Origin of the sequence: Streptomyces siamensis, from assembly GCF_039543605.1 — a bacterium.
GTDB classification, from domain to species: Bacteria; Actinomycetota; Actinomycetes; order Streptomycetales; family Streptomycetaceae; genus Streptomyces; species Streptomyces siamensis.
This window is the reverse complement of sequence record NZ_BAABKB010000045.1, coordinates 1-230031: the sequence shown is the minus strand read 5'-3', so window position 1 is coordinate 230031 and position 230031 is coordinate 1. Positions and strand designations below refer to the sequence as shown.

General features: G+C 70.8%; 200 protein-coding genes, 8 pseudogenes and 1 riboswitch (1 of these 209 only partly in view). Of the genes and pseudogenes, 94 read left to right on the top strand and 114 right to left on the bottom strand.

What is annotated here, in order from left to right; translation table 11 throughout:
• The 3 genes from ABEB03_RS41165 to pdxR all read right to left on the bottom strand — a co-directional run.
• A protein-coding gene (locus ABEB03_RS41165; RefSeq protein ID WP_345658163.1) for an SWIM zinc finger family protein crosses the window boundary here: on the bottom strand, positions 1-542 show its start. The gene continues 859 nt to the left of window position 1, outside the view; only the first 542 of its 1401 coding nucleotides appear in the window; it begins with the start codon at positions 540-542; the stop codon falls past the left edge of the window.
• 329 nt (positions 543-871) lie between these two features.
• The gene (locus ABEB03_RS41160; protein WP_345658162.1) at positions 872-2467 is read right to left on the bottom strand and encodes an alkaline phosphatase D family protein; all 1596 of its coding nucleotides are present in this window, start codon (positions 2465-2467) and stop codon (positions 872-874) included.
• 280 nt (positions 2468-2747) lie between these two features.
• Positions 2748-4199: a MocR-like pyridoxine biosynthesis transcription factor PdxR gene (gene pdxR / locus ABEB03_RS41155; protein ID WP_345658160.1), complete on the bottom strand. Its 1452-nt coding sequence runs from the start codon at positions 4197-4199 to the stop codon at positions 2748-2750.
• On the opposite strand from pdxR, the pseudogene ABEB03_RS45570 reads away from it, so the two are divergent.
• Together ABEB03_RS45570 and ABEB03_RS45565 are read left to right on the top strand one after the other, a co-directional pair.
• A pseudogene (locus ABEB03_RS45570) lies at positions 4190-4651 on the top strand (EamA family transporter); the annotation flags it as partial. The gene pdxR and the pseudogene ABEB03_RS45570 overlap by 10 nt on opposite strands.
• Positions 4652-4864: 213 nt before the next feature.
• Positions 4865-5035, top strand: a pseudogene (locus ABEB03_RS45565) (EamA family transporter); the annotation flags it as partial.
• Between the two features lie 93 nt (positions 5036-5128).
• On the opposite strand, the gene ABEB03_RS41145 reads toward ABEB03_RS45565, so the two are convergent.
• Complete coding sequence (locus tag ABEB03_RS41145) at positions 5129-5959, bottom strand: alpha/beta fold hydrolase (RefSeq protein WP_345658159.1); 831 nt, start codon at positions 5957-5959, stop codon at positions 5129-5131.
• A 403-nt stretch (positions 5960-6362) separates the two neighbouring features.
• Complete coding sequence (locus ABEB03_RS41140; RefSeq protein WP_345658157.1) at positions 6363-7016, bottom strand: NADPH-dependent F420 reductase; 654 nt, start codon at positions 7014-7016, stop codon at positions 6363-6365.
• A 113-nt stretch (positions 7017-7129) separates the two neighbouring features.
• Here ABEB03_RS41140 and ABEB03_RS41135 point away from each other — a divergent pair, with 113 nt between their 5' ends.
• Both ABEB03_RS41135 and ABEB03_RS41130 read left to right on the top strand, forming a co-directional pair.
• Entirely contained in the window at positions 7130-8014 is an 885-nt protein-coding gene (locus ABEB03_RS41135; RefSeq protein ID WP_345658155.1) for an RNA polymerase sigma-70 factor, read from the top strand.
• Positions 8015-8328: 314 nt separating this feature from the next.
• The gene (locus ABEB03_RS41130) at positions 8329-9090 is read left to right on the top strand and encodes a GntR family transcriptional regulator (protein WP_028800425.1); all 762 of its coding nucleotides are present in this window, start codon (positions 8329-8331) and stop codon (positions 9088-9090) included.
• A 49-nt stretch (positions 9091-9139) separates the two neighbouring features.
• Here the strand turns inward: ABEB03_RS41130 and ABEB03_RS41125 are convergent, their stop codons facing one another.
• From ABEB03_RS41125 to ABEB03_RS41115, 3 genes are all read right to left on the bottom strand, one after another.
• On the bottom strand, positions 9140-10297 hold the full coding sequence (locus tag ABEB03_RS41125; protein WP_345658153.1) for an ROK family transcriptional regulator: 1158 nt from the start codon (positions 10295-10297) through the stop codon (positions 9140-9142).
• A gap of 98 nt (positions 10298-10395) precedes the next feature.
• The gene (locus tag ABEB03_RS41120) at positions 10396-11058 is read right to left on the bottom strand and encodes a response regulator transcription factor (protein ID WP_345658151.1); all 663 of its coding nucleotides are present in this window, start codon (positions 11056-11058) and stop codon (positions 10396-10398) included.
• 14 nt (positions 11059-11072) lie between these two features.
• The gene (locus ABEB03_RS41115) at positions 11073-12239 is read right to left on the bottom strand and encodes a sensor histidine kinase (protein ID WP_345658150.1); all 1167 of its coding nucleotides are present in this window, start codon (positions 12237-12239) and stop codon (positions 11073-11075) included.
• A gap of 108 nt (positions 12240-12347) precedes the next feature.
• Here ABEB03_RS41115 and ABEB03_RS41110 point away from each other — a divergent pair, with 108 nt between their 5' ends.
• From ABEB03_RS41110 to ABEB03_RS41100, 3 genes are read left to right on the top strand one after another with little or no spacing between them, the layout of a single operon-like run.
• The gene (locus ABEB03_RS41110; RefSeq protein WP_345658148.1) at positions 12348-13283 is read left to right on the top strand and encodes an ABC transporter ATP-binding protein; all 936 of its coding nucleotides are present in this window, start codon (positions 12348-12350) and stop codon (positions 13281-13283) included.
• Positions 13284-13285: 2 nt separating this feature from the next.
• Positions 13286-14008 carry an ABC transporter permease gene (locus ABEB03_RS41105; RefSeq protein WP_345658147.1) on the top strand — a complete coding sequence of 241 codons (723 nt, stop codon included), beginning with the start codon at positions 13286-13288 and terminating at the stop codon, positions 14006-14008.
• 41 nt (positions 14009-14049) lie between these two features.
• Complete coding sequence (locus tag ABEB03_RS41100; protein WP_345658146.1) at positions 14050-14493, top strand: hypothetical protein; 444 nt, start codon at positions 14050-14052, stop codon at positions 14491-14493.
• 45 nt (positions 14494-14538) lie between these two features.
• On the opposite strand, the gene mug is transcribed toward ABEB03_RS41100, so the two are convergent.
• The 10 genes from mug to ABEB03_RS41050 all read right to left on the bottom strand — a co-directional run bounded on the left by mug (position 14539) and on the right by ABEB03_RS41050 (position 25565).
• A complete protein-coding gene (gene mug, locus ABEB03_RS41095) occupies positions 14539-15087 on the bottom strand; it encodes a G/U mismatch-specific DNA glycosylase (RefSeq protein ID WP_345658250.1) in 549 nt (182 codons plus the stop codon).
• Positions 15084-16526: an adenylosuccinate lyase gene (gene purB, locus ABEB03_RS41090; protein WP_345658145.1), complete on the bottom strand. Its 1443-nt coding sequence runs from the start codon at positions 16524-16526 to the stop codon at positions 15084-15086. Before purB ends, mug begins: the two co-directional genes overlap by 4 nt.
• A gap of 59 nt (positions 16527-16585) precedes the next feature.
• Positions 16586-16936: a DUF4326 domain-containing protein gene (locus ABEB03_RS41085; RefSeq protein ID WP_345658144.1), complete on the bottom strand. Its 351-nt coding sequence runs from the start codon at positions 16934-16936 to the stop codon at positions 16586-16588.
• Between the two features lie 60 nt (positions 16937-16996).
• Positions 16997-17779, bottom strand: coding sequence for an SGNH/GDSL hydrolase family protein (locus tag ABEB03_RS41080; RefSeq protein WP_345658143.1), 783 nt, complete (start codon positions 17777-17779; stop codon positions 16997-16999).
• Positions 17780-18078: 299 nt separating this feature from the next.
• Positions 18079-19092, bottom strand: a complete 1014-nt coding sequence (locus ABEB03_RS41075) for a hemolysin family protein (protein WP_345658142.1) — start codon at positions 19090-19092, stop codon at positions 18079-18081.
• Positions 19089-20414 carry a hemolysin family protein gene (locus tag ABEB03_RS41070; protein WP_345658141.1) on the bottom strand — a complete coding sequence of 442 codons (1326 nt, stop codon included), beginning with the start codon at positions 20412-20414 and terminating at the stop codon, positions 19089-19091. The genes ABEB03_RS41075 and ABEB03_RS41070 overlap by 4 nt, the downstream gene beginning before the upstream one ends.
• A 220-nt stretch (positions 20415-20634) precedes the next feature.
• Entirely contained in the window at positions 20635-21060 is a 426-nt protein-coding gene (locus tag ABEB03_RS41065; RefSeq protein ID WP_345658140.1) for a GNAT family N-acetyltransferase, read from the bottom strand.
• Between the two features lie 85 nt (positions 21061-21145).
• A complete protein-coding gene (locus tag ABEB03_RS41060; RefSeq protein ID WP_345658249.1) occupies positions 21146-22027 on the bottom strand; it encodes an LLM class F420-dependent oxidoreductase in 882 nt (293 codons plus the stop codon).
• A 66-nt stretch (positions 22028-22093) separates the two neighbouring features.
• On the bottom strand, positions 22094-24661 hold the full coding sequence (locus tag ABEB03_RS41055; protein WP_345658139.1) for an ABC transporter permease: 2568 nt from the start codon (positions 24659-24661) through the stop codon (positions 22094-22096).
• Between the two features lie 7 nt (positions 24662-24668).
• Positions 24669-25565, bottom strand: coding sequence for an ABC transporter ATP-binding protein (locus tag ABEB03_RS41050; RefSeq protein ID WP_345658138.1), 897 nt, complete (start codon positions 25563-25565; stop codon positions 24669-24671).
• Between the two features lie 218 nt (positions 25566-25783).
• On the opposite strand from ABEB03_RS41050, the gene ABEB03_RS41045 reads away from it, so the two are divergent.
• Together ABEB03_RS41045 and ABEB03_RS41040 are read left to right on the top strand one after the other, a co-directional pair.
• Positions 25784-26023, top strand: a complete 240-nt coding sequence (locus ABEB03_RS41045; RefSeq protein WP_345658137.1) for a toxin-antitoxin system HicB family antitoxin — start codon at positions 25784-25786, stop codon at positions 26021-26023.
• A 4-nt stretch (positions 26024-26027) separates the two neighbouring features.
• Positions 26028-26402: a fic family toxin-antitoxin system, toxin component gene (locus tag ABEB03_RS41040; RefSeq protein WP_345658136.1), complete on the top strand. Its 375-nt coding sequence runs from the start codon at positions 26028-26030 to the stop codon at positions 26400-26402.
• Positions 26403-26522: 120 nt separating this feature from the next.
• Here ABEB03_RS41040 and ABEB03_RS41035 read toward each other — a convergent pair whose 3' ends face one another.
• The 4 genes from ABEB03_RS41035 to bioB form a co-directional block, all read right to left on the bottom strand.
• Positions 26523-27242 (bottom strand): class I SAM-dependent methyltransferase, encoded by a 720-nt coding sequence (locus ABEB03_RS41035; RefSeq protein ID WP_345658135.1) that lies wholly within the window; start codon positions 27240-27242, stop codon positions 26523-26525.
• Positions 27243-27619: 377 nt separating this feature from the next.
• On the bottom strand, positions 27620-28336 hold the full coding sequence (bioD, locus tag ABEB03_RS41030) for a dethiobiotin synthase (protein ID WP_345658134.1): 717 nt from the start codon (positions 28334-28336) through the stop codon (positions 27620-27622).
• A 1-nt stretch (position 28337) separates the two neighbouring features.
• Positions 28338-29618, bottom strand: coding sequence for an adenosylmethionine--8-amino-7-oxononanoate transaminase (locus ABEB03_RS41025; protein ID WP_345658133.1), 1281 nt, complete (start codon positions 29616-29618; stop codon positions 28338-28340).
• Entirely contained in the window at positions 29611-30846 is a 1236-nt protein-coding gene (bioB, locus tag ABEB03_RS41020; RefSeq protein ID WP_345658132.1) for a biotin synthase BioB, read from the bottom strand. Before bioB ends, ABEB03_RS41025 begins: the two co-directional genes overlap by 8 nt.
• A gap of 160 nt (positions 30847-31006) precedes the next feature.
• Here bioB and ABEB03_RS41015 point away from each other — a divergent pair, with 160 nt between their 5' ends.
• Positions 31007-32131, top strand: a complete 1125-nt coding sequence (locus tag ABEB03_RS41015) for an 8-amino-7-oxononanoate synthase (RefSeq protein WP_345658131.1) — start codon at positions 31007-31009, stop codon at positions 32129-32131.
• 21 nt (positions 32132-32152) lie between these two features.
• Here the strand turns inward: ABEB03_RS41015 and ABEB03_RS41010 are convergent, their stop codons facing one another.
• On the bottom strand, positions 32153-32377 hold the full coding sequence (locus ABEB03_RS41010; protein WP_345658130.1) for a DUF397 domain-containing protein: 225 nt from the start codon (positions 32375-32377) through the stop codon (positions 32153-32155).
• Positions 32378-32386: 9 nt separating this feature from the next.
• Positions 32387-33244, bottom strand: coding sequence for a helix-turn-helix domain-containing protein (locus ABEB03_RS41005; RefSeq protein ID WP_345658129.1), 858 nt, complete (start codon positions 33242-33244; stop codon positions 32387-32389).
• Between the two features lie 212 nt (positions 33245-33456).
• Between ABEB03_RS41005 and ABEB03_RS41000 the strand changes: the two genes are divergently transcribed.
• Positions 33457-33915 carry an ATP-binding protein gene (locus ABEB03_RS41000; protein ID WP_345658128.1) on the top strand — a complete coding sequence of 153 codons (459 nt, stop codon included), beginning with the start codon at positions 33457-33459 and terminating at the stop codon, positions 33913-33915.
• Positions 33916-33923: 8 nt separating this feature from the next.
• On the opposite strand, the gene ABEB03_RS40995 is transcribed toward ABEB03_RS41000, so the two are convergent.
• A complete protein-coding gene (locus ABEB03_RS40995) occupies positions 33924-34850 on the bottom strand; it encodes a LysR family transcriptional regulator (RefSeq protein WP_345658127.1) in 927 nt (308 codons plus the stop codon).
• 110 nt (positions 34851-34960) lie between these two features.
• Between ABEB03_RS40995 and ABEB03_RS40990 the strand changes: the two genes are divergently transcribed.
• On the top strand, positions 34961-35578 hold the full coding sequence (locus ABEB03_RS40990) for a LysE family translocator (protein WP_345658126.1): 618 nt from the start codon (positions 34961-34963) through the stop codon (positions 35576-35578).
• A 127-nt stretch (positions 35579-35705) separates the two neighbouring features.
• Here ABEB03_RS40990 and ABEB03_RS40985 read toward each other — a convergent pair whose 3' ends face one another.
• The 3 genes from ABEB03_RS40985 to ABEB03_RS40975 all read right to left on the bottom strand — a co-directional run bounded on the left by ABEB03_RS40985 (position 35706) and on the right by ABEB03_RS40975 (position 37676).
• Positions 35706-36179: a C40 family peptidase gene (locus ABEB03_RS40985; RefSeq protein WP_345658124.1), complete on the bottom strand. Its 474-nt coding sequence runs from the start codon at positions 36177-36179 to the stop codon at positions 35706-35708.
• Between the two features lie 3 nt (positions 36180-36182).
• Positions 36183-36347: riboswitch (cyclic di-AMP (ydaO/yuaA leader) on the bottom strand.
• Positions 36348-36724: 377 nt separating this feature from the next.
• Positions 36725-37033 carry a hypothetical protein gene (locus ABEB03_RS40980; RefSeq protein ID WP_345658123.1) on the bottom strand — a complete coding sequence of 103 codons (309 nt, stop codon included), beginning with the start codon at positions 37031-37033 and terminating at the stop codon, positions 36725-36727.
• 7 nt (positions 37034-37040) lie between these two features.
• A complete protein-coding gene (locus ABEB03_RS40975) occupies positions 37041-37676 on the bottom strand; it encodes an ATP-dependent Clp protease proteolytic subunit (RefSeq protein ID WP_345658122.1) in 636 nt (211 codons plus the stop codon).
• A 223-nt stretch (positions 37677-37899) separates the two neighbouring features.
• Here ABEB03_RS40975 and ABEB03_RS40970 point away from each other — a divergent pair, with 223 nt between their 5' ends.
• The 8 genes from ABEB03_RS40970 to ABEB03_RS40935 all read left to right on the top strand — a co-directional run bounded on the left by ABEB03_RS40970 (position 37900) and on the right by ABEB03_RS40935 (position 45084).
• Positions 37900-38178, top strand: a complete 279-nt coding sequence (locus ABEB03_RS40970; protein WP_028800395.1) for a type II toxin-antitoxin system Phd/YefM family antitoxin — start codon at positions 37900-37902, stop codon at positions 38176-38178.
• A gap of 401 nt (positions 38179-38579) precedes the next feature.
• Complete coding sequence (locus ABEB03_RS40965; protein ID WP_345658121.1) at positions 38580-38882, top strand: urease subunit gamma; 303 nt, start codon at positions 38580-38582, stop codon at positions 38880-38882.
• Positions 38883-38896: 14 nt separating this feature from the next.
• The gene (locus tag ABEB03_RS40960) at positions 38897-39208 is read left to right on the top strand and encodes an urease subunit beta (protein ID WP_345658119.1); all 312 of its coding nucleotides are present in this window, start codon (positions 38897-38899) and stop codon (positions 39206-39208) included.
• The gene (locus tag ABEB03_RS40955; protein WP_345658118.1) at positions 39201-40922 is read left to right on the top strand and encodes an urease subunit alpha; all 1722 of its coding nucleotides are present in this window, start codon (positions 39201-39203) and stop codon (positions 40920-40922) included. The genes ABEB03_RS40960 and ABEB03_RS40955 overlap by 8 nt, the downstream gene beginning before the upstream one ends.
• Complete coding sequence (locus tag ABEB03_RS40950) at positions 40922-41596, top strand: urease accessory protein UreF (protein WP_345658117.1); 675 nt, start codon at positions 40922-40924, stop codon at positions 41594-41596. Before ABEB03_RS40955 ends, ABEB03_RS40950 begins: the two co-directional genes overlap by 1 nt.
• Positions 41597-41649: 53 nt before the next feature.
• The gene (ureG, locus tag ABEB03_RS40945; protein WP_345658116.1) at positions 41650-42327 is read left to right on the top strand and encodes an urease accessory protein UreG; all 678 of its coding nucleotides are present in this window, start codon (positions 41650-41652) and stop codon (positions 42325-42327) included.
• Between the two features lie 230 nt (positions 42328-42557).
• Positions 42558-43316 carry an urease accessory protein UreD gene (locus ABEB03_RS40940; RefSeq protein WP_345658248.1) on the top strand — a complete coding sequence of 253 codons (759 nt, stop codon included), beginning with the start codon at positions 42558-42560 and terminating at the stop codon, positions 43314-43316.
• A 199-nt stretch (positions 43317-43515) separates the two neighbouring features.
• On the top strand, positions 43516-45084 hold the full coding sequence (locus ABEB03_RS40935; protein WP_425589370.1) for an alpha/beta hydrolase: 1569 nt from the start codon (positions 43516-43518) through the stop codon (positions 45082-45084).
• Positions 45085-45202: 118 nt separating this feature from the next.
• On the opposite strand, the pseudogene ABEB03_RS40930 reads toward ABEB03_RS40935, so the two are convergent.
• The 5 genes and pseudogenes from ABEB03_RS40930 to ABEB03_RS40910 all read right to left on the bottom strand — a co-directional run.
• Positions 45203-45343 (bottom strand): annotated as a pseudogene (locus ABEB03_RS40930) (NAD(P)-dependent oxidoreductase); the annotation flags it as partial.
• A 150-nt stretch (positions 45344-45493) separates the two neighbouring features.
• Positions 45494-46219, bottom strand: a complete 726-nt coding sequence (locus ABEB03_RS40925) for a lysophospholipid acyltransferase family protein (protein WP_345658113.1) — start codon at positions 46217-46219, stop codon at positions 45494-45496.
• Between the two features lie 100 nt (positions 46220-46319).
• Positions 46320-47558: an ornithine--oxo-acid transaminase gene (gene rocD, locus ABEB03_RS40920; protein ID WP_345658112.1), complete on the bottom strand. Its 1239-nt coding sequence runs from the start codon at positions 47556-47558 to the stop codon at positions 46320-46322.
• Positions 47555-48367 carry a dimethylargininase gene (ddaH, locus tag ABEB03_RS40915; RefSeq protein WP_345658110.1) on the bottom strand — a complete coding sequence of 271 codons (813 nt, stop codon included), beginning with the start codon at positions 48365-48367 and terminating at the stop codon, positions 47555-47557. The genes rocD and ddaH overlap by 4 nt, the downstream gene beginning before the upstream one ends.
• 123 nt (positions 48368-48490) lie before the next feature.
• The gene (locus ABEB03_RS40910) at positions 48491-48994 is read right to left on the bottom strand and encodes an Lrp/AsnC family transcriptional regulator (protein ID WP_095932795.1); all 504 of its coding nucleotides are present in this window, start codon (positions 48992-48994) and stop codon (positions 48491-48493) included.
• 98 nt (positions 48995-49092) lie between these two features.
• On the opposite strand from ABEB03_RS40910, the gene ABEB03_RS40905 reads away from it, so the two are divergent.
• From ABEB03_RS40905 to ABEB03_RS40890, 4 genes are read left to right on the top strand one after another with little or no spacing between them, the layout of a single operon-like run.
• Entirely contained in the window at positions 49093-49848 is a 756-nt protein-coding gene (locus ABEB03_RS40905; RefSeq protein WP_345658108.1) for a LytR/AlgR family response regulator transcription factor, read from the top strand.
• Between the two features lie 10 nt (positions 49849-49858).
• On the top strand, positions 49859-50218 hold the full coding sequence (locus ABEB03_RS40900; protein ID WP_095932793.1) for a hypothetical protein: 360 nt from the start codon (positions 49859-49861) through the stop codon (positions 50216-50218).
• Between the two features lie 3 nt (positions 50219-50221).
• Positions 50222-51979 (top strand): sodium/solute symporter, encoded by a 1758-nt coding sequence (locus ABEB03_RS40895; RefSeq protein WP_345658106.1) that lies wholly within the window; start codon positions 50222-50224, stop codon positions 51977-51979.
• Positions 51980-52004: 25 nt separating this feature from the next.
• Entirely contained in the window at positions 52005-53210 is a 1206-nt protein-coding gene (locus tag ABEB03_RS40890) for a sensor histidine kinase (RefSeq protein ID WP_345658105.1), read from the top strand.
• Positions 53211-53316: 106 nt separating this feature from the next.
• On the opposite strand, the gene ABEB03_RS40885 is transcribed toward ABEB03_RS40890, so the two are convergent.
• The 7 genes from ABEB03_RS40885 to ABEB03_RS40855 form a co-directional block, all read right to left on the bottom strand.
• Positions 53317-53475, bottom strand: a complete 159-nt coding sequence (locus ABEB03_RS40885) for a hypothetical protein (protein ID WP_345658104.1) — start codon at positions 53473-53475, stop codon at positions 53317-53319.
• A 106-nt stretch (positions 53476-53581) separates the two neighbouring features.
• Entirely contained in the window at positions 53582-55789 is a 2208-nt protein-coding gene (locus ABEB03_RS40880; protein WP_345658102.1) for a serine/threonine-protein kinase, read from the bottom strand.
• Between the two features lie 37 nt (positions 55790-55826).
• Positions 55827-57515, bottom strand: a complete 1689-nt coding sequence (locus ABEB03_RS40875) for a DUF6777 domain-containing protein (RefSeq protein WP_345658101.1) — start codon at positions 57513-57515, stop codon at positions 55827-55829.
• A gap of 125 nt (positions 57516-57640) precedes the next feature.
• Positions 57641-58594 (bottom strand): cytochrome c oxidase assembly protein, encoded by a 954-nt coding sequence (locus tag ABEB03_RS40870; protein ID WP_345658100.1) that lies wholly within the window; start codon positions 58592-58594, stop codon positions 57641-57643.
• A 181-nt stretch (positions 58595-58775) separates the two neighbouring features.
• Entirely contained in the window at positions 58776-59801 is a 1026-nt protein-coding gene (locus tag ABEB03_RS40865; protein ID WP_345658099.1) for a 6-phosphofructokinase, read from the bottom strand.
• 284 nt (positions 59802-60085) lie between these two features.
• Positions 60086-60814, bottom strand: coding sequence for a type 1 glutamine amidotransferase (locus ABEB03_RS40860; protein ID WP_345658098.1), 729 nt, complete (start codon positions 60812-60814; stop codon positions 60086-60088).
• Between the two features lie 19 nt (positions 60815-60833).
• Positions 60834-62072 carry a MurT ligase domain-containing protein gene (locus ABEB03_RS40855; protein WP_095932785.1) on the bottom strand — a complete coding sequence of 413 codons (1239 nt, stop codon included), beginning with the start codon at positions 62070-62072 and terminating at the stop codon, positions 60834-60836.
• A gap of 154 nt (positions 62073-62226) precedes the next feature.
• Here ABEB03_RS40855 and def point away from each other — a divergent pair, with 154 nt between their 5' ends.
• Entirely contained in the window at positions 62227-62766 is a 540-nt protein-coding gene (gene def, locus ABEB03_RS40850) for a peptide deformylase (RefSeq protein ID WP_345658097.1), read from the top strand.
• Positions 62767-63030: 264 nt separating this feature from the next.
• Here the strand turns inward: def and ABEB03_RS40845 are convergent, their stop codons facing one another.
• Complete coding sequence (locus ABEB03_RS40845; protein WP_345658096.1) at positions 63031-63678, bottom strand: TetR family transcriptional regulator; 648 nt, start codon at positions 63676-63678, stop codon at positions 63031-63033.
• Positions 63679-63847: 169 nt separating this feature from the next.
• Here ABEB03_RS40845 and ABEB03_RS40840 point away from each other — a divergent pair, with 169 nt between their 5' ends.
• Positions 63848-65074, top strand: a complete 1227-nt coding sequence (locus ABEB03_RS40840) for an acyl-CoA dehydrogenase family protein (protein ID WP_345658095.1) — start codon at positions 63848-63850, stop codon at positions 65072-65074.
• On the opposite strand, the gene ABEB03_RS40835 is transcribed toward ABEB03_RS40840, so the two are convergent.
• The 3 genes from ABEB03_RS40835 to ABEB03_RS40825 are packed head-to-tail and all read right to left on the bottom strand — an operon-like array spanning position 65071 to position 67935.
• Positions 65071-65592 carry a cupin domain-containing protein gene (locus ABEB03_RS40835; protein ID WP_345658094.1) on the bottom strand — a complete coding sequence of 174 codons (522 nt, stop codon included), beginning with the start codon at positions 65590-65592 and terminating at the stop codon, positions 65071-65073. The two genes, ABEB03_RS40840 and ABEB03_RS40835, sit on opposite strands and share 4 nt — an antisense overlap.
• A 7-nt stretch (positions 65593-65599) precedes the next feature.
• Positions 65600-66814: a cytochrome P450 gene (locus ABEB03_RS40830; protein ID WP_345658093.1), complete on the bottom strand. Its 1215-nt coding sequence runs from the start codon at positions 66812-66814 to the stop codon at positions 65600-65602.
• A 5-nt stretch (positions 66815-66819) separates the two neighbouring features.
• Complete coding sequence (locus ABEB03_RS40825; protein ID WP_345658092.1) at positions 66820-67935, bottom strand: type III polyketide synthase; 1116 nt, start codon at positions 67933-67935, stop codon at positions 66820-66822.
• Positions 67936-68055: 120 nt separating this feature from the next.
• Between ABEB03_RS40825 and ABEB03_RS40820 the strand changes: the two genes are divergently transcribed.
• Positions 68056-68823, top strand: a complete 768-nt coding sequence (locus ABEB03_RS40820) for a transcriptional regulator (protein ID WP_345658091.1) — start codon at positions 68056-68058, stop codon at positions 68821-68823.
• Positions 68824-68859: 36 nt separating this feature from the next.
• Here ABEB03_RS40820 and ABEB03_RS40815 read toward each other — a convergent pair whose 3' ends face one another.
• The 5 genes from ABEB03_RS40815 to ABEB03_RS40795 form a co-directional block, all read right to left on the bottom strand.
• Positions 68860-69099 carry a DUF6213 family protein gene (locus ABEB03_RS40815; protein ID WP_028800367.1) on the bottom strand — a complete coding sequence of 80 codons (240 nt, stop codon included), beginning with the start codon at positions 69097-69099 and terminating at the stop codon, positions 68860-68862.
• Between the two features lie 25 nt (positions 69100-69124).
• Positions 69125-70519, bottom strand: a complete 1395-nt coding sequence (locus ABEB03_RS40810; protein WP_345658090.1) for an NADP-dependent succinic semialdehyde dehydrogenase — start codon at positions 70517-70519, stop codon at positions 69125-69127.
• A gap of 75 nt (positions 70520-70594) precedes the next feature.
• Positions 70595-71059 carry an NUDIX domain-containing protein gene (locus ABEB03_RS40805; protein ID WP_345658089.1) on the bottom strand — a complete coding sequence of 155 codons (465 nt, stop codon included), beginning with the start codon at positions 71057-71059 and terminating at the stop codon, positions 70595-70597.
• A complete protein-coding gene (locus ABEB03_RS40800; protein WP_345658088.1) occupies positions 71056-72594 on the bottom strand; it encodes an ATP-dependent DNA ligase in 1539 nt (512 codons plus the stop codon). The genes ABEB03_RS40805 and ABEB03_RS40800 overlap by 4 nt, the downstream gene beginning before the upstream one ends.
• Positions 72595-72724: 130 nt before the next feature.
• Positions 72725-73663, bottom strand: coding sequence for an NAD(P)/FAD-dependent oxidoreductase (locus tag ABEB03_RS40795; RefSeq protein ID WP_345658087.1), 939 nt, complete (start codon positions 73661-73663; stop codon positions 72725-72727).
• 77 nt (positions 73664-73740) lie between these two features.
• Between ABEB03_RS40795 and ABEB03_RS40790 the strand changes: the two genes are divergently transcribed.
• From ABEB03_RS40790 to ABEB03_RS40765, 6 genes are all read left to right on the top strand, one after another.
• Positions 73741-74337, top strand: a complete 597-nt coding sequence (locus tag ABEB03_RS40790) for a helix-turn-helix domain-containing protein (protein ID WP_345658085.1) — start codon at positions 73741-73743, stop codon at positions 74335-74337.
• A gap of 118 nt (positions 74338-74455) precedes the next feature.
• Positions 74456-75433 (top strand): NADPH:quinone oxidoreductase family protein, encoded by a 978-nt coding sequence (locus tag ABEB03_RS40785; protein ID WP_345658084.1) that lies wholly within the window; start codon positions 74456-74458, stop codon positions 75431-75433.
• On the top strand, positions 75430-76611 hold the full coding sequence (locus ABEB03_RS40780) for an acyl-CoA dehydrogenase family protein (protein ID WP_345658083.1): 1182 nt from the start codon (positions 75430-75432) through the stop codon (positions 76609-76611). Before ABEB03_RS40785 ends, ABEB03_RS40780 begins: the two co-directional genes overlap by 4 nt.
• A complete protein-coding gene (locus ABEB03_RS40775; protein WP_345658082.1) occupies positions 76608-77708 on the top strand; it encodes an acyl-CoA dehydrogenase family protein in 1101 nt (366 codons plus the stop codon). Before ABEB03_RS40780 ends, ABEB03_RS40775 begins: the two co-directional genes overlap by 4 nt.
• Positions 77709-77889: 181 nt before the next feature.
• Positions 77890-78750: a phosphatidylinositol-specific phospholipase C/glycerophosphodiester phosphodiesterase family protein gene (locus ABEB03_RS40770; RefSeq protein WP_345658080.1), complete on the top strand. Its 861-nt coding sequence runs from the start codon at positions 77890-77892 to the stop codon at positions 78748-78750.
• Between the two features lie 150 nt (positions 78751-78900).
• A complete protein-coding gene (locus ABEB03_RS40765) occupies positions 78901-79095 on the top strand; it encodes a hypothetical protein (RefSeq protein ID WP_345658079.1) in 195 nt (64 codons plus the stop codon).
• Between the two features lie 29 nt (positions 79096-79124).
• On the opposite strand, the gene ABEB03_RS40760 is transcribed toward ABEB03_RS40765, so the two are convergent.
• From ABEB03_RS40760 to ABEB03_RS40725, 8 genes are all read right to left on the bottom strand, one after another.
• Positions 79125-80354: a phosphodiester glycosidase family protein gene (locus ABEB03_RS40760; RefSeq protein WP_345658078.1), complete on the bottom strand. Its 1230-nt coding sequence runs from the start codon at positions 80352-80354 to the stop codon at positions 79125-79127.
• A gap of 75 nt (positions 80355-80429) precedes the next feature.
• Complete coding sequence (locus ABEB03_RS40755) at positions 80430-80786, bottom strand: DUF779 domain-containing protein (RefSeq protein WP_345658076.1); 357 nt, start codon at positions 80784-80786, stop codon at positions 80430-80432.
• Between the two features lie 196 nt (positions 80787-80982).
• Complete coding sequence (gene hypE / locus ABEB03_RS40750; protein WP_425589375.1) at positions 80983-81972, bottom strand: hydrogenase expression/formation protein HypE; 990 nt, start codon at positions 81970-81972, stop codon at positions 80983-80985.
• 73 nt (positions 81973-82045) lie between these two features.
• On the bottom strand, positions 82046-83164 hold the full coding sequence (hypD, locus tag ABEB03_RS40745) for a hydrogenase formation protein HypD (protein ID WP_345658074.1): 1119 nt from the start codon (positions 83162-83164) through the stop codon (positions 82046-82048).
• Positions 83161-83553: a HypC/HybG/HupF family hydrogenase formation chaperone gene (locus ABEB03_RS40740; protein ID WP_345658073.1), complete on the bottom strand. Its 393-nt coding sequence runs from the start codon at positions 83551-83553 to the stop codon at positions 83161-83163. Before ABEB03_RS40740 ends, hypD begins: the two co-directional genes overlap by 4 nt.
• 36 nt (positions 83554-83589) lie before the next feature.
• A complete protein-coding gene (gene hypF / locus ABEB03_RS40735; protein WP_345658072.1) occupies positions 83590-85968 on the bottom strand; it encodes a carbamoyltransferase HypF in 2379 nt (792 codons plus the stop codon).
• Positions 85965-86855 (bottom strand): hydrogenase nickel incorporation protein HypB, encoded by an 891-nt coding sequence (hypB, locus tag ABEB03_RS40730; RefSeq protein WP_345658071.1) that lies wholly within the window; start codon positions 86853-86855, stop codon positions 85965-85967. The genes hypF and hypB overlap by 4 nt, the downstream gene beginning before the upstream one ends.
• On the bottom strand, positions 86839-87285 hold the full coding sequence (locus ABEB03_RS40725) for a hydrogenase maturation nickel metallochaperone HypA (RefSeq protein WP_345658070.1): 447 nt from the start codon (positions 87283-87285) through the stop codon (positions 86839-86841). Before ABEB03_RS40725 ends, hypB begins: the two co-directional genes overlap by 17 nt.
• Before the next feature lie 79 nt (positions 87286-87364).
• Between ABEB03_RS40725 and ABEB03_RS40720 the strand changes: the two genes are divergently transcribed.
• Positions 87365-88003 carry a helix-turn-helix transcriptional regulator gene (locus tag ABEB03_RS40720; RefSeq protein WP_345658069.1) on the top strand — a complete coding sequence of 213 codons (639 nt, stop codon included), beginning with the start codon at positions 87365-87367 and terminating at the stop codon, positions 88001-88003.
• On the opposite strand, the gene ABEB03_RS45515 is transcribed toward ABEB03_RS40720, so the two are convergent.
• From ABEB03_RS45515 to ABEB03_RS40680, 9 genes are all read right to left on the bottom strand, one after another.
• Positions 87979-88083, bottom strand: coding sequence for a DUF6893 family small protein (locus tag ABEB03_RS45515; protein ID WP_425589369.1), 105 nt, complete (start codon positions 88081-88083; stop codon positions 87979-87981). The genes ABEB03_RS40720 and ABEB03_RS45515 overlap by 25 nt on opposite strands.
• A gap of 18 nt (positions 88084-88101) precedes the next feature.
• A complete protein-coding gene (locus ABEB03_RS40715; protein ID WP_345658068.1) occupies positions 88102-88623 on the bottom strand; it encodes a hydrogenase maturation protease in 522 nt (173 codons plus the stop codon).
• Positions 88620-90143 (bottom strand): hypothetical protein, encoded by a 1524-nt coding sequence (locus ABEB03_RS40710; RefSeq protein ID WP_345658067.1) that lies wholly within the window; start codon positions 90141-90143, stop codon positions 88620-88622. Before ABEB03_RS40710 ends, ABEB03_RS40715 begins: the two co-directional genes overlap by 4 nt.
• A 1-nt stretch (position 90144) precedes the next feature.
• On the bottom strand, positions 90145-90786 hold the full coding sequence (locus ABEB03_RS40705) for a DUF6084 family protein (RefSeq protein ID WP_345658066.1): 642 nt from the start codon (positions 90784-90786) through the stop codon (positions 90145-90147).
• A complete protein-coding gene (locus ABEB03_RS40700) occupies positions 90783-91487 on the bottom strand; it encodes a DUF5947 family protein (RefSeq protein ID WP_345658065.1) in 705 nt (234 codons plus the stop codon). The genes ABEB03_RS40705 and ABEB03_RS40700 overlap by 4 nt, the downstream gene beginning before the upstream one ends.
• Positions 91484-92392, bottom strand: coding sequence for a NifU family protein (locus ABEB03_RS40695; protein ID WP_345658064.1), 909 nt, complete (start codon positions 92390-92392; stop codon positions 91484-91486). Before ABEB03_RS40695 ends, ABEB03_RS40700 begins: the two co-directional genes overlap by 4 nt.
• Positions 92393-92414: 22 nt before the next feature.
• Complete coding sequence (locus ABEB03_RS40690; protein ID WP_345658063.1) at positions 92415-94196, bottom strand: nickel-dependent hydrogenase large subunit; 1782 nt, start codon at positions 94194-94196, stop codon at positions 92415-92417.
• Positions 94197-94246: 50 nt separating this feature from the next.
• A complete protein-coding gene (locus ABEB03_RS40685) occupies positions 94247-95329 on the bottom strand; it encodes an NADH-quinone oxidoreductase subunit B family protein (RefSeq protein WP_345658062.1) in 1083 nt (360 codons plus the stop codon).
• A gap of 157 nt (positions 95330-95486) precedes the next feature.
• A complete protein-coding gene (locus tag ABEB03_RS40680; protein ID WP_345658060.1) occupies positions 95487-96152 on the bottom strand; it encodes an SDR family NAD(P)-dependent oxidoreductase in 666 nt (221 codons plus the stop codon).
• A 225-nt stretch (positions 96153-96377) separates the two neighbouring features.
• Between ABEB03_RS40680 and ABEB03_RS40675 the strand changes: the two genes are divergently transcribed.
• From ABEB03_RS40675 to ABEB03_RS40640, 8 genes are all read left to right on the top strand, one after another.
• Positions 96378-99047, top strand: a complete 2670-nt coding sequence (locus ABEB03_RS40675; protein WP_345658059.1) for a LuxR C-terminal-related transcriptional regulator — start codon at positions 96378-96380, stop codon at positions 99045-99047.
• Positions 99048-99310: 263 nt separating this feature from the next.
• Positions 99311-100957 carry an MFS transporter gene (locus ABEB03_RS40670; RefSeq protein ID WP_345658058.1) on the top strand — a complete coding sequence of 549 codons (1647 nt, stop codon included), beginning with the start codon at positions 99311-99313 and terminating at the stop codon, positions 100955-100957.
• Positions 100958-100976: 19 nt separating this feature from the next.
• Entirely contained in the window at positions 100977-101501 is a 525-nt protein-coding gene (locus tag ABEB03_RS40665) for a hypothetical protein (protein ID WP_345658057.1), read from the top strand.
• 129 nt (positions 101502-101630) lie between these two features.
• Complete coding sequence (locus tag ABEB03_RS40660) at positions 101631-101834, top strand: hypothetical protein (protein WP_095932753.1); 204 nt, start codon at positions 101631-101633, stop codon at positions 101832-101834.
• Positions 101835-102034: 200 nt separating this feature from the next.
• Positions 102035-102706 (top strand): HdeD family acid-resistance protein, encoded by a 672-nt coding sequence (locus ABEB03_RS40655; protein ID WP_345658056.1) that lies wholly within the window; start codon positions 102035-102037, stop codon positions 102704-102706.
• Positions 102707-102848: 142 nt separating this feature from the next.
• Complete coding sequence (locus tag ABEB03_RS40650; RefSeq protein WP_345658055.1) at positions 102849-103328, top strand: SHOCT domain-containing protein; 480 nt, start codon at positions 102849-102851, stop codon at positions 103326-103328.
• Positions 103329-103360: 32 nt separating this feature from the next.
• Complete coding sequence (locus ABEB03_RS40645; protein ID WP_345658054.1) at positions 103361-103783, top strand: DUF7144 family membrane protein; 423 nt, start codon at positions 103361-103363, stop codon at positions 103781-103783.
• Positions 103784-103916: 133 nt separating this feature from the next.
• On the top strand, positions 103917-105188 hold the full coding sequence (locus tag ABEB03_RS40640; RefSeq protein ID WP_345658247.1) for a diacylglycerol/lipid kinase family protein: 1272 nt from the start codon (positions 103917-103919) through the stop codon (positions 105186-105188).
• A gap of 129 nt (positions 105189-105317) precedes the next feature.
• Here ABEB03_RS40640 and ABEB03_RS40635 read toward each other — a convergent pair whose 3' ends face one another.
• From ABEB03_RS40635 to ABEB03_RS40610, 6 genes are all read right to left on the bottom strand, one after another.
• Positions 105318-106124 carry a thioesterase family protein gene (locus tag ABEB03_RS40635; protein ID WP_345658053.1) on the bottom strand — a complete coding sequence of 269 codons (807 nt, stop codon included), beginning with the start codon at positions 106122-106124 and terminating at the stop codon, positions 105318-105320.
• Positions 106125-106209: 85 nt separating this feature from the next.
• On the bottom strand, positions 106210-107589 hold the full coding sequence (locus ABEB03_RS40630; RefSeq protein ID WP_345658051.1) for a carboxypeptidase regulatory-like domain-containing protein: 1380 nt from the start codon (positions 107587-107589) through the stop codon (positions 106210-106212).
• Positions 107590-107714: 125 nt separating this feature from the next.
• Complete coding sequence (locus tag ABEB03_RS40625; protein ID WP_345658050.1) at positions 107715-108335, bottom strand: SRPBCC family protein; 621 nt, start codon at positions 108333-108335, stop codon at positions 107715-107717.
• A 158-nt stretch (positions 108336-108493) separates the two neighbouring features.
• Positions 108494-110908: a xanthine dehydrogenase family protein molybdopterin-binding subunit gene (locus ABEB03_RS40620; RefSeq protein ID WP_345658246.1), complete on the bottom strand. Its 2415-nt coding sequence runs from the start codon at positions 110906-110908 to the stop codon at positions 108494-108496.
• 5 nt (positions 110909-110913) lie between these two features.
• Complete coding sequence (locus tag ABEB03_RS40615) at positions 110914-111486, bottom strand: (2Fe-2S)-binding protein (RefSeq protein ID WP_345658049.1); 573 nt, start codon at positions 111484-111486, stop codon at positions 110914-110916.
• Entirely contained in the window at positions 111483-112352 is an 870-nt protein-coding gene (locus tag ABEB03_RS40610) for an FAD binding domain-containing protein (protein ID WP_345658047.1), read from the bottom strand. The genes ABEB03_RS40615 and ABEB03_RS40610 overlap by 4 nt, the downstream gene beginning before the upstream one ends.
• A 324-nt stretch (positions 112353-112676) precedes the next feature.
• On the opposite strand from ABEB03_RS40610, the gene ABEB03_RS40605 reads away from it, so the two are divergent.
• Positions 112677-113795 carry an XdhC family protein gene (locus ABEB03_RS40605; protein ID WP_345658046.1) on the top strand — a complete coding sequence of 373 codons (1119 nt, stop codon included), beginning with the start codon at positions 112677-112679 and terminating at the stop codon, positions 113793-113795.
• Between the two features lie 48 nt (positions 113796-113843).
• A complete protein-coding gene (locus ABEB03_RS40600) occupies positions 113844-115043 on the top strand; it encodes a TetR/AcrR family transcriptional regulator (RefSeq protein WP_345658044.1) in 1200 nt (399 codons plus the stop codon).
• Between the two features lie 309 nt (positions 115044-115352).
• Here the strand turns inward: ABEB03_RS40600 and ABEB03_RS40595 are convergent, their stop codons facing one another.
• Positions 115353-116732 (bottom strand): MFS transporter, encoded by a 1380-nt coding sequence (locus ABEB03_RS40595; protein ID WP_345658043.1) that lies wholly within the window; start codon positions 116730-116732, stop codon positions 115353-115355.
• Between the two features lie 180 nt (positions 116733-116912).
• Between ABEB03_RS40595 and ABEB03_RS40590 the strand changes: the two genes are divergently transcribed.
• The 11 genes from ABEB03_RS40590 to ABEB03_RS40540 all read left to right on the top strand — a co-directional run bounded on the left by ABEB03_RS40590 (position 116913) and on the right by ABEB03_RS40540 (position 127040).
• The gene (locus ABEB03_RS40590; RefSeq protein WP_345658041.1) at positions 116913-118397 is read left to right on the top strand and encodes an aldehyde dehydrogenase; all 1485 of its coding nucleotides are present in this window, start codon (positions 116913-116915) and stop codon (positions 118395-118397) included.
• A 93-nt stretch (positions 118398-118490) separates the two neighbouring features.
• Positions 118491-119429 carry a VOC family protein gene (locus ABEB03_RS40585; RefSeq protein ID WP_345658039.1) on the top strand — a complete coding sequence of 313 codons (939 nt, stop codon included), beginning with the start codon at positions 118491-118493 and terminating at the stop codon, positions 119427-119429.
• Complete coding sequence (locus tag ABEB03_RS40580; RefSeq protein ID WP_345658038.1) at positions 119426-120235, top strand: aspartate dehydrogenase domain-containing protein; 810 nt, start codon at positions 119426-119428, stop codon at positions 120233-120235. Before ABEB03_RS40585 ends, ABEB03_RS40580 begins: the two co-directional genes overlap by 4 nt.
• Positions 120232-121032, top strand: coding sequence for an alpha/beta fold hydrolase (locus tag ABEB03_RS40575; RefSeq protein ID WP_345658037.1), 801 nt, complete (start codon positions 120232-120234; stop codon positions 121030-121032). Before ABEB03_RS40580 ends, ABEB03_RS40575 begins: the two co-directional genes overlap by 4 nt.
• A 9-nt stretch (positions 121033-121041) precedes the next feature.
• A complete protein-coding gene (locus tag ABEB03_RS40570; protein WP_345658036.1) occupies positions 121042-121563 on the top strand; it encodes a cupin domain-containing protein in 522 nt (173 codons plus the stop codon).
• The gene (locus tag ABEB03_RS40565) at positions 121556-122320 is read left to right on the top strand and encodes an SDR family oxidoreductase (protein ID WP_345658035.1); all 765 of its coding nucleotides are present in this window, start codon (positions 121556-121558) and stop codon (positions 122318-122320) included. The genes ABEB03_RS40570 and ABEB03_RS40565 overlap by 8 nt, the downstream gene beginning before the upstream one ends.
• A gap of 19 nt (positions 122321-122339) precedes the next feature.
• The gene (locus tag ABEB03_RS40560; protein WP_345658034.1) at positions 122340-123122 is read left to right on the top strand and encodes an SDR family oxidoreductase; all 783 of its coding nucleotides are present in this window, start codon (positions 122340-122342) and stop codon (positions 123120-123122) included.
• 11 nt (positions 123123-123133) lie between these two features.
• A complete protein-coding gene (locus tag ABEB03_RS40555; protein WP_345658033.1) occupies positions 123134-124759 on the top strand; it encodes a thiamine pyrophosphate-binding protein in 1626 nt (541 codons plus the stop codon).
• A 36-nt stretch (positions 124760-124795) separates the two neighbouring features.
• Positions 124796-125731, top strand: coding sequence for a PDR/VanB family oxidoreductase (locus ABEB03_RS40550; RefSeq protein ID WP_345658032.1), 936 nt, complete (start codon positions 124796-124798; stop codon positions 125729-125731).
• A 53-nt stretch (positions 125732-125784) separates the two neighbouring features.
• Positions 125785-126012 carry a recombinase-like helix-turn-helix domain-containing protein gene (locus ABEB03_RS40545; protein WP_345658030.1) on the top strand — a complete coding sequence of 76 codons (228 nt, stop codon included), beginning with the start codon at positions 125785-125787 and terminating at the stop codon, positions 126010-126012.
• Between the two features lie 2 nt (positions 126013-126014).
• Entirely contained in the window at positions 126015-127040 is a 1026-nt protein-coding gene (locus tag ABEB03_RS40540) for an aromatic ring-hydroxylating dioxygenase subunit alpha (protein WP_345658029.1), read from the top strand.
• A 15-nt stretch (positions 127041-127055) separates the two neighbouring features.
• Here the strand turns inward: ABEB03_RS40540 and ABEB03_RS40535 are convergent, their stop codons facing one another.
• Positions 127056-127589, bottom strand: coding sequence for a MarR family winged helix-turn-helix transcriptional regulator (locus ABEB03_RS40535; protein WP_345658027.1), 534 nt, complete (start codon positions 127587-127589; stop codon positions 127056-127058).
• A gap of 242 nt (positions 127590-127831) precedes the next feature.
• Here ABEB03_RS40535 and ABEB03_RS40530 point away from each other — a divergent pair, with 242 nt between their 5' ends.
• Positions 127832-128590, top strand: coding sequence for an IclR family transcriptional regulator (locus tag ABEB03_RS40530; RefSeq protein ID WP_345658026.1), 759 nt, complete (start codon positions 127832-127834; stop codon positions 128588-128590).
• A gap of 233 nt (positions 128591-128823) precedes the next feature.
• Complete coding sequence (locus tag ABEB03_RS40525; RefSeq protein ID WP_345658245.1) at positions 128824-129933, top strand: PP2C family protein-serine/threonine phosphatase; 1110 nt, start codon at positions 128824-128826, stop codon at positions 129931-129933.
• A gap of 52 nt (positions 129934-129985) precedes the next feature.
• Here the strand turns inward: ABEB03_RS40525 and ABEB03_RS40520 are convergent, their stop codons facing one another.
• Entirely contained in the window at positions 129986-130411 is a 426-nt protein-coding gene (locus tag ABEB03_RS40520) for an ATP-binding protein (protein ID WP_345658025.1), read from the bottom strand.
• Between the two features lie 197 nt (positions 130412-130608).
• On the opposite strand from ABEB03_RS40520, the gene ABEB03_RS40515 reads away from it, so the two are divergent.
• The 11 genes from ABEB03_RS40515 to ABEB03_RS40465 all read left to right on the top strand — a co-directional run bounded on the left by ABEB03_RS40515 (position 130609) and on the right by ABEB03_RS40465 (position 147007).
• The gene (locus tag ABEB03_RS40515; protein ID WP_345658024.1) at positions 130609-131376 is read left to right on the top strand and encodes an IclR family transcriptional regulator; all 768 of its coding nucleotides are present in this window, start codon (positions 130609-130611) and stop codon (positions 131374-131376) included.
• A gap of 59 nt (positions 131377-131435) precedes the next feature.
• Complete coding sequence (gene glpK, locus ABEB03_RS40510) at positions 131436-132950, top strand: glycerol kinase GlpK (protein WP_345658023.1); 1515 nt, start codon at positions 131436-131438, stop codon at positions 132948-132950.
• Positions 132951-133031: 81 nt separating this feature from the next.
• A complete protein-coding gene (locus tag ABEB03_RS40505; protein ID WP_425589368.1) occupies positions 133032-134204 on the top strand; it encodes an AI-2E family transporter in 1173 nt (390 codons plus the stop codon).
• 98 nt (positions 134205-134302) lie between these two features.
• Positions 134303-134869 (top strand): PadR family transcriptional regulator, encoded by a 567-nt coding sequence (locus tag ABEB03_RS40500; protein ID WP_345658021.1) that lies wholly within the window; start codon positions 134303-134305, stop codon positions 134867-134869.
• Positions 134870-134921: 52 nt separating this feature from the next.
• On the top strand, positions 134922-136640 hold the full coding sequence (locus ABEB03_RS40495; protein WP_345658020.1) for an acyl-CoA dehydrogenase family protein: 1719 nt from the start codon (positions 134922-134924) through the stop codon (positions 136638-136640).
• A 183-nt stretch (positions 136641-136823) separates the two neighbouring features.
• Entirely contained in the window at positions 136824-138428 is a 1605-nt protein-coding gene (locus ABEB03_RS40490; RefSeq protein WP_345658018.1) for a neuraminidase (sialidase), read from the top strand.
• 304 nt (positions 138429-138732) lie between these two features.
• Positions 138733-139386 (top strand): hypothetical protein, encoded by a 654-nt coding sequence (locus ABEB03_RS40485; protein WP_345658017.1) that lies wholly within the window; start codon positions 138733-138735, stop codon positions 139384-139386.
• A 5-nt stretch (positions 139387-139391) separates the two neighbouring features.
• The gene (locus tag ABEB03_RS40480; RefSeq protein ID WP_345658016.1) at positions 139392-140045 is read left to right on the top strand and encodes a DUF5987 family protein; all 654 of its coding nucleotides are present in this window, start codon (positions 139392-139394) and stop codon (positions 140043-140045) included.
• A complete protein-coding gene (locus tag ABEB03_RS40475) occupies positions 140042-141631 on the top strand; it encodes a GMC family oxidoreductase (RefSeq protein ID WP_345658015.1) in 1590 nt (529 codons plus the stop codon). The genes ABEB03_RS40480 and ABEB03_RS40475 overlap by 4 nt, the downstream gene beginning before the upstream one ends.
• Positions 141632-141756: 125 nt before the next feature.
• Positions 141757-144570 (top strand): TIGR03767 family metallophosphoesterase, encoded by a 2814-nt coding sequence (locus ABEB03_RS40470; RefSeq protein ID WP_345658014.1) that lies wholly within the window; start codon positions 141757-141759, stop codon positions 144568-144570.
• A 214-nt stretch (positions 144571-144784) separates the two neighbouring features.
• Entirely contained in the window at positions 144785-147007 is a 2223-nt protein-coding gene (locus tag ABEB03_RS40465; protein ID WP_345658013.1) for a TIGR03767 family metallophosphoesterase, read from the top strand.
• A 244-nt stretch (positions 147008-147251) separates the two neighbouring features.
• On the opposite strand, the gene ABEB03_RS40460 is transcribed toward ABEB03_RS40465, so the two are convergent.
• Positions 147252-149216: a hypothetical protein gene (locus tag ABEB03_RS40460; protein ID WP_345658012.1), complete on the bottom strand. Its 1965-nt coding sequence runs from the start codon at positions 149214-149216 to the stop codon at positions 147252-147254.
• 304 nt (positions 149217-149520) lie between these two features.
• Here ABEB03_RS40460 and ABEB03_RS40455 point away from each other — a divergent pair, with 304 nt between their 5' ends.
• On the top strand, positions 149521-150903 hold the full coding sequence (locus ABEB03_RS40455; RefSeq protein ID WP_345658011.1) for a VCBS repeat-containing protein: 1383 nt from the start codon (positions 149521-149523) through the stop codon (positions 150901-150903).
• A 328-nt stretch (positions 150904-151231) separates the two neighbouring features.
• On the opposite strand, the gene exaC is transcribed toward ABEB03_RS40455, so the two are convergent.
• The 7 genes from exaC to xylB form a co-directional block, all read right to left on the bottom strand.
• Positions 151232-152755, bottom strand: coding sequence for an acetaldehyde dehydrogenase ExaC (gene exaC / locus ABEB03_RS40450; RefSeq protein WP_095932712.1), 1524 nt, complete (start codon positions 152753-152755; stop codon positions 151232-151234).
• Positions 152756-152811: 56 nt separating this feature from the next.
• Entirely contained in the window at positions 152812-154116 is a 1305-nt protein-coding gene (locus ABEB03_RS40445) for a GAF domain-containing protein (protein WP_345658010.1), read from the bottom strand.
• Between the two features lie 267 nt (positions 154117-154383).
• Entirely contained in the window at positions 154384-154980 is a 597-nt protein-coding gene (locus ABEB03_RS40440) for an N-acetylmuramoyl-L-alanine amidase (protein ID WP_345658008.1), read from the bottom strand.
• Positions 154981-155062: 82 nt separating this feature from the next.
• Entirely contained in the window at positions 155063-156076 is a 1014-nt protein-coding gene (locus tag ABEB03_RS40435; RefSeq protein WP_345658007.1) for an acetamidase/formamidase family protein, read from the bottom strand.
• Positions 156073-157557: an APC family permease gene (locus ABEB03_RS40430; protein WP_345658006.1), complete on the bottom strand. Its 1485-nt coding sequence runs from the start codon at positions 157555-157557 to the stop codon at positions 156073-156075. The genes ABEB03_RS40435 and ABEB03_RS40430 overlap by 4 nt, the downstream gene beginning before the upstream one ends.
• A 438-nt stretch (positions 157558-157995) precedes the next feature.
• A complete protein-coding gene (locus tag ABEB03_RS40425) occupies positions 157996-159204 on the bottom strand; it encodes an ROK family transcriptional regulator (protein WP_345658005.1) in 1209 nt (402 codons plus the stop codon).
• Between the two features lie 76 nt (positions 159205-159280).
• A complete protein-coding gene (xylB, locus tag ABEB03_RS40420) occupies positions 159281-160714 on the bottom strand; it encodes a xylulokinase (protein WP_345658003.1) in 1434 nt (477 codons plus the stop codon).
• A 178-nt stretch (positions 160715-160892) separates the two neighbouring features.
• Here xylB and xylA point away from each other — a divergent pair, with 178 nt between their 5' ends.
• Positions 160893-162059: a xylose isomerase gene (gene xylA, locus ABEB03_RS40415; protein WP_345658001.1), complete on the top strand. Its 1167-nt coding sequence runs from the start codon at positions 160893-160895 to the stop codon at positions 162057-162059.
• Positions 162060-162628: 569 nt separating this feature from the next.
• Positions 162629-163225, top strand: coding sequence for a hypothetical protein (locus ABEB03_RS40410; RefSeq protein ID WP_345658000.1), 597 nt, complete (start codon positions 162629-162631; stop codon positions 163223-163225).
• Positions 163226-163251: 26 nt separating this feature from the next.
• Here ABEB03_RS40410 and ABEB03_RS40405 read toward each other — a convergent pair whose 3' ends face one another.
• The 3 genes from ABEB03_RS40405 to ABEB03_RS40395 form a co-directional block, all read right to left on the bottom strand.
• Positions 163252-164595, bottom strand: coding sequence for an esterase-like activity of phytase family protein (locus ABEB03_RS40405; protein WP_345657998.1), 1344 nt, complete (start codon positions 164593-164595; stop codon positions 163252-163254).
• 88 nt (positions 164596-164683) lie between these two features.
• The gene (locus ABEB03_RS40400) at positions 164684-165967 is read right to left on the bottom strand and encodes an SWF or SNF family helicase (RefSeq protein ID WP_345657996.1); all 1284 of its coding nucleotides are present in this window, start codon (positions 165965-165967) and stop codon (positions 164684-164686) included.
• Positions 165964-168855: a DEAD/DEAH box helicase gene (locus tag ABEB03_RS40395; protein WP_345658244.1), complete on the bottom strand. Its 2892-nt coding sequence runs from the start codon at positions 168853-168855 to the stop codon at positions 165964-165966. Before ABEB03_RS40395 ends, ABEB03_RS40400 begins: the two co-directional genes overlap by 4 nt.
• 288 nt (positions 168856-169143) lie before the next feature.
• Between ABEB03_RS40395 and ABEB03_RS40390 the strand changes: the two are divergent.
• The 3 genes and pseudogenes from ABEB03_RS40390 to ABEB03_RS40380 form a co-directional block, all read left to right on the top strand.
• Positions 169144-169515 (top strand): annotated as a pseudogene (locus ABEB03_RS40390) (acyl-CoA desaturase); the annotation flags it as partial.
• A 32-nt stretch (positions 169516-169547) separates the two neighbouring features.
• A complete protein-coding gene (locus tag ABEB03_RS40385; RefSeq protein ID WP_345657995.1) occupies positions 169548-171176 on the top strand; it encodes a recombinase family protein in 1629 nt (542 codons plus the stop codon).
• A 423-nt stretch (positions 171177-171599) separates the two neighbouring features.
• Positions 171600-173714, top strand: a complete 2115-nt coding sequence (locus tag ABEB03_RS40380) for a tetratricopeptide repeat protein (RefSeq protein WP_345657994.1) — start codon at positions 171600-171602, stop codon at positions 173712-173714.
• Positions 173715-173978: 264 nt separating this feature from the next.
• Here ABEB03_RS40380 and ABEB03_RS40375 read toward each other — a convergent pair whose 3' ends face one another.
• The 4 genes from ABEB03_RS40375 to ABEB03_RS40360 all read right to left on the bottom strand — a co-directional run bounded on the left by ABEB03_RS40375 (position 173979) and on the right by ABEB03_RS40360 (position 177496).
• The gene (locus tag ABEB03_RS40375) at positions 173979-175352 is read right to left on the bottom strand and encodes a replication initiator (RefSeq protein WP_425589374.1); all 1374 of its coding nucleotides are present in this window, start codon (positions 175350-175352) and stop codon (positions 173979-173981) included.
• Positions 175353-175653: 301 nt separating this feature from the next.
• Positions 175654-175851 (bottom strand): hypothetical protein, encoded by a 198-nt coding sequence (locus tag ABEB03_RS40370; RefSeq protein ID WP_345657993.1) that lies wholly within the window; start codon positions 175849-175851, stop codon positions 175654-175656.
• The gene (locus ABEB03_RS40365) at positions 175848-177149 is read right to left on the bottom strand and encodes an FtsK/SpoIIIE domain-containing protein (protein ID WP_345657992.1); all 1302 of its coding nucleotides are present in this window, start codon (positions 177147-177149) and stop codon (positions 175848-175850) included. Before ABEB03_RS40365 ends, ABEB03_RS40370 begins: the two co-directional genes overlap by 4 nt.
• Positions 177149-177496, bottom strand: coding sequence for an SCO3933 family regulatory protein (locus tag ABEB03_RS40360; RefSeq protein WP_345657991.1), 348 nt, complete (start codon positions 177494-177496; stop codon positions 177149-177151). Before ABEB03_RS40360 ends, ABEB03_RS40365 begins: the two co-directional genes overlap by 1 nt.
• Positions 177497-177671: 175 nt before the next feature.
• Between ABEB03_RS40360 and ABEB03_RS40355 the strand changes: the two genes are divergently transcribed.
• Positions 177672-178451, top strand: coding sequence for a GntR family transcriptional regulator (locus ABEB03_RS40355; RefSeq protein WP_345657990.1), 780 nt, complete (start codon positions 177672-177674; stop codon positions 178449-178451).
• A 407-nt stretch (positions 178452-178858) separates the two neighbouring features.
• Here ABEB03_RS40355 and ABEB03_RS40350 read toward each other — a convergent pair whose 3' ends face one another.
• Together ABEB03_RS40350 and ABEB03_RS40345 are read right to left on the bottom strand one after the other, a co-directional pair.
• Positions 178859-179155: a hypothetical protein gene (locus ABEB03_RS40350; RefSeq protein WP_345658242.1), complete on the bottom strand. Its 297-nt coding sequence runs from the start codon at positions 179153-179155 to the stop codon at positions 178859-178861.
• Positions 179156-179462: 307 nt separating this feature from the next.
• Entirely contained in the window at positions 179463-180029 is a 567-nt protein-coding gene (locus ABEB03_RS40345) for an ATP-binding protein (protein WP_345657989.1), read from the bottom strand.
• A 208-nt stretch (positions 180030-180237) separates the two neighbouring features.
• Between ABEB03_RS40345 and ABEB03_RS40340 the strand changes: the two genes are divergently transcribed.
• Complete coding sequence (locus ABEB03_RS40340; protein WP_345657988.1) at positions 180238-181590, top strand: tetratricopeptide repeat protein; 1353 nt, start codon at positions 180238-180240, stop codon at positions 181588-181590.
• 404 nt (positions 181591-181994) lie between these two features.
• Here ABEB03_RS40340 and ABEB03_RS40335 read toward each other — a convergent pair whose 3' ends face one another.
• The 3 genes from ABEB03_RS40335 to ABEB03_RS40325 form a co-directional block, all read right to left on the bottom strand.
• Entirely contained in the window at positions 181995-182336 is a 342-nt protein-coding gene (locus ABEB03_RS40335; RefSeq protein WP_345657987.1) for a hypothetical protein, read from the bottom strand.
• Positions 182337-183409: 1073 nt separating this feature from the next.
• Positions 183410-184405, bottom strand: coding sequence for a hypothetical protein (locus ABEB03_RS40330; protein WP_345657986.1), 996 nt, complete (start codon positions 184403-184405; stop codon positions 183410-183412).
• Positions 184406-184648: 243 nt separating this feature from the next.
• The gene (locus ABEB03_RS40325) at positions 184649-185878 is read right to left on the bottom strand and encodes a hypothetical protein (RefSeq protein WP_345657985.1); all 1230 of its coding nucleotides are present in this window, start codon (positions 185876-185878) and stop codon (positions 184649-184651) included.
• Positions 185879-186717: 839 nt separating this feature from the next.
• On the opposite strand from ABEB03_RS40325, the gene ABEB03_RS40320 reads away from it, so the two are divergent.
• Entirely contained in the window at positions 186718-187701 is a 984-nt protein-coding gene (locus tag ABEB03_RS40320; RefSeq protein WP_345657984.1) for a hypothetical protein, read from the top strand.
• 52 nt (positions 187702-187753) lie between these two features.
• On the opposite strand, the gene ABEB03_RS40315 is transcribed toward ABEB03_RS40320, so the two are convergent.
• The 3 genes from ABEB03_RS40315 to ABEB03_RS40305 form a co-directional block, all read right to left on the bottom strand.
• Entirely contained in the window at positions 187754-188722 is a 969-nt protein-coding gene (locus tag ABEB03_RS40315) for an FRG domain-containing protein (protein WP_345657983.1), read from the bottom strand.
• 302 nt (positions 188723-189024) lie between these two features.
• Positions 189025-189354, bottom strand: coding sequence for a hypothetical protein (locus ABEB03_RS40310; protein WP_345657982.1), 330 nt, complete (start codon positions 189352-189354; stop codon positions 189025-189027).
• A 762-nt stretch (positions 189355-190116) separates the two neighbouring features.
• Complete coding sequence (locus ABEB03_RS40305) at positions 190117-190821, bottom strand: YncE family protein (RefSeq protein WP_345657981.1); 705 nt, start codon at positions 190819-190821, stop codon at positions 190117-190119.
• 209 nt (positions 190822-191030) lie between these two features.
• Here ABEB03_RS40305 and ABEB03_RS40300 point away from each other — a divergent pair.
• Positions 191031-191267: pseudogene (locus tag ABEB03_RS40300) on the top strand (IS5/IS1182 family transposase); the annotation flags it as partial.
• Positions 191268-192488: 1221 nt separating this feature from the next.
• Here ABEB03_RS40300 and ABEB03_RS40295 read toward each other — a convergent pair.
• The 3 genes and pseudogenes from ABEB03_RS40295 to eno all read right to left on the bottom strand — a co-directional run.
• A complete protein-coding gene (locus ABEB03_RS40295) occupies positions 192489-194606 on the bottom strand; it encodes a phosphorylase family protein (protein ID WP_345657979.1) in 2118 nt (705 codons plus the stop codon).
• A 371-nt stretch (positions 194607-194977) separates the two neighbouring features.
• Positions 194978-195172, bottom strand: a pseudogene (locus ABEB03_RS40290) (transposase); the annotation flags it as partial.
• An 88-nt stretch (positions 195173-195260) separates the two neighbouring features.
• Positions 195261-195509 (bottom strand): annotated as a pseudogene (gene eno, locus ABEB03_RS40285) (phosphopyruvate hydratase); the annotation flags it as partial.
• On the opposite strand from eno, the gene ABEB03_RS40280 reads away from it, so the two are divergent.
• The 3 genes and pseudogenes from ABEB03_RS40280 to ABEB03_RS40265 all read left to right on the top strand — a co-directional run bounded on the left by ABEB03_RS40280 (position 195450) and on the right by ABEB03_RS40265 (position 200228).
• Positions 195450-196331, top strand: coding sequence for a DUF4231 domain-containing protein (locus ABEB03_RS40280; RefSeq protein ID WP_345657977.1), 882 nt, complete (start codon positions 195450-195452; stop codon positions 196329-196331). The pseudogene eno and the gene ABEB03_RS40280 overlap by 60 nt on opposite strands.
• 2931 nt (positions 196332-199262) lie before the next feature.
• Positions 199263-199940 (top strand): annotated as a pseudogene (locus tag ABEB03_RS40270) (fatty acid desaturase family protein); the annotation flags it as partial.
• Positions 199941-200045: 105 nt separating this feature from the next.
• Positions 200046-200228, top strand: coding sequence for a hypothetical protein (locus tag ABEB03_RS40265; RefSeq protein WP_028800308.1), 183 nt, complete (start codon positions 200046-200048; stop codon positions 200226-200228).
• Between the two features lie 4 nt (positions 200229-200232).
• On the opposite strand, the gene ABEB03_RS40260 is transcribed toward ABEB03_RS40265, so the two are convergent.
• Positions 200233-201612, bottom strand: coding sequence for a tannase/feruloyl esterase family alpha/beta hydrolase (locus ABEB03_RS40260; RefSeq protein WP_345657976.1), 1380 nt, complete (start codon positions 201610-201612; stop codon positions 200233-200235).
• Between the two features lie 148 nt (positions 201613-201760).
• A complete protein-coding gene (locus tag ABEB03_RS40255) occupies positions 201761-202081 on the bottom strand; it encodes a GYD domain-containing protein (RefSeq protein WP_345657974.1) in 321 nt (106 codons plus the stop codon).
• Positions 202082-202618: 537 nt separating this feature from the next.
• Here ABEB03_RS40255 and ABEB03_RS40250 point away from each other — a divergent pair.
• Both ABEB03_RS40250 and ABEB03_RS40245 read left to right on the top strand, forming a co-directional pair.
• Entirely contained in the window at positions 202619-203125 is a 507-nt protein-coding gene (locus ABEB03_RS40250; protein ID WP_345657972.1) for a CAP domain-containing protein, read from the top strand.
• A gap of 340 nt (positions 203126-203465) precedes the next feature.
• Complete coding sequence (locus tag ABEB03_RS40245; protein ID WP_345657971.1) at positions 203466-206870, top strand: hypothetical protein; 3405 nt, start codon at positions 203466-203468, stop codon at positions 206868-206870.
• A 148-nt stretch (positions 206871-207018) separates the two neighbouring features.
• On the opposite strand, the gene ABEB03_RS40240 is transcribed toward ABEB03_RS40245, so the two are convergent.
• The 3 genes from ABEB03_RS40240 to ABEB03_RS40230 all read right to left on the bottom strand — a co-directional run bounded on the left by ABEB03_RS40240 (position 207019) and on the right by ABEB03_RS40230 (position 209042).
• Positions 207019-207945 carry a hypothetical protein gene (locus tag ABEB03_RS40240; protein WP_345657970.1) on the bottom strand — a complete coding sequence of 309 codons (927 nt, stop codon included), beginning with the start codon at positions 207943-207945 and terminating at the stop codon, positions 207019-207021.
• Positions 207946-208080: 135 nt separating this feature from the next.
• Positions 208081-208386 carry a hypothetical protein gene (locus tag ABEB03_RS40235; protein ID WP_425589373.1) on the bottom strand — a complete coding sequence of 102 codons (306 nt, stop codon included), beginning with the start codon at positions 208384-208386 and terminating at the stop codon, positions 208081-208083.
• Positions 208387-208514: 128 nt separating this feature from the next.
• Positions 208515-209042, bottom strand: coding sequence for a PadR family transcriptional regulator (locus ABEB03_RS40230; protein ID WP_345657968.1), 528 nt, complete (start codon positions 209040-209042; stop codon positions 208515-208517).
• Positions 209043-209163: 121 nt separating this feature from the next.
• Here ABEB03_RS40230 and ABEB03_RS40225 point away from each other — a divergent pair, with 121 nt between their 5' ends.
• Entirely contained in the window at positions 209164-209958 is a 795-nt protein-coding gene (locus ABEB03_RS40225) for an alpha/beta fold hydrolase (protein ID WP_345658241.1), read from the top strand.
• 66 nt (positions 209959-210024) lie between these two features.
• Here ABEB03_RS40225 and ABEB03_RS40220 read toward each other — a convergent pair whose 3' ends face one another.
• Entirely contained in the window at positions 210025-210624 is a 600-nt protein-coding gene (locus ABEB03_RS40220) for a class I SAM-dependent methyltransferase (protein WP_345657967.1), read from the bottom strand.
• Between the two features lie 152 nt (positions 210625-210776).
• Here ABEB03_RS40220 and ABEB03_RS40215 point away from each other — a divergent pair, with 152 nt between their 5' ends.
• From ABEB03_RS40215 to ABEB03_RS40195, 5 genes are all read left to right on the top strand, one after another.
• Positions 210777-211550: an MHYT domain-containing protein gene (locus ABEB03_RS40215; RefSeq protein ID WP_345657965.1), complete on the top strand. Its 774-nt coding sequence runs from the start codon at positions 210777-210779 to the stop codon at positions 211548-211550.
• A gap of 63 nt (positions 211551-211613) precedes the next feature.
• Positions 211614-214151, top strand: coding sequence for a sensor histidine kinase (locus ABEB03_RS40210; protein ID WP_345657964.1), 2538 nt, complete (start codon positions 211614-211616; stop codon positions 214149-214151).
• A complete protein-coding gene (locus tag ABEB03_RS40205; protein ID WP_345657962.1) occupies positions 214148-214582 on the top strand; it encodes a roadblock/LC7 domain-containing protein in 435 nt (144 codons plus the stop codon). The genes ABEB03_RS40210 and ABEB03_RS40205 overlap by 4 nt, the downstream gene beginning before the upstream one ends.
• Positions 214583-214601: 19 nt before the next feature.
• Positions 214602-214997: a DUF742 domain-containing protein gene (locus ABEB03_RS40200; RefSeq protein WP_345657961.1), complete on the top strand. Its 396-nt coding sequence runs from the start codon at positions 214602-214604 to the stop codon at positions 214995-214997.
• Positions 214998-215225: 228 nt separating this feature from the next.
• Positions 215226-215834, top strand: coding sequence for a GTP-binding protein (locus tag ABEB03_RS40195; RefSeq protein ID WP_028800295.1), 609 nt, complete (start codon positions 215226-215228; stop codon positions 215832-215834).
• Between the two features lie 54 nt (positions 215835-215888).
• Here ABEB03_RS40195 and ABEB03_RS40190 read toward each other — a convergent pair whose 3' ends face one another.
• Positions 215889-216317, bottom strand: a complete 429-nt coding sequence (locus tag ABEB03_RS40190) for a PPOX class F420-dependent oxidoreductase (protein ID WP_345657960.1) — start codon at positions 216315-216317, stop codon at positions 215889-215891.
• 96 nt (positions 216318-216413) lie between these two features.
• Between ABEB03_RS40190 and ABEB03_RS40185 the strand changes: the two genes are divergently transcribed.
• Together ABEB03_RS40185 and ABEB03_RS40180 are read left to right on the top strand one after the other, a co-directional pair.
• The gene (locus ABEB03_RS40185) at positions 216414-216827 is read left to right on the top strand and encodes a roadblock/LC7 domain-containing protein (protein WP_345657959.1); all 414 of its coding nucleotides are present in this window, start codon (positions 216414-216416) and stop codon (positions 216825-216827) included.
• Positions 216828-216954: 127 nt separating this feature from the next.
• Entirely contained in the window at positions 216955-217890 is a 936-nt protein-coding gene (locus ABEB03_RS40180) for a DUF6397 family protein (protein ID WP_345657958.1), read from the top strand.
• Positions 217891-217954: 64 nt separating this feature from the next.
• Here ABEB03_RS40180 and ABEB03_RS40175 read toward each other — a convergent pair whose 3' ends face one another.
• Both ABEB03_RS40175 and ABEB03_RS40170 read right to left on the bottom strand, forming a co-directional pair.
• The gene (locus tag ABEB03_RS40175) at positions 217955-218821 is read right to left on the bottom strand and encodes an acyl-CoA thioesterase (protein WP_345657957.1); all 867 of its coding nucleotides are present in this window, start codon (positions 218819-218821) and stop codon (positions 217955-217957) included.
• Between the two features lie 19 nt (positions 218822-218840).
• Entirely contained in the window at positions 218841-221354 is a 2514-nt protein-coding gene (locus ABEB03_RS40170; RefSeq protein ID WP_345657956.1) for a DEAD/DEAH box helicase, read from the bottom strand.
• Positions 221355-221499: 145 nt separating this feature from the next.
• Between ABEB03_RS40170 and ABEB03_RS40165 the strand changes: the two genes are divergently transcribed.
• Complete coding sequence (locus ABEB03_RS40165; RefSeq protein ID WP_345657955.1) at positions 221500-222294, top strand: metal-dependent hydrolase; 795 nt, start codon at positions 221500-221502, stop codon at positions 222292-222294.
• A gap of 53 nt (positions 222295-222347) precedes the next feature.
• Here ABEB03_RS40165 and ABEB03_RS40160 read toward each other — a convergent pair whose 3' ends face one another.
• From ABEB03_RS40160 to ABEB03_RS40145, 4 genes are all read right to left on the bottom strand, one after another.
• Positions 222348-222617, bottom strand: a complete 270-nt coding sequence (locus tag ABEB03_RS40160; RefSeq protein WP_345657954.1) for a type B 50S ribosomal protein L31 — start codon at positions 222615-222617, stop codon at positions 222348-222350.
• Between the two features lie 21 nt (positions 222618-222638).
• On the bottom strand, positions 222639-223109 hold the full coding sequence (locus ABEB03_RS40155; protein WP_345657952.1) for a DUF5709 domain-containing protein: 471 nt from the start codon (positions 223107-223109) through the stop codon (positions 222639-222641).
• Positions 223110-223382: 273 nt separating this feature from the next.
• Positions 223383-225164: an ABC transporter ATP-binding protein gene (locus ABEB03_RS40150; RefSeq protein ID WP_345657951.1), complete on the bottom strand. Its 1782-nt coding sequence runs from the start codon at positions 225162-225164 to the stop codon at positions 223383-223385.
• Positions 225161-227044, bottom strand: coding sequence for an ABC transporter ATP-binding protein (locus tag ABEB03_RS40145; protein ID WP_345657950.1), 1884 nt, complete (start codon positions 227042-227044; stop codon positions 225161-225163). Before ABEB03_RS40145 ends, ABEB03_RS40150 begins: the two co-directional genes overlap by 4 nt.
• A gap of 299 nt (positions 227045-227343) precedes the next feature.
• On the opposite strand from ABEB03_RS40145, the gene ABEB03_RS40140 reads away from it, so the two are divergent.
• Positions 227344-228081, top strand: coding sequence for a L,D-transpeptidase family protein (locus ABEB03_RS40140; protein ID WP_345657949.1), 738 nt, complete (start codon positions 227344-227346; stop codon positions 228079-228081).
• Between the two features lie 108 nt (positions 228082-228189).
• On the top strand, positions 228190-229788 hold the full coding sequence (locus ABEB03_RS40135; protein ID WP_345657948.1) for a peptide-N4-asparagine amidase: 1599 nt from the start codon (positions 228190-228192) through the stop codon (positions 229786-229788).
• Positions 229789-230031 lie beyond the last annotated feature (243 nt).

The window sequence follows — 230031 nt, the reverse complement described above, 5'->3', positions numbered from 1 at the left end:
ACCTGGGCCTCGGCGAACCCCCGCAACCAGCGGTCCGGCAGCGGCACCTTCTTCTCGACGACGGGGCCGTCCAGCGTGGTCACCGTCATGTCGTCGGGGCCGACCCGCAGGTGCAGCGGATCGTCCGTGCCGATGCGGGAAAGTGCTTCGCGCAGCGGGTTGTTGACGTCGACATTGGTCGTGCCGTGGCCGACCTCGCCGCCGTCGAGACCCGGCGTCAGGACGTCCAGGCGCGCGTACACACCGCCGCAGCCGGAGAAGGACTCGAAGCGGAGCCGATCGCCGTTGCCCGTGACCACCGGGTCCAGGGACGCGCCCAACTGCCGCTGGTAGTACCGGGCCGCGGCGACGTCGGCCACCGCCAGAAGCCCGGCCGCAGCGACCTGAGGGGAGGTCAGGAAGCCCGCGAAGAAGCGCGGGTGAGCCTGGAGCCCCATGGGCGTCGCGCCCTGCGAGGTCTCAAGTCCCAGCCGCCGTCCGCCCGGTGCGGACTCCAGCGCGGAGGGTCGGGTGTAGGCCACGGCCTGGAAAGATCGCGTCATGGAAAAACCGTAGAGGTGACCACTGACAATCGGCTCTGACCTGCGTGTACTTGCGGACGGTCCGAGCTGGGCCGCGCCGACCGACCACCGGCGCGCCGCGCCGCGCCGGGCCGCGTCGGTCGAGGCAGGCCGAGCCACGCCGCGCCGGGCCGGGCCGAGGTGAGTCGCGCCCAGCCACGCCGCGCCGGGCCGAAGTGAGCCGCGCCGCGCCGAGCCCGGTCGACCTGTGCCACGCCGGGGCGGTCCGCACGGAAGGCGGGCGGGCCGCGCACCGGGGGATGACTCCGGTGCGCGGCCCGCCCGTTCGAGGGTACGGGAGTCGCGAGACCCTACTGGCCCACGCGCCCCGGCTGGAGCACCTGCGTGAACAGCACGGTCCCGTCCTGCTCCCGCAGCCGTACCGTGAGCTCGCCGTTGTCTCCGTCGATGTCGACCTCGCCGAAGAACTGGTAGCCGCCCGCGGGCGACACGTTCGACGCGGTCGGTGCCTTCACGAACACCCGCTCCGGACCGAACGTGCCGTCCAGCGCGCTCGCCGGGAAGGCTCCGGCGTTGAGAGGCCCGGACACGAACTCCCAGAACGGCTCGAAGTCGGTGAAGGCCGCCCGCGACGGCTGGTAGTGCTGCGCCGACGTGTGGTGCACATCGGCGGTCAGCCAGACGGTACCGGTGATCCTCCGGTGCTTGACGAACCGCAGCAGCTCCGCGATCTGCAACTCGCGTCCGAGAGGCGCGCCGGGGTCGCCCTGTGCCACGGCCTCGATGTTCGGCTTCCCCTCGGTCGTGTCCGGCACGACCAGGCCGAGCGGCATGTCGGAGGCGATCACCTTCCACACCGCGCGCGACCGCGACAGCTCGCGCTTGAGCCACTCCAGCTGCTCGGCGCCGAGGATGCCCTGCGGGTCGGTGGTCTGGGTGTCGGGCGAGTTGGCGTTGCGGTAGGTCCTCATGTCGAGCACGAAGACGTCCAGGAGCGGACCGTGGCGCATGACCCGGTACACGCGGCCGTCCTTGTCGCCCGGCCGCAGCGTGGAGAGCGGGAAGTACTCGCTGAACGCGCGACGGGCACGAGCGGCCAGCACGTCGACGCTCTTCTCCGTGTAGCGCGTGTCCGAGGCCGCGATCACCTCGCCGGGGTACCAGTTGTTGCGCACCTCGTGGTCGTCCCACTGGATGATCGACGGCACCTGCGCGTTGAAGCGCTTCAGGTTCTCGTCCAGCAGGTTGTAGCGGAAGTTGCCGCGGAACTCGGCCAGGGACTCGGCGACCTTGGACTTCTCCTCGGTCGTGATGTTCCGCCAGGTGCTGCCGTCGGGGAGCGTCGCGGTCGCCGCGATCGGTCCGTCGGCGTAGATGTTGTCGCCGCTGCACAGGAAGAAGTCCGGATCGAGCCGGGCCATGGCGTCGTAGATGCGGTAGCCGCCGATGTCGGGGTTGATGCCCCAGCCCTGTCCCGCCAGGTCGCCCGACCACAGGAAGCGCACGCCACGCCGCCGTCCGGCGGGCGTCGTGCGGAAGGTGCCGGTCACCGGTTCGCCGGTGCGCCGCGGGTCGTCGGGGTCCGCGAGCAGGACGCGGTAGTGGATCTGCTCGCCGGCGGGCAGCCCGCGCAGCCGGGTGGTCCCCGTGAAGTCCGTGTCCGCGCCGAGCAGCGGTCCTCGCCATCTGCGGGAATGGCGGAACGACTCGGTCGCCGACGTCTCGACGATCATCCGCGCGGGGCGGTCGGAGCGGACCCACACGAGGCCGGAGTCGGCGGTCACGTCGCCCGCCTGGACGCCCCACCCTGCCTTGGGCCGTCCGGACAGGGCGAACGCCGGTGCCGAGCCGAGCGCGGTGGGCAGGGCGAGCGCCGCGGACGCGGCGAGGGAGCCGCGCAGCACGCTGCGACGACCGGGGAAGTGGCTGGGCGGACGGTGCGACATGAATGCGCCTCCTGGGACGGATCCGGCCGGTGTGCAGTGCCACAACTACTGGTGCGCCGCAGCGCACACGGAAACCACAAGTGAACAACTGGCCCCAGGGGCAGGGGAACCGCCGTTCCGGGCATGTGGACACCCGTGGGCATCGCGGAACGCGACGGGACCTCCAGGGCCGGTCGCGGGCGGCGGGTCCGTGGGCTCCAGCGCGCCGGGGCAGGTGCACTCGTGGGCGGAAGGTCCGCGTGCGCTCGTGCGCGGCGGGACGGGGAACGCGCCGAGTCGATCAGTCGCGTACCGCGTCCGCCATCAGGGCCACCCCGTCGCGGATCCGCGCGGGCGACAGGTGGGCGTACCCCAGCACCAGCCGCAAGCCGTCCTCGACCGCCGTCCCGTACTGCGCCAGCGGACGCACCGCCACCCCCGCCGCGCGGGTGCGTTCCAGGAAACGGTCGAGTGGCCCGTACCGCTCGGGCAGCGCCGCGATGGCGTGGAGACCGGCCGCGACGCCCGACACCTTCGCACCGGGAAAGTACGCCGCCAGCGCGGTCACGAGGGCGTCGCGCCGTTCCCGGTAGGCGCGCTGGCAGCGCCGGAGCTGCCGGTCGTAGTCCCCGCGCTCCAGGAAGCGGGCGAGGAGCGCCTGGTCGAGGACCGGGTTCCCCAGATCCATCGTGCGCTTGCGTTCGACGACCTCCTCACGGAGCGAGGCCGGTACGAGCAGCCAGCCGAGCCGCAGGCCCGGGGCGAGGGACTTGCTGACCGACCCGGTGTAGGCGACGTGCCCCGGGTCGAGCCCCTGGAGGGCGCCCACGGGAGCACGGTCGTAGCGGAAGTCCCCGTCGTAGTCGTCCTCGATCACGAGCCCGTCCACCGAGCGTGCCCAGTCGAGGAGTTCGGTGCGGCGCCGGGCCGAGCAGGCGATGCCCGTGGGGAACTGATGAGCCGGCGTCGTCACCACCGCCCGCACCCCCGAGGCCTTCAGCGGGCCGACGGCCAGTCCTTCGTCGTCGAGCGGCAGCGGTACGGTGCCGATGCCGGCCGAGGCGTACAGCGCACCGTGCTCGGGACTGCCCGGGTCCTCCACGCCGACGGTGCGCAGACCGCGCGCGTGCAGCACGAGTCCGAGCAGGGCCATGGCCTGCGCCACTCCTGATACCACGACGATCCGTTCCGGGTCGGCGACCACGCCGCGACGCCGGGCGAGCAGCTCGGCGAGCGCGGTGCGCAGCCGGGGCAGCCCGCGCGGATCGGGGTAACCCAGGGCGTGGTGCGGCAGTTCGGCCAGCACGCCGCGGTGCGCCGCCGCCCACGCGGCGCGCGGGAACAGCGACAGGTCGGGCGTACCGGGCACGAAGTCGGCCCGCGTCCCGGAGCTCCGCGGGGCCAGGTCACGCGCGCGGGGACCGGCCGCCCGGACGGCGTCGCCGACCCAGGTCCCGGCACCCCGGTCGCTGCGCAGGTAGCCCTCGGCGGTCAACTGCTCGTACGCCTCGGTGACCAGGCCCCGTGACACGCCGAGGTCCGCGGCGAGCTCGCGGCTCGACGGCAGCCGGGTCCCCGGAGCGAGTCGGCCGGTGCGGACCGCCTCACGGAGCGCCGCCTGAAGGGTGCGGCCACGCGCGCGTGCGGGGGCCGAAGCGGCCGGAAGGAGCAGTTCCCAGGCGGCCGCCCAGGGAGCGCCGTCCGACGGCCCGGGCCCCGCCGGTCCGCTGCGATTGGTCCCCGATGACGTCATGGAAGTGGACCTTAAACCGGACCACGCGCCTTCATAGCGTCGCCCTCATGAACCCCACCACCGCCCGAGGCGCCCTGCTCGCCGCCTTCGCCTGTGTCCTCGTCGGAGGCTCCTTCACCGCCAACAGCGTCCTGGGCCACTACCCGTACGCGGGTGGTCAGTTCCTGCGTTACGCACTGGCCTGCCTGCTATTGTCGCCCCTGGTCGGCCGGGGCTCCATCGCGCGACTGCGCTCCCTCGGCGCGCGTCGGTGGAGCCGTCTCGCACTGCTCGCTGCCGTCGGCATGGTCGGATTCAACCTCGCGGTGATCGCCGCCGAACGGACGGCGGAACCCGCGGTCCCGGGCGTCTTCGTGGGCTGTGCCCCGGTCGTCGTGGCGGTCGTCGTGCCCCTCCGGGAGGGACGCCGCCCCCGACGCCGCGTCCTGTGCGGGGCGTTGCTCGTGGCACTGGGCGCCTTCACCGTCCAGGGATGGGGCCGTACGGACGCCGCGGGCATTGCCTACTCCGTGGGCGCGCTGTGTGGCGAGGTGGGCTTCGCGGTCCTGGCCGTACCCGTGCTGCGGCCGCTGGGGCCACGGCTGTTGTCGGCCACCGTCTGCGGGGTCGCCGCCGTCGAGTCGGCCGTGGCGGGGCTGCTCACGGGCGGCAGCGCGTGGCTGCGGGTGCCGGACGCCACCGAGACCGCCGCGCTGCTGTGGCAGGCGGCGGTCGTCACGGTCGTCGGGTTCGTGTGCTGGTACATGGGCATGCAGCGCATCGGCGCGGAGCGCGCGACCCTGTTCTCCGGCCTCATCCCCGTCGCGGCTGCGTGCAGCGCGCCGCTCATCGGCGCGGGCAGCTACGGAGCCGCGCAGGCCGTCGGAAGCGGCCTGGTGGGCGCCGGAGTCGCCCTCGGCTCCGGCGTCCTGGCCTTCGTCGGCCGCCGGTCAGCGGCTGCCGTCGAGGATGACGCGGGCGACGAGCGCGGGATCGTCGTTCATCGGGACGTGTCCGCAACCGGGCAGCCGCACCAGACGGGCACGCGGAATGATGTGCTTGGCGCGGATCCCCTGGCGGCGCACCAGCAGCCGGTCACGGCTGCCCCAGGCCACGGTGACGGGAAGGCCCGGGACGTCGTCCGTGAACTGGACCGTGGTTCCCGCCCTGAGGGTCTCGGCGAATCCCTCGGCGTGGGCCAGCGCCAGGGTCTCGGCGACGACGGCCTCGGGTGAACGGCGCCCCGGCCGGGCGTAGATGGTGCTCGTCAGCGCCGCCCGTCCGGCGGCCGTCCGCGACAGCCGCTCGACCACCGGGAGCGGCAGCCGCCGGGCCCCCTGCCGCATGGCGCTGAGCACCCCGAACGCGTAGCGCCGCTCGACCGGCGACCAGAAGCCGGCGGGCGAGAGCGCCGTGACAGACCGTACGAGCTTCTCGCGGCCCAGCTCCAGGGCAAGCAGCCCGCCGAGCGAGTTGCCCGCCACGTGCGGCCGTTCGATGCCGAGCGCCTCACAGAGCGCGCCCAGCGCGGGCACCACCGTCGACAGGTCGTAGGTGAGCCCGTCGGGCAGCGCCGGGGAGTCTCCGAAGCCGGGCAGGTCGACGGCTATGACGTCACGTTCGGCGGCCAGGATGTGGAGCACCGGGTCCCACGCCTGCCGGTGGTGACCGATCCCGTGCAGCAGCAGGAGCGGTTCACCGGTGCCCACGCGCGCGTAGGAGACCGTGACGGTCCTGGGGCCGCGCGAGGTGGGGAGGCTGAACGAGACCGTGGCGGACATGGGGCTGCTCCTCGTCTGGGACGCATGGGACACGCTGACGGACAGTCTTGTAGACAGCTTGTCAGCAACTGCTACCGACGGGTAGCCCCCGCGCCGAGAACCCTGGCACCCGGACGCGCGGACTCCCGGACGCTCGGACGTTCGGACTTGCGGACACGGGGACCCGCGGACACACGGATCCTGGCGGTGGTGCGAGGTCTTGACGGCGGCGCGGGGCCGCGTGGACGCCTCCACACGGCCCCGCGGTGGGCGAACCGACCTCCGCGCACCCCCGCGGGGACGTACCGAGTGAGCGCGGTACGCGCGCGTGGCCGGTGCCGTGGCCCACGCGCGCGTACCGTCCAGGCGCGCGCCCTCGCGTCCCGGACCCGTCACGCCCGCGCGGCCCGCGCGTTCATCACCCTCAACGTGCCCTGCGCACCTCTACGTTGAACTCGGGGTGCCCGATGTGCTGGAACAGGGTCAGCCACAGCGGCAGCATCATCTCCGCGGCCCGGGCCGTGCGGATGCCGCCGAGGTCGATGACGCGGTGCGGAGGCCAGCCGAACTCCCCGAGCAGCGCCGTCACCTGCTCCTTCGCGCTCTGGTCCTCACCGGACACGAAGATCTGGTGCTCCCCGGGCACCATCGCCGGGTCCACCATCAGATAGCAGTTGATCGTGTTCAGGCTCTTCACCACGCGCGTGTTCGGGAAGGCCCGCTGGATCTGCTCACCCACGCTGTCCGACTCGACCGGGGCCAGACGCACCTGCCCCTCCTCGAAGGCGATGGGGTTGGACACGTCGAGGACGATCTTCCCGTCCAGATGCTCCTCGTCGACGGAACGCAGCACGGTCAGGGCCACCCGCCCGCCCACCGCGTTCACGACGACCTCGCCGAAGGCCGCCGCCTCCGCGAACGTACCGTGGCCCGCGCCGGGGCCCATGCTGTCGGCCCACTCCACGGCCGCCGGATTGTCCTTCACCCGCGAACCCAACGACACCTCGTGACCCAGTTCGATCAGCTTGCCGCCGAGGGTGCGCCCCACTTCGCCCGTGCCCAGAACCGCGTACCGCATCGTCACTCCTCCAGGGTCGGGGCCGCCGGCCACCGGTGGCCCGCGGGTCATTCTGCTCCGGCGGTGACCGATTCCGCCTGGACATGAGGGGATGCGTCGGGTGGGATGGAGCCGTGGCACCCGACACGGCGACCGACGTCTTCGAAGAGCACCGCCCCCTGCTGACGGGGGTGGCCTACCGCATGCTCGGCAGGGTCGCCGACGCGGAGGACGTGGTGCAGGAGGCCTGGCTGCGCTGGTCCGGTGCCGACCGCTCGGACGTGCGCGAGCCCCGCGGCTATCTGGTGCGCGTCACCACCCGGCTCGCCATCGACCGGCTGCGCCAAGTGCAGTCGCGCAAAGAGGCGTACGTGGGGCCGTGGCTTCCCGAGCCGTACGTCACGCACTTCGCGGACACCGTCCCCGACAGCGCGGAGCGGGCCGTCCTCGCCGACTCGGTCTCGCTCGCCGTCCTCGTCGTCCTGGAGTCCCTCTCGCCCCTGGAACGGGCCGTTTTCGTGCTCAGGGAGGCGTTCGGCTACCCGTACGCGGACATCGCCGCCGTCCTCGACCGCGAGGAGCCCGCGGTGCGCCAACTCGCGGGCCGGGCGCGCAGGCACGTCGACGAACGCCGGCCGCGGTACGAGGTCGACCCCGCCGAACGCCGTGACCTCACCGAGCGGTTCCTCGCCGCCGCCGCGGACGGCGACCTGGAAGGGCTCATGGCCATGCTCGCCCCCGACGTCCGCCTCGTCGGCGACAGCGGCGGGCTGTCGCAGGCTCCGCTGCGCATCATCGAGTCCGCCGACAAGGTGGGGCGGTTCCTGCACGGCGCCGCGAAGAAGGGCGTACCGCACGTCTCGTTCCGCTTCCTGGAGGTCAACGGCGGCCCCGCGCTCGTGATCATGTCCGGTACGAAGCCCGACAGTGTCTTCCAACTGGACGTCGTGGACGGCCGGATCCAGTGCATCTACATCATGCGCAACCCGGAGAAGCTGCTGACGCTCGACGTCGCATGAGCCGCACCCGCGGCTGAGCCGCCGTGGGCCGGGCTCGGCGGCCCGTGTCGGCGCGCACCGTCCGGATCGCCCCTGTACGTGCTCGAGAGCCCCCGTCCTCTGGACGGGGGCTTTCGGCGTCGTGTCCGGAAGATCACCCCGTGAGAACGCCCCGTGAACGCTCTGCGGCAACGCGCCTGTGCACTGCGTAAGGGATCGAGGATTGGTCTTGACCAAGGGTGGGGGCGGGCCTATCGTCGCAGAGATAGTGCAAGAACCTTTAATAAACAAGGGCGCTAAAACGCCGCCGGGCCACGGCGATTGCGGAGGACAGGGTGGGGACCACGCAGTTGGAATCGGTGCCGGAGCCTAAGTACTGGCATCTCAAGACCGTGCTCAGTGAGGCGCTGGACTCCGAGTTCTCGGTCGGCGAGATCCTGCCCAACGAACGTGACCTGGCAGCCCGCTTCGGCGTCGCCCGGGCCACCCTGCGGCAGGCCCTCGAACAGCTCGAACTGGAAGGCAGGCTCCAGCGCCGCCGTGGTGTCGGCACCACCGTCGCGCCGCCGCGCGTGGGCGTGGCCGTGGGATCCGAACAGCACACCTGGCCGGGTGCGGCCGGCGACGCGTGGCAGGCCACGGACTGCACGGTGGCGGCGCCGCCCGCTTCGGTGGCCGGCATCCTGGAGACGGCACACGGCGAACAGGTCCACACGGTGCGCCGCTCCCGGGTGACCCACGGCCAGCAGGTCGCCGCCGAGCTGCTCTACGTGCCGGCGTCCTCGGTCCCGGACCTGTCGGCCATAGACGCGCCCTCGGGTGCGGCACGCGCGCGTGCCGTGCTGCGCGAGCTCCAGCGGCTGGACCTGGAGAACCAGGACCGGGCGGTGGAGCTCGGCTCGGCGCGCGCGGACGACGCCAAGGAGCTGGACCGGCTCCCCGGAGCTCCCGTGCTCGTCGTCACGACCCGGTTCTTCGCCGAGGGGCGTACCGCCGCGGTCTCGGTCGCCACGTACCGGGCCGACACCTGCCGGCTGACCTTCGGCGACTCCGGTGGGGTCGAGATACACCACGACCCGGAGCGCCGCGCCTCCTGAGCCGCGCGTCGCGCCCCGGTCACGCCCGGGGCGTGGCGCGCTTCGCGGGTCAGCGGCGCGCCGTCACGGTGCCCTCGACCGCGAACAGCTGCTCCTCCACGTGATCGAGGGCCAGCCGCAGGGCACCCGTCGCCACGGCGGCCTCGCCCAGCATCGACAGCGTCACCTTCGGCGGGCGCAGACAGTACCGTGCCAACTCGCGCCGCAGCGGCTCCAGTACACCGTCCAGCCCGGCCGCCCAGCCGCCGATGACGACCAGTTCGGGGTCGAGGGCGAGGACGAGCGCCGCCACGTCGTGCACCAGGCGCTGGATGAAACGGTCGACGGCCGCGCGGGCCCGCTGGTCGCCGTTTCGCGCGAGGGCGAAGACCTCGGCCACGGCCTGCTCGTCCAGCGGGTGCAAGGGCTCGTCCGTCGTGGACAGCAGGGTCTCCGGCGTGACGTCGCGCCCCAGCAGATGCAGCGCGCCGATCTCGCCGGCCGCGCCCCCGTACCCGCGGTGCAGCCGACCGCCGATCAGCGACCCGGCGCCCGGACTCAGTCCCGCGAGGACGAACACCACGTCGTCGGACTCGGTGGCCGCGCCCTTCCAGTGCTCGGCGACCGCTGCCGTGTTGGCGTCGTTCTCGACCAGCACCGGGCACTTGAAGGAACGGCTCAGCCGCTCGCCCAGCCGCAGGCCCGTCCACTCGGGCAACGCCGTGCCCAGCCGCACGGTGCCGTCCGCCTCGACGATCCCGGGGCTGCCCACGCCGACCGCACGCAGGGAGTTGCGGGAGACGCCCGCCCGGCGCAGCAGCTCCGCGACGGCCACCCGCAGCCGTTCGAGCCGCTCGTCCGCGGAAGCGGTCTCTTCGACGTCCTTCGCCATGGCCCCCATGACCCGGCCGTCCAGGTCGGCGAGGAGCGCGGCGACCCGGTGCGGGCCGATCTCCAGGCCCAGCAGATGGCCGGCCTCGGCCCGGAAGCGGAACCTGCGCGCCGGACGCCCCTGGCGCCGTGCGGCGCCTTCCTCGGCCGCCTTCTCGACGACGAGCCCGTTCTCGATGAGGCCCTCGACGACGCCTTCGACCGTCGGCCGGGACAGTCCGGTCACCCGGGTGATCTCGGTGAGGGTCGCGCAGTCCGTGGCGCGCAGTGCGTGCAGCACCACCGCGGAATTGATCCTTCGCAGCAGCGAGGGGTCCCCGCCGGTCAACCGCCCCAACGTCCGTCCTCCCAGCTCGCGCGCGTGTTGGGCGGATCGTACTCGGCGGGGCGCACCTCGGCGAGTGCCGGGACCCCTTCACCGCACGCGCGTCGTGATCAGCCCGGTGCCACGAACCCCGATTCGTACGCCGCGATGACCGCCTGGGTGCGGTCCCGGGCCCCCAGCTTCGCCAGTACGGCACTGACGTGGGACTTCACCGTCTCGGTGCCGACGGTCAGCCGTGCGGCGATCTCCGCGTTCGACAGACCCCTGGCCATCAGGCGCAGGACCTCCGCCTCCCGCTCGGTCAGCGCGGCCCGCTCCATGGCGGCCCGGGCGGCGGGATTGCCCGAGGTGTCGCCGTACTCGGCGGCCAACTGCCTTACGGAGGCAGGGAACAGCAGCGACTCGCCCTCGGCGACCAGTCGCACCGCGTGCACGATCTCGGCAGGCCGCGCCCGCTTGAGGAGGAACCCGTCGGCTCCCGCGCGCAGCGCCTCGTAGACGTACTCGTCGTTCTCGAACGTCGTCACCACGAGGATCTTCGGCGGATCGCTCACCGTGCGCAGCACCGCGCGCGTCGCCTCGATGCCGTCCAGGAGGGGCATACGGACGTCCATGGCGACCACGTCGGGACGCAGCTGCCGCACCAGGGGGATCACCGCGGCACCGTCCGCCGCCTCCCCGACGACCTCGATGTCGGGCTGCGCCTCCAGGACGGCGCGCAGACCCGCGCGTACGAGGGGTTCGTCGTCGACGAGGAGAACGGTGACCGGCATCCGGCCAGCCTAGATCAACTCAGCGGCAGCTCTACATGCACCTGCCATTCGCCCTGGTCCGGACCCGTCCGCGCGCGGCCGCCGAGCAGCGCGGCCCGCTCCCGTATGCCCCGCAGCCCGCTGCCCCGGCCGGGCCCCGGTATGTCCGAGGTCAGCAGATTGCGGACCTCCAGCTCCAGCGACTCGTCCCGGACTTCGACACGCACCTGGACGGGGACGCTGCCCGCGTGCCGCAACACGTTGGTGAGCGACTCCTGGAGGATGCGGTAACCCTCCCGGGACACCGGACCGGGCACCGTGTCCAACGGGCCCGTCACCTCGGCGTCGACCTTGGCCCCGGACGCGCGCGCCGACTCCAGGAGCCGGTCGGCGTCGGCCAGCGTGGGGCGGCTGCTCACCGGCCGCTCCGCCTCCCGCAACACCCCCAGCACGCGCTCCAGGTCCTCCAGGGCGGCACGGCCCGTGTCCTCGATGGCCGCCAGCGCTCGCTCGGTGAAGGCGGGGTCACCTGCCGCGCGGGCCGCTCCGGCCTGGACCACCGCGACGGTCAGCGCGTGCCCGATCGAGTCGTGGAGTTCGCGGGCGATGCGATTGCGCTCCAGCAGCTGCTCGGTGCGCTCCTCCAGCGCCGCGAGCCGTTCGGCGGGGGAGGGGCCGAGGAGACGGCGCGCGATCAGTGCGATCAGCTCGCCGAGACCGACGATCGTGCCGTACAGCGCGAGCAGCGGCAACGGGGCGAGCAGCGCGTACGCCCAGTGCGGATCGGCATGGAGCGTCACGATCGGGGTGTCGATCGTGACCGGTCGGAACGAAGCCTCGGTGAGGACGAGCACCGACACCGGCAGCCAGACGGTGGCGAACGCCGTGATCCACCCGAGGACCATGCGGGCCTCCAGCCAGAGCACGGTCCGCAGCCGGTCGCGCCAGGTGACCGCGGGCGAGACGGAGAAGGCCGACTCCGGGGTGTCCCGCTCGCCGGGCGCCAGCATGTAGCGCGCCTGTACTCCCTCACCCCGGCGCACGGCAGGGATCAGTCCCAGCGGGACGAGCAGGGCGGCCGGCACCCACGGCTTCGACATGTCGATGAACATCCACACGGAGACGAACAGCATCGGCACCCACAGGTGCAGCAGTCGTGTGTACGTCGTCCCCCGGACCAGCGGGCGCAGAAAGCGGGCCATCGCGTCATCGTGCCAGGAGCCACTGACAACGGACCTCCCCCGAGCGGGGGAGACGTTCTCCACCGGCGGGGGAGGCCCTACCCGGTCGGCACCGGCCACGCTGTCGCCATGACCAGCATCGACGTCCAGGACCTGACCAAGGAGTACGGCACCAAGCGCGCCGTGGACCACCTCACCTTCAGCGTTCTCCCGGGCCGTGTCACGGGATTCCTCGGTCCCAACGGCGCCGGAAAGTCCACCACCATGCGGCTCGTGCTCGGCCTCGACCGGCCCACGTCCGGCACCGCCACCGTCGGAGGCCGTGCCTACGCCACGCTCGACGAGCCGCTGCGCCACGTGGGCGCCCTGCTCGACGCGCAGGCCGCACACGGTTCGCGGACCGCCCGCGACCATCTGAGGGCGCTCGCCGCGAGCAACCGCATCCCCGAACGCCGGGTGGACGAGGTGCTGGAGCAGTCGGGACTCGGCTCCGTGGCCCGGCGCCGGGTCAAGACCTACTCCCTGGGGATGCGTCAGCGCCTCGGCATCGCGGCCGCCCTCCTGGGGGACCCGCCCGTGGTGCTGCTCGACGAGCCGTCGAACGGGCTCGACCCCGAAGGGATCATCTGGATCCGGGAGTTGCTGCGCGAGCTGGCCCGCGAGGGCCGCACCGTCCTCGTCTCCAGCCATCTCATGAACGAGACCGCGTCCTTCGCCGACCACCTCGTGGTCCTCGGCCGCGGCCGGCTCCTCGCGGACATGCCCATGCGGGAGTTCATCCACGCGCGCGTGCAGCCCCGGGTGCGGGTGCGCACCACGGACACAGCCGCGCTGGGCGACCTGTTCGCCCGGCACGGCATCGAGGCCGTCGAGGGCGAGGACGGCCGCTGGACGGCCTTCGACGCACGCGTGGAGGACATCGGCCGCCTCACCTCGGCAGCGCACCTCCCGATCCTCGAACTCGCCTCGGAGGAGGCCACGTTGGAACAGGCCTATCTGGATCTGACGGGCGCCGAGACCGAATTCGCCGCCACCCCGACCGCGCCGCAGACCCAGGAGGCCTGACCATGACGTTCGCACCCGCACTCCGCTCGGAATTGATCAAGATCCGTACGCTGCGGTCGCTCCTGTGGGGGCTGGCCTCCGTCCTCCTCGCGACCGCCGCCTTCTCCGCACTCGCCGGACTGGACGACTCCGGGGAGGAGTTCGACCCGCTGTTCTCCACGTTCTTCGGCGTCAGCTTCGGACAGATCGCGGCGATCACCTTCGGCGCGCAGGCGGTCTCGGCGGAATTCCAAGGAGGTGCCCTGCGCCTCTCGCTCGCCGCGGTTCCCGACCGTGTGCGGTGGTTCGCGGCCAAGGCCGTGGCCGTGGGCGGCCCCGCCCTCGTGATCGGTCTGGTCTCCGGGGGCGTGAGCATGGTCGTGGGCACGGCGGTGCTCGGCTCCAGGGCGAACACGCTCACGTGGGGCGAGGAACTGCGCGGCGCTGTCGGCTGCGGCGTCTATCTGGCGCTGATGGCCCTCTTCGCGGCGGGAATCGCGGCCGTCCTGCGCAGTGGAGTCGCAACATTGAGCATCCTGATCCCGTTCCTCCTGATCGTGTCCTTCGTCGTCGGCGGAGCGTCGGGCACCGTGGCGGACTTCCTGCCGGACAAGGCGGGCCAAGTGGTGCTGCATGAGACGTGGGACGGCGCCCTCGGCCCCTGGACGGGCCTCGGCGTCACGGCGCTCTGGGCGGCGGGGGCCCTGGCGGCCGGAGCGTGGAGCATGCGCCGCCGGGACGCCTGACGGGACGCCAATTGTCAGTGGCAGCCGCTTTACTGGATGTCATGACCAGCGCGCAGCACCTCGCCACGATCGAGCGGCTGTGCTCCGCGGACTTCCCGGCGGAGCACGGCCGGTCGGACGTCGGCACCGCAGGACCCGGTTACCACATAGCCGAACTGGCGACGAGCGAGGACTTCTGGGAGGACGACGGCACGGCGTGGGAGGAGACGGAGGAGCAGTACGAGGCGGACCGTGACGGTCTGTCGGAGCTGCTCAGCCGCCGCTGGGGAGCACCTCAGCGGGTCAGCCTGAGGAGTGTGTTCGGGCGGACGGCGAGCGGCGAGGACATACCCGAGCCGTGGGGCGACCTGAGTTCGCACGTGCCGGACGTGCACCTGTGGAAGGCCGATCACCACGACCGCTGGGTGGCCCTCGGGGTCTCCCAGTGGGACAAGGAGCTGCCGTTCCAGCTCCTCGCCGTCATCACGGAGATCGACCCGCCCTGACCCGTCCGACCCGTCATCCCTCGGACCCGTCACTCCTCCGACCCGTCACCCCTCGGCGGCGGCCTCCCGCAGCCGGGCGTACTCCTCGGCCATCGTCGCCGCCGTCCAATGAGCGTTGAGCCCACTGGGGTTGGGCAGCACCCACACGCGACTGTCTCCGAACGTCCGTTCCTGCGGCCCCACCCGGGCCCCGCGCTCACCGAACGCGGCCCGGTAGGCGGTCACGCCCACCACGGCCAGCCACCGCGGCCGCAGCCGCTCCACCTTGGCGGCCAGCAGCAGCCCGCCCTCGCGGTACTCGTCGGCACTGAGCTCGTCGGCACGGGCGGTGGCCCGCGCCACCACATTGGTGATGCCGAGCCCGTAGGACAGCAGCTCCTGCTGCTCCGCCGGCTTCATCAGCCGGGGAGTGAAGCCGGAAAGGTGCAGCACGGGCCAGAAGCGGTTGCCGGGGCGGGCGAAGTGGTGACCCGTCGCGGCCGTCATCAGACCCGGATTGATACCGCAGAACAGCACGTCGAGGCCGTCCGCGACGACATCCGGCACCAGCCGGTCGCGGGCGGCCTCGAGGTCCGCGGGTGTGAGCCGTGTCAGAGGATCGCTCCCGGCGTGTAGCCGGCGGCCTCCGGGTGCTGCTTCACGATCTCCTCGACCCGGCCCACGACGACGGCGACCTGGTCGGCCGCGGCACCGGTGAAGGACAGCTTGTCCGCCATCAGCTCGTCGAGCTGGGCGCGGCCGAGCGGGATGCGCTCGTCCGCGGCGAGCTTGTCGAGCAGTTCGTTGCGCTCGGCACCCTGCTCCCGCATGGCGAGGGCGGAGGCGACGGCGTTCTCCTTGATGGCCTCGTGCGCGACCTCGCGGCCGACGCCCGCGCGCACCGCGCCCATCAGGACCTTCGTCGTCGCGAGGAACGGCAGGTAGCGGTCCAGCTCGCGGGCGACGACGGCCGGGAACGCACCGAACTCGTCGAGCACGGTGAGGAAGGTCTCCAGCAGGCCGTCCAGCGCGAAGAAGGCGTCGGGCAGCGCGACCCGGCGCACCACGGAACAGGACACGTCGCCCTCGTTCCACTGGTCGCCCGCCAGCTCGCCGGTCATCGACGCGTAGCCGCGCAGGATGACCATCAGGCCGTTGACGCGCTCGCAGGAGCGGGTGTTCATCTTGTGCGGCATCGCCGAGGAACCCACCTGGCCCGGCTTGAAGCCCTCCGTGACCAGCTCGTGTCCGGCCATCAGACGGATCGTCTTGGCCAGCGAGGACGGGGACGCCGCCAGCTGCACGAGAGCCGTCACGACCTCGTAGTCGAGGGAGCGCGGGTAGACCTGGCCGACGGAGGTGAAGGCCTGCGAGAAGCCGAGGTGCCCGGCGATGCGCTGCTCGAGGTCCGCGAGCTTCGCCGCGTCCCCGCCCAGCAGGTCGAGCATGTCCTGCGCCGTACCGACCGGGCCCTTGATGCCACGCAGCGGGTAGCGGCCGATCAGCTCCTCGACCCGGGCGTACGCGACCAGGAGCTCGTCCGTGGCGGTCGCGAAACGCTTGCCGAGGGTGGTCGCCTGAGCGGCCACATTGTGCGAGCGGCCGGCCATGACCAGCTCGGCGTACTCGCCGGCGAGCTTGCCGAGACGCGCCAGCACGGCCACCGTGCGGTCGCGCATCAGCTCCAGCGACAGCCGGATCTGCAGCTGCTCGACGTTCTCGGTCAGGTCGCGGGAGGTCATGCCCTTGTGCACGTGCTCGTGCCCGGCGAGGTCGTTGAACTCCTCGATCCGCGCCTTCACGTCGTGGCGGGTGATCTTCTCGCGCTCGGCGATCGACGCGAGGTCGACCTGGTCGAGGACACGCTCGTAGTCGGCGATGGCGGCGTCCGGAACCTCGATCCCGAGGTCCTTCTGGGCCCGCAGCACGGCCAGCCAGAGCTGACGCTCCAGCTTGACCTTCTGCTCGGGGGACCAGAGCGTGGCGAGCTCGGCGGAGGCATAGCGTCCGGCGAGGACGTTGGGGATACGGGGCTTTGCAGGCGCAGCAGTCACGTGTACGGATTCTACTGGCGATTCCTGCAGGCCAGAGCCGCGGGGTTGTTCGTGGGAAGCTACGAGTCCGGCGCCGACCCGTCCGCGATCTCGGCCAGGATGTCGCCGTGGCAGAGCTCGGGAGCGCACCAGCAGGCCAGCGTCTTCCCGCGCAGTGCCGGAACCAGCTCCAGCAGCTCGGGTCGTTCCAGCAGATAGGCCCGGTACTTCACCATCACCTCGGCGCGGGTGCCGTCGCGCCGCTTGGTGGCGGTGTCGGGCGCGAACGGGTTGTACAGCGGGTGCTGCGGAAGGTCCCAATGGCCCATGGTCCAGCGGCGGCCCACGTAGACGAGATCGTCGGGGGCGGTTTCCAGCCGGGGACCGAACTCGCGGATGTGGCCCTTCAGGTTGATCACGGTCGTGGGCACGGGGCTCCCTTCAGCGGTACGTCTCCTGTGTACCCCACGGCGCCGTCCTGGCGTCGGCGGCTATGCCGCCGGACCCTCGTACGGCAGCAGTTCCGGCCGCTTCGCAGGGCGACCGTCGCCGGAGGACCGGCCGGTCAGCCGGCGTCCGATCCACGGCAGCAGGTGCTGCTTGGCGAACCGCGCGTCGGCGGTGCGCCGGGCGAGCCAGCGCGGCGGGGCCGTGGCCGCCATCGGCGTCCGCCAGGCGGTGTCCTCCGGCTCGTGGCCGAGGGTCTGCCACACGGCTTCCGCGACCCTGCGGTGCCCCTCGGGCGTCAGGTGGAGCCGGTCCACGTCCCACAGACGGGGGTCGGCGAGCGACGGCGCTCCGTAGAGGTCCACCACGAGCGCGCCGTGCCGTGCCGCGAGGTCGTCGACACAGGCGAAGAGTTCCTCCATGCGGGGCCGGAAGCGTTCCAGCACCGGACCGTTGCGGCCCGGGCTGCGCATCAGCACCAGCTGTTCGCAGGCGGGGGCCAGCCGCTCCACGGCCTCCTCCAGGAGACCGCGGACACGCCCCATGTCGACCTTGGGCCGCAGCGTGTCGTTGAGCCCGCCGACCAGGGTGATGACGTCGGGCCGCATCGCGGCTGCCACGTCCACCTGCTCGTCGACGATCTGCTTGATGAGCTTGCCGCGCACCGCGAGGTTGGCGTACCGGAAGCCGGGCGTTCGGGCCGCCATGCGGCTCGCGAGGAGATCGGCCCATCCGCGGTACGAACCGTCGGGCAGAAGGTCCGACATTCCCTCGGTGAAGGAGTCCCCGACCGCGACGAGGCTGGTGTAGGTGGCATTTGTTTGCATGGCGTCAAAGATGGTAACCCGGTCACATACTTGTCGGTCGGTCGGGCCGTCGCCCCCCGCCCCACCTCGACCGGAGACGCGTGGCGCACGTCTCTCCGGGAGCCGCCTTTCGGGGCGAACGCCCAGGAGGACGCGCCCCACGTTCGGACCGCGGAGCCGCCCCCGGGGTGCGTCCGGGCGCCGGGGGCCCCGACGCCGCGGGAAGCCCCGGCGCGTCGGAGCGCACGGCGCGCCCGCCCGCGCACGGCCCGGGCCGGTGCCACCACCGGGGTCCGGGACGGCCCGCCCGGGGGTGTCCGCTAGGCCGGCTGACCGAACAGTTCTCGCAGTACGTCCTCCATCGTGACCAGCCCCGCGAGCCGCCCGTCACTGCCCATGACGGCCGCGAGATGCGTACGGCTGCGCCGCATGGCCGTGAGGACGTCGTCGAGCGGAGTGGTCTCGCGGACCCGCGCGATGGACCGCATGTCCTGCACGCGGAACGGCAGGTCGCGCGGTGTCGCGTCGAGCGCGTCCTTGACGTGCAGGTAGCCCACGATGCGACGGCCGTCGTCGACGACGGGGAAGCGGGAGAAGCCCGACTCGGCGGACAGCCGCTCCAGCTGCTCCGGGGTGACGCCCACGCGCGCGTAGACGACGCGTTCCAAGGGCAGCACCACGTCGCACACCGGTCGGCGGCCGAGCTCCAGGGCATCGTGCAGCCGCTCCTTGGCGCGGTCGTCGATGAGCCCCGCGGCGCCGGAGTCCTGCACCAGCCGGGCCAGCTCGTCGTCGGAGAAGGTCGCGGAGACCTCGTCCTTCGCCTCCACCCGCAACAGCTTGAGCAGCCCGTTCGCGAAGGCGTTGACCGTGAAGATCACCGGGCGCAGCGCCCGGGAGAGAGCGACCAGCGGCGGGCCGAGCAGCAATGCCGTGCGCACCGGCTCCGCGAGCGCGATGTTCTTCGGCACCATCTCGCCGAGCAGCATGTGCAGATACGTCGCGAGGGTCAGCGCGATGACGAACGAGACCGCGTGACCTGCGCTCGACGACACGCCCATGGCGTGGAACGCGGGCTCCAGCAGGTGTGCGATGGCGGGCTCGGCGACGATGCCGAGGACCAGCGTGCACAGGGTGATGCCCAGCTGCGCGGCGGCGAGCAGTGCCGACACGTGCTCCAGTCCCCACAGCACGCTGCGGGCCCGCCGGTCGCCCTGCTCGGCGTGCGGCTCGATCTGGCTGCGGCGCACCGAGATCAGCGCGAACTCGGCGCCCACGAAGAAGGCGTTCACGACGAGTGTCGCGAGGCCGATCAGCAGTTGTACGGCGGTCATCGCGCCCCCTCCTCCTGGTCGCTCGGCGCGTGCATCAGTACCCGGGCGGCGCGCCGCCCGGAGGCGTCCACCACGTCGAGCCGCCAGTCGGCGACCTCGACGGTGTCGCCGACGGCGGGAATGCGGCCGAGCTCGGCGGCGACGAAGCCGGCGAGCGTCTCGTACGGGCCCTCGGGCACCCGCAGCCCGACCCGAGCGAGCTGGTCGATGCGGGCGGAGCCGTCGGCGGAGTACAGCTCGTGGCCGTCCTCGTCCTGGCCGACCGGGGCGAGGTCGGGTGTCTCGTGCGGGTCGTGCTCGTCGCGCACCTCGCCGACGACCTCCTCGACGATGTCCTCCAGGGTGGCGACCCCGGCCGTCCCGCCGTACTCGTCGATGACCACGGCCATGGTGCGCTTGCCGGCCAGCCGGTCGAGCAGCCGCTCGACGGTCAGCGATTCGGGGACGAGGAGGGGCTCGCGCACGATCTGGGAGACGGACGTCTGCGCGCGACGCTCGGCCGGCACGGTCAGCACGTCCTTGATGTGCGCGACGCCGACGACCGAGTCGAGGCTGCCGCGGTACACGGGGAAGCGGGACAGGCCCGTGGCCCGGGTCACGTTCGCCACGTCCTCGGCGGTCGCCTGGACGTCCAGCGCGATGACCTGGACGCGCGGGGTCATCACGTTCTCCGCGGTCAGGTCGGCCAGGTTCAGCGTGCGTACGAAGAGCTCGGCGGTGTCCGCCTCGAGGGCGCCCTGCTTGGCGGAGTGCCGGGCGAGTGCCACCAGCTCCTGCGGACCGCGCGCGGAGGCCAGCTCCTCGGCGGGTTCGAGGCCGAAGCGGCGTACGACACGGTTGGCCGTGTTGTTCAGGTGCGTGATGAACGGGCGGAACGCGGCGCTGAACCAGCGCTGCGGCGTCGCCACCCGCTTGGCCACGGCGAGGGGGGAGGAGATCGCCCAGTTCTTGGGCACGAGCTCGCCGACGACCATCAGGAAGATCGTCGACAGGGCCGTACCGATGACCAGGGCCACCGACTGCGACGCGGAGGGGGAGATGCCGACGGCCTCCAGGGGACCCGCGATCAGTTTCGCGATCGAGGATTCCGAGAGCATGCCGACCACCAGGTTGGTGACGGTGATGCCGAGCTGGGCGCCGGAGAGCTGGAAGGTGAGGTTCCGTACGGCCTTGAGGGCGCCGGACGCACCGCGTTCACCGCGCTCCACGGCGCGCTCCAGCTCGCTGCGCTCCACGGTGGTCAGCGAGAACTCCGCCGCGACGAAGGCGCCACAGGCGAGGGACAGCAGCACCGCCACCAGGAGGAGGAGCACTTCGGTCATCGGGTCACCTCCGTCCCATGGTCGGCCAGGGACGGGAGGACCGCGCGACGTCGGCGGTCGCCGTGCGGATCACGGCATCTGCTACTGGGAGGCTCGCCCATGGGCGGACGCTCACACCTTTCATGTGTCATCGGATGATCGAGTGATCTTCCAATGGTAAAGGACGGGCAAAGTGTTCCGGTCGGGGGGTTCCCGGGCGGCGGCGCCCCGGCCGCACCTCTCAGCCGGAGAGCGGCTTCACCCAGCGCCGCCAGTGTTCCTCGGACCGGTACCCGGCCGCGCGCCAGACATGGTGCGCGGTCTCGTTCCGCTGAAGCACCATGGCATCCCCGCGCCGCCCTCCGAGCCGTACGAAGCGTTCCTCCGCGGCCGCGAGGAGCGCGGAGCCGATGCCCAGCCGGCGCCGCTGCGGGTGCACCGCCAGCCGGTACAGATGGCACCGCCACCCGTCGAAGCCCGCGATCACCGTGCCGACGAGTTCTCCGTCGTGCTCGGCGAGGATCAGCGCCTCCGGGTCGCGGGCCACCAGTCGTTCGACGCCGTCCCGGTCGTCGCTGATGCTCGTCCCCTCCGCGGCCACCTTCCAGAAGCCCAGCACGGCGTCGACGTCGGCGGGCGCGGCGGCCCGTATCCGCAGCTCAGTCATGCGGCGATCCCATCACCCGGTCCGGACGATGGCACGGAATTCCATCATCCGGACGCCGCCGTGGCCGAGGACGCGCGTGGCGGGCTCATTCGCCGCGCAACGCCTCGACGACTGGCGCGAACGCCTCCATGTGGGGTTCCAGGACCGTCAGGTACGAGATGCCGTACCGCTCACGCTGCGCCCGCAACCGCTCGGTGATCTCCTCCAGCGTGCCCACCAGGACGATGGGCAGCTCCAGGACCTGCTGTTCCGTCAGGTGGGGGATACGGGGCAGCCACGGCCGGATCGCCTCGGAGCGGTCCTCGGCGACGGTGACGATCTGGATCAGCAGGTTGAGCTCGGCGGGCTCCTTCCGCCCGGCCGCCGCCTCCCGGTACACGGCGACGCGCTGGTCGAGCTCCGCGGCCGTGACCGGTTCCAGCCTGCCGCCCGGCAGGGTGCGCGCCCCGGTGAACGCCGCGATGTCGGCGTGCTCGGCGGTGAGCCGCAGCATCCGGTCGCCGTTGGCCCCGATCAGCAGCGGGACCCGGGGGGACTGGACGGGGCGCGGCTGGTGGTCCTCCGAGCCCAGGAGCCGGTCCAACTCCTCGATGGTGTGCTGGAGATGGTCGACGCGCTCACGTGGTGTGCCCCAGGGCAGCCCGGCCGTCTCGTGCTCCGCCTGCACATAGCCGGTGCCCAGGCCCAGTTCGAGACGCCCGCCCGTCAGTGCGTCCGTGGTGGCCACCTCGCGGGCCAGCAGTGCGGGGTTCCAGAAGCCCGTGTTGAGCACGAACGTGCCGAGGCGCGGTCGCTCGGTCACCTGAGCGGCGGCCACCAGGGCCGGGAACGGCGCGGGCAGGCCCAGGTGGTCGGCCACCGTGATCACGTCGTACCCCAGGTCCTCCGCCCGGCGGCACTTCGCGTGCCACTCGTCGACCGGGGCGGGTGCGAGCAGGCTGACGCCGAAACGGAAGGGACGCGGCAAGCGGGACATGAACTCTCCTCGGTCACGGTCGACTTGCGTCCGGGCGGCGGACAGGAGACGGGTACGTCACTCGTGCGCGATCGCGGCCAGCACGTTCATCCGGGAGGCGCGCAGGGCGGGCAGCAGGGCGGCGACGATGCCCACCACCGCCGAGCCGACCACGACGGCGATGATCGTCCCCCACGGGACGGCGAGCGCCTTCATGCCCTGCAGGGCGAGGACCTGCTGGATGCAGACGCCCCAGACGATCCCGAGCGCCAGACCGAGAACCGCTCCGAACACGGCGATCACCACCGACTCGAGCCGGATCATCCGGCGCAGCTGACGGCGGGCGAGCCCGATGGCGCGCAGCAGACCGATCTCACGGGTGCGCTCCACCACCGACAGCGCCAGGGTGTTGACCACCCCGAGCACCGCGATGACGATCGCGAGCCCGAGCAGCGCGTACACGAGGTAGAGCAGTACCGCGATCTGATCGTGGATCAGCTTCTTGTAGTCGGCCTGGTCGCGGACCTGCACCTGCGGATACGGGTCGAGGGCCTTCTCCAGATTCGTGCGCAGCCGGTCGGGCGTGGTGCCCGACGCCGCGTTCACGTACAGCGCGGAGTCCTGCCCGCCGGGCACGTACTTCTCGATGGTGCCGAAGCCGAAGAACAGGCCGCCCTGCATGCCGAAGCCGTCGCCGGAGTCCTGGTCGGTGAGGGCCCCCACCGTCAGGCGGGTGTTGCGGCCGGCGGGGAACTCGACAGGGACGGTGCTGCCCACCCGGACGTCGTGCTCCTTCGCGAACTTCCTGTCCATGGCGATACGGCCGTCGCCGAGCGCCGCCGCCGTGTCGCCCTGCGCGTACGTGACGTGGGCGACCTCGTCGAGTCGCGGATCGTAGGCCGCCGCGGTCGTCTCGACGCGCTTCCCGTCCGGCAGCCGCACCGCGACCGGTGTGAACCGCTGACGGACCACCAGCCCGGCGCCGTCCGTGCCGCGGACCTTGTCCGTGAGCTCCTGCGAGAAGGGCTGGAAGTTGCTGTTCTGTATCACGAAGTCCGCGCCGAGCGTCTTGTCGATCTGCTGGTCGAACGACTTCGTCATCGACGCGCTCGCCACGGACATCCCGCCGACCAGGGCGAGGCCCACCATCAGGGCCGCCGCGGTGGCGCCCGTGCGACGCGGATTGCGCAGCGCGTTGCGCTGGCTCATCCGGCCGACCGAGCCGAACAGGGCCGGGAAGGCCCCGCCCAGGACCCGGATCACCGGCCGCACCAGGAGCGGACCCGCGATCACCGTCGCGATGAGCGTCAGAACGACGCCCAGGCCCAGCAGAGAGGCGGCCGTCGAGGTCTTCGACGAGGCGGCACATCCCGCGAGCGCGGCCACACCGGCCACGCCGACCACCGAACCCACCACGGCGCGCATCCGCAGGGGCCGCCCCACGCCGGCGATCTCGGCGTCCGCGAGGGCCGCCATGGGGGAGACGCCCGCCGCGCGCCGCGCGGGCAGATAGGCGGCCACGAAGGTGACGCCGACGCCGACCACGTACGCCGAGACGGGGGTGGCCCAGCCGACCACCATCTCGGTCGACTTGAGGTTCATGCCGAACGCGGACATCAGCTTGATCAGTCCGAGCGCGAGGCCGATTCCGGCGGCCAGCCCGAGCGTCGAGCCGACCAGACCCAGCAGCAGCGCCTCGGTGAGCACGGACCGGCGCACCTGACGCCGGTCCGCGCCCAGCGCGCGCAACAGCCCCAGCTCGCGGGTGCGCTGGGCGATCAGCATCGAGAAGGTGTTGACGATCAGGAAGATGCCCACCAGGACCGCGATGCCCGCGAAGCCGAGCATCACGTACTTGATGACGTCCAGGAAGCCGCCGAGCTGTTCGGAGGAGGACTTGGCCTGCTCCTCGGCCGTCTTCAGCTCGTAGGTCCGGGTGCCCAGTTCGGCGGCGACGCGCTGCTTGAGGACGGTGTCGCTCACCCCCGGTGCCGCGTCCAGGGAGACGCTCGTCGCGGCGTCGGGACTGCCCAGCAGCTTGGTCTGCGCGGTCGGTGTGTCGAGGAACAGCAGCGCGGCGCCGGGGTTGGTGGTGGTGAAGGTGGCGATGCCCACGATCCGGACCTTGAACGAGCCGGGCTGCGCCTGCACCGTCAGGGTGTCACCGATGCCGACGTGCTTCTTCTCGGCGGTGTCCGCGTCCAGGAGCGCCTCTCCGTCACCCCTCGGCTCGTGGCCGGAGGTCAGCTTCACCGGACTGCGTTCGGTGACCTCCCAGTTGGTCACGATGGTGGGGGCGCCGGTGGTGGGGCCGACGGACTTGTTGTCGGCGTCGACGACCGTGGCGTTCTCGACGGCCGCGTCCACATGGGTCGCGGCGACGCCGTCGACCTTCGCCAGCCGGTCCGCGAGCGAGGCGGGCACCGTCTGGGTGGCGCCGGTCGGGATCTGCGAATCCAGATCGTTCTTCGGTTCCACCGTCACATCGGCCGCGGTGGAGGCGAAGAGCCGGTCGAAGGTACGGGTGACCGTGTCGGAGAAGATGAGGCTGCCCGCGACGAACGCGACGGACAGCACGACGGCCAGCGCGGAGAGGAGCAGCCGCCCCTTGTGCGCGAGAAAGCTTCGCAGTGTCGCCTTGAGCACGACCGCCTCAGTCCTTGTCCAGGGTCACGTCGCTGGATTCGATGGAGTCGCCGGGCTCGCCCGGACGGCCGACACTGCCGGTGGCGGGGGCCGCGGTGACGGGTCCGTCGCCCGTGCCGTCGAAGGTCACCCGGATCGTGTCGAAGCGTTTCATCCGCTCCAGGACGGCGTCCGCCGTGGGGCGCTCCATCTCGTCCACGATCCGTCCGTCGGCGAGGAACAGCACCAGGTCGGAGTGGGCGGCGGCACCGGGATCGTGCGTGACCATCACGACGGTCTGGCCGAGGTCGTCGACGGCCTCGCGCAGGAATCCGAGGACCTCCAGGCCCGCACGGGAGTCCAGGTTGCCGGTCGGCTCGTCCGCGAAGATCAGCTCGGGGCGCGAGGCGAGCGCGCGGGCGCAGGCGACGCGTTGCTGCTGGCCGCCGGACAGCTGGGCGGGCCGGTGCTTCAGCCGTGCGCGCAGCCCCAGTGTGTCGATGACCTGGTCGAGCCACTTCTGGTCGGGCTTCTGGCCCGCGATGTCCATCGGCAGCGTGATGTTCTCGGCCGCGTTCAGCGTCGGGATCAGGTTGAACGACTGGAACATGAAGCCGATGCGGTCACGCCGCAGCCGGGTCAGTTCGCGCTCCTTCAGGCCGGTGATCTCGGTGCCGCCCAGCCACACCTGACCGGCCGAGACCGTGTCGAGCCCCGCCAGGCAGTGCATGAGGGTGGATTTCCCGGACCCCGACGGGCCCATCACCGCGGTGAAGCGGCCGCGCGCGATGTCGACGTCGACCGAGTCGAGGGCGAGCACCGCGGTCTCGCCCGAGCCGTAGGCCTTGGTCAGGCCCCGGGCGCGGGCGGCGATCCCGTCCCCCTCCGCGCGCCCGAGAGCATGCTCCGCAGCAGGTGTGGACAAGGCCGCCTCCTCAGCGATCGACGTCCCGACTCCTCATGTCCCGGCAGAGCCTAATGTGACCGGGGGCACACTTGGTATCCCCCCGAGGTGCCGGTCGGCCTCCACCGCAGGTCGTGCCCACGATGCCGGTGTAAGGGCCATGCTCCACCCGGGGCACTCCACCCCCGGATGCGCCGACCCCCTTGCCGGTGCTAGCGATCCGGCGCTAGCTTCGAAGCATGGCCAAGACTCAGCTGAACGTACGGGTGGACGAGGGCACGGCCCGCGCCGCCCGCGAGCGAGCGCTGGAGCGCGGGATGAGTGTGAACCGCTACATCGAAGAGCTGGTCCGGCAGGACACCGGGGAGGCCGGCCACACGTTCGTGGAGGCCGCCGCCGATTTCATGAAGCAGTACGAATCCGTCTTCGCCGAGGAGTTCGGCGCGGACCGAGAAGGCACGCGCGAAGGTCGTCGTTGATCCGTTGAGCAATCTCAGAGTCGACCTTGCCTGGCTCCTCATGATCGCCGAACAGAAGACACCCGGGGACCCCCAGGTCACGGACTGGGGAGCGCTCGTCGCCGCCGTCAGCCGGCACGAGGCGGAGATATTCGGCATCCCCGTCTACGACACTCCGCACGCCCGTGCCGCCGCGCTGCTCCAGCTGCTGCTGCACGTCCCCGCACTGGAACGCTCCAACGCCATGTTCGCCTCGGCCGTCGCGTACGCCTATCTCGTCGCGAGCGGGCTGAAGGTCGTCACCTCGCCGGAGCAGGTGCGCGAACTGGCGCGACTGGTGAAGAGCGGTGAGGCCACGGTGCACGACATCGCGCACGAGCTGCGCCGCTGGAGCCTGTGAGTACGGGGACGGCGGCGCGGACCGCTCCGGCCGCGTCGGCCGGTCCTGCTGCTCCGGCCGGTCCCGCAGTACAGATCGCTCTCGGCCCGCCGATCGCTCCTGCCGCGCCGGGCGTTGCGGTCACACCGTCTGCCCCGGCTTCTCCGGCTCGGTGAGGCGAGGGCGCCACGCCGTGCCCAGCACGCAGTACGAGGTGGGCAGCCGCGGCCCCTTCTCGGGCATCATCAGCCGCCGGTACGGGCCGAGTTCGAAACCGGCGTCCCGCAGCGCGGCGACCGGGTCGCGGGCCAGATGGCAGCCGCCGGTGAGGCGGGGCCAGACCGTGCGGTCCAGACCGCGCTGGGTGAAGGTCATCGCGGATCCGCCGCCCCTGCCGTGCTCGAAGAACCGCAGGGTGCCGCCCGGGCGCAGCACGCGCTGCAGCTCGGCGAGGGCACGTCGCACGTCGCGGACGCTGCAGAGCACCAGCGACACCACGGCGGCGTCGAAGGCCTCGCTCTTGACCGGCAGGGCCTCAGCCGTACCGGGCGCGACGTCCACGGGCACCTCGGAACGCAGCGCCGCCTCGACCGCCAACTGCCGCAGCAGCCGCTCGGGTTCGATGGCGACGACCTCCGAGACGGTGTGCGGGTAGTGCGCGAAGTTCAGACCGTTGCCCGCGCCGATCTCGATGACCCGCCCGGACAGTCCGGCGAGCAGCCGGTCGCGGATCCCGCCCATGCCCATCCGCGTCTCGGCCGCCACGCTGATGCGGGCGTAGTAGCGGGCGAAGAGAGGATGGTGCACCGCGTCTCGTGCCACCTTGCGGGAGCCGGCCGGGCTGAGCGGCGTGAACGGCATGAAAGACCTCCCGGGACGACGCGCCCTACCGTGATTGTCCCCCCGGGAGGTCCGCCGCACGCGCGACCCGGCCCACGAGGAGCCGCGGTGCACCGGAAGAGCCGTACGGGAACACCCGATCGGCACGGCCAGGACGTCGGCCCGGTGCACCCGGACGCACCGGTGCCGCAGGTCCAGGACGTCGGCCCGGCACATCCGGATGCACCGGCACGGCACGCCCAGGACGCCGGTGCCGCGCGGGCGCCACCCCGGCTCGGCCCGTCCGGACATAAGGTGCCGCACGCCCAAGACTCCGGCTCCGCACGGCCGGGCGCACCGGCGCGCGCCGCACGTCCCGGACCTGTCGCCGTCCGGGACGTGCCGCGCCCGAAGTCGCCTCAGGCGGGATGCGTCGCGGTGAAGGCGTGCGCGTCCCAGGTCCCGCCGAGCGGCGCGGCGAGCCAGGTCGCCGCCCGGGCACGGAAGTCGAGGGGGTCCCGCGCGCCGGCGCCGGCCGGGATCGCGCCGAGGAGCGGCCCGCCCGACACCTCCGGCAGGTCGGCCAGATTGCACCGCATGGCCAGGTCGGGGGAGTCGGGCCAGCTGCCGATGACCACTCCCGCGAAGTCCAGCCCCTGCCGCCGGAGTTCACGGGCCGTCAGCTCCGTGTTGTTGAGGGTGCCGAGGCCTGCCGCGGCGACCACGAGCACGGGCGCGTCGAGCAGCCGTGCCACGTCGGCCAGCGTCGCGCCCTCGTCGTCGAACCGTACGAGCAGTCCGCCCGCGCCCTCGACGAGCACGAGGTCGTGGTCGGCGGCCAGCTTGCCCGCCGCGTCCGCGACCTCCTGCGGCCGCACCGGGGCGAGCCCGGCGCGCCGCGCGGCCGTGGCGGGCGCCAACGGCTCAGGAAAACGGCCGAGTTCGCGCGTGGTCAGGGTTCCCGCGAGCCGGGCCACCTCGTCCGCGTCACCGCACTCGTGCGGCCCCACACCCGTCTGCGCGGGCTTCAGTACGGCGACGGAACGACCGGCGGCGAGGGCCACGGCCGCCACGGCGGCGGTCGTGACCGTCTTGCCGACCTCCGTGCCCGTCCCGCTGATCACCAGTACCGGCATGTCATCCCTCCCGTGCCGCGGCGCAGACCGCGCGAGCGATCCGTGCCACGTCCTCGTCGCCCGTCACGAACGGCGGCATCGTGTAGACGAGGTCGCGGAACGGCCGCAGCCACACGCCCTCGCGGACCGCGGCAGCCGTCGCCGCCGCCATGTCCACCTCGTGGTCGAGTTGCACGACACCGATCGCGCCGAGGACCCGTACGTCCCGTACCCCCGGTGCCGAGGCGGCTTCCGCGAGGCCGTCCCGCAGACCCGTCTCGATCCGCTTGACCTCGGTCCGCCAGTCCTGGCCGAGCAGCAGGTCGATCGAGGCGCAGGCGACCGAGGCGGCCAGCGGGTTGGCCATGAAGGTGGGCCCGTGCGCGAGCACCGGAACCTCGCCGCGCGAGATGCCGTCGGCGACCCGCGGGGTGCACAGGGTCGCCGCCATCGTCATGTAGCCGCCGGTCAGAGCCTTGCCGACGCACATCACGTCCGGGGTGACACCGGCGTGGTCCGCGGCGAACAGCGCGCCCGTCCGGCCGAAGCCGGTGGCGATCTCGTCGAGGACGAGCAGCACGTCGTGCGTGTCGCACGCCTCGCGCAGCACCCGCAGGTACTCGGGGGAGTGGAAGCGCATCCCGCCCGCGCCCTGCACCACCGGCTCCACGATCACCGCGGCGAGCTCGTCGGCGTGCCGCCCGATCAGCTCACGCAGCCGCTCGGCGTACGCCTCGTCGAACTCGGCGGGCGGTGCCTCGGCGAACACCTGGCGCTGGAGGACGCCCTGCCACAGCTCGTGCATCCCGCCTTCCGGGTCGCACACGGACATCGGCTGCCAGGTGTCCCCGTGATAGCCGCCGCGCCAGGTCAGCAGCCGCTGCTTGCCGGGGCGGCCGAGCGAGCGCCAGTGCTGGAGGCACATCTTGACGGCGACCTCGACCGCGACCGAGCCGGAGTCGCAGAGGAAGACGTGCTCCAGCCCCTCGGGCGACATGTCGACAAGGCGCTTCGCCAGCTGTACGGCGGGTTCATGGGTGAGTCCGCCGAACATCACGTGGCTCATGCGGTCCAGCTGACCGCGCGCGGCCTCGTTGAGGACCGGGTGGTTGTAGCCGTGGATGGCCGACCACCAGGAGGACATCCCGTCGATCAGCTCGCCCGAACCGTCCGCCATGCGCAGCCGGACACCGCTCGCCGACTCCACGACGAGCGGTTCCTGACGTCCCGGCATCGGCCCGTAGGGGTGCCACACATGGCGCCGGTCGAGGTCGAGCAGTTCCCTGACGGACAGCTCAGGCATTGGGTGCGAGATCCGTTCCGGCCCCGCGACGGCGTACGGCGACGAGGTCGGTGCGCGCGTCGGAGGGCTGCTCCGTGACGGTGGTGGCGGCCGCCGGGGCGGAGCCGCACACGCCGCCACCCTGATGCGAGCCGCAGCCGGCATCCGCGTGCGAACCGCATCCGGCGCCTTCCTGCGCACCGCAGCCGGCGTCCGCGTGCGAGCCGCAGCCGCCGCCCGCGGCTGCCCGGTGCTCGGGCAGCGTGACCTCGCCCGCGCCCTCCACCTCGAAGCCGGCGTCGGCGATCATCTCCAGGTCCGCCTTGCCGGCCTGGCCCTCACTGGTGAGGTAGTCGCCGAGGAAGATCGAGTTGGCCAGGTGCAGGGCGAGCGGCTGCATGCTGCGCAGATGGACCTCACGGCCGCCCGCGATGCGGACCTCGACGTCCGGGCAGACGAACCGGACCATCGCGAGGATCCGCAGACAGCGCTGCGGCGTGAGGTTCCACTCCTTGGCGAGCGGCGTGCCCTCGAAGGGGATCAGGAAGTTCACCGGAACGGAGTCGGGGTCGAGCTCGCGCAGCGCGTACACCACGTCGACGAGGTCCTCGTCGGACTCGCCCATGCCGGCGATCAGGCCCGAGCAGGCGGACAGTCCCGCCGCGTGCGCCTTCTGCACCGTGTCCACCCGGTCGGCGTACGTGTGGGTGGTCGTGATGTCCCCGTACGTCCCCTCGGACGTGTTCAGGTTGTGGTTGTAGGCGTCCGCGCCCGCGTCGCGCAGCCGCTCGGCCTGGCCGTCGGAGAGCAGGCCGAGGCAGGCGCACACCTCGACGTCCTCGTTCTGGTCCTTGATCGCCTTGATGGTGTCGGAGACCCGGTCCACGTCACGGTCCGTCGGACCGCGCCCACTGGCCACCAGGCAGACCCGCTTGGCGCCGCCGGCGAGACCCGCCGCGGCGGCCTGAGAGGCCTCGTCGGGCTTGAGCCAGGTGTACTTGAGGATGTCGGCCTTGGAGCCGAGCCGCTGCGAGCAGTACGAGCAGTCCTCCGGACACAGGCCAGATTTGAGGTTGACGAGGTAGTTGAGTTTCACCCGTCGGCCGAACCACTGCCGGCGCACCTTGCCGGCCGCGGCCACCACGTCCAGCACGTCGTCGTCGGAGGTGGCCAGTACGGCCAGCGCCTCGTCGCGGGTCGGCAGCTCGCGCCGAAGCCCCTTGTCCACCAGCGTGTTCAGCAGGTCCATGAGGCCCGATCCTTGCTTATGCGACCACTCCCGGCCAAGGAGAGTTTGCACAAGAGAGACGGTTCGACGTGTGGGTATTGCCACACCCTGGCCCGCTGGCCCGGCCGCTAGGGTCTGTGCACTGCCTACAAAACACCCGCCCCTACGGTCCGGAGGACACATGGCGTTCGGCTGGATCGACGAGCAGGCCCGGGCGCGTCGCGCCGCCGGACTCGTCCGCACGCTGCGTCCGCGCCCCGCCGACTCGCCGCTCCTCGATCTCGCGAGCAACGACTACCTCGGACTGGCCCGGCACCCGGAGGTCACCGGGGCGGCGGCGGACGCCGCGCACCGGTGGGGCGGCGGCGCGACCGGCTCCCGCCTCGTGACGGGCACGACCGAACTGCACGGCGAGCTGGAACGCGAACTGGCCGACTTCTGCGGCTTCGAGTCCGCCCTCGTCTTCTCCTCCGGCTACGCGGCCAATCTCGCCGCCGTCACCGCCCTCGCACAGCACGGTTCACTCGTCGTGTCCGACGCGGGCAACCACGCCTCGCTCATCGACGGCTGTCGGCTCGCCCGGGGCACCACACAGGTGGTCGGGCACGCCGACCCCGACGCCGTGCGCAAGGCGCTCGGCACCCACCAGGGGCCCGCCGTCGTCGTCTCGGACACGGTCTTCTCGGTCGACGGGGACGCCGCTCCGCTGGCCGAACTCGCGGACGCCTGCCGGGAGTACGGGGCCGGACTGGTCGTCGACGACGCGCACGGACTCGGTGTCCTGGGCGACGGCGGCCGGGGCGCGCCGCACGCGGCGGGGCTCGCGGGAGCGCCGGACGTCGTCGTGACGGTCACGCTCTCGAAGTCGTTCGGGAGCCAGGGCGGCGCGGTCCTCGGACCGGCAGCCGTCATCGACCACATGGTCAACGCGGCACGTACGTTCATCTTCGACACGGGCCTCGCACCCGCCGCGGCCGGAGCCGCTCTGGGGGCTCTGCGGCTGCTGCGCCGGGAGCCGGAACGCGCGCTCCGGGCACGCGCGGTGGCGACGGTCCTGCACACCCGCCTGACGGCCGAGGGCCTCGAAGCCGTACGGCCGGACGCCGCCGTCGTCTCCGTGCGCGCGCCGTCCCCCGAGCGAGCGGTGCGCTGGGCGGCCGACTGTCGTGAGGCGGGTCTCGCCGTCGGGTGCTTCCGTCCCCCGTCCGTGCCCGACGGCATCTCACGGCTGAGGCTGACCGCTCGCGCGGACCTCACCGAGGAGCAGATCGAGCACGCCGTGAGCGTGATCAGCCGGACGCGGTGATCGCGGTGTGCGGGTTCGGGGTCAGCCCAGTCCGCTGATGAACCCCTCCCAGGCGGCGGGGGCGAACAGCAGGGCGGGTCCTGCCGTGTTCTTGGAGTCGCGCACGGCCACCAGTCCGGACCAGGGGCCCGGGCCGGGTCGTGCGGTCTCGACGCAGTTGTTCATTCCCGTGCTGCGGCTGCTGCGCAGCCACCGTGCGTCGTGGAGTGAGGTACTGGAAGGTACGTTCCGAGGCAGTGCAGACATGGTGCCTCCTTACGCGCCGTCAGCTATCCCGGCGATGTAGTCCAACGATTCCTCGGGCGAAAGGGCGTGGAACTGAAGAGCGTCGAAGGCCTCGCTGTAGGCCTGAAGGTCTTCTTTCCGCTCGAGATAGAGGCTACTCGTCAAGTGGTCGAGAACAACCACATCCAGATCAGTTGTGTTCGGAAATGAGAAGATAACGAAAGGCCCGGTGACGCCGATGTGCGCTCCGGCGGTGAACGGCAGGACCTGAAGCCGCACTTGGGGCAGTGTCGCGGCGTCGCACAACCGCCGTAACTGGTGCGCCATCACCTCGGGCCCGCCGACTTCGCGCCGTAACACCGCCTCGTCCAGGACGGCGTTCAGCTCCAGCGGCGGACAGGAACGCAGCACGTCCTGCCGGGCGAGGCGCACCTCGACGAGCGCGTCGAGCTTGCAGTCCTCCAGCCCGTCGACGGCGGCCCGCGTCACGGCGCGCGCGTACTCGGGCGTCTGGAGCAGTCCGGGTACGACGGACGTCTCCAGCGTCCGCATCCCGCGCGCCTGCGACTCCAGACTGATGAAGTCCCGGTACGCCGGAGGCAGCACCCCGCGATAGGCGTGCCACCAGTGATGCCTTCCGTCGTCCTCGGCGCCGGCCAACACGGTGAGCAGGTCGCGCAGTTCGGGGTCCCCGACCGCGTAGACGTCCAGCAGCCGTGTCACGTCCGTGGGCTTCACCCCGCTGGTCCCGGTCTCGATCCGGCTCACCTTCGACTGATGCCAGCCCAGGAGCCGGGCGGCCTCACCGCTCGTGAGACCCGCGCCGGCGCGCAGCGCGCGCAGTTCGGCACCGAGCTTGCGGCGGCGCACCGCGGGACCGTGCTGCATGGCCGTACTCCTTACTCCTTCCGAGCCGCCCAAATACGCTCTGCCGTCGCAGAGTTCACCGCTTCGAGCGACAGATATATGCATATCTTGGTGGATCGCACCCGTGACCGGCCCGGTAATGGCAGTCTGGCGCGAAGCACCAGTCCGGGACCGTACTCGAACCATCCGCTCCGTGTCGGACTCCGGTCCCGTGGGAAAGGGACGACGTCGCCATGGCAGATCACCAGGAAGCATCCGTCACCCTGCCGAGCGATCCCGCCTCGGTCTCCGCGGCCCGCAGGTTCGTCGCCGACGTACTCGTCGAATGGGGTATGCCGTGCGACTCCGAAGTCGCCGACACCGTACGGCTCATCGTCTCCGAACTCGCCACCAACGCAGTCCAGCACACGTTCGGGCAGTCGCCCACCTTCACCGTCGACGTCCGGCTGGAACGGGACGAACAGCTTCGCCTCGGAGTCACCGACAGCCACCCGCGTTTCCCCAAGAGGCTTCCTGCGGCCGTCCAACAGGACAACGGACGCGGCATGGTGATCATCCGTTGGCTGACCGCCGAGTGCGGCGGCAGACTCGCCGTCCGACCCACCCGAGAGGGCGGCAAGACCGTCTCGATCGAACTGCCCTGGACGGCGCCGGTCCAGCCGGTGGTGGCCGGGGGTCCGCAAGAGCCCTGAGCGACGGCTCAGTTGTCCGGGCGGTGGCGGCCGGCCCGTTCGAAGGTGCCACGCAGCAGCGCACGGAACGCGTCGGCGGCGGGTGACATCTCGTCGGTCCGGTGGACGACCGAAATCGTACGGCGCAGATCTCCCGGCTCCAGCAGGCGCGTCCCCACCGGAGTCGCCGCCGTCCTGGCGACCATCTCCGGCACGACCGCGACCCCGAGCCCGGCGCTCACCAGGGCGCACACGAGCGCGTAGACCGGAGTCTCGACCAGCACCGCGGGGGTGGCCCCCGCGCGGGCGACTGCCGCCTCCACACCCTGCCGGGGCGGATGATCCGGAGCCATGCTGATCAGCGGCTGACCCGCGAGCTCGGCCAGGGGGAGCCGGGCCGAGCCGCCCGCCAGGACGTGCCCGGGGGCGGTCACCAGCACCAGCTCCTCGACCAGCACCGGTTCCAGGCTCACGGACGACGGGACGGCGACGGGGGCCGCGGGCTCGTAGGTGTGTGTCAGGGCCAGGTCGACCTCGCCCGCCGCGACGGCCGCGACACCGGCGGGCGGCTCGTAGTCGGCGACCGCCAGCTCCACGTCCGGATAGGTCCGGCGGAAGGCACTCAGCACGGGTGGCAGCAGATGGATGCCCGCCGTCTGGAAGGTGCCGAGCCGCAGTGTGCCGCCGGACAGACCGGCCAGGTGCGCCAGCTCGTGCCGGGCCCGCTCCATCTCGTCGAGCACCCGGCGCGCTCGCGCCACCAGCAACTCGCCGGCGCCCGTCAGCCGCGTCCCGCGATGGGACCGGACGAGGAGCGTCGCGCCCGCCTCGCGCTCCAGCTTCGCCAGCTGCTGGGAGAGCGCGGGCGGGGTGTAACCGAGCCGTTCGGCGGCCCGGGTGATCGACCCCGCCTCGGCGACCGCGACCAGCGCCGCGAGCCTCGTCGGGTCGTACATCGGACCACCCCGGATCTCGCCACGACCGCGCCGGTCTGAACGAATGCTTAAGACCGACCCAGGATATTCGACATACCTGCTGAAGACCCGACAGAGGCAATCTGGGGTCCATGGACGCTCAGCTCATCGCCTTCACAGCAGTCGCCGCGGGCATGGTCGCCGTGCCGGGTGCGGACTTCACCGTCGTGGTGCGCAACGGCATGGTCTCGCGCCGGGCCGGCCTCGCCAGCGCGCTCGGCATCGTCGGCGGACTGCTCCTGCACACGGCGCTCGCCGTGGCCGGGGTCGCCGCGGTGCTCACCGCCGTGCCGGCGCTCTTCCGGGCGCTGCAACTGCTCGGCGGTGTCTACGTGCTCCACCTCGGTGTGCGGACGCTGCGATCGTCGGGGCGGCCGCGCGAGGAGGCCGCGGAGGCGACCGCGGGCGGCGCGCGTCCGTTGCGGCAGGGGTTCGTCACCAACGCGCTCAACCCGAAGGCCCCGATCACGTTCCTCAGCCTGCTGCCGCAGTTCGTGCCGGCAGGCAGTCCCGCGATGCCGCGGACCCTGCTGCTCGCACTGATCGTGGTGGTCCTGGGCCTGGTGTGGTTCCCGGCGGTGGCGCTCCTCGTGGACCGGCTCGGGCGGTGGCTGCGCGCACCGCGCGCCGCGCGGGCCGTGGAGGCGGTCACCGGCACCGCCCTGACGGTGCTCGGTCTGGTGCTCGTCCTGGAGCCCCTGAGGAGCTGAGGGCAGGCCTCACCGGCCAAGGCGGCGGCGCCGATCGCGCCGGTGGGACGCCGAGCGAGCCCTCGTGGTCTCCTGTCGCACGCCCTTGGGCGGCGGCGGCGCCGTGCCGCCGCCACCCAAGGGCGGATCAGCTCACCCGTCCGTACCAGACGCTCCTCGTCCAGATCTTCTGCAGCTTCACGACGTCCCCGGTCTTCGGGGAGTGCCAGATCTTTCCCTTCCCGGCGTAGATGCCGACGTGGTACACGCTCCGGCCCGAGTGGAAGAACACCAGGTCTCCGGCCTTGCGGTGCGAGGCCGAGATGTGGTGGGTCTTGTTGTACTGCGCCGCGGCCGTTCGAGGGAGCTTCTTGCCCGCCTTCTTGAACGAGTACAGGGTCAGCCCGGAGCAGTCGAAGCGACGCGGTCCGGTGGCCCCCCACTTGTAGGGGGCGCCCTTCTTCGAGGCCGCGACCTGGAGTGCCTTCGTCGCCACGGTGGCCGCCTCGGCGTCGGGAGCGACGCCCGGGACCACCAGGCTGCCGCCGACGGCGGCGATGGTCAGAGCCGAGGCCGTACCGGCCCGGGTCCACAGCGACGGGACACGATTGAGCGCAGTCATGCGCAACCCTTCGTCAGCCGCCTGTGAAGGATGACCTGTCGGATTCGGGCTGGCGAAGTAGCCCGGCCGCGTACTGCGGCTTCACCCCAAGGACCGCCCGGATCTCTCCGGCGGCCCGTCGTGCTGGGTCCTCCACTCCTGCCGATCCACTTCTGTCGACCGGACATCCGGGCGGCGGCAGGACTCGGCGTCCGCCCGGATCGCCCCGCCGCTGTGGCGGGGGCTTGTCGTCGGAAGGGATCTTCACGCATGAGAGTCGGAAATGCCGAGCGGAACCGGTGATTTGTGGCGTTACTCACCACTCACCCGTTCGGGTGGACACCCCTTTGTTCGGGCGGGTGTTGAGGTGTGCGACGACGCCCGTACCTGCAACGGAACATCAAATTCCGGCCCATGACCACGCGCGTTGCGCAACTCGGGGACGTCGTACAAAGGACCCGGAGATACTCCAACGGGGGGTAATCCTTCTGGTCCGTTTGAAACCCGGGCCGGACGTCCCGCCCGTCGGCGTTCGTCGCGGCCCGGGTGCGCGCACCGGTGGCGCGTCAACTTCCCGAGCAGGGCGGCACGGTGACCCGGGACGCGCGCCGCTCGCCGTCGAGCACGCGCAGGGCCCGCGCGAGCGTCGGGGCGTGCACCTCGCTCTCGCCGCGCTGGTGCATCAGGGTCAGCGCGTCACGCAGTGCGGTCGCCTTGACCACCAGTGCCTGAGCGGCCCTCAAGCCGCGGTAGGTGTCGCCGGGGCGGGCCGGGTTGATGCGGCCGAGCAGGTCGACGACGTCGAGGTAACGGTCGATCAACTCGGCCTCCGCACGCGTGAGCGCGGGCAGCGGGGGCAGTTCCGGTGGGAGCATCGGCCGGTCACCTCCCGCCGGGCGTGCTGCGCGAGCTCTTGCGGCTCGGGATGATCCGGTCGATCAGTCCGTACTCCACCGCCGCCGGTGCGTCGAGGATCTTGTCGCGTTCGATGTCGGCGGCGACCCGCTCCGGGCTCTGGCCCGTGTGCCGGACGAGCATCTCCTCCAGCAGTCCGCGGGTGCGGATCAACTCCTCGGCCTGGATGGCCAGATCGCTCGCCTGACCCTGGACCGGCTCGGGCAACGAGGGCTGGTGGATGAGGACACGGGCACCCGGAAGGGCGAACCGCTTGCCCGGTGTGCCGCCGGCGAGCAGGACGGCCGCGGCCGACGCGGCCTGTCCGAGGCAGGTCGTCTCCACGTCGCAGGTGACGAACTGCATCGTGTCGTAGATCGCGGTCATCGCGCTGAACGAGCCGCCCGGGGAGTTGATGTACAGCGAGATGTCCCGGTCCGGGGCCAGATATTCGAGGTGCATGAACTGCGCCATCACGTCGTTCGCCGACGTGTCGTCGATCGGCGTACCGAGGAACACGATCCGTTCGTCGAGCAGCTTCGAGTACGGATCCAGGGTCCGCTGCCCTGCGCTGGTGCGTTCGGTGAACTCGGGCAGGACGTAGCGGGCGGACGGTTCGGACATGGTGCGCGCCTCCTCTGGGGGACTCTGTAAAAAATGTACAGGACGTACAGAGTCTGTCGATGGGTACTCGCTGACAGCGAAAACGCGGACGGGAGGGGCCCGAGGGAGTGCACGGGATGGGCCCGGCGGAGTACACGGGTGGGGCCCTGGAGACACACGGCAGCGGCCGGGGAGAGATCGTTCGCTCCGGGTCGGTTCGGGACACCGGTCTAAGCTGGACGGCATGGCCTACGAGATTCCGGTGACGCAAGCCAGGGCTGAGCTCGCCGACCTGATCAACCGCGTGGTGTACGGCGGTGAGCGCGTCGTGGTGACGCGGCACGGGAAGCCTCTCGTCGCGCTGGTCTCCGCCGCCGACCTGGAACGCCTCGAGGAACTCCAGGACCCCGCCGACGAGCAGGTGATCAGCTCCCTCTCCAGCGTTCGCGAGGTCGCGTCGGCGCCCCGCGAGCGCCAGCGCTTCGGTATCGCCGCCGAGCACCGGGGGCCGAGCGCCTCCTAGACGGAACCGGCGCGGTCCGCATGCCGTGCGCCCGCCGCCGCACGGCGGGGTGGACGCGCGCCCGCACGGGGCAGGACCACGACCGGCCGTACGGGGCGGCCGCGACATGCCGTATACGGTCCGGCTCGCGGCGGCGTCCCGGACGGTGCCTTCGTCGCCCCGCGGTGCGACACGCCCGCCACGGCACCGCGCCACCGGAGGTCCCCCGCGGCGATCCGCACGCCGTGAAGCGCCTCGTGGGTCCGACGCGGCCGACCGGCGGGCCGGCACTCGGCCACAGGCCGGTTAACGTCCCCGAAACCCCGGCCAACTAGCGTGCGCATCCACGCCACCAGGGGTTTCGGTGGCTGCGGCCACCGGACCCCGCACGGTCCGGAGCGAGGACTGTGAGGTGGTACGCCGTGCAACTGACCCCGCACGAGCAAGAGAGGCTGCTCATTCACGTGGCCGCCGACGTGGCCGAGAAGCGCCGGGCCCGCGGAGTGAAACTGAACCACCCCGAGGCCGTAGCCCTCATCACGTCGCACATCCTCGAAGGCGCGCGGGACGGACGCACCGTCGCCGAACTCATGGCCTCCGGCCGGAAGATCCTCACCCGCGACGACGTGATGTCGGGCATCCCCGAGATGATCCACGACGTCCAGGTCGAGGCGACCTTCCCGGACGGCACCAAGCTCGTCACCGTCCACGACCCCATCGTCTGACGGGGAGCAGCGCCATGATTCCCGGAGAGATCCTCCACGCCGACGGGCCCGTCGTCTTCAACGAGGGCCGCGAAATCACCCGGCTGACCGTCCTCAACGCCGCCGACCGGCCCGTCCAGGTCGGCTCCCACTACCACTTCGCCGAGGCCAACCCCGGCCTGGACTTCGATCGTGCCGCGGCGCGCGGCAAGCGGCTCAACGTCGCCGCCGGCACCGCCGTGCGCTTCGAGCCGGGGATCCCCGTCGACGTCGAACTCGTCCCGCTCGCCGGCGCCCGCGTGGTGCCCGGACTGCGCGGTGAGACAGGAGGTGCCCTCGATGCCTGAGATCTCGCGCGCCGCGTACGCCGACCTGTTCGGCCCCACCACCGGTGACCGCATCCGCCTCGCCGACACCGACCTGCTGATCGAGATCGAGGAGGACCGGTCCGGCGGTCCCGGACTCGCCGGTGACGAGGCGGTGTTCGGCGGCGGCAAGGTCATCCGCGAGTCCATGGGACAGTCGCGTGCCACGCGCGCGGACGGCACGCCCGACACCGTCGTCACGGGTGTCGTGGTCGTCGACCACTGGGGGATCGTCAAGGCCGACCTCGGCATCCGCGACGGCCGGATCACCGGCATCGGAAAGGCCGGCAACCCGGACACCATGGACGGCGTCCACCCCGATCTGGTGATCGGCCCCGAGACCGAGATCATCGCGGGCAACGGGCGCATCCTGACCGCGGGCGCCATCGACGCCCATGTGCACCTGATCTGCCCGCAGATCGCCGACGAGGCACTCGCCTCCGGGATCACCACGCTCGTGGGCGGCGGCACGGGGCCCGCCGAGGGCTCGAAGGCGACCACCGTCACGCCCGGCCCCTGGCACCTGGCCCGGATGCTGGAGGCGATGGAGCAGTACCCGCTCAACTTCGGCCTGCTGGGCAAGGGCAACACCGTCTCGCACGAGGCGATGCTGTCGCAGATCCGCGGCGGCGCGCTCGGCCTGAAGATCCACGAGGACTGGGGCTCGACGCCCGCGGCGATCGACGCAGCGCTCACCGTCGCGGACCGCACGGGCATCCAGGTCGCCATCCACACGGACACTCTCAACGAGGCCGGTTTCGTGGGCGACACACTGGCCGCCATCGGCGGACGCGGCATCCACGCGTACCACACCGAGGGTGCGGGCGGCGGGCACGCGCCGGACATCATGACCGTGGTCGCCGAGCCGTACGTCCTGCCCAGCTCCACCAACCCCACCCGGCCCTACACCGTCAACACCGCCGAGGAACACCTCGACATGCTGATGGTGTGCCACCACCTGAACCCGGCGGTGCCCGAGGACCTGGCCTTCGCCGAGTCCCGGATCAGGCCGTCGACGATCGGGGCCGAGGACATACTGCACGACCTCGGTGCCATCTCGATCATCTCCTCGGACTCGCAGGCGATGGGACGCGTCGGTGAGGTCATCATGCGGACCTGGCAGACGGCCCACGTGATGAAGCAGCGGCGCGGCGCCCTGCCGGGCGACGGGCGCGCGGACAACCACCGGGTCCGTCGCTATGTCGCCAAATACACGATCAACCCGGCACTCGCGCAGGGCCTCGCCCGCGAGGTCGGCTCCGTCGAGCCGGGCAAACTCGCCGACCTGGTGCTGTGGGAGCCCGCCTTCTTCGGGGTCAAGCCGCACCTCGTCATCAAGGGCGGCCAGATCGCGTACGCGCAGATGGGCGACGCCAACGCGTCGATCCCGACTCCCCAGCCGATCCTGCCCCGGCCGATGTACGGCGCCGTCGGGAGGGCCCCGGCCGCCAACTCGTTCAACTTCGTCGCACCGCTCGCCATCGAGGACGGGCTGCCCGAACGGCTCTCCCTCGGGAAGCGGTTCGTCGCCATCGAGTCGACCCGGGCGGTGACCAAGGCGGACATGCGCGAGAACGACGCGCGACCGCAGGTGCGGATCGACCCGGACAGCTTCGCCGTGCACATCGACGGCGAACTGGTCGAGGCGACCCCGGCCGCGGAACTGCCCATGGCCCAGCGTTACTTCCTCTTCTGATGTCCCGCGCGGCACTACTGGTCCTGGCCGACGGACGCTTCCCCGCCGGAGGGCACGCCCACTCCGGCGGGGCGGAGGAGGCCGTCAAGTCCGGACGGGTCACCGGGGCGGCGAGCCTGGAGGACTTCTGCCGGGGCCGGCTGCACACGACCGGTCTCGTCTCGGCCTCGCTGGCCGCGGCGGCGGCGCTCGGGGCCGATCCGGCGACCCTGGACGCCGCCGCCGACGCCCGGACACCGTCACCCGCCCTGCGGGCCGCCGCGCGACGGCTCGGGCGACAGCTGATGAGAGCGGCCCGGGCGGCCTGGCCCTCGGCCGAACTCGACGCACTGGCGGGGGAGTTCCCCAAGGGTGCACATCAGCCCGTCGTTCTCGGCGTGACGGCCCGGGCCGCCGGCCTCGCGGCGGACGACGCCGCGTACTGCTCCGCGTACGAGAGTGTCAGCGGGCCGGCGACGGCCACCGTGCGGCTGCTGAGCCTCGATCCGTTCGACGCCAGCGCGGTGCTGGCCCGACTGGCGCCGGAACTGGACCGGGTGGCCGGCGCCGCCGCGGCTGCCGCGCGGGACGTGCTCGACCACGGCGTCGACGCGCTGCCCGCGGCCTCGGCCCCGCTGCTGGAGATCGGCGCTCAGGCGCACGCGGCCTGGCCCGTACGCCTCTTCGCGTCGTAGGAGCACCCCGCACCCTCTCCGCCGCCGCCCTCACACCACCTTGGAGACTCATCGTGCATCTCGATCACACCCATGACGGTGCGTCCGCTGTCAGCGCCGACGCCCATCGTCCGGACGGCGCTCGCCGTGCCCTGCGGATCGGGCTCGGCGGGCCGGTCGGCTCGGGGAAGACCGCCACCGTCGCCGCGCTCTGCCGGTCGTTGCGCGACGAGTTGTCCCTCGCCGTCGTCACCAACGACATCTACACGAGGGAGGACGCGGAGTTCCTGCTGCGGGAGGCGGTGCTGCCGCCCGAGCGGATCGCCGCCGTCGAGACCGGGGCCTGCCCGCACACCGCCATCCGGGACGACATCTCCGCGAACCTCGAAGCGGTCGAGGACCTGGAGGACGGGGTCGGTCCGCTGGACCTGATCCTCGTGGAGTCCGGGGGCGACAACCTGACGGCCACCTTCTCCAAGGGGCTCGTCGACGCGCAGATCTTCGTGATCGACGTCGCGGGCGGCGACGACATTCCGCGCAAGGGCGGGCCCGGTGTCACCACCGCCGATCTGCTCGTCGTGAACAAGACCGACCTCGCACCCCATGTGGGCTCCGATCTGGGACGGATGGCGGCGGACGCGAAGGCGCAGCGCGCCGAACTCCCGGTCGTCTTCCAGTCCCTGCGTACCGAGGACGGGGTCGCGGCCGTCGCCGGCTGGGTGCGGGAGCGGCTCGCCGCGTGGACGGCGTGAACCGGACGGACGGCGTGCGCCGGACGGGCGAAGTCGGTCCGGTGGGCGACTTCGGCCGGTCGAACGGGGTCGGTCCGGTGGACGACCTCGGCCGGGCGAACGGTGGCGGTCCGGCGCGCGACGTCGGGCCGGTTGACGGTGTCGGCCCGACGCTCGGCGCGACCCCGTCGGCGGACGGCAGCGGGCCGGGGCGCCCGAGTCGGCAGGGTGGCGCGAGCCGGGCAGGTCGCCTGACGACGGCGGGGGTGCGGGCGACCGCGCGGATCGCCGCAAGGGATGACGGCCGGGGCGGCACCTCGCTGCCCGTACTGGAGGGCGAGGGCCCGCTCGCGGTGCGCCGCATCCGGTCCCACGGTCCCGAGGCCCGCGTCATGCTCGTCGGCGCGATGAGCGGTCCGCTCGGCGGCGACCACCTCACCGTCGAGGCGCGCGCCGACGAGGGCGCGCGCCTCAGGGTGGGGTCGGCCGCCGCGACGATCGCGCTGCCCGGCCAGAACAAGGGCGAGGCGCGCTACGACGTCCGGCTCTCCGTCGCCGACGGAGGCGAACTGCACTGGCTCCCCGAGCAGTTGATCTCGGCCGGCGGCAGCGACCTGTGCGTCTCCTCGCGGATCGACCTCCAGGGACGCGCCCGGCTGGTGTTCCGGGAGGAGCAGGTGCTCGGGCGCGTGGGCGAGGAACCCGGGCGGCTCACCAGCCGTCTTGTCGTGCGACTGGACGGGCGGGCGCTGCTGGACCAGGAGTTGGCCTGCGGTCCGGGCGCGCCCGGTGGCTGGGACGGGCCCGCCGTCCTGGCCGGGCTGCGCGCGGTCGGGCAACTCGTCGTAGTGCGCCCCGAGTTCGCCGACCACCTCCCCGAGCCCCGCATGTTGGGGGAGTACACGGCGATGGCTCCGCTCGCCGGGCCCGCCGTGCTCGTCACCGCACTCGCGCCCGACGGGCTCGGACTGCGGCGCGTGCTGGACGAGGCGCTGCGTCTGCTCGACTGACCGCGAGCCGCGGCGGCCCGCTCTCCGGCGGTGGACGGAGAGGTCTCCGCTCAACGGCACAACACGCACCGGTTATCGGATTAGTAAAGAAGCCCTGCCGCATCTGTTCTCAGGGACCTCACAGCCGAAAGGATCCCCCTACCAATCGCAACGATGTACGGGGAGGCCACACTTGAGGGCTAAGAGACCGTCGAGACGGATGACGGCGCTCGGTTCGGCCGGAGCGCTCGTCACGGCGACCCTGATCGCCGGAGCCGTCACGGCTCCGTCGGCCACCGCCGCGTCACGTCACGGGCAGGACCGGGAGCAGCGCGGAGCGGCGATCGCCGCGGAGCGGGCGGCCAAGGCCGGCATCGACTGGCAGGACTGTCCCGCGGACTGGGGCCTGGAGAAGCCGATCCAGTGCGGCTGGGTCAGCGTCCCGCTCGACTACGCCCACCCGAACGGCAAGCAGATCAAGCTGGCCGTGGACCGTATCGGGAACACGGGCACCAAGGACGAGCGCCAGGGCGCCCTCGTCTACAACCCCGGCGGCCCCGGCGGCTCCGGCATGCGCTTCCCGCGCCGCGTGACCACGAAGAGCCCCGTCTGGGCGAACACCGCCAAGGCGTACGACTTCGTCGGCTTCGACCCGCGCGGTGTCGGCCACTCGGCCCCCATCTCCTGCATCGACCCGCAGGAGTTCGTGAAGGCGCCGAAGGCCGACCCGGTCCCGGACAGCGAGGCGGACAAGCGCGCCCAGCGCAAGCTGGCCGCCGAGTACGCCGACGGCTGTGCCGAGCGCAGCGGCGCGATGCTGCCGCACATGACCACACCGAACACGGCACGCGACCTCGACGTCATCCGGGCCGCCCTCGGTGAGAAGAAGCTCAACTACCTGGGCGTCTCGTACGGCACGTACCTGGGAGCCGTTTACGGCACGCTCTTCCCGGGGCACGTCCGCCGCATGGTGGTCGACAGCGTCGTCAACCCGTCGCGGGAGAACATCTGGTACCAGGCCAACCTGGAGCAGGACATCGCCTTCGAGGGCCGCTGGAAGGACTGGGAGGACTGGGTCGCCAAGAACGACGCCACCTTCCACCTCGGCGACACCCGGGCCGAGGTCCAGGACCAGTGGCTGAAGCTGCGGGCCACCGCGAAGAAGAGCCCCCTCGGCGGCGTCGTCGGCCCCGCCGAGCTGATCTCCTTCTTCCAGAGCGCGCCGTACTACGACTCCTCCTGGGTGCCGGTCGCGACGGTGTTCAGCAAGTACGTCGCCGGTGACACGCAGGCGCTCGTCGACGCGGCTGCCCCCGACCTGTCGGACACCGCGGGCAACATCGCCTCGGAGAACGGCAACGCCGTCTACACGGCCGTCGAGTGCACCGACGCCCAGTGGCCCACGAGCTGGCAGAAGTGGGACCGGGACAACACCCGGCTCCACAAGGACTACCCGTTCATGACCTGGGCCAACGCGTGGATGAACCTGCCGTGCGCCACCTGGCCCGCCAAGCAGCAGACCCCGGTGAACGTCAAGACCGGCAAGGGTCTGCCCGCCGTCCTGATCGTGCAGTCCACGCGTGACGCCGCCACCCCGTACGCCGGCGCCGTCGAACTGCACAAGCGCTTCAAAGGCTCCCGCCTGATCACCGAGCAGGGCGCGGGCTCGCACGGTGTGACCGGGCTGGTCAACCCCTGCATCAACGAGCGGGTGGACAGCTACCTGCTCTCCGGCAGGACGGACGCGTCCGACGTGACCTGCGCGCCGCACGCCACGCCGAAGCCGTAACCCGTCTGCGGGAAGGGGGCGGCCGGACTCCGGCCGCCCCCTCACTCGTTCCGGTCGCCCCACGCGCGGTCCGGTCCGGCTGCTGCCGGGCCGGACTTCTCGCTCAGGACACGAGCCGGGTGGGCGCCTCGGGGTCGCAGGCGTTCAGGACGCGCGACATCGGCCGCCCGGCCGCCGGCCGGATCAGCTCGGCGACGGTGCGGACACTCACCGGGTGGAAGCGGCTCAGGCCGCCGAACACGAGGACCCGCCGCGGACGACGCGGCCGGCGAGCCCCGTCAACCGGCGTGCGTGCTCGGCTCCGTAGGCGACGACGTAGACCAGCACGTCTCATACGTAAAAAATGTACAGAACGTACATCCCGTGCAGATGGACTCCGTCCCGCTCAGCTCGGCGGCATCCGTCCCGCTCAGCTCAGCGGCATCCGCCGGAACTTACGGGCGTTCGCCGCCTTCTCCTCGGCCTCCTCGGCCTTCACGACGGCCGCGTACTGGTCGACGTACTCCTGCTCCGAGAGGCTGAGAATGGCGTACATGATCTCGTCGGTGACCGCGCGCAGGATCGCCTTCTCGTTCTCCATCCCGGCGTAGCGGGAGAAGTCGAGGGGCTTGCCGAAGCGGATGACGACGGGATGGATGTTCGGGATGACCTTGCCGGGCGGCTGCGCCTCGAAGGTGCCGATCATCGCGCAGGGGATCACCGGGACCCGGGCCTTGAGGGCCATCACCGCGACGCCGACCTTGCCCTTGTAGAGACGGCCGTCGTGCGAACGGGTCCCTTCCGGGTAGATGCCCAGCAATTCGTCCTTGCGCAGTACGCCGAGGCCCTCGCGGATCGCCGCCTGTCCCGCCTCCTTGCCGGAGCGGTCCACGGGGATCTGCCCGGCGCTGCGGAAGAACGCGGCGGTGAGCCGGCCCTTGATGCCGGGACCCGTGAAGTACTCGGCCTTCGCGAGGAAGGTGATGCGCCGCTTCAGGATCGCGGGCATCAGGAAATGGTCCGAGAAGGACAGGTGGTTGCCGGCGACGATGGCCGCGCCCGACGACGGAATGTGCTCAAGGCCCTCGATCCGAGGCCGGAAGACCAACCTCAACAGCGGACCCAGAAGCACGTATTTGAGCACGTAATAAAACACTGGGGCACTCCTCGTTTCCCCCGGGGAGCGATCAGTGTAGGCGCGGCCGTCGCCGGGCGTAACCATTCCGGTGTCACTCTCTGTGGCCTCGTGGCCGGTATCAGACCCCTTGCGTCAGAACTTTCTCCAGGGCCCCGAGAGCCGACTGCAGTTCCTCGCCGGTGATGGTCAGCGGAGGGGCGAGACGGATCGTCGAACCGTGGGTGTCCTTGACGAGGATCCCCTCGCGCATCAGGCCCTCACTGATCTCGCGGCCCGTGCCGATGGCCGGGTCGATGTCGACCCCCGCCCACAGCCCGCGCGCCCGGAAGCCCTCGACGCCCTTGCCGACCAGTGCCGCGAGCCCGCCGCGCAGGATCACGCCCAGCTCCGCCGCCCGGCGCTGGTACTCCCCGTTCTCCAGAAGGCCGACGACGGCCGAGCCCACGGCCGCGGCGAGCGGATTGCCGCCGAACGTCGAGCCGTGTTCACCCGGGCGCAGCACCTCCAGCACGTCCCGGCGCCCCACCACCGCGGAGACCGGCACGATGCCGCCGCCGAGCGCCTTCCCGAGGAGCACCAGGTCCGGCACGACCTCCTCGTGCTCCACGGCGAGGGTGGTGCCCGTGCGGCCGAGACCCGACTGGATCTCGTCGGCGATGAACAGGCAGCCGGTCCTGCGGGTCAGCTCGCGTACCCCGGTCAGATAGCCGTGGTCCGGGATGACCACGCCGGCCTCGCCCTGGATGGGCTCGATCAGCACGGCCGCGGTGGTCTCGTCGACGGCCGCTTCGAGCGCGGCGAGGTCGTTGTACGGGACCACGCGGAAACCGGGGGTGAAGGGCCCGAAGCCGGTGCGGGCGGTCTCGTCCGTGGAGAAGCTGACGATCGTGGTCGTACGGCCGTGGAAGTTGTCGGCGGCCACGACGATCGTCGCCCGGTCCGGGGCCACGCCCTTGACCTCGTACGCCCATTTGCGGGCCACCTTGATGGCGCTCTCCACCGCTTCGGCGCCCGTGTTCATCGGCAGGACCATGTCCTGGCCCGTCAGCGTGGCCAGTGACTCGGCGAACCCGGCCAGCCGGTCGTTGTGGAAGGCGCGCGAGGTCAGGGTGAGCTGGTCCAGCTGACGGTGCGCCGCCTCGATGAGCACCGGGTTGCGGTGCCCGAAGTTGAGGGCCGAGTAGCCCGCCAGCATGTCCAGGTAGCGACGGCCCTCGACGTCCTCGACCCAGGTGCCCTCGGCGCGGGCGACGACGACGGGCAGCGGGTGGTAGTTGTGCGCGAGGACCGGAGCCTCCGCGCGGATCAGCTCGTCGGAGGTGCGCGTAGGGGCGGGGATGCGGGTGGGTGCCGTCATGAACGGATCTCCTGAGTGCAGCACTTGATGCCGCCGCCGGCCTTGTGGAACTCCGAGAGGTCGACGGGGACGGGGACGTAGCCGTGGCGGTCGAGCTGTTCGGCGAGGGACTCGGCGCGCGGCGCGATGAAGACGTGGCGGCCGTCGGAGACCGAGTTGAGGCCGAAGGCCATGGCGTCCTCCCGGGTGGCGAGCACCGCGTCCGGGTAGAGCCGGGCGAGCACCTCGCGGCTGCCGGGCGAGAACGCCTCCGGGTAGTACGCGATGTTGTCGTCGTCCAGGACGAACAGCGCCGTGTCCAGGTGGTAGAAGCGCGGGTCGACCAGGCGGAGGCCGATCACCGGGACGCCGAAGAACTCCTGCACCTCGCGGTGCGCCTCGGGGGTCGTACGGAATCCGGTGCCGGCCAGGACGTACCGGCCCGTCGGGACCAGGTCGCCCTCGCCCTCGCACACCGACTCGGGCCGGTAGACGTCGAAGCCGGCCGCCTTGAACCAGGTGTCGTAGGCGATGGACTCGGGACGGCGCTGCGGTGCGTGGAAGAGCGAGCCGAACACCCGGCCCGCCAGGACGAGCGCGCAGTTCGCCGCGAAGACCATGTCGGGAAGGCCGGCGACCGGTTCCACCGAGTCGACGGTGTGGCCGTGCGCGCGGTAGGCACGGATCAGCGCCTCCCACTGGCCGCGGGCGAGGTCGACGTCCACGGGCGTGTCGGGATGCATCCACGGGTTGATCGCGTACTGCACGGCGAAGTGTCTGGGTTCGCAGACCAGAAAGCGCCGGGGGCGCGGCACACGGCTGTCGGGCACAGAGAGGTACCTCCGCTTCCTGCGGTGTCGGCTGGGGGTTCCTCCACGGTAAGAAACGGGGGATACGGGCGACAAGCGAGGAGAGCTGCGTGATTGCGCAGCAATGATGCGTGATCGGAGGGCTCAGCGCACGTTTCCTGCGTCGTCCGGGACGGCGTGGGTCGCCCCGGCCTCAGGAGCCTCCGGCAGCAGGTGGGACAGCACCATGTAGCTGATCGTCTTCCGGATGAACGGCTCCGTACGGATCCGCTCCAGCACCTCCTCGAAGTGCTCCACATCGGTCGCCCGCACGTGCAGCAGCGCGTCCGCGCCCCCGGTCACGGTCATCGCGGCGGTGATCTCCGGATGGTTGCGCACCACCTCCGCGAGCCGCCGCGGCGGGGCCGCGCCCTCGCAGTACACCTCCACGTACGCCTCCGTGCGCCAGCCGAGCGCGGCAGGCTTCACCGTGGCCGTGAAACCGGTGATCACGCCCGTCTCACGCAACCGGTCGACGCGCCGCTTGACCGCGGTGGCGGACAGGCCGATCGCCGCGCCGATCTCCGCGAAGCTCGTCCTGGCATTGGCCATCAGGGCCGTGATGATCTTGCGGTCGAGTTCGTCGAACATCGCGGGCTTGCTGCTCATGACCGCACTGTATCCAGCGTCAACGCCCACGCAGCCGGCGAGAACGCGGACGCTCCGCGCATGTCCAGGCGGACCGATCGCTCTTACACTCCACTCTCATGCTGCGCGCGCTCGCCGTCGACGACGAACAACCGTCCCTCGAGGAACTCCTCTATCTGCTGAACGCCGATCCCCGCGTCAGCAGCGTCGAGGGCGCGAGCGACGCCACCGAGGCTCTGCGCCGGATCAACCGGGCCCTGGAGTCCGGACCCGCCGGCCCCGAGGCCATCGACGTCGTCTTCCTCGACATCCACATGCCCGGCCTGGACGGACTCGACCTGGCCCGGCTGCTCACCGGCTTCGCCAACCCTCCGCTCGTCGTCTTCGTGACCGCGCACGAGGGCTTCGCCGTGCAGGCCTTCGACCTGAAGGCCGTCGACTACCTGCTCAAGCCCGTACGCCGCGAGCGGCTCGCCGAGGCCGTCCGACGGGCCGCCCAGTTCAGGGACGCCGCACCCCTGATACCCGTGCACGAACCCGACCCCGACCACATATCCGTCGAACTCGGCGGAGTGACCCGCTTCGTGGCCGTCGAGGACATCACCCACGTCGAGGCCCACGGAGACTACGCCCGTCTGCACACGCCCCAGGGCAGTCATCTCGTCCGCATCCCCGTGTCCACCCTGGAGGAGCGCTGGCGCTCCCGCGGCTTCGTCCGCATCCACCGCCGTCACCTCGTCGCCCTGCGGCACATCGGCGAACTCCGGCTGGACGCGGGCACGGTGAGCGTCCTCGTCGGCCCCGTGGAACTCCAGGTCAGCCGCCGCCACGCGCGCGAACTGCGCGACCTGTTGCTGCGCCGGACCACGAGCTGAGGAGGGGCGCGTGCCACAGGACCCGACCGAACGCCGCGTGGTCGTCACCGGGGTGCCCCGGCACACCCGCAGAACGTCCGGCTACTACCGGCCCAGGACCGAGATCGACGAACAGACCACGCTCGGCCACACCTATGTCCGCTCCCTGATGCGCAGTCAGCTCCGCGTCGCCCTGCTGGTCTTCGCCGTACTCGTGCTGCTCGTCGGACCACTGCCACTGGTCTTCGCCGCGATGCCGGACGGCGCCGGTCTCGAATGGGGCGTGCTCGGCTTCGGCGTGTACCCGCCGCTGGTCCTGCTCGCCCGCTGGTACGTACGCCGTGCGGAGCGCAACGAGAAGGACTTCGTGCGACTCGTCGAGGACCGCTGACCCGTGAACCAGAACTACGCCGTCCCCGCGGTCGCCCTCGTGGTCGTGGCGACCGTCCTGGTCGGTGCGTTCGGCCTGCGCATCTCCCGGACCACCTCCGACTTCTACGTCGCCTCGCGCACCGTCGGCCCGCGGCTCAACGCCGCCGCGATCAGCGGCGAGTACCTCTCCGCCGCCTCCTTCCTCGGCATCGCCGGACTCGTCCTGGTGCAGGGCCCGGACATGCTCTGGTACCCGGTCGGCTACACGGCCGGCTACCTCGTCCTCCTGCTGTTCGTCGCGGCCCCGCTGCGTCGCTCCGGCGCCTACACGCTGCCCGACTTCGCAGAGGCGCGGCTCGGCTCCCAGGCGGTACGACGCCTCGCCGGAGCCTTCGTCGTCGGTGTCGGCTGGCTGTACCTGCTGCCCCAGCTCCAGGGCGCCGGCCTGACCCTGGCCGTGCTCACCGATGCCCCCGACCGGTTCGGCGGTGTACTCGTCGCCGTGGTCGTGGTCGCCACCGTCGCCGCGGGCGGCATGCGCAGCATCACCTTCGTGCAGGCCTTCCAGTACTGGCTCAAACTCACCGCCCTGCTGGTCCCCGCACTCTTCCTGGTCCTCGCCTGGCAGTCGCACGGCTCGCCCCGCGACGCCTTCGACGAACCGGCGACCTTCCGCGAACAGCGGGTCGTCCGCGTCGACGACACCCTCGACCTGAAACTCGCCCGGCCCCTGGACGTCACGGCGACCGGCACGGTCGACGCCCGGCCCCACACGGACGAGCGGATCCGACTCCCCGCGGGGGTCCACCGCATCGAGCGCGGCACCCGGCTCACCTTCACCGAGGGGGATCCGGTCCCGGTGGCCGAGCGCGGCAGCAACGGCGGCATGTCGACATCGCTGGCGGCGGGCCGGGAGGAACGCCCGCTGTACGCCACGTACGGACTGATCCTCGCCACCTTCCTCGGCACCATGGGCCTGCCGCACGTCGTCGTCCGCTTCTACACCAGCCCGCACGGCGTCGCCGCCCGCCGCACCACCGTCGCCGTCCTCGGCCTGATCGGCGCCTTCTACCTCCTCCCGCCCGTCTACGGCGCGCTGGGCAGGCTGTACGCCCCAGAACTCAGCATCACCGGGGACGCGGACGCCGCCGTGCTCCTGCTGCCCGACCGGATGATCGGCGGGCTCGGCGCCGACCTGCTGGGCGCGCTCGTCGCGGGCGGCGCCTTCGCGGCCTTCCTGTCCACCGCGTCCGGCCTGACCATGGCGGTCGCGGGCGTACTGACCCAGGACGTCCTCCCGACCCGCGGAGTACGGCACTTCAGGCTCGGCACGGTCCTCGCGATGGCGGTGCCGCTCGCCGCGAGCGTGCTGGCCGGCGGACTGCCCGTCGCCGACGCCGTGGGGCTCGCGTTCGCCGTCTCCGCGTCCTCGTTCTGCCCCTTGCTGGTGCTGGGCATCTGGTGGCGGCGCCTCACTCCGCCGGGTGCGGCGGCCGGCATGCTCGTCGGCGGCGGCGCGGCCTTCGTCGCGGTCGCCGCGACCATGGCCGGCTATCCGGGAACCGGCACCCTGCACGCGCTCCTCGCCTGGCCCGCGCTGTGGTCGGTACCGCTCGGATTCCTCACCATGGTCCTGGTCTCGCTGTCCACGCCGGGCCGGGTGCCCGCGGGGACCGCCGCGATCCTGGCCCGGTTCCATCTGCCCGAGGAGCTGACCAGCGGTCCACTGCCCGCCGGCCCGCCGCGGACGGGCGCCGAAGCGAAGGAGATCCAGGCATGAGGCGGTCCCGGCGAGAGGCGGCGGTGTGAGCGGATTCCTCGCCGGGCTGTGCGTCGCCGTCCTGCCGCTGCTGGCCGCGGGGTTCTGGATCGGCCGACGCACCGCGCGGCCCGAGAGCCTCGGCGGACTCGGCACCCCCGTCGAACACGCCACCTTCCAGACCCTGCACACCGCGTCGCTCGCCACACCCCCGCTGCGCGCCGGCCTCACCGAGGAGACGGCGGGCCGCTCCGCACGACGGCTGCGCAGCCTCCTCGGCACCGACGCGCTGTGCCTCACCGACCGGGAGACGGTCCTCGCCTGGGACGGCATCGGCGCACACCATCGCACCGAGATCATGGAACGGCTCGGCGGTCCGCTGGAAAGCGGCCGCGGCGAGGCCTTCCGGCTCGGCTGCGACGAGCCCGCCTGCCCGCTGCGCTGGGCCGTCGTCGCGCCGCTCACCGTCGACGAGCGGGTGCACGGAGCACTCGTCGCCTGCGCGCCCCGCGAGTCAGCCGTCCTCGTCCGTGCCGCGGGCGAGGTCGCCCGCTGGGTCTCCGTCCAGCTGGAACTGGCCGACCTCGACCGGTCGCGCACCCGCCTGATCGAGGCCGAGATCAAGGCACTGCGGGCGCAGATATCACCGCACTTCATCTTCAACTCGCTCGCGGTCATCGCCTCGTTCGTGCGGACGGACCCCGAGCGGGCCCGCGAACTGCTGCTGGAGTTCGCCGACTTCACCCGCTACTCGTTCCGCCGGCACGGCGACTTCACCACCCTCGCCGACGAACTCCACGCCATCGACCACTACTTGGCGCTCGTCAGGGCGCGCTTCGGGGAACGACTCTCCGTCACCCTGCAGATCGCGCCCGAGGTGCTGCCGGTCGCGCTGCCCTTCCTGTGTCTCCAGCCCCTGGTGGAGAACGCCGTCAAACACGGTCTGGAGGGCAAGACCGACAAGAGCCACATCAGCATCACGGCCCAGGACGCGGGCGCCGAGGCACTCGTCGTCATCGAGGACAACGGCGCCGGCATGGATCCGGAGCGGCTGCGCCGCATCCTGGCCGGGGAGGGAAGCCCCTCCGGGGGAATCGGACTCTCCAACGTCGACGAACGACTGCGTCAGGTCTACGGCGACGCCCACGGGCTCGTCATCGAGACCGCCGTGGGCGCGGGCATGAAGATCACCGCCAGGCTGCCCAAGTACCAGCCCGGCGTGCACTCGGCGGGGCGGCTGCCCAGGCAGTGAGGGGCACGCCCGGACACCGCGACGGCCCGCGGCCGACGCCGCTTCGAGGTTCACCTCGAAGGTGGTCGGCGCCGCTCACGGGCCGCACGGCTCGCTGATCGTGCCGTCACGTGCCCCGGGAGGCCACCATCGCCACGGTGATCAGCCCCAGGACGACCCAGCCGAACCACAGCCAGCCGTTGCTGCCGAGCGCCACCGTGTAGGCGGTCACCATGACGAGTCCGCCCACGGTGAGCACACCCATCGTCTTCGTCGTACCGGGCATCGCAGCACCCTCCTCCAGGCGGGGTCCGCGACGCGGCCCGTGGCCTTGGGGACATTTTCACCCGAAGGGAGGAGGTTCGCCAGGGCCGGTAGGGCAGCCGTCGCCCTCACCGTGTGCCGTCGAAGCGGCCCGCGACGGTGCAGACGACCAGGAACCGTCCATTGGGCCAAGGGCGTTCGTTGTGGAGGCCATGGTTCACCTCCCGTCCCGTTCCGTCGCCGAACAGCCCGGCCGCGGCGTCCTCCTCGCACCGCGCGTCCGCCGCCGCGTCGAGCCGCTTCGCGGCCACGGGACCGTCGAGGTGAGTCATCCCCACGACCTTCTCCTGGTGCTTCTTGTCGCAGGCGACCAGCTCGAAGTGGGTCGAGGTGCGCGCGTCCCCGGTGATGCGGCCGAGGCAGTCGCCCGTTTGGAACTGCCCCGCGTCGTTGATGGCCGACCCGTACGGCCGGTACGCGCCGAGCGGGCCCCCGACCGGGCCGTACTTCCCGACCAGCAGGCACGCGACGCGGCCGCCCGTCCGCGCGAAGCCCTCGCTCGTGGGGATGACGGGGACCGATGCGACGTTCCGTGCCAGCCCGGCCGCCGTGGCGTCGGTGGCCTCGGCACAGTGCCGAGGCCCGTCGGACCTCGCCGCCGCCAGGGAGGGAGCCCTGTACAGGGCCAGCACCTGTCCGTCGGTCCCCTGGCCGCAACCGGGGTCGACCTCCAGCCGCGAGGCGCCGGTGACCTGCCCGCCGGACCGCGCGGCCACCACGCAGTCGCGCAGTTCGAGCGGCTCGGCGAGCCCGACCCGCGTGCCGTACGGCCGGACCACCTTGTGCGCCATCGCGTACCAGACCCCGCCGGCCGTCAGCCCCAGCGCGAGCAGTGCCGCCGTCAGTGCCTGGAGGACGCGGGGACGCCTGCGCCGGTGCGGAGGGGGAGAGGCCGTCGGCTGCGCCGGCCCTCCGGAGCCGGGCGGGCCGAAGTCCTGCCCCGGTCCGGTCGGGCCCGGCGACCGCGACGGGAACTCCCGCGGTGACCGCGGGTCGTACGTGCCCGGCGGCGAGGCCGTCGGGGGGTAGGGGCCGGACGCCCGTGCGGAGGAGACGTACGGGCCGGGGGCCTGAGCCGTCGGTGAGTACGGGCCCGGCGCCGGGGCTGTGGGGGCGTACGGGCCCTGGGCCTGTGCCGTGGGTGGGTGGAGGACCGGTTCGTGGGGCGCGGGCGGTTCGTGGGCCGTGGGGGAGTAGGCCTGTGGTGCCGGGGACGTCGGGGCGTACCCGGAGGGTGCCGCCGGACCCCGGTCGGGGCCGGGGCCCGCGGCCGTCTGCGGGTACGCGGACGGCAGGGCGAAGCCCCGGTCGCCCGTCGGCGCCCCGGACTCAGGCCCGCGGACGGCACCGCCGGGCCCCGCCCACGGCGGCTGGGAGCCCGTGTCCAGCCGGGCCGGCGGATGCGGCTGGGGTGTGATGATCCGGGCCAGGGCGGCCGCCGTGTCCTCGGCGGAGATCCGTCGGGCGGGATCCTTCACCAGCAGGGCCTCGATGACCGGCCACAGCGCGCCGGCCCGTCGCGGCACGGGCGGTTCCTCCAGGACCACGGCGGTGATCGCGGCGAGATCGGTGTCGCGGTCGAAGGGGCCGTGCCCCTCCACGCCGAAGTACAGGGTGCAGCCCAGCGAGAACAGGTCGGCCGCGGCGGTCGGCGGCCCGCCCGTGGCGCGTTCCGGCGCAAGATATCCGGCCGTGCCCACCAGGACGGATGTCCTGGTCCAGCGGGTCTCCAGGGAGTCCGGCTGGACGGAGATGCCGTAGTCGGTCAGCAGGATCCGGGTGCCCGGTGCGCCCGTTCGGTCCGGAGCGAGCAGGATGTTGGCCGGCTTCACGTCCCGGTGCATGATCCCGCGCTCGTGCCCCGCGGTGAGTGCGTCGAGGACGGCGAGGCCCACGCGGGCGCAGGCGTCGGGGGCGAGCGGGCCGCGCCGGGCCGACAGCCCGCGCAGGTCCTCCGCGCCCGCCACGTACTCCATCACGATCCACGGCAGCCCCTCGTGCTCCAGGACGTCGTGCACCGTCACCACGTGCGGATGCCCGCGCAGCACCGCGGCGTGCCGTGCCTCGGCGCGGGCCCGCGCGATACGCGCCTCGTGCTCCTCGCTGCCCTCCGGCACATTGCGGAAGCGGATCTCCTTCAGTGCCACGTCGCAGTCGAGCCGCTGGTCGTGGGCCAGCCACACATGGCCCATGCCGCCCGAGCCGACCTGGTCCACGAGCAGATACCGGCCGGCGATGAGCCGGCCCACCCCTGACTGCGGTGATCCTGATGCCATCCGGTTGCCCCCGGGTTCTGCGCTGGTTCGTGGCCGGTCAGGACGTGTCCCCGGTGGTCCCACCGGAGTCGGTCGCGGATTCGCCGACACCTGGGTCGGCGGGCACGGAGTCCTCACCACCGGATCCCGACGGGACCGAGTCGCTCGGCCCCGGGTCCGCGGAGAGGGACCCCTCGGGGGTGCTGGGAGGCGGCGAGGACGACGTCGCCCCGCTCGGACCGGCGCTGGTGTAGCCCGTACCGCCGGCGGTGCCGGTGGGTGTTCCGCCGGTTCCGGTGGTGGCGCCCGCGGTGTCCGTGGGCGTGCCGCCGGTTCCGGAGGTGGTGCCCGCGGTGTCGGTCGGGGTTCCGCCGCTTCCTGTGGTCGTGCCCGCGGTGTCCGTGGGCGTGCCGCCGGTTCCGGTGGTGTCGGTCGGGGTTCCGCCGCTTCCGGTGGTCGTGCCGGCGGTGTCCGTGGGCGTGCCGCCGGTTCCGGTACCGGTACTGGTCCCGGTCGGGCCGGCGCCGGTTCCCGAATCGCTCGGATCCGGGCCGAGGCCGCCGGTGTCCGTGGGTGTGCTCCCGTCCTCGCCGTCGTCCCCGGCGACGGACAGGGTCACGGGCGCACCCCATTCCAGCGTGCTGCCCTCGACCGGCTGCGAGGCGGTGACCTGGGCGTCGTCGGGCGGGAGCGCGTCACCGTCGTACGCCATCGCCAGCCCCGCCCCGGCCAGTGCCTGCGTCGCCTCGGCGAACGACATGCCGGTGACGGTCGGAACGGTGTGTTCCGCGTGCGGGTCGAAGGCTTCGTCGTCACTGCCGTCGGTGCCGAGCCGGCGGGCGATGCCCCGGTCCGGGTCCTGCACGTCGATGAGCTGGAGCCGGTCGATCCGGTGGTCGCCGGGCGGCGGTTCGACGACGACGATGTGGTCCTGCCGGTACCCGGACCACTTCTTGTTGCCGTTCTCGAACCGCACGGACGCCTTTTTGACGTTCACCTTCGAAGGGCGCAGCGGATTGCCGCAGGAGCACTTCACGGCGGGCAGTCCCTGCCTGTCGACCAGAACGGCGATTCCGGCCTGGAGCAAGGCGTCGAAGGGGACGGCCTTGCCGTGCTTGTACTGGTGGTTCGTCACGAGCGTGTCGTGGCGCAGTACCACGGGTGTGAGGTGATCGATATAACCCGAGATCATATCCGGGCGGATATGCAGGGCGCGTGCCCATTCCTTCGCCTTGGCGGAGTTCTCGGGTGCGGTGAGGAATTGCTTCAGCTTCGCCACGGCACAGGTGCCGGGTTTCGTCGAACCGCCGAACTCACCGGTGGCCCCACCGGTCGAATCCTGCCCCGGTGAGCCGCCGTTCCGCCCTGCGGTGCTCCCGCCCGAGCCGTCCCCACCGGAACCGCTCCCGGAGCCGTCGCCGGTGCCGTCCCCGGAGGGACCGTCACCACCGGAGTCGTCCCCGCCCTGGTCACTGCCGTCGTCCGGGGTGCCGCCGTACAGCCCCGGACTGTTGCTGGCCTGCACCCCGCCGCTCGGCGGCGCCTCGGGAACCTTGGTGTCCTGCCCGAGCAGGCCGTCCTCCTCGAAGAAGGGATCGGCCTGTGAAATGCCCATGGCCACGGCGCGGACCGCGAACGCCTGATCGGATGTGCCGCAGCCGCCGATTGTCAGCACGAAAACCAGCAGTAGAGCGGCCCTGCGGACCGTGGATATCACGGCCCTGTGCATGGAAACGCGAATTGTCATGACCGCTCCCCCTGCGGTTTCCCCCGTGGACTCCGCGGCGCGGGCGTGCGACCGGACGCGGAACTTCGCTCCTCCATGCTACTGAATGGAAATGCCTTTCCCGCAAGGAGAAAAGGAAAGTTAATTCAGCGACCGCGCGCGTTCAGTGAGGCCAGATAGGCGTTGTACGCCTCGAGTTCCTTGTCGCCGTCCCGGTCCGCGGCCCGGTCCGTGCGCCTCGCCTGCCGTTGCTCCGACCGGTACCACTGGAAGAGCAGAGCGAGCAGCACGAGGACCGACGGAATCTCGCTGAACGCCCAGGCGATGCCGCCCGCCGCGCTCTGGTCGGCGAGCGCGTCGATGCCGAGCGACGCGGGCGGGTGCTTGTACGTCGAGACCATCGGCTCGGAGGCCATCATCAGGGCGATGCCGAAGAACGCGTGGAACGGCATGCCCGCGAACAGCTCCAGCATGCGCATCAGATGGCCGGGGCGATGCGGCCCCGGGTCCACGCCCATGATCGGCCAGAAGAAGACCAGACCGACGGCGAGGAAGTGGCACATCATCGCGATGTGCCCGGCCTTGGAACCCATGAGGAAGTCGAAGAGGGGCGAGAAGTACAGCGCGTACAGGCTCGCGATGAACAGCGGGATGGTGAACGCGGGATGGGTGACGATCCGCATGTACCGGCTGTGCAGGAACATCAGCAGCAGTTCACGGGGGCCCTTGCTGCCTCGCGTCGAGGCGACCGGCAGTGCGCGCAGCGCCAGGGTGATCGGCGCCCCGAGCAGGATCAGGATCGGTGACAGCATGCTGATCACCATGTGCTGCACCATGTGCACGCTGAACATGACCATGCCGTAGTCGTTCAGCCCGGTGCACATGACGAGCATCACGGTCAGCACACCGACGACGAACGCCACGGTCCGGCCGACCGGCCACTTGTCACCGCGCCGCGCGAGCCGTACGACCCCCCAGCCGTACAGGCCGAGCCCGACGAGGCACGCGACGAGGAAGAACGGGTCCGCGGACCATTCGAGCCCCCGCCCCAGCGTGAACGGCGGCAGATCCATGGTCATGCCGTGCCCGCTGTGATCCATCCGCCGGCTCCTGTTTCGTGGGGGGCCTCCCAGGCTTTTGGGCCACTGGGGGAGGTTGTGCGCTGTCTGTCCGCACCAGAGTAGAACCGCCCCCGGTCGCGGCTGCGACCGGGGGCGGTTCCTTCCACGTACGACGGCTGCGGGCGACGACCGGGTGGGGCGGCCCGCTCCGGAGGTGCTGTCAGAGCACGCACTCCGCCTCGGCGTACCGCTCGTCGGGCACCGTCTTGAGCGTCTCGACCGCCTCGGCGAGCGAGACCATCACGATGTCGGTGCCGCGCAGCGCGGTCATCCTGCCGAACTCGCCGCGGTGCACGGCCTCCACGGCGTGCCAGCCGAAGCGGGTCGCGAGGACACGGTCGTACGCGGTCGGGGTGCCGCCACGCTGCACGTGTCCGAGGATCACCGGGCGGGCCTCCTTGCCGAGGCGCTCCTCCAGTTCGAGGGAGAGCTGCCGGGCGATGCCCGCGAAGCGCTCGTGCCCGTAGATGTCCTTGCCGCCCTCGTCGAACTCCATCGTGCCGGCCCGCGGCTTGGCGCCCTCGGCGGCCACGACGATGGCGAACCGCTTGCCCGCCTCGAAGCGCTCGCCGACCCTGGCGGCCAATTCCTCGATGTCGAAGGGCCGTTCCGGTACGACGATGGCGTGGGCGCCCGCCGCCATGCCGGAGTGCAGCGCGATCCAGCCGGTGTGGCGGCCCATGACCTCCACCACCAGGACGCGCTGGTGGGACTCGGCGGTGGTCTTCAGCCGGTCGAGCGCCTCGGTGGCGACACCGACGGCCGTGTCGAAACCGAAGGTGACGTCCGTGACCGCGATGTCGTTGTCGATGGTCTTCGGCACGCCGACGATCGGCAGGCCGCCGTCCGAGAGCAGGCGGGCCGCCTTGAGCGTGCCCTCGCCCCCGATCGGGATGATCGCGTCGAGGCCGAGCTCCTCGACGTGCCCCTTCGCCCGCTCCACGCCGTCCCGCAGGTGGGAGGGCTGGACCCGGGAGGAGCCGAGCATCGTGCCGCCGCGAGCCAGGATGCCGCTCACCGCGTCGAGGTCGAGCTTGAGGTAGTCGCACTCCAGGAGGCCCTTCCAGCCGTCCCGGAAGCCGATGACCTCGTCGCCGTGGTCGACGACGGCACGGTGCACGACGGACCGGATGACGGCGTTCAGACCGGGGCAGTCGCCGCCGGACGTGAGGACACCAATGCGCATAGCCCGAAATACCTTCTCAACGTGGGCCGGGGACCGGACCACGTTGTCCGGCGGGATCACCGCCACCCTACCGGCGGGAGGGGGCCCTTCCGTAACCTGCGTCCGCCTGCTGGACGCGCCCGCACAGGTGAGCGGAGGCCTTGTCAGACGGGCCCCGGCGGAGCGGAACTCCAGCGGCGGGGGAGCGGACGCGAAGACCCCGGCGGGACCGTCGTGCGGGGTCCTCGCCGGGGTCTGCCGAACCGTTTCCGAGCCGGCTCAGGCAGGCTGCCGGGCGACGGCGTTCACGCGGGCTGCTGCGCGGCCGCGATGCGCTCGTTGCGCAGCGCCTCGTACCACCGGTCGTCGATCGGCGGCAGCGCGTTCACGTCCAGCGCCAGCTTCAGCAGCAGGTCCGCGATCTGCGGGTTGCGGGCGAGGACGGGCCCGTGCATGTACGTGCCGAACACCGTGTCGTTGTACGCGCCCTCGGTGCCGTCGCCCGTGCCGTTGCCCTTGCCGAGCCGCACGTTCGCGAACGGGCGCGCGGAGGGGCCGAGGTGGGTGACACCCTGGTGGTTCTCGAAGCCCGTCAGCTGGGGCAGCCCGAGGCGCGGGTCGATGTCCGCGAGGACGTCACCGACGCACCGTTCGCCCTCGCCGCGCACCGAGACCACGTCGAGCAGCCCGAGACCCGGCTCGCGCTGGCCGAGGTCGTTGATGAACTCGTGGCCGAGGATCTGGTAGCCGGCGCAGACCGAGAAGACGATCGCGCCGTTGGCGACCGCGCGGTGCAGGCCGCCGTCGCGGCGCAGACGCTCCGCGGCGAGCCGCTGCGGCCGGTCCTCGCCCCCACCGATCAGGTAGATGTCGCCCGAGGTCGGGATCGGCTGGTCGCTGCGCACGTCGAGGCGGGCCACGTCGAGACCGCGCTGGCGGGCCCGGCGCTCCACGACGAGGGCGTTGCCCTGGTCGCCGTAGGTGCTCAGCAGGTCAGGGTAGATCCACACCAGACGCAGGCTGTTGTCGCTCATTCTCTTCGTCCTCCGTGGCTCAGTTGCCGACACGACGCCTCAGGTCCTGGAATGCGGTGTAGTTGGCGATGACCTCGATGCGCCCGGGCGGCGCCATCTGTACGGCCTGTTCGAGGTTCTCGCAGACCTGGAAGTGCTGGTTCGCGACCTCGAGGCGCACGGCGAGGTCCAGCTTGCGGTCGCCGAGAACGAAGATGGGGTGCCCGGTCAGACGCGTGTAGTCGACGTCCCACAGCCAGGAGGTGTCGGTGCCGTCGGCGCCACGCGCGTTCACGGAGAGGATGACCGGCGTCGGCGGCGGGTCGATCAGCGAGAAGGTCTCCAGCCAGCCCGCGGGGTTCTTGGCGAGCAGCAGCCGCAGGTCGCGCTGCATGAACTGCACCACGTCGTACCGTCCGGCCACCGCCTGCACCTGGTACATGCGCTCCAGGGCGACCTGCGGCGGCACGCCGAAGACCGCGGCGACGGCGGCCGAGGACGCGGCGTTCGCCTTGTTGGCGCGGCCCGGCAGCTGGAGGTGGATCGGCCAGGCGGAGCCGTGCGGGTCGAGCACGTGGTCGCCGGACAGCGCCCAGGTGGGCGTGGGGCGGCGGAAGCCGCACTCGCCGCAGAACCAGTCGTCGCCGGGGCGCTGCATGACACCGCCGCAGGACGGGCAGGACCAGGCGTCGTCCTTCCACATCTGGCCGGCGGCGACCCACATCACGTTCGGTGAGGAGGAGGCGGCCCACACGACGAGCGGGTCGTCGGCGTTGGCGACCACGACGGCCTTGGAGCCGGCCAGCCCCTCGCGCCAGTGCTCGGCCATCATGCGGGTCTCGGCGGCCCGGTCGAGCTGGTCGCGGGAGAGGTTGAGCAGGGCGATGCACTTCGGGTCCGTGTCACGCGCGACACCGGAGAGGTACTTCTCGTCGACCTCGATCACCGCGAACTTGGCGTCCGAGCCGCCGGCGAGCGCCGAGGTGATGCCGGCCGGCATGTTCGCGCCCAGCGCGTTGGACACGACCGGGCCCGCGGCGCGCAGCGCCTCCGCGATCAGCCGGGTCGTCGTGGTCTTGCCGTTGGTGGCCGAGACCAGGATCACGTCCAGGTGGGTGGCCAGCCGTGCCAGCAGGTCTGGGTCGAGCTTGAGTGCCACCCGGCCGCCGATCACCGATCCGCTGCCGCGTCCGGCGGCACGCGAGACGGCCGCTGCCGCCTTGCCCGCCGTCACGGCCAGCTTGGCCCGCGGCGTCAGCGGGTCCGAGTTGCCTGACATCGTTTCTCGATCCTCCTTGCGTACGCGCCGCGCCTCTGCCCCCGGCACCGTGTGGGCCTCAGCCTATCGAGATCCACTCAGGTGCCCGAATCGCGGCACCACCACGGTGCCCGTGCAACGTTCGCGTTCCTTCCAGGACCGTACCCTTGCCGCCATGCGACAAGGCTCCATCCCGGGCACCCACGGGCGCGTCCGGCCCCTCACCCTGCTCGGCGCCCCCGTCCTGCACACGCCGTGCGAGGACGTCACCGACTTCGGTCCCGAACTCGCCCGGCTGGTCGAGGACATGTTCGCGACGATGTACGCGGCGGAGGGCGTCGGCCTGGCCGCGAACCAGGTCGGCGTACCGCTGCGGGTCTTCGTGTACGACTGCCCGGACGACGAGGACGTCCGCCATCGGGGACACGTGGTGAACCCGCGGCTCGTCGAGGCGGACGGTGTCGTGCTGCGCGGACCGGAGGGATGTCTGTCGCTGCCGGGGCTGGAGGCCGGCACCGAGCGCTACGACCACGCGGTCGTGGAGGGGTTCACGGCGGACGGCGAGCCGGTGCGGCTGCACGGCACCGGGTGGTTCGCCCGGTGCCTCCAGCACGAGTGCGACCACCTGGCCGGTGAGGTGTACGTGGACCGGCTGCGGGGGTGGCGTCGTCGCCGCGTGCTGCGGCAGGCTGCGCGGGCTTCCTGGGGTGGCTGAGGCCGGCCCTCGGCCACGGGTGCGGTGCCCCGTGGGCGGGTGGGCCGCAGCTCCGGCGCTCGGCCGCACCCTTTGCGGGGCCGCACCCCTTGCGGGGTGAGCCCCGTCGTTCGGCTGCGGGTTGGTTGTGGCTGGGTGCGCAGTTCCTCGCGCCCATTGTGGGGGTGGGCCCGGTTGTTCGGGCGCGGGTTCGTCGTGGCCGGGCGTGCCGTTCGTCGTGGCCCGTGTGGGGCGCGGAGGTCTCCGCGCCCCTTGCGAGGCGGGTCAGAAGCCGGGGCCGCCGACGCGGTCGCCGGCGGCGGCCAGGCGGCCCCACAGGAGATCGGCCAGGCTGCGGACCAACTCGGCTCGCGAGCAGGGGCGTTCGCCGAGCCACCAGTCTCCGGCGGCATGCATCATGCCGACGATCCCGTGTCCCCACACCCGTGCCAGCTGCTGGCTGCCCGGGCCCAGGTCGACGCGCTCCTCGATGACCTCGGCCAGCTCCTCGCCCATGCGGCGCAGCAGCGGGGCGGAGTGCTTGCCGACGTCGAAGCCCGCGTCGCCGGGCGGCTGGGCACCCTCCGCCGGATGCATCAGGAAGCGGTACACCTGCGGACGGGCCTCGATGGCCGCCAGATAGGTGTCGAGCGTCGACTCGACCCGCTCACGGCGTCCGGCCGGTGCGTCCAGAGCGGCCCGCAGCGCTCCGAGGAGGGCGTCCGTGTGCCGCTTGGCGAGCGCCGCGTACAGCCCGCCCTTGTCGCCGAAGTGGCGGTACAGGATCGGCTTCGTGATGCCCGCCTCGGCGGCGATGGCGTTCATCGAGGCCCCGGGGCCGTCGCGGAGCACCACCTTGTCGGCGGCCTCCAGCAGCTCACGCCGGCGGCGGTCGGCGGACCTCTGCTGATCGGTCCGCTGTGTGGTGTCCATGTGCTCTCCCCACCCGTGGTGTTTCGGTGACGCCTGCGCAAACTAACACTCATCGGCGGATGCGTATCGAACGGGCTGCCGAGCTCGATCCGGGAGTTGACTTTTCCTACTGGTCGGTAACACACTCCCGTTACCGCAAGTAACAGATTAGTGCAGTGCTGGAGGGGTCATGGCCGAGTTCACCATGGAGCTCAACGACGAACAGAAGGAGGTCCGGGACTGGCTGCACGGCTTCGCCGCCGATGTCATCCGCCCCGCGGCCGCCGAATGGGACGAGCGCGAAGAGACTCCCTGGCCGGTCATCCAGGAAGCCGCGAAGGTGGGAATCTACTCGCTCGACTTCTACGCCCAGCAGTACTTCGACTCCACCGGCCTCGGCATACCGATGGCGATGGAGGAGCTGTTCTGGGGTGACGCGGGCATCGCCCTCTCCATCGTCGGCACCGGCCTCGCCGCCGTGGGCGTCCTCGCCAACGGCACCGAGGAGCAGATCGGCACCTGGATCCCCCAGATGTACGGCGATGTCAACGATGTCAAGGTCGCGGCCTTCTGCTCATCGGAGCCCGACGCCGGGTCCGACGTCGCCTCCATGCGCACCCGTGCCGTGTACGACCAGGCCAAGGACGAGTGGGTCCTCAACGGCACCAAGACCTGGGCGACCAACGGCGGCATCGCCAACGTCCACGTGGTCGTCGCGGTCGTCGACCCCGAGCTCGGCTCCAAGGGCCACGCGTCCTTCATCGTCCCGCCGAACACCCCCGGTCTCTCCCAGGGCCAGAAGTTCAAGAAGCACGGCATCCGTGCCTCGCACACCGCCGAGGTCGTCCTGGAGGACGTCCGCGTCCCCGGGTCCTGCCTCCTCGGCGGCAAGGAGAAGCTCGACGAGCGCCTCGCCCGCGCCCGTGAGCGCGCGAGGACGGGCGGCGAGCGCGTGAAGAACGCCGCGATGGCGACCTTCGAGGCCTCCCGCCCGGCCGTCGGCGCCATGGCGGTCGGCACCGCGCGGGCCGCGTACGAGGTCGCCCTCCAGTACGCCACGACCCGTGAGCAGTTCGGCCGGCCGATCATCGACAACCAGGGTGTCGCCTTCCAGCTCGCCGACATGCGGACGTCGATCGACGCGGCCCGGCTGCTGGTCTGGCGCGCCTCATGGATGGCGGTCAACGGCAAGCCGTTCACGGCGGCCGAGGGCTCCATGTCGAAGCTGTTCGCCAGCGAGACCGCCAAGAAGGTCACCGCCCAGGCGATCCAGATCCTGGGCGGCAACGGTTACACCCGCGAGTACCCGGTCGAGCGCATGCACCGGGACGCCGCGATCTACACGATCTTCGAGGGGACGAGCGAGATCCAGCGACTGGTCATCGCCCGCACCCTCGCGGGAATGCCCATCCGCTAGCGGATCCGGAGCGGCGTGAGCTGCTCGATGTCGTAGCGGCCGCGCAGTTCCTCGATCGCCTCGTGGTCCGGCGGACCGCCCGAGTCGAGAATCTCCAGCAACTCCTCGAAGTACCGCTCGTGGTCGGGCGGCGGGGAGGCCTGGAAGAACATCTTGGCCTGGCGGTCCGTCGGGTTGGCGAATGCGTGCGGACACCCGGGCGGTACGACGATCACCGTGCCCGGTGTCGCGCGGACCACCCGGTTGCCCGAAGTGGACTCCCACTTCTGCCAGTTGTCGGGTGTCCGCACGCGGGGCTCGAAGGCGAGCACGTCCAGCTCGCCTTCGAGCACGTAGAACAACTCCTCGCTGCGTGTGTGCACATGGGCGCCGACGTCGAAGCCCGGGGGGACCTCCACCTCGAAGGTGGAGGCCGCCCGCGAGTGCGAGCCGGTCACCTTGAAGGTCACGTGCTGGGCCGGTGTACGCACCACCCGGCCGTGACCCGGTGGCACAAGCAGTCCTTCGGTCCTCGTCATGGGTCGCTCACCACATCACGGGCAGGGCTTCGGGACCACGGATCAGTGCGCCCTTCCGGAAGGAGACCCGATCGGGCGGCACGGCGAGCCGCAGGCCCGGGATCCGGTCCAGCAGCGCGTCGACGAGGAGCTCGGACTCCAGCCTGGCCAGCATCCCGCCGGGGCAGTAGTGCGGGCCGTGGCCGAACGCCACATGCGGATTGGGGCTGCGTGAGAAGTCGATCGTCTCCGGGTCGGGGAAGACGTCCGGGTCCCGGTTCGCGGCCAGGTACGACACATAGATCGCGTCGCCCGCCCGGATCCGTACACCCTTGATCTCCACGTCCTGGGTCGCGATCCGCGACAGCCCGACCGCGTTGCGGTGCGGGATGTAGCGCAGCAGCTCGTCGATCGCCTGGGGGCGGATCTCCGGCTCGGCCCGCAGTCGTGCCACCAGATCCGGGCGTGTCATCAGGATGTAGAAGAGCTGTCCGCTGTTGTTGGTGACCGCCTCGCCGCCGATCTGCAGAAGAACGGCGAGCCCGACGGCCTCCTCCAGCGTCACCTCTTCGCGTCCCACGGCGGCGCCGAGCAGCGAGGTGACGTCCTCGCCGGTGCTCCCGGCCCGGTCCGCGATCAGCTTCCCGAAGTACGCGCTCATCTCCTCCTTGGCCCGCTCGCTGACGTCGGCGCCGTGCGAGGAGGACAGGATCAGCTGGGTCCAGGCGTGCATTCGGTGCCGGTCGACGGTCGGGACCCCCATCAACTCGCAGATGACCGCGATGGGGAACGGGCTCAGGACCGTCGCCGTGAGGTCGGCGGGCGGACCGCCCTGGAGCAGATCGTCGACCAGCCCGTCCAGCACCTGCCGGGACTTCGCCCGCACCCGCTCGACGCCGCGCGCCGTGAAAGCGGCGGCCACCGAGCGGCGCAGCCGGGTGTGGTCGGGCGGGTCCAGGAAACCCACCGCGCCACGCGTCGGGATGAAGTGCGGGGCGAGCCTGGTGACCCGCTGGTCCATGACCGCCTCACGGCTGAACCGGGGATCGTTGGCGACCACGCGCACATCGTCGTGCCGGGTCACCAGCCAGGCCCAGCCCTCGCCGTTGGGCAGCTGGATCCTGGTGACCGGGCCCTCACGCATGAGATCCGTGAGGACCGGGTCGAAATCCACGCCCTTCAGGTCGAGGGCAGGCCAGTGCCGGACGGGAGGCAACGCCTCCGTGAGGATGTCCTCGGCCATGACCCTCACGCCGTCCTGTCGCCGGTGTTCCAGCGACCCAGGGACATCTCCGCGGTGATGCCGGGGCCGAAGCCCGCGAGCAGTCCGCGCGAGGCGTGCTCGGCGCCGCCCTCCTCGAAGAGCCGGCGCAGCGCGTCCAGCACCACGGCGCTGGCGATGTTGCCGTACTCGGTGAGGGTCGCCCGGCTGAACCGGAAGGCGTCCGGCGGGACTTCGAGGAACTTGCTGAGGTCGTCGAGGATCCTCGGACCGCCCGCGTGGATGATGTAGAAGTCCAGGTCGGAGGCGTCCCAGCCGTGCTGCCGCGCGAGCGAGTGCAGGGCGGGGGCGAGTGGTTCCATCGTGCCGGGCACCCGCTTGTCGAGCAGGAAGTGGAAGCCCGTCGCGCGGACGTCGTACATGATCCACTCTTCGGTCTTGGGGATCAGGTACGAGCCGTTGCGCTCCAGTTCGATGCCGGTTCCGCCGTTGCCGCGGACGGCCGCGGCGGCGATGCCGTCGCCGAACAGGCCGTTGGACAGCAGGGAACCGACGCCGAGGTCGGTCGGCTGGTAGCACAGCGAGCAGAACTCGCAGGCCACGATGAGTGCGTTGGCGTCGGGGTACGCCGTGCAGAAGTCGTGCGCCCGATTGATCGCGGCGCCTCCCGCGGCGCAGCCCAGCTGGGCTATGGGTATCTGCCGGGTGTCGCTGCTGAAGCCCATCGAGTTGATCAGCCACGCCGTGAGCGAGGGCATCATGAACCCGGTGCACGAGACGTAGATGATCACGTCGATGTCGGTGGTGAGCAGCTCGGCGTCGTCAAGTGCCCGCTGTACGACGGCGGGTACCCGCGCCTTGGCCTCACTCTCGTAGACCTTGTTGCGGTCTTCGAAACCCGGGTGCTTCAGCGTCTCCTCGATGGGCTGGACGATGTGCCGGGTCTTGACGCCTGTGTTCTCGATGAGCCTGAGTGCCAGCGGCAGTTGGGGGTGATCCTCGTGACGGGAGCGCGCCAGCTCCAGCGTCTCCTCCATCGTGATCACGTACTCCGGGACCGATACCGAGGGTCTGCACAAAGTCGCCATGGTGCGCGCCTTCTTTCGCCTTCCGGTGGGCGCTGCGCCCTCCGGGTGGTTCACCCACGATCACCCGTCCGAGCGGCGATATCTCGTCGGGTTACTCCATTGAGGGGATCTTTGTGTGGGCGTGGGACCCTGTTGGAAAGGGCCTCGGAGCAGTCGAAACCGAAGGGGTGCCCGATGATGCGGACGGCCAGGGAGCTGCTGGAGAGCACGACCGGGAAGCTCGCCCCGGACCCTCGTGCCAACCGTCTTCTGCCGCTGATCGCGCGAGGCGCCGCGCGGCGGACCACGCTGGCCGCGCTGGCCCTCGAACAGTCCCATGTGATCGCCGCGGACCGGCGCGCCTTCCTGCATCTGGCCGAACGGTCGGCGGGGGCGGCGACGTCCGCGGTGCCGGCGGGCGCGGCCCAGGAGGCGGCGGTGCGGGGGAAGTCGGGCGCTCCGGGCCCGGCCGCGGCGGGCGAGGGGGCGTCTCCGGCGGGCGCCGCGTACTTCACCCTGCTCGCCGAGGGTGAGGCCTTGGCCCAGGATCGGCTGGGTGCCTACGCCGCCGCGGTCGGGGCCGACGAGGAGCGGGCGGCGCACGAGTGGCTGCCGGACTGCCAGGCCTATCCGGCCTACGTCGCCTGGCTCGCCCTGAACGGCTCCCCGGCCGACGTGGTCCTGGCGCTCAACGCCAACTTCGCCGCATGGGGCGGCTATTGCGGCACGATCGCCGATGCGCTGCGCCGCCACTACGGACTGGACGACGTGGCCTGCGGCTTCTTCGACCTGTTCGCCGAGCCCGCTCCCGAGCTGGAGCGGCACGCGCTGGCCGCGGTGCAGGAGGGACTCGACGCCGGGCAGATCTCGGAGGAGGAGGTGCACCGCTTCGGCCGGCTGCTCCAGGCCTACGAGTCGAGGTTCTGGCACGCCCTGTGGGAGCTGGACCAGCGGGTCGCCTGAGCCGGGCCCGGCCCGCGCGGCCGGCCCGAGGGTGCGTCAGTCGCCCCTCGTGCCGCTGCTGTGCGCGATGCAGGCCACGTCGATGCGGTCGGCCAGCTTGGCCAGTTCGATCGTGAGCGCGGCCACGGTGTCCTCGTCGAGCCCGTCCTGGCCGGCCTCCACCAGATGCAGCCACCGGCCGCCCACCGTCCGCAGCAGCTTGCTGACGTCGGCGGCCGCCACCTGCAACGTTCCGCGGTCGTCGACGATCAGAGGCAGGGTCACTTCGCGGTTCACAGAGGGGATCGTAACTGCGGAACGCTCACGCTCCGTGCCATACCGTGGTGATGTTGCAGAACTCGCGGATTCCGTGCTCGGACAGCTCACGTCCGTAACCGGACCGTTTCACCCCGCCGAACGGGAACGCCGGGTGCGACGCCGTCATCCCGTTGACGTACACGCCGCCGGCCTCCAGGTCGCGGACGAACCGGTCCACCTCGCCCTCGTCACGCGTCCACACGTTCGAACTCAGCCCGAACGGCGTGTCGTTGGCGAGGGCCACCGCCTCGTCGAGGTCCGCCACGCGGTACAGCGTGGCGACCGGCCCGAAGGCCTCCTCCTGGTGGATGCGCATCTGCGGGGTGATGTCGGCGAGAATCGTCGGCGCGTAGTACCAGCCCCGGTCCCGGTATCCCTCGGGACGCTCGCCGCCGCACAGCACGTTCGCGCCGTTCTCCACGGCGTCGTCGACCAGTTCCTCCAGGTCGCTGCGGCCCTGCTCGGTGGAGAGCGGACCGACGTCCGTGTCCTCGTCCAGCGGGTCGCCGACCTTCAGCGCCGCCATGCCCGCCGTGAACCGCTCGGCGAAGGCGTCGAACACGTCCGCGTGCACGATGAACCGCTTGGCCGCGATGCACGACTGCCCGTTGTTCTGCACCCGGGCCGTCACCGCGATCCGCGCCGCCCGGTCGATGTCCGCCGACGGCATGACGACGTACGGGTCGCTGCCGCCCAGCTCCAGGACGGTCTTCTTCACCTCGTCCCCGGCCACCGACGCGACCGCCCGGCCCGCGGGCTCGCTCCCGGTCAGCGTGGCCGCCTTCACGCGCGGGTCGCGCAGGACGCCCTCGACGGCGCCCGAGCCGATCAGCAGCGTCTGGAAACAGCCCTCGGCGAAGCCCGCCCGGCGGAACAGTTCCTCCAGGTACAGGGCGGTCTGCGGCACGTTCGAGGCGTGCTTGAGCAGGCCCACGTTGCCCGCCATCAGCGCCGGCGCGGCGAACCGGACCACCTGCCACAGCGGGAAGTTCCACGGCATGACGGCCAGGACGGGGCCCAGCGGCCGGTACCGCACCAGGACCCGGGAGGCGCCGGAGTCCTTGGCGTCGGACGGGTCGGGCTCCTCGTCGGCCAGCAGACGCTCGGCGTGGTCCGCGTACCAGCGCATCGCCTTCGCGCACTTCGCGGCCTCCGCGCGGGCCTGCTTGACCGGCTTCCCCATCTCCGTGGTCATCACCCGGCCGATGGTCTGCAGATCCTCGTCGAGGAGGTCGGCGGCGCGGTGCAGCAGCCGGGCCCGCTCGGCGAAGGACGTGGTGCGGTGGGTGCGGAACGCGGACTCGGCGAGGGCGAGCCTGCGCTCGATCTCCTCCGCGCTCAGGGCGTCGAACGTCTTGAGCGTCTCGCCGTTCGCCGGGTTCACCGTCGCGATGGGCATGGCCGACCTCCTGGAGCGGGTTGTGTCTTCGACCCTCCCGCGCCGTACCCCACACCGCAACGCAGAGTGCGCCGCTCAGGACGAGTGTTCGGCGAGCCGGTCGAGAAACTCCCCCTGCGCCTTCACGATCAGCGTCCGCGCCCGGTCCAGACCGAGCCACTCCACCCGGTCCAGCTCGGGGAACTCCTGCCGGCGGCCGGACTTGGGCGGCCACTCCATCTCGAAGGTGCCGGGGACGACGGAGGCCGGGTCCAGGTCCGCCTCGATCGCCCAGGCCGTGACGACCTTGCCGTTGGTCTGGGTGACCTCGCCGAGCGGGAGCGCCTGCCCGTCGGGCGGCAACAGCCCCAGCTCCTCCTGGAACTCACGGCGCGCCGCGGCCCAGGGGGTCTCGTCGGCCTCGTACTCGCCCTTCGGGACGGTCCAGGCCCCGGCGTCGCGTCGCGCGAAGAACGGGCCGCCCATGTGGCCGAGCAGGACCTCCAGGCCGTCGTCGGTGCGCCGGAACAGCAGCAGCCCCGCGCTGTGCTTCCCCCTCATCGCGTGACCTCCCGATGCGCGGCCAGCAGCGTCGCGACCGTGTCGGCCTCGGCCGCGGCCTTGTCCTCGCGGTAGCGCACGACGCGCGCGAAACGCAGGGTGACACCGGCCGGGTAGCGGGTGGACCGCTGGAGACCGTCGTACGCGATCTCGACGACGAGTTCGGGCCGTACGGTCACCACGTGACCGTCGTCCTCGACGGCCAGCTCCCGGAGCCGCTCGGTCTGCCAGGCGAGCATCGCGTCGGTCATGCCCTTGAAGGTCTTGCCGAGCATCGCGAAGGACCCGTCCGCGTCCCGCGCGCCCAGGTGCAGGTTCGAGAGCTTGCCGGTGCGCCGTCCGTGGCCCCACTCGGCCGCCAGGACGACCAGGTCGAGGGTGTGCACGGGCTTGACCTTCAGCCAGGACGCACCGCGCCGGCCCGCGCTGTAGGGGGCGTCGAGCGCCTTGATCACGACCCCTTCGTGGCCGCGTTCCAGCGTGTCGGCGAGGAACCGTTCCGCCGCGGAGAGGTCCGCCGGGCCGTCGACGAGCGTGCGCCGCACCCGCATCGGCTCGGGCACCAGCCGCGCCAGCTCCGCGTGCCGTTCGGCGAACGGCAGGTCCAGCAGGTCCTGTCCGTCGACGGACAGCGCGTCGAAGAAGACGGGGGAGACGGGCACGGTCCGCGCGGCCGTGACCACGTCCACGCGGGAGCCCACGCGTCCGGCCGTCTCCTGGAAGGACCGCGGCCGCCCCGCCCCGTCCAGCGCGATCACCTCGCCGTCCAGGATGAACCGTTCGCCCTTCAGGTCCAGCGCGGCCCCGGTGAGCTCGGGCAGGCGGTCGGTGATGTCGTCCAGGGTCCGGGTGTACACGCGTACGTCGTCGCCGTCGCGGTGCAGCTGGACGCGGATGCCGTCGAGCTTCTCCTCGACGGCACACACGCCCAGCTTGTCCACGGCCTCGGAAACGGAGGCGGCGGTGTGCGCCAGCATCGGAAGCACCGGGCGGCCCACGGTCAGCCGGAACCCCTCCAGGGCCTCCGGCCCCCGTGCCAGCAGGGCCTGCGCCACCGTCTGCAGCGAACCGGCCAGCATCACCGCCCGCCTGACGTCGGCAGCGGGTGCCCCGGTCGCCCGGGCCAGCCCCTCCACGGCGACCGCGTCCAACGCGCCCTGCCGCACCTCACCGGTGATCAGCCCGAGCAGGAAGCGCTGCTCCTCGGCGGTGGCCGCCGCCATCAGTTCCCCCACCAGGCGGGCCCTGCGCTCCTGCGCGCCGGTGCCGGAGACCTCACCCAGCTCGGTGAGCAGCGCGTGCACCTCCCGCACGGTGAGTGCGGGCTCGGCGGCCGGGGCGACGGGCCGGCTCAGCACCTTCCAGCCGACGCCGAGCCGCCCCTGGGGCAGCCGGCCCGCGAGGTACGGGATCACGATCGGGACGTCGTCCGCGTCGGCGTCCCGGAACAGCTCGGCGAGCAGCCCGATCTTCCGGGACCGCGCCGAGGTGGCGGCGACCTCCTGCGAGACTTGGGCGAGCCGGCTCAGCAGCATGCAGCCATGGTGCATCGCACACGCCGCGCGCACACCCCTGCGGGGCACGCCGTGCGGGCACCTCCTGTCGGCGTCCGGCCGGACTCAGGCCCGTGCCACGGTGGGCGGGGCGGCCGGGCCGCTCCCCGGTTCAGCCCCGCGCCACGGCCGCGTCGAGGTCCGCGAAGAGCAGCTCGCCGTTGAGCGTCGCCGCCGCCCGGTAGCCGCCGCTCGCCGCGTTCACGACCTGTTCCGCGAAGCCGATCGCGTTGCCCGCGGCCCAGACGCCGGGCACGCTCGTCAGCCCCGTCTCGTCGACCACCGGATACGTTCCGAACGGGGTCTCGCGCAGTTCGGCGCCCAGACGTTCCAGCAGGCCGGTCCGCGGGACGGCGCGCGGCGCGACGAACAGCACCGAACGGGCGTGCGTCGTGCCGTCCGCGCGCCGTACCCCGGTGAGCCGGTCGTCCGCGACCACCAGCTCCGCGACCCCGCCCGGCACCACGGCGACGCCCGCGGCGGCCAGCCGGCGCAGATCGTCGTCCGTCAGCTCGTCCTCGCGGACGGTGTGCAGGAAGAGGGTCACGTCCTTCGACCACTGGCTCACCATCAGCGCCTGGTGCACGCTCATGGGCGTGGTGGCGAGCACGCCGAAGGCCTCGTCGCGCACCTCCCAGCCGTGGCAGTACGGGCAGTGCAGCACGTCCCGCCCGAACCGCTCGGCGACCCCCGGCACCGACGGCAGCTCGTCGGCCAGTCCGGTCGTGACGATCAGCCGGCGCGCGTGCACCGGCCGCCCGTCCGCGAGCGTGACGTCGAACTCGCCGGCGCCGTCCCGGGCCACGTCCACCACGCGGCCCCGGACCACTGCGACCCCGTACCCCTCGACCTCGCGCCGTCCCTCGGCGAGGAACTCGGCGGGCGGCATGCCGTCCCGCGACAGATAGCCCTGCATGTGCGCGGCGGGCGCGTTGCGGGGCTCGCCCGCGTCGACGACCAGCGTGCGGCGCCGGGCCCGGCCGAGGACCAGCGCCGCGGACAGTCCCGCCGTGCCGCCTCCCACGACGACGACTTCGTACCTCTCGGTCATGGTGACCACCTCCACCGAGAAGGTCCCGCGATCCCCGCAGAATTGACAAATGGCTTTGCCGATCCTGCAATACGAGCATGAGTGAGGACACGGAGACGGACGAGGTGCTGGCCGAGGTCGGGCCGCGGCTGCGGCGGATCCGCAAGGAGCGGGGCGCGACCCTCGCGGGACTGTCCGAGGCGACGGGCATCTCGGTGAGCACGCTCTCCCGCCTGGAGTCAGGACTGCGCAAACCCAGTCTGGAACTGCTGCTGCCGATCGCGCGGGCGCACCAGGTGCCGCTGGACGAGCTCGTCGGAGCGCCACCGGTGGGCGACCCGCGGGTACGGGCCGAGCCGATCGTGCGGTACGGGCGCACCCACTGGCCGCTGACCCGTCAGCCCGGCGGGCTCCAGGCCTACAAGGTGCTCGAACCGAAGCGGCGCATGGAGCCGGACCCGCGGGTCCACGAGGGCTACGAGTGGCTGTACGTGCTGTCGGGGCGGCTGCGGCTGGTGCTCGGCGAGCACGACGTGGTGCTCGGGCCGGGGGAGGCCGCGGAGTTCGACACCCGCGTACCGCACTGGTTCGGGTCCACGGGGGAGGGGCCGGTGGAGTTCCTGAGCCTGTTCGGCGCGCAGGGGGAGCGGATGCACGTCAGGGCGCGGCCCGCCCGGCGCGGGCGGGGCGACTGACGGGGCGTGTCGAAGACGACCGGCGCCGACTGTTCCCAGGCAGGCAAGCGACCGCTTAGTATGCGATCGACCGCGGTCCAGACGCCGGACACCGAGACGCAGCCCCTGGAGGCCCCGCATGCAGGCATGGCAAGTGCACCAGAACGGCGAGCCGAGCGAGGCGATGCGCCTCCAGGAGGTGCAGCGGCCCACGCCCGGTGACGGCCAGGTCCTGCTGAAGGTGCGCGCCGCGAACATCAACTTCCCGGACGCACTGCTCTGCCGCGGCCAGTACCAGGTCAGGCCGCCGCTGCCGTTCACCCCCGGCGTGGAGATCTGCGGCGAGACCGAGGACGGCCGCCGCGTGATCGCCAACCCGGCCCTGCCGCACGGCGGATTCGCCGAGTACGCGCTCGCGGACGCCGCCGCCCTGCTGCCCGCACCGGAGGCCCTCGACGACGCCGAGGCCGCCGCCCTGCACATCGGCTACCAGACGGGATGGTTCGGCCTGCACCGCCGCGCCCGCCTGGAGGCCGGCGAGACCCTGCTCGTCCACGCTGCCGCAGGAGGGGTCGGCAGCGCGGCCGTGCAGCTCGGCAAGGCGGCGGGCGCCACCGTCATCGGCGTCGTCGGCGGCGCCGACAAGGCCGCCGTGGCCCGCGAGCTGGGTTGCGACGTGGTGATCGACCGCCGCGCCGAGGACGTCGTCGCCGCGGTCAAGCAGGCCACCGGCGGCCGGGGTGCCGACGTCGTCTACGACCCTGTCGGCGGCGAGGCCTACACCCAGTCCACGAAGGTCGTCGCCTTCGAGGGCAGGATCGTCGTCGTGGGCTTCGCGAGCGGCACGATCCCCAGTCCCGCGCTGAACCACGCCCTCGTGAAGAACTACTCGATCCTCGGCCTGCACTGGGGCCTGTACAACACCAAGAACCCGAAGCTGGTCCAGCACTGCCACGAGCAGCTCACCGAGCTCGCCGCCCGGGGTGCCGTCAAGCCGCTGGTGAGCGAGCGCGTGCCGCTGAGCGGGGCGGCAGCCGCCGTGCAGCGCGTCGCCGACGGTGTCACCACCGGACGGATCGCCGTGCTCCCCGCACTGGAGAATGGAGCCGCAGCATGACCGACGCAGCCGAACTGCGCCGCCGCGCCCAGGAGTTGCTGGCCGCGCACCCGCCCGCCACGACCGACCGCACGGACTTCCTCCGGGCGCGCTTCGACGCCGGCCTGGCCTGGGTGCACTACCCGGAGGGCCTCGGCGGACTCGGTGCCCCGCGCACCCTTCAGGCCGTCGTGGACGCCGAACTGGAGGCCGCCCAAGCCCCCGACAACGACCCGCGGCGCATCGGCATCGGCCTCGGCATGGCGGCGCCCACGATCCTCGGCTTCGGCACCGAGGATCAGAAGCGACGCTTCCTCAGGCCGCTGTGGACCGGGGAGGAGGTCTGGTGCCAGCTCTTCAGCGAGCCCGGCGCCGGGTCCGACCTCGCCGCGCTCGGCACCCGGGCCGTCCGCGAGGGCGACACCTGGGTGGTCAACGGGCAGAAGGTGTGGACGTCCAGCGCCCATGTGGCCCGCTGGGCGATCCTCATCGCCCGCACCGACCCGGACGTGCCGAAGCACCGGGGCATCACCTACTTCGTCTGCGACATGACCGACCCGGGCGTCGAGGTCCGGCCGCTGCGCCAGATCACCGGCGAGGCCGAGTTCAACGAGGTCTTCCTCACCGACGTCCGTATCCCCGACTCCCGGCGCCTCGGCGACGTCGGCGACGGCTGGAAGGTCGCGCAGACCACGCTCATGAACGAGCGCGTGTCCATCGGCGGGATGCGCATCCCGCGCGAGGGCGGCATGATCGGGCCGGTCTCCAGGACCTGGCGCGAGCGCCCCGAACTGCGCACCCACGACCTGCATCAGCGGCTGCTGAAGCTGTGGGTGGAGGCAGAGGTCGCCCGTGTCACCGGCGAACGGCTGCGCCAGCAGCTCGTCGCGGGCCAGCCCGGCCCCGAGGGATCCGGCATGAAGCTGGGCTTCGCCCGGCTCAACCAGGAGATCTCCGGCCTGGAGGTCGAACTCCTCGGCGAGGAGGGCCTGCTGTACGACGACTGGACGATGCGACGGCCCGAGCTCGTCGACTTCACCGGCCGCGACGCCGGCTACCGCTATCTCCGCTCCAAGGGCAACAGCATCGAGGGCGGGACCAGCGAGGTCCTGCTCAACATCGTCGCCGAACGCGTCCTGGGACTGCCGTCCGAGCCGCGCACGGACAAGGACGTCGCGTGGAAGGACCTCGCCCGATGACAACGCAGAGCACCCAGCCCGATCTGCTCTACTCGGAGGAGGAAGAGGCGCTGCGCGCCGCCGTCCGCGACCTCCTCGCCGACCGTTGCGACGCGGCGGGCGTCATCGCCCGCACCGAGTCGCACACACCGCACGACCCCGAGCTCTGGAAGGCGCTGTCGGCCGGGATGGGGCTGGCGGGCCTCCTGGTGCCCGAGGCCGAGGCCGGGGGCGGCCAGGGCGCCACGCACCGTGAAGCCGCCGTCGTCCTGGAGGAGCTCGGGCGCGCCGTCGCCCCCGTGCCCTATCTGAGCAGCGCCGTGGTGGCCACCGAGGCCGTGCTGGCCTGCCAGGACGACGAACTGACGGGTCGGCTGGCCTCCGGACGGACCGTCGGAGTGCTCGCCGTGAGCCTCGGCACCGCGCCGGGCGCCGCCTTCAGCACCGTACGGCTGGAAGACGGGCTGCTGCACGGCGAGTTGACCGGCATCGCGGACGCCGTCGCCGCGGACGTGCTGCTGGTACCCGCACAGGACGGCGGCCTGTACGCCGTGGACGCGGAGTCCGTGACCGTCACCCCGCGGGTGTCCCTCGACCTGACGCGTCCCGTCGCCACCGTCGGCCTCGACGGGGTCCCGGGCCGCCGGCTGGGCGACGCGGAGCCGGCCGTGCGACGGGCCCTGCGCGCCGGTGCCGGACTGCTGGTCTCCGAGCAACTCGGTCTGGCCGAATGGTCGTTGACGGAGACGGTGCGCTACCTGAAGGAGCGCAAGCAGTTCAACCGTCCCGTCGGCGGCTTCCAGGCGCTCAAGCACCGGCTGGCGCAGGTGTGGCTGGAGGTCGTCAACCTGCGTGCCGCCGCCCGCAACGCAGCCGACGCGCTCGCCACCGGCAGCGCGGACGCCGACGTCGCGGTCGCGGTGGCCCAGGCCTACGCGGCTCCGGTCGCGGTGCACGCCGCCGAGGAGGCGCTCCAGCTGCACGCCGGCATCGGCATGACCTGGGAGCACCCGGTGCACCTGTACCTGAAGCGGGCCAAGGCCGACTCCCTGGCGTACGGCACGGCGGGCGCCCACCGCGAGGCGCTGGCCGAACTGGTCGACCTGCGCGCGCCCTGACCTGCCTCCGGCCCGTCCGGGAAAGCCCGCCCCACCTGGGGCGGGCTTTGTCGTGCGGGCCGCCCCGAGAAGTGAACAGAGGGCGGCAGTCCAGCCAACTCCCCGCACGGAGAGGCTCCTTGGGCCCGTACCGAACGCATACTCGCTTCGGTCCCACCCGGCCCTCAAAGGGAGGCAGAGCATGGCCCTCACCACCCGTCGCAGAGCCCTCACCACTTTCGGCGCCGCCCTCGCCGGCGCGGTCGCACTGCCGGCCACGCAGGCGTGGGCGGGCGGCGGCCACCACGGCCCCCGCCCGCTGCGGCGCGCACACGCCCACAACGACTACGAGCACCCACGCCCCCTGTACGACGCCCTCGACCACCGGTTCGGCAGCGTCGAGGCCGACATCTATCTCGTCGGCGACCAGCTCCTCGTCGCCCACGACCCCGTCGACCTCGACCCGACCCGCACCCTCGAATCCCTCTACCTCGAACCCCTCGCCGCCCGCGTCAGGGCCAACCGCGGCTCGGTGTACCGCGGTTACCGTGAGCCCTTGCAACTGCTGGTCGACATCAAGACCGAGGGCGCGTCGACGTATCTCGAACTCGACCGTCACCTGCGCCGCCACCGCCATCTGTTCACCACCTACGCGCACGGCCGGGTGCACCCCGGACCGGTCACGGCGGTGATCTCCGGCGACCGGGCAGCCCGGGCGCCGATGGAGGCCCAGACCGTGCGGCGCGCCTTCTACGACGGGCGGCTCAGCGACCTCGGCACCGCGGCCCCCGCCTCGTTCGTCCCGCTGATCAGCGACAACTGGACCCTGAACTTCAGCTGGCTGGGCGACGGCCCCTTCCCGGCGGCCGAACGCGAGAAGCTGCGCGGCATCATCGCGGCGGCGCACGGACGCCGGCAGAAGGTCCGCTTCTGGGCGACACCCGACCTGGCGGGTCCGGCCCGTGACGCGCTGTGGGGCGAACTGCTCGCCGCCGACGTCGACTACCTGAACACGGACGACCTGGCCGGCCTGGAGTCGTTCCTGGACGCCCACCGGGCGTAGTCACCGCCCGCGCACCCGGTCGCCCGCCGGCGGGCGACCGGGTGCGAGAACCACACGTTCGGAGGACAGGTCAGCCGCCCGGACGAACCCTTCGCTACGCCACACTTACGGCCGAACGCCGCGAAGCGGACGTGGTGGAGGAGGTTGACGATGGCGATTTCCATCTCTGTGGTGCTGCTGCTCCTGATCCTGGCGGTGGTCTTCCTGCGCAACGGCGCACTGAAGATCTCCCACGCCCTGGTCTGCGTGCTGCTCGGTTTCTATCTGGCCAGCACGAGCATGGCCCCGACCATCCTCAGCGGGCTCACGGCGACCGCGGACATCGTGGGCAGCCTGAAGCCCTGAGAGACTCCGGCGCCGGCCGGACCCGGGGGTCAGGGACGCGAGAACACGCCGATGCCGTTCGGCACGGGGCGTTCGGCGCCACCGCTCGGATGGTTGAGGACGCCGACCGCGTCCGCACCCGGCTGCCGGGCGACCATCGTGCTGGATCCCCCGCCGTCCAGGCTGAACGCGTCCTGCGAGCCCAACTGCCGCATCGTCTCCGTCACTTCCGCGATCGTGAGCCCGTTGCGGTACTCGGGCGCGCCGTCCAGGGCGAGGAGCAGCATGCGTCGGCCGTGGTCCGCGATGCCCACCGCGGTCCGTACCGCCGCGGTCGTGTCGTCCAGCCCCGGCAGCGGACGGCCGTCGACGAGCATCGGGTAGCCGCCCAGCGCCATGCCGTACGGGATGCGGGAGGCCTCCGCGACCAGACGGTGCCGCACCGTGACCCGCTCGCCCACGGACAGCTTCCGCAGCAGCTGGGCGCCCGCCTCCCGGCCCACCAGCACCGTGCTGCCCGACACGACGGGACCGGCACCAGGGGTGTCGGCCGCCGACACGACCCGTCCGCCCTCGACCGTCACCTCGTATGTGTCCGTGCTGCACGGCGCCGCCCGCTCGGTGTCCGTGCCGCAGGTGGCCCGCACCCGGGAGACGCTGCCCCAGTCCGACGTGAACGCGCCGATCGAACCCTCCGGCAGCGCGTACTGGTTGAGCCCGCCCAGCGGCCACCGTCCCTCATGGCTGCGCACGGAGCCGTCGAGCGTCAGACCGTCCAGCCGGGCCCTGCGGTCGACGCCCACACCGAACACGTCCTCGGTCGTCGTGCCGGGCGGCAGGGCGGGCCCGAAGCGCTGCCCGTTCGGCACGGCCGCCTTGAGCGCGTGCCCGCCCGCGATCGCCGGGCCCACGGTCGCGCCGGTCGCCTCCACGCCCGGATGCTGGGTCTCCGTGATGTTGAAGAAGTCGCCGTTGACTCCCGCGACGGCGCCCTGGTCGTCGGCGAGCCGGGAGACCGGCGCCCGGGACGCCACGGCACCCGGGTTCAGCAGTCCGACGCGCACACGGGGGTCGCGCAGATCGACGTCGAGCACATGCGCGTGCGCCACCCCCTTGGCCCCCTGGATGTCCAGCTGGGTGTACTCCACGCCCGGCGCGATCGCGGTGCCTTCCTCCGCGCCGCTGGCCGGTGCCGCCCCCACCAGGGCGGCACCGGCCAGCGCTCCGCATGCCGTGAAAACCGTCAGTACCGTTCTGAGCCGTCCGTCACGACGCGTCACAGTGCCCCCTGAGGTCTCGTCAACTTTCGCAGGACTCAGGGGAATTGCACCAGACGGCGGCGCCCGCTCCGATGGCTAGGCGCCGACGACCCGGGAACGGATCAGGAAACGCACTCCTTCGGGTGCCTCCAGCGAGAAGCCGCTGCCCCGGCCTGACACGACGTCCACGATGAGCCGCGTATGGCTCCACAGCTCGTACTGGCTCCTGGACATCCAGAAGGCCACCGGGTCGTCGAGGCCCTCGACCTCCAGATCGGCGAGCAGGACGTCGGAGCCGCCGGTACGGAACTCGCCGTTCGGATAGCACATGGGCGCACTGCCGTCGCAGCAGCCGCCCGACTGGTGGAACATCAACGGTCCGTGGAGGGCGCTCAGCCGCCGTACCAGCTCGGCTGCTGCGGGCGTCAGCTCCACGCGCGGGACGACATCCATCGGCTCTCCCCGTCGGGTCACGGATGCGGTGACCCCACCGACGGCGCACCACGGCCGGGCCATCGCTCAGCCGACCATCCCGGAGGTTGCGAGAGGGTTGCACAGGCGGCCGGTCCCACAAGAGGCCGGCCCCGGTGACGCCCGCCGTGCGCAGGAGACGTCACCGAGGCCGGCCTCGGGATCCGATGTGCGGTCGTCAGCAGATGCGGGGCAACTGCTCGCCGAGCGGCATGTCCACGACGCGGGTGCCGCCGAGCCCGGTGGCCGCGACGACCATGCCGGGATGATCGGGGACGCAGTGGCCGATCGCCACGGCCTCCTTGCCGAGCGGATGGGCCCGCATGGCCGCGAGCACGGCATCGGCGTGCTCGGGCGGCACGAACGCCACCAGCTTGCCCTCGTTGGCCACGTACAGCGGGTCCAGGCCCAGGAACGCACAGGCGTTGGCGACCGTGTCCGGCACGGGCAGCGAGCGCTCGTCGAGCCGGACGCCGACGTTCGCCGCGCCCGCGATCTCGTTCAGGGAGGTGGCCAGACCGCCGCGGGTCGGGTCGCGCAGCACATGGAGGTCCGGACAGACGGCCAGCATCTCCGCGACCAGACCGGCCAGCGACGCCGTGTCGCTCTCGATCTCGACGCCGAACTCCAGACCCTCCCGCACGCTCATGATGGCCACGCCGTGCACCCCGATGGGGCCGCTGACGAGCACCACGTCTCCGGGGGTCGCGCGCTGCGGACGGATGTCCACGCCCGCCGGGATCACACCGATCCCGGCGGTGTTGATGAAGATGCCGTCCCCGTGCCCCGCGTCGACCACCTTGGTGTCACCGGTCGCCACCGTCACCCCGGCGGTACGGGCCGCCTCGCCGAGAGCCTCGGCCACGCGTCCCACGACGGCCAGTTCGACGCCCTCCTCCAGGATGAACCCGCAGGAGAGGTAGGCGGGCACGGCCCCGGCCATCGCCAGGTCGTTGACCGTGCCGTTCACCGCGAGGTCCCCGATGCTGCCGCCCGGGAAGAAGAGCGGACGCACGACGAAGGAGTCGGTGGAGAACGCCAGGCGGGCGCCGTCCAGGTACAGCCGCGCGGAGTCGCCCAGTTCGGCGAGCACGTCGCTGCCGAAGGCCGGCGCGAACAGGTGCTCCACCAGCTCGGCGGAGAGCGTGCCGCCACCGCCGTGCCCCATCACGATCTTGTCGTGGTCGCGCAGCGGCGCCGGGCAGGTCCAGGACGAGAAGTCGACGGGTGCCGACGCGGAGTCAGACAACGCTGCTCGCCTCCTTGTTCGGGGCGTCCAGCCGCCGGTACAGGTAGTAGGCCGCGCACGCGCCCTCGCTGGAGACCATGGTCGCGCCCAGCGGATTGCGCGGTGTGCACTCCTTGCCGAACGCCGCGCACTCGTGCGGCTTGATGAGGCCCTGGAGGACCTCGCCGCTGCGGCACACCGTCGACTCCTCCGTCTCGATGCCGGTGACCGAGAAGCGGTGCTCGGCGTCGTAGTCGCGGTACTTGGGCGACAGCCGCCAGCCGCTCTGCGGGATCGTGCCGATGCCGCGCCACGCCCGGTCGGTCACCTCGAAGACGTCGGCCAGCATGGCGCGCGCCGCGGGGCTGCCGTCGGCCTGGACGGCCCGGGGGTAGGCGTTCTCCACAGTGTGCCGACCGGACTCCAGCTGCCGCACCGCCCGGCGGATGCCCTCCAGGATGTCGAGCGGCTCGAAGCCGGTCACCACGATGGGCACCCGGTGCCGTTCGGCCAGTTCCGGATACTCGGCGGTGCCCATGACCGTGCAGACGTGGCCCGCGGCGAGGAACGCCTGGACCCGGCAGTCCGGAGAATTCATGATCGCGTCGATGGCGGGCGGCACCCGGACGTGGGAGACCAGCAGGCTGAAGTTGGTGATGCCCAGCTTCTTGGCCTGGTGGACGGTCATCGCGTTGGGCGGGGCCGTGGTCTCGAAGCCGATGCCGAAGAAGACGACCTGACGGTCCGGGTTCTCCTGGGCGATCTTCAGCGCGTCCAGCGGGGAGTACACGACCCGGACGTCCGCGCCCTCGCTCTTGACCTTGAACAGGTCGCGTCCGCTGCCGGGCACCCGGAGCATGTCCCCGAAGGAGCAGAAGATCACGTCCGGACGGGAGGCGATCTCCAGCGCCTTGTCGATGATCTCCAGGGGCGTCACGCACACCGGACAGCCCGGCCCGTGGATCAGCTGGATCTCCTCGGGCAGCAACTGGTCGATGCCGTGACGGATGATCGAGTGCGTCTGCCCGCCGCAGACCTCCATGAGGGACCAGGGCCGTGTGGTGACCGCCCTGATGTCGTCGAAGAGCCGCTTGGCGAGGACCGGGTCGCTGAACTCGTCCAGGTACTTCATGACCGCGCCTCCTTGTCGGCACTGTCCTCGGCGGCGGGCCCGTCGTGACCGGGCCGGGCGCCGTTCGTGGGGGCGGGTCCGGTGTCCGGGAGTTCGGTACCGGCGGGGCGTTCGGCGCCCGCGTCCCTGGCGGCCTTGCCCCAGGCGTCGCCGAACTCCTCCTCCAGGACCCCGAGGTTCTCGAAGAGCTCCAGGGTCTGCTTCGCCGACTGCTCGTCCAGCCGTTGCAGGGCGAACCCGACATGGACGATGGCGTAGTCACCGACCTGCATGTCCGGCACGTACTCCAGACACACGTCCTTGACGACACCGCCGAAGTCCACCTTGGCCATCCGCGTCGCGTCACGTTCCTCGATCTTCAGCACTCGGCCGGGTACGGCCAGACACATGAGTCGCTCCTGCCTCGCTCGTGCAGTACTCCCGCGCTACCGCGTGGCGCGGGCGGCGACGATCAGCTGCCCGAGCGCAAGACCGCCGTCATTGGGGGGAACCCTGTGGTGCCGCAGGACGGCGAAGCCGTCCCGTTCCAGAACGGCGCAGCAGCCCTCGGTCAGCAGGGCGTTGCAGAACACGCCGCCGCTCAGGGCGACCGTGCCGATGCCGGTGCGTTCCCGTGCCACCGCGCACACCTCCTGGACGAGGGAGACCACCGCCGCGTGGAACCGACGCGCCACCGGACCGGCCGCGACCCCGGCGCGGACATCCGCGACGGCAGCGGCCAGCACCGGCGCCGGATCGGCGACCAACGGTGCCTCCGGGTCCTGACGGACCGGTCTCAGCATGAACCGGTACGCACCTTTTCGCCCGTCGTCGAGGAGGCCGGCGGGCGACCCGGAGGCGCCGTACAGGTCCTCCAGCGCCGCGTTCTCCAGCTCCATCGCCGCCTGCGCCTCGTACTCCACCCGGTGACAGACGCCCGCCAGAGAGGACACCGCGTCGAACAGTCGGCCCATGCTGGAGGTGGGCACGCAGTTGAGGTTCCGCTCCAGCTGCCGTCGCAGCAGCCGCCGTTCCTCCGCAGTGGCGGCCCCGACGCACGGCAGCTCCTCCGACCAGGGCAGACCCGCCGTGCGCAGGTGGGACAGCGCCATCCGGTAGGGGTTGCGCACGGCGGCGTCGCCACCCGGCAGGGCGGCATAGCCCAGATGGGCGAACCTGCGGTATCCGTCGTAGTCGGCGAGCAGCACCTCGCCGCCCCACACGGCACCGTCGTCGCCGTACCCCGTCCCGTCGAAGGCGATCCCGATGACCTGCTCGGAGCCGTCCAGGCCGTGCTCGGCCATGGCGGAGGCGACATGGGCGTGGTGGTGCTGCACCTGACGCAGCGGCAGGTCACGCGCCCGTGCCTCGCGGTGCGCCCACTGGGTGGAGCGATAACCGGGGTGCCGGTCGGCGACCAGCAGTCGCGGTGCGACGGAGGTGAGATCCGTCAGCTGCGCGGTGGCCCGCTCGAAGGCGTTCAGCGTCGCCAGGTCGTCCATGTCGCCGACGTGTGCGGACAACCAGGCGTAGCGGCCGTCACCCGCGCAGAAGGCGTTCTTGAGGTCGCCGCCGGTGGCCAGCGCCGGGACCACCGGCACCGGCAGGGCGATGGGGAACGGGGCGTACCCGCGTGAGCGGCGCACCGGCAGTTCGGCCCCGGCGCACACCCGCACCACGGAGTCGTCGCACGGCACGTGGATGGGGCGGTCGTGGGCGAGCCAGACGTCGGCCAGACCCTCCAGCCGGGCCAGCGCCTCCGCGTCGTCCGTGACGATCGGCTCGCCCGACCGGTTGCCGCTCGTCATGACCAGGACGGCCGGGCCGGGAGGATCTCCGGGCAGTCCGAGCAGCAGCCGGTGCAGCGGCGTGTACGGCAGCATGACCCCGAGGTCGGGGCTGCCGGGGGCGACCGCCGCGGCCACGTCGGGGCACGCGGACGTCCGGCGCCGCAGGAGGACGACCGGCTTGCGCGGCCCGAGCAGCAACTCGCGCTCGGCGTCGCCCACCAGAGCCAGCCGCTCCACGGTCTCCAGGGAGTCCGCCAGCACGGCGAACGGCTTGTCGCCCCGGTTCTTGCGCTTGCGCAGGGTGCGCACGGCCGAGGGGTCGCCCGCGTCGCACGCCAGGTGGTAGCCGCCGAGCCCCTTCACCGCGACCACGGCGCCCTCGGCCAGCATCCGGCGGGCCTCGGCCAGTGCCGCCGCGTCGCGCGGCCCGTCGGCGTCGTGGGGCCCGGTCCGCAGGGTGAGCCGCGGGCCGCAGGCCGGGCAGGCGATCGGCTGGGCGTGGAAGCGCCGGTCGGCCGGATCGGTGTACTCGCCCGCGCAGTCGGCGCACATCGGGAACCCGGCCATGGTGGTCCGGTCCCGGTCGTAGGGCAGCGAGGTGACGATGGTGAACCTCGGACCGCAGTGCGTGCAGGTGATGAACGGATGCCGGTGGCGCCGGTCGGCCGGGTCGGCGAGTTCGCTCAGACAGGCGTCGCAGGTGGCCGTGTCCGGGGAGACCAGTGTGCGGCCAGGGCCGCCGGCCGAGGGCCGGATGGTGAACACCGAGCCGTCGTTCTCCGGCGGCACGACACGTTGCTCGACCGACTCGACGACGGCGAGCGGCGGCGGCCGGGTCCCGACGCGCTCGCAGAACTCCGCGACGGCGGCGGCCGGCCCCTCCACCTCGGCCTCGACGCCCTGCGCGTTGTTGGTGACCCAGCCGGTCAGGCCGAGTTGCTCGGCGAGCGTGTACACGAACGGCCGGAAGCCGACTCCCTGGACGACGCCCCTGACGGTGACGTGCCGGCGCTCGCGCCCCGGGGACGGACTCACCTGGCGGGCTCCTGCTCGTGCGGGTGTCCCGGGCCGACGGGGTGGTCCGCGGTGTGCGGGTCTCCCGGGCCGGACGCGTGGTGATCCGCCGGGTGCGAGTGCCCGGGGCCGGACGGCCGCTGCCCCGCAGTCTGCGGGTGGTGTCCGTTCGCCTGTGCGGGTCCGGTCTCGTGCTCGTGGCTGTGCAGGTGCCGGGCGTGCTCCTGCGCGAGCACGGGCGTGTGCGGCGCGTCGCCGGCCGCGCAGCGCAGCACGTGGGCCAGCAGCGCGTCGACGCCCCGGCCCGTGCGCGCGGACGTCTCCAGGACGGGCACCCCGGGATTGACCTGCTCGACGCCGCGCAGGAACGCCTCGCGGTCGAAGCCCACGGCGTCCGCGATGTCGGTCTTGGTCACCACCACGAGATGCGCGAGCCCGAAGGCCGTCGGGTACTTGACGGGCTTGTCCTCGCCCTCGGTCACCGAGGCGAGCGCGATGCGCAGGGTCTCGCCGAGGTCGTAGGAGGCGGGGCAGACGAGATTGCCGACGTTCTCGACGAACAGGATCCGGGTGCCCTCGGGCAGCCAGCCGTCCAGCTGTCGCTGAAGCATGCCCGCCTCCAGATGACAGAGCCCGTCGGTGAGGATCTGCCGCACCGGGGCACCCGAACGGGCGAGCCGGGTCGCGTCGTTCTCGGTGGCCAGGTCCGCGGTGACCGCCGCGGCGGGAGTGCCCTCGGCCACGGCACGGGCCAACAGCCGCTCCAGCAGGGCCGTCTTGCCGCTGCCGGGACTGGACAGAAGGTTCACCGCGGTGGTGCCCCGGTCACCCAGATAGCCCCGCAGGGTCAGCGCGTTCTCGTCGTTCTTGGCGAGGACGGCCTGATGAAGGTCAACGGTGCGGCACATGGCTCGTCTCCTGGTCGTCCGTACGGCCCGTCGCCGGGGCGGCCCGCGGCCCGCGGTGCGTGGTTCCACCGTCCGGGCTCCCGTCGGCGACCACCACCCGGACGATCTCCAACTCCCGGCCGCCGAGCAGGGTCAGCGTGCTCCCGCAGTCGGCGCACCACAGCACGGGAGGCATCCCGGTGGGGGCCTCGCGGCCGCACCCGTCGCAGCGCGCCCGCGCCTCAACAGTCTCGATCAGCAGCCGTGCCCCCGCCAGCGCGGTTCCCTCCGTGGCGAGCCCGAACGAGAAGTCCAGGGCCTCGGGCACCACACCGGCGAGCTCGCCGATCCGCAGGGTCAGCGACTCGACCGCGGAGCCCTGTCCCCGTAGGGCCTCCTCGACCTGTTCGACGACCGCGACGGCTATGGAGAGCTCATGCACCGGCGTCACCCGCCCGGGTCCGTGCGCGGGGCGGCCGCGCGCTCTGCGAAATTGTGGGTCGCGCCCGGCTGGCTAGGCTGAGAGGACCATGACTGGGCATGACGTCGAACGGCGCGCTCTGCTCACCCCGGTGCTTCTCCTGCTCCTGGCCGAGCGTCAAGGCCACGGCTACGAGCTGGTGCAACGCCTGGGTGGATTCGGCTGCGCCGACACCGATCCGGCACACGTGTACCGGCTGCTGCGCGGCATGGAGAGCAGCGGCGAGGTCACCTCGCGCTGGCACGCCTCCGCGAGCGGTCCCGCCCGCCGTGTCTACGCGATCACCCAGCAGGGTGCGATGGACCTCGCGCTGTGGTTCGTGCGCCTGGGGGAGTTGCACAGCACCCTCCACCTCTTCCTCGAACGGTATGTGCAGCTTGAGGACGTCGGCGGCCGGGACGGGCGCGGTGGCACCCCCGGCCCCGCCGCGCGCCGGCCGTCCGCCGACGCGTCCGGGTCCGGTACCGGCCGGCGGGCGCCGGGTGCGGGCGGTCCCGGGGCGGCGGCCGACGGACGCGCGCGAGGCGCACGGGGCGCCGAGGGGCCCCGGCCCGCCGATGGTGCCCGGCCCGTCGACGGTGCGCGGCCCGCCGGGCCCCGGCCCGTCGACGGATCGCGACCCACCGACGGACAGTTGCGGGAGACCGAGGCGCTGATCCGGGATCACATGCGCCGTATGCGCAGGTAACGGCGCATGTCCGGCAGGTTCCTGGCGACTCCGTAGGCCAGCACGAGGCCCGCGGCGACGCCCACCCATGTCCATTCCATGGTTGCCTCCATCGTTCGTCAGCTTCTCTGGGGTACGGAGGTGTCGCGGCGCACCAGGTCGAGCACCAGGTCCGCGGCGGTCTCCACCGCCTCGGCCACCGGCGCGGTCAGACCCATGCCCTCGTCCGTGGCACGCGGTTCGCAGCCGATGACGTACACCGCCTCGGGGAGGGTGCCGCCCGCACCGGCGTGCAGGTCGTGCAGCAGCGCCAGGACACTCGCGGGGTCCATGGCGTGACTGTCCATCGGCGTGGACGGGGCGGCGGGCGGCTCGGGCCCGACGTCGACGGTGTACAGCGTGCCGGGCCGGCCGCCACGGCTGACGGCGTCCACGAGTACGAGGGTGTGATAGCCCTCCAGCAGGCGGTACGCGAGGTGCACGCCCCGGATACCGGCGTCCATGAGCTCGGTGCCGGGCGGCAGTTCACCGGCGCGGTCCGCGAGACGCCGGATCGTCTCCACGCCGAATCCGTCGTCCTGAAGGAACACGTTGCCGACTCCCGCCACCAGGATCCGGCGTGTCCTGTCCGGCTCGGTCATGGTGCCTCCTCCTCCAGCGGGGCCACCTCGTCGGGCCGGAAGTACAGGAAGCGGCCCTGCGCGCGGCGCAGATCGGTGCCCGGGTCGTCGTCCACGACCACCGCGAGATGCGTCTCGCCGTCGAGGTCTCCGACGACCGCCTCGACCGTGGCACGCCGGCCGAAGAGGAACTCGTCCTGGGCGTCCGAGCGCCGGGCGCCCGGTGTGAGCAGCACCCTGCTTCCGGGGCGCACGGTCCGGCCGTCGACGACGACGGCGGCCGGTGCCTCCTCCTCGGCGGCGGGGTCCTGCGCGGGGTCCCACCAAGGGTGTCCCGGGCCGTCCGGCAGGGTCGGGCCGGTCGCGGCGGGAGAGAACCCCGGTTCCGCCGGCGCCGGGTACGGATCGGCGGCCCCGGAGCTCGCACCGGCCGCCGCGAGGCCCGGCCCGGCCCGCGCGGGGACCGGTCCGGCCGGGGCGAATCCTTCGGGACCGGGTTCCCCCGTGACCTCGCGCAGACCGCGGATCGCCCCGTGCAGCCGCTCCTGTACCGCCTGCGGCATGCTGTCGACCAGGTCGACGACCTCGGCGGCACGCGCGTCCGTGCCCCGTGCCTCGCGCTTCTCCCGCTCGGTGAGCGCGGCCGTGCGCAGCGAGAGGATCTCGTCGATCTCGGTGGCGTCGTACAGCGGGCCCGGACTCTCGTCGGCGAGGGCCGGATGGTCCTCCAGGATGATCGGCGAGGAGAGCATGATCTCCTCCGCGCCGGGCGGCCCCGCCAGCACCGGCCAGGTGTGGTCGTTGTGGCACTCCGCGACGGCAGGGCGGGCCCACTCCGGCGGGTCCGTCATCGACAGGAACCGCCCGCCGGGCACGCCGAGCAGCAGATGGGTGCCGATCATGCTGTGGGCGAGTGCCTCCGTACGGTCGGCGACGTCGGCGTCCGTGGTGTTGTGCACGGCGACCGTGAGCCGCAACACCCGGTAGGGCCCCGGGAGTTCCTCGACGAGGGGGCGCAGCTCGCCGGACAGCCGCTCGCGGTGCCGGACGAGCCGGCCCACGGTCCGGCCCTCGGAGTCCGTGACGGGCTCGCGCTCGGTGGCGGGCGGCAGGTCGAACTTCACCACGCGCGCCGCCGCTTGAGGCTCCGTCAGCTCGTCGAACGGCGCGTGGATCAGGACGCGTTCCTCGTGGCCCTCGTCCCAGGGGACCAGCACCCGGTCGGGCAGCTCCAGTTCGGCCACCTCCGTGTAGCGGCCGTCGGACCCGAGCCGTTCGACCGTGCGCCGCCGCACGTGCAGGAAGCGCAGCTCGGCGTGGAGCCGGTCGCCGGCCCGGGGCTCCAGCAGGACCTCGGTGCGCTGGACGGCGTGCTCCCCGCCGGTGGCGGCCCAGGCGGGCGGCACCAGGACGCCGAACTGCCAGCGCAGTTGGTTCTTGGCGGACGAGGCGCGGTACGGGTACAGGACGTACCCCTCGAACAGGACGGCGTCGGCGACCGCGCGGGCCTGTCCGAAGCCGTCCTCCAGAGGATTGCGCATCTCAGTCGCCCCCCTTCGCGTCGGCGGTGGCGAGAAGTTCCTCGAAGACCTGCTCCCAGGACGGCAGAGCACGTGCCGAGCGGTAGCGCCGCAGGGCTTCCAGCACGTCCTGGCGGATCCGCAGCCAGCCCGTGTGCGGGAAGTACTGCTCGATCATGCTCCGCCACACGTCCACCGGCATCAGGAAGGACGTCTCCTTGTGCCAGGGGATGGGCTCGGCGCGGAAGCCGTCGCGGCCGGTGAAGACCGTGCCGGAGAAGAGCAGGAGCAGCGGGACCTCGCCCCGCGAGAGCGCCCGGAAGTACGACGCCGACGCGACCTCCGTGTCGTAGGTGCAGGGCACCGGGAGGTCGACGTGCGTCGTGCCCGTGAAGCCCGGCACCGTGATCGAGGCGTGGGCGAACTGGAGCGGTTTGAGGGTGCTGCTCCAGCGGTCGGGCTCACCGAACAGGTCGCCCAGCATGCCGACTTCCTCCGGTTCGTACTGGCGCCGGGCCGGCTCGATACGGATCTGGCAGCGCAGGGCGATGGCGTGCACCGGCTGGTGGTCGGCCTCCTCGATCCGCAGCCCGAACAGCAGGGTGGGCCCGGCGCCGAACGGCTCCGGCCGTACGCCGGTGCACTGGAACTGGAGGTCCGTCATGGTGCGCCCCCGGTCTCCGGGGGCGGGTCGCCGGGCTCCGAGGATGACGGGGCTTCGGGCTCCGGGGGTGACGGGGCGCCGGGGGAGCCGGTGTCCAGGGGCCTGGCCGCGGCCGCGATCCGGCCGAAGAACGCGTCGATGTCCGCGCGTGCCTCCGCGCCGCCGTCGAACCCCTTCCAGTGCAGCCGCATCCGGCCGACGAGCTCGTAACAGACGTCGACCGGCACGAGGGTGCAGGTCACCGGGCCGCCGCGCTCGTAGCGCAGCAGCAGCGCCTCCACGTCGGGTTCGAGCAGGGCGGTCAGAGGGGTGCGGCCGAGCACCGCGTCCCAGGTCTGCGGATCGAGTTCACTCTCGGTCGCGCCCGCGGGACTCGGATAGAAGGCCGCGAGCCGGTCGACGGCGGAGTTGCGGAAGAAGAAGGCGAGCCCCACGGGGATCTGGAGCCGGGTCCAGTCGCCCTCGTCGAGGGCGAAGTCCGGGTCGGTGAGGTACCGGTCGGGGACGGCGCGGAAGCGGCCGAGTCCCGCGCCGGGCCGGGTGAAGAGAAGATGGCACGGCGGGCAGGCGCACTTGAGGGACCGCCGGGTCGTGTCGACGATATGGCGGTGCTCGGCGGGCAGCGGCTCCCCGCACAGGTCGCACCGTTCCCCGGGGGGCGGCGGCCGGCGGGTGAACTGCCGCAGCACGTCGGCGGTCACGGCCCCGCCCCCAGCAGTTCACCGGGCAGCGCCACCCGCACCGATCCGCTCTCCTCCAGCAGCGGTACCGGCTCCAGGTGTCCCAGTGCGCCGCGGCCCGCCGTCCGGACGTCGAACTCCGCGGCGCACTGCGAGCAGCGCAGCCGTTCGCCGTCGAGGGCCGCGTCGGCGAGGCCCGTGCCGCAGGCCGGACAACGGTCGCGGTAGGCGTAGAGCTGTCCCGGCAGCCGCACCAGCAGCAGGGCCTGCCCGGCCACCCGCGTCGCACGGGTGGCCCGGTCGTGCGCGGGCAGGGCCTGCGGGCCCACGGTGTACCAGTGCGCCGGGCCGTCCGCGGCGGGGGAGAGGGGGCCGCCGGGAGCGTCGTCCGGGCGGTGCGGAAGGATCTGCAGCAGGGGCGCCTCGTGGGTGTCCTCGGTCATCCCTTCGACCTCGATGTGCGCGATCTCGGGGGCGGTCCGGGCGATCGCCTCCTCGATGGTCCAGCGCACGGTCTGGGTGGAGGACGGGCAGCCCTCGCAGCTGCCGCGCAGCCGGAGCCGCAGTGTCGGCCCGTCCGCCCCCTCCGGGTCGAGCCCCGCGACCTCTACGTCGCCGGCGTGCGAACCGAGGTAGGGCCGCACCTTGTCGAGCGCACGGCCCACCCGGGTGAGGGTGTCCTCCGGGTGCAGGTCGTGCAGGATCAGCAGGTCGCTGACGAGCTCGTCGGCGGTGAGGACGGCGAGGGGATCCGCGCCGTCCGGTGCGGAGCGCAGCAGCCGTACCGTCCGCGCGAGGCCCTCGCCGTAGAACTCCACGACGCAGCGCACGAGTTCGTCCGCGGTGTCACGCGCCTCGGGTCCCGCCTGCCGCGCCAGTTCGTCGAGGAGCGCGGCGATCCGCTCACCCGTTTCCTGTCCGGCCATCGGATCCCCTCTCCTCGGAAGGTCAGACGGCCAGGCCGCTCAGCCCCGTCGGCATGTGCGTCTGCTGGACGGTCCGGCCGCCGCCGACGTACATGTGCACGCCGCACGGCAGACACGGGTCGAAGCTGCGGACGGCCCGCATGATGTCGATGCCCTTGAAGTTCTCGGGCGGGTTCTCCTCGAAGATGGGCGTGTTCTGCACCGCGTCCTCGTACGGGCCCGGTGTGCCGTAGCTGTCGCGCACACTGGCGTTCCACGGAGTCGGCGGGTACGGGTGGTAGTTCGCGATCTTGCCGTCCCTGATCACCATGTGGTGGGAGAGCACTCCGCGGACCGCCTCGGTGAAGCCGCAGCCGATCGACTCGTCCGGCACGTCGAACTTCTCCCAGGTCTGGGTCCGTCCCGCGCGCACCTCCTCCAGCGCCTGCTCGGCGAAGTGGAGGGCCGCGGCGGCGGAGTACGCCTGGAAGTAGGTCCGGGCGCGGTTGCGTTCGATGGCGTTGCTCCACTGCGGGATCCGCCACTCCAGCGACATCTCCGGCTTGGTCATCGTCCGCGGCAGGTTGATCTGCACGCTGTGGCCGGTGGCCTTGATGTAGCCGATGTCGACGAGTCCGGACAGGGCCGTGGACCACAGCCGGGCGAGCGGGCCGCCGCCGGTGTCGAGGGCGAGGTAGTCGGTGCCGTCGAACCAGCGCGGCGACATGACCCAGCTGTACTTGTCATCGAAGTCGCGCTTCTGCGGCGCGGGCACGGTGTGCTGGTTCCACGGGTGCCGCTCGTCGATCGGGTTGCCCAGGGGGTCCTGCTCGACGAACTTCTCCATGCCCGCCCAGTCCTCGTAGTAGGAGCTGCCGAGCAGGATGCGGATGCCGAGGTTGATGTCGACGAGGCTGTTGGTGACCAGGTTGCCGTCCACGATGACGCCGGGGGTGACGAACATCCGCCGGCCCCAGTCCTCCATGCTCGCGTACCGGAAGTCGCAGTGCTCGGGGTCGTTCAGCGAGCCCCAGCAGCCCAGCAGCACACGGCGCTTGCCGACCTCCTCGTAACCGGGCAGTGCTTCGTAGAAGAAGTCGAAGAGGTCGTCGTGGAGCGGGACGACGCGCTTCATGAACTCCACGTAGCGGGTGAGCCGGGTGAGGTAGTCGGTGAACAACTGCACGGTGGCGACGGTGCCGACGCCTCCGGGATACAGGGTGGAGGGGTGCACGTGGCGGCCCTCCATCAGACAGAACATCTCGCGCGTGTAGCGGCTCACCTGGAGCGCCTCACGGTAGAACTCGCCCTCCAGCGGGTTGAGCGAGCGCATGATGTCGGCGATGGTGCGGTAGCCGTGATCGGCCGCGTGCGGGGCTTCGGTGCGCTCGGCGAGTTCGAGCACGCCGGGATTGGTCTCGCGGACCATCCGCTCGCAGTAGTCCACGCCGACCAGGTTCTCCTGGAAGATGTTGTGGTCGAACATGTACTCCGCGGCCTCGCCGAGATTGATGATCCACTCGCCGAGGTGCGGGGGCGCGACGCCGTAGGCCATGTTCTGGGTGTAGACGGAGCAGGTGGCGTGGTTGTCGCCGCAGATGCCGCAGATCCGGCTGGTGATGAAGTGCGCGTCCCGCGGGTCCTTGCCGCGCATGAACACGCTGTAGCCGCGGAAGACGGACGAGGTGCTGTAACACTCCGCGACGCGCTTCGCGGCGAAATCGATCTTCGTGTGGATGCCGAGACTGCCCACGATGCGGGTGATCGGGTCCCACGACATCTCCATCAGGCCGTCACCGGCCGGCTTGTTCGTCGCCGTCGCCATGGTGCCGTGCCGCCTTCCTGTCGGGTGTCTTCCTCAGCGGGGAACCGGTGTCACCACGGGGCCTTGTAGCCGGTCGTGAGCTTCTCGCCCTTGCCGCGCCACTTCGGTTCCTTCTCGACGGTCTTCTCCGTGATGTGCCTGAGCCGTCGGACGACCGAGCCGTAGATGCCGCTCGCCGTCGCCGACACATGGCCGCCCGGCGGCTCGTCCATGAAGGGCATGAACTTGTCGGGGAAGCCGGGCATGGTGCACGCGATGCAGATGCCGCCCACGTTCGGGCAGCCGCCCACGCCGTTGATCCAGCCGCGCTTGGGCACGTTGCACTTCACCACCGGGCCCCAGCAGCCGAGTTTGACCAGACACTCGGGAGAGCCGTACTCGGTGGCGAACTGGCCCTGCTCGTAGTAGCCGGCCCGGTCGCAGCCCTCGTGGACCGTGGCGCCGAACAGCCAGGACGGCCGCAGCTCCTCGTCCAGGGGGATCATGGGGGCCGCGCCCGCCGCCTGGTAGAGCAGGTAGAGCAGGGTCTCGGAGGCGTTGTCGGGGTGCACGGGGCAGCCCGGGACGCACACGATCGGGATGCCCGCCTTGGACTTCCACTCCCAGCCCAGGTAGTCCGGGACGCCCATCGCCCCGGTGGGGTTGCCCGCCATCGCGTGGATGCCGCCGTACGTCGCACAGGTGCCGATCGCCACGACGGCCAGCGCCTTGGGCGTCAGCCGGTCCAGCCACTCACTGGTGGTGATCGGCTGGCCCGTCTCCGGGTCGTCGCCGAAGCCGCACCAGTACCCCTCGGGCTTGACCCGCTCGTTGGGGATCGAGCCCTCGACGACGAGGACGAAGGGCTCCAGCTCACCGCGGTCGGCCTTGAAGAACCAGTCGACGAAGTTGTCGGCACCCTGCACCGGGCCGCACTCGAAGTCGATCAGGGGCCAGTGCACCGCGATCTTGGGCAGCCCGGGCAGGGCGCCCAGTGCCAGCTCCTCGATGCTCGGCTGGCTCGCGGCGGTCAGCGAGACGGAGTCCCCGTCGCAGCTCAGCCCCGCGTTGATCCAGAGGATGTGTACGGTCGGCTCTTCCTGTACGTCGTCCCGCGGGGCGGCGTCTGCCGTTGTGGCGGTCGGGGCGTCCATGAGCCCTCCTAAAGATCAACGCATTTCAGGCATCACTGGCCAAACTGCCTCTTCCATGGTGACGGCGTGGTCGCCTCGCCGGTAAGTGCGCGGCGGCCCTATCGGCCCGCCGCACATGCCCGGCTCGGGCCCCCGCAGCGGGGGCCCGAGCCGGGCATCAGGAATCCAGGTCGTCGGCGAAGTGCCGGAAACCGTGCCGCTCATGATGCAGACGCCACAGGGTGTCCGCGAGCACGGTCGGATCCTTGCGATGGTGCCCCGGGACGATCGCGCCCGGGATGATCAGCTGCGCCACGTGGATGCCCTCGGGCGCGAGCGTGTCGTGCAGCAGCCGCGCGTACGCGCCCTCGGCGGCGAACGCGATCGACGTGCCCGCCCGCTCGGCATGCGGGACCACGGCGGATCCGCCGTTGACGAACAGGACGGTCCCGCTCCCGAGCGCGCGCATGCCGGGAAGCACCTGCCGGACGGCGGTGACCGGTCCGTACAGCGAGAACTCGATCGGCCCGACGAGGTCCTCGGGCCCGGTGTCCAGCACCGGTCGCATGAAGTCGCGGTGCGGAACCGGGCTGTACTGGAGGATCTCGATCGGTCCCAGCATCGCGGTCGCCGCGTCCAGGGCGGCCGCCAGGGCCTTCGGATCGCGTACGTCGGCGGCGAAGCCGCGGGCACGCACGCCGTCGGCCGCGAGTCGGTCGGCCAGCGCGTCGAGTCGGCCCTGGTCGCGCGAGACGAGGGCGACGTCGTACCCCTCCCGGCCGAACCGCCGTGCGACGGCGACGCCGAGACCGGGGCCGGCTCCGATGATGGCGATGGTGGTCATGGTTCCCAGCGTTCCCTACGACGCGGACGAGGACCAGCGCGCCCGTCGCGGTGCCCGGCCACGGACGCGTCGGCGCCCCGGCGTGCCCACTGCCGGACGGCGTCCGGTGCCGGGCCGCTGCCGTGTGTGTCCGGCCGACCGCGCGGCGCGCGGGTGCGGCGGAAAGCTGGGATCCTGAGGGGGGTATCGCTGCCCATGCCCTGACGGACGGTGGTGGTGAGCGCCATGGCTGCGATCGACGAGGAGGGGGCGGGGTCCGGCATTCCGTGTGTCGATCCCCTGGGTGACCCGTTCCTTCGGACACGGTTCGCCCTCCCGGCGAGACCCGACACGTTCCTGCGGCGGCAGCGCCTCGTCAACCACCTCGACCAGGCCCTGCTGACCCCCCTGACGATGGTCAACGGAGCCGCGGGCTCGGGCAAGACCCTGCTGGTGGCCGACTGGGCCGCAGGCCTGGGCCAGCCGGTCGCCTGGCTCACCAACGACTCCGCGGACCAGCGGCGCGGCGTGTTCTGGGCCTACCTGCTCCAGGCCCTGCGCGTCTCGGGGGTTCCGGTGCCCGCGGAGGTCGGCTTCCCCGCCGACGCGAGCCGCGTGGACCACACCCTGCTGGCTCGCCTCGCCGCAGGTCTCAGCGGTCGCGACCGGCCCGCGATCGTCGTGCTCGACGAGTACGACCGCGTCACCGACCCGGAGATCGCGGACCAGCTGGAATTCGTCCTGCACCACGCCGGGCCCGGCATGCGTCTGCTCATCGTCACCCGCACCGAACCGCTGCTGCCGCTGCACCGCTACCGGGCGGCCGGCGACCTGACCGAGATCCGCGACGCGGAACTCGCCTTCACCCCCGAAGAGGCGTCCGAACTCCTCGAGGTGCACGGCCTGAGCCTGCCCGTGGACGCCGCGGCCTCCCTCGTGGACCGCACCCGGGGCTGGGCCGCAGGGTTGCGCCTGTGTGCCCTGGCCGCCCAGGAGAGCCCCGATCCGGTCGTCTACCTGAAGGAGTTCGAGGCCGGGCGCAGTACGGTCGCCGACTACCTGCTGGCCGAGGTGCTCAAGCGGCAGACGGAGGAGACCCAGGACCTCCTGCTGCGCGTCAGCGTCCTCAAACGCTTCTGCCCCGACCTGGCGAACGCGCTGACCGGGCGGACCGACGCCGAACCCATCCTGGCCGAACTGCACCGCGAGAACGCGTTCGTCGAGGACCTCGGGCACTCCTGGTACCGGCTCCACCCCCTGTTCGGGGAGATCCTCCGCGCCCATCTGCGGGTGCGCTCGCCCGGACTCGAACCCGAACTGCACCGGAGCGCCGCACAGTGGCTGCGCCACTCCGGGTCCCTCCAGGAGACCCTCGCGCACGGCGCCGCTGCGGGCGACTGGGAGTTCACCGCGCGGGCCCTCGTCGAGGACCTGGCGATCGGGCAGCTGTTCACCGGCCTGAGCTCCGACGGCCTGGACGAACTGTTCTCACGGATGGGACCGGAGGCCACCAGCGCGGCCACCGACCTCGTACGGGCGGCCCGTGACCTGTCCCAGTGCGACCTCGACCGAGGTCTGGTCCACCTGCATCACGCCGAGGAGGCCCTCGCCGCCGACATGCCCGATCTGGCGGCGGCCCAGCTGAGCCGAGCCCTGCTGGAAGCCCTGGTCGCCCGGCTGACCGGCTCGCCGGTACGTGCCGAGAAGGCGGCGGAGATCGCGGAGGAATGGCGGCACGAAGTCCCCGCCCACCTCGTGGACAAGCACCCCGAACTGGCCGCCCTGCTCCTCACCCACCTGGGCGCCACACGGTTGTGGGCCGGCCGCTTCGAGGACGCGCGGGCCGCCCTGACCACGGTGGCCGGGAGCACCGGCGGGGCGTCCACGGCCCTCCCCAGGGAGGAGTCCCTGTGCCACCTGGCACTGATCGACTACCTGGACGGCTGGATCGGCAGAGCGGAACGCAAGGCACTGGAGGCCGCGACGGACACCGAGCGGTTCGGGCTGTCCCGGCCGTCGGCGTCCGGCATGGGCCGGCTGGTCCTGGCCGCCGTGGCCGTCGACCGCAACGAACTCGCGCAGGCCCAGGCCCTTCTCGACGAGGCGGCCGAATCCCGTCCCCCGCGGGAGGACCCCGTGATGGCGGCGGGCCGGGCCATGGTCACGGCACGCCTGCTGCTGGCCCGCGGCAATCCGCGGGCCGCCCTGGAAGCGTCGGGACCGGCCGTCGCCGCCGACGTGCTGTCCCCGTGGGCCGAGGGCCACGCCGCGCTCGTCGCCTCCGCCGCGCACCTGGCCGAGGGCAGACCGGAGACCGCGGCGCGGGTGCTGCGGCAGGCGCCCGACGGCCAGCCCGCCTGCGCCGTGGAGGCGGCGCGGGTCCAGCTCGCCGTGGGTGACCCGGGCGCGGCGCTCGACATGCTCGACGGCCTGCACACGGAGGGCCGCACCGGTCCCGCGGTGACCGTCCGCGCCACTCTGGTGCGCGCACAGGCCGCCCAGGCGGCCGGAGACGTCGACACCGCCCGCAGACTGGTGGCCCAGGCGCTGTTCAAGGCCCGCCGCGAACGGCTGCGGCGCCCCTTCCTCGAAGCCGGACCCTGGGTACGGCGCCTGATGGAGTCCGCTCCGCTCCAGGAACTGTCGGCCGGCTGGCTCACGGCCGCCGCGTCGCGCCCCGGTGAGCCGCCGAGACCCGAACCCGCGCCCTCCTCGGTGGTCGTGGAGGAACTGAGCGCCCGTGAGCTAGATGTCCTCCGGCGGCTGGCACAGATGATGTCGACGGAGGAGATCGCCGCCGACCTGTTCGTGTCCGTCAACACGGTGAAGACCCACCTCAAGAGCGTCTACCGCAAGCTGGCCGTCAACCGGCGCGGCGAGGCCGTGCGCCGGGCCCGCGAACTGCGTCTGCTGTGAAGCGGGGGTCCGCCGCCGCGGACCTGGCGGCGGGGGCCGGGGTCGGTCTCGCGGTGGTGCGCGCCGGTGGGTGGCGGATGCCGGATCCGCCCTCGCGGTTCCGCCGCAGGTGGGCGACGACGAGCCGGGCGCCGCACCGTCGCCCGCGGCGGGTGAGGCGGCGGGCGCGTTCTTCCGGTGCGATGGGAGCGCGGCACGGTACGCACCGGCCGCCGCCCGGCCCGCTCTGCGGAGTCCCGGGCCGAGTCGGTGAGGTGGACACAGTGAGACGCTGGCGGGCGCTGATCGTGCTGGGGACGGCCCAGTTCCTCATGGTCCTGGACACCTCCGTCATGAACGTGTCCATCAGCCGGCTGGTCGAGGACTTCGACACCGAGGTCACCGCCATCCAGGCGGTGATCACCCTCTACGCGCTGGTCATGGCCGCCTTCATGATCATCGGCGGCAGGTTCGGCGACATCCTGGGCCGCCGCCGCGTCTTCGTCATCGGCATGGTCGTCTACGGGACGGGTTCGGCCCTGACCGCCCTGGCACCCACCCTGTGGGTCCTCGCGCTCGGCTGGTCGATCATCGAGGGCCTGGGCGCCGCCCTGGTGCTGCCCGCCATGGCGGCCCTCGTCGCGGCCTCCTACCGCGGCGCCGACCGCGCCGTCGCGTACGGGGTCATCGGAGGGCTCGCCGGGGCGGGCATCGCGATCGGCCCGCTCCTCGGCGGCTGGGTGACGACGTACCTCACCTGGCGCCTCGTCTTCGCCGGTGAGGTCGTGGTCGTCGCGGCCGTCCTGTGCACCTACCGGGTCATCACCGAGCCCGCCCCGAGCGGCCACCGGCCCCGGCTGGACGGCGTCGGCGCCGCGCTGTCGGCGGCCGGGCTTGCACTCGGCGTCCTGGGGGTGCTGCAGAGCAGTTCCTGGGGCTGGGTGCAGCCCCGCAACCCGCCCTTCACCGTCCTCGGATTCGCCCCGACGCTGTTCGTCGTCGGAGCAGGGGTGGCCGTCCTGGCGGTCTTCGTCCGCTGGGAGCGGCACCGGGACGCACTCGGACTCGACCCGCTCATGCACCTCGCGCTGCTGCGCCGCCCCGTGCTGCGCGCCGGTCTGCTCACGCTGCTGAGCCAGAACCTGATCCTCCTGGGACTCTTCTTCACCATCCCGCTCTACCTCCAGGTGGTGCAGGGTTTCGACGCCTTCGAGACCGGGCTGCGCCTGCTCCCGGTGTCCGTCACCATGCTGGTGGCCTCCCTGTGCGGCTCACCGCTGGCACGGGTGGCGGGACCGCGCATGGTGGTCCGGCTGGCGCTGACGACGTTGGCGGCTGCCATCGTCTGGCTGCTGGCCACCATCGACCCGGCCATCGACGACGCCCAGTTCGCCTGGGCCATGGCCGTGCTGGGTGTGGGGATGGGCCTGCTCGCGTCGCAACTCGGCAACGTCGTCCAGTCCAGCGCCGGAGAGGAGGAACGCAGCGAGGTCGGCGGACTCCAGTTCACCGCCCAGAACCTCGGGTCGGCGCTCGGCACCGCGCTCATCGGCTCGATCCTCATCGGTGCCCTGGCGCACGCCTTCACCACACAGGTGCAGGAGAATCCGCGGCTGTCCGACGAGGCCCGCCGGCAGACCGGCGTCGCTCTCGAAGCCGGGGTCAACTTCGTCTCCACCGCCCAGGCGCACGCGGCGGCCGAGGACGCCGGGCTGCCGCCCGGCCAGGTCGACGCGGTCACGGACTCGTACGCCTCGGCGCAGCTGGACGGCCTTCGGGCGGCGATCCTCGCCACCGGGGGCATCACGCTGGCCAGTTTCCTCGTCACCCCGCACCTGCCCGCCGGACGGTCCGGCAGCGCGCGGGACGCCGGTGCTTCCCGCCGTCCGCGGCAGCACGACGACGGCGCTCCGCCCGACGCCCCGAGCTGATGCCCACGGGAGACTTTGCATGCCAAGGACCCGCCACGCCTCCGCAGCCCGCCGCGCCCGCAGAGCCGAGCGCAGGGCCCACGCCAACTACACGGGCGCCGTCTACGGATCCATGCTCGCCGCGTCCGTGGTCATCGGAGCCGGCACCCTCGGAGACTTCCCCATCGTCGAGCTGGTGGTGCTGCTCCTGCTCACCGGTCTCGTGTTCTGGATCGCCCACGTGCACGCCCAGCTGTTCGGGGCGCGGATGGCACAGCGCAGCCTCGACGGCCGCGTCGTCCTGGAGGTGTGCCGCGAGGAGTGGCCGATCGTCCAGGCCGCCGTGCCACCGGCCGTCGCGGTCGCCGTCAGCCCGCTGCTGGGGCTGGGCGTCCAGGGCGCCATCTGGCTGTCCGTGGCCGTCGCCGTGGCCGGTCAGGTCGGCTGGTCGGCGACGGCGGCACGGCGCGCCGGCGCCTCGTGGAACCTCGTCGCCGTCACCGCCTCGGTCAATCTGGTGCTCGGCCTCGTGATCATCTCGCTCAAGCTGTTCCTCACCCACTGACGTGCGGCGCACGCAAGAGCCGGTCCTCGTATCACCTGCACCGGGTGAGGCCGGACCGGGCGCCGGGAAGGAGGATCGATGGAAGGGCGCCGTCCGCCTGCCCCAAGGCCGCATGCGGGAGAGCAGCTCATGCGCTACGAGATCCGCGTCGAAGGACACATGTCGGAGACGCTGACCAAAGCCTTCCCCGAGCTGGACCATGTGGTGATGTCCGGTCAGACCGTGCTGTTCGGCCCCGTCGTCGACGAGGCACATCTGTACGCGCTCCTGGCCCGCTGTCAGTCGCTGGGTCTGCGCGTCGTGGAGATGCGCCCGCTGCCGGAGACGGAGTGACCTGCCCGCAAGGCCCGTCCTCCACGTCCGGGAGCGGGCAGTGCCCCGCTTCGGTGCCGTCTCTTCGGTGTCGCTCACAGATCACCCGCCGAGGGTGATCCGGAATCCGGTGGCCCGCGGGACGCTGGCTCGGCGAGGTCTCCGCACACCGCCCCGTCGGCGGGTCCGGAACGACCCGTTCGATCGCGCGAGGAGGAGCCATGACCGTTTCGCGTGGCCCGGCACCGCAGACCGGACCGGAACACATGCCCGACGGGGCGGCGTCCGACTCGACCGCGGACGCGGCGGAACTGCTTGCGGGACTGGGCAGTTCGTGGACCTGGATCCTGGGCTCGGCGATCACCACGCTGGTGCCGGGCGTCCTGATCCTCGTCTGGCCCGAGGAGACCCTGCACATCCTGGCGGTGCTCCTCGGCCTCTACCTGCTCGTCACCGGAGGGTTCCGCTTCGTGTCGGCCTTCTCCCGGCACGAACACGGCGAACGGCTCCCGGGGCTGCTCCTGTCGGTGCTGTTCGTCCTCGCCGGAGTGCTCTGTCTGCGGAACCCGATGCAGACCATCGCCGCGCTCTCGCTGATCGTCGGGATCGTCTGGCTGGTGTCCGGCATGCTGACCGCGTACACGGCCATCGCCACCAAGGACCTGCCGCACCGCGGGTTCGTCATCGGCGCCGCGGTCCTCGGCATCGTCGCGGGCATCGTCGTACTGGCCCTGCCGACCGAGTCGGCCCGCGCCCTGACCCGGCTGCTCGGACTGTGGATGGTGCTGCTCGGTGTGGCCGAGCTGATCCTCGCCTTCGCCTGGCGGGCGGCGCTGCGCAAGACGCTCACCGACTACCCGACCGGCCCCACCGGTCCGACCGCGACGGTGTGAGACCCCGGAACGCCGCACCCTCGTCACCCGTCGTGGAACGCACGATCACCCGCCTGGGGTGAGGCCGCCCGGTCCTGCCCCCGGCACGCTGAGAACGGCACAGAACGCCTGCCGGGCGAACGCCCGGGACGGAGGAGAGACCATGACCGCCCAGACGTATCTCGCGTACGACTACCCTCTGCTGAGCGCCTTCTGGACCATGCTCTGGTTCTTCCTGTGGATCATGTGGTTCATCCTGCTCTTCAGGATCATCGGCGACATCTTCCGCGACGACACCCTGGGCGGCTGGGGCAAGGCCGGCTGGCTGGTGGGCGTCATCATCGTGCCGTTCCTGGGCGTGCTGGTCTATCTGATCGCCCGCGGCAAGAGCATGGGCCATCGGGAGCTGGAGTCGGCGAAGGCTCAGCAGGGCGCCTTCGACGCCTACATCCGTGAGACCGCCGCCGGCGGCACCAGCAGCGTCGACGAACTCGCCAAGCTGTCCGAGATCCGTGCCCGCGGCGACATCACGGACGAGGAGTTCCGCCGCGCCAAGGAACTGGTCCTCACCGGCCACGGCGCATCGGACGGCACGGGCTCCGCGACCCCCACCTCCACCTCCACCTCCGCCTCCGGCCGCTGAGCGGGCCGGACGAGACGAAACGAGGCAGCAGGATGACCGCCACACACACCGCACAGGTACACACGGCCAAGCATCAGTGGGCCACGGGGCTCGTGGTCTTCGGGGCCGTCCTGCTGGCGATCGCCGGGATCCTCGACATCCTCCGGGGCATCAGCGCGATCGCCGAGGACGACGTCTACCTCACCACGCGCAACTACGTGTTCCAGTTCGACCTGACCGGATGGGGCTGGATCCATGTCATCCTCGGAGCGATCGCCGTGATCGTCAGCATCGGACTCTTCCAGGACGCGATGTGGGGACGTGTGCTGGGCGTGGCCGTGGCCGGGCTGATCATCATCTCCAACTTCCTGTCCCTGCCGTACTTCCCGGTGTGGTCGATCGTGATGATCGCCTTCTCGGGGTTCATCATCTGGGCCCTGTGCGTGGCACGCCCCGACGAGAGCGCGAAGGTGTGAGGGACCGGAGTGCCGTCGGCGCGCCGCGGTGAGCGGAGCGGACGGACAGGTGCGACGACACCGAAGGAACGCGAGCGCGCCGGACGCGTGCTCCACCACGGCCGTCCGCAGAGGGCGTGCCGGGTGGGCGCGTCTGGCGCTGCTCGCTCTGACGGCGGGTGTGCTGATCCCGCTCGTCGCGGCGGGCCTGCGGAGCGTGTTCTGGGTCCTGATCGGCGTCGCCGGGCTGGCCCTCGCCGCCGTCGGTGTGTGGTGGACCCTCGCCCACACCGGCGTCGTGCGCGTCCTCGGAGTCGCCCTGTCCGTCCTCGCGCCGCTGACCGTCCTGGTGCTCTACGCCGTCTCCGGACTGCTGGCCCCGGCCTTCGTCGCCCTGGCCCTGTGGGTGCTGGCCGTCACCGCGGCCCGTACGGCCCTGGCGCCGCTGCACACCGCCCACGTCCGCGAACGCACCCGCGTCGAGCCGCCACGGCGCCCCTGGATCCTCATGAACCCCCGCTCCGGCGGTGGCAAGGTGGACCGGTTCCAGCTGGTGGAGAAGGCACGGGCGGCGGGCGCCCACGTCGTCCTGCTCGGCGGCGGACACGAGGACGTGAGCGAACTGGCCCGGCGGGCCGTGTCCGACGGAGCCGACCTCCTCGCCGTCGCGGGCGGCGACGGCACCCAGGCACTGGTGGCCGAGGTGGCGGCGCGGCACGGCCTGCCCTTCCTGGTGATCCCGGCCGGTACCCGCAACCACTTCGCCCTCGACCTCGGCCTCGACCGCGACGATCCCGCGGCTGCCCTGGACGCCCTGACCGACGGCGTCGAGGTCCGCGCCGACCTGGGGTTCGCCGCCGACCGCGTCTTCGTCAACAACGTGTCCTTCGGGACGTACGCGGCCGTCGTCGGCGACCCCGCCTACCGGGACGCGAAGGCGCAGACGATCCTGGAGTCGCTGCCGGGTCTCCTCACGGGCGACGACGCGCCCCGGCTACGGATGCGCGCCGGCGACACCCGGGCCGAGGGCCTCCAGGCGCTGCTTGTGAGCAACAACCCCTACCGGCGCGCCGTCGACGCGGCGCGTCCGGGGCGACGGGAGCGCCTGGACTCCGGACTGCTCGGTGTGCTGGGCGTGTGCGTCGAGAACTCCGCGCAGGCGGCACGGATGGTGAGCGGGGCGCGCTCGCCGGGCTTCCTGCGGCTGACGGCCCCGGAGGTCGTCGTCGAGGCCGACACCGACACCGTCCCGGCGGGCGTCGACGGCGAGCACGTCGTGCTGCCCGCACCCGTGCTGTGCCGGATCGCTCCGGGGGCACTGCGGGTCCGGGTGCCGCGCCACCGACCCGGCACGCCGGTGAACAGACCGGCGGTCGACTGGCCGCGGGTGGTCCGCATCGCCCTGCGCCCGCTGCTTCCCGGCTGACCGGGCCTGCTCCGCCCGCTCACCGGTCCCGGATCCGTCCGACGGAGGGGACAGAGGTCCACTCCACTCCACTCCGCGCCCGTCGTCCGGTGCGCCCGCGACGGTTCATCCTCCGCGGCACCGGCGCGGTCAGTCGGCGGTGATCGGCCGGACCGTGAGGATCTGCTGGGCGTGACCCACCGGCCCCCGCACGTCGTGCAGGACGGTGCTGGTGACCCCCTGGCCCGTCGGCCCGAAGGTGACGGTGGTGTCCAGACCGGTCCAGCCGCCCTCGGGACGGTGGTGGAGGTGGACGGTCAGGTCGACGTTGGGATACATCCAGGCCGTCGGCGGCTGCCGTACGGCGATGCCGTTGGCCGTGTCCACCAGCGCGAGGTAGGAGGCGAGCGGGCTGCTGGGCTCGCCGGCGACGAGGTCGAGGGGCGTGGAGACCCAGGCGGTCGCCCGGCCCGGCCGTGGCGTGGTGACCGCGCGCACGTCGAGGGAGGCGATGTAGCCGCCCGGCCACACGTCGGACAGCCGCCGCCGGGGGAGGCTCTCGGGCGGGGCGAGGCGCTCGTCGGCACCGCCCGCGACGTCGCCGGTGTCGAGGGCCGCGAGGAGCCAGGCGCGGGCACGGACCACCGGGCGGCCGGCGATCAGCACGACGGCTTCGAGCAGTTCGATGGTGCGGCCGGGCCGGACCGTCTCCACGCGGATCTCGCACTCGTCGAGAGCGAGCCGCCCGAGGATGTCGTAGCTGATGCGGGACAGCAGCAGTCCGGAGTCCGCACGCGAGGCCGTGTGGCGGTCCAGGGCGTGCGCGACGAGCCCGCCGAGCGGGCTGAAGTGCAGTTCGTCGGGGTCCCAGGCGCCGCCCGCGTGGGCGGTGGGCTTGTAGCGGTGCTCGTCGATGCGCTCGTAGTAGCTGTCGGGGGCCGGGATGCCGGTGGTCAACGGACGTCTCTCCTTGTACGGGTCACAGGGTGTTGAGCAGGACGACGTGGACGGGGGCGCCGGGGACGGTGCCATGCGCCCATGTCTACCGCTCGCCGACCGTCCGCCGCGGAGCCGTCTCGCGCTCGTGCAACGCGAAGTCGGTGCGGAGGACGGCGCCGGCGCCGAGCAGTTCCCGGTGGGCCACCGGCCTGCGGCCCGCCGAGGACGCGACGACGCTGAGGTATCCCTCGGGGAGCCCGGCCACGGCGTACTCGCCGTGCGCGTTCGTCGTCGTGGACACCAGCCTCCGGCCGCGGGCGTCCATGACGGTCACCACGGCACGGTGCACGGGCCGCTGCAGGGAGTCCAGGACGGTGCCCACCAGGACGGGCTCCGGATCGCCGAAGTGGTGGGCGTGCACGGGAAGCGCGGTGGGCAGCAGCACCTCCAGCGACGCGTCCTCGCGCGCCGGCTCCTCGACGTCCGCAGGCTCGCCGTCCGCGCCCCGTCGCGCCGCTCGGCGGTGCAGCCCGGCGTCGAGGCACAGCAGTGCGACGCCCGCCGCGGTCCACGCGCACAGCACCAGCACGGGTTTGAGTACGCCGGCCCCGTCGAAGTAGAGCGCTCCGCGCAGGGCGTCCACCGCGTTGGCGAGGGGCATGACGGCGTGCACGTACTGGAAGAACGTCGGCAGCAGCGGTGCCGGAGCCACGCCACCGCTGGTCGGGATGCTCAGCACGATGAACAGGCCCATGCCGACGGCGGGGAAGTACTGCCCGGCGAACGGCGCCAGTCCGGAGGCGAACGTGGCGACGGCAGCCGTGAGCAGGAACGCGATCGCCATGGTCGAGGGAGCGTGCGGGAGGTACCCGAGTCCCACCCCGACGGCGTAGCCGATCACGCTGAACAGCGCCGCGGTGCCCGCGATCGTCAACAGCTTCCTGCGCCGGTCGAAGGCCACCGCCCGCAGCAGGGTCGTCGAGAGGATGTAGCCCGGGATGCTCCAGGCGATGCCGAAGTAGACCAGTGTCGTGCCCATCAGGTCCTTGTGCGTGGTCGGAGCCACGTCCACGACCGTCAGCTTCTCCCCGTGCCCGTGCTTCGCCGCGACCGGGCCGAAGGCTCTGGTCAGCGCCTGTTCGAGGGACATGCCGTTGGCCTTGGCCACGTAGAGGACCGGCCGGTCGCCCTCCGCGTACCCGGCCACGGCCTGCCGGTCCAGCACGGCCTCGCGGGCCTTTCGCGCGTCGGTCACGGCGGTGACGTCGAACCCGCCGGGCTGCTGTCGCCGCAGCGCGGCGTCGACCCGGCTCTCCGTGGCCGCGCCCGCCACCACGACCTTCGCGTGGTGCGGCTGCGGCGCGTGCAGCGCCGGGGCGAAGCAGAACAGGAAGCCGAGGAAGAGGGCCGCCGGGAACCAGAGCGCTTCGGCGAGGGCGGTGGCGAGCGGTGCTCTGCGGGGGAGCGTCGTCGAGGCCGTCACCGGGCCGCCTCGGCGGAGGGGCGGACGGCTGACCGGCACATATGCATTAATGTACGATACATCTAATCCGTCCGTGGTCATACCCGACCCCGGTGCCCCGGTGCCGGCGCACGTCGGCAGGCCCGTCAGCGCGACCGGCGCCTCAGGGCGCCGACGACAACCACGGCGACGACCAGGGCCGCCGCGGGGACGGCGGCCTTCCGCAGCAGCGCCGGCAGGACGGCAGCGCCCAGGTCCACCGCGTCGCCCTCGGCAGAGGCCGGGAGCGACGTCGCGGAGATCCCGTCGGTCGGGGCCGAACGGTCCGGGGCGCGCAGCAGCTCCTCCAGCCGGGCGGCGAACTGCTGGACGATCCGGTCGCCGACCTCCGCCATGATGCCCCGGCCGAACTGCGCGGGCCTGCCGGTGATGTCGAGCTCCGTGCGGACCCGGACCAGGGTCCCGGCCGGATCGGTGGCGAGCCCGGCGACGACGCGGGCCGCCGCCGTGCCGGCGCCGCGCGTCTCGCTGCCGGTGAGGTCGAGGATCATGGATCGGTCCGCCTCGTCGCGCGTGACGGTGCCCTCGCCCCGGTAACTCATCTGCACAGCGCCGACCTTGACCTTCACCCGGCCGGTGAACGCGTCGCCGTCGAGGGTGTCGAGCGTCGCCCCCGGCATGCAGGGAGCGACGCGGCGCAGGTCCTGGAAGAGCTTCCAGGCCTCGTCGGGCGTGGCCGGGACGGTGAAGGAGTGATCGAGTCGCATGGCGGGTCCAATCGGCGGTGGGTGCGTGTGGGCGGGTGTGTCCGCCGGCGAGTGCGGCCGGCGGTGGGCGTGTGTGGGCGGGTGTGTCCGTCGGCGAGTGCGGCCGGCGGTGGGTGTGTGCCGGCAGGGCAGTCCGTGGGTGAGCGCCGGCGGAGTCCTCAGCCCTCGCCGTCGGGGGCTGAAGCGGCGCGGATCAGGTCACGGACCCGGCTCGGGGAGAGCGGGCCGCGACGGACGACCACGCCGAGGGGGCGCAGCGCGTCCTCCACGGCATTGGCGAGCACGGCCTGCGGTGCGATGGCGCCGCCCTCACCGAGGCCCTTGACGCCGAGATCGTTCATGGGGCTGGGAGTGAACAGCTCGTCCAGATCGAGGTCCGGGATCTCCGAGGACGTCGGCACGAGGTAGTCCATGTACGTGGTGGTGCGGGGCTGGCCGTCCGGGCCGTAGACCATCTCCTCGTAGAGGGCGCCCGCGATGCCTTGTGCGACACCGCCGGTCACCTGCCCCTCGGCGATCAGCGGGTTGACGATGACGCCCGCGTCATGGACGACCACGTACTTCAGGATCTCGACCTCCCCGGTGCGCTCGTCGACCTCGACGACGGCGGCGTGGGCGCCGCTCGCCACCGCGAAGCCCGGCGGGCGGAAATGCACCGTCTCGCTCAACTCGGTGCCGTGCCTGCCGTCGGTGGGTTCGGGCGTGCCCGGCAGCGGCGCCTGCCCGGCCAGCCGGGCGAGTGTGAGGGACGGCCCGTCACCCGACTTGGGGACGATGACACCGTCACGCAGGTCGAGGCCGTCCGTGGGGACGCCGAGTCGTCGGGCGGCGGCTTCCAGGGCCTTCTCCCGGACGAGGCGCCCGGCGCGGTGGGTGGCATTGCCGGCGTTGACCAGCGCCCGGCTCGCGATGGTGCCGACGCCGAAGGGCGTCGCCTCGGTGTCGCCGCCGGTCACGTCGATGACGTCGAGCGGGACGCCGAGGGCGTCGGCGGCGATCTGAGCCATGGAGGTGCGGTGTCCCTGGCCCTGCGAGGGCGCGCCGATGGCGAGCTTCACGCGCCCGTTGGGTGCGATGTCCATCCGCGCCGTCTCGAACGGGCCGAGACCGGTCGCCTCGATGTACATCGCGAAGCCGACCCCGACGCGCCTGCCGCCCTGCGGGCCGCACCGCTGCCGGGTCCGTACCGCCGGCAGATCGGCTTTCGCGACGGCCCGGCGCAGCAGTTCCGGGAAGTCCCCCGAGTCGTAGGACTGCGGCTTGCCGGAGCGGTCCACCAGACCCGTCGCATACGGCATCTCGTGCGGCTGCACGAGATTGCGGGCCCGCAACTCTGCCGGTTCCAGACCGAGTTCGGTGGCGAGCCGGTCCATGGCCCGTTCCATCGCGAACACCGCCTCGGGGCGCCCGGCTCCCCGGTAGGGCGTGGAGAACGTGGTGTTGGTCAGCACACCCACGACACCGATGTCCGCGTGGGGCACCCGGTAGGGGCCGAGCAGATGGCACAGCGAGTTGTACGGAACGACCAGCCCGGTCATGTTGTACGCGCCGAAGTTGACGGTGATCCGGTCGCGTACGGCGAGGAGCCGGCCGTCCGCGTCGGCGGCGAGCTCGATGCGATGGATCTGCTCCCGGGCGTGCGAGGACGCGGTGAGGTTCTCGTTGCGGTCCTCGCACCACTGCACGGCGCGCCCGAGTGCCCGCGCGGCGTACGGCACCAGCAGTTCCTCGACGTACAGGATGCCCTTCTGGCCGAAGCCGCCGCCGACGTCGGCCGCGACGACGCGGACGGTCTCGGACTCCTGGCCCAGCGTGTGGGCGATCGCCTCGCGCAGCCGGTGCGGGGTCTGCGTACCCGACCACACCGTCAACTGCCCGCTGAAAGGATCGACTTGGGCCGCGACGGCGCGGGTCTCGATCGGGGACGCGACATAGCGGTGCGCGAGGAACTCCCCGCTGACCACCGTGTGGGCGGTGGCGAAGGCCTCGTCCGGATCACCGACCTTGGTGGCCACCGTGACCGCCGTGTTGTCGTCCAGCTCCTCGTGGAGCCGCGGGGCGCCGGGGGAGAGCGCCTCCTGCGGGTCCACCACGGTGGGCAGTGCCGTGTAGCGGACGTCGACCAGTTCGAGCGCGTCCTCGGCGAGGTAGCGGTTCTCGGCGAGTACGACGGCGACGGGCTGGCCCACGTACAGGACCTTGTCCGCGGCGAGCAGCGGCATCGGCGTCATCCGGACCAGCGGGTCGAGGAGTTCGGCGAGACCGGGCGGCGTGCGCAGCTCCTCCTTGTTGAGCATGGGCGGCAGCGCCGCCACGTCGGCGCCGGTCCAGACGGCGACCACGCCCGGAGCGGCGAGCGCGGCCCGGACGTCCACCGACTCGATGCGGGCGTGGGCGTGCGGGCTGCGCAGGAAGGCGGCCTGGAGGGCGCCCGGAAGAGCGACGTCGTCGACGTAGCGGCCGCGGCCACGCAGCAGCCGTTCGTCCTCGACCCGGGGCACGGGACGGCCGATCCAGCCGCCCGTCGCGGGGGCGTGCGCGTGCTCGTGCTGGTGCTCGGTGGTGCGGGGCATACGGCTCACTTCCCGAATCGTTCGTCGAGTGCCTGGCAGACGGCGCGGCGGATGTTGCGGTAGCCGGTGCAGCGGCACAGATGCCCGCTCAGGGCGTCCGCCACCTCCGGCTCGGCGGGGCGTTCGGCGCTCTCGGCCAGCGCGGTCGTCGTCATCACGAACCCGGGTGTGCAGAAGCCGCACTGCATGCCGTGGCACTCGTGGAACGCGCGCTGCACCGGGGTCAGCGGGGCGTCGTCCGGCGCGAGGCCCTCGACCGTGCGCAGCGCGCGGCCCTCGCACTGCACGGCCAGCGTGAGGCAGGAGCGCACCGGGGAGCCGTCCATCAGTACGGTGCAGGCCCCGCAGACACCGTGTTCGCAGCCGACGTGGGTACCGGTGAGGCCGAGTCGGTCGCGCAGGAAGTCGCTCAGCAGCAGCCGGGACTCGACCTCGGCGATCACGGGGGCGCCGTTCACCGTCAGCCGCACCTCGTGCCAGCCGGACGGCTCGGACAGCGGGGGCGTTCCCGCCGGGCGGGCGTCCGCGCCGGGCACGGGGGCGGGCGCCTCGGCGGGCGTGGGGGAGGAGAGGGTCATGAGCAGCGCTCCCAGGCGGTGGTGCAGGCGCGGGCAAGGAGGTGGGCGGCGCCTTCGCGCCGGTAGCGGGCCGTGGCGTGGATGTCGTCGGCGGGCGCGAGCTGATCGCGGGCGGCGACGGCGGCCGCGGCGACCGCCCGCGCGTCGACGTCGGTGCCGATCAGCGCCTGCTCCGCGGCGGGCAGCCGGACGGGCACGGGGCCGGCGCCGCAGAAGACGACCCGGGCGTCACGGACGGTCCCCGAGGCGTCCGCGCGCTCCAGGAGAACGGCCACGCCGACGGTGGCGAAGTCTCCGTGTCGGCGGGTCAGTTCCTCGAATGCCCAGCCGCGGGCCGTCTGCGGGCCGAGCACGACCTCGGTGAGGAGCTCGTCCGGTTCCACGGCCGTCTGGAAGGTGGCGACGAAGAAGTCCTCGGCCGCGACAGTGCGGGGACCGCGCGGTCCGTCGACGACGAAGCGGGCGTCCAGAGCCAGCGCGGCCGTGGGCAGTTCGGCGGCCGGGTCGTGGTGGGCGAGACTGCCGCACACGGTGCCGCGGTGGCGAATCTGCGGATGCCCGATGTGCCCGATCGCGGCCGCCAGCAGGGGCCAGCCGTCGCGTACGGCGGGGTCGTCGGCGACCGTGCTCTGGCGGACGGCGGCTCCGATGTGCAGCGCACCCGCCGCATCCACGGCGAGCCGGTCGAGTCCCGGAACGCGCGTGATGTCGACGAGGACCTCGGGCCGGGCGAGCCGCATGCTGAGCATCGGGATCAGGGACTGGCCGCCCGCCACGATCTTCGCCTCGCGCTCCTCGTCGGCGAGGAGCGCGAGCACGTCGGCGACGCGGCGCGGAGCGATGTAGTCAAAGGGTGCTGGTTTCAACTGGTTCCCATCACTCTCGGTCGTCGCCGTCCGGCGAGGGGAGGCCGGCGGCGCGGGCAGGGGGACGGCATGGTCACGGGGGTCGCGGTTCGTACGGACGAACCGCACGAGCGGCGCGCAGGTGCGGACCGCACGGGCGAACGCACGGACGAACCGCACGGACGAACCGCACGGACGAACCGCACGGACGAACCGCACGGACACGTGGGTGCGCGGACCGTCGAGACCGGGATCCACATCTATCTAATGCCTGAAATGATTTACACTAAAGTTTCTTCTTGGCAAGAGGGTGACGCCGATTCGAGATGCTTCGAGGTGAGCGGCATGAGACATCTGCTGGACCAGGCGGCCGAGTGGCAGCGCATCGGGACCCGCTTCGCGATGGCCACCGTGATCCGTGCCCAGGGCTCGTCCCCGCACGGGGTGGGCGCCTCGATGCTGGTCTCCGAGGACGGCCGGGTGGTCGGGAGCGTGTCCGGCGGCTGTGTCGAGGCCGCCGTGTGCGCGGCGGCCGAGGGCGTGCTGGCCGGTGGCCCCCCGGTCGGCGAGCGTTACGGCGTCGACGACGGCGACGCCTTCGCCGTCGGGCTGACCTGCGGCGGCACCATCGACGTCTTCGTCAGGGAGGTGGGCCCCGAGATCCCCATGGCGCGCCTGGCCGCGAGCGTCGCCACGGGCGAGCCGGTCGCGTTGGCGACGATGGTGACCGCAGGCGCCACGGCCGGGACGGGCATCGTCGTCGGGCGCGACTGGACGGCGGGGGCACTCGGCGATGCCGTCCTCGACCGGGCGGTGCCTCACGCCGTGCGGTCGATGCTGGCCCGGGGGGTGAGCGGACCGGTGAGCCTCGGCGAAGGGGACGTCGGCGCGGACGGCCTCGGCCCCGGATGCGTGCCGCAATGCGAGCTCATGGTGCAGTCGTACGCGGATCCGCCACGTCTGCTGATCTTCGGCGCGGCCGAGTTCGCGCGCCCGCTCGCCCGCTTCGGGGCTCTGCTCGGCCACCGGGTCACCCTGTGCGACGCCCGGCCCGCTTTCGCCGATCCGGAGCGCTTCCCCGGCGCCCACGAGGTCGTCGTGGACCGGCCCGACCGGTGGCTCGCCGCACGGGCGGACCAGGTCGGCCCGACCACCGCGATCTGCGTGCTCACCCACGACGCCAAGTTCGACGTGCCGCTGCTCGAACTGGCGCTGCGCGGACCGGCCGGCTACATCGGTGCCATGGGGAGCAGGCGCACGCACGAGGACAGGCTGGAGCGGCTGCGCGAGGCGGGTCTGGGCGAGGCGGAGCTGGCCCGGCTGCGCTCCCCGATCGGCCTGGACCTGGGCGGATACGGGCCGGAGGAGACGGCCCTGTCCGTCGTCGCGGAGATCGTCGCGCTCCGTCGCGGCGGCAGCGGGCTCCCGCTCACGGACTGCAACGGTCCTGTGCACCGTGTGTAACGGCTTTTGAACGACTGTTTTCATGAACGCTCGTTTAATCTGAGCGACGTGGATTCCGAACCGGTGCGATCACGCCGCGGCCGTGCGCACGACCCCGAGGGCAACCGCAGAGCCGTCCTGGACGCCGCCCGTCGGCTGTTCTCCGCGCACGGCTACGCGGGTGCCGGGATCCGGGCCATCGCGGCCGAGGCGGGCGTGACCCCGGGCCTGGTCATGGCGTACTTCGGCACCAAGGACGGGCTGTTCCTGGAGGCGGTGGGGGCGGGCACGGGCGTCACCGGCGCCGTGCTCGATGCCGTCGCGAACGACCCGGACCAGCTGCCGCGGGCCCTCGCCCACGCCTACCTGGAGCGGTGGGACCGCCTGCCCGACCAGGATCCGTGGCCCGCGCTCATCCGCTCGGCGCTCTCCCATCCGCCCAGCGCCGAACTGTTCCGCGGCATCCTGGACCAGCAGGTGAGCGAACCGCTCGTCCGTCTGATCGGGGAGTCCGCCCGCTCCGACGTCCGGCTCGCGATGGTCCGCAGCATTCTCTTCGGCGTGATCATGGAGCGGTACATGTTCGCCCATGAGCCGGCCCGCTCGGTGCCGACGGAGCGGCTCGAAGCCGCGCTGGCGGATGTGCTCGCGACCGCCGTCGGGGCCCGGGGGGCCACATCTGAGGCCGGATCCGCCGGGTCGGCACGCGCCGATGCCGGTCCCGTGCGTGCGGACGCCGGGCCTGTGCGTGCGGACGCCGGGCCGACGGTCGGGGCTCCGGCTCCCGAGGAGCTCTTCGGACCGCTCCAGGCCTGTCTCCAGCGCTACCGGGCGCTGACCGGGGCCGTCGTGAAGGACTTCGGAATCGGCGTGGCCGCTTCCGAGGTGCTCGACGCGCTGCGGCGGGCGGGGGCGCCGTACCGGCGGACGATGGGGGAGGTAGCGGGTGTCGTCTCCCTGAGCCAGGGCGGACTGACGATGCAGGCGGACCGTCTGGCCGAGTCCGGGCTGATCGAGCGGGAGCGGGACGGCCGGGACCGGCGGATCGTCCGTCTGCGGCTCACGCCCGCCGGGCTGGACCTGGCCGCGCGGGTGGCCGACGCCCGCGCCGCGGGCGAACGGGAGATGCTGGCCGGGCTCGGCGCCGCCGAACAGGCTCGGCTGAGGGACCTGCTCGCCCTGCTGGGCCGCTCGCTGGACGAGGCGGGACCGGAGCATGCCGAGCAACGGACGAGGCCGACGGACGCGGCGCAGCCGGAGGGCGCGTAGCCCCGGAGGGGCCGGAGCCGCAGGGCCCGTGCTGCCGGGCTGGCCCGAGCCGTCGGGTGCACCGTTTCTCACGCGAGGGCCCTGGCACCGGAGGCCTTTCCCGGGCGGTCGGGAAGGCGCCTGGCATCGGAAGCCTCTTTCGGGCCGCGGGGAAGGCCCCTGGCACCAGAAGCCTTTCCTGGGCCGTGGAGAAGGCCCCTGGCACCGGAAAGGCCCCCCGGGCTTCGGGTCTCCGACGCCCGGGGCTCCCCGATCCGTGCGGTACGGAGCGGGGAGCCTCGGGCTGCGGCGCCGATGGGGACGCGCGGCTCAGGAGTTGAGCTCCTCCAGCGTCCGGCCCTTCGTCTCGACGGCGAACAGGGCGATGACCGCACCCGCCGCCGCGACGCAGGCGAGCTGGGTGAAGACCAGCGCCAGGCTGCCGCCCGCACCGAGGATCGCGCCGACGGTGATCGGTCCGAGGATGACGCCCGCGCGGTTCCACAGTCCGCCGAAGGCGGCGCCCTTGGCGCGGTTGCGAGTCGGGTACAGCTCGGGGGAGTACAGGTAGAGCCCCGCGTTGATCGCGTACACGAAGAACGTCGTGCAGGACGCGAACACCGCGACCTGACCGCCGGAGACGGCTCCGGTCACGGCGAGGGTGCCCAGTGACAGCGCGGTGCCGCCGAGCGCGGCCACCAGGGCCGGGCGCCGGCCGACGCGGTCGATGGCGAGCGCGACCACGAGCGTGCCGAGCAGGCCGGTGACGTTGCTGAGCAGGGTGTAGACGAGCGCGGTCGTCAGGTCCAGGCCGAAGTTCTTGGTGTAGAGGGACGGCAGCCAGGTGGAGATGCCGTGGTTGACGTAGTACGCGACGAACCACAGGCCCGAGACGACGGCCGTGCGGCGCAGATAGCGTCCCTTGAAGAGCTCCGACAGCCGTCCCCGGGAGGTCTCCTCCTCCGTGGCCGTACCGGCGGTCGGCTCCGGCAACGGCTCGCCCGTGGAATTTGACACCTCCGCCTCGATCCGCGCGAGGACCTCCTCGGCCTCCTGCGTGCGGCCGCGGGCCAGCAGCCAGCGCGGCGACTCGGCGACGTGCTTGGGGAGGGCGGCGGCGATCAGGACGGGCAGCGCACCGAGCACGAACATCGCCCGCCAGCCGAGATGGGGCACCACCCACACGGCGACCAGGGTCGCGGCGGCCAGACCGGCCGGGAAGATCATCTCGTAGAGCAGGACGAAACGGCCGCGGCGGTCCGAGCGCGCGATCTCGTTGATGTAGGTGGCGGCGACGGGGACGACGCCGCCGATGCCGAGGCCCTGGACGAACCGGAAGAGCGCGAACAGTTCGATGCCGTTCGAGAAGGCGACGGCGAGGCTGGCGACTGCGGTGACCGCGACCCCCAGCGCGACGGTGCGCACCCGGCCGATCCGGTCGCCCAGCGATCCGGCGCCCAGGGCGCCGAGCAGCATGCCGACCGAGCCGGCGGTCACGGCGAAGGTGGCCTGTCCTGTCGTCAGGTGCCAGTCCCGCATCAGAACGGGGAGTGCGGAGGCGGCGAGCAGCTGGTCGAACGCCTCGAAGAAGGTGACGGCGCCGATCAGGAAGCGGACCTTGACGTGCCAGCGGGAGTGCGGCAGTCGTTCGAGCCGTGCGGCTATTGATCCCGCTGTTCCCACGGCGGGCCGGCCGGCCACAGTCGTCATGGAGGTTCCTTCCGCGAACAGAGAAGTTGCGGAGACAGTAGGAGTAGTTACCTAAGTGGTCAATGGTTAAGAGCAAAGATACTTTTCGTCGCCGCAGGTCTTGCCAGCCAAATACTTAAGCCCTTAGATTTCAAGCGCTCAGAATCAACCCCACTTGCTCACCGGTCCGGGAGGTCCGCCGTGCCTCGTTTCTCCACCGACATCCTCATCGGAGGGCAGTGGCGCCCGGGTGCGGGCGCCACGGTCGAGACCGTGGACCCGGCCACCGGCCGGGTTCTCGCCACCGTTCGCACGGCCTCGGTGGACGAGGTGGACGAGGCGGCCCGGGCCGGCGCGCGAGCCGCCGCCGATCCGGCCTGGCGCGACCTGCCGCCCCACCGGCGCGCCCTGTTGCTGCACCGCGTCGCCGAGCTGATCGAGGCGGCCGCGGACGAGCTGTCCGCGGTGCAGACCGCCGACACCGGCAAGACCCTCGCCGAGACGAAGGCCCTCGCGCTGAGCGCGGCCGCGACCTTCCGCTACACCGCGGCCGCCCTGGAGACCGCCGAGGACGCCCTCACCCCGTCGCGCGGCGACTACGTCACGATGAGCGTGCACGAGCCGATCGGCGTCGTCGCGGCCATCAACCCGTGGAACTCGCCGGTCGCCAGCGATGCGCAGAAGATCGCCCCCGCGCTCGCCGCCGGCAACGCCGTCCTGCTCAAGCCCGCGGCCTGGACGCCGCTGGTGTCCCTCGTGCTCGGACGGATCGTCACCCGCGCGCTGGACGAATTCGGGCTGCCGACCGCGTTGTTGTCGGTGCTGCCGGGCAGCGGCCGGACGGTCGGCGACGCGATCGCCACCCACCCCCTGGTCGGCCGCATCGGCTTCACGGGCGGCACGGACACCGGCCGCGCCATCGCCGCGGTCGCCGCCGCCAAGCTGGTTCCCGCCTCGCTCGAACTGGGCGGCAAGTCACCGACCATCGTCCGGGCCGACGCCGACGTCCAACAGGCCCTGGCCGGCGTGATGTTCGGGATCTTCTCGTCCAGCGGCCAGTCCTGCATCGCCGGGTCGCGGCTGTTCGTCGCCCGAGAGATCTACGACGACTTCGTCGGCGAACTCGTCGAGCGGGTGCGCAAGTTGCGCGTCGGGCCCGGCACCGCACCCGGCACCCAGGTCGGCCCGCTGGTCCACCACCGTCACCGGGACGCCGTCGCCGCGTATGTGGACCTCGCACGCGAGGAGGGCGGCCGGATCCTGTGCGGCGGTGCCGCACCCGAGGGCGAGGAGTACCGGGACGGCGCGTACTACCTGCCGACGGTCATCGACGGCCTCCCCAACGACGCCCGGGTGTGCCAGGAGGAGATCTTCGGCCCGGTGCTGATCGCCCTGCCCTACGACGACGAGGACGACCTGGTCCGCCAGGCGAACGACTCCGTGTACGGACTGGCCTGCGGCATCTGGACCCGGGACCACCGGGCCGCCTGGCGCCTGGCGCGCCGTGTCGACGCGGGCACGGTCTGGATCAACACGTACAAGCAGTTCAGTATCTCCACCCCGTTCAGCGGGATGAAGGACAGCGGCCTCGGCACCGAGAAGGGCCGTGACGCGATCCGTGCCTACCAGCGGCAGAAGTCCCTGTACTGGGGCACCTCCGGCACACCGCTGCCGTGGGCCGGATGACGTCTGCCCCGCCGTGAGCCGGACGGCGCCCGCGCCCACCCCGCTCGTCCCGAACGACTCCATCCCCTCGCACCCCTGTCCCCGGAGACGGTCATGCCCCAACCCCCCGTTGCCCGACTGCGCGCGCTGCGCTCGGTCGAGCTGCTCACGCCCACGTTCGGTGAAGCCGCGGACTTCTACGCCGAGGCGTGGGGACTCGCGGTCGTCGAGTCCGAGCGCGACGCCGTATGGCTGCGCGGCACCGGCGAGGAACACCACGCCCTCCAGCTGACGCGCTCCCACCGCGTCGGCCTCGGGAGGATCTCGTTCGCGGTCGCCACCCCCGCCGAGGTGGACGAGGCGGCCCGCCGCCTGCTCGCCCGTGGCATCACCCCGGTGGCCGGACCCGGCCGTCTCGACCAGGTGGGCGGCGGCTACGGCCTGCGCTTCACCGACCCCGAGGGACGGCTGATCGAACTGACCGCCGAGACCTGGGCGGTCCGGCCCCGCGGCCGGGACGAGGCCGTACCGGTCGGCGTCACCCACGCCGTGCTCAACACCGCCGACATCGACGCGTCGGTCGCCTTCTACTGCGACGTCCTCGGGCTGCGCGTCTCCGACTGGTCCGAGCACCAGATGGCCTTCCTGCGCTGCAACGCGGACCACCACTGCATCGCCTTCAACCAGGCCGAATGGGCCTCGCTCAACCACGTGGCCTACGAGATGAGTTCCGTCGACCACTTCATGCGAGGGCTCGGCCGGCTGCGTCACCACGGCATCACCCCCCAGTGGGGACCCGGCCGGCACGGCCCCGGCGACAACACCTTCTCCTACTTCACCGACCCGACCGGCCTGGTCTGCGAGTACACCTCCGAGGTCGCGCAGGTCGTCGAGGACCGCTGGATCGCCAAGGTGTGGCGGCGCACCCCCGAACTGTCCGACCTGTGGGGCACCGCGGGTGCCCCCTCCCAGGAGATCCGCTGCCACATGGCGGGCACCCCCGACCCCGGCCCGCTCGCCGCACCCGCCCTCGCCGAGGAGGCCTCCGCATGACCACGAGCATCCCGAAGGTCCGCAGGGTCGGCGTGGTCGGCTGGGGCGCCATCGGCCGCGTCGTCGGCTCGGCCCTCGTCGAACAGACCATCCCCGGGGCCGAGTTGGAGTGCGTCGTCGACAACCGTCCCCTCGGGGACAGCGCACCCGCCCCGCAGGTCGCCTTCGAGGAGGCCCTCCAGCGCTGCGACCTCGTCGTCGAGGCCGCGGGCCAGGCGGTCGTCCGCGCATGGGGCGAACGCGTCCTGGAATCGGGCACCGACCTGCTGATCGCCTCCACCGGAGCGCTGACCGACGAGGAACTGGCCAAGCGGCTCCTCGCGGCGGGGCCCGGCCGGGTGTACTTCACCGGCGGCGCCGTCGGCGGCCTCGACCTCCTCCAGGCCGTACGCTCCCTCGGCCCGCTGCACGACGTGCGCCTCACCACCACCAAGCTGCCCAGCACGCTCGAACAGCCCTGGATGGACGAGGAGTTGCTGACGCGTATGCGGACGGCGACCGGCCCCGTCGAAGTCATGTCGGGCACCGCCCGGGACGTCCCGGCGAAGTTCCCCAAGTCGACGAACGTCGCCGCGTCGGTCGCACTGGCCGTCGGCGACCTGGACACTGTGCGGGTCCGGGTCGTCGCCGATCCCGGGGCGCACCACACCCGGCACGTCGTCGAGGCGTCCGGCGCCCACGGGACGTACCGCTTCGACGTGGCCCACCTGCCCGACCCCGGCAACCCCGCGACCAGCCAGGTCGTCCCGTACGCCGTGCTGCGCAGCCTGGCCGCCCTGGCCGGGCGGACGGGACAGATCCTGTGACGGCGGCTGCGCGCATCGCGGACACGGTGCACACCGAAGAGGCCGGCGAGCAGGGGCCGTTGCTGCTCTGCCTGCACGGCATCGGCTCCTCGTCGGCGGCGTTCGCCCCCCAGCTCGCCGAACTGGGGCGGTACGCGCGGGTCGTCGCCTGGGACGCTCCCGGATACGCCAAGTCCGCCGACCCCGAAGGCCCGTCGACCCTCGACGACTTCGCCGACACGGCGGCCGAGCTGATCCGCTCGCGCGGTGGGAGCGCCCACGTGCTGGGCGTGTCCTGGGGCGGAGTGATCGCGCTGCGCCTCGCCGTCCGCCACCCCGAGCTCGTCGCCTCCCTCGTCGTCGCCGACTCCAGCCCCGGGTCGGGGACCGACCCGAAGAAGGCGGCCGCCATGCGGGCACGGGCCGCCGAACTCGCGGAGAGCGGGCCCAGGGCCTTCGCCGAGCGTCGCGCACCCCGCCTGGTGTCCGAGCACGCGCCCGCCGAGCTCGTCCGGCGCGTGACCGACACCATGGCGGACGCGATCCGCCTCCCGGGATACGGCCACGCCGCCGAGTCGATGGCCGCCACCGATCTGCGCGCCGAACTGTCCCGCATCGCCGCGCCCACCCTCGTCCTGTGCGGCGACCAGGACCGGGTCACCGGCGTCGACGCCTCACAGGCCATCGCCGGCGCCATCCACAGGACCGCCTACGTGATCGTCAAGGACGCCGGTCACCTGGCCAATCAGGAGCAGCCCGAGCGCTTCAACGCCTGGGTGCTCTCCCACCTCCGCATCACCGCCCGTATCCCCGCATAGGAGCTCACCGTGCCTCTCACCACCACCACGTACGACAACGGCGGCGACCTCGCCTCGTACACCGACTCGCTCATCGCGACCAAGGACTCCCGCGAGCCCGACTGGAACACCCTCGCCTTCCAGGCGAAGGCCGGCGACCAGTACCGCCGCGCGCAGATCCGCTATGTCGGCTCCGGCGCCACCGGCAACCACGAGGGCGACAACCGGATCATCCCGTCCGGCGGCTTCACGTTCTCCAACATGCTGCTCCCGCCGGGCGCCGAGGGCCCCGAGCACACCCACCACGACGTCGAGGAGGCGTTCTTCGTCCTGGAGGGCCAGGTCCGCGTCGGCATCCACCGCGGCGAGGACGAGGTGGAGTACCGCACCCTCGGCTACCGCGACATGATCGTCGTCCCGGCGGGTGTGGCCCGCTCCCTGAAGAACGAGGGTCACACCGACGCGCTGTTCTGCGTCGTCATCGGCACCCAGAAGCCGCAGGTGCCGACCTACCCCGAGCACTCTCCGATGCACGGCGTCACCCGTGACTGAACAGCGGTCGACCGGCGGCCGGACCGTCGTCGTCACCGGGGCGGGCCGTGGCCTGGGACTGGCCATGGCCCGCCGGGCCGGCCAGGACGGCTTCCGGGTCGTCCTCGCCGAGGTGGACGAGGAGCGCGGCCGGGCCGCCGAGGCGCTGCTGCGCGCGGAGGGCCTCGACGCCCGCTTCGCGCACTGCGACGTCGCCGACCCGGCCTCGGTCGGTCGGCTCGCCGACCTCACCGCCCCGCTCGGCCCGCTGTACGGACTGGTCAACAACGCGGCGCTCGCCAACGGCGTGGGCGGCAAGGAGTTCCAGGACATCGACGTCGAGGCGTGGGACCGGCTGATGACCGTCAACGCTCGCGGCCCGTGGCTGGTGTCCAGGGCCCTGCTGCCGCAGCTCCTCGCCCACGGCGGCCCCGGCCGCATCGTCAACCTCGCCTCGGACGCGGCCCTGTACGGCTCACCGCGGCTCGCCCACTACGTCGCCTCCAAGGGCGCCGTGATCGCCCTGACCCGGGCCATGGCCCGCGAACTCGGCGACAAGGGCATCACCGTCAACGCGGTCGCCCCCGGACTCACCGAGTGCGAGGCCACCGAGACCGTGCCCGCCGAACGCCACGACCTGTACCGCGTGAACCGGGCCATCTCCCGCCCCCAGCAGCCCGACGACCTCACCGGCACGGTCGCCTTCCTGCTCGGCGAGGAGTCCCGCTATCTGACCGGACAGGTGATCGCCGTCAACGGCGGCTTCACCATGCACTGAGCAACAGGAGACAACTGCCATGGATCTGGGCCTCGCCGACCGCACCATCGTGGTCACCGGCGGCAGCTCGGGCGTCGGCCTGGCCACGGTCCGCGCCCTCCTCGACGAAGGCGCGAACGTCGCCACCTGCGGCCGCGACGCCGGGCGGCTCGCCCGGGCGGCGGCCGGACTCGACGGCGTACGGCTGCTGACGGGCGTCTGCGACGTACGGGACGCCGACGCCGTACGCGAGTTCACCGATCGCGTCGCCGACAGGTTCGGCGGCATCGACGGGCTCGTCAACAACGCCGGCCAGTCCCGGATGAAGGGCCTCGACGAGTCCACCGCCGCCGACTGGCGCGACGAGTTGGAGCTCAAGTTCAGCGGCGTCCTCAACCCGCTGCACGCCGCCCGCCCGCACCTGAGGGCCTCGCACGCGCCGAGCGTCGTCAACGTCAACGCGGTCCTCGCCAAACAGCCCGAGACCCGTCTGATCACGACGAGCGCAGCCCGCGCGGGCATCCTCAACCTCTCCAAGTCCCTGTCCGCCGAACTCGCCGCCGACGGCATCCGCGTCAACTCCGTTTGCCTGGGCCTGATCGACACCGGCCAGTGGACCCGCCGCCACGCCGCCGCGGACACCCGCGAGACCTACGAGGACTGGCAGGCGCACCTCGCCGCCGACCGCGGCATCGCGCTCGGCCGGCTCGGCCGCGCCGAGGAGGTCGCCTACGCGATCGTCGCGCTCCTGTCACCGCGCGCCTCGTACATCACCGGCACCAGCATCGACGTCTGCGGCGGCGTCGGCCGTTCCATCCTCTGAGGAGACCTCACATGCGTCACGACACCGGAGGCGATCTCCTCGTCGCCGTCCTGCGCCGACTCGGCATCGACACCGTCTTCGGCATCGTCAGCGTGCACAACCTGCCGCTCGTCGAAGCCGTCGACCGGGAACTGCGGTTCGTCCCCGTACGCCACGAGGCGTCCGCCGTGAACGCCGCCGACGCCTACGGGCGGGCCCGCGGAGGGATCGGCTGCGCCCTCACCTCCACCGGCACCGGCGCGGGCAACGCAGCCGGATCACTGATCGAGGCGCTCAGCGCGGGCACCTCCGTCCTGCACATCACCGGGCAGGTGGAGAGCCGGTTCCTGGGCAGCGGCCGCGGCTTCATCCACGAGACCAAGGACCAGCTGGGCATGCTGACGGCGGTGTCCAAGTACGCCGCCACCGTGACCTCCGCCGACGAAGCGGGCCGCATCCTGCGCGAGGCGGCCCGTGCCGCCCGCACCGCACCCGGCGGACCCGCGAGCGTCGAATGGCCCATCGACCTCCAGTACGCCGCCCAGACGGACACCGCACCGGAACCCGCCGACCCCGTTACGCCCGCCGCCGAACCGGGCGAACTGGCCGCCGCCGCGGCGCTGCTGGCCTCGGCGCGACGACCCCTCGTATGGGCGGGCGGCGGCGCGACCCGCGCCCGCACCGAACTCGCCGAGCTGCTGGCCGCCACCGGCGCCGGTCTGCTCACCTCGAACTCCGGGCGCGGCACCGTCCCCGAGGACCACCCTCAGGTCATCGGCAACTTCGCCACCGCGCCGGCCGCCCGCGCGCTGCTCGCCGACGCCGACGTCCTGCTGACGATCGGCACCCACTTCCGCTCGAACGAGACGGCCGACTACGGGCTCGAACTCCCCGCCGCACACGTCCAGATCGACGTCGACGGCGCCGCGCTGGGCCGCGTGTACCCGGCGCGGCACCCCCTGCACGGAGACGCGGCCGACGTCCTCTCCGCACTCCTGCCGCACGCCCGTACGGCCGAGGCGTCCTGGACGGAGCGGGTCACCGCGGTCCGCGGACAGGTGCGGGCCACGCTGCGCGACAACATCGGCCCGCAGGCGGCGATCTGCGACGCGATCCGTGCCGCGCTGCCCCGTGCGGCCGTCGTGGCCCGCGACGTCACCATCCCGTCCAGCAGCTGGGGAAACCGGCTGCTGGACATCCACGACCCGCGCGACAACGTCTTCCCGCGCGGCGGCGGCATCGGGCAGGGCCTCGGCATGGGCATCGGAGCGGCACTCGCCCGGCCCGAGACGCCCACGGTCGTGATCGCCGGGGACGGCGGCCTCGCCGTCCACCTGGGCGAACTGCTCACCCTCGCCCAGGAACGGCCCCGGCTCACCCTGCTCGTCTTCAACGACGGCGGTTACGGCGTCCTGCGCAACATGCAGGACACCTACGCCGAGCGCCGCTCCGGCGTCGACCTCACCACCCCCGACTTCGAGAAGCTGGCCGGCGCCTGCGGGCTGCCGTACCTGCGGATCGCCGCCGAGGAGCACGCCGGTCCGGTGCTGGAGCAGGCCGTCGCGTCGGACGGGCCCGTCCTCGTCGAGGTCGACCTGACGGCGCTGGGCCCGATGAAGAACCCGTTCACCCCGCCCGTACGGATTCCGGGCCAGTGAGATGCCGACCGAGACACCTGTGAGGAGCCGGCCCCGATGAGCGAGACGTCCCTGCACCTGACCGTGCACCGCATGACCTGGGAGGCCGAGGGGGTCCTCTCCGTGGAACTGGTCCACCCCGACGGCAAACCCCTCCCGGCCTGGACCCCCGGCGCCCACATCGACGTCGAGGTGGGCGGCCTGATCCGCCAGTACAGCCTCTGCGGAGACCCCCGGACGGCGACGGCGTACCGGATCGGCGTCCTCGACGCGCCCGCGTCACGCGGGGGCTCGCGCCATGTGCACACCCGGCTGCGCCCCGGCCGGACCGTCACGGTCTCCGAACCGCGCAACCACTTCGCCCTGGAGGACGCCCCGGGTTACGTCTTCGTGGCGGGCGGCATCGGCATCACCCCCCTGCTGGCCATGGCCCGCGAGGCCGGCCGGCGCGGTGCCGACTGGCGCATGGTGTACGGAGGCCGCAGCCGCGCCTCGATGGCCTTCACCGACGAACTGGCCGCGCTCGGCGGCGACGTGAGCGTCGTCCCGCAGGACGAGCACGGCCACATCGACCTGGACACCGCGCTCGCCGGACTGCCCGCCGGGACACTCGTCTACTGCTGCGGCCCGGAACCCCTGCTGACGGCCGTCGAGCAGAAGTGCCCCGCCGAACGTCTGCGCGTGGAGCGCTTCGCCGCGCCCACGGTGGAACGGGCAGGCGACGACGAGGCGTTCGAGGTCGAGTGCCGCGCCTCCGGCCGCACCCTCACCGTCGGCGCCGACACCTCGATCCTCCAGGCGGTGGAGGACGCCGGCATCGGCGTCGACAGTTCCTGTCGCGAAGGCATCTGCGGCTCCTGCGAGACGCGGGTGCTCGACGGCACGCCCGACCACCGTGACTTCCTGCTCAGCGAGGCCGAGCACACCGCGAACGCGACCATGATGATCTGCGTCTCCCGCTGTGCCTCCGGCCGCCTCGTCCTCGATCTGTGACCGACGACCGACCTGTGACCCGACGCCCCTTGCCCCGACCGCTGGAGGCCCCCATGACCACCGCCCCCTGGCCGTACCTGGACGCCCACCAGTCCCGTACGCATGAGCCCACCCCGTACGAGTACAAGCTGGCCGCCACCCTCGAAGAGGTCTTCACCAAGGACGGCCACGAACTCGCCGACGTGATCGTCGGACTGAACGCCCGTCAGGTGCACGCACCCGACGGCGCCCCGTGGACCGAGGAGTCCTTCCGCGCCGAGATGCACCGCCTGGGAGCCTGACCATGACGCTGTCCACCACCGCCACCGCCGACCACATCTACGCCACGGGCCTGCGCAACCAGTGGCACGCCGTCGTCCCCTCGCACTTCGTCGCGCCCGGCGCGATGCGCAGGGTGACCGCGCTCGGCGAACAGTGGCTGCTGTTCCGCCGGTCCGACGGCGTCCTGTCGATGCTCGCGGACCGCTGTCCCCACCGGGGCGCCCCGCTGTCGCTGGGCAGACACCTCGGCGACCGCGTCGCCTGCTGGTACCACGGCGTCGAGGTCGAGAGCGACGGCACCGTCTCGTCGGTGCCCGGACTGCCCGGCTGCAACCTCGAAGGCAAGAGGCTCGTCGCGTCGCTGCCGGTCCGCGAGGCAGCCGGCGCGATCCTCGCCTACTTCGGCGACGAACAGCACCCGGAGCCGGTCGAACTGACCCTGCCCGAGCCGCTCGACGACCCGGACGTCGAGCCGATCCTGTGCTACGCCGAGTGGGACGTCCCGTGGCGGTACGCCATGGAGAACCTCCTCGACCCCATGCACGGGGCGTTCCTGCACCACGAGTCCCACACCATGTACGACGGGGACACCACCGCCAAGTTCCGCATCCGCGAGACCGGCCGCGGCTACTTCTTCGAGAAGACCGACCAACGGGGCGTCAACTTCGACTGGGTCGAGCTGTGCCGCACCGGGATCGACTGGGTGGACCTCTCCATCCCGTACCCGCCCTCCGCCGGACCCGGCGGCGCCTTCGGCATCGTCGGCATGGCGTGCCCGGTGGACGCCGAACGCACCGGGGTCTTCTTCTGGCGCTACCGCCGTGTCCAGGACTGGCAGCGCGACACCTGGCGCTTCCTCTACAAGACGCTCATCGAGGAGCGTCACTGGGAGGTCCTGGAGCAGGACCGCGTCATGCTGGAGGCCATGCCCGCGGACGCCGACCAGCGCGAGAACCTCTATCAGCACGACCTGGGCGTGGTACGGCTCAGGCGCCTCTACCGGGCACAGGCGGAGCGGCAGGCCGCGGCAGCCGCCTCGGCCGGCTGAGCCCGAGGGCCCGCCTCAGCCGGGGAGGTCCCCGTCCGAGGCGATGATCGAGTGCTCCAGCTTGCGCAGCAGCCGGGCGAGCTGGCGGCACTCGGCCGGGGACATCTCGCCGAGCATGCGGCGTTCGTTGTCGAGGTGCTCGGCGAACACCTCGTCCACCTTGGCGAGCCCCTCGTCGGTGAGCCGCGAGTACACGACGCGCCGGTCCTCGGCGTCCCGCTCGCGCACGATCAGCCCGTCCTTCTCCAGCCGGTCGATCCGCAGCGTGACCCCCGCGGACGACACCAGGCCGGAGTCGGCGAGCTGGCCCGCGGTCAGCCGGTACGGCGCTCCCGACCTGCGCAGCGCGGTCAGCACGTCGAAACCGGCCACGGACAGTCCGTGCCGTTCGATGGACGTGGTCAGGCGGGTGCTGTAGCGCAGGAACGAGCGGTGCAGCCGGGCCAGGACCTCCAGGGGGGCGGTGTCCAGCTCGGGGCGCTCGCGTGCCCAGGCCTCGATGACCATCGCGACCGCGTCCCGATCCGCCGTCGCCCTGCGCTCCGCCATCCCGCCCCCTCACACGACCCGCAGGACCGCACAGCGCCGCCGCGGCTCATGCGGCACGCACATGTCCCTCACCCCTGAAAATCCTACCCCTGAGGAGACCGACTCCCGTCGGCGGTGGGACGAGCGAGAGGGGCCGCAGGCCCTGCCCGGGGCCGTCACCACGCGGTGTCGCCGGTCCGCTCGGCACGGCGCGGGCCGTGCACACGCTTGCCTGCGCCGGGGTCCCGGCGCACGCTGGTCTCATGGGTGCTCAGGACGGCCCCACGCTCATCGCCTCGGTGCAGCGGGCCTTCCGCCTGCTGGAAGCGGTGGGGGCGCACGAGAACGGCGCGCCCGCGAAGCAGCTGGCGCGTGAGACGGGACTGCCCCTGGCCACCGCCTATCACCTGCTCCGTACGCTGACCCACGACGGATACGTGCGCAAGCTCGCCGACGGAGGGTTCGTCCTCGGTGACAAGGTGCAGGCGCTGAACACCCGGGGCCGCGAACAGGCGCTCCTCAGCCGGGTCCGCCCCACGCTCGCCGCGCTGCGGGACGGGCTCGCGGCAGCCACCTACCTCACCTTCTACGAGGAGGGCGAGATCCGGGTCGCCGAGATCGTCGACGGCCCCCGCGCGCCGCGTGTCGACCTCTGGGTGGGGTTCGAGGACGCGGGACACGCCACCGCGCTCGGCAAGTCCGTCCTGCGCGAACTGGACGAGGAGTCCCGCAACGACTACCTCGCCCGGCACCACCTCGCCGACCTCACACCGCGGACCATCACCAGCACGACGGAACTCCTCCGGCAGATCGACTCCGCGCCGCTGGCCCCCGCCGTCACGGACCTGGAGGAGTACGCCCTCGGCACGGTCTGTGTCGCGGTGCCCGTCTACTGCGGCGAGATGCTCGGCTCGCTCGGTGTGTCGCTCCCGGCGGACCGGCTCGCCCGGCTCGCCGAGGCCCGGGAGCGGCTGATCCCGACCGCCGACCGCGTCACGAGGAGCCTGTCGCTCACTATCTGAAATCCGAGTCCTTGTGGCGCCCGGCTCGAACGTATTTCCTGGATGAAACGGACATCTCGGGAGCGTGCCCGCTTACGGAAGAGGACTGCGGACGGAATATGAAACCTTCCCGAGACCATGGCGGTGGCCACGGACCGGAGCGGCCGGACGGCAGTCCGGGGCCGTGGCTGCGAGCCACGTCCGGCAGGAGCGTCGCCCTGCAGGTGGCCGCCGGTACGCCGGTGCTGCCCCTGATGCTCGTGTGCGTCGTCGCGCTCGTGGACCTGCTCGGCGGAGCAGGTGTGATCTGGCTGCCGCTGCTCGCGGCGGGGCCCGCGCTGGCCGCGACGACGAACGGACCGCGCGGGGTCCTGTGCGTCGGTCTGGTCGCCGCGCTGGTGGGCGCGACGCTCGGCGTCCGGGACGGCGTTCCGGGACGTGAGCTGGCGGTCGTCCTGTCCGCGGTCGGCGCCGTCACCGTGGCGAACGGCCTCACGAGCGCCCTGCGCGGGCGTCGTGAACGGGTGCTCGCCGCCGTCCGCTCGGTCGCGGAGGCCGCGCAGCACGCGCTGCTCAAGCCCGTGCCGGAGACCGTCGGCCCCTTCCGGGTGGCGGTCCGCTACAGCGCGGCGGCCGCGGAGGCCCGTATCGGCGGGGACCTCTACGCCCTGGTGCCGACCCCGTACGGGATCCGGCTGATCGTCGGCGACGTGCGCGGCAAGGGTCTGCCGGCCGTGTCGACGGCCGCCCTGGTGCTCGGTGTCTTCCGTGAGGCCGCCTACGACGAGCCCGACCTCCTCGCCGTCGTCGGCAGGATCGAGCGGAGCCTGGCGCGCAACCTCGGCCACGACGACTTCGTCACCGCCGTCGTCGCCGGATACCCGCGGTCGGGTCATCTGGAGCTGGTCAACTGCGGCCACGCGCCCCCGCTGCTGGCACGCGAATCCGGTGATGTCGTGGCGGTGGAGCCCACGAACCCGGCGCCGCCCCTCGGGCTGCGCGCCTTCTCCGGAGAGGACCCCAGCCTCCAGGTGATGCCCTTCGCCGACGGGGACCAGCTGCTGCTCTACACCGATGGCGTCACCGAGGCGCGCAACCACAGCCGGGAGTTCTATCCGCTCGCCGAGGGGCTGGCCCGCCACCTGTCCGACGAGCCGGCGCGCACGCTGACCGCGCTCCACGACGAGCTGCTGGACCACGTGGGCGGCAGGCTGCACGACGACGCGGCGCTGCTGCTGCTGCGCAAGCCGGCCCTGTCCGAGCCGATGGCCGACGGTCCGGAGGCCCACGGGCCGGGGGAGTCGGTGTCGGGCGGTCCCGGATCCGGGCTGTCCCGAACGGTGGTCACGGAGGTGAATGCGTGATGGCCCGGTCCCGGGCGTGGGAGCGGTGGCCGTCAGGTGGCGCCGTGTCTCGTCACACGGAGACGAGCTCGGCCCAGCGGGTGATCCGGCCCTGATGGACGCGAATGCCGTGCCGGGCCGCCAGCGCGTGCACGATCTCCTCGCCGCGTCCGTGCTCGTCCGGGTCGGTTCCCGCCTGGCGCTGTCCCGGCGGACGCGCCGGTCCCGCGTCGCTGACCTCGATGTGCAGGGTGCCGAGACCGCGGTCCCGGCTCCAGGACAGCCGCAGCTCCGCCGGAGGCAGCGCGTGCATGATCGCGTTGGTGAGCAGTTCCGACACGACGAGGAGACAGTCGTCGACGATCGCCGTGCGTATGTTCCACTCGGCGAGCACCCCGCCCACCTGTCGACGCAGGGCGGGAACGGCCTCGGCGACGGGCGGCAGCGGACATACGTGTTCCAGAGCTTCCGGAAGCACCGTGTTGAGCTGTAGTGCCATCTGCTCTCCTCCCGCGGGCGCAGCCGGCCGGACGCCAGATCCCGGCGCGCGTTGCCGGGCCTGAAAGCAAGGTAAGGAGAGGGACAAAGCAGGTCAATGAACGCGGGTCGGCATTACCGAACGGGGACGTCCGGCGCATACCGGACCGGCGACCTGCACGAAAAGCGGACAGCCCGCAGCGGGACTACGCTCGATTCATGGCCGGCCCAGTCCAGTCGATCGAACGGGCGGCGGCGATCCTGCGTCTGCTCGCCGGCGGGCCCCGCCGACTCGGTCTGGGAGAGGTTGCTTCCTCACTGGGTTTGGCGAAGGGCACCGCCCACGGCATCCTGCGCACCCTTCAGCACGTGGATTTCGTCGAGCAGGACGAGGCGACCGGAAAGTACCAGCTCGGGGCCGCTCTGCTGCATCTCGGCACCAGCTATCTCGATGTCAACGATCTGCGGTCCCGTTCGATCAACTGGGCCGACGCCCTGGCCGCCCGCAGTGGTGAAGCGGTCCGCCTCGGCACGCCGCTGGAGGGCAGGGTTCTTGTCATCCACCATGTGTTCCGCCCGGACGACACCCTTCAGACCCTCGACGTGGGTTCGCTGCTGCCCCTGCACGCCTCCTCGCTCGGCAAGGTGCTGCTGGCCTACGGGACCGCGGCTCTGGAGCCGGTGCTGGAGTCCGGACTCGAGGCGTACACCCGGCACACCCTGGTCACCGCGGAACAGCTCACCCGCGCGCTCGGCGAGGTCCGGGAGCTCGGCTGGGCCGCGGAGGTCCAGGAGATGAGCATGGGCGAAGCCGGCGTGGCCGCGCCGATCCGGGGCCACGGCGGTCTCGTGGTGGGTGCCATCGGGCTCTCCGGACCCGTCGAGAGGATCTGCGACAGCCAGGGCCGCCCCCGGCCGAGCCTGATCACCCTGCTCCGCGAGGCCGCACGGGCGATCTCCAGAGACCTCGGCGCGACCCGCTGGTGAAACCGCCTCGGCACACTGGAAGGCAGACCCGATCATGACATCGGAAGGCAGACCCGATCATGGCTGAACGGTACGTAATGTCCATCGATCAGGGCACCAACTCCACCCGATGCATTCTGTTCGACAACCACGGACGGCTGGTGTCGGTCGTCCAGCGGGAGCACGAGCAGCACTTTCCCAAGCCGGGGTGGGTCGAGCACGATGCTGTCGAGATCTGGCGGAACCTTCAGCGGATCGTGCCCGAGGCCCTGTCCGACGTGGCGGTCGGAGCCGAGGACATCGCCGCGATCGGGCTCGCGAACCAGCGGGAGACGACGGTGCTCTGGGACCGCCGCACCGGTGAGCCCCTCGGCAGGGCGATCGTCTGGCAGGACACCCGTACGGCACCGCTCGTGGACGAGCTCAGCCAGCAGCCCGGCGACACCTTCTTTCTCGACCGGTGCGCCCTGCCGCCGTCGACCTACTTCTCCGCGCTGCGCATCCGCTGGCTGTTCGACCACGTCAGCGGGCTGGAACAGCGTGCCATCGACGGCGAGGTGCTGTTCGGCACGATCGAGACCTGGCTGATCTGGAACATGACGGGGGGAGTGGACGGCGGTCTGCACATCACCGACGCCACCAACGCCAGCCGCACCATGCTGATGAACATCCACACGCTGGCCTGGGACGACGAGCTGCTGTCGTTCTTCGGAGTGCCCCGAGTGATGCTTCCCGAGATCCGCTCCTCCGCCGAGGACTACGGCGAGGCGCGCGGCCTTCTGCCCGGCGTCCGCATCACGGCCGCCCTCGGCGACCAGCAGGCCGCCCTGTTCGGCCAGACCTGCTTCTCCCCGGGCGAGGCGAAGTGCACGTACGGGACGGGCAGCTTCCTCCTCCTCAACACCGGCAACGAGGTCGTGCGGTCACGGCACGGACTCCTCGCGACCGTGGCCTACAAGATCGGGGAGCAGCCCCCCGTCTACGCCCTGGAAGGGTCGATCGCCGTCACCGGCTCCCTGGTCCAGTGGTTCCGCGACCGGCTGGGTCTGATCAACAACGCTCCGGAGATCGAGACGCTGGCACGGACGGTGGAGGACAACGGCGGCTGCTACATCGTCCCCGCGTTCTCCGGTCTCTTCGCGCCCCGCTGGCGCAGCGACGCACGCGGCGTCATCGTCGGCCTCACCTCGTACATCACCAAGGGGCACCTGGCCCGCGCCGTCCTGGAAGCCACCGGATGGCAGACACGGGAGGTCGTCGACGCCATGAACGCCGACTTCCCGGTCCCCCTGAAGCAGCTGAAGGTGGACGGCGGCATGACGGCGGACAACCTGCTCATGCAGTTCGTCGCCGATGTGCTGGACGTGCCGGTGGTGCGGCCCATGGTCGCCGAGACGGTCTCCCTCGGCGCCGCCTACGCCGCCGGACTCGCCGCCGGCTACTGGTCGGACCTGGAAGTCCTGCGCCGTCACTGGCACCGGGCCGGCCAGTGGATGCCGGACATGGACCCCGAGCGCCGCGAGTCGGAGTACGACAACTGGCAGCGCGCGGTCGAACGTTCGCTCGGCTGGATCAGGCCGCCCGCGACCTCCTGACCGGGAATGCCACACCAGGCCGGTTGCCCGGAATGCGCCTAATGTTCTCGACGTGGCGGGCAGTCGGCAGCGGGAGGCACAGTGGCGGACGGGGGCGCATCGGCGGCGGGCCGCGGCCGAGGTCCACGGCCGCCCGGCGCCAGGTCCGGCAGCCGGCCGGCCCCGGCCGCGCGGCCCCCACGACGTTCCCGCGGCCGATACCCCGTCCCGGCCCACGAGCGGGTGGTGCCCTGGCTCCGTGTCGCCGCCGCCTACGCATGGCGTCTCATCCTGGTCGGCGTCGTCGTCTACGGCGTCTTCACCATCCTGGGCCGCTTCCAGCTCATCGCCGTGGCGCTCTTCCTCGCCCTGGTCATCACCACGGTCCTGCGTCCACTCGCCGATCTCCTCGGCCGGTGGCTGCCGAGGTCGGTGGCGGTCACCGTCTCCGTCATCGGCAGTGTGTTCGCGGTACTCGGTCTGCTGGCCCTCGTCGGCAGTGCCGTGGCGGGGGAGTCGGGGAAGCTGGCCGGCGAGTTCCGCGGCGGCGTCCACCGGATCGAACTCTGGCTCCAGCAACCTCCGTTCCGGCTGGGCCCGGGCGCGCTGTCCCGACTTCAGGAACAGATCGTCGCCTACTTCACCGCGCACCGCGCCAGCCTGCTCAGCAGCGCCCTCAGCGGCTTCGGCCGGTTCGTGGAGATCGTCACGGGGGCCGCGCTCGCGCTCTTCGCCTCCGTCTTCTTCATCCACTCCGGGGAACGCCTGTGGGCCTGGGCGCGTGACGACCTGTTGCCCAAGGGGGCCCGGCCGGCGTGGGACCGGGCGGGACACGCGGCATGGCGGACGTTCGCGGGCTACACGCGCGGCATCATCATCGTGGCCGCCACCAACGCCGTACTCGTCGGCATCGCCCTGTACGTGCTGAGGGTGCCGCTCGCGCTGCCGCTGACCCTGCTGGAGTTCTTCGCCGCGTTCGTGCCGCTGGTGGGATCGCCGGTGGCACTCGGTGTGGCGACCGTGGTCGCCCTGGCCGGTCGCGGGCCGCTGACGGCGGCGGCCGTCGTGGTCCTCATCGTCGTCATCGGCCAGCTCGAAGGCCACGTGCTGCACCCGCTCGTGATGAGCTGGGCGGTCCGGCTCCATCCGCTCGTCGTCGCCGTCTCCGTCATCGCGGGCAGCATCGTCGCGGGCGTGATCGGAGCCGTCGTGGCCGTCCCCTTCGTCTCGGTCGTCTGGGCGGTGCTCAACGTGCTGCGCCCCAGACCGCCGTAGCGGGCAAAGGCCCGCACACCACCGCCGCCCGGGTGAGCCGTGTCTCACCCGGGCGGCGGCGCTTGTCTATGCAACGAGTTGCATAGCAGGATCGCGGCATGGCGCTCGACCACGCGATCCTCGTCTCCCTGCTGGAGAAACCGGGCTCCGGCTATGAGCTGGCCCGCCGGTTCGAGCGGTCCATCGGCTACTTCTGGACCGCCACGCACCAGCAGATCTACCGCGTGCTCAAGCGCATGGAGGGCGAGGGCCTGCTCGCCGTGCGCGACGTGCCGCAGCAGGGTCGGCCGGACAAGAAGGAGTACTCCGTCGCCGCCCCCGGCCGCGCCGCCCTCTCCCTGTGGCTCCACGAGCCGATCGAACCGGAGAGCATGCGTCACGACCTCGCCGTGAAGATCCGCGGCGCGGCCTTCGACGACCCGGCCGCACTCGTCCGTGAGGTCGAACGCCACCACCAGGTGCACAGCGACAGGCTCGCGCACTACCTCGCCGGAGAACGGCGCGACTTCACCGGACCCGAAGCCCCCGCACCGCTCGACGCAGGCCAGGAACTTCAGCACGTCGTGCTGCGCGGCGGCATCGCGTACGAGCGCATGACCATCGCCTGGCTCGACGACGTCCTCGCCACGCTGCACCGCCTCGGCGCGACCCCGCCGTCCGCCTGAAGAACACCGCAACCCCTCTCGAAGCCCACCCCCCGCCCGGAAGGTGAACGCCATGGCCGACCCCCTGCTGTTCCACCCGCACTCCTACGACCCGGCGCACTTCGACCCGGAGACGCGCAGGCTGCTCCGCGCCACCGTCGACTGGTTCGAGGAGCGCGGCAAGCGGCGCCTGATCGAGGACTACCGCTCCCGCGCGTGGCTCGGGGACTTCCTGGAGTTCGCCGCCGAGGAGCGCCTGTTCGCCACCTTCCTCACTCCGGCGTCCGCCGCCGGGCAGGAGGACCAGCGCTGGGACACCGCCCGCATCGCCGCCCTCAACGAGATATTCGGGTTCTACGGGCTCGACTACTGGTACGCCTGGCAGGTCACCATCCTCGGCCTCGGCCCGGTCTGGCAGAGCGACAACGCCGCCGCCCGCGGCCGCGCGGCGGAACTCCTCTCCCAGGGAGAGGTCTTCGCCTTCGGCCTGTCCGAGAAGACCCACGGCGCCGACATCTACTCCACGGACATGCTGCTGGAGCCCGACGGTGACGGCGGCTTCCGGGCCACCGGCTCCAAGTACTACATCGGCAACGGCAACGCCGCCGGACTCGTCTCGGTCTTCGGCCGCCGCACCGACGTCGAGGGCCCCGACGGGTACGTCTTCTTCGCGGCCGACAGCCGCCACCCCTCGTACCACCTCGTGAAGAACGTGGTCGACTCCTCCAAGTACGTCAGCGAGTTCCGCCTGGAGGACTACCCGGTCGCCCCCGACGACGTCCTGCACACCGGCCGCGCCGCCTTCGACGCGGCCCTCAACACCGTCAACGTCGGCAAGTTCAACCTCTGCACCGCCTCCATCGGCATCTGCGAGCACGCGATGTACGAGGCCGTCACCCATGCGCACGGCCGCATCCTGTACGGCCGCCCCGTCACCGCCTTCCCGCACGTGCGCCGGGAACTGGCCGACGCGTACGTCCGCCTGGTCGGCATGAAGCTGTTCAGCGACCGCGCCGTCGACTACTTCCGTTCGGCCGGTCCCGAGGACCGCCGCTACCTGCTCTTCAACCCGATGACGAAGATGAAGGTGACCACCGAGGGCGAGAAGGTCATCGACCTCATGTGGGACGTCATCGCCGCCAAGGGCTTCGAGAAGGACAACTACTTCTCCCAGGCCGCCGTCGAGATCCGCGGACTGCCCAAGCTGGAGGGCACGGTCCACGTCAACCTCGCGCTGATCCTCAAGTTCATGCGCAACCACCTGCTGGAGCCGGTGGAGCACCCCGCCGTGCCGACCCGCCTCGACGCGGCCGACGACACCTTCCTGTTCCGGCAGGGACCCGCCCGCGGTCTGGGTTCCGTACGCTTCCACGACTGGCGCGCCGCCTACGACGCGTACGCCGAGCTGCCGAACGTCGCCCGCTTCCGCGAGCAGGCCGACGCCCTGTGCGAGTTCGTGGCCACCGTCGCCCCCGACGAGAAGCAGAGCCGCGACCTCGACTTCCTCCTCTCCGTCGGCCAGTTGTTCGCCCTGGTGGTGCACGGACAGCTGATCCTGGAGCAGGCCCGCCTGACGGACCTGGACGAGTCCGTGCTGGACGAGCTGTTCTCCGTGCTCGTCCGCGACTTCTCCGGACACGCCGTCGAACTGCACGGCAAGGACTCCGCCACCGAGGAGCAGCAGCGCTGGGCGCTGGGCGCGGTCCGGCGTCCCGTGGTCGACGAAGGACGCTCGGCACGTGTCTGGGAACGCGTCGAGGCGCTGGCCGGGGCCTACGAGATGAAGCCCTGATCCAAGGCCTGAACGGGACCACCTCGGCGACTCCGCCGTCCGGCCCATCAAGGGGACCGGCCATGAGGCCGAAAAGGATCGAGCGGAGTCGTGCCCGGCCCCGGCCGGACGGCTCCGCGCCCCACGCAGCCCCGATGCCGCGGGTGCCGTGCCCCGGGCGCCGCGGCGCAGAGGAGATCCTCGATGCGCGTCCGCCTGCACCTGACCGCCGCCACCGCCGCCGCGTTCCTGCTCACGGCGGGTGCCGGGGCCCTTCCCGCGACGGCCGACCGGAATTCCGACGGCCGGCCGCTGCGCAAGGTGTCCTTCGGGGACCCGTACGCCGACTGCACCATCGGCGCACGGTCCCCGGACAGCGTGGTGTACCCGGGTACGGAGGTCGAGCCCTACCTGTCCGTCGACCCGCGTGACCCGAAGCGCGTCGTCACCGTGTTCCAGCAGGACCGCTGGTCGGACGGTGCCGCGCGAGGGCTGGTGGCCGGCTGGACCAAGGACGGCCAGACCTTCCAGGAGAGCACGCTTCCCTTCAGTGCCTGCGCGCCTGGCGGCGCGGACTTCGAGCGGGCTTCCGACCCCTGGGTGAGCACCGGACCGGACGGCACCGTCTACGCGAGCGGGGAGGGCGTCGACTTCACCAGGAGCACCCGCAGCGCCCTGCTCGCCGCCACCTCCCGGGACGGCGGCCGTACCTGGCGGAACCTCACCACCACCCACGTCGACGAGCAGCCGTTCTTCAACGACAAGCCCTCGCTCACCGCCGACCCGACCCGCAAGGGCACCGCCTATCAGGTCTGGGACCGTCTGGACAACAACCCGCACGGCCCGTCCTCCCTCGACGGCCCCGGCTACATCTCCCTCACCCGCGACGGGGGACGCACCTGGAGCGAGGCCCGGCGGTTCGTCGCCACCGACGACGTGCCGAACTCGCAGACCATCGGACACGTCATCGTCGTCGACCCGCGCAACGGCACCCTCTACGACTTCTTCGACCGGATCACCTACTCCGACGACCTGAGCACCGTCGTCGACGCCCACTTCGACGTGGTGACGTCGACCGACGCCGGCGAGACGTGGAGCGCCGCGACCACCGTGGCCCGGGACACCTCCGTACTCGAGGTCGACCCGAACGACCCCGCCAAGCTGCTCCGCGCCGCGGCCACCCTGCCCAGCCCGGCCATCGACCCGAAGAGCGGCACCCTCTACATGGCCTACCAGGGCTCGGACTTCTCCGAAGGCGCACACAACTCCGTCCAGCTGGTGCGCTCCGGCGACGGTGGACGCACCTGGAGCAGGCCGACGCTCATCAGCCCGAAGGGCGTCCCCGCCTTCTCCCCGTCCATCGCCGTCGACAAGCGGGGCACGGTCGCGCTCACCTACTACGACCTGCGCTTCCTCCGTCCGGGTGACACCACCACGCTGCCCACCGCCTACCAACTGGCCACCCTGCCGCACGGCGATCCGCGACACCTGGCCGAGCGGCGGATCTCCAGGGTCTTCGACTGGCTGAAGGCGCCATACGCCGGGGGCTACTTCCTCGGCGACTACCAGGGCCTGGTCACCGACGGCCAGGGGGTGCGACCGGTGCTCACCGAAGCCGGCTCCGGCGCGCGCCGGAGCCTTACGGACGTGTACACCGGTGTCTTCCGTATCCCGGTTAACGGCCCGGGCCGCCCGGGGCCCGACGGCCGCCGTGAGCCGAAGGCCTCGAAGAGCCGGCAGGGACACCCGCACTCCGTGAGGGTGCCGCAGCGTTTCCTCGACATGAACGCGCAGACGACCGGCCGCTGAGAACGGCTCCGGTGCGGTGGCGGGAGATTTGCCTGCCGGAACCTCTTCCCGGAGGACCGGAACGAATGCTATGGCGATTTCCCGCGTCAGGACGCGATGCGCGGCCGAGAGACCAACAACCTTGACGGGCTTCCTAGTTGACGGCCGTTCATTTCACAGGATCAGTGGCTCAGTCACTGACCCACCTCTTGTACTGGCCGGTCGGTGTGCCCCATCCTCGGTATGCCGATCGCCCAGCGCGCCGCGGCGGCCGGCCCTGCGTGACATTCACCCTGCTCCGTTTACGGGAGGTCCCGTGTTTCCCTTGCGCCTTCGTGTCTCGGCAGCCGGCTGCGCGCTGGTTCTGGGAGCGTCCGCGGCGCTGCTCGCGAGCAGCGCCGCCGCCGTCGCAGCACCGTCGAAGCCGGTCGTCCGCGAGAACCCGGCCCGGCAGCCGACCCGCTCCGCAGAGCTCGCCGACACGTCCGTGGATCCGTTCACGGAACCGGGGTTCGCCGCCGGCTGCACCTGGCACGAGTTCGGGGAGGGGGAGCAGCCGCCGTGGTGGCTGACGTTCGCCGACCCGCTGTGCGTGGAGTACAGCAAGCGGGACATCACCATCGACGACGGAGGGGCCCTGCGGTTCCTGGTGGCCGAACCCTCCCGGTTCGCCATCGCCATGGTGACCTGCCACTACTACCAGAAGGACCACTGGAGCGTGCAGTCCACTCACGGAGCGACGCCGTGGGTGGCGTGGGACGGTCAGTACTGGTGGGACAAGGCCGCGAGACGGGCCGGAGCCCGCCTGACCAATTTCCGCATCGACGGACACACCGTGGGCATCGGAGACGCGGTCACCGCCCTCGAACCGGACTTCCCCGACATCGCCCGCGCGCTGAGCGACTACGGTCAGGCCGCGGGTGAGACCGGACTGACCGTGTCATTGCCCTACGACCTGCGCTGCGCACTGGCCGGGTGATCACCATGACCGGGTCCGATCGGAGAACCATCCTCAAGGCACTGGTCGCCACGCTCGCGGGACTGTCCGTCGGCGGTTTGGACACACCTGCGGCCGCCGCGGCCGACACCTCCGAGAGCTGGACGACACAGACGCTCGAGGCGTTCGCCGACACCCTGATACCGGGCCAGCGTCGCTTTCCCGGCGACGTGGTGGTCGCCGGTGCGGTCACCGGCCCCGGTGCGGTACAGGCCGGTACCGTCAGCCTCCTCCACTCGCCCGAACTGCCGGTGGCGCCGCTGTTGCCGGCGATCGCGGCGCTGCTGGACGCCCGCGCCGTCGCCTATGCCGCCCTCCGGCTGATCTGGCTGCCACCGACCCTCCCGCCTTTCGTGGGCCTGTCCTTCTCCGACCGCACCGCCCTGGTCGGCGGCCTGTTCGACCCCGACGACCTGGACCGGCCGATCTGGCAGGTGATGAGCCTGCTGGTGGGGCTGGCGTTCGACACCGCGGGACAGCAGGACACCGGGGAGGCCCTCGGCCAGGGCCATCCAGGACTGGTGTGGCTGCGCTTCCCCGAGCCGGACCCGGACGGCCTCTGGCGCTTCCCCGATTTCTCCTACGGCCGCCCGCTCGCGGCACTTCATCCGAACACGACCGCTTCAGGGAGTCCGGCATGACGGGGCAGACCACGGACGTCCTGGTGATCGGCAGCGGCTTCGGCGGCGCGATCCCGGCCTACTACCTCGCGGCGGGCGGAGCCCGCGTCACTGTTCTGGAGCGCGGCCCCCGTGCGGCCGCCGCCGACTTCACCCACTCGATGCGCCTGGGCACATACAACAAGATCGTGGACGTGGTCCGCGGCGACGGAGTCGCGGTGGTCGCCGGCAACTGCGTCGGCGGCGGGAGCGTCGTCTACTTCGCCGCCTCGCTACGCGCACCGTCCTTCGTCTTCGAGCGCCACGGCAGCCTCGGCCGCAGGCTGTGGCCGGCCACCCTGACCCGGGCCGCCCTCGACCCCTGGTACGACCGGGTCGAGGAGGCGCTGCCCGTCACCCGGACCGACTGGCCCGACGTGTCCTACGCGGGCGGGGTCCTGGCCGCCGCCTGCCGACGGGCCGGACACACCTGCAATCCCGTGCCGGTGGCGGTCGACACCGACGCCTGCACCAACTGCAACTGGATGCTCTCCGGCTGCCGCTTCGACGCCAAACGCTCCCTGCTGCTCAACTACCTGCCGGCGGCGGAGGCCCACGGCGCGGACATCCGCCCGCTGCACGAGGTGCAGACCGTCACCCCGTCGCCGCTGTCCGGCTATCGCTACGCCGTCGGCTACACCGTCCTGGACCCCGACGACTACAGCTGCACCGCCCAGGCCGGCGTCATCCACGCCAAGGTCGTCGTACTCGCCGCCGGCGCCGTGGGCACGCCCGTGATCCTCCAGCGCTCCGCTCCCCTCCTCGGGGACGTCCCGGCCGCTGTCGGGCGCTACTTCTCCGGCAACGGCGACCGCGTCAGTGTCGCCGACATCGTCGAGGACAAGGCGCGCTCACTGCTGGGTCTTTCACGTCCCGACGGTTCCGCCTACCAGGGGCTGCCCGTGGGCCGGCCCATCACCGCCGCCACCTACGACCACCTGGACCCGACCGCCCCGGAGTACAGCCGCTTCACCCTCCAGCAGATCTACTTCCCCCCGCTGACCAACGTGCTGGCCCAGGCCGCCAGGTCACCCGCCTGGTTCGGCATCGAGAAGCGGAACATGCGGGCCCGGTGGCGCTCCTGGCTCACCCTGCTGGCCATGACCGAGGACGACAACGAAGGCACCTTCGGGACCGTCCCGCTCACCGGCAGCTTCACCCGGCTGGCGCCAGGGCTCGGACTGGGCACCATGACCTACCGCCCCACCTCCCGTACCCGCCAGGCATGGGACCGGGCCGACGCCGCACTGCGGGAAATCCTGGAGAAGGACGGCCTCTCCCGGGTCCGCCCGTGGAGCGAGGACGTCGCCGGCACCGTCACGGCCCATCCGCTCGGCTCGGCGCGGATGGGCGACGATCCCGCCACCAGCGCGCTCACCGACGGCCATGAGCTACGGGGCCACAGCGGACTGTTCGTCACCGACGGTGCCGCCGTCCCCACCTCTCTCACCGTCAACCCCTCACTGACCATCGCGGCCCTCGCCGAACGCGCCGTCGCCACGATCGTCACCCGTGCCGCCGAAGCCGGGGTCGCGCTCCGCCGCGACGTTCCGCTGCCCGGCCGCTGATGGGCCCGTGGAACGAGGCGGAACGGAATGGAACACCGGAAGAGGAGACGAGTCCGACCTTTCCTGGGAGACATGGCGTGGGTATCTCGCGAAGAAGGTTACTGACGACGACCGGAGTGGGTGTGGTGGCGGCAGCCATCGACGCGGGCGGTTTCCGCGCCGCCGCCGAAGCCGCGACGCCGACGGGCGTCGGCAGGACGGCCGCTGTGAGGACCGCCTCCACATCGGACGTGCCGGTGGTCACCACGTGGGACCAGACGGTGCAGCGGGCGAGCTATGCCCAGGGCGCGGGCTACCAGCGGCTCGTCGCCGGGCCGGGGGAGCCGCACGCCATCCGCACCGACCTCTGGTCCCGCTTCGGCCCTCCGACGATGGCGCTGGCGGCGTTTGCGCAGATGACCGACCTGCACATCGTGGACGACCAGTCGCCGGCCCGCCTCGAGTTCATGGACCGCTACGCCGACGCCGGTGCCCCGCACTACGCCTCGTACCCCACCGATTCGGCCTACCGGGGCCACGAGTTCCTGTCGACGCAGGTCGTCGACGCGATGTGCCAGGCCGTCGCCGGCGTCGGCAAGGGTCCGCGAAGCAAGAAGCCGCTGCAGTTCACCATCGTCACCGGCGACGCGATCGACAACTGTCAGCACAACGAGAACCGCTGGTACATCGACCTGCTCGACGGCGGCCAGACCATCGTGCCGGACTCCGGCCACATCGGCCTCGACCAGAGTTTCGCCGGCGGTGCCCTGACCAACGGCGGCACCGGGGACAACCACTACTACTACCCGTCCGTACCTCCGCAGCAGGTGCCGGGCAACCAGTACACCGGCACCTCCGGCCTCGGATTCCCCTACGTCCCGGGACTGCTGGACGCGAGCGGCGCGGTCGGAGCGGCCCGCCGGCCGTTCGTCTCCCACGGCCTCGGCATGCCCTGGTACGCGGCGTACGGCAACCACGACGGCCTGTGGCAGGGCAACGAGCCCATCGACAACAACCTGGTCGACGTGCAGGGTATGACGGTCGGCTCGTCCAAGACCTCCGGCACCTCCGCGGACCTGCCGGACGACTACAGCGACCTCGGCACCTTCGGCAAGCTGATGGTCGCCTGGGAGCTGGAGGGGACCCGGGTCGTCGCGGACCCCAACCGGCGGCTGCTGTCGCGCAAGGCCTTCATCCAGGACCACTTCAACACCGCAGGCCTGCCGGTCGGTCACGGATTCCAGGGCGTCGGCATCGACAAGGCCTACTACGCGATCCCGTCCGGCTCCGGCGACCTGATCCGCTACATCACCCTCGACTCGACCAACACCAACACCGACGGGTTCGGTTCCGGCGCCGCGGGCGGCTCGATCGACACCGACCAGCTCAACTGGCTGGAACAGCAGCTGCGGGCCAACAGCTCGCGCTACATCGACACCAGGAACCGCATCGTCACGCAGAGCGGTGTGCAGGACAAGATGTACGTCCTGTTCTGCCACCACACGCTGAACACCATGGACAACCTCGACGACGGCATCTTCGGCGGCATCTTCGGGGACCGGCACACCGGCGACGAACTGAAGGCGCTGCTGCTGCGCTACCCGAACGTCATCGCCATGGTCAACGGACACACCCACGCCAACAAGATCGTCCCCCATCCGACGCCGGCCTCCAGCCCGATCTCCGGTGGCTTCTGGGAGATCTCCACGGCCTCGCACATCGACTGGCCGATCCAGAGCCGCATCATCGAGATCATGGCGAGCCCCGACGCGCAGAACGCAGGGGAGTTCGGCTCGGCCGCCGGGCCCGCCACCCTCTCGATCTTCACGACCATGGTCGACCCCGCCGCACCCCTCTCCTTCGGGGGCGACACCAGCACGCCCGCACAACTGGCGTCCCTGGCCAGGGAACTGGCCACCAACGACCCGCAGGAGGTGAGCCGCGGCATCACCAGACGCATGGGCGTCAGCCAGGACCGCAACACGCAACTGCTCCTGCCGGCCCCCTTCCCGCTGCACGCCCCGCACCCGCTCGGCTCCCCGATCGCCGCGGCCCGCAACAAGGACGGGTGCCTCGAGCTGTTCGGCACGGACGCGCAGGGCAATCTGTGGAACACCGGCCAACAGACCGCCGGCGGCAGCCTACGGCCCTGGACGAAGCTCGCGAGTGGGCCGGGGTGGCAGTCCGTCACCGCCAGCAGCCACCAGGACGGCCGGGTCGAGGTGTTCGCCATCGATCAGAACGGCTACGTGACCCGTCGCGCGCAGACCAGCGCGGGTAGCAGCACCTACACGGCGCCCCAGCAGTTCGACTCCGGCTTCACCTCGGTGACCGCGGTCCAGGACCAGTGGGGCGGCATGCAGGTCTACGCGACCCGCGGCGACAACACCATCCGCCACCGCTGGCAGGACTTCCTGAACGACGACACCGCTTCGAACGGCTGGTTCACCCCCTGGACCCAGCTCGGCGGCACCGCGATCCAACTCGCCGTCGAGACCGGCTCCGACGGGCGCGCCATGCTGGTCGCCATCAAGGAGGACGGCCTCCTCATCCAGCGCAGGATGAACGTCGCCAACGCGCAGACGGAGAGCGAGTGGGGCGGCGTGCTGCCGCTCGACGGCATCCTGGACTCCATCGACATGGCCCGCAATCTCGACGGACGCCTGGCGATCTTCGGCACCAATCCCGACGGCCAGCTCTTCCGCCGCTTCGAGACCGCCCCGGCCGGCGGCACGTGGCAGTCCTGGGTCCAGATGTCGACGCAGCACGGTTCCACCACGCTGCGGATGCGCCACGTCTCCGCCGAGCGGAACGGGGCCGGCAAGATCGAACTGTTCGCCGTCGACGACACCGGCACGCTGTACCACTGCACGCAGACCGACCCCAGCAGCACCACCTGGTCGGCCTGGGAGTCCTACCAGTTCCAACTGCGCGCCACGCACACCTTTGCCGGTCTGTGACAGGCCCGGCGACACCTGATCCGTCCCGTCCTCCCGCCTGAACGCGGGTTCCGGCCGCGTCGCTCAGCGGCGGGGCCGGAACCCGCGCGGGCTTCCGCCACCCCCGCATCCGTCCCGTCACGGCTTCTCGGGACTCCACTGCGGTCAACGCGGGTGCAGGACGGGCGAACGACGACCTCGCAGCATGTCACGCCCCCACACCGAAGGAATCGACATGGCAATCTCCCGTCGCAGGATCCTGACAGCTGCCGGAGTGGCTGTGGTGGCCGCGGCCATCGATGTCGGAAGTCTGCGCGCCGTCGCAAGTGCCGCATCGCCGCCTCTCGGCACCGGTGCCGCATTCGGGCGCACCACTCTGGACCAGACGGTGCAGATCGGCCCCGACCTGGGCATGGGATATCACGGTGTGGCCGCCGGCCCCGGCGAACCGCACATCACCCGCAACGACTTCACCCTCGCCACCTCGCCGCAGATCACCCGATCGCTGATCGCCTTCGCCCAGATGTCCGACCTGCACATCGTCGACGACCAGTCCCCGCTGCGCGTCGAGTGCCTCGACCGGCTCGCGGACTACGGACCTCCGCACTACAACTCGTACCCGACCGAATCGGCGTACCGCGCGCACGAATTCCTTTCGACACAGACGACCGACGCGATGTGCCGAGCCGTCCGGCAGGTCCTTCGAAGCCCGCGGACGAGCACACCGCTGGCCTTCACCGTCGTCACGGGCGACGCGGTCGACAACTGCCAGTACAACGAGTCGCGGTGGTACATCGACCTGCTCGACGGCAACACGGTGCGCCCGGACTCCGGTGACCTCACCAAGGACGAGAGCGTGGCAAGCGGCCAGTTCGGGACGGAAACCCACTACTGGCATCCGGAAGCACGGCAGACTCCGCCCGACAACAACACCCTCCACGGCTTTCCGGTCGTGAGCGGGCTGCTGAAGGGCGCCCGAAAACCGTTCACGGCGACCGGGCTGGGCATGCCCTGGTACGCCGCCTACGGCAATCACGACGCGCTCGTCCAGGGCAACGTCCCCATCGACATCCTCCCCTTCGACCCGCTCAAGAGCATCGCCACCGGATCCACCAAGCTGACGGAGGTCGAGGGAGTCCCGGACGTCTTCGACAACACGGCGTCGTACTACGTGGAGCTGCTGAAGGACATACTGACGGGTGCTTTCACCCTCCAGACCGCCCATGTGACGGGGGACCCGTCCCGGCGGCTGCTCGCGCGCAGCGAATTCATCGGCGAGCACTTCAACACCACCGGAACCCCTCGCGGGCACGGCTTCACGTCCGGCGGCGACCAGGCCTACTATGCGATTCCCTCGGGACCGAACGACATATTCCAGTTCCTGGTGCTGGACACGACCAACATCAGCGGCGGTGCCGACGGCGCCATCGGCCAGGACCAGTGGAACTGGCTGAACGCCCAGCTCAAGGCCAACAGCTCACGCTACGAACTCGACGACTCCGACGGCACCCGGGCCCGCACGATCGTCAACCAGCCCGGCGTGACCGACAAACTCATCGTCATCTGCTGCCATCACACGCTCGACTCGATGGACAACACGGACAGCGAGTCCCCGTACGGCGGCACGGAACTGCGGAACCTGCTGCTGCGCTTCCCGAACGTGATCCTGATGGTCGACGGCCACACGCACACCAACAACATCTGGGCCCACAAGACTTCTTGGCCGTCCGTCATCGGCAACGGCTTCTGGGAGGTGAACACCGCCTCGCACATCGACTGGCCCATCCAGAGCCGGATCCTCGAGATCGCCGAAGGCGGGGGCATCCTGTCGATCTTCACGACCATGGTCGACTCCGACGCACCGCTGTCGTGCAACGGGGACACCAGCACCCCTGTCGCACTCGCCTCGTTGGGACGTGAGCTGGCGGCCAACGACCTTCAGGCGGTGGCGGCCGGCATCGGCAAGCGCCGTGGAACAGCCGACGCCCGCAACACCCAGCTGCTCCTTCCCGTTCCCTTCTCGCTGCCCGCCGGACGCGGCACGCCGCTGCCGAGCGCCGGCTGGCCGGTGGTTCAGCAGGGGGCGAGCGGTGAGCGGGTCAGGACCGCTCAGTACCTGCTCAACGACCGGGGAGTCACGCTGAGTGTGGACGGCTCCTTCGGTCCGTCCACCACTGGCGCGGTGCGGTTCTTCCAGTCCAGCCGCGGTCTGTCCGCCGACGGGATCGTCGGACCCGCGACCTGGCGGGCCCTCGCCGTTGTGGTGCAGCAGGGCAGCAGCGGGCCCGCGGTGACGGCGTTGCAGCGCCAGCTCAACGCCCACGGGACCGCGCTGAGCGTGGACGGTTCGTTCGGTTCGGCCACCGGCAGCGCGGTGCGGTCCTTCCAGTCCGCGCACAGCCTGCCGGCCGACGGAGTCGTCGCGTCCACGACCTGGCAGACGCTGACCGCCCTGTGAGGGGACCGCCCACCGGACCGCCGACCACGCGTGGCACGACGAGCGGTACGGACCGCGCTCACCGAACCCCACCGTGCGGCCGCGACGATCCAGAGCCGGGACACCGGCCCGGAAACCGCCGCGGCGCACGATCCGGCCGCCGCACCTGAAGCGCCCGGCTCGACTTCGCAGGCCCTGCCGGCGCCGCGGCGGGGTGGCGGCAGGGCGGCCCTTCGATCCGGGCGGAAGCGCGGCCTCACACGCGTCAGGCGGGCCAGTACGAGCACCGCACCCCGGTGTGCACCGCGTGCCGCAGGTGTTCACCGATCACCGGCTCGGCTGCCGCGATCCGGTCCAGCGCCCGGCGGATGGCCTTGCTCACCGCGACCCGGGAGCGTTCCTCGCCCTCGGGGAAGCGGCGGGCGCGTCCGCTCAGGCCGGTGGCACCCGCCAGCTGGCTCATCAGCCAGTCGTGTTCGACCTGGGCCACGGCGGCGCGCTCATGGTCGTCGGCCGCCCGGAACTCGTCCAGTTCGGTGCGCAGCCGGGCCAGACGATTGCGGTACTCCTGCGCCGCCACCCGGTCCAGTACCGGCTGCCCGGACAGGGCCGTGTGCTCGGCGGCCTCGTTGAGCGCGGTCAGCCCCGCCACGAGGTCGACGGCCCGGATCTCCTGGCGCGGGTTGGCGATCAGTACCACCAGATGCAGCATCCCCACGCTGTGCTCCACCAGGACGCTGCGCCCGCCGAACCCGATCCGCCACTTACGGCCCAGCCGGGTACAGAACGCCGCGGGCTGCCCCTGCCCGTCCCCGCCCTGCGGATCCGCGCCGCCATGTCCGTCCTTCTGCGGCGCCGCCGCGGCCTCCTCGGCGGCCGCGGCCATCTCCCGCCGGACGGCGTCGGCCTCCGCCTGTCGGCCTGCCCGTACGAGCGCCACCGCGAGCCGGTCCCAGGAGGCCGTGACCGCGGGCCAGTGCGCGAGGGCGAGGTTTTGCTGTACCGCGTCCCGCAGATGGGTCACGGCCCGGTCGACGTCTCCCATGGTCAATGCGGCGACCCCCAGCGCGTGGTGGGCCGAGCCGAAGCAGGCGACGGCGAGACTGCCCACTATCGGCAGGTGACCGTACGGACTCAGCAGCTCGTAGACCCGCGCCGCCGTGGCGGTGTCGTCAAGGAGATAGGCGGCCTCCGCGACACCGTGCATCGTCACCATCCAACTGCTCGACCGAGGCAGGTCACCGAGGTCGCGGCCGCACAGCGTGGCCAGGGCGCTGACGGCCTTCCGCCGGTCCCCGGCCGTCACCGTGGCCACCGCCAGCGCGGCCAGGGCGTGATCGTCCACAGCGCTCAGCGTCGGGGAGTTGACCACTTCGCTGAGCAGCGGCACGAGCTCGACCACCCGGCCCTGGTACCAGCGGATGGTCACCAGTTGTGCGGCCTGCCACACCGTGGCGTTGACGTCACCGGCGGCGATCCCGCGCTCGGTACAGGCCCTGGCCAGCGTCTCTGCCTCGTCGAGGCGGCCCGCGCGGACGGCGAGCATGACCTCCATCGCGCTCACGACGAAGCCCACCGCGAGATGGTCCTGCTCGGCCAGCAGGCCGCGCAATTCCGCCAGGCAGCGTTCCGCGTGCGGGTCGCCGTCCAGGAACATGTCGACCGTCTGCCACAGCAGGCCCATCAGCAGATCGCTGCGGCGGGAGGTACGGAAGCTCTCCGCGACCAGCTCGGCGGCCAGTTCCCGACGCAGTGCGCCGTGCTCCGGGCCGATCAGGCAGTGATGGGCCAGGCTCAAAGCCTCCGCACGCGCCATCGGATTCTGTCGTGCTCTCGCCTGCTTGAGCAGCGCCAGTATCGCCGTGTTGTCGCTGTTGCGGTAGTCGCTCTCCCCGGCCAGCCGGATCCGCAGCCGCAGCGCCATCGAGGACTCGGGGTCCACTAACTCCAGCGCCCGGCGGATCTGCGACTCCAGGAGTACCGAGCCGGCGACCGTGCGGTGCTCGTGCACCCACAGGCCACCGAAGCCGAGGGCGGCCGCCGCCATCGACCGTTCCTCGCCCACCGACTCGGCGATCCGGTAGGCGCGTTCGAAGCGGTCCCGGCCGGTGCGCAGATCGCCGTCGTCGACGACGGCACGGGTGCCCTCGTCGAGCAGGGTCTGAAGTTCACCGGGCCGCCGGGCGTCCGGCCCGGACGCGTCCCGAACGGGCGCATCGGCATTGTTCACGGCTGATTTCTCTCCTGGGTGTACTCGACAACGCCAGGTGAAGCCGGCCGGACCGCCGTGTGGGTCGTGATCGGTGGCCTAGCCACAGGCGGGGGACGACGAGTGAGCCTATCGCAGAGGCCGCAACGGGGGGAACAGCCTCAAGTTGTAGGGCAGGTGGACACCGCATGAGGCCCGGAGTCCGGGACCCGCGGCGGACGACGGGGGAACGCGATGGCACGGGAGGGCACGGGAGGGCACGGAGTGGAACGCTCACCTCGCAGTGACACATTCAATCGTCCACTCTTTCGAAGGGGACTCAGTCGTGGGCTTTTTCGGGCATCGACGCTCGGCCCTGAGCGGCGCCGTGGCGTTCGCCTTCGGGTTGCTGCTCAGTGGAGGTCCGGCGGCGTCCGCCGCCCCCGCCGCGGGGCCGGTCTTCTCCATCACCTCCAACAGCCAGCAGGACCTGTTCGTGCAGGCGATCGACACCCCGGACGCGGTGGTGCGCATCGCCGGGAACGTGGATCTGGACCTGACCGGACGGGAGTATCTGCCGGTCGCCCCGGGCGTCCAGATCCTGGGTGACCGGACGCAGCGCCCGCAGGGCCCGCGGCTGTTCACGACGTCGTTCCCGCGCATCCTCTTCAGGGTCGGGAACGACGGGGACGGCACGCACAGCGACAACGTGCGGTTCAGCGGAATCCGGTTGCAGGGCGCGGAGAGTGACGACCCCTATTCGGCGGTCGACACCAGCGACTCCGACGGAATCCGGGTGGACTCGAGCGTGAACGTGGAGATCGACCACAGCGAGATCGATCACTGGCGCGGCTCGGCGGTGAACATCCAGGACGGCCAGAGCCGGATCGGCCTGTGGAACGCCCAGACCGTGTGGGTGCACGACAACTACATCCACCACAACCAGCACCCCACCGGCATCATCTGCTGCGGTCACGGCGCGGGCTACGGTGTGGTGATGGGCCACGGCGCCTATGCGCTGGTCGAGCGGAACGTGTTCGACTACAACCGGCACGCGATCACCGGCGACGGTTCGGCCGGAGACGGCTATCTGGCGTACCGCAACCTGATCTGGGGCGGCGGCGGAGACAACTCCCATGTCTGGCACACCCATGAGATCGACATGCACGGCAACGACTCGTCCTGCAGCTACGAGTGCGGCTCCGCGGGCGAGTACATGGACGTGGAGTACAACACGGTCTGGTACACCAACGGCACGGGTGTCAAGCTGCGAGGGACGCCCAGTGTCGGCATGACCGTGTCGCACAACGTTTTCCGGCATTCGAGCCTGTGGGTGGGTTCGATCCTGCCCATCCACGCCGCACTGGACCAGACCGAGACCGGGCTGCACCAGTCCGCCAACACCCTCGACTCGTACACCGGCGGCCAGCGCAAGTACTGCGACTTCGACGGCGACGGCGTCAACGACGCCTTCATCGCCACCGGCATCACCTGGTGGTACCAGTCCAGTTCGCTCGGCGGGCGCTGGAGCTACCTCAACCAGTCGACCACGCGGCTCGCCGACGTGACGCTCGGCGACGTCGACGGTGATGGTCTGTGCGATGTCAGCCACCCCGGCGGGGTGTTCGTCAACCCGGGCCAGGACGCCTCCTCGACCACGGCGGTCAGCAACGGCTTCAACGGCGACGGCCGCACCCACATGGCGCTCAGCGGCACGGACACGCGGTAGGGCCTGCCCGTGATTTCCTCCCAGGGCGACGGCCGCTTCTCCCAGGACGTCGCCGTGGCCAGGGACTTCCCCCAGGCCGGCCGCCACCGATGTCGTGGTGTTTCGGGCTGTGGGCTTGACGCCCAGCAGGCCCTGCGGTGCCTCGTCGAAGGCGGCGGGCGGGACCGTGCGCGGAGGACGCCGTTTGGCCCGCGGCCGGCCCGGGACGCGTTCACCTGGAACCCGGGAACCCGTGCAGTGGCGTTGGGCGCTGTGTCGATCGTGGAGCGTAGCTCCGAAGCCGGTTGCCTGGAGCGCAACGAAGCCTCCAGGCAACCGACTTCGGGCTCTAGAAGAAGCCGAGCTTCTTCGGGGAGTAGGACACCAGCAGGTTCTTCGTCTGCTGGTAGTGCTCCAGCATCATCTTGTGCGTCTCGCGGCCGATGCCGGACTGCTTGTAGCCGCCGAACGCCGCGTGCGCCGGGTAGGCGTGGTAGCAGTTGGTCCAGACGCGGCCCGCCTGGATCGAGCGGCCCGCGCGGTACGCGGTGTTGATGTCCCGAGTCCAGACACCGGCGCCCAGCCCGTACAGCGTGTCGTTCGCGATCTTGATGGCGTCGTCGAAGTCGTCGAACGACGTGACCGAGACGACCGGCCCGAAGATCTCCTCCTGGAAGATCCGCATCCGGTTGTCGCCCTCGAAGATCGTCGGCTGGACGTAATACCCGCCCTTCAACTCGCCGTCGTGCTCGATCCGTTCACCACCGGTGAGGATCTTGGCACCCTCCTGCCGGCCGATGTCCAGGTAGGAGAGGATCTTCTCCAGCTGGTCGTTGGAGGCCTGGGCGCCGATCATCGTGTCGGTGTCCAGCGGGTGACCCGGCTTGATGAGCTCGGTGCGGGCGACGGCCGCCGCCATGAAGTCGCCGTACTGGCCGCGCTGGACGAGCGCCCGCGACGGGCAGGTGCAGACCTCGCCCTGGTTGAGCGCGAACATGGTGAAGCCTTCGAGCGCCTTGTCCCGGAAGTCGTCGTCGGCGGCCCACACGTCGTCGAAGAAGATGTTCGGCGACTTGCCGCCCAGCTCCAGCGTGACCGGCTTGATGTTCTCCGAGGCGTACTGCATGATCAGCCGCCCCGTCGTGGTCTCACCGGTGAAGGCGACCTTCGCCACCCGGGGGCTGGACGCGAGCGGCTTGCCCGCCTCCACCCCGAAGCCGTTGACGATGTTCACCACACCCGGGGGCAGCAGATCCGCGATCAGGCTCATCCAGTAGTGGATGGACGCCGGGGTCTGCTCCGCGGGCTTGATGACGACCGCGTTGCCCGCCGCCAGCGCGGGGGCGAGCTTCCACACCGCCATCAGGATGGGGAAGTTCCACGGGATGATCTGCGCGACCACACCGAGCGGTTCGTGGAAGTGGTACGCCACGGTGTCGTCGTCCACCTCGCCGAGCGAGCCCTCCTGAGCGCGGATCGCCCCGGCGAAGTAGCGGAAGTGGTCGATCGCGAGCGGGATGTCGGCCGCCAGGGTCTCCCGCACCGGCTTGCCGTTCTCCCAGCTCTCGGCGACCGCCAGCTTCTCCAGGTTCGCCTCCATCCGGTCCGCGATCTTGAGCAGGATGTCGGCGCGCGCTGTCACGGAGGTGCGTCCCCACGCGGGAGCTGCCGCGTGCGCCGCGTCCAGCGCGCGCTCCACGTCCTCGGCGGTGCCCCGCGCCACCTCCGTGAACGGCTGCCCGTTCACCGGACTCGGGTTCTCGAAGTACTGCCCGCGAGCCGGCGGCACGTACTCCCCGCCGATGAAGTGGTCGTAACGCGCCTGGTAGGAGACGATCGCGCCCTCGGTGCCGGGCGCCGCGTAACGGGTCATGCTGGTCTGCCTCCCGGAGAAGCGCCGCCCGCCGTTGGGCAGCTCTCGCCGCGAGGCTAGGAGCGCGGACGTTGCGAGGACGTTGCACCGCCCGGCGCCCACCCCCGAGGCCATGCCGCCGACAGTTCACGCTCCAACGCATCGAGCCGGGACCGGACGGCCGCCGTCGGGCGTACCGAAGCCAGCGCTCGCCACACGTCCAGATCGTCCTCGCCCCAGGGTGCGCGCGCCCAGTCCGCCAGCAGATCCGGATCTCGGCGGGCGACGAGCGCCGTTCGCAGCCCGTCCGCGAGCCTGCGCCGCAGCCGGACCACCGCGGGCGCCCCCGAACTCGGCAGCAGCGGGCCCGCGTACGCCGCCATGGCCGCCGTCACCGATCCGGTCCCGAGCCGCCGCTCCACGACCGCGACATCGGACTCGACCGGCACCGTGAGGCGATAGGGGCGCGACTCCAGCAGACCCGGTCCGAGCAGTCGGCGCAGCCTGGCCAGTTCGGCCCGCAGCGTCACCGGCGTCACCGACTCGTCCTCGTACAGCGCGCACAGCAACTCGTCACCCGTCAGGCCCTCCGGATGGCGGGCCAGCAGCACCAGGATCTCGCTGTGCCGGCGACTGAGCCTGATCTTGCGGCCCCTCGCCAGCAGCTGGGCCTCGTCACGGCCCAGCGCGGTCAGCTCCAGGCCGTCGGTCCTGGTCTCGGGCGGTGCGAGCAAGGCCAGATGGGACTCGGCCGCCCGGGCCACCGCCTGCACGAAACCGAGACTGTGCGGATGCGCGAGCCCGTCCCCGCCGGTGATGTCCACCGCGCCGAGCACCCGCCCGGTGCGCGGGTCGTGCACCGGCGCCGCCGCACATGTCCATGGCTGGACGCGCCGGCTGAAGTGCTCTGCCGCGAACACCTGTACCGGCCGGTCGACGGCGACCGACGTGCCGGGCGCGTTCGTCCCCACGGCGGTCTCCGACCAGCGCGCTCCCGGCACGAAGTTCATCCGGTCAGCCTGCCGCCGCGTCACCGGATGGCCCTCCACCCACAGCAGCCGGCCCTGCGCGTCGCACACCGCCAGCAGATGCTCCCCGTCCGCCGCGAACGTCCCCATCAGTTCCCGGAACAGCGGCATCACCCTGGCCAGCGGATGCTCCGCCCGGTAGGAGCCGAGGTCCCCGTCGGTGAGCTCGACGCTCGCCGTACCGTCGGGGGCCACCCCGGCCCGCGCCGAACGCCGCCACGAGTCGGCCACGACGGACCGCACCGGCCGTGTCACCGTGCCCGCCTCGGTGAACGACTGATGGGCACGACGCAGGACCCGCATGCGCTGGACGGGGTCGGCTCCTGGCTCCAGGGCCACCCAGGGATCGGTCAACTCGGCCTCCCGGAAGGCGATGCGGCTGGGACCATCGTCACTCCCGGTGCGCGCCCGGACAAGCTGTGTGCCCGTCCTTGCACCGAATCCAACCGTGCGAGCGGCTGCTGCACGCGCCGCGTCCGTCCTGCCGGACCAGCCCGGAGCAGGTGCACACTCACCGTGCCGGACCGGTCGGTGTCGGCTGACATCCGCCTGCCGATCCGGTCGCGGTACCGGCGTCGCCCTGCCGGCCTCGGTACCCCTGAAGGCCCGGGAGCCGTCGTGTCAGGCGAAGTTGACCAGTCTTATGTAGCGCGTCCAGTCCCAGTTCGGTCCGGGGTCGGTGTGGTCGGTGCCCGGCACCTCGTAGTGCCCGATGATGTGGGCGCGGTCCTTCGGAATGCCGTACTTCGTGCAGATCGAGGCGGTGAGCTTGGCGGACTCCTCGTAGAGGGCGTTGGTGAAGTAGGCAGGTCGGTCCACCCAGCCCTCGTGCTCGATACCGATGCTGCGGGTGTTGTAGTCCCAGTTGCCCGCGTGCCAGGCGACGTCTCGCTCCCTGACGCACTGCGCGACATGGCCGTCGGCCGATCGCACCACGTAGTGGGCCGACACCTGCTTCTGCGGGTTCCCGAAGATGGACAGCGTGTCGCTGTACGTCTCCTGCGTGACATGGATGATCACGTAGTTCAACCGATACGTCGTCGGCCGATCGGACGCCGTGTAGTTGGACTTGCTCGCCGCGGTCCACTCGGCGCTCGGATAGTCGACGGCCGTCTGTGCCGTGGCGCGTGTACCGGGGACCAACGCGTACGGGAGGGCTGCCAGGGCCGCGCCCTTGAGCAGTCGCCGCCGACTGGGTGACGATCTCGCTCGCTCCATGGCGTGTACGCCTTTCACGTGTGGGGGTGCCTGTGGGGGATGGTCTCGATCGTGGTGGGCGTCCGGCCTGCGCTCGCGTGTCTCACCGCCGGAGCGTGGCGGCCTGCTCGCGCAGTTGCCGGTGCAGTCCGCGGTGAGTCTCTCGCGCCGGCAGCCACTCCTTGCGGAGCTTGGCCACGCACGTGTAGTTGGTGTCGCAGACATTGGCGAGCGGCGATTCGACGGCCTGCGTCGCGAACTGGTAGGCGTCCAGCTCGCTGAAGCCGTAGTCACGCACCAGCCACTGCACCAGGTCGAGCTGCGATATCCGGAACGCGTCCTCCAGAGGTCGCGCCGAACCCGTCGAGACGATGTGCGTGTCCGACTCGATGCGCGGCCACGGCGTGGCCACCTGCTTGAGGAGTTCGACGATCACCACCGTGTTCATCGCGCACTCGACGGCCACCCCGCAGGTCTCTCCCTCGCCCTGCCGGGCGTGCCCGTCGCCGAGGCTCAGCAGGGCGCCCTCGACGTTCACGCCGAGATAGCAGGTCACGCCCGCCCGCATCTCCGGTGTGTCCATGTTCCCGCCGTGAGCGTCCGGCACCAGCGCCGAACGCACCTCCAGATTCGCCGGTGCCACCCCGACGGTGCCGTGCATCGGATCCATCGGGAGCTCGACCTCGATGTCGCTGTCACGCGCACTGAACAGGGCGGTGCGGCGCTCCCGGTCGAGCTGCCAGATCCACACGGTCTCCGGCAGCGGCGGCTGCAAGGTGGCCGTGGTGTGCGTGGAAGTCAGCGCCCCGAAGAGCGGAACCGTCGTCGATGCCGCCCAGTCACGAGCCGGCTCGATGGACACGAAATGCACCGCGACCGTGTCACCGGGCTCCGCACCCACCACGTGGAAGGGGCCGGTCTGCGGATTGAGATAGGGGAACTCGCAGACCTCGGACACCAGGTCCTTCTCGGACCGCACCCGACCCGCGAAGCAGTCTTCCGTGTAGAGGTCGAGGACCGTGCCCGGCTCGATGCGCGCCACGGGCGGCGCACCGCCGAACGTCCACGCGTACTCGCCCGGCGCGGGCCGCACGGTCAGGATCCGGGGGTCGCTCATGACTGCACGGCTCCGCTCTGCCGGGGTTCGGCGGTGGGGGTCTCGTCGAGATGGACACGCGCGGTCTCGGCTATGCGCCCCGGATGGCGGCGCAGCAGCACGATCAGTACGGCGACACCGGCGAGCATCCACACGCCGACCACCGGTCCGGCGTACGACACGGGAGCCGTCAACTCGGAGACGAAGTCGAAGACCGGCAGCCCCGCCGCGGTCAGCAGCGCCGGAACGAACGCGGCGATCCCGAGCACGGGGAACAGCAGATGCCGCACCGGCCGGAGCAACTCCCGCCTGCGCCGCAGGAAGTAGCCCGCGCATGCCAGGTTCACCACGATGTACACGCCGATGACCACGGTGACGATCACCGTCGCCAGCAGGAGGAACGCCGTCACGGGGTCATAGGCGAAACCGAGTCCCAGCATGGCCGCGAGCGCCACTGCACCCTGCACGACGACGCCGGCGACGGGGGAGCGGTGCCGGGGGTGCAGGCTCGCGAAGAGCCCGGGGAACACCCGGATCCGGGCCAGGGCGAAAGCGGTTCGCGTGGAGACGTTGGAACAGGCGTTGGCATTGGCGATCGTCGAATTCACCACCGCCAGGAACACGAGCACCCAGAACAGGCCGAACGAGGCCCGTGCCACGCCCTCCCACGAGGCGGCCCCCGAGGCGCCGAAGCCAGTGAAGCGGTCCGGGCCGAAGTAGACGGACATGGCGTACGTCGTCACGACGTACACGAGGCCGATCGCGAGTGCCGCGCCGAGGACGGCCCGGTGCATCGTGCGGCGCGGGTCCTTGGTTTCCTCCGCGAGCGGGGCGGCCGCCTCGAAACCTGCGAAGGCGAGCACGGTGTACACCGATCCCGCGAACACGCCGCTGATGCCTTCGTATCCGTCGGCCGTGTGGGACGTGCCGAACACCGACAGGGTGTTGTCGCCGCCGGCCTCGGCGATCAGCCATACCGCGAACACCAGGAAGACCAGTACCTCGAAGACGCCGAGGACGGTGCCGAAGCGGGCCGAGGCGCGCACTCCGAAATAGCCCGCGACGGCGATGATCGCGGCTCCCGCGAGCGACCAGGGCCACCACAGGTCGTCCGGATACGACGACCACTCCTGGTGCAGTGTGCCCGCCGTGGTGAACCCGAGCTGCAGGAGCAGCAGCGGCGGCACGAGTGCTTCGACGAACACATAGCCCCAGCCCACGAGGAAGCCGACAGCCGGGTGCAGGCCCTGAGCCGCGTAGGTGGCCACGGAACCGGCCGACGGCAGCTCCCTGGCCAGCTCTGCCACGCACGAGGCGGTGAACAGACAGGCCACGAGCGCGATGAGCACGGACAGCGGCAGACTGCCGCCCGCGAAAGCCGCGCCCGACGGGATGGACGCGGCGACCGCTGCCGCCGGCGCCATGGCCGTGATGCTCTGGAACAGGACCTCGCGCAGCCCGATCGCCTCACGCCGCAGTCCTGGAACCGTCTCCCCCGACACGTGACCCCCCCGATCCGCCCGGCGCGCAGCCACCCGCCGGGCGGCTGCGCCTCGCGTGAATTACGGTACGGCGCTTGCCGGTTGGGCCGGAAGAGCGAGGCGTCAGTCCGTGGACAAATCCGTGACTGTGGACAACTCGGCCACCCGAAAGGGGGAGTCCCACCTGTGCGCCGACGCCCGCCCACCGGCGGATCGGGCCGTGCCTGCTTCGCGCGCCTTCGCCACCGCTGCCGGATCGGACCGGGCGCGCTCTCCCACCACCGCGTGCTCGGATCGGGCGTGCTCCGTCACCATCCCGTGCTCGGATCGGGCGTGCTCCGTCACCACCGCGTGCTCGGGCCGGGCGTGCTCCGTCACCACCGCGTGCTCGGACCGGACGTGCTCCGTCACCACCGCGTGCTCGGGCCGGGCGAGCCCCGCCACCACCGCGTGCTCGGGCTACGCCCGCTCCGCCACCGCCGCCGGGTCGTCCAGCACACTTCGCACCACTGAATGCGCGGCGCCCAGCAAGGGCCCCTCGGGCCCGAGCCGGGAAACCGACACGGCGCAGGCGGGACCCGCGGTGCGGCGGGCCAGCTCCTCCTCCAGCGACGGCAGGAGCCAGGGTGCGAGACCGGACAGCGCGCCTCCGAGCACGACCGTCTCGGGGTCCAGCAGGTTGACCGCCCCCGTCAGCGCGATGCCGAGTGCGGTGCCCGCATCGCGCAGGGCACGCCGTACGTGCGGGTCGCCCTGCGCGGCGCGCTCGGACAGCAGTCCCACCCGGTCCTCGCCCGGCTCCAGACCGGCGGCACGCAGGACGGCCTCTTCTCCCGCGTACTGTTCGAGGCAGCCGTGGCCACCGCACGGGCACTCCGGCCCGTCCGGATGCACCGGCACGTGCCCCAACTCGCCGGCGAAGCCACGGGTTCCGCGCAGCAGGTGCCCGTCGACGAGGACCGCGGCACCGATACCGATCTCCGCGGACACGTGCAGGAAGTCGCGCGGGGTCGCCTCGCCGAGCCACAGTTCGGCGAGGCCGCCGAAATTGGCTTCGTTGTCCACGGTGAGCGGCAGATCCGCGGGAAGCAGTGTGCTCAGGTCCGTGTCCTGCCAGTGGAGGTTCGGGGCGCGGACCACGGTCCGGGCGTCGCGCGCCACCAGACCGGGCACGGCCACCGCGAGGCCCGCAGGCCACAGCCCCTCGCGCTCCGCCTCGGCGACGACCTGCCGCACCATCGCCGACAGCTCCTCGACGACGGGTTCCGGCGACCGGCCTCGGTTCGTGCCGTGACGCACCGCACGGGCCCGTATACCGCCGCGCAGGTCGACGGCGCACACCGCGAGGTGGTCGACGCCGACCTCGGCACCGATCCCGGCGGGACCGCGCCCGCTGACGGCCAGCGCCGAGCCCGGCCGCCCCACTCGGCCGGGCCTTTCGGGGCCCAGTTCTTCGAGGAGTCCCGAGCGGATCAATTCGTCGACGAGCGTCGACACGGCCGCCCGTGTCAGGCCGATCCGCGAGGCGACGGCGGCGCGCGACAACGGCCCCTCGGCACTGACGGTGTGCATGACCCTGGACAGATTGCGGCGACGCATGCCCTGCTGAGTGTCGGGCAGGCGGCGGCCGGATCCGGCCGGGTGGGTCTCGTGCAGCGGTGCGGTCATGCCTCCGTCAATCCTCGTTCCTGTCGTCCTCGTGGGACGACCACGCTCCTGCCGCCGCCCGCACGGGTCGGCCCGACTACGGCCGCTCCAGCAGCGGAGCCGCGTCGGAGAGTACCCCGGCGATCCTGGCGAGCGTCTCGTCGTCCCGCTCCACGGCGTCGAGCACCGGCCCCCGAGCGGTGTTCCAGCGCCGTGCGACGGCGGCCGGGTCCTCGCCGGTGAGCAGGCCCGCGGCCTGGGCGGCCGCCCCGAGCGCCACGAGTTCCTTGGCCTCGGGCACCTGCACCGGCCGCCCCGACAGCCGCCGCACGGTCTGCTGCCAGGCGGTACCCCGGGCACCGCCGCCGATCAGCAGCAGGGGCGCGGTGCGGTCGGCGTCCGCGTCGAGGACGAGATCGAGGGCGCCGAGCAGCGAGTGCACGGCACCGTCGTACGCCGCCTGGAGAAGCTGCCCGCCGGTCGTGTCGTGACGCAGACCGGTCAGCAGTCCGGCCGAGTGCGGCAGGTCCGGGGTGCGCTCACCGTCCAGGTAGGGCAGCAGCGTCACTCCGGACCCGGGTTCCACGGCCTCCCGGTCGAGGCCCAGGAGCGCGGCGATACGGTCGACGGCCAGGGTGCAGTTCAGGGTGCAGGCCAGCGGAAGCCAGTCGCCGCGCGCGTCGGCGAAGCCCGCCACCGTGCCGGTCGCGTCGGCGGGGCGCCGCGTCGACACGGCGTACACCGTGCCGGACGTCCCGAGGCTCAGTACCGCGGTGCCGGGGCGCAGGCCGAGGCCGAGCGCGGCGGCCGCGTTGTCGCCGGTGCCCGCCGCGACCAGGGTGCCCCTGGAGAACGGCAGGCCGCCCTGCGCGTGCACCGTTCCGGCCACCTCGCCGGGACGGACCACGCGGGGGAGCAGCGCCGGGTCGAGCCCGACGTGGGCGAGGACCTCGTCGTCGTAGGCCTCCGTCCCGGACGCCCACCAGCCCGTGCCCGAGGCGTCCCCGCGGTCGGTGGTGCCCTGCCCGGTGAGTCGTCCGGTGAGGTAGTCGTGCGGCAGCCGGACGGCCGCCGTCGCCCGGACGGCGTCCGGCTCGTTCTCGGCGAGCCAGGCCCATTTCGTGACGGTGAAGGACGGTCCGGGCACGCTGCCGGTGCGTTCCGCCCAGGCCTTCGGGCCGCCCAGTTCCTCGACCAGCCGGCGGGCCTGCGGCGCGGACCGCACGTCGTTCCACAGCAGGGCGGGGCGCACGGGCTCGCCCTGGGCGTCGAGGGTGACGAGGCCGTGCTGCTGGCCGCCGATCGAGACCGCGGCAGCCTCGTGGGCGGCGTCGCCGCACTGGTGCAGCGCCTCGCGAAGCGCGTCCCACCACTGCCGGGGGTCGCTCTCGCGGCCCGCACCCGTGGAGACGGTGTGCGGTGCCTGTCCACTGGCCACCACCTGTCCGGTGGATGCGTCGACGACCAGGGCCTTGGTGGACTGGGTGGACGTGTCCACTCCGACGACGAGCGGACCCTCGGCTGCTGACATCGGGCTCTCCCTCTTCCGCGGCTCCGCGGGATCTGTCCTGGTTGTGGGGCTGTCCGGACCGGCTCGGCCCGGGTTTCGCACTTCGTCTCTTCCCAGAGATGCATCCGCATACTAATTTGTTAACCGCCATGACGAAATAGTCGGAGCAAGTAAGCCGGAGCGAGCAAGGAGCCGCGACATGAACTACCAGCCCACCCCCGAGGACAGGTTCACCTTCGGCCTGTGGACCGTCGGCTGGCAGGGAAGGGACCCGTTCGGTGAAGCCACCCGGGGAGCCCTGGACCCGGTCGAGACGGTGCAGCGTCTGGCCGAGCTCGGTGCCTACGGAGTGACGTTCCACGACGACGACCTGATCCCCTTCGGGTCCTCGGACAGCGAGCGCGAGTCGCACATCAAGCGGTTCCGGCAGGCCCTGGACGCCACGGGGCTGAAGGTGCCGATGGCCACGACCAACCTGTTCACGCACCCCGTCTTCAAGGACGGCGCGTTCACCGCGAACGACCGCGACGTGCGGCGCTACGCCCTGCGCAAGACGATCCGGAACATCGACCTGGCGGTCGAACTCGGCGCCCAGACGTATGTCGCGTGGGGCGGCCGGGAGGGCGCCGAGTCCGGTGCGGCCAAGGACGTCCGGGTCGCGCTCGACCGCATGAAGGAGGCCTTCGACCTCCTCGGCGAGTACGTGACCTCCCAGGGCTACGACCTGAAGTTCGCCATCGAGCCGAAGCCGAACGAGCCGCGCGGCGACATCCTGCTGCCCACGGTGGGCCACGCCCTCGCCTTCATCGAGCGCCTGGAGCGCCCGGAGCTGTACGGCGTGAACCCCGAGGTGGGCCACGAGCAGATGGCCGGGCTGAACTTCCCGCACGGCATCGCGCAGGCCCTGTGGGCGGGGAAACTCTTCCACATCGACCTCAACGGCCAGTCGGGCATCAAGTACGACCAGGACCTGCGCTTCGGGGCGGGCGACCTGCGTGCCGCGTTCTGGCTCGTCGACCTCCTGGAGAGCGCCGGTTACGCCGGGCCGAAGCACTTCGACTTCAAGCCGCCGCGCACCGAGGACTTCGACGGTGTCTGGGCGTCAGCCGCCGGCTGCATGCGCAACTACCTGATCCTGCGGGAGCGCTCCGCGGCCTTCCGTGCCGACCCCGAGGTCCAGGAGGCCCTGCGTGCCTCGCGCCTGGACGAGCTGGCGCAGCCCACGGCGGCCGACGGCCTGAAGGGGCTGCTCGGTGACCGGACGGCCTTCGAGGACTTCGACGTGGACGCGGCGGCCGCGCGCGGCATGGCCTTCGAGCGTCTGGACCAGCTGGCGATGGACCACCTGCTGGGTGCGCGGGGCTGACCGGTCCCACGCGGCGTGGGCCCGCCCTCGGGCGGGCCTGCCCCAGCGGGACGGGATCTCGTGGCCGGGCCTCGGGCTGGGGCGCGTTCCGACCCCCACCTCGTGGCCGCCTCCGGTGGGATCGGTGGGTTCTGAGGGGGCAGCGGGTTCGGTGGGTTCGGAACGTTCCCTGAGTGAATGATGCGGAATCGTGCGATCCACGCCATGAGTCCGTATCAACTTCCGCGCAGGGCTCGCGTGATGACCGGTTCGGTACGACTCTTGACGGTATGGCCATGCCGCCCGTACCGCCTCGACCGCCGGGAGACACGCCGCCCCCAGGTGACGGTGGCTTCGGCCCACCACCGGGAGGCTACGACCCATCGTCCGGTGGCTATGGGCCGCCGACAGGCGGCCAGGGAACGCAGTCCGGTGGCTACGGTCCCCCTCCAGGTGGCTACGGCCCGCCTCCCGGCGGCTTCGGGCCGCCGTCGCAGGGAGGCGGGGGATGGCAGCCACCGCCACCTCCCGGACCGCCGGGCGGCGGACCCGCCGGCCACCGGGGAGGACGGCGCAGGAACACGCTCCTCGTGGTGCTCGCCGTGATCGTGGCCGTGGGCGTCGTGGTGGCCGTGATCGCGGTGGCGACGGGAGGCGGTGGGGGCGGGAAGGACGACAAGTCGCCGGAGGCCAGCGGAAGTACGCGGCGGACGCCCGGTCCCTCGTCGAGCGTCCCGTCCGAACTGCCCAGTGCCGTGCCGACGCTCCCCTCGGACCTGCCCACCGACGTCGTCCCGAGCGATCTCCGCTCGCTCTTCCCGACGCCCGCCGGCAACGAATTGCCGTACTACATGCTGACCACTGGGGACTGCTTCGACGCGGACGGCAGCCGACCCGGACAGGCCACCAAGCGCTCGTGCAGCAAGCCGCACGACGCCCAGGTGGTGAAGGTGGCCGAGCTCGAAGGCACCTACGGCACCGACGCCGCCCTCAAGAAGGCGGCGTCGGCCCTCTGCCGAGTGCCTCTGGAGCGCAAGGCGGCCAAGCAGTCCGCGGGCACCGTACGCGGCACGCTCGTGCAGTACCCGGATTCCAGCGGCTACCGGATCGGCATCGACAAGGTGGCGTGCAGTCTCGCGGCGGACGTCGGCAACGGCACCCACAAACTCACCAAGCCACTGGACTGAGCGGCGCGCCGTGGCGGGCGCAGACGTCAGATCCCGTGCGGCAGCCGCACGTACGTCACCGTCGTCTCGATGCCGCTGTCGATCAGCCGGCCCTGTGCGTCGAACGCGCCCGACCCGTCGGTCATCCCGAAGTCGTTGTCGTTGATGAGGGCCAGCGTGTCGTGATCCACGCGCGCGACGCCCTCGATCTTTCCGGGCACCCCCGCGACGGTGCCCAGGTCCACGACCAGGTGCTTGTCCAGCACCGGGACACCGGCGGCAGCGGGGTCGTCGAGCTGCTCCAGGGAGGGCGACGTCGTGTCGTCGTCCCACGGGCCGCCGAGGATGTCCGCGTGCCGCGACAGCTTCACCAGGTGCAGACGCGCAGCCTTGTCGGTGCGCTCCTCGACGAGCAGCCGATCGCTTCCGACGGCCACCACGGAGGAGATCTTGAGCTCCGAGGTGTCGTCTTCGCTCGGGTCGACCACGTTCACGGGGTCGAAGCGGTACGCGTACTCGGCGGTGACGGCACGCTTCTTGGGGGAGAAGCGCACCAGCCGGGTGGTGCGCGAGGCGTCCCCCGCGGCGCCGTCCGGCAGGGAGAGCGGGCTTTGCAGCGCCATCACCAGGTCGCCGCAGGGCAACAGGGCAAGCCCCTCGAAGCCACGGTTGGTCTTCCGGTGCAGCAGGACCGACGGCAGCGCCTCCACCACCGGATAGTCCGCGCCGGTCAGGTTCAGCCCCTTGGGCACGTAGCGTGTGAGCACCTTCCCGCGCGCGGAGACGTGGATCAGCGACGGCCCGTACTCGTCGACGAGCCAGAAGGTGTTGTCCGCGGCGCGCACTATCCCCTCGGTGTCCACACCGTTCGGGTCGAACGTGAGTGGGGTCAGCGCGTCGTAGGAGTACGGTGCCTCGTCGCGTCCCGACTGGTTGGACAGACCGGTGACGGGCTTCCCGGAAGACGTGGTGATCGGGATCGCGTCGATCACCTTCACGCCGTCACCGGTCACGCGGATCTTCACGATGGCCGGGTCGAACCCCGGCACGGGGAAGGTCCGGCGCTTCTTGCCGTCCACCTTGATCTGGCCGTTGGGACCGCGGTCGGTGACCGTCCAGAACTCGCCCTTGCGTCCCGCCGGGTAGATGTCGCTGCCGATGCCGCCCAGGTCCACACCCCGGTCGTCGTCCACCGTGCCCGGCAGCAGCGAGTTGCTGAACGCGCCGAGCGGGACGTCGCCGAGCGTGGCGGTGCGCGTCACCTGCGGCTGCGCCGGGCTGCCGGCCGCGCTCGCGGAGCCGGCCACCGCGAGGGCGGCCAGCACGGCGAGCGGCAGACCCGCTGCGACGGAACGGTTGACGCGGCGCCGGCCGACGGCGTGCGGGGACATCAGGCCTCCTGGGGCACAAGTTCAGTGTCAGCGGCCAGAGTTGGCCCCGACCCCCAACGCCGGGCGACCTTGAGATGAACGCCGTGCGTCAACCATTCATCGGGTCTCCTCCGGCCGCGGCGAGGGCCGTCGCCGGGTCCCGTACCGCCGGCCCGGCGGGGGCCCATCGGCCCCGCTCCTCGCGGTACGGCCACCACCTGCCGTCCCGGCCCAGGCGCAACTGGATGCCACTGCCGCCGATACCGACGACCGTCCAGCGGTTGTCGGCCGAGACCAGCCGCGGCCGCTCGTCCTCGTCCCAGGCCGACTCCAGGGCGTCACGCGCGCGTGCCAGCGATTCGCCGTGCACGGCCCACGCGTCCTCAAGGACCGACAGCGCCGCCGTACCCCCGAGACGCCAAGCACGTACGGCGAGTCGCAGAGCCTCGGCGTCGCGCCCCGAACCCTCGGCCAGCCGCTGCAGGACAGCCGGGCCCGGGTCCGCGGCGGCCAGCCGCACCGCGTCCTGGGCGAGCGACAGCCCCTGCCCGACCGCCTGCTGCCCCTGCCCGTCCGCGAGCGCCGCCTCGCGGAGAAGCCGGTACGCCTCGCCCGCCGCGGCGGCCGCGAGGAACTCGAGGGCGGCCGGGTCGAGTCCGGGCGCGGGGGCGGTCTCTGCGTCCAAGGCGGGAGGCGGCCCGGCCTCGCCCGGCAGGTCGGCGACGGACGGCAGCGACGGCAGGATGTCCCCGGCGGCGTACGCCTCGGCCGCGTCCACGCCCTCCACGCGCGCGTGGTCTGCGTCCGACGGCTCCCGCTGCCGCGCGCTGCCGCGCTCCTGGAGCTCGCCCAGCAGGACGTGCTCGGAACGCCCGCGCATCAGCAGCAGGACGAAGGGGTCCTGGTCGAGCAGCCTGGCCATCTGGTAGCAGAGTGCGGCCGTGTGCCCGCAGTGGTCCCAGGCGTCGCAGTCGCACGCGGCCTCGAGGTCGCCGAGCGCCGGCAGGAGTTCGATCCCGGCCGTCGCCGCGTCCTCGACGAGATGCGGCGGCATGTCGCGGTCGAGCAGCGCGGCGACGTGCCCGGCCCGCTCCACGGCCATGTCCAGGAGGCGGTCCCACTGTTCGTCGGACAGTTCCTGGAGCAGCACGTCCGCGCGATGGGCGGTGCGGTCGCGGTCCTGGACCACGGCCGTGATGCGCCCGGGGCGGACCGACACGGCACCCACGGCGCCCGCACGTGCCAGCCTGCGGCCCGTCTTCAGCTGCCCCGCGTCCAACGCCGTGTCCTCCAGGGACTTGAGCCATGCCAGGCCCCACCACGTCTGCGCGAAGCCCCGCCCGCGCGCGGGTGGCAGCGCGGCGAACGTGCGTTCCTCGTCACGGTCCTTCATCGCGCGCCCCCTCGCAGTTCCACCAGGTCGGCCAGTTCCGCGTCCGTCAGTTCCGTGAGCGTGGCCTCACCGGAGCCCAGGACGGCGTCGGCCAGTTGCTGTTTGTGCCGCAGCATGTCGGCGATCCGGTCCTCCACTGTCCCCTCGGCGATGAGCCGGTGCACCTGGACGGGGCGGCTCTGCCCGATGCGGTACGCGCGGTCGGTGGCCTGGGCTTCCACGGCCGGGTTCCACCAGCGGTCGTAGTGCACGACGTGCTCGGCCCGTGTGAGGTTCAGCCCTGTGCCGGCGGCCTTCAACGACAGCAGGAAGACGGGGATCTCACCTTCCTGGAAGCGCTCCACCATCGCTTCGCGCTCGGTCACGGGTGTTCCTCCGTGCAGGAACAGCGTCGGCACACCGCGCGTCGCCAGATGACGCTCGATCAGGCGGGCCATCTGCACGTACTGGGTGAAGACCAGGACACTCGCATCCTCGGAGAGGATCGTGTCGAGCAGTTCGTCCAGCAACTCCAGCTTCCCCGACCTGCCGGGAATCCTGGGCTGCGCCTCCTTGAGGAACTGCGCCGGATGGTTGCAGATCTGCTTCAGCCCGGTCAGCAGCTTCATGACCAGACCGCGCCGTGCGACGCCGTCCGCCTCCGAGATCTCCGCGAGGGTCTCGCGCACCACGGCCTCGTACAGGCCCGCCTGTTCCGTGGTCAGGGCCACGGCGCGGTCCGTCTCCGTCTTCGGCGGCAGCTCGGGAGCGATGCCCGGGTCCGACTTGCGGCGACGCAGAAGGAAGGGCCCCACGAGGCGGGCGAGCCGCTCGGCCGCCGCGGGGTCCAGACCGCCCTCGACCGCCTGCGCGTACCGTGTGCGGAAGGCGCCCAGCGGCCCGAGCAGGCCGGGTGTCGTCCAGTCGAGGATCGCCCACAGTTCCGAGAGGTTGTTCTCCACCGGGGTGCCGGTGAGCGCCACGCGCGCGCGGGCGCCGATCGTGCGCAGCGCCCGCGCCGTGGCCGAGTAGGGGTTCTTCACGTGCTGGGCCTCGTCCGCGACCACCATCCCCCACGGCACCTCGGCCATACGCAGTGCGTCGAGCCGCATCGTGCCGTAGGTCGTGAGGACGAACTCGCCGTCGGACAGGCCTTCCAGGGAGCGCCTGGAACCGTGGAAGCGGCGTACGGGGGTGCCAGGGGCGAACTTCTCGATCTCGCGCTGCCAGTTGCCCATCAAGGAGGCCGGGCAGACCACCAGTGAGGGTCCCGCGGTGGACTCGGCCGTCTGCCGGTGAAGGTGCAGGGCGATCAGCGTGATGGTCTTGCCCAGGCCCATGTCGTCGGCGAGACAGCCGCCCAGGCCCAGGGAGGTCATCCGCGCGAGCCAGTTGAGCCCCCGTGCCTGATAGTCGCGCAGCGTCGCGTCCAGCGCGGCGGGCTGCCCGACCGGCTCCTGGCCCTCGGGGTCCGCCAGCCGCTCCCGCAGGGCCGCCAGCCATCCCGTCGGGCGTACGTCGACCCTGCGCCCGTCCACCTCCGTGGAGCCCGTCAGTGCCGCGCTCAGCGCGTCGATGGGCGTGACCTTCCGGTCCTGCCGGGCCCGGGCGCGTCGCACCTCCTGGGGGTCCACGAGGACCCACTGGTCGCGCAGTCGCACGACGGGCCGGTTCGCCTCGGCCAGCTGGTCCAGTTCCGCGCGGGTGAGCTGCTGATCGCCCAGCGCGAACCACCAGTCGAAGGCGAGCATGGCGTTGGCGGACAGGAACGAGGGAGTGTCCGACCCGGCCTTCCCCGGGCCGCCGCCCGCTTTCCCGGCGGTGTCGTCGGCGCCGTCCGTGTCGGCCGGCGGGCCGATGACCGCGCCGGTCGTCAGCTTTCGTGACAGTCCCTTCGGCCAGTGCACGTCGACACCCGCGGACGCCAGGCTGCGGGCGCCTTCGCCGAGGAGCTCGGTGATCTCGTCATCGGCGAGTTCCACGGCGTCCGGCACGGCCGCCGAGAGCAGCGGAGCCAGCGGCGTCCAGACGCGGGCGGCGCGACGCAGCGCGAGCAGGGCGTCCATCCGCGCGCGCGGGCCGAATCCGGTGGACCCCGACCACGCGTCGGCGGCGTCCGCGACGAGAGCCGGATCGCTCACGCCGTGCAACTGCAGGACGGCACGGAACACCATCCGCGCGTCCTCGGGCGCGTCCGGCTCCAGTCCCGGCACCTCGACGCGCAGAGAGATGCGTACGTCCGAGTCGTGCACGGCGGCGACGTCGTCGAGCCAGGCACGGTGCTGGGGCACGCGCCGCGGCTCCGGCGCCGCGAAGACCGGTCCGCCCGCGGCGAGCGGCGCCGCCGGTGAGCGGGGCAGCCCATCGGCGACCGCGTCCAGGAACGCGCGCAACAGCCGTTCCGGATCGGGCAGCCGCAACGGTTCGACGTCGTCCAGGGGAGTCGCGTGCGCCTCGGGCGGCATGGCGGCGGCAAGCTCGCGGACGCGCTCCATGTCCTGGGCGCGCAGCGGACCCGCGCGCCACGCGTCGTGGTCGCCGGGGGTCAGGCCGGGCAGCAGCAGCCCGCGTGCGGCGAACTGGAGGGCGAGCACGGCCGCGGCGCTCCAGAAAGAGGCGGACCGGTGCGCCCCGGCGACGGCACGCGCGCGCGTGAGCACCGGCAGTGCGGCCCGCACCGGCAGCAGCACGGCGGGCACGGCCACACGCTCGACGCCCTCCTCGCCGGGCAGCACGACCGTCAGGTCCTCGGCGGAGCCGGACGCCACGGCGGGAGGGGAATCGCCCTCCGGGCACCAGAACGCGACGCGGCTGGTCCGGGGCGGATCGGCCGGCACGAAGACGGCACAGCAGCGGGCCAGTTCGGCGATCTCGACGGGAGTCGCGGCGGGAATCCTGTGCTCGACGATGACGCATTCCTCAAATTTGACTACCGGGTCGGGTCGCCGAGGGTACAGCACTCCGGCGGGCGGCGGGCGGCGGGCGGCGGGCGGCGAGTGGCGAGTGGCGGGTGGCCGGCGCGGTCATGACGTCGACCACGGGGCTCGGGGGTGTTGCCAGCCCCCCTGAGGCGGCAGGGAGGACCCCCGTACGCACTCGGGTGGTGGCGTCATGGCCGCCGAAGGTCACCGATTCGTACGTTTCTTCAGGTCAGCCCGCTTCAGGTCAGCCCAATTCACAAGACTCCGGAGACCGCCATGCCCCAGACCGCCACAGCCCTCGCCGACCACTCCACGGTCGCGGACGGTGGTCCTCCAGGAAGCGAGTTCGCTCCGCTCCTGCGCACAGTGAAGGGTCGAGGGCTCCTCAAGCGGCGCCGTGGCTGGTACGCGCGCGAGATCTGCGTGAACGCGCTGGTCCTGTCCGGTGCCGTGACCGGCATCGTCCTGACCGGCGGCTCCTGGGCAGTCCTGCTCCTCGCACCCGTGCTGGCCGTCCTCTCCGCCCGAACGGCGTTCATAGGCCACGACGCGGGCCACTCGCAGATCGCGGACGGCAAGGCGGCCGGCCGTCTCATCGGACTCGTCCACGGCAATCTGCTCCTGGGCATGAGCTACTCCTGGTGGAACCACCAACGCCCTGTCAGATGTAGCTTTTTCTCATGGACGATGACGTACAGCGAGCGCACTGGGGGAACTTAGAGGGGCAGAACTGGGCCGGGCTGGCCCGCCTCTCCACTGAGGAGATAGAGGGAGACGACTTAACGGATGAGCCGTCGGACGGGCACCGCTTCGTGCCGATGACCGGACGGGACATCAAGAGCACGGAAGAGCAGGAGAAGGACGGACGGCGGTTCGTCGAAAGCAGGGGAGGCCGGTACGTCTTCACGTACATGGAGCCCGACACCTCCGCGTGGAAGCGCAAGCGAGTCCGCCTTCCAGACGGCCGTACGGCGTACCGGGTGATCCGGCCTGTGTTCGAAGGCGCGTTGGAGGACCTCAAACGCGGTATCGCGCCGAATGGCGAGCGGGTCGACGGGCTGATCGTCTACGACATCGACCGGCTCACGCGCGACCCCCGCCATCTTGAGGATGCCATTGAGGTGGTTGAGCACCATCACCGGCCGATCATCGACATCACCGGCACTCTTGATCTCCTCACCGACAACGGCCGAGCCATGGCACGCGTACTGGTGACCATGGCCAACAAGCAGTCTGCCGACACGGCGCGCAGGGTCCGGCGCAAGCACGAGGCACTGCGGGTGCAGGGCATTCCCGTAGGGGGTTCGCGTCCGTTCGGATGGCAGGAGGACAAACGTACGCTGCACCCAACGGAAGCGCAGCTCTTGCGAGATGCTGCCCACCGCCTGATCAACGGGGCCACCTGGCACGGGATCATCGCCGAGTGGAACCGCGAGGGGATCACGACACCCCGAGGCAATCGCTGGGCACGTGACGTGCTCAAGGAAGTGATGCGGAACCCGCGACTCTGCGGCTACCGCTCATACACGATTTGCGACATCGACCCGGAGACTGGGCGAGAGACACGGACGCTCGCCGTTGCACGGGACGACAAGGGCAAGCCAGTCATCGGACAGTGGATGCCCATCCTCACGGTGCGCCAGTGGCGAGCGGTCGTCGCGGTCATCGGAGAGGGACCGATTCGAGGCAGCGGGCACAACACCCGAACGTACTTGGGAACTGGAACCTTGCGATGCGGGAAAGAGGGCTGTGGAGCGCCATTGCGTGCGCTGAAGGCGGCACGTAGCCAGGGCAAGCCAGAGGGGTACTTCTACTACGGATGCCACGGCAAGTCGACAGGCCGTGGCTGCGGCGGCATCAAGATTGGCGGACCGGAGACTGACGAGCTGATGGGCAAGCTCGTGATTGCCGCGTACGAGGAGGAGGCCGCCGCGCGCGAGGCCACTATGGCCCCACAGGCATGGCCGAAAGAGGCGGACTTGGCCAACGTCCGCGAAGACATCGCTGACCTGAAGCAGGCTCGCCGGAACCGACAGATCAGCGCGGAGAGGTACTACGCGGATCTGAATGAGTATGAGACCGATGAGCGGCGGCTGGTCAAGGAGCGGAACGCTTGGAAGCGGAAGACCCTAGCCGCCCATGGAAAGCCCGTTGATATGGTCAAAGAGTGGCACCGTAACGGGATCACCTTGGCTGAGCGTCGCGTCTACGTCGAGCGCGTCCTGTCAGCCGTAGTCGTTCTCCCCGTGGGCAAGGGCCGCAAGATGCCGCTGAGGGATCGGCTAGTCCCGATCTTTGCTGAGGAGTAGCCACAAGATCAGCTCCCGTGCAGGCCGGTTGATACGGATCGTTGGAAGCCAGCTCTGCCCGGGCTCCATGAATCTCGTGCATTCGACGGTGAGGGACTCGCACTTCCCTGCCAAAGGGATGTGCGCGATTCTCCCTACATGGGGGAGAGGCGCACCACTGGGTGGATGGTGGCGGTGGCCGTTCTGGCAGGCGCCTGCCTGGTCGCTGCCGGAGCGCTGTTCGCGGCCGGACACGTTCCTGGACCTGCGTGGGGAACAGCTGTCGTGGGCACCTTGATCGCTGTGTTGGCTGCACCAGGCAAGCGGGCCGTGGAGGCTCTGGGGGCTCGATGGGCCGAGCCCGTGGAGCAAATGAGCAGGCGCTCCGCTGCGCGCAGCGCGCTGCTGGGCCGGGCTCAGCGGGTCGTTGATTCCCAACAGCGAATGGCTCTGAGCATCCATGCGGCGATTCCGCTGCCGAGGGATGCCGACTCGACCCTGTCGGGCAGCCTTCCCGAGTACATCCCACGCGGGATCGACGCCGACATCCGCGCTTGGATCAAGGGGCATACGAAAACCGGTGGCCTCATCGTGCTGGTCGGCGACGCTGCCGCAGGTAAGACCCGCTGCCTGTATGAGGCGTTGCGCGCTGAGGTACCGGACTGGCGGATGCCCGAGGTGGAAACGGGCAGCCAACTCAATGCACTGGTCCATGAGGGTGTGGACCTGTCTCGCTCGGTCGTGTGGCTCGACGAGTTGCAGAATTTCTTCGCCGATGAGGTTGTGACAGCCGCCTCTGTACGGCAGTTGGTCCTCGGCCGGCATGGGCCCGTTCTGCTAGCCGCGACCATCCGAGCACAGGAGTTGGATCGTCTGCTCCTGGTCGCTTCCCCGGCCGACAGCGCTGTGAGCTCCGGTGGTCCGGAGACCATTGGGCATCATCACGCACGCCAAGTCATGAAGATGCTGGCACGCTGGTCACCACGAGGTGGAGTCGCGGAGCGTGCGATCCGTTTTCACCTCGACAGCCGTTTGGGTGCTGACGAGTTGGCACGAGCCCGTGCAATCTCCGAAATTGATCCACGCATTGAGATCGCCCTGCACGGCGCAGAAGACGGCCGGGTCATTGCAACCTTGGCAGGCGCGCCGGAATTGATCGACCGTTGGACGCTGGATACAGCGGGAGATCCACGCGGCCAGGCCGTGATCACCGCGGCCGTGGTTGCCCGGCGCTGTGGCCACCCAGAACCGATTCCGTCGAGTGTGCTGGAGCCAATCGCGGTGCTCCACCTAAGCGGGTGCAGTGAAGCGCCGCTGCCTGCCGACTGGCTGCTGACCGCCCTTGCGTGGGCAGAGAGCCCGATCACAGGCAGGATCAGGGCCCTGCGCAGGTCAGCGGCAGGCTCGGGAGAGGTGGACGGCTTCAGAGTTTCCGACGTCCTGCTCCAGCACTCCTACGGGCTCGCTAGGGGCCTCGTCGACCCACTGGTTCTACGAGATGACACATGGGCCGCGCTGCTGGAGCACGCGGAACCGTCTGCACTGAGCGACATCGGATCCGCTGCGGATGCCGTAGGGAAAGTCGAGCAGGCGCTCCGTGCCTGGCAGAGTGCTGCCGCGGCCAACGACTTGCGGGCTATGTTCCGACTCGGGTGGTTTTACGCCAAGCGTGGAGAATATCGAAACGGGACGGTGTGGTTCCAGCAAGCTGCCGAGCGGCAATTGAGCCCTGCGATGGTGGGACTTGCCTTCTGCCTGAGGGAGTTGGACGAACCAGCCCAGGAGGAGAGGTGGCTGCGCCGAGCCGTCGAGCTGAACTCCCCGGGGGCCATGGTGAACCTCGGTCTGACGCTGTTCGCACGGGGGGACACAGCCGAAGGAGAGGCGATGTACCGACGCGCGGCCGATCTCGGGGAGGCTGTGGCGATGGCGAACCTGGGGTACCGGCTCCGAGAACGCGGGGACCTCGGCGAAGCTGAGGAGTGGAACCGTCGCGGAGCGGTACTTGGACACCCAGGCGCCATGGAAAACCTGGCTAGCATCCTCTGGGAACGTGGGGATGTTGCGCAGGCCCTGGAGTGGTACCGGCGAGGAGCTGAACGGGCCCTGACGTTTATGGAGGAGTCGCCAACATTCTTCCGACCTTGGCCGGGAGAATCGCGGGACCAGGGAGTCTCCGACACCATTCTTGGCCTTGCCCAAATGCTCCTCGAACAGGCCGGGATGGACCAGATTGAAGAGGCGGAGCGGTGGTTCAGGGTGATCGCTGAACGAGGCGACCCCCGAGCTGCGGCAGCACTCGCTAACGTCCATGCGGGAAGAGGTGACATGGACGGCGTTCGTATCTGGCGACGTGCAGCCGCTGAGGCCGCGGAGGGCCATCTCACCCGCAACCGAGCGTCAATGCTCACATCGTATGGCGAGGCTGGCGTGCAGCGTCATGTTGACATCATGCTGGACCATGCAGCTGGCCTGGCTGACGATGGAGATTCATCGGGAGCTGAGGAGTGGCGCACGAAGGCCGCGCGCCACAGTGTCCGGTCCTCCCAGCATCCGTGAAGCGGCACGCAAGAGCTGATCGGGCTCCCTGGCGGTAACGTGCGCAGGTTCGCCCACTGATCCGGGGATTGTCGAAATCCGAGCAGAGTAAATTCCCAGAATCGCCGTTGCCGTCACGTCGTACCTTTGCGCGGACGGCTCCCATCGCGCGTGGCCACCTCCAACCCCATAGCGGCGTTCATCCGGCGCCACTTGGCATCCGACCAGCGCGGAGCCCTGCGAGCGTGAGCCCGCGCCCAGGACAAGTCCTGGTCTTCCGTACTGTCAGCCGGACCCGGCACTCAGCTTCCTCCCTTCGGCAGCCAGTGCTCCTCGGGCGATGTCCCGGCCGGCAGCGAGATCAGCAGCGACCCCAGCAGCGATGAGCGCGGCGCCCGGAGTGTGGCCGGAGCCGACGTAGCGCCAGCGCGCGTCTGTGACTGTCCCGAGCGCAGTGTCGTGGCTCACGTGTTCGGCCCGGTCGGCGCGGAGAGCCGCGTATGTCGTTGAGTAGGCACGAGACTTGGTCAGGATGTGGCCCCGGTAGCCGAGGGTATGGGTCCAGGCCCGGAGGCGCAGGGGCGCGAACTCGGGGAGGCCGCCGAGGCGCCAGCACGCGCGCATAAGCGATCGGACATGGTCGGAGACACACGCCGCCTGGATATCGTCCCAGGTCGTGAGCCGGTAGTCGGTGCCGGCTCCTGTCTCGCCTGCTCCCTTGGTGACGTACTTGGCAACGTACGAGGCTACGGCGTCGTCGTCCGGTCCGTCGCCATCGCTGCGCAGTGGCCGGGCATCGACCTGGACGCCCCAGCGGAGGGCAAGTTCGCCGACGGCGAGGCTGTGGGGGGTGCGGATCACGACCCGACGCGCGGAGGCGCGCACCGCGTCGGTCAGTCGGTCGGTTGTGCCCCAGTGCGGGGGTTCGTCGGTCGGTCCGTCCGGGCCGTCGAGGCGGACGACAGCGTGTATGTGGGCGGCGGCGCGCTTCTGATATTCGGCGACGCGGGCGAAGGACAGCCGCGCATGGTCCGGGAAGCGGGATTGTGCGATGCCGGCCGCGGAGGCGAGGTGACGCCGGACACCGATGACGAAGCGGTCCCAGAGCGGGCCCGCGTGCGCGTGCCACAGCACGTGTCCGGCGTAGTCGTAGCAGTCAGGACACAGGGGGCGGCCGATAAGGGGGTCGGTCACTTCGTGGAAGGCGCCGCAGCCCAGGAATCGACCGTGCTCGCACTCACAACGGTCGCGGCGAGGTCGACAGCGTTCCCCGCCGCGATGTACGGGCCCGAAGGACGGTGCGGTCAGTGTGACGAAGAGCCGGGGGCGTTGGCGGACGGTGGAGGGGACGTTCTTGCCGCCGAGGAGGCCCGCGCGGACGAGGTGGAAGGTGTCTCCCGCGTGGAGTCGGGAGCAGGGGACGCAGACGGTTGAGCGTCTGTTGCGGCAACGGAGGAGGAGCCGTTCGCTGGGTTCGTCATGGGTGCCGTAGTGGCTGAGGATCTCGCCGGTTTCTGCGTCCAGGGTGGTGGTCGAGCCGGAGAGGTGGATGGGGTGGGAGCAGCCGCCGGTTGCGGTGACCTGCTCCAGCCAGCGCGGAAACTGCGGGTCCTGCGCGATGCGGATGGCATCGCGATCTGTTTCGGAGAGCTGACGCAGGCGCGCCGCACGGTCGAGGACGGCGCGCCTGTCAGCCGAGGTGTACTCGGACTGCGTGGTGATGGTGGTGACCTTCCGGAGTGGGCCGCCGAAACGGCACGGATCGGGTGTGGTGGCGCGCTGTCGTCCATGAGTCGATCTCCTTGTTGGTAGGGATGGTTGGTTGTTGTTCAGCGGATGGTTCCGGTACCTCGGCAGACGCGGCAGCGGCGGTGCCGGCCGGTCCAGGTCTTGCGGGCTCCGTCACCCTTGCAATGGGGGCACCTGACGCGGGGCATGGGCATGGGGGTGTCCTTCCTGCTCAGAAGTGGGTGAAGCCGCTTAAGACCCAGGTCACGAAGCCGTTGACGGTGAGGCTGACGGGGGTCTGTCCGAGGTACATGCCGAACAAGGCGATGCAGATGGCTTCCCAGGTGCGTACGTCGCGGGAGCGGACGAGAAGGACCGTGATGATTCCGAAGACCACGACGAGGGAGACGGCAGTACCGGAGGAGATCATTCGGTGTCTCCTTCCGGGGCGTTGAGCGCTCCGGTGAGAGTGGGCAGTTCTGGAGTCGTGGCGACGTGCCGTGCAGTGGTGGCGACTGCTTCTTCGGTGGAGGTCAGGTGGGAGCGGGCGCGACTCCAGCCGCCGTCCGGCCCAGTGCACACGGCCACGCCGCGTTCTTCGGCGGTGATTGACTGGGCCACGACCACGGCGTCCTTGTTGAGGTCGCCGAGGGCCATCTCAGCGGTGCCGGGATCGTTGACGCGGTGGCATATCCGGCCGCCGAGCTGGGCTCGGAGGGCGGTGACGCCGGTGCCGAGGTCGGAGCCGACGCGTTGCCCGGCGACGACCAAGTGCATGCCGAGCGCTGCACCGAGCTGGGCGAGACGCAGCAGGAGCGTGGAGCACTGCTCCGCTTCCGCTTTGCCTTCCCGCGTTCCGTCGGACAGATACAGTTCGGCGATCTCGTCGACCAGGACGACGACGGGCACCGGGCGAAGCTTGTCGGGCAGTTCCCATATCGAGCGCACCCCTGCCGAACGGCAGGCACTCATTCGCTCTTGCATGTCGACCACGAGGGCGGTGAGTACGGCAACGGCTTCTCGCCTGCACGTGGCAAGCGCGCTGAGGCGTCCGGTGAACAGTCCCAGTTCCATGCCGCCCTTGCAGTCGATGCCGACCAGGGCAACCGGCTGTGGGGCGAGTTCCGTGATCAGACGAGCTAACAGGGTGGACTTGCCCGAGCGGGTGGCGCCCGCGATGAGCCAGTGCGGCACGAGACGCAGGTTCATCACCCAGGCGCCGCCGTTCTCCATCACGCCGATCAGCGCTGACAGCAGTTCCGCCGGGGCGGTGGCCAGGCCGGGTCGCTGAAGCGGATCGGTGGCCGTAGCGGTCAGTAGCACGAGGCCGCGTTCGGGAGAGGTGACGCGGACGGCGTGGACCTTCCACGCGTGCGTCAACGCATCGGCTGACTTCATGAAGGTCGCCGGCGTCTGCCCCGCGTGCAGCCGCACGGTCATGGTCAGCCCGAGCCGGTTGGCACGTGGGAAGGAGATCCGTGGAGCCACCGGGCGCAGCGGATCGCCTTTGACGACCAGGTCCCCGAGCAGCCCGCGCGGAGGGCGCCGTGAGACGGCGAGGTCGTTGAGCACAGTCACCTTGCGCCAGGTGAGAACCACCCGGCAGGCGGTGGCGGGGTAGCCGATCAGGTACCAGTGCCAGGTGGGGCGGTGCCTGCGCACCAGGTCGCCGACGACGAGTAACCAGGCGACAGCCGCGAGCACGAACGCGAACACGACCGGGCCCATCACCTCTCACCGCCCTTGCCCTGTGCCGCCGTTCCGTGCACGGGGGTGATGGCATCCGCGCGGAAGCTGACGCCGTGCCGGTCTCCCATCGACCACGCGAACGCGGTCAGACCAGTCACCTTGACGATCTGCCCTTCCTCGATGCCCTTGGGCTGGCCAGTGACGGCGATCTCGATAACGGAGATCCGCCGTCCGTCCTGGCGCACCGTGACCGCCACGGTCCACACCGGGTTGCCGTCCCGGTCGCGCTTCACCTCCTGCGTGTCGGGGTTGGTGATCTTCGCTTCCGGCGCGATTGCGCACCGCAGTACGCCAAGTCGCGTCGTGTCCACGGGAATGGACTGCATTTCGTTGGCCTCCCAGGCCTCTCAGAACGCCAGTCTGATACTGACGTCACTTGTCCTAACGAGTGATGACTATGAAGTGCTGTACGAGTGATGCGCAACTACTTATGCTGACGAGTGATGTCGCGCGTGCGACATGTCGACGACCTCACGTCCTCAAGCCCTCGGAGATGCCCTGATGTCGGAGATCCAGCGCCCCGGCGCCCTCTACCAGCAGGTGGCTGCCGCGATCCGCGAAGCGATCCTGTCCGGCGAGTTCCCGCCCGGCTCCCTACTGCCGTCCGAGGCCCAACTCATGGCCCGCTACGAGGTCTCACGGCCCACCGTGCGCAATGCCGTCGCAGCACTGCGCGCGGAAGGTCTCATCGACGTGCGCCACGGCAAGGGCAGCTTCGTGCGCGCCGGCGAAACACCCGTCCTCACCGTCGAGCGGCGCATCAGCCGCACCACCGAGGGCAAGTTCGTCATGCCCAACGGCGACGCATGGCAGGAGGCGGAAGAGCCGAGCACCTACCGCACCCGCACCACCAAAGACACCGGACGCCTCCTCCAACTCAACGAAGAGGAAGCGCTGTTCGGTTGCGATCGGCTCCTCGTCGACCCGAGCACCGGAACCCGTGCCATGCACCGCACGCTGATTCCCTTCGAGGTCGCTGAAACCGTCCCCCTGCTCGCCGAACAGCCCTGCAAGCGACCGGGAGCCATCTACTGGCTGCTCGCCCAGGATGGGCACAAGCTGACATGGACCGAGACCGTACGCGCCCGCATGCCGCTGCCCGACGAACGGACCACACTCCGCCTGCCCGACGCCACACCGGTCCTGCACGTAGCCCGCACCGCGCACGGCACCGATGGACGCCCACTGCTCCTCGAAGAACTGCGCATCGGAGCGGACCGCGCCGAACTCGCCTACACGATGACCGCCGACAAGCAGCCCACGCGGCGCTCCCGGACTTGACCGGCAAACCGCATCGGTCGAAACCACCTTCACTTCCTCAAGGGCGCGCCTGCGGCGCGCCGGGCCGCCCGGCCGCTCCGGCCGGGCGTGCGGCGTGAACGCCGGTCCCGGCCGGGCGCCCGGCGCCCCACACGGCACACCTGGAGAACTGACGCGGCGACGAGCCGTCGCGGACCGGGGCGGGGTGGGCTGGGGATCGCCGGCCTCCGAGACTTTAGGCAGCCACCATGGGGCGAGCCTCGAAGAACAGGGGGCCCATCGGGCACCAACGCGGGCAGGACCAGTACCTGCCCGATTCGCCGGACCAGCGTAGAGCCCCCTGTTCACTCGCCCCATGGCAGCTCCCGCCCAAAGTCTCTGCGGCCGGCGACGTGCCCACGCGCACCACCCATCAGCGACAAGGCCGCTCACGCTGCACCGCCGTCGCCGTCCGCGCACGCCTCCAAGAACCGAGCGAGCCGGTCAACCGTGTCAGGCCACCCCGCGAGCCGGACGACTCCACGCCCTTCCTCGTTCGTCGCAGCAACAGCCCGCACTGCCGACAGCTCGAAGCCCACGCACAAAAGTGCTCGGTTCAGCCGGTCAGCAGTCTCGCGAGCTTCGCGCCAGCCCGCCATGTAGTCCTCACCGCGAACCCACAGGCCGCCGTCCACGCCCGCCACGTCGAGACCGTCATTGGGCCACTCCGCTCCAGCGCTAGTCACCGCGTCACTCCCATTCTGGTAACGGATCGTCAACTGTCTTTGGGACGCGGTGAATACGCAGCACAGCGACCCCGGTACCATCAGGCACCGGGGATCGCTGTATCCCCTCCCGGACCACCCCGGTTGCTGCCAGGCGCGGGGGTGGTCCGGTCTCGGTATGAGTTTGTGAAGCGCGGCTCCTGGGAGCCGGGTGGGGATCCCGGCGGACAGGTCCAGGAGCCGCGCCCTCAGCACCGGAGTGTCGCTCTCCGGCCCGGACTGCCGTTCGCGCCCAAAACGCAGAGCACAGGCGACAGCCCGGAGATCACTAGGACAGGCTGTCGCCCGTCTCGCCTTCAAGGTCGAAGCGGCACCAAACGGTTTTGCCGCCCTTGTCTTCCGGCGTCCACCAGACGGCCGCTGCGAGCTGCTGGACGATCAGCAGCCCTCGACCACTGTTGGGCACGACCACTTCGGACAGCTCACCGATCAATGTTGGAGCGAAGGTCTCTCCGAGCGGCAGCGACGGGGGCGTTGAGTCCTCGTCTGTGACCCCGATGAACAGCCATTTCGGCCAGACCTTGAAGGTCAGATCGACGCGCCGGCTAGCACCGGGTTGGGCCAGGTGACGCTCTGGCACCACGTGGTTCACCACGTTCCCAACCAGCTCGGACACGGCCAGCCGGGCATCGTCGATGACGTCATGCGCGCCCGCGCCCAGCAGAAACCGGGCGGTCATGTCCCGCGCAACCTGCGCCGTGTCCTGGAACTCCGCGAACAGCGTCAAAGCCAGGTAGCGCCCGCCCACGGACGGATCCGGGGAGGCAAACCAGTGAGCGAACGCATCTAACTCGCTCATCACGTGTTCATGCCGCCGCGATTCTCTCGCGTTCATGACACGGACCACCGTCTCTGGTCACGTCTGTCGGGGCCCTCCCGGCAGGGTGCCCCAGACTGCATCCCACAACTCAGTTGCCGCTCCCCCCTCTTGGGGACCCCCCTCTTGGGGACCCCCTGGGTACACTCGCGAACGGACAGGGCACGAGGATCGGAAGAGACTTCTGATAACTGAGACGTCAGGTCAATCACGATGGGGAAGTGAGATGGCCGAGGCTGCACCCACGCCAGCAGCTCTGCCGCCGCACGTGCTGGAACGCGCAGACGTACGGTCGGCGATCGCCAACCATGATTTCGGCGAAGTCTTCAGACTCGCCAAACTCCACGGCAATGTCAGCTTCGCCAAGATCGCCGAGGCTGTCGGCTACAAGCGCGAACACATCGGCAAGATGGCTCGCCCCGACACCGACGGCAAAGGCGTCCGACCGCGGATTACCCAGTTCCACAAGATCCTCGAAGTCGTGGACGGGCTACGGATCCCTGGTCACCTCGCAGGACTTGCCCCGCGCCCTTGGGAGATGGAACGGCAGACAGCCCCATCCCACACTGATGACCCGAGCGCGCTGATCGCTCGGGGCGGCGCCGGACTCTGGGACGTTGCGGAGATGCTGCGTCGGACGGAGATGTCCAGCATCAACAGTGCTGCCTTGGAGTCGATCGAGCAGGGCATCGACCAGCTCGCCCGTGCATACCCGTACGCCGACGCCGACTACCTGCACGAGCGCACCCGGAACGGGCTGCACTACGTCACCAAACAACTCGAAGGCCGGACCACCCTCCGCCAGCATCGGGAACTACTCGTCGACGCCGGGTGGCTCTTCCTGCTGAATGCGTGCGTCCAATACGACCGCGGCCAACGCGAGGCCGCCAACCTCAGCAAAGCCGCCGCACTCCGCATAGGAGAAGAGGCCGGGCACGGCGAAATCATGGCTTGGGCCTGGGAGATCGAAGCCTGGTTCGCCCTCACCCAGAGCCGATGGCAAGACATGCTCAACGCCGTCGAAGCAGGGCACACCGCCGACCAGACCCACTCAGTCGGCGTCCAGCTCTATGCACACAAGGCCCGCGCCGCTGCACGCATGGGAGACGCCCGCCTGGTCCGCGACTCCCTGGACGCCGGGCGCGCCCGCCTGGATCGACTCCCGCGCCCAGACCACCCGGAACACCACTTCATCATTGACCCCGACAAGTGGGACTTCTACGAGATGGACGCCTACCGTCTCCTCGGAGACGACGAGCGCGCCGCCGCCCACGCACGCTCAGTAATCCGCATCAGCACCGGCCCAGACGGCACCGAGGTCTCGCCCATGCGGGCCGCAGAAGCCCGTCTGACACTCGGAGTCGCTGCTGCCCGCACGGGCGAGATCGAGGAAGCCATCGACATGGGCACAACGGCCCTCGAAGCCGACCGAAAGTCCCTCCCGTCACTACTTTTAGTCGCTGACGAGTTGGACAAAGAACTGCGTGCCCGCTACCCACGCGAAGCCGCAACATGCGACTTCCACGAACGGATCACGGTCATTAAGCGAGGCGCGGCCGGGCAAGAACTCCCGTTCTGAGTCAGGCTGCGATGCAGGCGGTGGCCCCCTCAACGCGAAGGACCACAGCCCCGAGGTCAGGCAGCGGGCACGTAGGACCCCGGTCACTACACCAAGGTCGACTGCTGGGCCGACTCGATGACGCTTTGACCCGTATGAGGTCTCGTGGCGTCACACACATCCGGCTATATTCAAACGTATGACCGAATGGCGCGATGTGGAAGAGGCTGCCCTCCCTGTGTCGGACGAGGTGCCGGACTGGCGGGACGTCGAACATGCCCGCACGGGGCTTGCGCTTACGCTCCGCAGGGCCGGCCGACGTGACGAAAGCCAGGTCGGCGGCGGTGAGGTTGCCCGAGGTGGCGCTTGACCAGTGACCAGCTGCCCTAACTGAGACGGCCTGGGCCGAGGCACCGTTGCTCAATCTACGAGAAGGCGTCGTCGCAGTACTCGGCGAGCAGAGCGATGGTGCCAGTGCTCGCTGGGGTGGCGACCGCGTCCAACTGCTCTTTGAACGTCGCTATGTCATCGGTCAGAGCCAGCTCCGTCGCATCCGCTGCGCTCTCCGCTTCCGTCTGCGCTCTCAGGCCGCCTTCGCGGTCCAACTCCTTGGCCGCCCGGCACGCGGTTTCTCTGTTCGGCTTGCCGCCTCTGCTGGTCTCAAGCCCGCATACCGCTTCGGAGACGCTCTTTAGACCTTGAGCCTGCTTTACGATCTTTGCCGTTGCAGTCAGGGTTTCGTCGCTCAAAGACACCGCGGTCACCAAGAGCTCACCAGACTTGGACAATGCTTCGTCGGCCTGGTCAGATGCCTTGCACGATGGGGCGGTGGGGGATGGGTACGCGGAACTGCTGACCGGCGCCAGAGTGGTCTCGGCAGATGATGTGTGGGATGACGGCGCAGGTGAGCAGCCTGCAGTGCAGATGCCGACCAGCAGCACGACTATGACGCAGCAATGCACGGCTCACTCCCCGGAGCAGGTGTGGAAGTCGGCTGAGCATAAGGCCTCATGCAAGACCTACTTGTCAGCGAGAACGTCTAGCCCTGAGCTTGGGAAGCTGCGGTCGCTCGGGGCGTGATCGGTCGCTGACTGGGTGAAAGGTTGGGCTGCGGCCCCTTGAGCTGTGCCTGCTCGTACCATGGTTTCGCGCTGATCCCCCTTCGAACTGGTGCGGTTGTGGTGCAGTGCTTACATGCTGCCGATGACCGTCGATCACCGCAGGCCCGTTGCCAGTAGAGCCGACAGTTCCAGTCTCCAGGGCGGTGTTCGCGATTCCCCTTGCAGAGACGGGTCATGGGACGGATCATTACGAGCACGGTGTGTGTCGGTGTGGCAACGCGGGGTGGGGGATCTTGATGAAACCGTCCGTAGGCGAGTCAGCTTCCGAGGCCATGGCGCGACACAAAGAGGCGATGGCTAAGCAGCAGGCCGCACTTGAACTTATGGCCCGTCAGGCCGCCAAGAGAGCCCAAGCGGATCGCGACAGAGAGCTAGGCCGTCGCCGGAAGCAAAAGAAGCAGGCTCGCGCCACGAAGCAACCCTTGCGTGTAGTGAGTGTAAGCAGCAGTGTGCGGACGGTATCTGGTGGGCTGCCGTCCTTAGGGAAGCATCGCTGACATATCCGCGTGGCAGCGCCACGGCTAACGGTCTGGTCTGTAGCCGGCCAAGTCGTGTGCTACACGTCTTCGCCTTCGAGTTCAGTTGGGAAGCTTGGGTCGCCAATGGCCGGCTGCCGGGCTGGCCTGTGGCGGAGCGCTTACGGGGCCTGAGTGGCTGGCGGCCTGGTCCCCGTCTTCCGTGTGGCTCCCCGCAGGATCTGGCACAACCTCGTCATCCCTTTAGTAGGCGAACCATCCGCTCTCGGATGGCTCGGCCATTCCGAGGACCTCGAGTTCGTAGCGGTTGTCGAGTTCGAGGCCGCAGGTGTAGCAGTCGAAGTAGTCGGGGAACTCTCTGCTCTGGCGGGCCTTTCTCCCCTTCTTGAGCCGCTTAGGCTGGTTGCTCAGGGATGCTTGGACATCACCGTCTGCACCGCATACCGGGCATTTCACCGACCGATAAAGGCACTCGCCGTACTCGCTTCTGTCGGCCTCGGGCTCCACCATGGCGGCCCTTGCAATCTCTTCCGGCGTCTTCCCGTAGTAGAGGACCCGATACAGCTTCTTGGCGAACCTGACTTTCACGGCCACTGCTATCTGGGCTGCTTGGAAGCTCTTACTGCGGAATTCTTCGTCCATGGGTTCCAAGAGCCCGTCTTCCCACTCCTCCATCCGTGGCTCATCGGCAGCGTCGACGCCCACTCCTTTGAGAGCCTGCTGTGCTGCGATTTGGGCGTCTCTCTGCATCCGTTCGAGGTCCAGACGGGTGTCTGCCCACTGCCCCCAGAAGGTTGGGATGTCTTCCTGGAGGTCTGTTAAGACAGCGTCCGCCACGGTGACAGCGATGGCTAGGGCGTCATGGGTGCCGGCGTCGTCATGAGCGCCGAGGTGTGCCACTCCATTTCGGGCCGTCAGGAGCGGGTCGAGGTCACGTTCCTTGACCGGCATCGTGATGAGAGCGGCGGCGCGCTTGAAGGCATCAAGGGCTCCAATGGTTTTGACTTTAGTTTTGGGAGAGGCGGCGTAGATGCTCTGACCGGTGGCGTGGAGGAGGCTATTGAAGTCGCGGCCGTCGACGAGAAGGGATGGATGGCGTGCGGCGAGGAGTGCCTTGAGTAGGTGTTCCGTGCCAATGCCTCCATGGAGTACGGCCATGTCGTTATCGCTCGTGCACCATGCGCTCATGGCCCGGATCAGCTGTCGTTGCGCGGAAGCGAGGAGGCCGGTCGTGTCCATGCCTGTAGTCCCATTCAGATGGCTGGGCTACCACTCGACAGTGAGCCCGGTTCGCAGCCCCAAGCGGCAAGAATGTCACGCCACGATCGATGACGCGGCTGTTCCGGTTGGTGCAGTCGGCGGCTTGGTGACCAGGGACGTAGGAGGTCGATCGCTCCTCGGCAGTGCCGAGGAGCCACCCGACCGCCCTGGCCGGGCCGGGCAGTACCGTACCGATCTGGATGAGCGATGCCCAGCCGCCGGTTATCCCTCATATCTGGTTGCCCGCTCCATGTACGCCGCTTCCAATTCTTCTTCGGCGTCCAGTACCAGACAGCAAACTGGACATGTAAAAGTTTGTGCGTGAGCTACCGTCGGCGGCCCCTCGTCGTGTTCGCCGCAGTAGGAGCCACCCGCGCGGCATTCCTCGTCGACACACACGTCGTGCTCCAGGTGACCGTAGAGATCTCCCCAAGCCGGGCAAGCCGGGCACGGCTCCCAGCGCCACAGGTAAGTGCCATACCTTGCAGACTCGTAGGACTGTGGACGCCACACCACGTCACTCGATGGCTCTGACAGAGCGAACTTCAGATCAGAAGGAAGAGCGACACGGAACGCACTTTCTACATACCGGGCCACCAAACATTTCACTGCCACCGCATCGCTGGCTGCCACTTGACCATTTGAGTCTCCGGGGACGTAGCCGTACGAGCTGAGCAGGGCTGCTGCGACACGCTGACCCCGCATGGCAGTGGTATGTAAAGCGGCCGATACCGCCGAGCGACGCGCGATGCTCAGTGCATGACGTACCACAATGTCATTGCCCCCGAGTGCGTCGTCCCAAAGGGGGATTCTGGCGAGCGCATCAGTCGCCGTTTTGGCAGTGCCCTTGGCAGCGTCCGCAGCGGCGCGCGCAGCCTCGACTGCCTCGGCCTGGGCGAGGTCTTCGGCAGCTTGCTCCAGACCGATCTTCAGGATCGCGGGCATGGCAGCGACCTTCTTGAGGTCGTGGAAAGCGTGTGCGTAGCCCTTCCAAAAGTCCGCATCTGACGCACTGAGCTCCTTCCGAATGGCCTCAGCTAGCCGAAGGGCCGTGGACACCACTTGCTCGGCGGTAGCTGGGTTGTGGTGAGCCAGATGAGCGATGCCGTTGCGAGCCTCCATCACAGGCCTGAACACCTCGAAGGTGACGGGCATACGGCCTTGCATCACGATCTCCGCGTCCTTGAACGCCTCCGCCATGCCGATCGTCCGAGCTTGCTCCAGAGGCTTGACGCCCTTCTCTCCGCCAAAGCCAAGGGTGTGGAAACGTAACGCCTGGTCCCCGTGAGCAGCGATCAACAGCGGGTCGTGGTGGCACAGGACCGCTTTTAGGCAGAACTCGGATCCCATGCCGGCGTGAAGGACAGCAAAGAGCCGGTTCCCGCCACGCCATGAGTCGAGTGCGGACCGCATCATCTGTGAGGCCAAGTCAGTGAATCGCTCGGTGTTCAACTGGTCTCGCTCCCCCTTGGATTGAGTACTTGCCACTACCTACCCGCTGATGCTGCCAAAGGCACCGCATGAGGGCTGAGCGGAGACGAGAGCCAGATTCATGATCAACGATGGATCCGGATGCAGAACCAGTGTTGTTGATCAGTATCCGGCTCTCCTCAGTTCTTCCGAGCAGGGAAGCCGAGGCTCATGACCCACGCGTCAGGGAACGCCAACAAGCCCCCTCCCGGTCAATAGGGGGGGCAGATGGTCTCGGTTCCGCTTGGCAGCGCCGAACTGCCCTTAGAGCACCCCACCTCGGAGACGATCCCGCAGTGGCTGGACGGCCCGGCAACGAGGTCCGGGAGGACACCACCGGCGTAGAGGGGCGAGGGCCCGATGCGCTAACGCAGCCAGCACAGTGCGACCTCGCCCTCGCTCGCCCCGTCAAGGCATCCACCGCCCGAACGAGCGTCTCATCCAGATCAGTGACTATGACCGCTCGGCGTCGGCGCACGTTCGGGTCTGGGCCGAGGCCGACAACGCCGTATTCCTGGAGCCGCAGAAGGACGTCACTTGCCGGGTCGAGGAAGTAGCCGCTGTCGACGTCCGCCCAGGTGACGTCGCCGATGCTGTCGCAGAAGGTGACCAGGTCAGCTGGTGTAGGGGTGACGTGGCCAAGCGTGCGAGCCGCGACTTGATCGTCGTGGTCGGCCGGCCGGACCTCGTTGGTCCCAGGGGGAAGCCGTGCCGATGCTCGAACTCGGACGCTGCTTGTCTTCGTTGATCTGGTTGTAACGAGCCTATCTCGATCACCGCAAGTCTCGGAGATGAACTCGGGAAGAGTTCAGAATTTGAGCATGCTACTCAATCTGCTTCCCGGAGTTCGAGAAATGCGGACCCCTATCGCATTGGGTTTCATTTACCTATTTATTGGATGGATGGCGGTCGTAGCGCGAATTGAACAGTGGGGGGAGACTGGATTAGGAAAATCTGTAGTCGCTTTGCAGGAATTCCTTGGAAAGCCTGCAGTCTTGGCTGCTCTGGTATTCATTGCCTATCTGGTGGGATGTCTGGCCCTAAGTATTCTGGAGCCAGCTGCAACTACCCTCTTGATAGTGGTTGACATGATTAGGCGGCGCTCACATCTAGTGGAGTACTTTTGGAAATACATGACCTTTTCCTTTATGCCTCCGTCAGCCCAGAGAGACCTGGAGGCACTGCTAATCTCCAAGCTCTCCCGCAAAGGGTTTCCCGAAGTTGCTTATCGACGTGAGGCGTGGGCCTATGAGTCCAGTGATCGACTGTTGAGTAGTGTGACATTTCATCAGTTGATCGAAGAAGCTCAACGCGAAGCAGGAGTAACTGATGAGCTAGAGGAGCCGCTCAGTGAGGCGTTGCGAATCATCTTGGACGACGCATGGAGGTCCCTTCATCAGGAGCGGCCCTATTTGAAGACGAAGCTTATGGTTGAGAATTTTGAGCTCTTCGGGCAGTACGACCGAGCGATGGCCGAGTCCACCTTCAGGGTAAACGTAGGGTTCGCTCTAGGCGTGCTCTCTGTCTTTCTTTCGTTTACAGTGGGCCCTTGGTGGCTGGTCGGGCTAGTTGCCGTTAGCGTACTGATGCAATCTGGGGCTAACAGGCGTTCCGAATCGAATGGTGTTCTTGTGCATGCTTTGGTTAATGAAAATCTAGGCTCTTCGGCTTTGGAGTTTATTGGCGCCAGGTGGCAGGAGGAGATCAGGGCTGTGATCCAGTCCGGACAAGAACCGGCACGGTCGCAGCAAAGGGAGGGGCTGGATGGCGCCGCGGGCTCTCGCTCTATTGATGAATCCCCTTGACGGCTTGGATGCCCAAAGCGGCATGGGTGGACGCTGGGCGTGGACTTTGGTATTAGGAAAACACCCAACCGGTAAGGATATCGCGATTGCTCAGATTCCCTCCGAGGAGATGACCTGAGGTTGCCCGTCCAATCCCATCGAGGCCCGGAAATAGAGAACTTGCCGAGATCCCCATACGTGAGAGCGCCGTCAGGACTTGGCCTCGCCACGATCCGGGGAGGCGAATCTTGGCAACGAGGTCTGAGGGGTCATTGAGGGGCCAAACCATGCTGTCGCTTCCCGCGATGAGCCCGCCGGGCTTAGGCGTGGGAAATTCCCATTTCTCTTTTTCGAACCACACATCAACTTCAGTGTCGACATCCCCCATCAAGGTAAAAATCGTCTGCTGCGCACCCATGCGATCGTCCTGGTCGAACGGGATAGTGGGAAGCGGGCACTTTGATTTGCTCTCGATCGCCCACCGCAATATTTCATTCTCATGATTCCTGCGATATTTTTCACGAGCAAGGTAAGTTTCGACGGCATTACCCTCTGCGTCCGTTCGAGACGCCTTCATAATCCCGAGATGGTCCCAAGCCGCAGGGAGTAGGGCGCCGGCATTAGTGCGCCTGGCTAGGTAGGAGTTGAGCGCGTATAGAGCGGCATCAGATTCGCTCGGCTGCTCGTAGGCAAAATAGAGCGCGACATAGGGGGAGAGGGACCAGTCTAGCAAGCGTGTTGGCGCGCCGTAATGCTGCATGAAGGCGAGCCAGCCCAATAGGTCATGTTCGTCCGGAGTCTTCACGAGAAGGCTGCCGGCTCGATCCATGAAGTACCCTATGGCAGAATTCTCTAGTTGTAGCCAATCTTTCGTTCGATCTTCGTCTACTACGCGAAGGTCGCGCCCGAGCTTTGTTAGCAAGTTCCAGGAGTATTCGCGCTGTCCTCGGAAAACCCAAGCGCTGGAGAAGCGCTGGAGGGCTGCGAGGAGCACCTCCCAGGACCCGAACTCAACATAAGGAGATGCAGGCTGATCGTTCATCGAGTTCCTTAGGGTCGGCTTGCTCCACAGCAGCCATCGCGCGGCGTCATATGGCTAGGCGAGGTGCAAAGCACAGCATATTGAGCCAGGCACCAGCAGGCGGGTCTTTCGAGCAGTCGGCCCTTCAGGTTCTGGGGTGCCGCCCGCCACGTGGCGTCAAGGGTCTGGGTCATCGAGGAGTTGACCGCGCCATGCTCGGCATCGCCAGCCTGCACAACCGCATCCTCGCCGGATAGGTGACGTAGCAGCCGGTCTAGCTAGCTTCCCTGACTTCAAGATCGTTATGGAGCATGGGGCGAACCTCAGTCGCCTTCGAGGTGGAGTTCTAGGCTCGCGGCTTCCGCACAACGCTCGGCCAGCTCGCGGATCTTCTGCAGAATGTCCCGCTCCCGCTGCCCCTTCACCAGATCACGCGTGGCGTCGACCTCGGAGATGAACTGAGGCATGTCCACCGACGTAAGGATCTGGGTGCGATACGGGTCCACCCGGTTGAGCATCGGCAGACGGCTGTTCACGCACAGACCGGAGAACAGGTCCGCCCCGTCCTGTACGAATGCCACCGTGGTCAGCCGACGCTTCTTGGAGCTCGTCCCCCGATGCGTCACCTGCATCAGCACTACGTCAACACCCATTCCTCATGTTCCTTCCAGGATCCAGGACACTTGCCCAGGGCTCAGGAGTGGGCACCAGGGTTCCACCCCCGAGCAGTACGGGTCCGCCTTGGTTACAGCAAGATCGCCTCACTCGCGACCAGTGGTTGCGGGACAACGGGGAACTGAGAACTACATTCATCAATGTGTTGCCACCGTAGACGTCGCCACCAACCTCGCTGCCTTCCTTGCAGCTGCGGGCTGGCTGATATGTGTGAAGGCCAGCGCGGAGGACTGACGTTGGCGCTCCGATCTTCGGCGGTCACCGCCATGCAGCTTCTGCAGCAGCACCAGGTGCAGTTCATCCCGCACATCGGCTTCGTTCCAGGCAGCCAGGCGCCGCCAGCACGTCCCACTCGTCCGGGCCGCAGGTCTGTTCCTGGCTGACACCCTGCACACGCTGCAGCCGCTACTGGACTTCGACACCGCCGCCATGGACGGCTATGAGGTCAGCGCTGGACCCGGCCCCTGGCGAGCACACCCCAAGATCAATTGCGGGGCACCCCGTTCACACCTCCGACCCGCTCGCCCTCTGAGTGCATGACCCAGGGCTCTGCGGGGCTTGGCAGAGGTGTAAAATCGTGGGTTCAAAGCCCACAGTCTCCGATTGCCGAGGAGTGAGCATGGCCCCCGACCTGGACGTCTGGTCGGGGGCCATGCCGCTATCCGGCTATCGCGACTGCCCGGTGTTTCCCGCGGCTTCCCGCACTGCCGGGCACGGGTGGGGCACGCGGGATGGTGGGACTAGAAGACGGCGATTCCGACCGGGCCGTTGCCGACGCCGATGGTCCTGATCACCCGGTTGTTCCTGGTGTTGATCACCGTCACGGTGTCGTCGGGGAATCTGGTCACGTAGGCGCGGTCGCGGGCCGGGTCCACCGCCACCTCACTCGGGTTGCTGACGGGAATGGTCGCGACCACCGTGTTCGTGACGGTGTTGATCACCGACACCGTGTCGCCGGCGAAGTTGGTGACGTAGGCGCGGGGGTTGCGCGGGTCCACCCCTACGCCGAACGGACCGTCACCGACGGGGATGGGGGATCCGATCGTCTGGTCGCTGGTGGTGTCGATCACCGACACGTTGTCGTCGTCGGTGTTGGCCACGTAGGCGCGGGCACGCGGCACGTCCACCGCGATCCCTTCAGGGTCTGCGCCGACGGGGATGGTCGCGACCACCGTGTTCGTGTCGGTGTCGATCGCCGACACGGTGTTGTTTCCTTCGTTGGTCACGTAGGCGCGGGCGTGGGCCGGGTCCACGGCCACTTCGAGCGGGACGTTGAAACCGGGGATGGTCGCGACCACTGTGTTCGTGTTGGTGTTGATCACCGACACGTTGTCGTTGGCGTTGGTCACGTAGGCGCGGGCACGGGGCAGGTCCACCGCCACCTCGTACGGGTTGTCGCCGACGCCGATGGTCCCGACCACCCGGTTGTTCTGGGTGTTGATCACCGACGGCGGCAGACCTCGACCTCGGTCGCTCCGAGGTCGTCCTGTGAGCCCTACCCGGGCGGCGCGCACCTCCGAGGACTGGATACCCAGGGCTACATTCGCTCAGGTGTTGCCAGCAGCGCATAGAGAATGCCAGTTGCGTTGTCACCTGCCCTCGGAGCGGAGCCTCGCAGGGACAGCTGTGATGCCTCAACCTGAACGGCGGCCCCCCGGACCTGCGAAGATGGTTATGGGGCATGCCCATCGGGGTCCGAATCGCCCGCAAGGGCATCGAGTCCAGTGAACGATTGGGTCGCCGAAGGCGGGTGATCGCGAAGACGATGTCGTGGCTGACAGGCTGCCGCAGACTGAGTCCCCGATGCGAGCACAATCCCCGCAACTACCTGGCGTTTTTCGGTCTCGTCGCTGTTCTGTGCTGCTACAAGAGGCTCGTCCGCCTGACGTAGGACGCGGTCTTAATCAGCACTTGAGTGCACAACCGATTTACTCAGACTGGTGCATCACGCTGAACTCTTCGGCAGACTAGGACGTGCACGAGAGCCATAGGTCGAACCGCTCCGGAGGGACCACCAACCCTCCGTTTCTAGAGCACTTCCATGGCGTCCGCCAGGGCAGCGCCTCGCTGTCCCGTGCTCTTTGGCAGGTGTCTTCAGCGTCGACGCCTGCGACGAGGCCTCCAGCCCTCGTCAGCCGACGCGGGCTTCAGCCGACGGACCCCAATGGGCGTCCGGAGAGGAACACCCAGGTGATCACTATCCATCCCGTGGCGGCAGGGATTATCAGTCTCGGTTGCCTAACGACATACGTGCTGTATCGACGCCATCAGCAGGGGCTTGTCGAGTCACTCATGGTCGGCCTGACACTCATTGGGACCCTCACCGCTGTGTGGATGGCCACCCAATAGTCGCAGGGGCGGCACTGGCCCTGAAAGCAATCCTCGGCCCCTGAGAACCAGTCTCCCGAGTCGTCGGGACCGTGTCCGGTGCGCTGGCCGGTCCCGGCGGCTACACGCAGCCAGCAGCGAGTGAAACGAGCCCCCTGTCACCCAATTGCGACTGCCGCGACTGGGCATCCAACGTCTAGCGCTCAAGCATGTCGGTCGCATCGGGCCAGTACACCCGCATCGGCGAGGCCTACCGGCCAGGCGAAGGCACGAATAGGCTCACCGCCATGGTGGAACAGGGGCGGATGGTGCGCTGCAATCGGTGCGGGGCCGAGGGAAAGGTATGGGGGCCCGGCCCTAGATTCTGTGGTAGGTGCGGGCTCATGGTTGGCCTCGGGGGTCAGCCACCGCAGCGCCCCAGCAAGCAGTCAGACGTGCAGGTTCTCGCTGTGATTGCCGTCTGCTTACTCGTCGTGATTCTGTTTGCCGCCTTCCGCAGCGCGCTCGAGGGCTGAAGGGCCTTACCACTCAGGAAACTCGGCACAAACCGCGCGCCGTGCTCTCTCTGACGCCTGCTCGCGCCTTGCGCGCTCTTGGAGTTGAACAGCCGCCGCTCTTCTCCATCGCCGCTCTGGTGCCCGAGCCGTTCTTGGAGCCGGCACGGAGACCACGTTCTGATCGGACACGGGCGGAAGTGACGCTCCGACACAACCAATTGCGGGCAGAGACGTCAGTCCTCCGTGCGGGTCTTATGGGGCCTTCGTCAGTCCAGGTGCCCGCGTGACTACTCGCGGCCGGGAACCGTAGGTGCCGGTTCGGTATGCTCCAGCAGTTCGCGAACGAGGGCGACGAGGGCCTGAGGTGTTCTCGCCAAGGCCTGCGGCAGAGAACGAGCCCCGGGTGGGACGATGTCCGAGCCATCAAGGTTGATGATCCAGAGTTGAAGTTCGCCAACGTCGTGCCGCCGTAGTGCCAACTCAATCTCGTCGTAGCAGAATCTGCTCAGTGCGTACGACCTGCTCCAGAGGACGACGAACAGGTCCGCGGACAGGACAGCGTCCTCGATTGTGGGGTTAACCATGCGGTCCGGCCGCAGTTCCCTCTCGCCGAACACCGCAGTGATACCCGCACTGGAGAGGTAGGCCTCAAGAGCCTGCGCGAATTGAGCATCGGGTCTCGCCCGGCTGATGAAGACACGGCGCGGCGGCCATCTGTAGCTGTGAGGTGCGCGCAGCCGCGCGGTCACCAAGTGATCCGCGATCTCCATGGCATGGGGCACCGCATCTCTGTCCATGAGCCGACGGTGGTCAAGCGCCGGGTAGAGGCGGGCCCAGTCCCGCCGTTGGTACGCGCGCCGGGACGCACCACCGAGAAAGGCGAACGGAACAATCGGCTTCCTACGTGCCTCCGCCAGGTGGAGCACCGTGCTTGCGGTTTTCGAGACGCGACCTCCGATTGCAATCACCGCGTCTGCTTCTTCGAGAGCCTGGATCTGGCACAGCAGCCACGCCTGTGCCTTGGAGTCCTCGTCTTCAGGTCCCGGGTAGTACCAGTTCCTAATCTCCGTGTTGTGACCGGTCCCTAGCATCTCAAGCATCTTCGCCTGCTTCTCGGCGACCTCGGGATGCCGAGGACTGTGAAGGTGGACGATGCGGCCCACGCCAGACTGGACATAACCGATCACTGTGTGGAGGTCGGCAGAGTCGGGAAAGGGGCTGCACACGACGAGCTCGGCACCGGACTCCGCCACGGCCCGCCCAAGTTGCTCGCAGATGTGCGCGAGCTGGGACTTCTCGAAGTCGGGGTAGGTTGTTTCACCCGTGACGCCACCGACGACGTAAACGGACCTGATCCTTGACGTGGCACCGGTCTGCCCAGGTCTGTGCGGCGAGGCCAGGCGTTTGCTGAGCAACTTGAAGAGAACCTCTGCGGAGGAGCGCGCCGCGAATTCCTTGTATCGGTCATCCTTGCGCGGATCGGCGTGGTCCATAACCCCTTTGGCCACCACCCAGTCGGACAGACCCAGACGATGTGCGACCTGCGCGATGACGGCGGACTCCATCTCCAGGCCGGCGACTGACCGCACTCCCCACCGTTTCAGCCGATCCCAGGTGAGCCCGTCCTTTACCACGACGTTGCCGCTGGCCATGGGCCCGACAATGACGGCGAACGGCAACTCCCGGGGCCCATCCAAGTCGTCGTAGACGAGCTGTTCGATGTATGCGGACCCCGCGGTCGTCAGCGAGAGGGCAGCACCTTCTCGAATTACCAGGCCCTCCGCTTGCAGGCTCTGGATTTGCTCGGTCCACGATGCCTGAGACAGAAAGCGTGTTCGTGCCGGATGCCGTCTGGGGTCCTCACCTGCATAGAGCCGTTCCATCAGCCAAATCCGCGCCTCATACGAAGAGGCCTCGCCGAAACTGGGCAGATCTGTCGTCTCCATGTCCTGCGCGACGCGCACCCACCCGTCGGGGGCGGGGATCTGTCGATGATCTCCCTCGAAACCGTCTTGCGTACGCTTCCCCTCGTCGTAGGCGTATGCCAACTCGGCGACCACCACGTCACCGAGGGCCGCATCAGCCGGGTTGCCCGCACACACTCCGCACATGGCGAGGCAACGAGGCCGCAAGCGTTCCACGAGCGTCGACACCACTGGCGCGGTCGCGGTGGCGCCCATCCTCGTGGGCCGTGCCAGAGCCAGGGTCATGCGCGAACCGTCGGCCAGGACGTACGTTCCGACGAGAAAGGGAGTCAAGGAATCCGGCTCCCGCTCTTCCCATGTCGCGACACCGGGGTGCCCCGCATACCCGGCTAGACCGGCAGAGCGGGCGGCCTCGTACTCCTCCTTCAGCGCTGTGATGATCAGCGCATCGACCGCGTCCACCCCAACGTCAACCGCCATGCCCCCACCAGCTCCCCGAGTCGCGCGCGATCAACCGACGCCCACCCGGGGTGACCAACCCCCGACGCGTGCCGGACACGGCTTCGACCGTACCCACTGAGACGGACGACAGACGAGGCAGAGTGCCGCAGATTCCTCACATGAATGCCGGAGTGAAACGCTCGTGCCGCCCAAAGCTGATCGCGAGGCACGAGTGCCGGCTACTGAACTCTCGCGAGGGCTGGGGGCAGCTACATCCGTCAAGGTGTTGCCACCGTAGTCGTCGCCACCAACCTCGTTGCTTTCCTTGCGGCTGTGGGCTGGCTGATATGTGTGAAGACCAGCGCGGAGGAGTGACGTTGGCGCTCCGATCTTCGGCGGCCACCGCCATGCAGTTTCTGCAACAGCACCAGGTGCAGTGCTTCCCACACATCGGCTTCGTTCCAGGCAGCCAGGCGCCGCCAGCACGTCATCTTGGGCCCGAAGCCCAACGCATGAGGCAGGTACTCCTACTCGATCCCGGCATGCAGGACGAAGAGGATCCCGCACAAGGCCTGCCGATCCGAAACCCGCGGCCGACCCTCCACCAGTTTCGGCACCACTCGTGCCGTCTCCCGAGGGCGAGCAGGTACTGATCAAAGCCGGATTTCTCGGGCCCCGATGGACGGTCGGGTGTCAGCGGCGCAAGCCCAGCGACTCCCGGCCCCCGTAGCGTGCCTGAGCGTCCAATTCCTCCTCGATGCGGAGGAGTTGGTTGTACTTGGCGGTGCGGTCGGTCCTGGGGAGGGAGCCGGTCTTGATCTGGCCGCAGCCGGTGGCGACGGCGAGGTCGGCGATGGTGGTGTCCTCGGTCTCGCCGGAACTGTGGGACATCACGACGGTGTAGCCGGCACGGTGCGCGGTGGCCACCGTGGCGAGTGTCTCCGCGGTGCCGCGCACGTGAGCGCCTCGCTGACCACCTGTTGCATAGCTGCGGACTGGAGCAAAGCCGACTTGACGGTTGAGGCCCGCGCACCTCCGGGAGAACTGGGGACTGAGGGCTACGTTCATGATGGTGTTGGCATCGCAGCCCTGGCGATTCGGCAAAGCCCTGTGCGGTGGCACACGCCAGCGGTAATCTCAGACGATCCTCGAGGTGTCGCGGGATTTCGGGGCACGTGTTGGCGTGGAGGCGGCGTGAAAAAGTGGTTACCGTGGTCGGCTGGTCACTCGGTTGCGAGCGGTAATTGGGATGATTCTATAGATGAAAATTTTCCCAGACAGGCGGCAATCGTTCGCAGGTATCTTTGTCAGTATCGCGATGAATGTCGCGCCCTCGCCAATGTTAATAGGATTCTCTATCGGTATTCAGGTATCTTGTCTATCTGCCTAGGGGTTACCCTCCCGTTCTTGAGTGCCAGTGAATTTGAAGGTAGCTCTACCCTTCTTGCGGTAGCCAGCCTTCTCTTAGCTACGCTTACGGGACTCGGCAGGTTTTATAACTGGGAGCAGAGGTGGCGAATATATCGCACCACGGACTACTCCTTGACCCTACTTATCGCGGAGTGGGAGTTGAGAATGCTGGACGTGATTGTTAGTGGAGTTCCCAGTCCTGAAGCTGAGATCGAGGCGGAAAAGGCGACTCGCCTTACTTATGTTTCCGCGCGGTCGCTCGGCGAGGCCGAAATAACCGCCTTTTTTAGTACCCTCAACTGGTCGGAGTCGGATAACTCCAATGCTGGAGCGGGTAAGAATGGTAATCAGTAGTATCGAATCGAGGAAACGCCTGCTTCAAGCAGAGTGTGCGGCCCTTGGTCCGCCCAAAGCCGCTACACCAACCGTGTGGGGCAGCAGATCCGCAGTTGCGACCGTCGACCCGAGCCTGCCCTGCAACAGTACTGGGCGCGGAGCGGACGAGCCGATCGCCGGGGGCGCCAGGTAGGCGCGTTCGTCGCCGCGTTCAGCGAGCCCTTCTACTACTGGGTGTGGCTCGGCGTCTCAACAGATCAAGAGCGCGACGCTTGCCGGCAAGACGTAACCATTGACGGCCGAGTTCGCAGGGTCGCCGCCGAGTACAGAATGACTGAGCTCTATCACGGGTTCACGATCGAGTCACAGGAGACCGTCGACCGTGACTATGAGGGTAGATGGTTCCACCGTCTGCGGTGACGGCGATTGCGGTCCGCCGTGCGCTCTCTTAGCTCGATCATCGTGCCCGCTGCGTGCTCCGCCCCGAGGAAACGCAGCGGGGCACCACGGGGAACGACGGGGCCACCGGCGCTCTGTCCCAGGTCCGAGTCACTGCAGGGGAGCTGCTTCGGCGCAAGGGGCCACGGCCCCCACTTCGCGCATTACCGGGCAGGTCAAGAGACTGCCCGACGCGCCTTCAGGAAATGCCAACACCCCCCTCCTGGTCAGAAACAGGGCTCAAATGGTCTCGGTTCCGCGTCAGTGACTGTGACCGCTCGGCGCCGGCGCAGCGTTCTTGACCGCCAGAGGCAGCCGATTCTTCCCGGGCCGATCTGTAGGGCCGTGTCTATTTTCGGGCAGACGCTGCAGTCAATGCACGAGGTCCAGCGGCAGTCGCCGACCTCGGTCTCGTCGTGGGTGACCTTCCAGCCTTACCCGCACCGCCCGCACCTCCGAGAACTGGGGACTGGGGGCTACATTCATCAAGGTGTTGCCACTGGATCCTTGAGATCCACCTCAGTCACTGGGAGAGGGAGTTCGGCAGGTTCTACGAGGAACTGCTCACTCTCTGGCAGCACGTCGAGGCAAGGTCGAGCTGACTTCGGCCGGCCAACTCCACAGGGACGGCTGGCAGCACCTGGAGGACGAGCACGGCGGCCTGGCAGACTGGGCGAGCGCCCCTGAAGAGGACCCGTTGGAGGCCACTTCGGCCGAAAAGTTCCAGCGGGTATGGAACCTGTGAGTGGGGTGGACATCCGCCCGTTGCCTGTGGCGCATCACCCGCGGGGACGCCGCTGAGCGTACTCGCTTCGACGAGGTGCGAGATCCATATCTGCAACGCCAGGCGCGGTTTTTCGAATCAGCGCGTGTCGCAATGGAGGCATCCTGATCGGCAGCCGCTGATCCCCAACGCCTCAAAACCCAACTTCGCTGAACCTCGTACGGGAGACCCACAACCGCTGCCTTGTAAGGGCGGACGTAATCGGGAGGGTGGACACACAGGTCAATACCACTGTGACGCCAGCCCAGCTCATTGGCGCATCTCGACTGCGGCGAGCCCTCGTTGACCGTGGCTGACCGCACGATGTGGCATGACTGTGGCACGTCTTCTGCGCCAGTTGCGCTTGCGTGGTGAAAATGCGCCATCTTGCCTGACAGCCTGCCCGCGACGGAAACCCGTATGGCCCAAGACCTGACCTGGGGGTTCGCGGCTCGCGACGGGAGGGTCTCGGTCCGAAAACACTCGATCGAGTGCACACGCAGCGCGATGACGTAAAGTACGCTACATCGGTCATGTACAGGTCATTCACTGCTTGGGGGAAACGTGACGTTCAAGATGCGCGCTGCATCACTGCTATCAGCTGGCGCGCTCCTAGGGATGTGCCTAGTGAGCGTTAGTGCAACTAGCGCCAGCGCTCAGCCATGGCATTGCTACGTCCCCGCCAACAATAATTCCAGCGGGGTCATGCGTCTTGAGAAAACCCTTGCCTTCAAGAATGGGCCCTACTCGGAATGCGATGACGGCAAGTTCGGACTCAAGGGGAATAAGTTCTACATCTGGTGCTTTATCGAAAACTCGCATGGAAACGCCTGGTACTTCGGGCGCGAGGACGGCACCGAAGATAAGGGCTGGGTGTACTCAGGAAATCTCACCTATCTCTCTGGATCATTGAGAGAATGCTACACCTGAGCTGTCTAGTCTATTTAAACTAGACGCAATTCTGTGACGGCCTGCCTGAATCTCTGGCAGGCCGTCTTCTTCGTCTGAACTGGTGATGCGCCACTCGCATCCACCGTGACCGCGTTCCCAGGATTTAGCAGAAGTAATCACAGAGGAAGGTTGGTCGGTCGGAGGTCAGGGCGCGAGCAGCGGATGACATGTAAACCCATTCGGGTGATGTAATTTTGCGCCACTTCTGGATCGCAATAGTGATACGCCTCGTCTTTAATGCCATCTGACGCATTTAAACAGAGGTCGGAGGAAGGGCTTTGGGCGGGAGCTGCACGTGAGGGCCGTTGCCATCCAGGGCATCGAGGAGCCGGCTCGCGAAGACTTCGGCCATGCGCTCGCTGACCTCCTCGGGCCTCGCCGACGCGGTTCCGCCGCACTGCCGGGCCTGGTGCTCCTGGCCGCGTTCGCCGCGCTCCGCTTCGGTGAGTTGGCCGGGCGCGATGTGCTGACCGAAGCCGACGCGGAAGCCACCTCGTCCTCGCTCGCCCGGCCAAAGCCTCCGGCACCCGATCGAGTGCCTCGCTCAGCTCAGCACGTGCGACTACCCGAAGCGGGCGTCGGGCCGGCGTTCTTGACCGTCGGGGGCAGGAGCTTCTTGCCGGTCGGGCCGATTTGTATCGCCGTGTCCATCTGCGGACGGACGTCGCAGTCGAAGCACGGGGTCCAGCGGCACACCTCGACGTCGTTCCGTTCGAGGGTGCCCTTCCAGCCCTACCCGTACCGCGCGCACCCCGAGAATTGGGGACCAAAGGTTACATTCATCAAGGTGTTGCCACAAGCACAACCGCCACCATGCCAACCCCAACCACATCGACAAGGACCCGGACGTCGCCGCCGACGTGCTGGTCTTCACAAGCGGTCAGGCGAAGGGCCGGGCCGGGTTCAGGCGCTGGCTCACCCGCAACCAGGCCTGGCTCTTCTTCCCGCTCACCCTTCTCGAAGGCGTCGCCCTGAAGGTGCACGGGTTCCGGGACCTGCGTCGCCAGCCGCCGGGCGAGCGGGCCGTGGAGGCCCTGCTTCTTGCCGCCCACGTCGTCGCCTATGCCACCTTGCTGCTGACCTCCATGTCCCCGGGCAAAGCTCTCGCCTTCGCCGCCGTCCACCAGGCACTGTTCGGCCTCCACCTGGGCATGTCCTTCGCGCCCAACCACAAGGGCATGGAGATGCCCGACCCCGACGGTGAACGCTGGGGGCATCTGCGTCGCCAGGTACTGACCTCGCGCAATGTCCGGGGCGGCGCCCTGACGGACTGGTTCCTCGGCGGCCTGAACTACCAGATCGAGCACCACCTGTTCCCCAGCATGCCGCGCCCCCATCTCCGACTCGTCCAGCCCCTGGTGCGCGCGCACTGCGGGGAGTTGGGTATCCCCTACGCGGAGACCGGGCTGGTCGACTCCTACCGGCAGGCCCTGCGTCACATGCACGAGGTGGGTGAGCCCCTCAGGGTCGAGTAAGGGGCACACCTCAGGGACGGATCAGGGTCGCGGTCCGGAACCGTCGGACACGGGGACCCGTTCTCAGAACAGAGAGCGGCAGCAGCCGCGGAGGAGGCGACACACATGTCGAAGAACGCGAAGATCGCCGCAGGAGGCGTGGCGGTCGGCCTGATCCTGCTGATCTGGGTGCCCTGGTGGGTCGCCTTCCTGATCGTGCTGGGCGTCCCCGCCGCCGCGTACCTTGCGCTGGACCCCTCGCAGCGGCGCAGGCTGCGCCGCGTCACGCGCAAGGAGCTCGGCCGCTGAGGCGTCACCGACGCCGTGCGTCGCCCTCCAGCGCGCAGGAGCCGACCACGTCCCCGCCCGCGGGCCTGCCGACGGTACGGTCCGCGGGCGGCCGGACGCCCCGCTCCACCCAGACGGTCAGTGCGTCGAACGCGGACCGGTAGCAGGGCAGGATCGGCCGCAGCCGGTCCGGATAGGTGTCGTACAACCCGTCGACATGCGTGCCGCCCTCGATCACGTAGTAGCGGTGCAGCCTTCCCCGGCCCTGTTCGTCGATCATCCGCGCGTACACGTCGGAGTCGGCCGCCTCGGGCAGCAGCGCGTCCAGGTCGCCGTGCAGCGTGATCATGGGCTTGCCGATCCGTCCGGACAGGGCGACCCGGGCCACGGCGTGGTGGACGGACGCCGGCCGTGCGGCGTAGTCGTACGCGGCGTCGGAGGCGCACGGCGCCAGGATCTGTTCGGCGGAGGACCCGGCCGAGACGCCCGGGCATTCGACGTCGTACGAAGGGTCGAACTCGGCCCGGTAGATCTTCTGTGTCACCCCCCAGTAGGCCTTCTCGTGGTACGGCCACAGGAACTCGGAGCCGTGGGCGAATCCCGCGTCGTACAGGGCCTCGTCGCCCGCCGAGCCGAGCGTCCGCGCCACGGCGGTCGGCAGCGAGGTGAGCAGGTTCGGCCCGTGCGCGGTCCACAGCGCGCCCTCCCAGTCGACCCCGCCGTCGTACAGCTCCGGGTGGTTCTCGAGCTGCCACCGGGTGAGGTAGCCGCCGTTGGAGATGCCCGTCATGTACGTGCGTCGGGGTGCGTGGCCGTAGCGCTTGGCGACGACCTTTTGGGCGGCGCGGGTGAGCTGTGTCGTCCGCGCGTTCCATTCGGCGACGGCGTCACCGGGGCGCTTCCCGTCGCGGTAGAAGTCGGCTCCGTTGTTGCCCTTGTCGGTGGCGGCGTACGCGTATCCCTGGGCGAGCACCTGGTCGGATATGGCCGTGTCGGTCGCGTACTGCTTGCGTGTGCCGGGTGCGCCGGTGACCACCAGACCGCCGTTCCATCGGTCGGGCAGCCGGATCACGAACTGCGCGTCGTGCTGCCAGCCGTGCGTGGAGTTGAAGTGTGAACCGTCGGGGAAGTACCCGTCGATCTGCACGCCGGGCACCCCGGACGGATTGCGCGTGCCCTTGGCCGTCAGTCCCGCCTGATCGGCCATGTCCGTGTACGGGGTCCCGGCGAGCCCCGAGGTGGTCAGGTCGGCCAGGCACACACTCTGCTGATGGGCCGCACCGGGCACCGTGGCCCTCTCCTGCCGCGCACAGTGCCCCGCGTGGCCGTCGGCCGAGGCGGGACCCGGCACGCTCAACACCATCAGAGCTGCGGCGAACAGGGGGACACCACGAGACACACGCATGACCGGCCTCCGAGACAGGGCGCGAGAGCTGAAGGGGAGCGAAGCGCTGCCTCATGGTGTGGAACAGTCCCCGGCTCGACCATGGGGTCGGACCACATGGAACTGACGCCGCATATGGAGAAACAGGCCGGTGCGAAAGCCCGTTGGGCTACCGGCCGGGAGCGCGGAAGGGCACCTGCCGGCGGGCGGCCTCGTCGATCTCGTCCAGCGTGAGGAGGGGAGTGGCCCGGGTGTGGAGGGCGCCGCTGGCCTTGACGGCGAGGCTCGCGGCGGCCATGGAGACCGGGTCGGGCAAGTCGACGATGATCACGATGTCGTCCTGCCCGAAGGCGAAGTACATGGCCTCGACCGTCCCGCCGAGACCGGTCACCACCTGGTCCACGGCGGCGCGGCGGCCACTCGCGCCTTCGTCGAGCAGTCCCTTCGTGCCCTCGGGCGTGTAGGAGGCCTGAATGAGGAACTTCGGCATGGGGACGCTCCCTGTCCGTCGACGGTCCGATACGCAGAGTGGGCTTCCCGCTGGGACAGGAGCGCCACGTGCCGAGCGGCCGGATTCACCCGTTGGACGCGCAACCTGTTGCCGCTGATGAAGTGTCACCAAGGGGCGCTGCGAGGGCTCCTGTGGGCTCGAGCCGAGGGATGTACCCGCACGTGGGCCGAGGCGTGTGAAGCGGCGAAGTGCCCGCACCGGACAGCGTTCCTCCGACAGGGCCGTCGACGCCCCCTCGCGTCCGGGCCGCCCTTCGGCTGGATTCGTGGCCCGGCTGCACCGGGCGTAACGTGGAGTTGTACGAGCGCAGGCGCAGGGCACCTGGTGGGGCCGCCGGTGGCCACGGTTCTCCGGTCGGTCGTATGCCGTGCTCGCGTCCACCCCGCGCTCCCTCGGCCGGGCCGAACCGGCCGGCGCCGCACGCAGCCGGCCGCAGAGTGTGGGCATGCAGGACTGCGGTCCCGCGCCGCATGCGGGCCCCCGAGGGAATCACCCTTCCGACCGAAGGCCATACCCATGCGCACACGAATACGCCGTCTCTGCGCCGCCACCTGCGCGGCACCCCTTCTGGTGCTCGCCGGTGCAGCCGGTGCCGGTGCCGCCACGGTCACCGTGCCGGCGACCACACCGAACGTCCTCCAGGCCACGCCCAGCGAGATCCTCAGTCTGGTCAACGCCGAGCGCGAGAAGGCCAACTGCCCCGCCCTCAAGGAGAACGGCGACCTCACCAAGGCCGCCCAGGTCTTCGCGGACGACGCGGCGAAGAACAACCTGACGAACCACACCGGTTCCGACGGCTCCAGCGCCTCGCAGCGGGTCAAGGACACGGGCTACAACGCGAACCAGTCCATCGGTGTCGGCGAGAACATGGCGTGGGGCAGCTCCACCGACGCCAAGACCGTCGTCGACGGCTGGATCAAGAGTCCCGGCCACCACGGCAACATGGTCAATTGCAGCTACGTCGACACGGGCGTCGCCGTCAGCGGCAAGTACGCGGTGCAGGTCTTCGCATCGCCCGCGTGACACCGCTTCCCTGACGGACAGTGATCCGTGCGACGGACAGTGATCCGTGCGACGGGCAGAGCCGGGCTCCGACCGGGTGGGCGGAGCCCGGCAACCGCCGCGCCCCGGGAAGCCGGTGCGCCGCCAAGTAGGCGTGGCCGTCGGCACACCGGCGCCGAAACGCCGCTGTCGACCGGGAGCCGACAGCGGCTCGGGCATGGCCCATGCGGTCAGCGACGCGCATCACCTCGGGACCAGGGCGCAGATCCACGAAAATCCCTTGCGCCCTTGATCACTCGTCCCCGACGATGACCGGCATGAAGCATGGAAAGGAGGCCCAGCGGCTCCACGGTGAGCGCTGATGGCCGAACACGAGGCGTCGCAGACGCCGCAGTCCCCGTCCCACATGCCCCACACGCCGCCGGTGCCGCTGACGCCCGCCTGGCTGAGGGCCCACTTCGACCCCCTGCCCTTCCCGGCACGTATGAGCGCCCTCGCGCGCTACGCCCGTACGCTGACTCCGCACGCGTACGCATCGCTCCAGCAGGCTCTCGACGCCGGAGACCCCGGCGAACGGCACACCGGTCTCTTCCTCGCCGTCGCACGTCGCGACCTCGACCGGGTGAGCGAAGCCCTCATGGATCCGCTGCTGGGACGCCGTGCACGCTCGGCCGCGCTCCGGCTGCCCGTTCCCGAACACACCCTGGAACGTCTCGCCCTGAGTGACATCAGGGCGATCCGCCACGACACCTACCGGCTCCTGAGGCTCAGCCGCCGACATTCGCTCGCCGCGCGGATGCTGCCCCGGGTGCACGAGCGCCACGGTGACCCGGAGGCGGCCCTCCTGCTGTCCGCCTGTCCGCCCGCAACCGTGCTCGCGTGGCTGCCCCGGCTCGACCCACCGATCGGGGCTCTCAACTCACTGGCCCGCACGGCGCCCGGCGCCGTGGCGGAACACCTCGCCGGACGCTGGGAACACGGAACACCCCACGAAGCCGCGACCATGGTGCGCCGGCACCGGGCGGTGGCCTCCGTCGCCGCCGGACGAGACCCGTCCGCGGCCCTGACCCTCCTGGAGCGGGCACCCGACCTCCTCACCCCACCGGCCGTCGTCTCGGCCCTCCTCCGCCCCGCCGACGTGCTCGCGGTGCTGCGCGCGGCCCGGCCACGGACCGACGGACAGCCCCGGGAACACCCGATTCCCGCCGGGCCGCTGCCGCCGTCCCAACGCAGGGCCCTGAAGGACCTGGCCGTCGACGACCTCATCACGCTCGCCGAACACCTTCCGGCCACCGGCGGTCGTGAACGAGCGCCGGGCCGCCGCGAGGTGGCGGCCGATGGGCTGCTGCAACTCCTGCCGCCCGCTGAGCGGTTGCGCATCGTGGAGAGCCGCACGGTGGCGCGCGGCCGATTGCGCGGGGCGGCGCTCACGACGCTGGCGGCCCTCGCCCCCGGCGACCGCGCGGACCTGCTCACCCCCTGGCTGCGGCGTCAGCGGAGATCTCACTGGTCGGCAGCTCGCCTGACCGCCGCCCTGCCCCTCGCGCAGGGCGAACCGCTGCTGCGCGAGCTCGCCGCCGACCACCTGGTCCACCATCGTGCCCTGGCCTGGCCGGCCCTGCTGGCCTGTGCCGAACTCGAAGGCGACGCCGACCGGTTCGCGCGGATCGCGCGTGACTGCGAACGGGCCTGGCACGACCAGGACGAGGTTCGCCGCGCGGCCCTCCAGCAACTCGCCGGAGCAGCACCCCACCTGCTCACCGCCCTGCCCGAACAGGTCCTGCGCGACGCCGTCCTCACCACGGTGCAGTCCCGTGACTCCACGAGCGCCTCACTGTCCGCGGCCGCACGGCTGGCGCGCCGCGTCGCCGAGCGCGCCGCCGCCACCGGCCGTCACGAACGGGCCGCCTACGCGGTCGAACTGCTCGGCCAGGTCGTCTCCGCGGACCGATACACGGGACCTGTGACGCCCCTCCACATCGACGAAAAGGTCGCCCGGACTCTGTGGTCCGCCATGTCTTCGACCGCTGCGCACCGTGCCGAACTGAGCACCACGCTGGCGGAACTCCTCGGACACCACCTCGCGGCACTGCCCGGCCTCGAAGCACAGGTGCACCGGACCGCGCTCGAAACGGACGATCCGGCACTCGCGACCCGCGCCGCTGCCGCCTGGGTGCGTTCACCACGCACGAGGGAGCAGCGGTGCGGCGAACTGATCGCGGCGGACGCGACGTTCGCGACCGTTCCGGTCGTCCTGCGCACGGTCGCGGCACGCCGCACCGATCTGCTCGATCCCGTCCTCACGGCCGCTCTCGGACGGTTCTCCGGCCGGGCGCGCCCCCGTGCCACGGCCTGGGCGCCCGGTCTGCCCGCCGGTGTCGTCGGCCGGTGGCTCCCCCGCCAGCGGGAACAGTGGGAAGAGCACCACGCGCGCGTGGCCGCGGACGAGGCCGCGCCGCTGCGCTCCAGGACCGACGCGGCAGCCCTGCTCCGTGACCAGGGACGGCTGATGGCGCTGGCCGAGAGCGCCCCGCAACCGGTGGCGGCCGCCGCCCTCGCGGCGCTGGCCGAGGGACCCGGCAACGAGTCGAGCGAGGACCTCCGCGACGTCCTTCTGCGGCACGCGGCGGCCGGCGGTGTCCGAGGACGGGCAGCAATGGCCTCGCTCCGGCGGCTCCTGGGACGGCTTCCCGACCGCGAGACCGTGCCCCTGCTCGCACCGGTGGCGGCCGCGACCGGTGCCCCGGTAGGGACCCGCAAGGAGGCCGCCCGGGTGCTGGGCACTCTCCCCGGGGAGGACGCTTTCGAAGCGCTGGTGGCGGCATGGGACGTGCCGGGCCAGCATCCCGACGTCCGCGCCGTGCTGGCCCGCGGCCTCCTCACGAGGGTCGACCGGCCCGATGTGGCACGGCGCCTCGTCGAGGCGGTGGGAGAGGCTGCCGTGCGGGACGCCGTCGTGCACGCGCGCGTGGGCGTCGTGCGCTTCGCCGGCCGTGAGGCGTACGCGGCCCTTCTGGCGCAGCTCGTCGAGACGGGTGACGAAGAGACGGTCGTCGCCGCGTGCCGTGCGCTGCCCGTGTGGCTGCCACCAGGTGCCCGCGACGCCATGAAAGTGCTCCTCAACGCCTTCACCGGCCCGGAAAGGCCCCGCAGGGTGTGGCAAGCAGCCGGTCGGCAGTTGGCGTTGCTCACCCCGGGGCCGACGGTCGACGGCCTGCTGTGCGACGCCTTCGACGTCCTGAGGGAGCGCGCCCGGTCCCTGGATCCTGGGGTCCGTGCCGATGCTCTGAGACGGTTGCACGAGTGCTCCGACGTCCTTCAGCCGGGTCGCGGCCCGGCGCAGACCTTCTCCGTCGCGGACACGCTCGCGGACATCCTCGAAGCCGTGGGGCTCCACGCGGATGCCGCGCGCCTCAGCTGGCACGCGGCCATGGCCTGCTTGCAACAGGGCGACTACGAGGAACACCGGTGGGAACGCCTGCTGCGGCTGTACGAGGAACGGCCCGAGCGCCTGCGGTCCATGGAGCACCTGTCCATGGACGTCGGCCGTCCTCGTGTGAACGCCGCGCTGCTCGCGGCGGTGCGGACCGTCCGAGCCCGCCGGACGCCGTCGTGCGGACCGCTCGCGCTCGCGCTGGTCGGCATGGGAGGCCGGGGATCTCGCTGGAGCGAACCCTGGCGAGCCGAGCTCGACGCGCTGCGCGCCCACGAGGACCGCGAGACGGCCGTGAGTGCCCTCCTCGTGGACCCGGACGAGTACCGCTGAGGACAGCGACGCCGCCGCGCAGCGCCGCCGGGCGAGGCCGCGCGTCACGGGGTGGCCAGGCGCGCGGCAACCCGGCCGCGTCGCCGGGCGACTCCGCCGAGTCGCCCGGAGTACTGCGACTCCGCCGGGTCGCCCGGGGCATGGCTGCTCAGCTGGGGCGTACGGCCATCTTGTCGAGGGCCTCCAGGAGGCCGGGCAGTTCCGGACCGCGACCGACGGGCAGGACCTCGCCCGGCTCCTCGTCGAGGAGGACGAACGCGATGTCGTCGGTCCTGGCGACCAGCGACCAGCCGGGGCCGTCGGCTCGCAGGGTGCGGGCGTCCCCCGTGGCGAAGGACGAGCGGACCCGGCCGAGCGGCGGCGGTGTGTCCACGTAGGCGCGGGCCTCGGCGAGGACCCGCCGGACTCCGCTGCGCGGCTCTCCGGCACCGGCGCCGTCCTCCTTCGAGGCGGACCCGGCCGCGCCCTCGGAGGTCTCGCCCTCGGAGGTCTGGCCTTCCGACGTCTCGGCGTCGGAGGCCTCCGAGGGGGCTCCTTCGCTCTTCGACGCCTCGTCTCCCGGCTGCACGAAGTCGCCGTCGTCGATCTGCTCGCGCCAGGTCGCCCACTGGAGGGCGATCTCGTCGGCACCGAGACGCCGCTGCGCCGGCCCCCACGTCGCCGTGTCCGGCGGAGCGAGGGGAGGCAGGTCCGTGAGCTCGGGCGACGGATCGTGCGGAGCGGGCACCCCGGGGGCCGCCACCGCCACGTCGAGCGGCCAGCCCGGCAGGGCGGCGACGACCGTGCGTTCGTCGGGGGAGAGTTCCTGCTCCATGCCGCAGTCCCAGGCGGCGATGGCGACGGCGACCAGCGACACGTCGTCGACGACGACCGTCCACCTGGCGCCCTCACCGTCCTGGCCGAGCACCAGACCGTATCCGTCGGCGAGCGGCGCGAGGTCGAGCGCGGCGCAGGCCTCCGGGTAGTCGTCGCCCAGCACGCTGGGGAACTTCGCCGGTGTCAGCAACACCGCCGTCAGCACATACAGTGCGTCGTCGTCCCCGGTGGCGACGGCTTCGTCGTCCGTCCCGGCCATCCCAGCCTCCCGATCGCTACGTCCGTCGGCGCACCCTAATGCGACCGGAACCCGCTTGTCACGGGTCCCCGACACACGCGGAGCTGCAGTTTTCCGGCTGGACAGGGGCGAAACGGCCGTCCGGGTAACCGCGGGTCACACCGCGGGCAGCCCGAGGAGCGTACGGGCGACCGTCCGCGGCGATTCGTCGCGCTCCCGAGCCAAGGCGATCACGGCACGGCACGCCAATTCGTTCACCCCGAACGACAGCGCCTCCGGAGACACCCATCCCGCCGCCTCGTCGATCCGGTCCTGGTCGTCCTCCGCGCACGCCGACACGTACGCCGCGGCCGCTTCGAAGAGATTGTGCGCGCGCCTCTCGGTGGCGGGCGGTGCGGGCCTGCGCTCCTCGTTCCGCTCGGCCGCCTTCTTGCCCCAGGTCTTGCGGAGTCTGCCGAACATGCCGGACATCGGGCCACCTTCCCCCAGTGCGGTTGCCATCGTCGACTGCTCATCTGCTGCTGTTCAACGTAGAGTTGAAGTCCCGGCGGCAGAAGGGGGAACGGCCGTGACGTTGCGCCGATCACCTGCTAGCCGGCGTCGAGTGAGGCGACGGTCTCCCGCAGCCAAGCCAACTCGGCCTCACTCGTGGCGCGGGCGATCGTGAGGATGCCGCGCCGGAAGGGGTCGTCGAACTCCTCCGCACGCAGCGGCCGGTCACCGTCGTAGAAGAAGCTCGCCGGCTCCTCCAGGAAGGCGAGCCGACGGCGCAGCACGGTGGCCTGCGCACCGGGGTCCTCCAGGTGCCGGAGGAAGGCGAGCACGGTGAACCAGCGGTTCTCGTCGGTGATGTCGCCCCGTGACGGTTCCGCGAGCCGTCGTCGCAGTTCGCGACGGCCCTCCTCGGTGAGGGTCAGTTCATGGCGCGGAGCGGCGACCGATCCGGGGCGGGTCGCCCGCTCCAGCAGCTCCGCCTTCTCCAGCCGCTTGATGGCCGGATACAGCGTGCTCTCGGCCACGGGTTTCACATGCCCGGTCAGCGCGGTGATGCGCTTGCGCAGCTCATAGCCGTGCAGCGGGGCGTCGTACAGAAAACCGAGGATGGCCAGCTCCAGCATGGCCTCATTGTGCCGCATTCCCGCTGTACATCGATCTCTGAATACTACGGATCAGTTATACCTCGATTCCGATGTATCCTCTTGGAAGACGCGAGGAACCATGACGGCAGGGGAGACCGAGATGAAGCAGGCCGAGTTCGACGACAAGGGAAGCTGTGTCCGCTGGACCGAGGCTGCGGGCACGGACCCGGCGCGGGTGTACGTGCACGGTCTGGGAGCGGCCTCGACCGTCTATCACGCGCACATCGCCGCCCGCCCCGAACTGGCGGGCCGCCGCACCCTGTTCGTCGACCTGCCCGGCCACGGCATCAGCGACCGGCCCGCGGACTTCGGGTACACCCTGGAGGACCACGCGGACGCGCTGGCGGCCGCTCTGGACGCCGCCGGGGTCTCCGGGGCGGAACTCGTCGCCCACAGCATGGGCGGTGCGGTCGCCATCGTGCTCGCCCACCGACGGCCCGATCTCGCCTCACGGCTGGTCCTGGTGGAGGCCAACCTCGATCCGTATCCTCCGGGCAGCACGGGCAGCACGGGCAGCACGGGCAGCACGGGCAGCACGGGCAGCAGCGGCATCGCCTCCTACGAGGAGGCCGACTTCGTCGAGAACGGCGGCCACGCGCGCGTGCTGGAGAAGGTCGGCCCCCTGTGGGCGGCCACCATGCGACTCGCGGACCCCCGCGCCCTGCACCGCACGGCGACCGGTCTGAAGCACGGCACGAACCCCACGATGCGCCGCCTGCTCGAGGCCCTGACGGTGGAGCGCGTCTACCTCCAGGGCGAGTCCAGCGGTGAACTGCCCGGCAGGGAAGCCCTGGAGGACGCCGGAGTGCGCGTCGTGACCGTGCCGGGCGCCGGGCACAACATCATGTTCGACGATCCCGACGCCTTCGCGGCTGTGGTGGCGGGCACTCTCTGAGGCGTCGGTCGCGCCGCACCGGCGGCGCAGACGTTCGTGCCGCGGGGTACGTCCGCCAGGGACGGGTCAGCCGCGTCGCGCGGCCAGTGCGAGGAAGCGGGTGTCCTCATCGACGTACGACGTCATCTCCCACCCGGCGTCCGCCAGCAAGGGACGTAGATTGGCCTCCGCGCGCAGGTCGTCCGGGGTGATCTGCCTGCCCTGCCGGGCCGCGAGCGCGGCCCGGCCGACCGGATGGAACAGCGCCAGCGTCCCGCCCGGCCGTACCACCCGGGCCAACTCCCGCAGATTCTCGGCCGGCTCGGGCAGATGGGATACGAGACCCGCTCCGAACACCGCGTCCAGCGACTCCGTGCGCAGGGGCAGTGCGGCGACGTCGGTCAGCAGCAACTGCCCGTCACGGTCGCGTCCTGCCCGCACGGCGGCCTCCAGCATGGCCGGGGTCAGATCGGCCCCGATGACCGCTCCCGAGGCCCCCACGGCCGCACGCAGGGGCGGCAGGGCCCTCCCGGTGCCGCAGCCCGCGTCGAGCACGCGGTCGCCCTCACGCAGGCCCATGGCGGCGACCGCGGCCGCGTAGGCCGGCCCGTCGTCGGGAAAGCGCGCGTCCCAGGCGGCCGCGCGAGCCGCGAAGAACTCCTGGACATGTGTGTGGTCGTCGCTCATGTTCCGCATGATCCCTCACCGACACGATGGACGTCGTGGTGCACACGTTCGGGCGTGACGCGATCGTCCAAGTACACCTCTTCGTCATATTCCAACAGCTTTCGAAATGCGCCCCTGTTGTGCGCCCCTGCCGGGACTAGCGTCCCTGGGCCATGGGACACCTGGACCACGCCGCATTCGGCTGGCTGACCCCCGTACTGTCGTACGTGATGGCCTGCACAGGCGCCGCCCTCGGGCTGCGCTGCACCGTCCGCGCGCTCGCCGCGACCGGACGCTCCCGCCGCAACTGGCTGCTCACCGCGGCCTCCGCGATCGGCACCGGCATCTGGACCATGCACTTCGTCGCGATGCTCGGCTTCAGCGTCAGCGGCACCGAGATGCGCTACGACGTGCCGCTGACCGTGCTCAGCCTGATCGTGGCCATGGTCGTCGTCGGTGCCGGCGTCTTCGCCGTCGGATACGGCCGTGACCGGGGCCGCGCGCTCGTCCTGGGCGGCCTCACCACCGGGCTCGGCGTCGCGAGCATGCACTACCTGGGCATGGCCGCGCTGAGGCTGCACGGCCAAGTGCACTACGACCCGACGCTCGTCGCCCTCTCCGTCGCGATCGCCGTCGTCGCGGCGACCGCGGCTCTCTGGGCGGCGCTCAACATCAAGTCACCGGTGGCGGTCGCCCTCGCGTCCCTCGTCATGGGTGGGGCGGTGAGCAGCATGCACTACACAGGAATGATGGCGGTGGGCGTGCGGGTCAGCCCCTCCGCCGGGACGCTCCCCGGGGCCACGGCGATGCAGTTCATCTTCCCCCTCGCCGTCGGCCTCGGGTCCTACCTCTTCCTGACGTCGGCCTTCGTCGCCCTGTCCCCGACGTCCGAAGAGCGTGAAGCGTCCGCGTCGGCCCAGCGGCCGGTCGAGAGCGTCGCCCGCTGACGGCGCGGGCCCGGAGCCACGACGGCCGGGAGCGCGCCCCGAACCTCTCCGAGCGAGGAGGCCATGCGTACACCCCGTAGGACCCCGACGTCCGGCGCCGAGCCGCCGCCCCAGCCACCCGCACGCGGCCGCCGCGCGCACGCCGGACCGCCGGCCGACGAGCGTGCGGACGCCGACGACACCCTCGCAGCACCACCGCAGGCGGCGACCACGCGCGCGGGGCGGTGGCACATCCGCCCGCGCACCGTACGAGCCAAGATCGTCTGCCTCCTGATGGTGCCGGTCATGTCGCTGCTCGCCCTGTGGGCCTACGCCACGGTGAGCACCGCCCAGGACGTCGCCCGGCTGCGGCAGTTGCAGCGTGTGGACTCCACGGTCCGGAGCCCGGTCGCCGACGCCGTCGCGGCCCTCCAGGCCGAGCGCACCGCCGCCGTGCGCTATGCGACCGACCCCGCCGTCGAACGGCCCGGCGATCTCAAGGAGTCGGCACGGCGCACCGACCGAGCGGTGGCGAAGCTCCGGATGGGCGATCACAACACCGTCGCGGACGGCGCGGACCTTCCCGCGAGTGTGGCCGGACGCCTGGACGCGTTCGTCACCGCCGCAGACGGGCTCGCGTCCCTGCGCACCGCCGTACTGGAGCGACGCGCCGACTGGAACGAGGCGTACCGGCGGTACACCCGGACGATCTCGACAGCCTTCGGTGTGGGCGGCGCGCTCACCGGCATCCCGGACGACGACCTCGGCTCCGACGCGCGCGTGCTGCTCGAATTCTCCCGCGCGGGTGAAGCACTCGCCCAGGAGGACGCGGTGCTGGCCGGCGCCCGGCTCGCCGGGCGCCTCGACGGCGAGCGGCTACGGCTGTTCACCGGTGCCGTGGCCACCCGCCGGACTCTGACGGACTCCGCGGTCGGGGACCTGCGCGGAACCGAACGAGCCGCCTGGCAGGACCTCGTGGAGGGGAGCGCGTACACCGACGTGCGCGCCGTCGAGGACAAGGTGCTCGTCTCCCCGCCGGGAGCCAAGGCGCTCGGCGCCGCACCGCAGGCCGACTGGGACGCGGCTCACGCGCGCGTGCAGCACGGCATGGGCACCATCGAGGCGAACGCGGGCCGGGACGTCGCGGACCGCGCCGACCCCGTCACCCGCGGTCTGCTCACTCCCGCCGGTGCCGCCGTCCTCTTCGGACTCGCCGCCGTCGTGGCGTCGCTCGTCATCTCCGTGCGCATCGGACGGGCCCTAGTCGTCGAATTGGTGAGCCTGCGCAACACCGCCCTGGAGATCGCACGGCGCAAGCTCCCGCACGCGATGAGCAGACTGCGAGCGGGGGAGGAGATCGACGTGCGGGCCGAGGCTCCGCCCGGACCGTCCGCCGATGACGAGACGGGACAGGTCGCGGAGGCCCTCGGCACCGTGCACCGGGCCGCCCTGCGCGCCGCCGTCGAACGCGCGGAACTCGCCAGCGGAATCTCCGGCGTCTTCGTCAACCTCGCCCGCCGCAGCCAGGTGCTCGTGCACCGCCAACTCAACCTGCTGGACAGCATGGAGCGCAGGTCCGAGGACCCGAACGAACTGAGCGACCTGTTCCGCCTCGACCACCTCACCACACGCATGCGACGCCACGCGGAGAGCTTGATCATCCTGTCCGGGGCCGCACCGGGCCGCGCCTGGCGCATGCCGGTCTCCCTGACCAACGTGGTCCGCGCGGCCGTCTCCGAGGTCGAGGACTACGCGCGCGTGGAGGTACGGCAACTCCCCGAGGCGTCCGTCGTCGGCTCCGCGGTGGCCGACCTCACGCACCTCCTGGCGGAGATCGTCGAGAACGCCGCACAGTTCTCACCGCCGCACACCAGGGTGCGGATCACCGGCGAGCCGGTCGGCAACGGCTATGTGATCGAGGTCGAGGACCGGGGGCTGGGCATGGGCAAGGAGCGGCTCGCCGATGCCAACCGGCGCATCGAGCAGTCCGAGGCCCTCGACCTGTTCGACAGCGACCGGCTCGGCCTCTTCGTGGTGAGCAGGCTCGCGGCCCGGCACGACATCAAAGTGCACCTGCGGACCTCGCCCTACGGCGGCACCACGGCGGTCGTCCTGCTGCCCACGACCTTGCTCCAAAGCGGTCCGGCGGAACGTTCCACCCGCCGGACGGACACCGAGAAACCCGAAGTACGCGAGTACGCAAGGGTGTCCGCGGTGACCGAACAGGAATCCGTGCCGGCCATCACCGAGAGGCCCGCGCTGGTGCCGCCGGTACAGACCGGCCCGGAAGCCCCTGAGCCCGGCCCGCCGGACAACCCGACACCCCGGGTCGGCACCCTCCGGCTGCACCGTCCGCCGGACGACTCAGACAGCTCCGACGACCTCCCCAAGCGGGTGCGGCAGGCGAACCTGGCCCCCCAACTGCGCGCTCAGCGTTCCGAGGAGTCGACGGAAAGAGCAGCTGATTCCCACCATGACGGTGAGCGCACACCCGAACTCGTACGTGACCGCATGGCGGCCTACCGCGACGGCTGGGTGCGCGGCGGCGGCAGAGCGCCCGGCCGCGGAGCCACCTCCGGCCCGGCAGCGGGCAGCGACAGCAGGGAAGGAGACCCCGCATGATCCAGGACCCGAGTACGAGGGGCCAGCGGTCCGGTGAACTCGACTGGCTGCTGGACGACTTGGTGCTGCGCGTGGCCGCCGTACGGCACGCCGTGGTGCTGTCGAACGACGGCCTCGCGGTCGGCGCGTCGAACGGCCTGCGCCGCGAGGACGCCGAGCATCTCGCGGCGGTCGCCTCCGGATTCCACAGCCTGGCCAAGGGCGCGGGACGCCACTTCGGTGCCGGCGGCGTGCGCCAGACGATGGTGGAGATGGACGACGGATTCCTGTTCGTCGCCGCCGCGGGAGACGGTTCCTGTCTCGCCGTGCTGACGGCCGTCACGGCCGACATCGGTCTGGTCGCCTACGAGATGGCGCTGCTGGTCAAGCGCGTGGGCGAACACCTCTACACGCCGCCTCGCGTCGGCGCACAGCCGCCCGCGGCCAGGTGACCGGGGACGGGCGGCGCACATGACCGAGGACATGCCGGGCAGCCAGTGGTTCGACAACGAGGCCGGACCGCTCGTCCGTCCCTACGCCATGACGGGCGGCCGCACGAAGCCGGGCCCCACCGGCGTGCGGTTCGACCTGATAGCCCTGGTCACCCTCGACACCGGCGCACCCGGCGCGGACGACGACACCTCGCTCGGTCCGGAACACCGGGCGCTGATCGAACTGTGCCGCGTCGAGACGCAGTCGGTCGCCGAACTCTCCGCGGACGCGGACCTCCCGGTCGGAGTGGTCCGGGTACTCCTCGGCGACCTCCTGGAGCTCGGCTGCGTCACGGTCAGCCGCCCGGTGCCGCCCGCCCAACTACCCGACGAGCGCATTCTCCGCGAGGTGATCGACGGTCTGAGGGCGCTCTAGATGAACAGCATCGGCATTCCCTGCGCGCTTCTTGCGCTTCCGATCCGACACCGAACGGACGTGAGCCGGTCACAACGGTCAGCTTGCGGTCCTGTCCCTCCAAGCAGGAACGCAGTTGTCATGATGCTGAATTCGCTGATCCCGCGCCCTCTCGCACCAGTCCCCACGGACACCCCGCACCGCCGTACCGACGTCGACCCTTGTCGGCACTCCCGAGAGAAGTGATCGATGGTCTCCGAGAACCCCGACGCCCCGAGTGGCGAGACGGCCGCCGCTCTGGCCCTGAAGATTCTGGTCGCCGGCGGATTCGGCGTCGGCAAGACGACCCTGGTGGGCGCGGTCAGTGAGATCAGGCCGCTGCGGACCGAGGAACTGCTGAGTGAGGCAGGTCAGTCGGTGGACGACACGGACGGCGTCGACCAGAAGGTCACCACCACCGTCGCCATGGACTTCGGGCGGATCACCATCAGGTCCGGCCTCTCGCTCTACCTCTTCGGAACCCCGGGACAGGACCGCTTCTGGTTCCTGTGGGACGAGCTGTCACAGGGGGCGCTCGGCGCGGTCGTCCTCGCCGACACCCGGCGGCTCGAAGACTGCTTCCCCGCCGTGGACTACTTCGAGCACCGGCACATCCCGTTCGTCGTGGCCGTCAACTGCTTCGCGGGTGCCCGCACCTACGGTGCGCAGGACGTCTCCCGCGCCCTCGACCTCGACCGCGGCACACCGGTGGTGCTCTGCGACGCGCGCGACCGCGACTCCGGGAAGGAGGTGCTGATTCGTCTCGTCGAGTACGCCGGGCGGGTGCACACCGCCCGGCTGCTCGACTCGGTCGGCTGACACGGCGAACGGCCGCTCGGCAAAGGGCGGCCGTTCGCGCACGGACCGAGCGGCTCAGGCGGCCACCGAGGCGTAGGCCACGACCTTCTCGATCCTCACCCGGACGAGGAGTTCACCCGGAACACCGTTGCGCTTGCCGAACTCCTCGGCGCGCTCCTCGCCCATGTAGCGGGCGGCGATCCTGGTCGCCCAGTGGAGCAGTTCGCCGGACTCCTCCGAGAGCGTCGCCCGCCCCTCCAGCACGACGAAGTCGAAAGGCGGCCGGTCGTCGTCCACGCACAGGGCGACCCGGCCGTCCCGTGCGAGGTTTCTTCCCTTGACCGTCTCCTTCCCGGTGTTGAAGACCAGCTCGTCGCCGTCCAGCACGAACCAGATCGGCGCGACATGCGGGCCTCCGTCGGCCCGGACGGTGGAGAGTTTTCCGGTGCGCGTGCCCTGTGAAACGAACGCGCGCCATTGCTCGTCGGTCATCTTCTCTGCCATGCCGTCCATCCTCCTTGCTCGGACGACGGGTGTGGGGAAGGCTGGCTGGTCAGATCCTCCGGCCAGGGGGAAGGACTTCAGGGGGAAGACCGGATCATGGCGCAGAACACGGGACTCGGCTGGCTGCTGGACGACCTCACGCAGCGCGTCGAACACGTACGGCACGCCTTGGTGCTGTCCAACGACGGACTGGTGACGGGGGCGAGCACAGGGCTGAGGCGGGAGGACGCCGAGCATCTCGCGGCCGTCTCCTCGGGCCTGCACAGTCTGGCCAAGGGCTCAGGCCGTCACTTCGGCGCCGGACACGTGCGCCAGACGATGGTGGAGTTCGACGACGCGGTGCTCTTCGTCACCGCCGCCGGGGACGGCAGCTGTCTGTGCGTCCTCAGCGCCGCGGAGGCCGACATCGGCCAGGTCGCCTACGAGATGACGCTGCTCGTGAACCGCGTCGGCGAGCACCTCTCCGTGGACGCGCGACAACGTGAAGGATCGCCCATCGCAGATCTCTGACCTGCGTAAATGTAGTTACGGTCGAGGTTATCCACAGGCTCCCCGCGATGTCCGCCGAGCCGGATACGGTTTTTCCCGAAGCGAGCGCACATCGGCGCGAGCAACCGACTCCACGGGGGAGACCGTCATGTCCGGCCGCACCATCGCGCAGTCCACCACCTCGTCGTTCAGCCGTGCCGCACGAGAGCTGGAGCTCAGGCGTGGCGAGTTCGACCTGGCCCTGCACCTCGGCTGCATCCGCTCCGTCCCGGACGAGGGCGGCGGGGGACGTCGTGTCACTCGCGGCGAGATCGACCGCCTGCGCACCGCGGACGGATTTCCCGAAGCACTGCGCGAGCGGGTCAAAGCCGTCGGCACGACGGAGGGTGCTGCTCTCATGGGCGTGACCACCGCCCGGTTCACCCGCCTGGCCCGCCTGGGCCTGATCGTCCCGGTCAGGTTTTATTTGAACCGCTATCGGGCCGTGGTCTGGCTGTATCTCGCCGAGGAACTGCACCAGTTCGCGACCGACGCGCAGAACGCGCCGCTGCTCAGCGGCCGTACGCCCGAGAGGCTCCGTGACCAGCTCGACGAAGGAGTCGACCTGCGGCCCCGTAACTGGCGAGGACGTCACATGGGCTTCCTGCTGCGGCAGACCGAGGATCCCTGGGCGCGGGCCGCGGTCGTGGCGTCGCTGCTCGACCCCACGCATGTGGCGGAGGTCGTCGCCGACCCGTACGAGCGGGCCCATCTGAACCGGCTCAGGCCCGAGCATCCCTCCCAGGGCGCACCGGACTCTCCCGCCGCGGTCGTCGCCGCCCGCATCACGAGGGCCGACGAGCCCGACGAGATCGGCTGGCTCAAGGCCGACCTGTGCCAGGCGATCGTCGAGGCCAGGGCACAGCGCCCCGCACCGCACCCACTACCGATCGAGGGGGCCGAGGGAATGGAAGATCAGCCCGGGAGCGAAGGCACGGAAGACCACTTCGAGAGCGAACTCAAGGAGACGGAAGACCGAGCCGGCAGCGAGGGGCCCGAGCGGCCACGCGGACTGCTCGGGTGGCTGCGTCGCAGAAACCCCTGACGGGCGCCTCTCTCCCCGATGCCGGACGCGCCCTTCACGGACGGTCGGGCACAGGGGCACACCCTCACAGCGCCCGGAAGAGTCCCTCCTGCACCACCGAGACGAGCAGGCGTCCGTGAAGGTCGTAGATGCGTCCGCGCGCCAGACCACGCCCGCCCGTCGCGATCGGGGATTCCTGGTCGTACAGGAACCACTCGTCCGCGCGGAACGGGCGGTGGAACCACATGGCGTGGTCCAACGAGGCCATGTCGAAGCCTCGCTTGCCCCACAGCGGTTCCACCGGGATGCGGACGGCGTCGAGCAGCGTCATGTCGCTGGCGTACGTGAGGGCACAGGTGTGCACGAGCGGATCGTCGCCCAGCGGCCCGACCGCCCGCATCCACACCGCGCTGCGTGGCTCGGCGTCCTTGATCTCCTCCGGGGTCCAGCGAAGCCGGTCCGCGTAACGGATGTCGAACGGCTGGCGCCGCGCCATGCGCTCCAATGCCTCGGGGAGCGCGCCCAGATGCTCCTCGATCTCCTGCGTCACCGTCGGAAGCGACTCCGGGTCCGGAACCTCGCGGGCCGGCGGCAGCTGGTGCTCGAAGCTCCCTTCCTCAGGCTGGTGAAAGGAGGCGGTCAGATTGAAGATCGTGCGTCCCTGCTGGACGGCGGTGACACGACGGGTGGTGAACGACCGTCCGTCCCGGACCCGTTCGACCTGGTACACGATGGGCACGCCCGGCCGGCCCGGCCGCAGGAAGTACGCGTGCAGCGAGTGCACGGGCCGATCGCGCTCGGTGGTGCGGCCCGCGGCGACCAGCGCCTGGCCGGCCACCTGGCCGCCGAAGACCCGCTGCAGGGACTCCTGCGGGCTGCGGCCACGGAAGATGTTGACCTCGATCTGCTCCAGGTCGAGCAGGTCGACGAGCCTCTCGGCCGGGTTCGTCATGTGTGGGATTCTCCTGAGCTCACAGCTGGCCGACATCGGTGACGCGGACGATGGCACGTCCTTCCGCGTCGGAGGCCGTCAGGTCCACCTCCGCACTGATGCCCCAGTCGTGATCACCATTCGGGTCGGCGAAGGTCTGACGCACCCGCCACAGACCGTTCTCCGGCTCCTCCTCGATGAGGAGCAGCTTGGGCCCACGGGCGTCCGGCCCGGTGCCGAGGTCCTCGTACTCGTCCCAGTACTTGTCCATCGCCTCGCCCCAGGCATCGGCGTCCCAGCCGGAGTCGCCGTCCATCTCGCCCAGTTCGTCGACGTTGTCGAGAGCGGCGAGCTCGACACGGCGGAACATGGCGTTGCGGACGAGGACACGGAAGGCGCGGGCGTTCGAGGTGACCGGCTTGACCTGGTCGGCCTTCTCCTGGGCCTCCTCGGCCGTCATCTCCTCCGGGTTGGCGAGCTGCTCCCACTCGTCGAGGAGGCTGGAGTCGACCTGGCGCACCATCTCGCCCAGCCAGGCGATCAGATCCTCCAGGTCCTCGGACTTCAGATCGTCCGGGACGGTGTGCTCAAGAGCCTTGTAGGCACTGGCCAGGTAGCGCAGGACGATGCCCTCGGTGCGGGCGAGCTCGTAGAAGGAGACGAACTCCGTGAAGGACAGCGCCCGTTCGTACATGTCGCGGATGACGGACTTCGGGGACAGTGGATGGTCGCCGACCCACGGGTGGCTCTTGCGGTACGTGTTGTACGCGTGGAAGAGGATCTCCTCCATCGGCTTGGGGTACGACACGTCCTGGAGCCGCTCCATGCGCTCCTCGTACTCGACGCCGTCCGCCTTCATCGCGGCGACGGCCTCACCGCGCGCCTTGTTCTGCTGCGCCGCGAGGATCTGTCGTGGATCGTCCAGCGTCGACTCGACGACGGACACCATGTCCAGGGCGTACGAGGGGGATTCGGGGTCCAGCAGGTCGAACGCGGCGAGCGCGAAGGTCGACAGCGGCTGGTTGAGCGCGAAGTCCTGCTGGAGATCGACGGTGAGCCGCACGATGCGCCCGGTCGCGTCGGGCTCGTCGAGCTTCTCGACGATGCCGCCGTCGAGGAGCGAGCGGTAGATGGCGATCGCCCGCCGGATGTGCCGCAGCTGCTGCTTGCGCGGCTCGTGGTTGTCCTCCAGCAGATGCCGCATCGCCTCGAAGGCGTTGCCCGGCCGGGCGATCACCGACAGCAGCATGGTGTGCGTCACGCGGAAGCGCGAGGTAAGCGGCTCGGGCTCGGAGGCGATGAGCTTTTCGAAGGTGTTCTCCGTCCAGCCGACGAAGCCCTCGGGAGCCTTCTTCCGCACCACCTTGCGGCGCTTCTTCGGGTCGTCGCCGGCCTTGGCGAGGGCCTTCTCGTTCTCGATGACGTGCTCGGGCGCCTGAGCCACCACGAAACCCGCCGTGTCGAAGCCCGCACGACCGGCGCGGCCCGCGATCTGGTGGAACTCTCGGGCGCGCAGCGTGCGGACGCGGTTGCCGTCGTACTTGGTGAGCGCCGTGAACAGCACGGTCCGGATGGGGACGTTGACCCCGACGCCGAGGGTGTCCGTGCCGCAGATGACCTTCAGCAGGCCGGCCTGGGCCAGTTTCTCCACCAGGCGCCGGTACTTGGGCAGCATGCCCGCGTGATGCACACCGATCCCGTGACGCACGTAGCGGGAGAGGTTGCGGCCGAACTTGGTGGTGAAGCGGAAGTTGCCGATCAGCTCGGCGATCTGGTCCTTCTCCTCACGCGTGCACATGTTGATGCTCATCAGCGCCTGCGCCCGCTCCACGGCCTGGGCCTGCGTGAAGTGCACGATGTAGACCGGCGCCTGCTTGGTGGCGAGCAGCTCGGTGAGCGTCTCCGTGAGCGGAGTGAGCATGTACTCGTAGGACAGCGGGACGGGACGGGTCGCCGAGCGGACGACCGCCGTGGGCCGTCCGGTGCGCCGGGTGAGGTCCTTCTCGAACATCGAGACGTCACCGAGCGTCGCCGACATGAGGATGAACTGCGCCTGGGGCAGCTCCAGGATCGGGATCTGCCACGCCCAGCCGCGGTCGGCCTCCGCGTAGAAGTGGAACTCGTCCATCACGACCTGGCCCACGTCGGCGTGCTTGCCGTCCCGCAGCGCGATGGAGGCCAGCACCTCGGCCGTGCAGCAGATCACCGGGGCGTCGGCGTTCACCGAGGCATCGCCGGTGAGCATGCCGACGTTCTCGGTGCCGAAGATCTTGCACAGCTCGAAGAACTTCTCCGAGACGAGGGCCTTGATCGGCGCCGTGTAGAAGGTGACCTCGTCACGGGCGAGCGCCGCGAAGTGGGCGCCGGCGGCGATCATGCTCTTGCCGGAGCCCGTGGGCGTCGAAACGATCACGTTCGCACCCGAGACCACCTCGATCAGCGCCTCCTCCTGGTGGGGATAGAGGGTGAGACCGCGTTCCCCGGCCCACGACTCGAAGGCTTCGTAGAGGGCGTCGGGATCTGCGGTCTGCGGGAGCTGATCGATGAGGGTCACGCCCCCATCTTGCCTGTCGACCCGCCCGATGGGGGAATCGGATGCTGGTCCGAAGATCACGAACGCTACGCTGTGGCGCCGACGGAGCATCAGTGCGCACGGGCAACTGGACAGCGGCACAAGAGGAATGGGGCGGGGAGCGGCCATGATGGGACCAGCACACTCACTGTCGGGAGCCGCTGCCTGGCTCGGGGTCGGAGCGGCAGCCGCCGCCGCGGGACATGCCATGCCGTGGCCGGTCCTCCTGGTCGGCGCCCTGATCTGCGCCGGTGCCGCGCTCGCCCCCGACCTGGACCACAAGGCGGCCACGATCTCACGAGCCTTCGGACCGCTGTCTCGGGGCCTGTGCGAGATCGTCGACAAGCTCTCGTACGCCGTCTACAAGGGGACGAAGAAGCAGGGCGACCCGCGGCGGTCGGGAGGTCACCGCACGTTGACGCACACGTGGCTGTGGGCGGTGCTGATCGGCGCGGGCACGTCGGTCCTGGCCATCACGGGAGGCCGCTGGGCGGTCCTGGCCATCCTGTTCGTGCACATGGTGCTCGCCATCGAAGGGCTGCTGTGGCGAGCCGCCCGGGGTTCGAGCAGCGACGTGCTGGTGTGGCTGCTGGCGGCGACGAGTGCCTGGATCCTCGCCGGGGTCCTGGACAAGCCGGGCAACGGTTCGGACTGGCTGTTCACCGCGCCGGGCCAGGAGTACCTGTGGCTCGGACTGCCGATCGTTCTCGGGGCCCTGGTCCACGACATCGGGGACGCCCTGACGGTGTCCGGCTGCCCGATCCTGTGGCCGATCCCGGTCGGCCGCAAGCGCTGGTACCCGATCGGTCCGCCCAAGGCGATGCGCTTCAGGGCCGGCAGCTGGGTCGAGCTCAAGGTGCTGATGCCGGTGTTCATGCTGCTCGGCGGGGTGGGCTGCGCCGCGGCGCTCAACGTCATCTGAGGCTGTCGTCGCCGGGCGGGGCCGGTCCCCGGACCTCGCCGGCGACGTTGCGATCAGGCGGCGCCGTCGCCCCCGGAGCCCTGCGCGCCGTAGCGGCGCTCGAACTGCGCGATGCGTCCCTCCGAGTCCACGGTCCGGGCCTTGCCGGTGTAGAAGGGGTGGCTCTCCGACGAGATCTCCACGTCCACGACCGGGTAGGTCTCGCCGTCGTCCCACTCGATGGTCCGGTCGCTCGTCGCCGTGGAGCGGGTGAGGAAGGCGTAGCCGGCGGACCGGTCGCGGAAGACGACCGGGTGGTAGTCGGGCTGCTTGTCCTGCTGCATGGATGCTCCTCGAGGGGATGGTCAGCCGGACAGGAAGTCCTCGTCGACGATGTGCATCGCCGCCTCCTCGGCCGAGGCCGCGGCACCGTCGATGCCCACGTCGGTGGCGATGAGCCCGCTCTCCTCGTCCTCGTGCGCGCCCTCGTCGGGGGCGACGAGACGGCCGGAGCGCAGATCGCCCACCTCGTTGTCGAGGAGCTCGCCGTCCGTGCCCTGGACGTCGCCGATGCCGTCTCCGGCGACTTCCGCGATGTCCGGCAGCTCCTCGGCGAGGCGCTGCTCCAGGCTCTCGCCCTCGTGGCCCTCCGCGGCGGTCACCCCGGCGTGCTCCACGGCCCAGGGCCGCTCCGGAGGGGACCAGCCACGGTCCAGGGGGTCGCCGACGCCGTCGGCGAGCAGAGTGTCCTCGGCGTCGAGCAGTCCCGCGTCGTCCTGTACCTCGGATCCGTCGGGCTGGTAGACGTCGTCCCCCCATCCGTCGGCGCTGTCCACGGGAACCTCCAGAGGGTGCGGGCGGGGCTCGGTGCCGCCGCACTCGACGGTCGGCGCTCGGGCCGCTGGACACAGGCGCCGCCCCACGCGAACCGGGTGGTTCCGGGGGAGTACCCCGAGCCGGTGCCCACATCCAGCCTTCCACCCCCCTTCGGCACCGCGCAACGGCACGTGCTCCGGCCATGGAACCGGAGCACGTGCGAAACGGCCCTCCGGAGGCGGCCGCACCCCTGCCGACGGGCCGTGACACCGGCGCGACGGCAGGGGCCGGGATCATCCGTGCCAGGACCGCCACAGCGCCGCGTAGGCGCCGTCGGCCGCGACGAGCTGGTCGTGGCTGCCGAGTTCGCTGATGCGGCCGTTCTCGACGACGGCGATGACGTCGGCGTCGTGCGCGGTGTGCAGGCGGTGTGCGATGGCCACCACGGTGCGGCCGTCGAGGACGCGTGCGAGCGAACGTTCGAGGTGGCGGGCCGCACGCGGGTCGAGGAGCGAGGTCGCCTCGTCCAGGACCAGCGTGTGCGGGTCGGCCAGGACCAGACGGGCCAACGCGATCTGCTGGGCCTGGGCCGGGGTGAGCGCGAGTCCGCCCGAGCCGACCTCGGTGTCCAGGCCGTCGTCGAGCGCCCGTGCCCAGCCGTCGGCGTCGACGGCGCCGAGCGCGGCCCACAGCTCGGCGTCGACCGCGCCGGTCCTGGCGAGCAGCAGATTGTCGCGCAGGGATCCCACGAAGACGTGGTGCTCCTGGTTGACCAGGGCCACGTGCGAGCGGACCTCCTCCGCGGGCATCCGGGACAGTTCGGCGCCGCCGAGCGTGATCCGGCCGTCCCGGGGCGCGTAGATGCCGGCGAGCAGCCTGCCCAGCGTGGACTTGCCCGCGCCGGACGGGCCGACGAGGGCCAGCCGGGTGCCGGGGGCGACCTCCAGGGACACCTTGCGCAGCACGTCCACGCCGGCGCGGTAGCCGAAGCGGACCTGGTCCGCGTGGACGTCCCGTCCGTCCGGCGCCACCGACGGGTCGCCCGCGTCCGGCTCGATGTCCCGGACGCCGACGAGGCGGGCCAGGGAGACCTGGGCGACCTGGAGCTCGTCGTACCAGCGGAGGATCAGGCCCACCGGGTCGACGAGCATCTGGGCGATGAGCGCGCCCGTCGTCAGCTGCCCCACGCTGATCCACCCGTGCAGGACGAAGGTCCCGCCGATCATGAGGACCGAGCAGAGCACCGTCACGTGGGTGAGGCTGACGACGGGGAAGAGGACCGACCGCAGCCAGAGCGTGTACCGCTCCCACGCGGTCCACTCCTCGACCCGGCGGTCGGACAGTTCGATGCGGCGCGCGCCCAGGCGGTGGGCCTCCACGGTGCGACCGGCGTCGACCGTCTCGGCGAGGACGGCGGCGACCGCCGCGTAACCGGCGGCCTCCGAGCGGTACGCGGACGGCGCGCGCTTGAAGTACCAGCGGCAGCCGACCACCAGCAGCGGTACCGCGACGAGGACGGCGGGGGCGAGCGCCGGCGCGGTCACGGCGAGGCCGCCGAGCAGCAGCGCGGCCCACACCACCCCGATGGCCAGCTGGGGCACGGCCTCGCGCATGGCGTTGGCCAGCCGGTCGATGTCCGTGGTGATGCGCGAGAGCAGGTCGCCCGTGCCGGCCCGCTCGAGGACACCGGGCGGCAGGCCCACCGACCGCACGAGGAAGTCCTCACGCAGGTCGGCGAGCATGCGCTCGCCGAGGACGGCACCGCGCAGCCGCACCTGGTGCACGAAGACGGCCTGGACGAGGAGCGCGGCGACGAACAGTCCGGCGGTGAGCTCCAGGTGGAGATCCCGTGTGCGGTCGGAGACCCGCTCGACGACCGAGCCGAGCAGATAGGGCCCGGCCATCGAGGCCACGACGGCGACCGTGTTGACGGCGATCAGGAGGAGGAAGGCGGTGCGGTGCCTCCGGAAGAGCTCGGTGACGTAGGTGCGTACGGTCTCGGGGGCGCCGACGGGCAGGGTGCTCGCCGTCGTCGGGGCGGCCGGGTCGTACGCCGGGGGCGCCACGCCGATCATGCGGTTTCCTCGATTTCTTCCAGGACGCCGCCCAGAGGGGCCGCGTCGTCCTCCAGGACGCCGTTCAGGACGGCTTCATCGTCTTCGAGAGCGCTGCCGGGAGCGGCCTCGCCCGTCGGGTGTCCGCCGCTCGGCGCGGTGGTGGCCTCGTCCTCGGTCTCCCGGGTCACCACGGCCCGGTACCGCGGTTCGCTGTGTACCAGCTCGCGGTGGACGCCGACGGCGACCACGTCGCCCTCGTGGACCAGCAGGACCCGGTCCGCGTGGTCGAGCAGCAGCGGTGAGGAGGTGAAGACCACGGTCGTCCGCCCGGCACGCAGGGAGCGCACGCCGTCGGCGATCCGGGCCTCCGTGTGCGAGTCGACGGCGGACGTCGGCTCGTCCAGGACGAGCACCTCGGGGTCCGTGATCAGGGACCGGGCCAGCGCGAGCCGCTGGCGCTGGCCGCCCGACAGGGACCGTCCGCGCTCGGTGATGTGGGCGTCCATCGGGTCCTGGGCGTCCAGGGAGCCCTGGGTGAGCGCCTCCAGGACGTCGCCGCACTGCGCGGCCGCCAGCGCCCGGGCCGCGCTCACCTTGCCGGAGGAGGGCACGTCGAGCAGTTCGCTCAGCGAGCCCGACAGCAGCACCGGATCCTTGTCCTGGACGAGGACGGCGGTGCGAGCGGTGTCGAGCGGGAGTTCGTCCAGCGGTACGCCGCCGAGGAGCACCGAGGTGCCTTCCTCGGAGGGGTGTCCGCCCAGCCGTTCGGCGAGGAGACCGGCCGCGTCCGGGTCTCCGCACACCACGGCGGTGAGGCGTCCCGCGGGCGCGAGCAGCCCGGTCGCGGGATCGTACAGATCCCCGCCCGGTGTCCGCTCCGTCAGCGTCCCGCCGCTGTCCACGGCGCGCTGGAGGGACAGCACGCGGGCGGCGCGTCGGGCGGAGGGCCTGGAGAAGGAGTAGGCCATCGCGATCTCTTCGAAGTGCCTGAGCGGGTAGGTCAGCAGCATGACCGCGCTGTACACGGTGACCAGTTCGCCCACGGTGATGCTGCCGTCGCGGGCCAGCCCGACGCCGTGCCAGACGACCGCGATCATCAGCAGACCCGGCAGGAGCACCTGGATCGCCGAGATCAGCGACCACATGCGGGCGCTGTGCACGGCGGCCCGGCGGACCTCCTGGGATGCGCTGCGGTAGCGGTCGAGGAAGAGTTCCTCGCCGCCGATGCCGCGCAGCACCCGCAGACCGGCCACGGTGTCCGAGGCCAGTTCGGTGGCGCGCCCGGCCTTCTCCCGCTGGAAGTCGGCACGCCGTGTCGCGCGGGGCAGCAGCGGCAGCACGGCGAGCGCGAGGACGGGCACGCCCACCGCGACGATGACGCCGAGCGCGGGCTGGTAGAGGACCAGGCCGACACAGACCAGCACCACGGTGAGGGCGGCCGCCGCGAAGCGCGACACCGCCTCCACGAACCAGCCGATCTTCTCGACGTCGCCGGTGGAGACGGCGACGACCTCGCCGGCCGCGACGCGCCGGGTCAGCGCGGAGCCGAGCTCGGCGGTCCTGCGGGCGAGCAGCTGCTGGACGCGCGCGGCCGCGGTGATCCAGTTGGTGACGGCGGCGCGATGCAGCATGGCGTCGCCCAGCGCGATACCCACGCCGCACAGCGCGATCAGCCCGCCCGCCAGGGCGAGCCGGGCGCCGGAGGAGTCCACGACGGCCTGGACGGCGAGGCCGACGCAGAACGGCAGCCCGGAGACGGCCACGAAGTGCAGCAGACCCCAGGCGAGGGCCTTGAACTGCCCGCCGAGCTGATTCCGGCCGAGCCACCACAGGAATCGGGGACCTGAGCGTGCGTCCGGCACACCCGGGTCGGGATACGGAAGGTCTTGAATCTGCATGACGTCCCAGTGGCTCGTGTCAGGGGTGGAGGGAGGCGCGTTCTCGGCAGCCGGCCGGCCCTGAAGACCGGCAACAAACCGTGAAAGGTTCGCGTCGCAGCGTGGTCGGAAGCAAACGATTTATCGCCCCGCGGCACGGATTCGGCCCGCGGCTCGTGACGCGCGGCAGGGCCGGCGGCGTCGAGCGTCACGCCGGAGGAGTACGTACGAAATGGCCCTAAAGGGTTGGAAGGTGAGGGAAGGGGCGTTACCGTGACCGGCTGCGTTCCGCGTCTCGCCGGGGTGTCACCATGGTCGGCATGCGATCGGTCGGAGTCAGGAGTGCGGGAGTCGTCGCGGTGGCCTGTGGGCTGCTCGCCGTCTCCCTGTCGGCGTGCGGCGGCTCGGACACCGGTCGCCGGGCCGAGGGCGACGGCGGACCGGCAGCGTCGGACGCCCCGAGTCACAGCGCGGACCTGAAACGCATCCCCGGCATCGGTGACGCGATGAGGGCCCGTATCCCGTCGGACGCGCGCCAGGTGGTGGCGGTCCACGGCGAAGGCGTGGACTCCGCGGACTCCACGGTCACGCTGTACACGAAGTCGGGCTCGACGTGGGAGAAGACCCGCAGCTGGCCCGCGCACAACGGCAAGAAGGGCTGGACCGTCGACCACCACGAGGGCGACAACCGCAGCCCCGTCGGTGTGTTCACGCTCAGCGACGCGGGGGGTGTGCTCGCAGATCCCGGCGCCCGGCTGCCGTACACCCGGTCCCCGTCGTTCGCCGCCCCGCGCTACTGGGCGAAGTCCCACTGGCACGACTTCGACTACGTCATCGCCATCGACTACAACCGCGTCAAGGGCACGGCACCGAACGACCCGACCCGCCCCGAGGGCCAGTCCAAGGGGGGCGGCATCTGGCTGCACATGGACCACGGCAGCGGTACGTCGGCATGCGTGAGCGTGTCCCGGCCGGCCATGGAGTACCTGCTGCGCACACTCGATCCGCATCGGCATCCTGTCGTGGTGATGGGGGACGAGGCCGACTTGAAGGCCTAGTCGTCCTGGTGGGGTGGGCAGCCCCACGCGGAGAGGGGCGTGTTCGTCGGTGCGCGCGGTGCGTGGGCCCCATTGCGGGTGGCCCGACCGCCCCGTAGAACACCGCACATGAGAAGACGGATGGTCATGTCCATGCTCGCGGGAGCGATCCTCGTGGCGAGCACGCTGTTCGGGGCGGCTCCGGCGTCGGCCGCCTCGTCACCGGAACCACCGGCCGAGTTCGGGACGGACTGGCACGACCCCCTGACGGCGGCCCCGCCGGTCGGCAGGCCCGCCGGCCGGTCCTGTGAAGTGACGCTGGCCGAGGCGCAGTTCCGCGACTTCACGCCGTATCGCGGCACGTATGCGCCGCCGACCGGGTGCGGAGACCGCTGGAGCAAGGTCGTGCTGAGACTCGACGGCAAGGTCAAGGGGCGGCAGTTCGACCGGCTCGGCTACGTGCACGTCGGCGGGGTGGAGGTCCTTCGCACGTCGACGCCCGAACCGTCGCCCGACGGCATCGCATGGTCCGTCGAGAAGGACGTCACGCGCTACAGCGACACCCTCCGACGCAGCCAGGACGTCGAGATGCTCATCGGGAACGTCGTCGACGACACGTACACGGGCGTCATCGACGTCAAGGTCACGCTGACGTTCTTCGGGGGCAGGCCGGCAGTCGCACCCGACCGCGTGCTGACCCTCCGGGACGGCACGCTGACCACACCGCGCAACAGCGAGCGCGTCGTCGCCGAGGTCTATGCGACCGGGTCCGGCGGCGGCTGCGAGGAGTACTGGTACCTCACCGTGCCGGACCCCGCGCCGTACTCCTGTCGTGCGGACGACGGGCCCTACCGCGAGGTGCAGATCAGGGTCGACGGCCGGCTCGCGGGCATCGCCGAGCCGTTCCCGACCGTGTGGACCGGCGGCTGGTCCAACCCCTTCCTCTGGTATGTGATTCCGGGCCCGCGCGCCTTCGACGTCAAGCCCGTCGAGTACGACCTGACCCCCTTCGCGGGGCTCCTGAACGACGGGCGGGCACATCGGGTGGACGTGTCGGTCGTCGGCGTCCCCGAGGGACAGACCGGCTGGAGCACGCCGGTCAACGTCCTCGTCTGGCAGGACGCCGGACGAGAGCGGGTGAGCGGGGCGCTGACCGAGACCTCGGACGACGGCCTCGCCGACTCCTCGACGTACACGCCCGGGGCGGAGCACCGGCTCGACACCCGGGGAAGCCACCGGCTGACCGCCTCCGGGTACCTGGACACCTCGCACGGCCGGGTGCGCACCACCGTCACCCGCTCGCTCGCGAACACCTCCGTGCACCGCTGGACGGACGGCGAGAACACCGACGCGCTGGAAGCGACGTGGACCGATGACGAGACGGTCACCGTGGACGGGCGCGGACCGGCGAGGGCCACGCAGAACCGGCGCACGTACACGATGGACGGCACGACGACGCTCGGCGCGGACGAACGGCTGCGAACGGTCCTGACGCTCGGAGACCGGGCGGCCGTCGGTGAGACGCGGGCGGGACAGCGCACCGCGTGGTCCCGGCTGGACGACACGTACACGGGCGACGCGACGTACACGGCGAACGTGCCGCGCGATCAGCGTCATGCGGTCGGCACGACACGCGAGCGCTACCGGCTGCTGGGTTCGGCCGGGTGCTACGACCGCGACCTGGTGACGGTGCAGGGAGTGCTCACGCAGGACCGCAGACGCTGCTGATCCTCGGGGGCGCTCCGGCGCGGCCGTTACGTGGGGTCCGCCCGTACCCGGAGCCCGCCGTTTCGTGGCGTCCGCCACCACGTGGGCCCGCCGTTTAGTGGCGTCCGCCAACACGTCGGTGGCCGACTCCTGGCGTCCGCCAACACGTGGGCGGCTGACTCGTGGCCGGCCGACTCGTGGGGCCCGTCGACCCGTGGGTCCTCCCGCGAATCCGCCGTTCCCCGGGGCCCGTTGATCAACGGG

Coding starts and splice junctions, on each gene's coding strand:
- ABEB03_RS41160 (WP_345658162.1), bottom strand. CDS start 2,467: ATGTCGCACCGTCCGCCCAGCCACTTCCCCGGTCGTCGCAGCGTGCTG.
- pdxR (WP_345658160.1), bottom strand. CDS start 4,199: ATGACGTCATCGGGGACCAATCGCAGCGGACCGGCGGGGCCCGGGCCG.
- ABEB03_RS41145 (WP_345658159.1), bottom strand. CDS start 5,959: ATGTCCGCCACGGTCTCGTTCAGCCTCCCCACCTCGCGCGGCCCCAGG.
- ABEB03_RS41140 (WP_345658157.1), bottom strand. CDS start 7,016: ATGCGGTACGCGGTTCTGGGCACGGGCGAAGTGGGGCGCACCCTCGGC.
- ABEB03_RS41120 (WP_345658151.1), bottom strand. CDS start 11,058: ATGCCGGTCACCGTTCTCCTCGTCGACGACGAACCCCTCGTACGCGCG.
- ABEB03_RS41115 (WP_345658150.1), bottom strand. CDS start 12,239: ATGGCCCGCTTTCTGCGCCCGCTGGTCCGGGGGACGACGTACACACGA.
- ABEB03_RS41110 (WP_345658148.1), top strand. CDS start 12,348: ATGACCAGCATCGACGTCCAGGACCTGACCAAGGAGTACGGCACCAAG.
- ABEB03_RS41105 (WP_345658147.1), top strand. CDS start 13,286: ATGACGTTCGCACCCGCACTCCGCTCGGAATTGATCAAGATCCGTACG.
- ABEB03_RS41100 (WP_345658146.1), top strand. CDS start 14,050: ATGACCAGCGCGCAGCACCTCGCCACGATCGAGCGGCTGTGCTCCGCG.
- ABEB03_RS41080 (WP_345658143.1), bottom strand. CDS start 17,779: ATGCAAACAAATGCCACCTACACCAGCCTCGTCGCGGTCGGGGACTCC.
- ABEB03_RS41075 (WP_345658142.1), bottom strand. CDS start 19,092: ATGACCGCCGTACAACTGCTGATCGGCCTCGCGACACTCGTCGTGAAC.
- ABEB03_RS41070 (WP_345658141.1), bottom strand. CDS start 20,414: ATGACCGAAGTGCTCCTCCTCCTGGTGGCGGTGCTGCTGTCCCTCGCC.
- ABEB03_RS41065 (WP_345658140.1), bottom strand. CDS start 21,060: ATGACTGAGCTGCGGATACGGGCCGCCGCGCCCGCCGACGTCGACGCC.
- ABEB03_RS41045 (WP_345658137.1), top strand. CDS start 25,784: ATGGCCAAGACTCAGCTGAACGTACGGGTGGACGAGGGCACGGCCCGC.
- ABEB03_RS41035 (WP_345658135.1), bottom strand. CDS start 27,242: ATGCCGTTCACGCCGCTCAGCCCGGCCGGCTCCCGCAAGGTGGCACGA.
- bioD (WP_345658134.1), bottom strand. CDS start 28,336: ATGCCGGTACTGGTGATCAGCGGGACGGGCACGGAGGTCGGCAAGACG.
- ABEB03_RS41025 (WP_345658133.1), bottom strand. CDS start 29,618: ATGCCTGAGCTGTCCGTCAGGGAACTGCTCGACCTCGACCGGCGCCAT.
- bioB (WP_345658132.1), bottom strand. CDS start 30,846: ATGGACCTGCTGAACACGCTGGTGGACAAGGGGCTTCGGCGCGAGCTG.
- ABEB03_RS41015 (WP_345658131.1), top strand. CDS start 31,007: ATGGCGTTCGGCTGGATCGACGAGCAGGCCCGGGCGCGTCGCGCCGCC.
- ABEB03_RS41010 (WP_345658130.1), bottom strand. CDS start 32,377: ATGTCTGCACTGCCTCGGAACGTACCTTCCAGTACCTCACTCCACGAC.
- ABEB03_RS41005 (WP_345658129.1), bottom strand. CDS start 33,244: ATGCAGCACGGTCCCGCGGTGCGCCGCCGCAAGCTCGGTGCCGAACTG.
- ABEB03_RS41000 (WP_345658128.1), top strand. CDS start 33,457: ATGGCAGATCACCAGGAAGCATCCGTCACCCTGCCGAGCGATCCCGCC.
- ABEB03_RS40995 (WP_345658127.1), bottom strand. CDS start 34,850: ATGTACGACCCGACGAGGCTCGCGGCGCTGGTCGCGGTCGCCGAGGCG.
- ABEB03_RS40990 (WP_345658126.1), top strand. CDS start 34,961: ATGGACGCTCAGCTCATCGCCTTCACAGCAGTCGCCGCGGGCATGGTC.
- ABEB03_RS40985 (WP_345658124.1), bottom strand. CDS start 36,179: ATGACTGCGCTCAATCGTGTCCCGTCGCTGTGGACCCGGGCCGGTACG.
- ABEB03_RS40980 (WP_345658123.1), bottom strand. CDS start 37,033: ATGCTCCCACCGGAACTGCCCCCGCTGCCCGCGCTCACGCGTGCGGAG.
- ABEB03_RS40975 (WP_345658122.1), bottom strand. CDS start 37,676: ATGTCCGAACCGTCCGCCCGCTACGTCCTGCCCGAGTTCACCGAACGC.
- ABEB03_RS40970 (WP_028800395.1), top strand. CDS start 37,900: ATGGCCTACGAGATTCCGGTGACGCAAGCCAGGGCTGAGCTCGCCGAC.
- ABEB03_RS40960 (WP_345658119.1), top strand. CDS start 38,897: ATGATTCCCGGAGAGATCCTCCACGCCGACGGGCCCGTCGTCTTCAAC.
- ABEB03_RS40955 (WP_345658118.1), top strand. CDS start 39,201: ATGCCTGAGATCTCGCGCGCCGCGTACGCCGACCTGTTCGGCCCCACC.
- ABEB03_RS40950 (WP_345658117.1), top strand. CDS start 40,922: ATGTCCCGCGCGGCACTACTGGTCCTGGCCGACGGACGCTTCCCCGCC.
- ABEB03_RS40935 (WP_425589370.1), top strand. CDS start 43,516: ATGACGGCGCTCGGTTCGGCCGGAGCGCTCGTCACGGCGACCCTGATC.
- rocD (WP_345658112.1), bottom strand. CDS start 47,558: ATGACGGCACCCACCCGCATCCCCGCCCCTACGCGCACCTCCGACGAG.
- ABEB03_RS40910 (WP_095932795.1), bottom strand. CDS start 48,994: ATGAGCAGCAAGCCCGCGATGTTCGACGAACTCGACCGCAAGATCATC.
- ABEB03_RS40905 (WP_345658108.1), top strand. CDS start 49,093: ATGCTGCGCGCGCTCGCCGTCGACGACGAACAACCGTCCCTCGAGGAA.
- ABEB03_RS40885 (WP_345658104.1), bottom strand. CDS start 53,475: ATGCCCGGTACGACGAAGACGATGGGTGTGCTCACCGTGGGCGGACTC.
- ABEB03_RS40880 (WP_345658102.1), bottom strand. CDS start 55,789: ATGGCATCAGGATCACCGCAGTCAGGGGTGGGCCGGCTCATCGCCGGC.
- ABEB03_RS40875 (WP_345658101.1), bottom strand. CDS start 57,515: ATGACAATTCGCGTTTCCATGCACAGGGCCGTGATATCCACGGTCCGC.
- ABEB03_RS40870 (WP_345658100.1), bottom strand. CDS start 58,594: ATGGATCACAGCGGGCACGGCATGACCATGGATCTGCCGCCGTTCACG.
- ABEB03_RS40865 (WP_345658099.1), bottom strand. CDS start 59,801: ATGCGCATTGGTGTCCTCACGTCCGGCGGCGACTGCCCCGGTCTGAAC.
- ABEB03_RS40860 (WP_345658098.1), bottom strand. CDS start 60,814: ATGAGCGACAACAGCCTGCGTCTGGTGTGGATCTACCCTGACCTGCTG.
- ABEB03_RS40855 (WP_095932785.1), bottom strand. CDS start 62,072: ATGTCAGGCAACTCGGACCCGCTGACGCCGCGGGCCAAGCTGGCCGTG.
- def (WP_345658097.1), top strand. CDS start 62,227: ATGCGACAAGGCTCCATCCCGGGCACCCACGGGCGCGTCCGGCCCCTC.
- ABEB03_RS40845 (WP_345658096.1), bottom strand. CDS start 63,678: ATGGACACCACACAGCGGACCGATCAGCAGAGGTCCGCCGACCGCCGC.
- ABEB03_RS40840 (WP_345658095.1), top strand. CDS start 63,848: ATGGCCGAGTTCACCATGGAGCTCAACGACGAACAGAAGGAGGTCCGG.
- ABEB03_RS40835 (WP_345658094.1), bottom strand. CDS start 65,592: ATGACGAGGACCGAAGGACTGCTTGTGCCACCGGGTCACGGCCGGGTG.
- ABEB03_RS40830 (WP_345658093.1), bottom strand. CDS start 66,814: ATGGCCGAGGACATCCTCACGGAGGCGTTGCCTCCCGTCCGGCACTGG.
- ABEB03_RS40820 (WP_345658091.1), top strand. CDS start 68,056: ATGATGCGGACGGCCAGGGAGCTGCTGGAGAGCACGACCGGGAAGCTC.
- ABEB03_RS40810 (WP_345658090.1), bottom strand. CDS start 70,519: ATGCCCATCGCGACGGTGAACCCGGCGAACGGCGAGACGCTCAAGACG.
- ABEB03_RS40805 (WP_345658089.1), bottom strand. CDS start 71,059: ATGAGGGGGAAGCACAGCGCGGGGCTGCTGCTGTTCCGGCGCACCGAC.
- ABEB03_RS40800 (WP_345658088.1), bottom strand. CDS start 72,594: ATGCTGCTGAGCCGGCTCGCCCAAGTCTCGCAGGAGGTCGCCGCCACC.
- ABEB03_RS40795 (WP_345658087.1), bottom strand. CDS start 73,663: ATGACCGAGAGGTACGAAGTCGTCGTCGTGGGAGGCGGCACGGCGGGA.
- ABEB03_RS40790 (WP_345658085.1), top strand. CDS start 73,741: ATGAGTGAGGACACGGAGACGGACGAGGTGCTGGCCGAGGTCGGGCCG.
- ABEB03_RS40785 (WP_345658084.1), top strand. CDS start 74,456: ATGCAGGCATGGCAAGTGCACCAGAACGGCGAGCCGAGCGAGGCGATG.
- ABEB03_RS40780 (WP_345658083.1), top strand. CDS start 75,430: ATGACCGACGCAGCCGAACTGCGCCGCCGCGCCCAGGAGTTGCTGGCC.
- ABEB03_RS40775 (WP_345658082.1), top strand. CDS start 76,608: ATGACAACGCAGAGCACCCAGCCCGATCTGCTCTACTCGGAGGAGGAA.
- ABEB03_RS40770 (WP_345658080.1), top strand. CDS start 77,890: ATGGCCCTCACCACCCGTCGCAGAGCCCTCACCACTTTCGGCGCCGCC.
- ABEB03_RS40765 (WP_345658079.1), top strand. CDS start 78,901: ATGGCGATTTCCATCTCTGTGGTGCTGCTGCTCCTGATCCTGGCGGTG.
- ABEB03_RS40755 (WP_345658076.1), bottom strand. CDS start 80,786: ATGGATGTCGTCCCGCGCGTGGAGCTGACGCCCGCAGCAGCCGAGCTG.
- hypE (WP_425589375.1), bottom strand. CDS start 81,972: ATGGGGCACGGCGGTGGCGGCACGCTCTCCGCCGAGCTGGTGGAGCAC.
- hypD (WP_345658074.1), bottom strand. CDS start 83,164: ATGAAGTACCTGGACGAGTTCAGCGACCCGGTCCTCGCCAAGCGGCTC.
- ABEB03_RS40740 (WP_345658073.1), bottom strand. CDS start 83,553: ATGTGTCTGGCCGTACCCGGCCGAGTGCTGAAGATCGAGGAACGTGAC.
- hypB (WP_345658071.1), bottom strand. CDS start 86,855: ATGTGCCGCACCGTTGACCTTCATCAGGCCGTCCTCGCCAAGAACGAC.
- ABEB03_RS40720 (WP_345658069.1), top strand. CDS start 87,365: ATGACTGGGCATGACGTCGAACGGCGCGCTCTGCTCACCCCGGTGCTT.
- ABEB03_RS45515 (WP_425589369.1), bottom strand. CDS start 88,083: ATGGAATGGACATGGGTGGGCGTCGCCGCGGGCCTCGTGCTGGCCTAC.
- ABEB03_RS40715 (WP_345658068.1), bottom strand. CDS start 88,623: ATGACCGAGCCGGACAGGACACGCCGGATCCTGGTGGCGGGAGTCGGC.
- ABEB03_RS40710 (WP_345658067.1), bottom strand. CDS start 90,143: ATGCGCAATCCTCTGGAGGACGGCTTCGGACAGGCCCGCGCGGTCGCC.
- ABEB03_RS40705 (WP_345658066.1), bottom strand. CDS start 90,786: ATGACGGACCTCCAGTTCCAGTGCACCGGCGTACGGCCGGAGCCGTTC.
- ABEB03_RS40695 (WP_345658064.1), bottom strand. CDS start 92,392: ATGGCCGGACAGGAAACGGGTGAGCGGATCGCCGCGCTCCTCGACGAA.
- ABEB03_RS40690 (WP_345658063.1), bottom strand. CDS start 94,196: ATGGCGACGGCGACGAACAAGCCGGCCGGTGACGGCCTGATGGAGATG.
- ABEB03_RS40685 (WP_345658062.1), bottom strand. CDS start 95,329: ATGGACGCCCCGACCGCCACAACGGCAGACGCCGCCCCGCGGGACGAC.
- ABEB03_RS40680 (WP_345658060.1), bottom strand. CDS start 96,152: ATGACCACCATCGCCATCATCGGAGCCGGCCCCGGTCTCGGCGTCGCC.
- ABEB03_RS40675 (WP_345658059.1), top strand. CDS start 96,378: ATGGCTGCGATCGACGAGGAGGGGGCGGGGTCCGGCATTCCGTGTGTC.
- ABEB03_RS40665 (WP_345658057.1), top strand. CDS start 100,977: ATGCCAAGGACCCGCCACGCCTCCGCAGCCCGCCGCGCCCGCAGAGCC.
- ABEB03_RS40660 (WP_095932753.1), top strand. CDS start 101,631: ATGCGCTACGAGATCCGCGTCGAAGGACACATGTCGGAGACGCTGACC.
- ABEB03_RS40655 (WP_345658056.1), top strand. CDS start 102,035: ATGACCGTTTCGCGTGGCCCGGCACCGCAGACCGGACCGGAACACATG.
- ABEB03_RS40650 (WP_345658055.1), top strand. CDS start 102,849: ATGACCGCCCAGACGTATCTCGCGTACGACTACCCTCTGCTGAGCGCC.
- ABEB03_RS40645 (WP_345658054.1), top strand. CDS start 103,361: ATGACCGCCACACACACCGCACAGGTACACACGGCCAAGCATCAGTGG.
- ABEB03_RS40625 (WP_345658050.1), bottom strand. CDS start 108,335: ATGCGACTCGATCACTCCTTCACCGTCCCGGCCACGCCCGACGAGGCC.
- ABEB03_RS40620 (WP_345658246.1), bottom strand. CDS start 110,908: ATGCCCCGCACCACCGAGCACCAGCACGAGCACGCGCACGCCCCCGCG.
- ABEB03_RS40615 (WP_345658049.1), bottom strand. CDS start 111,486: ATGACCCTCTCCTCCCCCACGCCCGCCGAGGCGCCCGCCCCCGTGCCC.
- ABEB03_RS40605 (WP_345658046.1), top strand. CDS start 112,677: ATGAGACATCTGCTGGACCAGGCGGCCGAGTGGCAGCGCATCGGGACC.
- ABEB03_RS40595 (WP_345658043.1), bottom strand. CDS start 116,732: ATGACGACTGTGGCCGGCCGGCCCGCCGTGGGAACAGCGGGATCAATA.
- ABEB03_RS40585 (WP_345658039.1), top strand. CDS start 118,491: ATGCCCCAACCCCCCGTTGCCCGACTGCGCGCGCTGCGCTCGGTCGAG.
- ABEB03_RS40580 (WP_345658038.1), top strand. CDS start 119,426: ATGACCACGAGCATCCCGAAGGTCCGCAGGGTCGGCGTGGTCGGCTGG.
- ABEB03_RS40560 (WP_345658034.1), top strand. CDS start 122,340: ATGGATCTGGGCCTCGCCGACCGCACCATCGTGGTCACCGGCGGCAGC.
- ABEB03_RS40555 (WP_345658033.1), top strand. CDS start 123,134: ATGCGTCACGACACCGGAGGCGATCTCCTCGTCGCCGTCCTGCGCCGA.
- ABEB03_RS40550 (WP_345658032.1), top strand. CDS start 124,796: ATGAGCGAGACGTCCCTGCACCTGACCGTGCACCGCATGACCTGGGAG.
- ABEB03_RS40545 (WP_345658030.1), top strand. CDS start 125,785: ATGACCACCGCCCCCTGGCCGTACCTGGACGCCCACCAGTCCCGTACG.
- ABEB03_RS40540 (WP_345658029.1), top strand. CDS start 126,015: ATGACGCTGTCCACCACCGCCACCGCCGACCACATCTACGCCACGGGC.
- ABEB03_RS40535 (WP_345658027.1), bottom strand. CDS start 127,589: ATGGCGGAGCGCAGGGCGACGGCGGATCGGGACGCGGTCGCGATGGTC.
- ABEB03_RS40530 (WP_345658026.1), top strand. CDS start 127,832: ATGGGTGCTCAGGACGGCCCCACGCTCATCGCCTCGGTGCAGCGGGCC.
- ABEB03_RS40525 (WP_345658245.1), top strand. CDS start 128,824: ATGCTCGTGTGCGTCGTCGCGCTCGTGGACCTGCTCGGCGGAGCAGGT.
- ABEB03_RS40520 (WP_345658025.1), bottom strand. CDS start 130,411: ATGGCACTACAGCTCAACACGGTGCTTCCGGAAGCTCTGGAACACGTA.
- ABEB03_RS40515 (WP_345658024.1), top strand. CDS start 130,609: ATGGCCGGCCCAGTCCAGTCGATCGAACGGGCGGCGGCGATCCTGCGT.
- glpK (WP_345658023.1), top strand. CDS start 131,436: ATGGCTGAACGGTACGTAATGTCCATCGATCAGGGCACCAACTCCACC.
- ABEB03_RS40500 (WP_345658021.1), top strand. CDS start 134,303: ATGGCGCTCGACCACGCGATCCTCGTCTCCCTGCTGGAGAAACCGGGC.
- ABEB03_RS40495 (WP_345658020.1), top strand. CDS start 134,922: ATGGCCGACCCCCTGCTGTTCCACCCGCACTCCTACGACCCGGCGCAC.
- ABEB03_RS40490 (WP_345658018.1), top strand. CDS start 136,824: ATGCGCGTCCGCCTGCACCTGACCGCCGCCACCGCCGCCGCGTTCCTG.
- ABEB03_RS40480 (WP_345658016.1), top strand. CDS start 139,392: ATGACCGGGTCCGATCGGAGAACCATCCTCAAGGCACTGGTCGCCACG.
- ABEB03_RS40475 (WP_345658015.1), top strand. CDS start 140,042: ATGACGGGGCAGACCACGGACGTCCTGGTGATCGGCAGCGGCTTCGGC.
- ABEB03_RS40465 (WP_345658013.1), top strand. CDS start 144,785: ATGGCAATCTCCCGTCGCAGGATCCTGACAGCTGCCGGAGTGGCTGTG.
- exaC (WP_095932712.1), bottom strand. CDS start 152,755: ATGACCCGTTACGCGGCGCCCGGCACCGAGGGCGCGATCGTCTCCTAC.
- ABEB03_RS40440 (WP_345658008.1), bottom strand. CDS start 154,980: ATGGAGCGAGCGAGATCGTCACCCAGTCGGCGGCGACTGCTCAAGGGC.
- ABEB03_RS40435 (WP_345658007.1), bottom strand. CDS start 156,076: ATGAGCGACCCCCGGATCCTGACCGTGCGGCCCGCGCCGGGCGAGTAC.
- ABEB03_RS40425 (WP_345658005.1), bottom strand. CDS start 159,204: ATGACCGCACCGCTGCACGAGACCCACCCGGCCGGATCCGGCCGCCGC.
- xylB (WP_345658003.1), bottom strand. CDS start 160,714: ATGTCAGCAGCCGAGGGTCCGCTCGTCGTCGGAGTGGACACGTCCACC.
- xylA (WP_345658001.1), top strand. CDS start 160,893: ATGAACTACCAGCCCACCCCCGAGGACAGGTTCACCTTCGGCCTGTGG.
- ABEB03_RS40405 (WP_345657998.1), bottom strand. CDS start 164,595: ATGTCCCCGCACGCCGTCGGCCGGCGCCGCGTCAACCGTTCCGTCGCA.
- ABEB03_RS40400 (WP_345657996.1), bottom strand. CDS start 165,967: ATGAAGGACCGTGACGAGGAACGCACGTTCGCCGCGCTGCCACCCGCG.
- ABEB03_RS40385 (WP_345657995.1), top strand. CDS start 169,548: ATGGACGATGACGTACAGCGAGCGCACTGGGGGAACTTAGAGGGGCAG.
- ABEB03_RS40380 (WP_345657994.1), top strand. CDS start 171,600: ATGGCTCTGAGCATCCATGCGGCGATTCCGCTGCCGAGGGATGCCGAC.
- ABEB03_RS40370 (WP_345657993.1), bottom strand. CDS start 175,851: ATGATCTCCTCCGGTACTGCCGTCTCCCTCGTCGTGGTCTTCGGAATC.
- ABEB03_RS40365 (WP_345657992.1), bottom strand. CDS start 177,149: ATGGGCCCGGTCGTGTTCGCGTTCGTGCTCGCGGCTGTCGCCTGGTTA.
- ABEB03_RS40360 (WP_345657991.1), bottom strand. CDS start 177,496: ATGCAGTCCATTCCCGTGGACACGACGCGACTTGGCGTACTGCGGTGC.
- ABEB03_RS40355 (WP_345657990.1), top strand. CDS start 177,672: ATGTCGGAGATCCAGCGCCCCGGCGCCCTCTACCAGCAGGTGGCTGCC.
- ABEB03_RS40345 (WP_345657989.1), bottom strand. CDS start 180,029: ATGAACGCGAGAGAATCGCGGCGGCATGAACACGTGATGAGCGAGTTA.
- ABEB03_RS40340 (WP_345657988.1), top strand. CDS start 180,238: ATGGCCGAGGCTGCACCCACGCCAGCAGCTCTGCCGCCGCACGTGCTG.
- ABEB03_RS40330 (WP_345657986.1), bottom strand. CDS start 184,405: ATGGACACGACCGGCCTCCTCGCTTCCGCGCAACGACAGCTGATCCGG.
- ABEB03_RS40320 (WP_345657984.1), top strand. CDS start 186,718: ATGCTACTCAATCTGCTTCCCGGAGTTCGAGAAATGCGGACCCCTATC.
- ABEB03_RS40315 (WP_345657983.1), bottom strand. CDS start 188,722: ATGAACGATCAGCCTGCATCTCCTTATGTTGAGTTCGGGTCCTGGGAG.
- ABEB03_RS40310 (WP_345657982.1), bottom strand. CDS start 189,354: ATGGGTGTTGACGTAGTGCTGATGCAGGTGACGCATCGGGGGACGAGC.
- ABEB03_RS40295 (WP_345657979.1), bottom strand. CDS start 194,606: ATGGCGGTTGACGTTGGGGTGGACGCGGTCGATGCGCTGATCATCACA.
- ABEB03_RS40265 (WP_028800308.1), top strand. CDS start 200,046: ATGTCGAAGAACGCGAAGATCGCCGCAGGAGGCGTGGCGGTCGGCCTG.
- ABEB03_RS40260 (WP_345657976.1), bottom strand. CDS start 201,612: ATGCGTGTGTCTCGTGGTGTCCCCCTGTTCGCCGCAGCTCTGATGGTG.
- ABEB03_RS40255 (WP_345657974.1), bottom strand. CDS start 202,081: ATGCCGAAGTTCCTCATTCAGGCCTCCTACACGCCCGAGGGCACGAAG.
- ABEB03_RS40250 (WP_345657972.1), top strand. CDS start 202,619: ATGCGCACACGAATACGCCGTCTCTGCGCCGCCACCTGCGCGGCACCC.
- ABEB03_RS40245 (WP_345657971.1), top strand. CDS start 203,466: ATGGCCGAACACGAGGCGTCGCAGACGCCGCAGTCCCCGTCCCACATG.
- ABEB03_RS40240 (WP_345657970.1), bottom strand. CDS start 207,945: ATGGCCGGGACGGACGACGAAGCCGTCGCCACCGGGGACGACGACGCA.
- ABEB03_RS40235 (WP_425589373.1), bottom strand. CDS start 208,386: ATGTTCGGCAGACTCCGCAAGACCTGGGGCAAGAAGGCGGCCGAGCGG.
- ABEB03_RS40230 (WP_345657968.1), bottom strand. CDS start 209,042: ATGCTGGAGCTGGCCATCCTCGGTTTTCTGTACGACGCCCCGCTGCAC.
- ABEB03_RS40225 (WP_345658241.1), top strand. CDS start 209,164: ATGAAGCAGGCCGAGTTCGACGACAAGGGAAGCTGTGTCCGCTGGACC.
- ABEB03_RS40220 (WP_345657967.1), bottom strand. CDS start 210,624: ATGAGCGACGACCACACACATGTCCAGGAGTTCTTCGCGGCTCGCGCG.
- ABEB03_RS40215 (WP_345657965.1), top strand. CDS start 210,777: ATGGGACACCTGGACCACGCCGCATTCGGCTGGCTGACCCCCGTACTG.
- ABEB03_RS40210 (WP_345657964.1), top strand. CDS start 211,614: ATGCGTACACCCCGTAGGACCCCGACGTCCGGCGCCGAGCCGCCGCCC.
- ABEB03_RS40205 (WP_345657962.1), top strand. CDS start 214,148: ATGATCCAGGACCCGAGTACGAGGGGCCAGCGGTCCGGTGAACTCGAC.
- ABEB03_RS40200 (WP_345657961.1), top strand. CDS start 214,602: ATGACCGAGGACATGCCGGGCAGCCAGTGGTTCGACAACGAGGCCGGA.
- ABEB03_RS40195 (WP_028800295.1), top strand. CDS start 215,226: ATGGTCTCCGAGAACCCCGACGCCCCGAGTGGCGAGACGGCCGCCGCT.
- ABEB03_RS40190 (WP_345657960.1), bottom strand. CDS start 216,317: ATGGCAGAGAAGATGACCGACGAGCAATGGCGCGCGTTCGTTTCACAG.
- ABEB03_RS40185 (WP_345657959.1), top strand. CDS start 216,414: ATGGCGCAGAACACGGGACTCGGCTGGCTGCTGGACGACCTCACGCAG.
- ABEB03_RS40180 (WP_345657958.1), top strand. CDS start 216,955: ATGTCCGGCCGCACCATCGCGCAGTCCACCACCTCGTCGTTCAGCCGT.
- ABEB03_RS40175 (WP_345657957.1), bottom strand. CDS start 218,821: ATGACGAACCCGGCCGAGAGGCTCGTCGACCTGCTCGACCTGGAGCAG.
- ABEB03_RS40165 (WP_345657955.1), top strand. CDS start 221,500: ATGATGGGACCAGCACACTCACTGTCGGGAGCCGCTGCCTGGCTCGGG.
- ABEB03_RS40160 (WP_345657954.1), bottom strand. CDS start 222,617: ATGCAGCAGGACAAGCAGCCCGACTACCACCCGGTCGTCTTCCGCGAC.
- ABEB03_RS40150 (WP_345657951.1), bottom strand. CDS start 225,164: ATGATCGGCGTGGCGCCCCCGGCGTACGACCCGGCCGCCCCGACGACG.
- ABEB03_RS40145 (WP_345657950.1), bottom strand. CDS start 227,044: ATGCAGATTCAAGACCTTCCGTATCCCGACCCGGGTGTGCCGGACGCA.
- ABEB03_RS40140 (WP_345657949.1), top strand. CDS start 227,344: ATGCGATCGGTCGGAGTCAGGAGTGCGGGAGTCGTCGCGGTGGCCTGT.
- ABEB03_RS40135 (WP_345657948.1), top strand. CDS start 228,190: ATGAGAAGACGGATGGTCATGTCCATGCTCGCGGGAGCGATCCTCGTG.